General features: G+C 62.9%; 231 protein-coding genes (1 of these 231 cut by a window edge). 136 read left to right on the top strand and 95 right to left on the bottom strand.

All coding sequences use genetic code 11. From position 1 onward, the window contains the following. The 7 genes from B208_RS0119740 to hemG (B208_RS0119710) all read left to right on the top strand — a co-directional run. On the top strand, positions 1 to 232 hold the final stretch of the coding sequence (locus B208_RS0119740) for an ABC transporter permease (RefSeq protein ID WP_007980558.1). Its footprint begins 1004 nt before the window's first position; 232 of the gene's 1236 nt are visible here — the last part of the coding sequence; its start codon lies off the left edge, out of view; the stop codon is at positions 230 to 232. A 325-nt stretch (positions 233 to 557) separates the two neighbouring features. Continuing rightward, positions 558 to 698 (top strand): hypothetical protein, encoded by a 141-nt coding sequence (locus B208_RS24540; RefSeq protein ID WP_007980560.1) that lies wholly within the window; start codon positions 558 to 560, stop codon positions 696 to 698. A gap of 66 nt (positions 699 to 764) precedes the next feature. Then, positions 765 to 989 (top strand): hypothetical protein, encoded by a 225-nt coding sequence (locus tag B208_RS0119730; RefSeq protein WP_007980562.1) that lies wholly within the window; start codon positions 765 to 767, stop codon positions 987 to 989. A gap of 102 nt (positions 990 to 1091) precedes the next feature. Continuing rightward, positions 1092 to 1649 carry a DJ-1/PfpI family protein gene (locus B208_RS0119725; protein WP_007980565.1) on the top strand — a complete coding sequence of 186 codons (558 nt, stop codon included), beginning with the start codon at positions 1092 to 1094 and terminating at the stop codon, positions 1647 to 1649. 89 nt (positions 1650 to 1738) lie between these two features. Next, positions 1739 to 3070 (top strand): tryptophanase, encoded by a 1332-nt coding sequence (locus B208_RS0119720; RefSeq protein WP_007980566.1) that lies wholly within the window; start codon positions 1739 to 1741, stop codon positions 3068 to 3070. Positions 3071 to 3241: 171 nt separating this feature from the next. Continuing rightward, complete coding sequence (locus tag B208_RS0119715; protein ID WP_007980568.1) at positions 3242 to 4618, top strand: sulfatase-like hydrolase/transferase; 1377 nt, start codon at positions 3242 to 3244, stop codon at positions 4616 to 4618. A 137-nt stretch (positions 4619 to 4755) separates the two neighbouring features. Continuing rightward, complete coding sequence (gene hemG / locus B208_RS0119710) at positions 4756 to 5295, top strand: menaquinone-dependent protoporphyrinogen IX dehydrogenase (RefSeq protein ID WP_007980570.1); 540 nt, start codon at positions 4756 to 4758, stop codon at positions 5293 to 5295. A 24-nt stretch (positions 5296 to 5319) separates the two neighbouring features. On the opposite strand, the gene B208_RS0119705 is transcribed toward hemG (B208_RS0119710), so the two are convergent. After that, positions 5320 to 5715, bottom strand: coding sequence for a DUF302 domain-containing protein (locus B208_RS0119705; protein WP_007980573.1), 396 nt, complete (start codon positions 5713 to 5715; stop codon positions 5320 to 5322). A gap of 166 nt (positions 5716 to 5881) precedes the next feature. Here B208_RS0119705 and B208_RS0119700 point away from each other — a divergent pair, with 166 nt between their 5' ends. From B208_RS0119700 to B208_RS0119690, 3 genes are all read left to right on the top strand, one after another. Further along, positions 5882 to 6064 (top strand): hypothetical protein, encoded by a 183-nt coding sequence (locus tag B208_RS0119700; protein ID WP_007980575.1) that lies wholly within the window; start codon positions 5882 to 5884, stop codon positions 6062 to 6064. 102 nt (positions 6065 to 6166) lie between these two features. Continuing rightward, positions 6167 to 7273, top strand: coding sequence for an MBL fold metallo-hydrolase (locus B208_RS0119695; RefSeq protein ID WP_007980576.1), 1107 nt, complete (start codon positions 6167 to 6169; stop codon positions 7271 to 7273). Positions 7274 to 7292: 19 nt separating this feature from the next. Then, positions 7293 to 8561, top strand: a complete 1269-nt coding sequence (locus tag B208_RS0119690; RefSeq protein ID WP_007980577.1) for an MFS transporter — start codon at positions 7293 to 7295, stop codon at positions 8559 to 8561. A 55-nt stretch (positions 8562 to 8616) separates the two neighbouring features. Here the strand turns inward: B208_RS0119690 and B208_RS0119685 are convergent, their stop codons facing one another. The 6 genes from B208_RS0119685 to B208_RS0119660 all read right to left on the bottom strand — a co-directional run bounded on the left by B208_RS0119685 (position 8617) and on the right by B208_RS0119660 (position 15942). Then, complete coding sequence (locus tag B208_RS0119685) at positions 8617 to 9855, bottom strand: permease (protein WP_007980578.1); 1239 nt, start codon at positions 9853 to 9855, stop codon at positions 8617 to 8619. A 249-nt stretch (positions 9856 to 10104) separates the two neighbouring features. Further along, a complete protein-coding gene (locus tag B208_RS0119680; RefSeq protein WP_007980579.1) occupies positions 10105 to 10284 on the bottom strand; it encodes a hypothetical protein in 180 nt (59 codons plus the stop codon). Between the two features lie 186 nt (positions 10285 to 10470). After that, positions 10471 to 11730, bottom strand: a complete 1260-nt coding sequence (locus B208_RS0119675; RefSeq protein WP_007980580.1) for an ABC transporter substrate-binding protein — start codon at positions 11728 to 11730, stop codon at positions 10471 to 10473. Positions 11731 to 11732: 2 nt separating this feature from the next. Further along, positions 11733 to 12935 (bottom strand): ABC transporter substrate-binding protein, encoded by a 1203-nt coding sequence (locus B208_RS0119670; RefSeq protein WP_007980582.1) that lies wholly within the window; start codon positions 12933 to 12935, stop codon positions 11733 to 11735. 68 nt (positions 12936 to 13003) lie between these two features. Continuing rightward, complete coding sequence (locus tag B208_RS0119665; protein WP_007980584.1) at positions 13004 to 14023, bottom strand: HEAT repeat domain-containing protein; 1020 nt, start codon at positions 14021 to 14023, stop codon at positions 13004 to 13006. Positions 14024 to 14094: 71 nt separating this feature from the next. Then, a complete protein-coding gene (locus tag B208_RS0119660) occupies positions 14095 to 15942 on the bottom strand; it encodes a cation:proton antiporter domain-containing protein (RefSeq protein ID WP_007980585.1) in 1848 nt (615 codons plus the stop codon). Positions 15943 to 16222: 280 nt separating this feature from the next. On the opposite strand from B208_RS0119660, the gene B208_RS0119655 reads away from it, so the two are divergent. The 4 genes from B208_RS0119655 (at position 16223) to B208_RS0119640 (ending at position 20971) form a co-directional block, all read left to right on the top strand. Beyond that, on the top strand, positions 16223 to 16879 hold the full coding sequence (locus B208_RS0119655; RefSeq protein ID WP_007980587.1) for a helix-turn-helix domain-containing protein: 657 nt from the start codon (positions 16223 to 16225) through the stop codon (positions 16877 to 16879). Between the two features lie 165 nt (positions 16880 to 17044). Then, positions 17045 to 17938, top strand: a complete 894-nt coding sequence (locus tag B208_RS0119650; protein WP_026177968.1) for an alpha/beta fold hydrolase — start codon at positions 17045 to 17047, stop codon at positions 17936 to 17938. A 202-nt stretch (positions 17939 to 18140) separates the two neighbouring features. Next, positions 18141 to 19928: a S9 family peptidase gene (locus tag B208_RS0119645; RefSeq protein ID WP_007980591.1), complete on the top strand. Its 1788-nt coding sequence runs from the start codon at positions 18141 to 18143 to the stop codon at positions 19926 to 19928. A gap of 305 nt (positions 19929 to 20233) precedes the next feature. Beyond that, positions 20234 to 20971 (top strand): CPBP family intramembrane glutamic endopeptidase, encoded by a 738-nt coding sequence (locus tag B208_RS0119640; RefSeq protein WP_007980592.1) that lies wholly within the window; start codon positions 20234 to 20236, stop codon positions 20969 to 20971. Positions 20972 to 20975: 4 nt separating this feature from the next. On the opposite strand, the gene B208_RS0119635 is transcribed toward B208_RS0119640, so the two are convergent. Further along, positions 20976 to 21257 carry a hypothetical protein gene (locus B208_RS0119635; RefSeq protein WP_007980594.1) on the bottom strand — a complete coding sequence of 94 codons (282 nt, stop codon included), beginning with the start codon at positions 21255 to 21257 and terminating at the stop codon, positions 20976 to 20978. 30 nt (positions 21258 to 21287) lie between these two features. On the opposite strand from B208_RS0119635, the gene B208_RS0119630 reads away from it, so the two are divergent. Then, on the top strand, positions 21288 to 21566 hold the full coding sequence (locus tag B208_RS0119630) for a hypothetical protein (RefSeq protein ID WP_007980596.1): 279 nt from the start codon (positions 21288 to 21290) through the stop codon (positions 21564 to 21566). A gap of 4 nt (positions 21567 to 21570) precedes the next feature. Here B208_RS0119630 and B208_RS0119625 read toward each other — a convergent pair whose 3' ends face one another. Then, entirely contained in the window at positions 21571 to 22242 is a 672-nt protein-coding gene (locus B208_RS0119625; protein WP_007980598.1) for a DUF7504 family protein, read from the bottom strand. Between the two features lie 88 nt (positions 22243 to 22330). Continuing rightward, positions 22331 to 23626: an AI-2E family transporter gene (locus B208_RS0119620; protein WP_007980600.1), complete on the bottom strand. Its 1296-nt coding sequence runs from the start codon at positions 23624 to 23626 to the stop codon at positions 22331 to 22333. A 111-nt stretch (positions 23627 to 23737) separates the two neighbouring features. Between B208_RS0119620 and B208_RS0119615 the strand changes: the two genes are divergently transcribed. Then, positions 23738 to 24352, top strand: a complete 615-nt coding sequence (locus B208_RS0119615; RefSeq protein ID WP_007980601.1) for a universal stress protein — start codon at positions 23738 to 23740, stop codon at positions 24350 to 24352. A gap of 10 nt (positions 24353 to 24362) precedes the next feature. Here B208_RS0119615 and B208_RS0119610 read toward each other — a convergent pair whose 3' ends face one another. Next, complete coding sequence (locus tag B208_RS0119610) at positions 24363 to 25193, bottom strand: NAD+ synthase (RefSeq protein ID WP_026177966.1); 831 nt, start codon at positions 25191 to 25193, stop codon at positions 24363 to 24365. A gap of 542 nt (positions 25194 to 25735) precedes the next feature. On the opposite strand from B208_RS0119610, the gene B208_RS0119605 reads away from it, so the two are divergent. The 3 genes from B208_RS0119605 (at position 25736) to B208_RS0119595 (ending at position 28725) form a co-directional block, all read left to right on the top strand. After that, a complete protein-coding gene (locus B208_RS0119605; RefSeq protein WP_007980603.1) occupies positions 25736 to 27106 on the top strand; it encodes an ammonium transporter in 1371 nt (456 codons plus the stop codon). Beyond that, positions 27103 to 27459, top strand: a complete 357-nt coding sequence (locus B208_RS23100) for a P-II family nitrogen regulator (protein ID WP_007980604.1) — start codon at positions 27103 to 27105, stop codon at positions 27457 to 27459. Before B208_RS0119605 ends, B208_RS23100 begins: the two co-directional genes overlap by 4 nt. Before the next feature lie 153 nt (positions 27460 to 27612). Then, complete coding sequence (locus tag B208_RS0119595) at positions 27613 to 28725, top strand: M24 family metallopeptidase (protein ID WP_026177965.1); 1113 nt, start codon at positions 27613 to 27615, stop codon at positions 28723 to 28725. Between the two features lie 24 nt (positions 28726 to 28749). Here the strand turns inward: B208_RS0119595 and B208_RS0119590 are convergent, their stop codons facing one another. The 4 genes from B208_RS0119590 to B208_RS0119575 all read right to left on the bottom strand — a co-directional run bounded on the left by B208_RS0119590 (position 28750) and on the right by B208_RS0119575 (position 31961). Continuing rightward, on the bottom strand, positions 28750 to 29109 hold the full coding sequence (locus B208_RS0119590) for a hypothetical protein (RefSeq protein WP_007980606.1): 360 nt from the start codon (positions 29107 to 29109) through the stop codon (positions 28750 to 28752). A gap of 130 nt (positions 29110 to 29239) precedes the next feature. Further along, entirely contained in the window at positions 29240 to 30079 is an 840-nt protein-coding gene (locus tag B208_RS0119585) for an ABC transporter ATP-binding protein (RefSeq protein WP_007980607.1), read from the bottom strand. After that, the gene (locus B208_RS0119580) at positions 30076 to 30864 is read right to left on the bottom strand and encodes an NAD(P)/FAD-dependent oxidoreductase (protein WP_007980608.1); all 789 of its coding nucleotides are present in this window, start codon (positions 30862 to 30864) and stop codon (positions 30076 to 30078) included. The genes B208_RS0119585 and B208_RS0119580 overlap by 4 nt, the downstream gene beginning before the upstream one ends. Continuing rightward, the gene (locus tag B208_RS0119575; RefSeq protein ID WP_007980609.1) at positions 30864 to 31961 is read right to left on the bottom strand and encodes a FecCD family ABC transporter permease; all 1098 of its coding nucleotides are present in this window, start codon (positions 31959 to 31961) and stop codon (positions 30864 to 30866) included. The genes B208_RS0119580 and B208_RS0119575 overlap by 1 nt, the downstream gene beginning before the upstream one ends. A gap of 531 nt (positions 31962 to 32492) precedes the next feature. Here B208_RS0119575 and B208_RS0119565 point away from each other — a divergent pair. Beyond that, a complete protein-coding gene (locus B208_RS0119565; protein ID WP_007980618.1) occupies positions 32493 to 33638 on the top strand; it encodes a hypothetical protein in 1146 nt (381 codons plus the stop codon). Here B208_RS0119565 and B208_RS0119560 read toward each other — a convergent pair. Both B208_RS0119560 and B208_RS0119555 read right to left on the bottom strand, forming a co-directional pair. Then, on the bottom strand, positions 33604 to 34884 hold the full coding sequence (locus B208_RS0119560; RefSeq protein ID WP_007980620.1) for a TIGR00341 family protein: 1281 nt from the start codon (positions 34882 to 34884) through the stop codon (positions 33604 to 33606). The genes B208_RS0119565 and B208_RS0119560 overlap by 35 nt on opposite strands. A 52-nt stretch (positions 34885 to 34936) precedes the next feature. Further along, positions 34937 to 37711, bottom strand: a complete 2775-nt coding sequence (locus B208_RS0119555) for a PAS domain S-box protein (RefSeq protein WP_007980621.1) — start codon at positions 37709 to 37711, stop codon at positions 34937 to 34939. A gap of 81 nt (positions 37712 to 37792) precedes the next feature. On the opposite strand from B208_RS0119555, the gene B208_RS0119550 reads away from it, so the two are divergent. Then, positions 37793 to 39520 (top strand): MutS-related protein, encoded by a 1728-nt coding sequence (locus B208_RS0119550; protein ID WP_007980623.1) that lies wholly within the window; start codon positions 37793 to 37795, stop codon positions 39518 to 39520. Positions 39521 to 39628: 108 nt separating this feature from the next. On the opposite strand, the gene B208_RS0119545 is transcribed toward B208_RS0119550, so the two are convergent. Further along, positions 39629 to 40042 carry an SHOCT domain-containing protein gene (locus B208_RS0119545; protein ID WP_007980625.1) on the bottom strand — a complete coding sequence of 138 codons (414 nt, stop codon included), beginning with the start codon at positions 40040 to 40042 and terminating at the stop codon, positions 39629 to 39631. Positions 40043 to 40147: 105 nt separating this feature from the next. On the opposite strand from B208_RS0119545, the gene B208_RS0119540 reads away from it, so the two are divergent. The 11 genes from B208_RS0119540 (at position 40148) to B208_RS0119490 (ending at position 50472) form a co-directional block, all read left to right on the top strand. After that, complete coding sequence (locus B208_RS0119540) at positions 40148 to 41038, top strand: winged helix-turn-helix domain-containing protein (protein ID WP_007980627.1); 891 nt, start codon at positions 40148 to 40150, stop codon at positions 41036 to 41038. A gap of 110 nt (positions 41039 to 41148) precedes the next feature. Further along, positions 41149 to 42000, top strand: a complete 852-nt coding sequence (locus tag B208_RS0119535; protein WP_007980629.1) for a DUF5694 domain-containing protein — start codon at positions 41149 to 41151, stop codon at positions 41998 to 42000. 52 nt (positions 42001 to 42052) lie between these two features. Continuing rightward, positions 42053 to 43084, top strand: coding sequence for a lamin tail domain-containing protein (locus B208_RS0119530; protein WP_007980630.1), 1032 nt, complete (start codon positions 42053 to 42055; stop codon positions 43082 to 43084). Positions 43085 to 43270: 186 nt separating this feature from the next. Further along, complete coding sequence (locus B208_RS0119525) at positions 43271 to 44080, top strand: spondin domain-containing protein (protein ID WP_007980632.1); 810 nt, start codon at positions 43271 to 43273, stop codon at positions 44078 to 44080. 132 nt (positions 44081 to 44212) lie between these two features. Then, on the top strand, positions 44213 to 45187 hold the full coding sequence (locus B208_RS0119520; RefSeq protein ID WP_007980634.1) for an aldo/keto reductase: 975 nt from the start codon (positions 44213 to 44215) through the stop codon (positions 45185 to 45187). 121 nt (positions 45188 to 45308) lie between these two features. Next, positions 45309 to 46847, top strand: coding sequence for a glycerol kinase GlpK (gene glpK / locus B208_RS0119515; RefSeq protein WP_018129077.1), 1539 nt, complete (start codon positions 45309 to 45311; stop codon positions 46845 to 46847). 1 nt (position 46848) lies between these two features. Further along, positions 46849 to 47856 (top strand): MIP/aquaporin family protein, encoded by a 1008-nt coding sequence (locus B208_RS0119510; protein ID WP_007980638.1) that lies wholly within the window; start codon positions 46849 to 46851, stop codon positions 47854 to 47856. A 9-nt stretch (positions 47857 to 47865) separates the two neighbouring features. After that, positions 47866 to 48105 carry a hypothetical protein gene (locus B208_RS0119505; RefSeq protein ID WP_007980639.1) on the top strand — a complete coding sequence of 80 codons (240 nt, stop codon included), beginning with the start codon at positions 47866 to 47868 and terminating at the stop codon, positions 48103 to 48105. Positions 48106 to 48169: 64 nt separating this feature from the next. After that, positions 48170 to 48439 (top strand): HPr family phosphocarrier protein, encoded by a 270-nt coding sequence (locus tag B208_RS0119500; RefSeq protein WP_007980641.1) that lies wholly within the window; start codon positions 48170 to 48172, stop codon positions 48437 to 48439. Beyond that, entirely contained in the window at positions 48436 to 50139 is a 1704-nt protein-coding gene (ptsP, locus tag B208_RS0119495) for a phosphoenolpyruvate--protein phosphotransferase (RefSeq protein ID WP_007980642.1), read from the top strand. The genes B208_RS0119500 and ptsP overlap by 4 nt, the downstream gene beginning before the upstream one ends. Before the next feature lie 84 nt (positions 50140 to 50223). After that, positions 50224 to 50472: a hypothetical protein gene (locus B208_RS0119490; RefSeq protein ID WP_232423882.1), complete on the top strand. Its 249-nt coding sequence runs from the start codon at positions 50224 to 50226 to the stop codon at positions 50470 to 50472. A 38-nt stretch (positions 50473 to 50510) separates the two neighbouring features. Here the strand turns inward: B208_RS0119490 and dhaM are convergent, their stop codons facing one another. The 3 genes from dhaM to dhaK form a co-directional block, all read right to left on the bottom strand. Beyond that, positions 50511 to 50891 carry a dihydroxyacetone kinase phosphoryl donor subunit DhaM gene (dhaM, locus tag B208_RS0119485; RefSeq protein WP_007980644.1) on the bottom strand — a complete coding sequence of 127 codons (381 nt, stop codon included), beginning with the start codon at positions 50889 to 50891 and terminating at the stop codon, positions 50511 to 50513. Further along, positions 50892 to 51623, bottom strand: coding sequence for a dihydroxyacetone kinase subunit DhaL (gene dhaL / locus B208_RS0119480; protein ID WP_026177963.1), 732 nt, complete (start codon positions 51621 to 51623; stop codon positions 50892 to 50894). Positions 51624 to 51719: 96 nt separating this feature from the next. Further along, a complete protein-coding gene (gene dhaK, locus B208_RS0119475; RefSeq protein ID WP_007980646.1) occupies positions 51720 to 52721 on the bottom strand; it encodes a dihydroxyacetone kinase subunit DhaK in 1002 nt (333 codons plus the stop codon). Positions 52722 to 52897: 176 nt separating this feature from the next. On the opposite strand from dhaK, the gene B208_RS0119470 reads away from it, so the two are divergent. Both B208_RS0119470 and B208_RS0119465 read left to right on the top strand, forming a co-directional pair. Continuing rightward, a complete protein-coding gene (locus tag B208_RS0119470) occupies positions 52898 to 54478 on the top strand; it encodes a protein kinase domain-containing protein (RefSeq protein ID WP_007980647.1) in 1581 nt (526 codons plus the stop codon). A 30-nt stretch (positions 54479 to 54508) separates the two neighbouring features. After that, positions 54509 to 55246, top strand: coding sequence for a hypothetical protein (locus B208_RS0119465; RefSeq protein ID WP_007980648.1), 738 nt, complete (start codon positions 54509 to 54511; stop codon positions 55244 to 55246). A 9-nt stretch (positions 55247 to 55255) separates the two neighbouring features. Here the strand turns inward: B208_RS0119465 and B208_RS0119460 are convergent, their stop codons facing one another. Beyond that, positions 55256 to 56104: an aldo/keto reductase gene (locus tag B208_RS0119460; RefSeq protein WP_007980649.1), complete on the bottom strand. Its 849-nt coding sequence runs from the start codon at positions 56102 to 56104 to the stop codon at positions 55256 to 55258. 149 nt (positions 56105 to 56253) lie between these two features. Between B208_RS0119460 and B208_RS0119455 the strand changes: the two genes are divergently transcribed. Further along, a complete protein-coding gene (locus B208_RS0119455) occupies positions 56254 to 56730 on the top strand; it encodes a DUF6789 family protein (protein ID WP_007980650.1) in 477 nt (158 codons plus the stop codon). 18 nt (positions 56731 to 56748) lie between these two features. Here the strand turns inward: B208_RS0119455 and B208_RS0119450 are convergent, their stop codons facing one another. Together B208_RS0119450 and B208_RS0119445 are read right to left on the bottom strand one after the other, a co-directional pair. After that, positions 56749 to 58488, bottom strand: coding sequence for a cbb3-type cytochrome c oxidase subunit I (locus B208_RS0119450; protein WP_007980652.1), 1740 nt, complete (start codon positions 58486 to 58488; stop codon positions 56749 to 56751). 136 nt (positions 58489 to 58624) lie between these two features. After that, a complete protein-coding gene (locus B208_RS0119445) occupies positions 58625 to 59026 on the bottom strand; it encodes a universal stress protein (protein ID WP_018129076.1) in 402 nt (133 codons plus the stop codon). A gap of 159 nt (positions 59027 to 59185) precedes the next feature. Between B208_RS0119445 and B208_RS0119440 the strand changes: the two genes are divergently transcribed. The 6 genes from B208_RS0119440 (at position 59186) to B208_RS24535 (ending at position 65356) form a co-directional block, all read left to right on the top strand. Further along, positions 59186 to 59950 carry an SIR2 family NAD-dependent protein deacylase gene (locus B208_RS0119440; protein WP_007980656.1) on the top strand — a complete coding sequence of 255 codons (765 nt, stop codon included), beginning with the start codon at positions 59186 to 59188 and terminating at the stop codon, positions 59948 to 59950. Between the two features lie 137 nt (positions 59951 to 60087). Continuing rightward, entirely contained in the window at positions 60088 to 60615 is a 528-nt protein-coding gene (locus B208_RS0119435) for a DUF6789 family protein (protein WP_232423881.1), read from the top strand. A 183-nt stretch (positions 60616 to 60798) separates the two neighbouring features. Next, positions 60799 to 62664 carry a bacterio-opsin activator domain-containing protein gene (locus tag B208_RS0119430; protein ID WP_007980661.1) on the top strand — a complete coding sequence of 622 codons (1866 nt, stop codon included), beginning with the start codon at positions 60799 to 60801 and terminating at the stop codon, positions 62662 to 62664. 105 nt (positions 62665 to 62769) lie between these two features. Beyond that, positions 62770 to 64560, top strand: a complete 1791-nt coding sequence (locus B208_RS0119425; protein ID WP_007980662.1) for an asparagine synthase-related protein — start codon at positions 62770 to 62772, stop codon at positions 64558 to 64560. A 468-nt stretch (positions 64561 to 65028) separates the two neighbouring features. Next, positions 65029 to 65154, top strand: coding sequence for a hypothetical protein (locus B208_RS24975; RefSeq protein ID WP_007980665.1), 126 nt, complete (start codon positions 65029 to 65031; stop codon positions 65152 to 65154). A 40-nt stretch (positions 65155 to 65194) separates the two neighbouring features. After that, entirely contained in the window at positions 65195 to 65356 is a 162-nt protein-coding gene (locus B208_RS24535; RefSeq protein WP_007980666.1) for a hypothetical protein, read from the top strand. Here B208_RS24535 and B208_RS0119410 read toward each other — a convergent pair. Beyond that, entirely contained in the window at positions 65353 to 67176 is a 1824-nt protein-coding gene (locus B208_RS0119410; RefSeq protein WP_007980668.1) for a helicase HerA domain-containing protein, read from the bottom strand. The two genes, B208_RS24535 and B208_RS0119410, sit on opposite strands and share 4 nt — an antisense overlap. A 441-nt stretch (positions 67177 to 67617) precedes the next feature. Between B208_RS0119410 and B208_RS0119400 the strand changes: the two genes are divergently transcribed. After that, complete coding sequence (locus B208_RS0119400; RefSeq protein ID WP_007980670.1) at positions 67618 to 68631, top strand: NAD(P)/FAD-dependent oxidoreductase; 1014 nt, start codon at positions 67618 to 67620, stop codon at positions 68629 to 68631. A gap of 5 nt (positions 68632 to 68636) precedes the next feature. Here the strand turns inward: B208_RS0119400 and B208_RS0119395 are convergent, their stop codons facing one another. Then, complete coding sequence (locus B208_RS0119395; RefSeq protein ID WP_007980672.1) at positions 68637 to 69416, bottom strand: helix-turn-helix transcriptional regulator; 780 nt, start codon at positions 69414 to 69416, stop codon at positions 68637 to 68639. Positions 69417 to 69546: 130 nt separating this feature from the next. Between B208_RS0119395 and B208_RS0119390 the strand changes: the two genes are divergently transcribed. From B208_RS0119390 to B208_RS23985, 4 genes are all read left to right on the top strand, one after another. Beyond that, on the top strand, positions 69547 to 69957 hold the full coding sequence (locus B208_RS0119390; protein ID WP_007980674.1) for a DUF4870 domain-containing protein: 411 nt from the start codon (positions 69547 to 69549) through the stop codon (positions 69955 to 69957). Between the two features lies 1 nt (position 69958). Further along, positions 69959 to 70612 carry a hypothetical protein gene (locus B208_RS0119385; RefSeq protein WP_007980676.1) on the top strand — a complete coding sequence of 218 codons (654 nt, stop codon included), beginning with the start codon at positions 69959 to 69961 and terminating at the stop codon, positions 70610 to 70612. A 116-nt stretch (positions 70613 to 70728) separates the two neighbouring features. Continuing rightward, a complete protein-coding gene (locus B208_RS0119380) occupies positions 70729 to 71469 on the top strand; it encodes a winged helix-turn-helix transcriptional regulator (RefSeq protein ID WP_232423880.1) in 741 nt (246 codons plus the stop codon). Between the two features lie 381 nt (positions 71470 to 71850). Continuing rightward, positions 71851 to 71994 carry an FmdB family zinc ribbon protein gene (locus B208_RS23985; RefSeq protein ID WP_154652464.1) on the top strand — a complete coding sequence of 48 codons (144 nt, stop codon included), beginning with the start codon at positions 71851 to 71853 and terminating at the stop codon, positions 71992 to 71994. Here the strand turns inward: B208_RS23985 and B208_RS0119375 are convergent. Both B208_RS0119375 and B208_RS0119370 read right to left on the bottom strand, forming a co-directional pair. Next, complete coding sequence (locus B208_RS0119375; protein WP_007980680.1) at positions 71964 to 72338, bottom strand: DUF192 domain-containing protein; 375 nt, start codon at positions 72336 to 72338, stop codon at positions 71964 to 71966. The genes B208_RS23985 and B208_RS0119375 overlap by 31 nt on opposite strands. 19 nt (positions 72339 to 72357) lie before the next feature. Then, positions 72358 to 72576, bottom strand: coding sequence for a hypothetical protein (locus B208_RS0119370; protein ID WP_007980682.1), 219 nt, complete (start codon positions 72574 to 72576; stop codon positions 72358 to 72360). A 345-nt stretch (positions 72577 to 72921) separates the two neighbouring features. Here B208_RS0119370 and B208_RS0119365 point away from each other — a divergent pair, with 345 nt between their 5' ends. From B208_RS0119365 to B208_RS0119345, 4 genes are all read left to right on the top strand, one after another. Beyond that, on the top strand, positions 72922 to 73302 hold the full coding sequence (locus B208_RS0119365; protein WP_007980684.1) for a HalOD1 output domain-containing protein: 381 nt from the start codon (positions 72922 to 72924) through the stop codon (positions 73300 to 73302). Between the two features lie 174 nt (positions 73303 to 73476). Further along, positions 73477 to 74574, top strand: a complete 1098-nt coding sequence (locus B208_RS0119355; protein WP_007980685.1) for a tyrosine-type recombinase/integrase — start codon at positions 73477 to 73479, stop codon at positions 74572 to 74574. Positions 74575 to 74668: 94 nt separating this feature from the next. Further along, positions 74669 to 75934, top strand: a complete 1266-nt coding sequence (locus B208_RS0119350; RefSeq protein WP_007980687.1) for a DUF7405 family protein — start codon at positions 74669 to 74671, stop codon at positions 75932 to 75934. 86 nt (positions 75935 to 76020) lie between these two features. After that, on the top strand, positions 76021 to 77076 hold the full coding sequence (locus tag B208_RS0119345; protein WP_007980689.1) for a DUF7350 domain-containing protein: 1056 nt from the start codon (positions 76021 to 76023) through the stop codon (positions 77074 to 77076). Here B208_RS0119345 and B208_RS0119340 read toward each other — a convergent pair. The 3 genes from B208_RS0119340 to B208_RS0119330 form a co-directional block, all read right to left on the bottom strand. Further along, positions 77073 to 78095 carry a hypothetical protein gene (locus tag B208_RS0119340; RefSeq protein WP_232423879.1) on the bottom strand — a complete coding sequence of 341 codons (1023 nt, stop codon included), beginning with the start codon at positions 78093 to 78095 and terminating at the stop codon, positions 77073 to 77075. The two genes, B208_RS0119345 and B208_RS0119340, sit on opposite strands and share 4 nt — an antisense overlap. A gap of 413 nt (positions 78096 to 78508) precedes the next feature. After that, complete coding sequence (locus B208_RS0119335; protein WP_007980693.1) at positions 78509 to 79495, bottom strand: transcription initiation factor IIB; 987 nt, start codon at positions 79493 to 79495, stop codon at positions 78509 to 78511. Positions 79496 to 79803: 308 nt separating this feature from the next. Next, entirely contained in the window at positions 79804 to 80427 is a 624-nt protein-coding gene (locus B208_RS0119330; protein ID WP_007980694.1) for a phosphoribosyltransferase, read from the bottom strand. A 162-nt stretch (positions 80428 to 80589) separates the two neighbouring features. On the opposite strand from B208_RS0119330, the gene B208_RS0119325 reads away from it, so the two are divergent. The 4 genes from B208_RS0119325 to B208_RS0119310 all read left to right on the top strand — a co-directional run bounded on the left by B208_RS0119325 (position 80590) and on the right by B208_RS0119310 (position 86683). Further along, positions 80590 to 83154, top strand: a complete 2565-nt coding sequence (locus B208_RS0119325) for a PAS domain S-box protein (RefSeq protein ID WP_232423878.1) — start codon at positions 80590 to 80592, stop codon at positions 83152 to 83154. A gap of 194 nt (positions 83155 to 83348) precedes the next feature. After that, positions 83349 to 84749 (top strand): outer membrane protein assembly factor BamB family protein, encoded by a 1401-nt coding sequence (locus B208_RS0119320; RefSeq protein ID WP_007980698.1) that lies wholly within the window; start codon positions 83349 to 83351, stop codon positions 84747 to 84749. 68 nt (positions 84750 to 84817) lie between these two features. Then, positions 84818 to 85582 (top strand): class I SAM-dependent methyltransferase, encoded by a 765-nt coding sequence (locus B208_RS0119315; RefSeq protein WP_007980701.1) that lies wholly within the window; start codon positions 84818 to 84820, stop codon positions 85580 to 85582. Between the two features lie 126 nt (positions 85583 to 85708). Then, positions 85709 to 86683 (top strand): WD40/YVTN/BNR-like repeat-containing protein, encoded by a 975-nt coding sequence (locus tag B208_RS0119310; protein ID WP_007980703.1) that lies wholly within the window; start codon positions 85709 to 85711, stop codon positions 86681 to 86683. A 49-nt stretch (positions 86684 to 86732) separates the two neighbouring features. On the opposite strand, the gene B208_RS24530 is transcribed toward B208_RS0119310, so the two are convergent. From B208_RS24530 to B208_RS0119285, 5 genes are all read right to left on the bottom strand, one after another. After that, entirely contained in the window at positions 86733 to 86894 is a 162-nt protein-coding gene (locus B208_RS24530; RefSeq protein WP_007980704.1) for a hypothetical protein, read from the bottom strand. Between the two features lie 54 nt (positions 86895 to 86948). Continuing rightward, positions 86949 to 88607, bottom strand: a complete 1659-nt coding sequence (locus B208_RS0119300; protein ID WP_007980705.1) for an NADH-quinone oxidoreductase subunit D — start codon at positions 88605 to 88607, stop codon at positions 86949 to 86951. Beyond that, entirely contained in the window at positions 88604 to 89266 is a 663-nt protein-coding gene (locus B208_RS0119295) for an NADH-quinone oxidoreductase subunit B (protein WP_007980706.1), read from the bottom strand. Before B208_RS0119295 ends, B208_RS0119300 begins: the two co-directional genes overlap by 4 nt. Before the next feature lie 178 nt (positions 89267 to 89444). After that, complete coding sequence (locus B208_RS0119290) at positions 89445 to 90029, bottom strand: DsrE/DsrF/DrsH-like family protein (RefSeq protein WP_007980707.1); 585 nt, start codon at positions 90027 to 90029, stop codon at positions 89445 to 89447. Positions 90030 to 90031: 2 nt separating this feature from the next. Further along, entirely contained in the window at positions 90032 to 90289 is a 258-nt protein-coding gene (locus tag B208_RS0119285; RefSeq protein ID WP_007980708.1) for a sulfurtransferase TusA family protein, read from the bottom strand. 216 nt (positions 90290 to 90505) lie between these two features. Here B208_RS0119285 and B208_RS0119280 point away from each other — a divergent pair, with 216 nt between their 5' ends. The 8 genes from B208_RS0119280 to B208_RS0119245 all read left to right on the top strand — a co-directional run bounded on the left by B208_RS0119280 (position 90506) and on the right by B208_RS0119245 (position 96149). Further along, the gene (locus tag B208_RS0119280) at positions 90506 to 91693 is read left to right on the top strand and encodes an MBL fold metallo-hydrolase (protein ID WP_007980709.1); all 1188 of its coding nucleotides are present in this window, start codon (positions 90506 to 90508) and stop codon (positions 91691 to 91693) included. A gap of 18 nt (positions 91694 to 91711) precedes the next feature. Beyond that, positions 91712 to 92203: a YeeE/YedE family protein gene (locus tag B208_RS0119275; protein ID WP_026177962.1), complete on the top strand. Its 492-nt coding sequence runs from the start codon at positions 91712 to 91714 to the stop codon at positions 92201 to 92203. Then, complete coding sequence (locus B208_RS0119270; protein WP_007980711.1) at positions 92200 to 92670, top strand: DUF6691 family protein; 471 nt, start codon at positions 92200 to 92202, stop codon at positions 92668 to 92670. The genes B208_RS0119275 and B208_RS0119270 overlap by 4 nt, the downstream gene beginning before the upstream one ends. 337 nt (positions 92671 to 93007) lie before the next feature. Beyond that, positions 93008 to 93157 carry a DUF7512 family protein gene (locus tag B208_RS24525; RefSeq protein ID WP_007980712.1) on the top strand — a complete coding sequence of 50 codons (150 nt, stop codon included), beginning with the start codon at positions 93008 to 93010 and terminating at the stop codon, positions 93155 to 93157. Further along, complete coding sequence (locus tag B208_RS0119260; RefSeq protein ID WP_007980713.1) at positions 93154 to 94152, top strand: sulfite exporter TauE/SafE family protein; 999 nt, start codon at positions 93154 to 93156, stop codon at positions 94150 to 94152. The genes B208_RS24525 and B208_RS0119260 overlap by 4 nt, the downstream gene beginning before the upstream one ends. 396 nt (positions 94153 to 94548) lie before the next feature. After that, a complete protein-coding gene (locus B208_RS24520) occupies positions 94549 to 94698 on the top strand; it encodes a DUF7512 family protein (protein WP_007980714.1) in 150 nt (49 codons plus the stop codon). 2 nt (positions 94699 to 94700) lie between these two features. Continuing rightward, complete coding sequence (locus B208_RS0119250) at positions 94701 to 95672, top strand: sulfite exporter TauE/SafE family protein (protein ID WP_007980715.1); 972 nt, start codon at positions 94701 to 94703, stop codon at positions 95670 to 95672. A gap of 78 nt (positions 95673 to 95750) precedes the next feature. Beyond that, on the top strand, positions 95751 to 96149 hold the full coding sequence (locus B208_RS0119245; protein WP_007980716.1) for a helix-turn-helix domain-containing protein: 399 nt from the start codon (positions 95751 to 95753) through the stop codon (positions 96147 to 96149). A 49-nt stretch (positions 96150 to 96198) separates the two neighbouring features. On the opposite strand, the gene B208_RS0119240 is transcribed toward B208_RS0119245, so the two are convergent. Then, entirely contained in the window at positions 96199 to 96843 is a 645-nt protein-coding gene (locus B208_RS0119240; protein ID WP_007980718.1) for a hypothetical protein, read from the bottom strand. Positions 96844 to 96915: 72 nt separating this feature from the next. Here B208_RS0119240 and B208_RS0119235 point away from each other — a divergent pair, with 72 nt between their 5' ends. Both B208_RS0119235 and B208_RS0119230 read left to right on the top strand, forming a co-directional pair. Then, positions 96916 to 97353, top strand: a complete 438-nt coding sequence (locus B208_RS0119235; RefSeq protein WP_007980720.1) for a CopD family protein — start codon at positions 96916 to 96918, stop codon at positions 97351 to 97353. Then, positions 97353 to 98645, top strand: a complete 1293-nt coding sequence (locus tag B208_RS0119230) for a tetracycline resistance MFS efflux pump (RefSeq protein ID WP_007980722.1) — start codon at positions 97353 to 97355, stop codon at positions 98643 to 98645. Before B208_RS0119235 ends, B208_RS0119230 begins: the two co-directional genes overlap by 1 nt. Positions 98646 to 98801: 156 nt before the next feature. Here the strand turns inward: B208_RS0119230 and B208_RS0119225 are convergent, their stop codons facing one another. The 3 genes from B208_RS0119225 to B208_RS0119215 form a co-directional block, all read right to left on the bottom strand. Beyond that, positions 98802 to 99596, bottom strand: coding sequence for an SDR family oxidoreductase (locus tag B208_RS0119225; protein ID WP_007980723.1), 795 nt, complete (start codon positions 99594 to 99596; stop codon positions 98802 to 98804). 133 nt (positions 99597 to 99729) lie between these two features. Beyond that, positions 99730 to 100692: a cytochrome d ubiquinol oxidase subunit II gene (cydB, locus tag B208_RS0119220; protein WP_007980724.1), complete on the bottom strand. Its 963-nt coding sequence runs from the start codon at positions 100690 to 100692 to the stop codon at positions 99730 to 99732. Further along, positions 100685 to 102079, bottom strand: a complete 1395-nt coding sequence (locus tag B208_RS0119215) for a cytochrome ubiquinol oxidase subunit I (protein ID WP_026177960.1) — start codon at positions 102077 to 102079, stop codon at positions 100685 to 100687. The genes cydB and B208_RS0119215 overlap by 8 nt, the downstream gene beginning before the upstream one ends. 156 nt (positions 102080 to 102235) lie before the next feature. Between B208_RS0119215 and B208_RS0119210 the strand changes: the two genes are divergently transcribed. From B208_RS0119210 to B208_RS0119195, 4 genes are all read left to right on the top strand, one after another. Then, a complete protein-coding gene (locus B208_RS0119210) occupies positions 102236 to 102667 on the top strand; it encodes a universal stress protein (RefSeq protein WP_007980730.1) in 432 nt (143 codons plus the stop codon). A 162-nt stretch (positions 102668 to 102829) separates the two neighbouring features. Then, on the top strand, positions 102830 to 104092 hold the full coding sequence (locus B208_RS0119205; protein ID WP_007980731.1) for an ABC transporter permease: 1263 nt from the start codon (positions 102830 to 102832) through the stop codon (positions 104090 to 104092). A gap of 288 nt (positions 104093 to 104380) precedes the next feature. After that, a complete protein-coding gene (locus B208_RS0119200; protein ID WP_007980732.1) occupies positions 104381 to 106006 on the top strand; it encodes an ArnT family glycosyltransferase in 1626 nt (541 codons plus the stop codon). A gap of 114 nt (positions 106007 to 106120) precedes the next feature. After that, complete coding sequence (locus B208_RS0119195; protein ID WP_007980733.1) at positions 106121 to 107140, top strand: Gfo/Idh/MocA family protein; 1020 nt, start codon at positions 106121 to 106123, stop codon at positions 107138 to 107140. Between the two features lie 58 nt (positions 107141 to 107198). On the opposite strand, the gene B208_RS0119190 is transcribed toward B208_RS0119195, so the two are convergent. Then, on the bottom strand, positions 107199 to 107705 hold the full coding sequence (locus B208_RS0119190) for a DUF3592 domain-containing protein (protein WP_232423877.1): 507 nt from the start codon (positions 107703 to 107705) through the stop codon (positions 107199 to 107201). Positions 107706 to 107810: 105 nt separating this feature from the next. On the opposite strand from B208_RS0119190, the gene B208_RS0119185 reads away from it, so the two are divergent. After that, on the top strand, positions 107811 to 109037 hold the full coding sequence (locus tag B208_RS0119185; RefSeq protein ID WP_018129069.1) for an MFS transporter: 1227 nt from the start codon (positions 107811 to 107813) through the stop codon (positions 109035 to 109037). A gap of 70 nt (positions 109038 to 109107) precedes the next feature. Here the strand turns inward: B208_RS0119185 and B208_RS0119180 are convergent, their stop codons facing one another. From B208_RS0119180 to B208_RS0119170, 3 genes are all read right to left on the bottom strand, one after another. Continuing rightward, positions 109108 to 109323: a DUF6684 family protein gene (locus B208_RS0119180; protein ID WP_007977263.1), complete on the bottom strand. Its 216-nt coding sequence runs from the start codon at positions 109321 to 109323 to the stop codon at positions 109108 to 109110. Then, entirely contained in the window at positions 109323 to 111101 is a 1779-nt protein-coding gene (gene ctaD / locus B208_RS0119175; protein WP_073096689.1) for a cytochrome c oxidase subunit I, read from the bottom strand. Before ctaD ends, B208_RS0119180 begins: the two co-directional genes overlap by 1 nt. A gap of 187 nt (positions 111102 to 111288) precedes the next feature. Continuing rightward, on the bottom strand, positions 111289 to 112179 hold the full coding sequence (locus B208_RS0119170; RefSeq protein ID WP_026177959.1) for a succinate dehydrogenase/fumarate reductase iron-sulfur subunit: 891 nt from the start codon (positions 112177 to 112179) through the stop codon (positions 111289 to 111291). A gap of 163 nt (positions 112180 to 112342) precedes the next feature. Between B208_RS0119170 and B208_RS0119165 the strand changes: the two genes are divergently transcribed. From B208_RS0119165 to B208_RS0119155, 3 genes are all read left to right on the top strand, one after another. Further along, positions 112343 to 112903, top strand: a complete 561-nt coding sequence (locus B208_RS0119165) for a twin-arginine translocation signal domain-containing protein (protein ID WP_007977260.1) — start codon at positions 112343 to 112345, stop codon at positions 112901 to 112903. 42 nt (positions 112904 to 112945) lie between these two features. Beyond that, on the top strand, positions 112946 to 114523 hold the full coding sequence (locus tag B208_RS0119160; RefSeq protein WP_007977259.1) for an acetolactate synthase large subunit: 1578 nt from the start codon (positions 112946 to 112948) through the stop codon (positions 114521 to 114523). An 80-nt stretch (positions 114524 to 114603) separates the two neighbouring features. Continuing rightward, on the top strand, positions 114604 to 115545 hold the full coding sequence (locus tag B208_RS0119155) for a phosphorylase family protein (protein WP_007977258.1): 942 nt from the start codon (positions 114604 to 114606) through the stop codon (positions 115543 to 115545). A 1-nt stretch (position 115546) separates the two neighbouring features. Here B208_RS0119155 and B208_RS0119150 read toward each other — a convergent pair whose 3' ends face one another. Then, complete coding sequence (locus tag B208_RS0119150) at positions 115547 to 116365, bottom strand: aldo/keto reductase (protein WP_007977257.1); 819 nt, start codon at positions 116363 to 116365, stop codon at positions 115547 to 115549. A 79-nt stretch (positions 116366 to 116444) separates the two neighbouring features. Beyond that, on the bottom strand, positions 116445 to 117269 hold the full coding sequence (locus B208_RS0119145; protein WP_007977256.1) for a phosphosulfolactate synthase: 825 nt from the start codon (positions 117267 to 117269) through the stop codon (positions 116445 to 116447). A 164-nt stretch (positions 117270 to 117433) separates the two neighbouring features. Between B208_RS0119145 and B208_RS0119140 the strand changes: the two genes are divergently transcribed. Further along, positions 117434 to 117871: a hypothetical protein gene (locus tag B208_RS0119140; protein WP_007977255.1), complete on the top strand. Its 438-nt coding sequence runs from the start codon at positions 117434 to 117436 to the stop codon at positions 117869 to 117871. Between the two features lie 59 nt (positions 117872 to 117930). Beyond that, on the top strand, positions 117931 to 118119 hold the full coding sequence (locus B208_RS0119135; RefSeq protein WP_007977254.1) for a hypothetical protein: 189 nt from the start codon (positions 117931 to 117933) through the stop codon (positions 118117 to 118119). 49 nt (positions 118120 to 118168) lie between these two features. Here B208_RS0119135 and B208_RS0119130 read toward each other — a convergent pair whose 3' ends face one another. The 3 genes from B208_RS0119130 to B208_RS0119115 form a co-directional block, all read right to left on the bottom strand. Further along, positions 118169 to 118501 carry a hypothetical protein gene (locus B208_RS0119130; protein WP_007977251.1) on the bottom strand — a complete coding sequence of 111 codons (333 nt, stop codon included), beginning with the start codon at positions 118499 to 118501 and terminating at the stop codon, positions 118169 to 118171. Between the two features lie 154 nt (positions 118502 to 118655). Beyond that, a complete protein-coding gene (locus B208_RS0119125; RefSeq protein WP_232423876.1) occupies positions 118656 to 118955 on the bottom strand; it encodes a hypothetical protein in 300 nt (99 codons plus the stop codon). Between the two features lie 369 nt (positions 118956 to 119324). Further along, positions 119325 to 120671, bottom strand: coding sequence for an MmgE/PrpD family protein (locus B208_RS0119115; RefSeq protein WP_007977245.1), 1347 nt, complete (start codon positions 120669 to 120671; stop codon positions 119325 to 119327). Between the two features lie 116 nt (positions 120672 to 120787). Between B208_RS0119115 and B208_RS0119110 the strand changes: the two genes are divergently transcribed. After that, positions 120788 to 121246, top strand: coding sequence for a cupin domain-containing protein (locus B208_RS0119110; protein ID WP_026177957.1), 459 nt, complete (start codon positions 120788 to 120790; stop codon positions 121244 to 121246). Between the two features lie 2 nt (positions 121247 to 121248). Here B208_RS0119110 and B208_RS0119105 read toward each other — a convergent pair whose 3' ends face one another. Then, positions 121249 to 121641, bottom strand: a complete 393-nt coding sequence (locus B208_RS0119105) for a MaoC/PaaZ C-terminal domain-containing protein (RefSeq protein ID WP_007977241.1) — start codon at positions 121639 to 121641, stop codon at positions 121249 to 121251. An 87-nt stretch (positions 121642 to 121728) separates the two neighbouring features. Between B208_RS0119105 and B208_RS0119100 the strand changes: the two genes are divergently transcribed. The 4 genes from B208_RS0119100 (at position 121729) to B208_RS0119085 (ending at position 125664) form a co-directional block, all read left to right on the top strand. Beyond that, positions 121729 to 122532, top strand: a complete 804-nt coding sequence (locus B208_RS0119100) for an alpha/beta fold hydrolase (RefSeq protein WP_007977239.1) — start codon at positions 121729 to 121731, stop codon at positions 122530 to 122532. Further along, entirely contained in the window at positions 122525 to 124225 is a 1701-nt protein-coding gene (locus B208_RS0119095; protein WP_007977237.1) for an AMP-binding protein, read from the top strand. Before B208_RS0119100 ends, B208_RS0119095 begins: the two co-directional genes overlap by 8 nt. A gap of 417 nt (positions 124226 to 124642) precedes the next feature. After that, positions 124643 to 124846: a hypothetical protein gene (locus B208_RS0119090; protein WP_018129064.1), complete on the top strand. Its 204-nt coding sequence runs from the start codon at positions 124643 to 124645 to the stop codon at positions 124844 to 124846. Between the two features lie 116 nt (positions 124847 to 124962). Beyond that, positions 124963 to 125664 carry a helix-turn-helix domain-containing protein gene (locus B208_RS0119085; RefSeq protein ID WP_007977233.1) on the top strand — a complete coding sequence of 234 codons (702 nt, stop codon included), beginning with the start codon at positions 124963 to 124965 and terminating at the stop codon, positions 125662 to 125664. Between the two features lie 3 nt (positions 125665 to 125667). Here B208_RS0119085 and B208_RS24515 read toward each other — a convergent pair whose 3' ends face one another. Further along, on the bottom strand, positions 125668 to 125829 hold the full coding sequence (locus tag B208_RS24515) for an alpha/beta hydrolase family protein (protein WP_171970535.1): 162 nt from the start codon (positions 125827 to 125829) through the stop codon (positions 125668 to 125670). 8 nt (positions 125830 to 125837) lie between these two features. Next, positions 125838 to 126695 carry an SDR family oxidoreductase gene (locus B208_RS0119075; protein ID WP_007977229.1) on the bottom strand — a complete coding sequence of 286 codons (858 nt, stop codon included), beginning with the start codon at positions 126693 to 126695 and terminating at the stop codon, positions 125838 to 125840. A gap of 122 nt (positions 126696 to 126817) precedes the next feature. Here B208_RS0119075 and B208_RS0119070 point away from each other — a divergent pair, with 122 nt between their 5' ends. From B208_RS0119070 to B208_RS0119045, 6 genes are all read left to right on the top strand, one after another. Continuing rightward, positions 126818 to 128233 carry an ABC transporter substrate-binding protein gene (locus B208_RS0119070; protein WP_026177955.1) on the top strand — a complete coding sequence of 472 codons (1416 nt, stop codon included), beginning with the start codon at positions 126818 to 126820 and terminating at the stop codon, positions 128231 to 128233. Position 128234: 1 nt separating this feature from the next. Next, the gene (locus tag B208_RS0119065; protein ID WP_007977225.1) at positions 128235 to 129002 is read left to right on the top strand and encodes an ABC transporter ATP-binding protein; all 768 of its coding nucleotides are present in this window, start codon (positions 128235 to 128237) and stop codon (positions 129000 to 129002) included. Further along, complete coding sequence (locus B208_RS0119060) at positions 128999 to 129697, top strand: ABC transporter ATP-binding protein (protein ID WP_007977224.1); 699 nt, start codon at positions 128999 to 129001, stop codon at positions 129695 to 129697. The genes B208_RS0119065 and B208_RS0119060 overlap by 4 nt, the downstream gene beginning before the upstream one ends. Further along, entirely contained in the window at positions 129694 to 130707 is a 1014-nt protein-coding gene (locus tag B208_RS0119055; protein ID WP_018129063.1) for a branched-chain amino acid ABC transporter permease, read from the top strand. Before B208_RS0119060 ends, B208_RS0119055 begins: the two co-directional genes overlap by 4 nt. Before the next feature lie 124 nt (positions 130708 to 130831). Next, a complete protein-coding gene (locus tag B208_RS0119050; protein WP_026177954.1) occupies positions 130832 to 131986 on the top strand; it encodes a branched-chain amino acid ABC transporter permease in 1155 nt (384 codons plus the stop codon). Then, complete coding sequence (locus B208_RS0119045; RefSeq protein WP_007977218.1) at positions 131986 to 132990, top strand: 3-oxoacyl-ACP synthase; 1005 nt, start codon at positions 131986 to 131988, stop codon at positions 132988 to 132990. The genes B208_RS0119050 and B208_RS0119045 overlap by 1 nt, the downstream gene beginning before the upstream one ends. 13 nt (positions 132991 to 133003) lie before the next feature. Here the strand turns inward: B208_RS0119045 and B208_RS0119040 are convergent, their stop codons facing one another. Further along, positions 133004 to 133162 (bottom strand): hypothetical protein, encoded by a 159-nt coding sequence (locus B208_RS0119040; protein WP_232423875.1) that lies wholly within the window; start codon positions 133160 to 133162, stop codon positions 133004 to 133006. Positions 133163 to 133260: 98 nt separating this feature from the next. Between B208_RS0119040 and B208_RS0119035 the strand changes: the two genes are divergently transcribed. Both B208_RS0119035 and B208_RS0119030 read left to right on the top strand, forming a co-directional pair. After that, complete coding sequence (locus B208_RS0119035; RefSeq protein WP_007977215.1) at positions 133261 to 134115, top strand: hypothetical protein; 855 nt, start codon at positions 133261 to 133263, stop codon at positions 134113 to 134115. 463 nt (positions 134116 to 134578) lie between these two features. Further along, positions 134579 to 136117, top strand: a complete 1539-nt coding sequence (locus tag B208_RS0119030; RefSeq protein WP_007977213.1) for a stage II sporulation protein M — start codon at positions 134579 to 134581, stop codon at positions 136115 to 136117. A gap of 9 nt (positions 136118 to 136126) precedes the next feature. Here B208_RS0119030 and B208_RS0119025 read toward each other — a convergent pair whose 3' ends face one another. Then, positions 136127 to 137809, bottom strand: a complete 1683-nt coding sequence (locus B208_RS0119025) for a potassium channel family protein (RefSeq protein ID WP_007977212.1) — start codon at positions 137807 to 137809, stop codon at positions 136127 to 136129. Between the two features lie 140 nt (positions 137810 to 137949). Between B208_RS0119025 and B208_RS0119020 the strand changes: the two genes are divergently transcribed. From B208_RS0119020 to B208_RS0119010, 3 genes are all read left to right on the top strand, one after another. Then, a complete protein-coding gene (locus B208_RS0119020; protein WP_007977209.1) occupies positions 137950 to 138735 on the top strand; it encodes an HAD-IIA family hydrolase in 786 nt (261 codons plus the stop codon). A 9-nt stretch (positions 138736 to 138744) separates the two neighbouring features. Further along, positions 138745 to 140307: a DASH family cryptochrome gene (locus B208_RS0119015; protein WP_007977207.1), complete on the top strand. Its 1563-nt coding sequence runs from the start codon at positions 138745 to 138747 to the stop codon at positions 140305 to 140307. A gap of 122 nt (positions 140308 to 140429) precedes the next feature. Continuing rightward, positions 140430 to 141470: a hypothetical protein gene (locus B208_RS0119010; protein ID WP_007977205.1), complete on the top strand. Its 1041-nt coding sequence runs from the start codon at positions 140430 to 140432 to the stop codon at positions 141468 to 141470. Between the two features lie 86 nt (positions 141471 to 141556). On the opposite strand, the gene B208_RS0119005 is transcribed toward B208_RS0119010, so the two are convergent. After that, entirely contained in the window at positions 141557 to 143776 is a 2220-nt protein-coding gene (locus B208_RS0119005) for a PAS domain S-box protein (protein ID WP_232423874.1), read from the bottom strand. A 168-nt stretch (positions 143777 to 143944) separates the two neighbouring features. On the opposite strand from B208_RS0119005, the gene B208_RS0119000 reads away from it, so the two are divergent. Then, complete coding sequence (locus B208_RS0119000) at positions 143945 to 144919, top strand: aldo/keto reductase (RefSeq protein ID WP_007977201.1); 975 nt, start codon at positions 143945 to 143947, stop codon at positions 144917 to 144919. Between the two features lie 145 nt (positions 144920 to 145064). After that, positions 145065 to 145796: a DUF4396 domain-containing protein gene (locus tag B208_RS0118995; protein WP_007977199.1), complete on the top strand. Its 732-nt coding sequence runs from the start codon at positions 145065 to 145067 to the stop codon at positions 145794 to 145796. Between the two features lie 6 nt (positions 145797 to 145802). Here the strand turns inward: B208_RS0118995 and B208_RS0118990 are convergent, their stop codons facing one another. Beyond that, positions 145803 to 146156, bottom strand: a complete 354-nt coding sequence (locus B208_RS0118990; RefSeq protein WP_007977197.1) for an SHOCT domain-containing protein — start codon at positions 146154 to 146156, stop codon at positions 145803 to 145805. Positions 146157 to 146240: 84 nt separating this feature from the next. On the opposite strand from B208_RS0118990, the gene B208_RS0118985 reads away from it, so the two are divergent. Further along, positions 146241 to 146924, top strand: a complete 684-nt coding sequence (locus B208_RS0118985; protein WP_007977195.1) for a haloacid dehalogenase type II — start codon at positions 146241 to 146243, stop codon at positions 146922 to 146924. A 452-nt stretch (positions 146925 to 147376) separates the two neighbouring features. Here the strand turns inward: B208_RS0118985 and B208_RS0118980 are convergent, their stop codons facing one another. Further along, on the bottom strand, positions 147377 to 148057 hold the full coding sequence (locus B208_RS0118980; RefSeq protein ID WP_018129062.1) for an MBL fold metallo-hydrolase: 681 nt from the start codon (positions 148055 to 148057) through the stop codon (positions 147377 to 147379). 107 nt (positions 148058 to 148164) lie between these two features. Here B208_RS0118980 and B208_RS0118975 point away from each other — a divergent pair, with 107 nt between their 5' ends. Further along, positions 148165 to 148611 carry a hypothetical protein gene (locus B208_RS0118975; RefSeq protein WP_007977192.1) on the top strand — a complete coding sequence of 149 codons (447 nt, stop codon included), beginning with the start codon at positions 148165 to 148167 and terminating at the stop codon, positions 148609 to 148611. 22 nt (positions 148612 to 148633) lie between these two features. On the opposite strand, the gene B208_RS0118970 is transcribed toward B208_RS0118975, so the two are convergent. Further along, positions 148634 to 149131, bottom strand: a complete 498-nt coding sequence (locus B208_RS0118970) for a hypothetical protein (protein ID WP_007977190.1) — start codon at positions 149129 to 149131, stop codon at positions 148634 to 148636. 97 nt (positions 149132 to 149228) lie between these two features. On the opposite strand from B208_RS0118970, the gene B208_RS0118965 reads away from it, so the two are divergent. Further along, on the top strand, positions 149229 to 149960 hold the full coding sequence (locus B208_RS0118965; RefSeq protein WP_026177951.1) for a sporulation protein: 732 nt from the start codon (positions 149229 to 149231) through the stop codon (positions 149958 to 149960). 66 nt (positions 149961 to 150026) lie between these two features. After that, entirely contained in the window at positions 150027 to 150374 is a 348-nt protein-coding gene (locus tag B208_RS0118960; protein ID WP_007977188.1) for a thioredoxin family protein, read from the top strand. A 33-nt stretch (positions 150375 to 150407) separates the two neighbouring features. Here the strand turns inward: B208_RS0118960 and B208_RS0118955 are convergent, their stop codons facing one another. Then, the gene (locus tag B208_RS0118955) at positions 150408 to 150974 is read right to left on the bottom strand and encodes a hypothetical protein (RefSeq protein WP_232423873.1); all 567 of its coding nucleotides are present in this window, start codon (positions 150972 to 150974) and stop codon (positions 150408 to 150410) included. Between the two features lie 268 nt (positions 150975 to 151242). Here B208_RS0118955 and B208_RS0118950 point away from each other — a divergent pair, with 268 nt between their 5' ends. Continuing rightward, complete coding sequence (locus B208_RS0118950) at positions 151243 to 151488, top strand: Sec-independent protein translocase subunit TatA/TatB (protein WP_007977186.1); 246 nt, start codon at positions 151243 to 151245, stop codon at positions 151486 to 151488. 209 nt (positions 151489 to 151697) lie between these two features. After that, entirely contained in the window at positions 151698 to 152087 is a 390-nt protein-coding gene (locus tag B208_RS0118945; RefSeq protein WP_007977185.1) for a hypothetical protein, read from the top strand. A gap of 1 nt (position 152088) precedes the next feature. Here B208_RS0118945 and ggt read toward each other — a convergent pair whose 3' ends face one another. After that, positions 152089 to 153759 carry a gamma-glutamyltransferase gene (gene ggt, locus B208_RS0118940; protein WP_007977184.1) on the bottom strand — a complete coding sequence of 557 codons (1671 nt, stop codon included), beginning with the start codon at positions 153757 to 153759 and terminating at the stop codon, positions 152089 to 152091. Between the two features lie 87 nt (positions 153760 to 153846). On the opposite strand from ggt, the gene B208_RS0118935 reads away from it, so the two are divergent. Further along, entirely contained in the window at positions 153847 to 154515 is a 669-nt protein-coding gene (locus tag B208_RS0118935) for a DUF1028 domain-containing protein (RefSeq protein ID WP_007977183.1), read from the top strand. Positions 154516 to 154616: 101 nt separating this feature from the next. Next, the gene (locus B208_RS0118930; RefSeq protein ID WP_007977182.1) at positions 154617 to 154856 is read left to right on the top strand and encodes a DUF7129 domain-containing putative zinc-binding protein; all 240 of its coding nucleotides are present in this window, start codon (positions 154617 to 154619) and stop codon (positions 154854 to 154856) included. A gap of 39 nt (positions 154857 to 154895) precedes the next feature. On the opposite strand, the gene B208_RS0118925 is transcribed toward B208_RS0118930, so the two are convergent. Then, on the bottom strand, positions 154896 to 155789 hold the full coding sequence (locus B208_RS0118925; RefSeq protein WP_007977181.1) for a DUF7351 domain-containing protein: 894 nt from the start codon (positions 155787 to 155789) through the stop codon (positions 154896 to 154898). A 123-nt stretch (positions 155790 to 155912) separates the two neighbouring features. Between B208_RS0118925 and B208_RS0118920 the strand changes: the two genes are divergently transcribed. Continuing rightward, complete coding sequence (locus B208_RS0118920; protein ID WP_007977180.1) at positions 155913 to 156317, top strand: DUF5788 family protein; 405 nt, start codon at positions 155913 to 155915, stop codon at positions 156315 to 156317. Positions 156318 to 156447: 130 nt separating this feature from the next. On the opposite strand, the gene B208_RS0118915 is transcribed toward B208_RS0118920, so the two are convergent. The 5 genes from B208_RS0118915 to B208_RS0118895 are packed head-to-tail and all read right to left on the bottom strand — an operon-like array spanning position 156448 to position 162465. Continuing rightward, positions 156448 to 157764 (bottom strand): ABC transporter ATP-binding protein, encoded by a 1317-nt coding sequence (locus B208_RS0118915; protein ID WP_007977179.1) that lies wholly within the window; start codon positions 157762 to 157764, stop codon positions 156448 to 156450. Further along, on the bottom strand, positions 157761 to 158813 hold the full coding sequence (locus tag B208_RS0118910) for an ABC transporter ATP-binding protein (RefSeq protein WP_007977178.1): 1053 nt from the start codon (positions 158811 to 158813) through the stop codon (positions 157761 to 157763). Before B208_RS0118910 ends, B208_RS0118915 begins: the two co-directional genes overlap by 4 nt. Next, positions 158810 to 159826: an ABC transporter permease gene (locus B208_RS0118905; RefSeq protein ID WP_007977177.1), complete on the bottom strand. Its 1017-nt coding sequence runs from the start codon at positions 159824 to 159826 to the stop codon at positions 158810 to 158812. The genes B208_RS0118910 and B208_RS0118905 overlap by 4 nt, the downstream gene beginning before the upstream one ends. Continuing rightward, complete coding sequence (locus tag B208_RS0118900) at positions 159823 to 160776, bottom strand: ABC transporter permease (protein ID WP_007977176.1); 954 nt, start codon at positions 160774 to 160776, stop codon at positions 159823 to 159825. Before B208_RS0118900 ends, B208_RS0118905 begins: the two co-directional genes overlap by 4 nt. Continuing rightward, complete coding sequence (locus B208_RS0118895) at positions 160777 to 162465, bottom strand: ABC transporter substrate-binding protein (RefSeq protein WP_007977175.1); 1689 nt, start codon at positions 162463 to 162465, stop codon at positions 160777 to 160779. Positions 162466 to 162628: 163 nt separating this feature from the next. Between B208_RS0118895 and B208_RS0118890 the strand changes: the two genes are divergently transcribed. Next, on the top strand, positions 162629 to 163324 hold the full coding sequence (locus B208_RS0118890) for a helix-turn-helix domain-containing protein (protein WP_007977174.1): 696 nt from the start codon (positions 162629 to 162631) through the stop codon (positions 163322 to 163324). Here the strand turns inward: B208_RS0118890 and B208_RS0118885 are convergent. Next, positions 163310 to 164572 (bottom strand): MFS transporter, encoded by a 1263-nt coding sequence (locus tag B208_RS0118885; protein ID WP_007977173.1) that lies wholly within the window; start codon positions 164570 to 164572, stop codon positions 163310 to 163312. The two genes, B208_RS0118890 and B208_RS0118885, sit on opposite strands and share 15 nt — an antisense overlap. A 117-nt stretch (positions 164573 to 164689) precedes the next feature. On the opposite strand from B208_RS0118885, the gene B208_RS0118880 reads away from it, so the two are divergent. Then, the gene (locus B208_RS0118880) at positions 164690 to 166411 is read left to right on the top strand and encodes a thiamine pyrophosphate-binding protein (protein ID WP_007977171.1); all 1722 of its coding nucleotides are present in this window, start codon (positions 164690 to 164692) and stop codon (positions 166409 to 166411) included. A 2-nt stretch (positions 166412 to 166413) separates the two neighbouring features. Here B208_RS0118880 and B208_RS0118875 read toward each other — a convergent pair whose 3' ends face one another. Both B208_RS0118875 and B208_RS0118870 read right to left on the bottom strand, forming a co-directional pair. Continuing rightward, positions 166414 to 166635, bottom strand: coding sequence for a hypothetical protein (locus B208_RS0118875; RefSeq protein ID WP_007977169.1), 222 nt, complete (start codon positions 166633 to 166635; stop codon positions 166414 to 166416). 69 nt (positions 166636 to 166704) lie between these two features. Next, positions 166705 to 167223, bottom strand: coding sequence for a hypothetical protein (locus B208_RS0118870; protein ID WP_198292382.1), 519 nt, complete (start codon positions 167221 to 167223; stop codon positions 166705 to 166707). A gap of 152 nt (positions 167224 to 167375) precedes the next feature. Here B208_RS0118870 and B208_RS0118865 point away from each other — a divergent pair, with 152 nt between their 5' ends. Beyond that, entirely contained in the window at positions 167376 to 168341 is a 966-nt protein-coding gene (locus tag B208_RS0118865) for an NAD-dependent epimerase/dehydratase family protein (protein ID WP_007977165.1), read from the top strand. Positions 168342 to 168396: 55 nt separating this feature from the next. Next, the gene (locus B208_RS0118860; protein WP_007977163.1) at positions 168397 to 169089 is read left to right on the top strand and encodes a YqjF family protein; all 693 of its coding nucleotides are present in this window, start codon (positions 168397 to 168399) and stop codon (positions 169087 to 169089) included. Between the two features lie 19 nt (positions 169090 to 169108). Here the strand turns inward: B208_RS0118860 and B208_RS0118855 are convergent, their stop codons facing one another. Together B208_RS0118855 and B208_RS0118850 are read right to left on the bottom strand one after the other, a co-directional pair. After that, positions 169109 to 169708, bottom strand: coding sequence for an HD domain-containing protein (locus tag B208_RS0118855; RefSeq protein ID WP_007977160.1), 600 nt, complete (start codon positions 169706 to 169708; stop codon positions 169109 to 169111). Positions 169709 to 169873: 165 nt separating this feature from the next. Continuing rightward, positions 169874 to 171388: an aldehyde dehydrogenase family protein gene (locus B208_RS0118850; RefSeq protein WP_007977157.1), complete on the bottom strand. Its 1515-nt coding sequence runs from the start codon at positions 171386 to 171388 to the stop codon at positions 169874 to 169876. 374 nt (positions 171389 to 171762) lie between these two features. On the opposite strand from B208_RS0118850, the gene B208_RS0118845 reads away from it, so the two are divergent. Further along, positions 171763 to 172707 (top strand): DMT family transporter, encoded by a 945-nt coding sequence (locus B208_RS0118845; protein ID WP_007977156.1) that lies wholly within the window; start codon positions 171763 to 171765, stop codon positions 172705 to 172707. Positions 172708 to 172807: 100 nt separating this feature from the next. Here the strand turns inward: B208_RS0118845 and B208_RS0118840 are convergent, their stop codons facing one another. Both B208_RS0118840 and B208_RS0118835 read right to left on the bottom strand, forming a co-directional pair. Then, positions 172808 to 173422 (bottom strand): hypothetical protein, encoded by a 615-nt coding sequence (locus B208_RS0118840; RefSeq protein ID WP_007977155.1) that lies wholly within the window; start codon positions 173420 to 173422, stop codon positions 172808 to 172810. 229 nt (positions 173423 to 173651) lie between these two features. Beyond that, the gene (locus B208_RS0118835) at positions 173652 to 174926 is read right to left on the bottom strand and encodes a M24 family metallopeptidase (protein WP_007977154.1); all 1275 of its coding nucleotides are present in this window, start codon (positions 174924 to 174926) and stop codon (positions 173652 to 173654) included. Positions 174927 to 175025: 99 nt separating this feature from the next. Between B208_RS0118835 and B208_RS0118830 the strand changes: the two genes are divergently transcribed. Then, the gene (locus B208_RS0118830; RefSeq protein ID WP_007977153.1) at positions 175026 to 175508 is read left to right on the top strand and encodes a VOC family protein; all 483 of its coding nucleotides are present in this window, start codon (positions 175026 to 175028) and stop codon (positions 175506 to 175508) included. 19 nt (positions 175509 to 175527) lie between these two features. On the opposite strand, the gene B208_RS0118825 is transcribed toward B208_RS0118830, so the two are convergent. The 4 genes from B208_RS0118825 to B208_RS0118810 are packed head-to-tail and all read right to left on the bottom strand — an operon-like array spanning position 175528 to position 180218. Continuing rightward, a complete protein-coding gene (locus B208_RS0118825; protein ID WP_007977152.1) occupies positions 175528 to 176241 on the bottom strand; it encodes an ABC transporter ATP-binding protein in 714 nt (237 codons plus the stop codon). Further along, on the bottom strand, positions 176241 to 176993 hold the full coding sequence (locus tag B208_RS0118820) for an ABC transporter ATP-binding protein (protein WP_018129061.1): 753 nt from the start codon (positions 176991 to 176993) through the stop codon (positions 176241 to 176243). Before B208_RS0118820 ends, B208_RS0118825 begins: the two co-directional genes overlap by 1 nt. Then, complete coding sequence (locus tag B208_RS0118815; RefSeq protein WP_007977148.1) at positions 176993 to 178966, bottom strand: ABC transporter permease; 1974 nt, start codon at positions 178964 to 178966, stop codon at positions 176993 to 176995. Before B208_RS0118815 ends, B208_RS0118820 begins: the two co-directional genes overlap by 1 nt. A 1-nt stretch (position 178967) precedes the next feature. Beyond that, positions 178968 to 180218: an ABC transporter substrate-binding protein gene (locus B208_RS0118810; RefSeq protein ID WP_007977145.1), complete on the bottom strand. Its 1251-nt coding sequence runs from the start codon at positions 180216 to 180218 to the stop codon at positions 178968 to 178970. Positions 180219 to 180518: 300 nt separating this feature from the next. On the opposite strand from B208_RS0118810, the gene B208_RS0118805 reads away from it, so the two are divergent. From B208_RS0118805 to B208_RS0118795, 3 genes are all read left to right on the top strand, one after another. Next, the gene (locus tag B208_RS0118805; protein ID WP_007977142.1) at positions 180519 to 181241 is read left to right on the top strand and encodes an EthD domain-containing protein; all 723 of its coding nucleotides are present in this window, start codon (positions 180519 to 180521) and stop codon (positions 181239 to 181241) included. Positions 181242 to 181334: 93 nt separating this feature from the next. Then, complete coding sequence (locus tag B208_RS0118800) at positions 181335 to 181859, top strand: DUF192 domain-containing protein (protein ID WP_007977139.1); 525 nt, start codon at positions 181335 to 181337, stop codon at positions 181857 to 181859. A gap of 79 nt (positions 181860 to 181938) precedes the next feature. Beyond that, on the top strand, positions 181939 to 182424 hold the full coding sequence (locus B208_RS0118795) for a GNAT family N-acetyltransferase (RefSeq protein ID WP_026177949.1): 486 nt from the start codon (positions 181939 to 181941) through the stop codon (positions 182422 to 182424). Between the two features lie 97 nt (positions 182425 to 182521). Here B208_RS0118795 and B208_RS0118790 read toward each other — a convergent pair whose 3' ends face one another. The 3 genes from B208_RS0118790 to B208_RS0118780 form a co-directional block, all read right to left on the bottom strand. Then, the gene (locus B208_RS0118790) at positions 182522 to 182890 is read right to left on the bottom strand and encodes a hypothetical protein (protein ID WP_007977135.1); all 369 of its coding nucleotides are present in this window, start codon (positions 182888 to 182890) and stop codon (positions 182522 to 182524) included. Between the two features lie 58 nt (positions 182891 to 182948). After that, positions 182949 to 183758 carry an alpha/beta fold hydrolase gene (locus B208_RS0118785; RefSeq protein ID WP_007977133.1) on the bottom strand — a complete coding sequence of 270 codons (810 nt, stop codon included), beginning with the start codon at positions 183756 to 183758 and terminating at the stop codon, positions 182949 to 182951. A gap of 104 nt (positions 183759 to 183862) precedes the next feature. Continuing rightward, positions 183863 to 184429, bottom strand: a complete 567-nt coding sequence (locus tag B208_RS0118780; protein ID WP_007977132.1) for a HalX domain-containing protein — start codon at positions 184427 to 184429, stop codon at positions 183863 to 183865. Positions 184430 to 184627: 198 nt separating this feature from the next. Here B208_RS0118780 and B208_RS25060 point away from each other — a divergent pair, with 198 nt between their 5' ends. The 3 genes from B208_RS25060 to B208_RS0118765 all read left to right on the top strand — a co-directional run bounded on the left by B208_RS25060 (position 184628) and on the right by B208_RS0118765 (position 185994). Further along, positions 184628 to 184921: a hypothetical protein gene (locus B208_RS25060; RefSeq protein ID WP_007977130.1), complete on the top strand. Its 294-nt coding sequence runs from the start codon at positions 184628 to 184630 to the stop codon at positions 184919 to 184921. Between the two features lie 116 nt (positions 184922 to 185037). Next, positions 185038 to 185328, top strand: coding sequence for a hypothetical protein (locus tag B208_RS24510; protein ID WP_198292381.1), 291 nt, complete (start codon positions 185038 to 185040; stop codon positions 185326 to 185328). 123 nt (positions 185329 to 185451) lie between these two features. Further along, positions 185452 to 185994, top strand: a complete 543-nt coding sequence (locus tag B208_RS0118765) for a SprT-like domain-containing protein (protein WP_007977126.1) — start codon at positions 185452 to 185454, stop codon at positions 185992 to 185994. A 22-nt stretch (positions 185995 to 186016) separates the two neighbouring features. On the opposite strand, the gene B208_RS0118760 is transcribed toward B208_RS0118765, so the two are convergent. Then, complete coding sequence (locus tag B208_RS0118760) at positions 186017 to 186379, bottom strand: DUF7344 domain-containing protein (RefSeq protein ID WP_007977123.1); 363 nt, start codon at positions 186377 to 186379, stop codon at positions 186017 to 186019. A 64-nt stretch (positions 186380 to 186443) separates the two neighbouring features. Further along, positions 186444 to 186890, bottom strand: coding sequence for a universal stress protein (locus B208_RS0118755; RefSeq protein ID WP_007977122.1), 447 nt, complete (start codon positions 186888 to 186890; stop codon positions 186444 to 186446). Between the two features lie 154 nt (positions 186891 to 187044). On the opposite strand from B208_RS0118755, the gene B208_RS0118750 reads away from it, so the two are divergent. The 3 genes from B208_RS0118750 (at position 187045) to hemG (B208_RS0118740) (ending at position 189849) form a co-directional block, all read left to right on the top strand. Next, on the top strand, positions 187045 to 187356 hold the full coding sequence (locus B208_RS0118750; RefSeq protein ID WP_007977121.1) for a winged helix-turn-helix transcriptional regulator: 312 nt from the start codon (positions 187045 to 187047) through the stop codon (positions 187354 to 187356). Positions 187357 to 187513: 157 nt separating this feature from the next. Next, on the top strand, positions 187514 to 188563 hold the full coding sequence (gene hemH, locus B208_RS0118745; protein WP_007977120.1) for a ferrochelatase: 1050 nt from the start codon (positions 187514 to 187516) through the stop codon (positions 188561 to 188563). Next, positions 188560 to 189849 carry a protoporphyrinogen oxidase gene (gene hemG / locus B208_RS0118740; RefSeq protein WP_007977119.1) on the top strand — a complete coding sequence of 430 codons (1290 nt, stop codon included), beginning with the start codon at positions 188560 to 188562 and terminating at the stop codon, positions 189847 to 189849. The genes hemH and hemG (B208_RS0118740) overlap by 4 nt, the downstream gene beginning before the upstream one ends. 28 nt (positions 189850 to 189877) lie before the next feature. On the opposite strand, the gene B208_RS0118735 is transcribed toward hemG (B208_RS0118740), so the two are convergent. The 3 genes from B208_RS0118735 to B208_RS0118725 form a co-directional block, all read right to left on the bottom strand. Then, entirely contained in the window at positions 189878 to 190699 is an 822-nt protein-coding gene (locus B208_RS0118735) for an ABC transporter permease subunit (RefSeq protein ID WP_007977118.1), read from the bottom strand. A gap of 35 nt (positions 190700 to 190734) precedes the next feature. Next, positions 190735 to 191739: a uroporphyrinogen decarboxylase gene (gene hemE, locus B208_RS0118730; protein ID WP_007977117.1), complete on the bottom strand. Its 1005-nt coding sequence runs from the start codon at positions 191737 to 191739 to the stop codon at positions 190735 to 190737. Between the two features lie 75 nt (positions 191740 to 191814). After that, positions 191815 to 192012 carry a heavy-metal-associated domain-containing protein gene (locus tag B208_RS0118725; protein WP_007977116.1) on the bottom strand — a complete coding sequence of 66 codons (198 nt, stop codon included), beginning with the start codon at positions 192010 to 192012 and terminating at the stop codon, positions 191815 to 191817. A 275-nt stretch (positions 192013 to 192287) separates the two neighbouring features. On the opposite strand from B208_RS0118725, the gene B208_RS0118720 reads away from it, so the two are divergent. Next, the gene (locus tag B208_RS0118720; protein WP_007977115.1) at positions 192288 to 192884 is read left to right on the top strand and encodes an AsnC family transcriptional regulator; all 597 of its coding nucleotides are present in this window, start codon (positions 192288 to 192290) and stop codon (positions 192882 to 192884) included. Between the two features lie 63 nt (positions 192885 to 192947). After that, positions 192948 to 193115, top strand: coding sequence for a Rieske (2Fe-2S) protein (locus tag B208_RS0118715; protein WP_007977114.1), 168 nt, complete (start codon positions 192948 to 192950; stop codon positions 193113 to 193115). Between the two features lie 197 nt (positions 193116 to 193312). On the opposite strand, the gene B208_RS0118710 is transcribed toward B208_RS0118715, so the two are convergent. Continuing rightward, complete coding sequence (locus tag B208_RS0118710) at positions 193313 to 195139, bottom strand: DUF4365 domain-containing protein (RefSeq protein WP_073096686.1); 1827 nt, start codon at positions 195137 to 195139, stop codon at positions 193313 to 193315. 265 nt (positions 195140 to 195404) lie between these two features. Continuing rightward, positions 195405 to 196388: a hypothetical protein gene (locus B208_RS23980; RefSeq protein WP_139025485.1), complete on the bottom strand. Its 984-nt coding sequence runs from the start codon at positions 196386 to 196388 to the stop codon at positions 195405 to 195407. Between the two features lie 186 nt (positions 196389 to 196574). Here B208_RS23980 and B208_RS0118705 point away from each other — a divergent pair, with 186 nt between their 5' ends. From B208_RS0118705 to B208_RS0118690, 4 genes are all read left to right on the top strand, one after another. Further along, positions 196575 to 198344, top strand: coding sequence for a Rieske (2Fe-2S) protein (locus B208_RS0118705; protein WP_026177948.1), 1770 nt, complete (start codon positions 196575 to 196577; stop codon positions 198342 to 198344). A gap of 248 nt (positions 198345 to 198592) precedes the next feature. Beyond that, a complete protein-coding gene (gene nrdR, locus B208_RS0118700) occupies positions 198593 to 199090 on the top strand; it encodes a transcriptional regulator NrdR (RefSeq protein WP_007977107.1) in 498 nt (165 codons plus the stop codon). Further along, positions 199087 to 201534: a ribonucleoside-diphosphate reductase subunit alpha gene (locus tag B208_RS0118695; RefSeq protein ID WP_007977105.1), complete on the top strand. Its 2448-nt coding sequence runs from the start codon at positions 199087 to 199089 to the stop codon at positions 201532 to 201534. Before nrdR ends, B208_RS0118695 begins: the two co-directional genes overlap by 4 nt. 36 nt (positions 201535 to 201570) lie before the next feature. After that, positions 201571 to 202563 carry a ribonucleotide-diphosphate reductase subunit beta gene (locus B208_RS0118690; protein ID WP_007977102.1) on the top strand — a complete coding sequence of 331 codons (993 nt, stop codon included), beginning with the start codon at positions 201571 to 201573 and terminating at the stop codon, positions 202561 to 202563. A 9-nt stretch (positions 202564 to 202572) separates the two neighbouring features. Here B208_RS0118690 and B208_RS0118685 read toward each other — a convergent pair whose 3' ends face one another. Further along, on the bottom strand, positions 202573 to 203049 hold the full coding sequence (locus B208_RS0118685; protein ID WP_007977100.1) for an acyl-CoA thioesterase: 477 nt from the start codon (positions 203047 to 203049) through the stop codon (positions 202573 to 202575). 132 nt (positions 203050 to 203181) lie between these two features. Here B208_RS0118685 and B208_RS0118680 point away from each other — a divergent pair, with 132 nt between their 5' ends. The 8 genes from B208_RS0118680 (at position 203182) to B208_RS0118645 (ending at position 213082) form a co-directional block, all read left to right on the top strand. Beyond that, on the top strand, positions 203182 to 203574 hold the full coding sequence (locus B208_RS0118680; protein WP_232423870.1) for an SPW repeat domain-containing protein: 393 nt from the start codon (positions 203182 to 203184) through the stop codon (positions 203572 to 203574). Between the two features lie 263 nt (positions 203575 to 203837). Beyond that, the gene (locus B208_RS0118675; protein WP_007977096.1) at positions 203838 to 206453 is read left to right on the top strand and encodes a heavy metal translocating P-type ATPase; all 2616 of its coding nucleotides are present in this window, start codon (positions 203838 to 203840) and stop codon (positions 206451 to 206453) included. A gap of 120 nt (positions 206454 to 206573) precedes the next feature. Then, entirely contained in the window at positions 206574 to 206945 is a 372-nt protein-coding gene (locus B208_RS0118670) for an ArsR/SmtB family transcription factor (RefSeq protein ID WP_007977094.1), read from the top strand. Continuing rightward, positions 206942 to 207214 (top strand): DUF7521 family protein, encoded by a 273-nt coding sequence (locus B208_RS0118665; protein ID WP_007977093.1) that lies wholly within the window; start codon positions 206942 to 206944, stop codon positions 207212 to 207214. The genes B208_RS0118670 and B208_RS0118665 overlap by 4 nt, the downstream gene beginning before the upstream one ends. Before the next feature lie 49 nt (positions 207215 to 207263). Then, positions 207264 to 209693 carry an Eco57I restriction-modification methylase domain-containing protein gene (locus B208_RS0118660; protein ID WP_139025484.1) on the top strand — a complete coding sequence of 810 codons (2430 nt, stop codon included), beginning with the start codon at positions 207264 to 207266 and terminating at the stop codon, positions 209691 to 209693. 115 nt (positions 209694 to 209808) lie between these two features. Next, positions 209809 to 209949 carry a hypothetical protein gene (locus tag B208_RS24505; RefSeq protein ID WP_018129057.1) on the top strand — a complete coding sequence of 47 codons (141 nt, stop codon included), beginning with the start codon at positions 209809 to 209811 and terminating at the stop codon, positions 209947 to 209949. Next, positions 209946 to 210821, top strand: coding sequence for a cation diffusion facilitator family transporter (locus B208_RS23090; RefSeq protein WP_018129056.1), 876 nt, complete (start codon positions 209946 to 209948; stop codon positions 210819 to 210821). Before B208_RS24505 ends, B208_RS23090 begins: the two co-directional genes overlap by 4 nt. 428 nt (positions 210822 to 211249) lie before the next feature. Further along, a complete protein-coding gene (locus B208_RS0118645) occupies positions 211250 to 213082 on the top strand; it encodes an SLC13 family permease (protein ID WP_007977084.1) in 1833 nt (610 codons plus the stop codon). A 55-nt stretch (positions 213083 to 213137) separates the two neighbouring features. Here the strand turns inward: B208_RS0118645 and B208_RS0118640 are convergent, their stop codons facing one another. Next, positions 213138 to 213581, bottom strand: a complete 444-nt coding sequence (locus B208_RS0118640; RefSeq protein ID WP_007977082.1) for a hypothetical protein — start codon at positions 213579 to 213581, stop codon at positions 213138 to 213140. Between the two features lie 87 nt (positions 213582 to 213668). Further along, positions 213669 to 213866, bottom strand: coding sequence for a hypothetical protein (locus B208_RS23085; RefSeq protein ID WP_018129055.1), 198 nt, complete (start codon positions 213864 to 213866; stop codon positions 213669 to 213671). A gap of 164 nt (positions 213867 to 214030) precedes the next feature. Here B208_RS23085 and B208_RS0118630 point away from each other — a divergent pair, with 164 nt between their 5' ends. Beyond that, complete coding sequence (locus tag B208_RS0118630; RefSeq protein WP_026177947.1) at positions 214031 to 214306, top strand: transcriptional regulator; 276 nt, start codon at positions 214031 to 214033, stop codon at positions 214304 to 214306. A 43-nt stretch (positions 214307 to 214349) separates the two neighbouring features. Here the strand turns inward: B208_RS0118630 and B208_RS0118625 are convergent, their stop codons facing one another. After that, complete coding sequence (locus B208_RS0118625; protein WP_007977077.1) at positions 214350 to 214592, bottom strand: hypothetical protein; 243 nt, start codon at positions 214590 to 214592, stop codon at positions 214350 to 214352. 49 nt (positions 214593 to 214641) lie between these two features. Further along, positions 214642 to 215709, bottom strand: coding sequence for a zinc-dependent alcohol dehydrogenase family protein (locus tag B208_RS0118620; protein WP_018129054.1), 1068 nt, complete (start codon positions 215707 to 215709; stop codon positions 214642 to 214644). Between the two features lie 102 nt (positions 215710 to 215811). Between B208_RS0118620 and B208_RS0118615 the strand changes: the two genes are divergently transcribed. The 3 genes from B208_RS0118615 (at position 215812) to B208_RS0118605 (ending at position 219598) form a co-directional block, all read left to right on the top strand. Then, positions 215812 to 216909, top strand: coding sequence for a YihY/virulence factor BrkB family protein (locus B208_RS0118615; RefSeq protein ID WP_139025483.1), 1098 nt, complete (start codon positions 215812 to 215814; stop codon positions 216907 to 216909). Between the two features lie 62 nt (positions 216910 to 216971). Further along, positions 216972 to 218237 carry a translation elongation factor EF-1 subunit alpha gene (tuf, locus tag B208_RS0118610; RefSeq protein ID WP_007977074.1) on the top strand — a complete coding sequence of 422 codons (1266 nt, stop codon included), beginning with the start codon at positions 216972 to 216974 and terminating at the stop codon, positions 218235 to 218237. A 716-nt stretch (positions 218238 to 218953) separates the two neighbouring features. After that, positions 218954 to 219598, top strand: a complete 645-nt coding sequence (locus B208_RS0118605; RefSeq protein WP_049805666.1) for a uracil-DNA glycosylase family protein — start codon at positions 218954 to 218956, stop codon at positions 219596 to 219598. Here B208_RS0118605 and B208_RS0118600 read toward each other — a convergent pair. From B208_RS0118600 to B208_RS0118590, 3 genes are all read right to left on the bottom strand, one after another. Beyond that, the gene (locus B208_RS0118600; RefSeq protein ID WP_007982122.1) at positions 219564 to 219752 is read right to left on the bottom strand and encodes a hypothetical protein; all 189 of its coding nucleotides are present in this window, start codon (positions 219750 to 219752) and stop codon (positions 219564 to 219566) included. The genes B208_RS0118605 and B208_RS0118600 overlap by 35 nt on opposite strands. A 77-nt stretch (positions 219753 to 219829) precedes the next feature. Next, a complete protein-coding gene (locus tag B208_RS0118595) occupies positions 219830 to 220018 on the bottom strand; it encodes a DUF7576 family protein (protein ID WP_007982120.1) in 189 nt (62 codons plus the stop codon). 37 nt (positions 220019 to 220055) lie between these two features. Next, positions 220056 to 220427: a hypothetical protein gene (locus B208_RS0118590; protein WP_007982118.1), complete on the bottom strand. Its 372-nt coding sequence runs from the start codon at positions 220425 to 220427 to the stop codon at positions 220056 to 220058. Between the two features lie 300 nt (positions 220428 to 220727). Between B208_RS0118590 and B208_RS0118585 the strand changes: the two genes are divergently transcribed. Then, positions 220728 to 221327, top strand: coding sequence for a DUF7344 domain-containing protein (locus tag B208_RS0118585; RefSeq protein ID WP_007982116.1), 600 nt, complete (start codon positions 220728 to 220730; stop codon positions 221325 to 221327). Positions 221328 to 221422: 95 nt separating this feature from the next. After that, a complete protein-coding gene (locus tag B208_RS0118580) occupies positions 221423 to 222415 on the top strand; it encodes an MBL fold metallo-hydrolase (RefSeq protein ID WP_018129052.1) in 993 nt (330 codons plus the stop codon). Positions 222416 to 222529 lie beyond the last annotated feature (114 nt).

Below are 222529 nucleotides of genomic sequence, written 5' to 3'. Positions count from 1 at the left end.
GTTTTTGATGCAGGCGGTCCTGCTCGGCGTCATCGGGTCCGTCTTCGGTGTCGTGCTCGGTGCCCTCGGCGGATACGCCGCCACCCAGTACGTCGGGCTTCCGCTCGTCTTCGCGTACGAGGTGGTCCCCGTCGCCATCGGCGTCGGCCTCCTCGTCGGCGTGGTGACGGGTCTCTACCCGGCGTGGAACGCGGCGCGGGTGGACCCCATCGACGCGCTTCGTTACGAGTGAATTCCGAACGCGTACGGGTAACCGCCGCCGGAAACGTGGAAATGTTCCCGTAGTACGTCCCCGTCAGTTCCGACACGACGCTTCGGTTCCGAATCTCGTCATCCGTTCGTCGGCGTCCGAGCACCATTCTCACGACGGAGATGCTTCTACCGAAAATTTTCGCGATGAAGACTCGCGGGGACGCCCCCCGCGAGGTGACCTCATCAAAACCCATTCGTATTTACGGTGACGACGTATGAAAACCTTCCGCCGTAATCATCATCGATGATTAAAAACCGATGGGGATTAAGTAGCCGCGGTGATCTTCGATAAATGAGGTCACTCGATGACCTCATCAAAACCCAACGACGACAAAGACGGCCGAAGGCGACGACTCGAACTGGTTGATTTGGTCACCCAAATCATCTGGCGCGTCGTGAAAATAATCACGGCGTTGGCCGTTGCGCTTCGGGCGCTCGGGCACTAAGCCCACACCTACCCATTTGTTTGGGTTCGTCAGTTGGGACCTCCGGTCAGTCGACCGGTTTCCACCATGACGAACGATACAGACTCTCCTCGGGACTTCCGCGACTCGCTCGAACAGAACCACGAGTGTTTGCTCGTTCTCGGTGTCGTTCTCACGCTCGTCATCAAACCGCGTCTCGAAGGGCGACCCGAGACGCTGGTGACGATTCTGGCTCTGCTATCCCTCGTTGCGGGTGCGGTTGGTGCCGCCGTGGGTCTTCCTCGCCTACTCGACCGATTCGAGACGTACTGAACGGAAACGACTGTTCAACTCACACCGTCCGTCTTTCGTCCGGGCTATTCTCTGATTTTCAGGACGCACAAAGACGATATTCCTCCTTACCCATCTTCCTCCATGCACATCGCGTTCGTCGCGTACGACGGCATGACCGCACTGGACTTCGTTGGCGTCTACGACCCGCTCACCCGACTCGATACGATGGGATTTCGCGACGTGTCGTGGGACGTCTGTGCTCGAACGGAGCGCGTGACCGCGAACGCGGGCCTCGAAATCGTTCCCGACGTGGTGGACGAACCCCTCGCTGGCTACGATATGCTGGTCGTTCCCGGCGGATTCGTCGCCCGCGAGTTGGCCGAGGACGACGCGTTCGTCTCGTGGCTCTCCACCGCGGATTCCGAACTGGTCGTATCGGTCTGCACCGGGTCGCTGTTGCTCGGGGCGGCGGGGTTCCTCTCGGGAAAGCGCGCGACGACGCACCCCGACGCCTACGACCTGCTCGGGGTGTATTGTGATACCGTCGTCGAGGAGCGGGTCGTCCGAGACGGCGATGTCGTGACGGCGGGTGGAGTCACGTCGGGCATCGACCTCGGGTTAGAATTGGTCGAAGAGCTGACTGATTCGGGGACTCGGGAAACCATCGAGACACAGATGGACTACCCGTACGGACGATGAGCAAATTCGGTCGCTGACCCCCGGAAACGCTCGTTTTCCACCGATGCTTTCACAGCAGGGTTAAGTTCTCGACCGTCCCCATTCTGACTATGCGAGCCTACCGGGCCAAAGTCGTCGAACCGATTCACCTCCCCGACCGCGACGAGCGCGAAGCCAACATCGAAGAAGCCGGTTACAACGTCTTCAATCTCGACTCCGAGGACGTGTTCATAGACCTGCTGACCGACAGTGGGACGGGCACGATGAGTGACGAACAGTGGGCCGCGATGATGCGCGGCGACGAAGCCTACGCGGGCAGTGACAGTTTCAAACGTCTGCAGGAGAGCGTCGCCGACGTGATGGGCTTCGAGAACATCGTTCCCGCCCATCAGGGCCGGGGTGCGGAGAACGTCCTCTACGGCGTCCTCGTCTCCGAGGGCGACTACGTTCCGAACAACACCCACTTCGACACGACGCGGGCACACGTCGTCAACAACGGCGGGCAACCCGTCGATTGCCCCGTCGACGTCGCGCCGGACGACCCGTTCCAGGGCAACCTCGACCCCGAGAAAGTCCGCGAACTGGCGGACGAGGTTGGTGCCGAGAACATCCCCGCGCTCGTCGTCACCATCACGAACAACTCGATGGCGGGCCAACCCGTGAGCGTTCAGAACCTCCGCGACGCGCGCGAGGTGGCCGACGAAATCGACGCCACGTTCGTCATCGACGCCTGCCGATTCGCCGAGAACGCCTACTTCGTACAACAGCGCGAGGCGGAGTTCGAAGGGTCGAGCGTCGCCGCCATCGCCCGCGAGGAACTCTCCTACGCCGACGCCATCGTCATGAGCGGGAAGAAGGACGCGCTCTCCAACATCGGCGGCTTCGTCGGCGTGCGCGACGACGAACTGTTCGAACACGCCAAACAGCGTGGTATCCTCTACGAGGGCTTTTCGACCTACGGCGGCCTCTCCGGCCGCGACTTGGAGGCCATGGCGGTCGGCCTCCGCGAGGCGGTCACGCAACCCTACATCGAATCCCGCGTCGAACAGGTTGCGGAACTGGGCGACCTCCTCCTCGACGCCGACGTCCCGATTTACGCGCCGACCGGCGGCCACGCGGTGTACGTGAAGGCCGAGGAGTTCCTGCCGAACATCCCCCGCGAGCAATTCCCGGGCCAAGTGCTGGTCGGCGAACTCTACCGCGAGGGCGGCGTCCGCGCCGTCGAACTCGGCGAGTTCGCGTTCCCCGGCGAGGACCGCCCGCAACTCGTTCGGCTCTGTCTGCCCCGCCGCACGTACTTCCGCGAGCATCTGGAGCACATCGCGGAAACCTTCGAGAAGGTCGGTGAACGCCGCGACGAACTGTCCGGCCTCGAAATCGTCTGGGAACCGCCGATGGAGGAGCTTCGCCACTTCAGCGCAAAACTCGAACCCGTCGAGTAGCGGCGAGACGACGCTTTTTGCCGCTTTCGAACCTTTCGACCGTTCGTCGTGTCAACGAAACAGCTATCGAGAACTATTGAGTGCTATATGCCCCTCCGGGCTACGCTCTAGCAAGGTATTTTAGCTCCGTGGCGAACTCTCAACTAGCGAACCAGCAACCCCCTCGACAGAATGAGCACGAACGACACACCGATAACGGTCCTGTTCACCGTCGATTCGCTCCGAGCGGACGCACTGCCCGACGACGGCACGATTGCCGACCTCGCAACGCACGGAACGTCCTTCGAGAACGCCTTCGCGCACGGCAACTGGACGCCGTTTTCCTTCCCGTCGATTCTCGGCGGGGGACACGTCTTCACTGACTCGCGGGACATCGGTCTGCCAGACCGTCCGACGCTCGCCGAAACGCTCCGCGACGCCGGAATCACCACGGCGGGATTCAACGGCGCGAACGGATTCTTGACCCACCACTGGGGGTACGACCGCGGATTCGAGACATTCGAGACGTTCACGTCGAGCACGAACGACGCGTTCTACAGCAAGTATCTCACCGCCCATCCGACCGTCCAAGCGTGGCTACAGGTCGCGGCGTCGCCGTTCCGTCGTCTCCTCGGCCGCGACGGCGGCGCGCGGAACGTCTCCCGAATGAAGGACGTGGAGGAACACGCCATCGACTTCATCGAGCGGGCGGAGCCACCCTTCTTCCTGTGGGTGCACTACATGGACGTTCACACGCCCTACGTCCCCGCGCCCAAGTTCGTCCGCGACGAGACGGGTGCCAACGTCGGGACGCTGAAGATGCTCAGGGCGCACGCCCAGGCGGGTCTCGGCAAGGAAGTCGGGAGCGACACGCTCGACAACCTTCGGTCGCTCTACCGCGCCGCGATTCGGCAGGTGGACGAGAGCGTCGGCCGCGTCATCTCCGCGCTGTCCGAGAAGGGATTCCGGGACGACGCCTGTCTCCTCTTCGCGGGCGACCACGGCGAGGAGTTCATGGAACACGGTCACCTCGCGCATTACCCGAAACTCTACGAGGAGTTAACGCACGTTCCACTCGTCGTCTCGCATCCCGACGGGGACGCGGAAACCGTCGAACGGGCCGTCGGCCTCGACGCGATACCGCCGACCGTTTGCGACGCGATGGGCGTCGAACACGAGTTCGACGGTGAGAGCCTGCTCGACGGGACTCCCGACCCGTCGCCCGTCACGTCCGTCGCGGTGCGCGGGCCGAGCGTCACCTACCAACCGATTCCGCGCCGATTGGACGACGGGGAACTCCTCGTCAGCGCCAGAACGCGCGAGTGGTCGTACATCTATCACACCGAATCGGAAGCGCGTGAACTGTACGACCGAACCGCCGACCCGGCGGAAACCGAAAATCTGCTGGACGGCGCTGACGACGACATCGACGTTCCTGATTACCTTCACGAAGCAGTGGAGAAGCGAATCGACGCGATGGCGTCCTCGGGCGTCGAACCCAACGAAAACGAGGGTGAAGCGCCGCCGTCCGCCGTCACGGACCGGCTGAAAGCGCTGGGCTATCAATAACCACTTTCGGCTTCCTCGGATACTGACCGCCTCGGAATACCATTTTAGGCGATGCCGTCGAACGTCCGTTCGGGGTATCTGACAGTGCAATTCATTTCGAGTGACGGGCGTCCGTATTCGAACGGGGACGGAAACTGATGGCGCGGGTACTCGTGCTCTACGGTTCGACCGAGGGGCAGGCCGCGACGGTGGCCGAACGGGTCGCCGAGGTGCTCGAAACGTCTGGCCACGACCCGGCCGTCGTCCACATCAGACATCGACCGGAATCGTTCGACTTGATGGACTACGACGCCGTCGTCGTCGGCGCGTCGGTACACATGGGTAAACACCAGAAGTACGTGACGAGGTACGTCAAAAAACACGCCGACGAATTGAATCGGCTCCCGTCGGCCTTCTTCTCTGTGAGCCTCGCCGCCGCCGAGGGGTCCGAGGAGGGGTGGGAGCATGCCCGCGAGTACGTTGCCGAGTTCCTCTCCGAAACCGGGTGGAACCCGGACGAGACGGCCGTCGTCCCCGGCGCGCTCAAATACAGCCAGTACGGGACGCTCAAGCGGTTCGTGATGAAACAGATAGCAAAGCGGATGGGCGGCGATACGGACACCGCTCACGATTACGAATACACCGACTGGAACGAAGTCGAGGGGTTCACGGCCGACTTCGCCGGGTCGCTGGAGTGAGTTACTTCGCGGAGTGGGAGCGAGTTACTCTTCGCCGAGCGATTCCAACACTCGGTCGAAGCGCGCTTGCACCTCGTCCGCGATGTCGTCCATCTCGGCGTTATCCACGACCGAGAGCATCGCCTCGGGGTCCACCATGCTGACGACGACGCCCTCGTCGGTTTCGTAGACGGCGACGTTGCAGGGGAGCAGGACGCCGAGGTCCTCCTCCGCGTCGAGTCCCTGCTTTGCGAGCGGCGGGTTACAGGCCCCGAGAATCCGGTAGTTCGGGTAGTCCTCGATGTCGAGTTTTTTGGCGAACGCGTCGCTCACGTCGATGTCGGAGAGGACGCCGAATCCTTCGTCGCCGAGCGCCTCGGTCGTTCGCTCTACGACCGCATCGAACTCGCCCTCCACGTGCCGTTTGTCGTAGTAGGTCATCGGCCGACGGTTCGCCGCGAAGGATGTTAATGGTTGAGGTTTCGGCCAGTCTGTATTGTGGCTGGCAAACAATACAAGTGCCTACGGCACCTACCTACTGGTACGACTGTCATCGCCGAAGTACCGCGACGCGATTCGGCGGTGTCCGTCGAGCGGTGTTCGAACCATGACCGACCGAACGACGCCTGAACGCACGATGACCGAACGGGACGATTCCGCCGAGGCGTGCGACGTGGACGACGGGCCGAGCTGTCGCACCTCCCCGGTCGAGGAGTACGTCTGGCTCGTGAAACGGGTCGGACGAAAGATTCGGGACGTGGTTGGGTCCGCGTCCCGAGCGGACGACTGAGCCGACGGACACGGAACGGCTGATTTTTGGACCGTCATACGCTACGGGCAACGGAATCGGGAATCCACAGGTTTATCACGACTCTCTTTCATAGTATTGTGTATGTCGAGCAATACAGACATCAGCCCGACGGAAGTAGCCGCGCGGTTGCGGGACGGTGATGAAGACCTCTACGTCCTCGACGTTCGCAACGAGGACGAGTACGAGGAGTGGAACATCGACGGAAGCCACAACGTTCCCGTTTACGACCAGCTGTCCGGCGGCAACACCCTCGGACTCGAACATTCGCTCGACGACGTTCCGGAGGACGCCGAAGTCGCCACCGTCTGCGTGGCTGGCGTCGTCTCCCAGCGGGCCGCACAGGTGCTTCGCAACAACGGCTACGACGCGAAGTCGATGCGAGGCGGCATGCGCGGCTGGGCGATGGTGTATCAGGCCTACGACGTTCCGGACGTCGATGGCGTCACGCAAATCGTCCGACCCGGAACAGGCTGTCTCTCCTACGTCGTCCAGGACGGGGACGAGGCGCTCGTCGTCGACCCCGGTCAGCACATCCAAGTGTACCAGAATCTCGCCGAATCGCGCGACCTCGAAATCGTCGCCGTCGCCGACACGCACGCCCACGCGGACCACATCAGCGGCGGCCGCGACCTCGCGGCCGCGGAGGACGTTCCGTACTACCTCCACGAGAAGGACGCCCGCGAACTCGACCGCTACACCGCCGTCGAGGACGGCGACGAAATCGCCGTCGGGGAGCGCGACGTGGACGTGTTGTTCACGCCGGGTCACACCCGCGGTAGCATCTCCTTCCGCGTCGGCGACGCCGCCCTGACCGGCGACACGCTGTTCGTTCGAAGCGTCGGCCGACCGGACCTCGAAGGCGGCAGCGACGTCGCCCGCGAGGGCGCGACGCTCCTGTTCGACAGTTTGGACCGTCTCGCCGACCTTCCCGACGGGACGGTCGCCCTCCCCGGTCACTTCAGTGACGAGGAGATGCGCCCGCTCGCCGCGACCATCGGCGAACTCGAAGCGAACAATGGTCTCTTCGGCGTGGACACGAAGTCCGAGTTCGTGGACACCATCCTCGAAGACCTCCCCGACACGCCCGCGAACTACAACCGTATCAAGCGCGTGAACACGGGCAAGGAACAGGCCACCGCGGAAGCCGAGACGCTCGAACTCGGCCCCAACAACTGCGCATCGAACTGAACACCACACCCCACTCACGATGAGCCACGTTCAAGGCATTCGACGAAACTGGCAGCAGTTCGCGCTCCAACTGTTCGTCGTCTTCGCCGTCGGTCTCACCATCGGCTCCGAACGAACCGTCGTACCAGTCCTCGGCCGCGACGTGCTCGGCGTCGAGTCCATCCTCGTCATCGGGTCGTTCGTCGTCAGCTTCGGCGTCGTCAAGGCGCTGTTGAACCTCTACGGCGGGAAGTGGGCCGAGGAGTTCGGTCGGCGGCGCGTGCTCATCGTCGGCTGGCTGGTCGCGCTGCCGATTCCGTTCGTCCTCATCTACGCGCCGAACTGGTGGTGGATTACCGGCGCGAACGTGCTCCTCGGCGTGAACCAAGGGCTCGCCTGGAGCATGAGCGTCAACGCGAAGATCGACCTCGCCGGGAGCGACGCCCGCGGCCTCGCCGTCGGCCTCGACGAGGCGTTCGGGTACGGCGGCGTCGCGGTCGGGTCGTGGGTGACCGGCGTCATCGCCGCCCAGTACGGGCTTCGCCCCGAACCGTTCTACGTCCTGCTCGGCGTCGTCGTTCTCGCCACGCTCGTCTCCCTGTTCTTCGTCGAGGAGACGCTTCCGTACGCGCAGACGGAGGCGAACGGGAAGGACGACGAGGAGTTGTCCTTTTCGGAAGTCGTCAAGCGGGCGACCTACGGCGACCGGACGCTGTTCGCGGCGGCACAGGCGGGGCACGTGGAGAAGTTCGTGGACGTGCTCGTCTGGATAGCGTTCCCCCTCTATCTGAGCAAGTCCGGACTGTCCGTCTCCCAAATCGGCCTCGTCGTCGGCGTCTACGGCGGCGTCTGGGGCGTCCTGCAACTCGGAACCGGCCGTCTCGCGGACGAAATCGGCCGCCGACCGCCGGTCATCGCGGGCATGTTCGTCGCCGGTCTGGGGGTGCTGGCGACCGTCCTCGTCTCCGGGTTCTCGGCGTGGCTCGTTACGGCGGCCGTGACGGGGCTCGGTATGGCGCTGTTGTACCCGAACCTCATCACCGTCGTCGGGGACGCGGCCCACCCCTCGTGGCGGGCGACCGGACTCGGCGTGTATCGGATGTGGCGCGACGCCGGATACGCGGTCGGCGCGGTCGTCGTCGGTCTGCTCGCCGACGTCGCTACCATCGAAGCCGCGTTCTACGCGACAGCGGGTGTGATGGTCGCGTCGGGCGTCGTCGTTCTCACGATGATGCGGGAAACGCACCCGACGCTGGGCGAGTACGACCACCCGAACGCCGCCGAGCGGAATTCGGTTTCGGAGGACTGAACGCCCCCATCGGAGGACCGAACGCCTCCAAATCGAACGAAAACGGAAGTCGAAATCAGTCGGCGTGCGCGGCCGCTCCCTCTTCCTGTTCACCGCTCGATTCGAAGTAGGTCACGTACACCTGCGCGAGGAAGACGACGGTGAATATCACGTCGAGCACCGTCGTGTAGGTGTGCGGGACCGACCCCCCCGTCGCGTTGTGCTTCGGAATCAGTCCCCCCGCGAGCCACGCGTAGTGGGTGACGATACCGGCGAACGTCGCCACGCCGAAGATGGAGACGAACAGCACCGCCGCCAACCGCTTGCCGTAGTATTTCCGGTACATGTCCACGATGTGCGGGACGATGAGGTCGGCGTAGATGAACGACATGACGCCCCCGAACGGGATGCCCGCGTTCCACAGCACGAGCGCGAAGGGAACGTTCGCCACTGAGCAGACGAAGGTGATGACGCCGACCATCACGCCGATGGCCGCCCCGAGGACGACCCACGCGACGGTTCCCTCCGGGGCCAGCGTGAACAGTTGCGCCCACCACGACCGCGGGACGAAGGCGGCCAACAGCGAGGCCACGATGAACCCGACGATGAGGTCGTCCCACAGCATCTCCCACTCGCCGATGGCGTTGCGGAAGGCGTTTTTCCACCCGGACACGGTGAGGAGCTTGTCCTTCCACGTCGCGTCCTCCCGTTGATTGACGAACGTCTCCTTGCAGGACTGTGAGCAGAAGTATTCCGTTCCTCCATCCGTTTCGACGCTGAGCGTGTCGTCGTCGTTCGGGTCCACTTCCATGCCGCACACCGGGTCGCGGACGGTGCCGCTCTCCTCGTCGCCCGACCGAACGTGGTCGCGGGCGGCCTCGAACCACGAGTCCGGAACGACGTACTTCGTGATGGCCGCGAGCACCAGAATCATCAGGATTCCGCCGAAGACGTCTGCGGCGACGAACTGCCACCCCAGCAGAATCCACATCACGAGGCCGATTTCGATGACGAGGTTCGTGCTGGCGAACTGGAACCCGGCGAAGGAGGCTTCGGGCGATGCCCCCTTCTTGAACAGCGATTTCGTGGTCGCCACGGCCCCGAACGAGCAACTGGACGAGAGGAACCCGAAGAAACTCCCGATGCCGATCTCTCGTAGTCCGCGACCGCCGAGCAGGTTCGTCATCCGCTCTTCGCTCACGAACGCCTGTACCGCCCCCGAAATCGTGAACCCGAGGACCAGCGCCCACCACGTCTTCCACGTCATTTCGCCGAAAAACGTGGCCGCGTCGGTCAGACTCCCTACGATGTTCATATCCGCTAGTACGGTTGCGAGCTTTTCTACGGTTGCGGCTAATAGCGCAAATCCACGCGCGTCCGGCGCGAATTCACGGATTCCGCGATTCAGCGCCAGAGACATCGAATTCTGCGGGGTTGCTCACCATTCGAATCCCATTTCGATTACTCAGGGACGGTAATAGCCTTATCTTCCGAAACCCTCCCACTGATGAACCAAAATATCTGAGCACACGCCACGAGACTACCTCGGGATATTACCCGTGTGCTACTGGCGGATCTCCGCGCTCGTGTCCGCCATCAACCACTGGGCGTCCGCGTCGTCGGGGTTTCGAATCTCGACCCATCCGTTGTCACAGAACAGCATTTCGTACTCCGAATCTGACGGCGTGTCCGCCTCCGATGGCGTGTTCGCTTCCGACGACAGCTCTTCGTCTTCGGCCGCCATTTCAGATACCTCCACGGACCGCGTGTCGGTCGAACTGGACGTCGCTTGGCCGGACGGAATCGTGAACTCGAACCATGGGTTTCCTCGACTCGTTAGGCGACCGTTTCTCACTTTGTTATGCGGCGCGAACCCCGTGATAAAGGGTGCCTACCGCCGAGAAGGGTGTGGTTTCCGTCCTCCGATTCGTCAGTCGTTCCCGGCGACGATGTTCGCCACGCGGGTTCTGTCGAACAGCCGTTCGTCCTCCGGAATCTCGGGGTAGGGACTGCCATCGGTGTACTCCGGCCACTCGCCGAACTGCTCGGGATACAGCTGTTTCGCGGTCATCTCCAGCTGAAACAGGTTCATTATCGGTCCTTGAACCGGGTTTCCGGACGGGTACACGGCGTCGTTTGCCACGGCGGTCAGCTTGTTTCCGACGGGGTGGTCCGCGATCGTCTCGCTGATTTGCGCGACGTCGTAGTACGAGGCGACGCCGAACTTGTGGAGGATGACGTCGGGATCGACTTTCAGCATCGTCTCGTAGTCGTACGTCGTCTGATACGTCACGTCGCCCTCGGCGAACGCGTCGGTCGCCCCGAGCGGTCGAACGTGGGCGTTGGCGAATCCCTCCGTGTTTATCTTCGAGGGGTAGAACGTCCCCTGCATGAAGATGACCGACGCGACGGTCGGTCGCTCGTCCTCCGGCGGGAGGTTCGACCGGATGCGTCCGAGGAGGTCGTCGTGCACCGACGCGAGCGCCTCGTATCGTTCCTGCTCCCGGAACACTTTGGCGACCTTCTCCGCGATTTCCCAGAGCGTGTAGTACTCGTAGCTGTCCCGGTACGGTTTCGGCGGTTGGCTGTGCTGACGGCTGTACGTGTTACCGAACCACGGGGCGACCGTGCCGCCGATTTCGTCGATGTCGGATTTCGACCAGCCGTCGAACGACAGCACGAGCGCGGGGTCGACCATGTGGAGGTCGGAATCCAACTCGTAGAACAGTTCCTTGTCGATGTTCACGCCGCCGGAACCGGTGTTGAGTTGGGTCAGACCCTCCCGGTCGAACGAAACGCCGTCCAGTCGTTCGTAGTACGCGTCCAGCGTGTTACCGCCCGCTTCCGAGTCGAATCCCAGCGAGTTCACCGCGTCGCCGTGTCCGTAGGCGACCGCCATGTCGGCGTACAGCAGGCTGTACACCATCACGTCCGTCGGGACGCTATCGAATTCGACGGTTCCCATCGGCGACATCGTGACCGAGTACGGCCCGGAATCCTCTCCGCCCGATTCGGTCGCCGTCGAGTCCGAGGACGTCGCTTCGGCGTCCGTGTTCGCCGGGGTTTCCTCGCCGCCCGATTCCGAATCGCTCGTACACCCGGCCAGCAGGCCGCCGCCGACCACCGCGCCGCCGTATTTGAGGTACGTTCTTCGTGTCGGTGCCGTTCGGTTCGTGCGTTCGTTCGTCATATTCAGAACTCTCCTTTGACGATGTTTGCGACTCGCTCGCGGTCGAACAGTTCGTCGTCACCCGTTACCTCGCCGAACGTGTCGGGATACAGCTGTTTGGCCGCGCGCTCGGTCAAAAAGAGGTTGTGAATCGGTCCCTGATAGAGGTAGCCGCCGCGGTAGACGCGCCCGTTTTTCACGGCGGTCAGCTTGCTGGCGACGGGGTGACCGCGCATGAATTCGAGCACGGTGTTCCGGAATTCGGTCGCGGACTGGCGCTCGTGTGCGCGAAGCAGTATCACGTCGGGGTCGATTTCGAGCATCGTCTCGTAGTCGATTCGCCCGCGGTCGGTGGTGCTGATGCCGTCGATGCCGCTGCTCGCCAGCGCGTCGCTGACGCCGAGGTCGCGCCACTGCTTCTTGCTGGTTCCCTTGTCGTTGAGCCGATACGGCGAGAACTTCACCGGCTCGTTGCTCCCCTCGTACACGAGCAAGACGTTCGGGCGCTCGTCGGCGGGTGGGAGCTTGGTCTGGATTTTTGCGACGAACTCGTCGTGCAGTTCTTTGAACGCCTCGTATCGTTCTCGCTCTCGGAAGAGTTCCGCTATCTTTTCGAACGCCTCGTAGAGCGTGTAGTATCGGTAGTCGTGCCACTCGTCCTCGCGGCGGAATATCAGGTTCCCCACGAACGGGCCGACGTTCGACGTGATTTCCTCGACGTCCTTCTCGCTCCAGTCGAACCAGTTGACGAGCATCTGGGGGTCCATGACGTGCACGTCGTTGTCGAGTTCGTAGAACAGCTCTTTTCCCATCCCCGCCTTGCCGATATCGTTGTTTTCGAGCTTCGTTCGGTCCACGCTCACCCCGGGCAACTCGTCGTAGAACTCCGTGTAGTAGCGGTCCGCGCCGCCGATTCCCGTCATCCCATCGGCTTTGCCGAGCGCGACGCCCATGTCGGCGTAGCCGCCGCCGTACGCGACCCACCGGCCGGGAACGGATTCGAACGCGACGCTTCCGGTCGGTGCCATCGTGACCGAATAGGAGTCGTCCTCGGCGTTCGTGGTCCCATCGGACGAACTCGTCGTGTCCGTCGTTGTCGTCGATGTCGTTTTCGATTCCGAATCTCCGGCACATCCGGCGAGCAGGCTTCCGCCGAGTATCGCGCCGCCGTACTTAACGTAGTCCCGCCGTGTTCGTCCCGAGTCTGTCGTACATTCTTTCGACATGTGTTTTAGGCTCGCCTAAACTTATAAAACGTTTTCGAATTTTTAGGTCTGCCTAATTCATGCCGTATTTAATACGGCGACCCGCAACGCGGACACATCGGCGGTCCGACGTCAGGAAGCGAATGCCCGCAACTCGGGCACACGCCGGTCCCGTCCTCGGCCGTTATCTCCTCGACGGCCTCGTCCGTCGTCGCACGGAGTCCGGCGAGCGTTCCTTCTCCGCCGTCGTCCCCCGATTCCTGATCGCCCTCGTCGATTGCGTCGAGCGCGAACCGCGCCCTGTCGCGGACGAACGACGATTCGTCCTCGCGCCTCTCACAGAGCCGCTCCATCGCTTCCGGGGGCACCGAATCATCCCCATCGACGCGGCCGAGGAGACCGACGGCCTCGGCCGCCCGTCCCCGAACGTGGTGGTTTTCGTCGTCCAACCGCGCCGCGAGCGCGTCGGCCTCCGCTCCGAGCGCCGCCGGTGACACGCACCCGACGGCAGCGAGCGCCGTACAGAGATAGTAGCGGACGAGTTCGTCCCCGTCGTCGAGATGCTCAGCGAGGTTCGATACGCGGTGGTCGAGGCGGTCCGGGTCGCCCAGCGCGATGTCGCCCAGCGCTTTCGCCAACTTCTCTTTCACCTCCGGTTCGTCGAACGACAGTCCGATCTGTAACTCCGCGACGACTTCCGGCGACGCGACCGCATCCGGGTGGTCGAGAGCGACGTTCCCCAGCGCCTCGGCCGCCCGAGCGCGAACGAAGTAGAACTCGTCTTCGTCCGCGAGGCGGTCGGTCAGAATGGGGAGGACCGGGACCACGGCGTCGGGGTCGCGTTCGGCGACGGCGACGAACAGTTTCGCCGTCGTCAATCGAATCGAGCGCTCTCCGTCGGTCACAAACGGCGACAGGGCCGGAAGCAGCGGTCCCACGACTCCCGACGTCTCCGATTCGACGCGCCGAAGAACGTCGAGGGCGGCTTTGCGCTCCTCAGTCGGTGCCGTTTCGAACCGCTCCAGACACGCGATAGCGCCGTCGTGTTCCCTCGAATCGAGCAGTTCGGCGAGTCGCTCGACGGAAGGTCGGTGAGATGACTCGTCCATCGTTCGTTGCCGTGGACGTCTCGCGGCGACACCAAAAACACGTGGTACGGTGAACCGACGCGCGAAACCGGTTATTCCAACATCGCCACGCTCCGTTCGACCGCCTCCCGATTCCCGATGAGCGTCACTAAATCCCCCTCTTGGACGACGACGTTCGGATTCGGAACGATAAACTCGCCGTCCCGTCGGACGAGCGCGATGACGGCATCGTCCCGCAGTTCGATGTCCTGTACCTGCTGTCCGGTGGCCGACTTCGATTCGACCACCACCTCGGCGATGTCGTTCTCGTCGCCGACCCCGGTGAGCCAGTCGTAGAAGTTCGGCCGGAGTATCAGGCCGTCCATCATGTCCACGGTCGCCGTCACCGGCGTCACCGGTTGCACGCCGAGGTCCGAGAACGCGTCCGCGTTTTCGGGTTTGTTCACCTGCGCGATGAGCCGCTGGATTCCGAATGTCGTCCGCGCCGTCTGGCAGGCGAGGATGTTCTGGTCGTCGTCGCTCGTCGCCGCGACGACCATCTTCGCGCGCTCCGTGCCCGCTTCTTCGAGCACGGCGGCGTTCGTCCCGTTGCCGGGAACGACGGAGTAGCCCGCCGCTCGTAATTCGGTGACGGTCGCGTCGTCGCGTTCGACGATGATGGGATTTTCGCCGCGCTCTTCGAGCCTGTCGGCCAGCAGCCGTCCGGTTCGACTGCCGCCGATAATGAGTACGGTCATGGGTATGATGTCGAGTGCTTTGGCCGCCAGCGGCGCGCCGCCCGCCTCCACGACGGCGGTTACGAGGATGACGAGGAAGACGACGTGGACGACGCTCGTCGCGTTCGGAACTCCCGCGTTCGCCAGTTGGAGGGAAAACAGCGTCGCCGTGGAGGCGGGGATGATACCGCGCGGACCGACGGCGGCGACGAACAGCCGTTCGTTTCGCGTGAACTGCGTGTCCGTCGTCGAGATGAGGACCGAAAGCGGGCGAACGACGAGCATCGTCAGGACGACGATGGCGAGGCCGCCCGTTCCGAGCGTCAGGAGGTGGTCCAATTCCAACAGCGAGGCGAGGATGATGTACACCACGCTCAACACTATCGACGTGATGTCGCCGCTGAACCCCGCGATTTCCTCGTCGTAGGGGATGTCCACGCTTCCCAGAATGAGTCCCGCGACGGCCACCGTCACGACTCCCGCCTCGTCGACGAAGGCGTCCGCGATGGCGAACGAAATCAGCGCCGTGCCGATGACCGTGATGCGCGAATCCTGTGGTGACTGGCTCAAGTACCGGAGCACGTAAGCCGCCACCAGCGCCGTCACGATGCCGATGAGGACGCCGGTTCCGATTCTCGCTACGAAGACGAGGACGACATCCAGTCCGACGCGTCCCTTGACCGGGTCGGGGTCGATGTCCAGCACCGCGACGCTGAAGATGACCGCCCCCAGCACGGAGGCGGTGACGTCGTTGACGACGCCCTCGGTCTCCAAGAGCGTCCGTACGCCCTCACGAACCTCTATCTGGTCAAGTACCGGCGTGATGACCGTCGGCCCGGTCGCCACGAGCAGCGCCGAGATGAGAAACGAGAGGTTCCAATCGAGGGACAGAAAGACGTGAATCAGTCCGCCGAGGGCGAAGAACGTCAGCCCCGCTCCGACCGTCACGAGTCGAAGCGTCGATTTCGGCGTCTCGCGTATATCCGACGCACCCAGTGTAAAGGCTCCCTCGAAGATGATGATGGCGACCGCCAGCGAGACGAGGGCCGAAAGCGAGTCGTCGAACAGTTGCGGGTCGACGAGGCCGACGCCCTCCGGACCGAACAGTATGCCGAAGCCCAGCAGGAACACCACGTTCGGAATCCCGTACCTGTCGGCGAGAAGTTTCGACACGGCTCCGAGCGCGATTATCGACGCCGACACGAGCAGGAGGTTCGAGGACATTGGTCGAAGTTCAGCCGGTTCGACGGCGGAGTCGAACCGCGGCTACTCGCGTCATGTGAACGTCATGTATCACGATAGTTCTTGCTCCGACGCGCACTCGGTCACGATTTCGGACGGTGATTTCGGTGCGTACCATACTTCTATCGCTCGAATTATCGAAAACTATGTTCCTCCGATCGATACTGAGGGTCTTCAAAATCGGGATACGTGCGGACGGGATGGTCGGTTCGAGATGTCGTTCATCCTCTATTTTTTACGGTAACGCACTCCACGTCAGTGTATGCGATACCTCACGGTTCTTATCGAACCGGATGGTGGCGGTGCCTTCCATCCACTCGGCGCTCAGCTGACGAATGAGCCGTCTATCGAGCGGCGGGCCATCCATCGCGTCGAGCTTCTCTCTGACGATACCGTACTGTTATTTGCCGAGGCGAGCGGCAATCAGGACCGCTATGAGCAAATAATGGAGAGCTCGCCTCACGTTATCGATTTCCTCGTGTCCGGGGATGACCGTTGGATGGCCGTCAGTCAATTCGAGCCGACGGAACGGATTCGCCGGTCGCTGGAACTCCAACGAGAATCACAGTTGGTAATCGAGACGCCGATTCACTTCACTTCCGACGGGTCGCTCGAGGTGACGTGCTTAGGGACCGACGAGACGTTTGCAACGTTGTTCGAAGACGCTGACGAGGGTGCGTCCATTGCGCTCGAAATTCTCGAGATGGGGGAGTACGACCCCGACGAATCATCGTTCAGCAGGCTGTTCACGGCTCGGCAAGAGGAAGTGCTGGAGGCGGCAGTCGAGTTAGGATATTACAGCGTCCCTCGCCAAGCGACGCTCGAGGAAGTTGCCGCAGTCGTCGGCATCGCTCCTCCGACGGTGAGCGAGCACCTTCGAAAAGTCGAAGAACGCGTGTTTAACGAAATCGTTCGCTGATGTTGCTACTCGACGGGATTCGGGTCGAACTGTCGGTTTAAAAATACCCCTACGACTGCGGCAGTAGCGATATCCAGTTACGTCGTTTGTTTTCACTCACTCGATTTGACGTTCCATGTACGCGTCACGAATGCTGAATCCGGTTGAACTTCCGAGCCAATACCGATGACAGACGCAAAACCACACCCGACCACTGATGCATCGCTACTCGATGATGACCGTGTTGAATCCGACTATCGAACCGTCAATGGCGTCCGATTACACGTCGTGACCGCGGGCGACCCTGACGCTCCGCTGGTCGTCTTACTGCACGGCCATCCCGACTTCTGGTACGGCTGGCGCGACCAAATCATTCCACTCGTCGAGACCGGCTTCCGTGTGGTCGTCCCGGACCAGCGGGGCTGCAATCTGAGCGACGCTCCCGACGGAATCGATGCCTATCGGCAATCGGAACTGTCCGCCGACGTATGCGAATTGATTCACAGCGAGGGCCGAGAATCGGCCCACGTAGTCGGGCACGACTTCGGCGGGTTCGTCGCCTGGAACGTCGCACTCCGTGAGCCGTCCATCGTCGACCATCTCGGAATCTTCAACGTCCCACATCCAACGGTGTATCGAACCGTCTTACGTTCTAGCCCCCAACAGATAGTCCGAAGCTGGTACGTGTGGTTCTATCAGGTACCGACGCTCCCCGAGTGGCTGTTGAGTCGGAACGATATGGACAATATGGTCGATTCTCTCGAGATAACCTCTAATCCCGGAACGTTCGACGAGGAAACCATCGACCGCTACCGGGCGGCCTGGCGGCACACCGGCGTCGGTCCGCGGGTGAACTGGTATCGCGGGTTCCGCCGTTCGGAACGCCCGCCACGCGACATCGTTACCCAGCCGACGCTGATTTGTTGGGGGGAGGACGACATCGCACTCCTCCCCTCGATGGCCGAACAGAGCGCCGACTACTGCGAAAACGGTCGGCTACGGATGTTCCCGGACACGTCACATTGGGTCCATCACGAACGCGAAGAAGTGACTGAAGCGCTGCTCCGTCACCTCTCGTAAACGACACACCGAGTCGTCGCATTCTCGAACAACGGACCTCGAACGGGCGACGTTCCGGGTCGGCTTCGTGGCGGGTGCCGACCGTGGCGTCGTCCTCGACACCCGTTTGAAACGGAACTGATACACCGACGCCGGAGGAAAGAACCGGCTACGAAGGCCCCCGAGCCGAATTCTTTTGCCACCCCCGCGCACAGACTGGGGTATGTCGGATGCTCGCTATCCACTCACGCGCTATCTCGGTATCGATTCGGCCGGGTCGCCGACGATGACCATCGACGGGTCGCTCGTCTTCCTCGCCGATACGACGGGGACGCCGCAGGTCTGGTCGCTCGACGAACCGGGGGCGTTCCCGTCCCGCCTGACCGCTCACGACGAACGGGTGTCGTTCGTTTCGGCGTCGCCGACCCGTTCGGAAGTCGTCTTCGGCATGGACACGGGAAGCGACGAACACGACCAACTGTACCGCTACGACCTCGACAGCGGGACGGAGACGGCGCTGACAGCGACCCCCGAGGCCATCCACCTGTGGGGTGCGTGGAGTCCCGACGGCGACCGAATCGCCTTCACCGCGAACCGCCGCGAAGGATCGACGTTCGACGTGTACGTGCAGGGGAGGGACGACGCCGAGGCGACGCTCGTCCACGAAGGGCCAGGCGGTTTCCTGAGCGTCGAAGCGTGGGGCGAACCGGGTATCGTCTGCTCGAAAGCCAACGCCAGTTTCGACCAGAACCTGTTCCTGCTCGACCCCGAGTCGGGCGACTATCGGAAACTCACCGACGACACCGATGCTCGGTATCACGACGTGACGTTCGGTCCCGACGACGACCTCTACTGCGTGACGAACCACGGCGCGGACACCGCGTACGTCGCCCGTCTCGACCTCGATGACGGCGCGCCGACGGTCGTCGAGGAGGCCGGGGACTGGAACGTCTCCCACCTCTTGCTTCACGGCGGAACGGGCCGGGTGGTGTGGGTGCGAAACGTCGACGGCTACTCCGAGGTTCACGCCGGACGACTCACGGCCGGGGACGACATCGAACCCCTTTCGACGCCCGATCTCCCCGATGGCGTCGTCTTCGCCGCGGGGTTCGGTCCCGACGGCGACTGTGCCATCTCGATGAGTCGGAGCGACGACCCGAAGAACGTCTTCGTCCTCAACCCGGACACCGGGAGCGCCGAGCGATGGACGAACTTCGGCACGCTCGGTATCCCCCGCGAGACGTTCCTCGACCCCGAAATCGTGCGGTACGAATCGTTCGACGGGCGGGAAATCCCGGCGTACTGGACGCTTCCGCCGAACGCGGAACCGGGCGAAACCCCCGTCATCGTGGACATCCACGGCGGGCCGGAACACCAGCGTCAGCCGTGGTTCTACCCGACGAAACAGTATTTCCTCCAACATGGATACGCCGTTCTCGAACCCAACGTTCGCGGCTCGTCGGGCTACGGTACGGCGTACACGCATCTGGACGACACGGACAAGCGAATGGATTCGGTCGCGGACATCGAGGCGGCGGTCGGATGGCTCCACGAACGGGACGCAGTGGACGCCGACCGAATCGTTGCCTACGGGCGCTCCTACGGCGGTTTCATGGTCCTTGCGGCCATCACGGAGTATCCCGACCTGTGGGCGGCCGCCGTGGATTTCGTCGGCATCGCCGACTTCGAGACGTTCCTCGAAAACACGGGCGAGTGGCGGCGGAGTCACCGCGAGCAGGAGTACGGGTCGCTCGAAAACCGCGACCTGCTTCGGAGCATCAGTCCGATTCACGAGGCGGAGCGAATCTCCTGCCCGCTGTTCATCCAACACGGCGCGAACGACCCGCGCGTCCCGGTCGGCGAAGCGAAGCAGATAGCCGAGAGAGTCCGCGAGCGCGGCGTCCCCGTCGAAACCTGCATCTTCGAGGACGAGGGCCATCACACCACGTCGCGCGAGAACCTCATCGATGAGTTCGAGCGTATCGCCGCCTTCCTCGACGAACACGTGTAGGACGCTCGTCGCCGTGAATCGCCCGAGTAGGCGGTGCCTACCGAGTACAATCGCTCCCATCGACGAAAATACAGGATCCGATTCGCTTCAACCACCGTTCGCCCTCGTTTCTTTTTCGACCACCGGAATTCGTTTTTCGCTCGTCGGTCGAACACGCCGCCGTCGTGCCTTTCTTGCCACGTCGAACGAGACAGAATGTCTACACAATAGTCAGTACCCCTCGCGTCGAACCCCGATGCGGAGTGGATTGGGGTGGGACATATCAGTACGACAGTGACTGTCGCGTATCTTCGAGAGGTAAACGAATGACGGCGTTGTGGAACGAGCGGTCCCGTGCGGTGTTCGTCGCCGCCGGGTTGGGGTTCGGCGGGTACGCCTTCGCGGTTGTCGTGGTGCTCTTCACGGCGCTCGTGCTTTCGGTCGGCGGAATCAACCTCCTCTCCCGTCCGACCCTGTTGGTCGCCGTTTCGATAGTGATGGGTCAAGGCGTCTCCTTCGGCCTGTTCGCGCTGGCGTACCTCCGCTACACCGGACGCGGCCGTTCGTACGTCGGGGTTCGCTTCCCGACGCTTTCGGACCTCGGGTGGACCGTCGGCGGGTTCGTCGTCTTCTACGGCGGTCTCATCGTCGTGTCGCTCGTGCTCACGACGTTCGGGATACAGTCGGCGCAAAACGAACTCGCCAGCATCGGCGAGCAGGACCCGCGGGTGTTTCTCCTGTTGATTCCGCTCTCGTTCCTGCTCATCGGTCCGGGCGAGGAACTGCTGTATCGCGGCGTCGTGCAGGAACGACTCCGCGAATCGTTCGGGCGCTGGCCCGCCATCGCGTTGGCGAGCCTCATCTTCGCGTTCGTCCACTTCTTCTCGCTCCAGGGGGCGGGGAAAATCGTCTACCTCGCCATCCTGTTCGTCCTTTCGCCCGTCCTCGGGGCGGCTTACGAGTACACCGGCAACCTCGTTGTCTCGGCGCTAATTCACGGCGCGTTCAACGCGCTCCAGTTCGCGCTGGCGTACCTGATGGTGACGGGGCAGTTGCCGTCGTAAGTCGTTACTCCTGTCCTTGCCAGCGAACGATGAGGTACTCGGTGTAGCCGCCGTACGCGATTTCGAGCGACCCGATCCACCAGTTCCACCGCTCGGGAAGCGACATATCGTCCGGCGCGTCGTCCAAGTGGCCGACGATGGCCCCCGCGGTGAGGTCCATCCCCGAGTGCTTTCGGTACCGCCCGGAATCTGATAGGTCCCGGGCTTCCCGAACGACGACTCTCCGCGCACCCTCGGGTGCGTCGAACCGTTCGCGCAATCGTCGGTCGAGTTCGGTCGGGTTCATTTTAATAGCGCCCTCCGCGTTTTTCCACCCATGCCGACAGTCTTCGCGGTGGACGAATACGAAGCACAGGAGTACGACGCGGTGCTCGTCCAAGAGAACGCAGTCGTCTGTCTTAACGCTGACCCGGGACTCGTCCGCGTCATCCCCTTCCAGAAGGTGAACCACGTCGATGCCGACCCCGAGTTGCACCTCTCCAGTTCCGAAGTTCCGGACTCGTTCTTCGGCGGCGCGGAGTACGCGTTCGTGGACGTATCGAAGTTCGACCGAATCGAGCGCCATCTGGAGGATATCGAGAGAGAGCAGTACTGACCGGTTACAGTTTTGTCCATCTCGTATCGGTGTTGCCCATCGGCAAGTGCCAGCGCTGTTCTGCGACCAACGGGTCGCGCCGCCGGAGTTCGATCCGCGCGTCGAACAGCGGCGACAACCGGGCGACCTCGCGCGAGTCGTCCGGGACGGGGAGATGGACGTGTCCGATACCCTTGACGCCGCGGATGAGCGCCATCACCGTGCGGAGAAATCGCGTCACTGCGGCGCGGTCGTTCGTTTCGAGCAGTCGTTCCAGCGAATCGATGCTGACCCGGAGTTCGGCGGGCGAAAGCCCCGACGCGCTGTGGTCGAAATGGCCGACCGCTCGAAGGAGTTCCGCGCGGATGTATTCGAGTTCGGTTCGGTCCTCGTCACGTTCGGCCGAGGCGTCCGTCCCGACGTCGGTCGGGGTGATGACGCGGACGTTGGGGTCCTCTCGTTTCACCCCCGGCGGGAGTCCGTCGTTGATGTCGCCGGTCGTCGTCCGGGTCGCAACGAGGACGTGTTTCCGGTCGCAACACGGGTCGCCCGAAAGCCGACGTATCGCCTGTAGCGTGACGCTCCGCGCCACCGCACCGGTTATCAGCAGGACACAGCCCTGCTGTTTCAGTTCCCGCAACGTGGCCCCGAAATCGCGTTTCCCATCGTCCCGGTATTGGTTCCGCACGAATGACATTCTTCGCTGACCGTTCATACTTCGTGACTATAACACTTGTTGTTTATATTTTATTTTTGTTAGTATAGTGTCGATGAATCCTTCCAGTTCACGTCGGGGACGTATCGTTTCCATCGTCGTGGCGACTTTCACTTTCGTCCGCGCCTTCTTCGACCGTTTCCGGTTCCGGTTTCGCGTCCGTTTCGTCCGGCGTCTCCGTCGTCGGTTCCGTCCCGTCCTCCGCCGGTTCGCTTGTCACCCTTTCGTCCGTCTCTTGCGTCGAGTCCTCGCTTCCCGTCGCGCTCGTCACTTCTCTCGCCTGTATCGGGTTCCCCTGCATCAGGTCGGGGAGGACGACGCGGTTGAACTGGACGAGTAGCACGAGCAACAGCGGCCCGAGAAAGAGTCCGTACCATCCGAACAGGAGGGGGCCGAAGATGTACGCGAACAGCATCAGCCCGACGTGCAGTTCGCGTCCCGTGATGTACGGGCGGATGATGACCTCGGCCACGAGGTCGATGACGACGACGAACAGCGCGACGAACGCCACGGGAAACCAGAGGGTCCGCGGCCCGATGTCGAACGATCGAACGACGAGGTACGCCGCGATGGGAACGTAGACCAGTTTCGTCCCGACGACGGGAACGAGGCTGGCGACGCCGGTCAACAACCCCAGCAGGGTCGGCAGCGGGATCGAAAGCCCGGACGGCGCGAAGACGTTGGCGAGGTTGTACACCACCGCGGCGGCGAGTCCGACGACGAATGCGTTGAGGATGTTGCCGAAATACACCGTCTGCAGGCTCCGGTCAACCGCCTCGACGTAGGTGTACGCCGTGCTCCGTTCGCCGCCGATATCGCTGACGAACCAGCGAACCAGTTTGTCGTCGTCCCGAAGCAGGTAGAAGGCGAACGCGAGCGCGACGAACAACTGCAGAAGTCCGGTCCCGAACGCCGCCACCACGTTCGCGACGGTTGTGAGCAGTTCCGGACCGCCGAAGCGCATGAACTCCCCCTGACTCTGTTGGGCCAGTTCGAGGATTCGTTGCGGATGGACCGTCAGCGACGACAGGTCGAAATACGGCCGGAGTACGCCTTCGTACCCCTGTAACGACTCACCGGCGATTTCGGCGACCTCGACCGCGCTCACGGCGACCGCGTATGAGACGAGGAGCACGACGGGGAGCGCGACCGTCACCAGCGCCGCGGCCGCCGTCAGCCCCGGATGGCCGAGTCGGTGCTCCAAGCGGTCGTATATCGGCCGCGTCGCGTAGTACATGAACAGGCCGAGCACGAACGTCCCTTCGAACGAGTAGAATACGAACAGGACGACGACGCCGAGAACGAGGCCGACCACCCACCACGCGAGGCGCGACCGCCCTTGCAGTAGCGTTAGATTTTCATCCATCGTATCGTTGGGTCCCCACCCATTACCGTCCGTACGCGGGCCGACGCTATATCGGTCGGGGTCCCCGAAAGACCACCCCGACTTTTATCCGGGCAGGTTGTACTGCCACCGATGTACGAACGGATTCTGGTTCCGGTCGACGGGGGAAGCGAATCGCGGGAGGCGGTGAGCCACGCGCTCGACATCGCCGACAAATACGACGCGACGATGTACGTCCTTCACGTCGTCAGCGAACAGTTGGTCGGCGACGCGGAGGAACTCGAAGCGGCGGGCGAGCAGGTCACCGACGAAATCGTCGAGCGGGCGACCGAACACGGCGTCGATGTCGTCGCCGACGTCACCGACGGTCGTCCGTCCGACCGCATTCTCGGCTACGCCGACGAACGGAACGTCGACCTCACCGTGATGGGGACGCACGGTCGAACCGGCGTCGGAAGGGTGCTTCTCGGGAGCGTCGCCGAGCGCGTCGCTCGCCACTCGGACGTTCCCGTCCTGCTGGTTCGGTCCGCCGGTGTGCGAACGGTCGAGTCCGCCGAGCAGGCGACCGCCGTCGCTGGCGACGCCCTCGCGGTCGAGGGGTACGACGACGTGTCCGTCACGGAGCAACCCTACCGGGCGGCCAACACCTGGATAGTTCGGGCGTCGGCGGATGGTGAGACGTTCAACGTCCACGTGGACCCGGTGACGGGCGAGACGAGCGTGGCGCGGATCCGTCAACGGGACTGAGCCGTCTCTTTCACTCAGTTCGTTCCCGTCCGGGCGTCGCCGGGTGCCGCCGTTTGTGGTGGGTTTCGACGTGGCCGTTGACGATTTCCCAGACCGTTTCTATCGGGATGTCGAGTTCCTCGGCGACCGTCTCGGCGCGATACCGGCGGTCCACCACGTAGTGTAGTACCGCGTCGATGCGGTCGTAGGACGCACCGAGTTCGTCCTCGTCGGTCTGCTCGGCCCACAGCCCCGCAGTCGAGGGTTTTTCGACGATACGGCAGGGAAGCCCGACGTGACGTGCGAGCGCCCGAACCTCCGTCTTGTAGAGGTTCGCCAGCGGTAGCAAGTCACAGCCGCCGTCGCCGTGTTTCGTGAAGTAGCCGAGCAGTCGCTCCGACCGGTTGCCGGTTCCGAGGACGAGTTTGGACCGCGTGTTCGCCGCGTAGTAGAGACAGGTCATGCGCAGTCGCGCGGTGGCGTTGCCGAGCGCGCGAATCCGCTCGTCGCGGTCCTCGTCGCCGACGAGGAGGTCCTCGAAACAGCGAACGAGCGGTTGGAGGTGGATTTCCCGGTAGTCGATGCCGAGCGCCTCGGCCACGGTCAGCGCGTCGTGACTCCCCGCCTCGGCGGTCAGGTTGCAGGGAAGCAACAGCCCGAACACGCGGTCGGGTCCGAGCGCGTCCACCGCGAGGGACGCCGCTAGCGTGGAATCGACGCCGCCGCTCATCCCGACGACGACGCCGTTCGCGTCCGACCGCTCGACGTACTCCTCGATGAACAGGGTGAGTTGCCGGTACGTCGCCGCCACGTTCTCCTCGTCGGTCAGCAGTTCGGTCGGTGGGAGGGTCGATGTCGTCACGTTTTCACCTCGTGGCGGCACGGACACCCCCACGTCCGTCCACGCCGAACCGATACGATAGAGGAATATTGGTTTTCAGGGCAGATTTTGGAAACGTTTGTGGTCGTATTCACGGCTAATCGAAACATTGTGGCACTATAAAACGCTTCTCGTGTGCAAATTCATACTTTTCAGATTGTGTTTTAGGTGTTTAATGACGGCCCCATCCACGACTCTGAATCACTGTGCACGTCGAGGCGCACTCTCTCAAATAATGACAAAATTATTATATTTTGGTTTATTGACGAACGTCCGGTTATTCACTTTTCAAACACCCACTTCTGGACGCTTTATGACCTTATACAGAATATATATGATTGTAAACTGACCGCACGTCAACAACCATCGATATAATCGGACATTCGTAAACGCTTAGGTTTATATTCTTTTGAATCACGATTCTATATCGTGACTTGGATTACAAATGCGGTGGAAATGGGTGAAAAGGTAAACAATTCGGTTGTGTTGGTCCGTTCGGGACTGACCGAGGAGCGTGGTCGCTGATGGTCGATTTGAACGCCATCGCGTCGGGCGTCAACAGCGTGTGGGTGCTCACCGTCTCGTTCCTCATCTTCTTCATGCAACCGGGTTTCGCCATGCTGGAGGCCGGACAGGTTCGTGCGAAAAACGTCGCCAACGTGCTGATGAAGAACATGATGGACTGGTGTCTCGGCGTCCTCATCTACTTCCTCGTCGGCTCCGGAATCGCATTCATCGCCGGTGGACTCACCTCGTCCGGGGGCTTCTCGTTGGCGTCGGCGTTCGCCTACGTCAACAATCCCGACGATTGGGTCAACTGGTTGTTCGGTGCCGTCTTCGCCATGACCGCCGCCACCATCGTCAGCGGCGCGGTCGCGGAACGGCTGAAGTTCAAGGCGTACCTGTTCTACTCCATCGCGCTGACGGCGGTCATCTACCCCGTCGTTCAGGGCTTCGCGTGGGGCGGCGGCCTGCTCTCCGCGGGCGGCTACCTCGGGCAGGCGGTCGGCTCCGCCTTCGGCGTCGCGGGTGGCGTCGGGTACATGGACTTCGCGGGCGCGACCGTGGTTCACATGCTCGGCGGCATCGCCGGACTCGTGGGCGCGTACATGGTCGGCCCCCGTCGCGGTCGCTTCGACAAGGACGGCAACAGCGTACCGATTCCGGGCCACTCGCTCACGCTCGTGATGCTCGGCACGTTCATCCTCGCCTTCGGCTGGTACGGCTTCAACGTCGGGACGCAGGCGAGTGTTCTCTCCGTAGAGAACGGTGCCTTCCAGTTCGCGGGTGCCACGCTCGGCCGCGTCGCGCTCAACACCACCCTCGGAATGGGTGCGGGCGCGGTCGCCGCCGCGCTGACGACGACGTACCTCGAAGGCAAGCCCGACCCGCTGTTCACGGCCAACGGCTTGCTCGCTGGCCTCGTCGCCGTTACCGGCGCGGTTCCGCACGTCACGTGGTTCGGCGGCATCGCGCTCGGCCTCATCGCGGGCGTGCAGGTCCCGCTCGTCTACCGCTGGGTCGTCGATACGCTCAAAGTCGATGACGTGTGCGGCGTCTTCTGTGTCCACGGGAGCGCGGGTGCCATCGGGACGTGGCTCATTCCCGTCTTCGCCGTCTCGGGCTTCTCGCTCGCCCAGTTCACCATGCAGACCCTCGGTATCGCGGTCATCACCGTCTGGACGCTGGTCACGACCTACCTCATCTTCAAGCTCGCCGACGTGACCGTCGGCCTGCGCGTCGACGAGAAGGAAGAACACACCGGACTCGACAGCTCCGAACACGGCATCGTCGCCTACCCCGAATTCGTCGAATCGTTCGACGAAACCGGCGGCGGTTCCCCGACTGGGACCGCGGACGGCCCCGCACTGGCGGACGGAGGTGAGAACAAATGAGCGCCGACTCCGGAATCGAGATGGTCGTGGCCATCATTCGCCCCGCTCGACTGGAGAACGTCAAGCGAGCGCTGGTCGAAGCCGGTGCGCCGAGTCTGACCGTCACGAACGTCTCTGGGCGGGGTAGCCAACCCGCGACGAAGAGCCAATGGCGCGGCGAGGAGTACGTCGTGGACCTCCACCAGAAGGTCAAAATCGAGTGCGTCGTCGCCGACACCCCCGCCGAGGACGTCGTGGAAGCCATCCGCGAGGCCGCCTGTACCGGCGAACCCGGCGACGGGAAGATATTCGTTCTCCCCGTCAGCGACGCCTGTCAGGTCCGAACCGGGAAACGCGGCCCGGACGCGGTGTAGCCCGACCTTCGTTCCGAGGAACTGTTTTTCGACCGTGCAACCGTGCCCGCTCTCCGCCGTTCGTCGTCCGTCTCGTTTTTCGGTCCGTCGTCCGACACCGACGAGGTTGCCGAGGGGGTGAACTTTTACCCCGTCTGCTCCGTCTGTCCAACCATGTCGAACGCTTTCGCGGAACGAACTCGCCGGAGTCAACAGCGATTGGAGACGGCCGATGCGGACGCACTCGTCCTCTTTCCCAGCACGAACCTGTTCTACGTCTCCGGGTTCGATGAACACCCCGCCGAACGACACCTCTTCCTGTTCGTCCCGAAGGACGGCGACCCCGCCTTCGTCGTCCCCGATATGTACGGCGAGCAGATAGCCGAGGAGTCGTGGGTCTCCGACGTGCGGACGTGGAGCGACGGCGACGACCCGCTCTCCCTCGTGAAAGACGTCGCCGACGACTTCGACCTCCACGGCGGCCGTATCCTCGTGGACGACACGATGTGGGCGCTGTTCACCCAGGACCTCCGCCGCGCGCTCCCCGACGCGACCTTCGGACTGGCGAGCGAGGTGCTCGAACCGCTCCGCATGCGCAAGGACGACGCCGAAATCGAGGCGCTGCGGACGGCTGGCGCGGTCGCGGACCGCGCCAGTGTCGAAATCCGGGAACTCGGCGAGGACGCCGTCGGCATGACCGAAACCGAACTCGCGGCCGAAATCGAGTCTAGACTCGCCGACGCGGGCGGCGACGACCCCGCCTTCGGCACCATCGTCGGGTCCGGCCCGAACGGTGCGAAACCCCACCACGGTCACGGCGACCGGAAAATAGAGTACGGCGACCCCGTGGTCCTCGACTTCGGCGCGTTCGTCGGCGGCTACCCCGGCGACCAGACCCGAACCGTCGTGTTCGCCGGTGACCCGCCGGAGGAGTACGAACGGGTTCATCGGGCCGTCCTCGAAGCAGAACAGGCGGGCGTCGAAGCCGCGAAGCCAGGCGTCACCGCCGAGTCGGTGGACCGCGCGGCCCGCGAGGTCATCGAGTCTTACGGCTACGGCGAGGAGTTCATCCACCGGACGGGCCACGGCGTCGGCTTGGACGTCCACGAAGGGCCGTACATCGTCGAGGGCAACGAGTTGGAACTCGAACCCGGCATGGTGTTCAGCGTCGAACCCGGAATCTACCACCCCGGCGAGTTCGGCGTCCGAATCGAGGATTTGGTCGTCGTCACGGAGGACGGTTGTGAGCGCCTGAACGACTCGCCGCGGACGTGGCAGGCGCTCTGAGGAATCGAGTTTCGCCGCGGTTGTTCACTCGTTTTCGCGGTAGTGCTTTGCGTACATCATGGCGAACACTCCGAAGAGCAGAATGAGGTTCGCCACCGTCCCGGTGAACTCGTCCATCGGAACGAGTTGGTACAGCGCGCGACTGATACCGCCGAGCACGAGTAGGAACCCGGCGACGACCGATAGAGTACTGTCTGCTCCGTGGAAGTACAGTTCCCAAACGCCTTTAAGAACGAACAAGGTTGGGAATGCCCACCAGACTACGGACCCGAACGGTGGATAGAACATCATCGCTGAGACGAGGATGGCGATTCCGACGATAAGTATCGCTAACCGGCCGAGAGGATGGTCGGCGAGTCGGTCCGCATACTTCACCGTGTTCATAATTTCTCACCGTCCTGTTATCTATCGTTACGTTTCCCCAGTTAAAAATGTATGTCCGCTAATCGGTCGCCGGACGCGGACTTGACTCGGCCGCCTCTCGGCTTCTTCCTCGAACGCACCCGCGCCGCGCTCAGAGCGGTTGCTGTGGGTTCACTATCGGCCCGTCGGGGCCGAGTCCGACCGTCGCCTCGACGCCGAACACGTCGGCGAGGAGTTCTTCAGTGACGACTTCGTCCGGCGGTCCCCAGTCGTACGGTTCGCCGTCCCGTAGCGCGACGAGGTTGTCGGCGTAGCGCGCGGCTTGCGAGATGTCGTGGAGGACGATGCCGATGGTCAAATCCTCGTCGCGGGCGAGGGTTTGGACGACTTCGAGGACGCGCAACTGGTGGCGCAAATCGAGATACGTCGTCGGTTCGTCGAGCAGGAGGACGTCGGTTTCCTGTGCCAGCACCATGGCGATCCACGCCAACTGTCGTTGTCCACCACTGAGGCTGTTCATCGCCTCGTCCCGGAGGTGGGTGACCCCGGCGCGTTCGAGGGCTGTTTCGACCGCTTCGTGGTCTTTCATCGTCTTCGACTCGAAGAACCCCCGGTGCGGATAGCGTCCGTGGTACGCGAGTTCCTCGACGGTCAACCCGCTGGGGGCTTCGTTCTGCTGTGAGAGGAGACCGAGTTTCCGCGCCAACGCCTTCGTTCCCAACGACTGGATGTCCTCGCCGTCGAGTTGGACCGCGCCGCTCTCGGGTTCGAGTTCCCGCGAGAGCGCCTTGAGCAGCGTGCTCTTCCCGCTCCCGTTCGGTCCGACGAGCGCGGTAATTTCGCCCTCCGGGAGGACGATGGAGTCACACTCGACGATGATTCCCGAGTTCGGGTAGCCGATTTCGAGTTCCTCGCCGAACAGCTCGCTGGCTTCGGGGTTCGGTTCGTCGTTCGCTTTTTCTTTCATTCCAGCGTCCGTTTGCTCGTTCATCGTGATTTTTCCTCCAGCAGGTGCGTTCGAAGCAGTTCGCGGCCCCGCTCGGCGCGCGCCGCCCGCTCCTCTTCGTCCAGTTCGAGCGACCGGTACTCCCGCTTGAGCCGCTCTTTCAGGTCGGCCAACTCCGCGTCGGTCGCGTCCTCGGGTGCGCTCTCCGCCACGAGCGAGTCCATGCTCTCTTCCCACTTCGGGCCGCTGTAGCGGCCGGGTTGGACCGTCCAGTCGTAGTAGTGGTCCGCGATTCCATCCCACAGTTCCTCGTCCTCGCGGCGAACGTCGCGGATGAGTGACAGCGCGGTTCGCGCCCCGTCGCCCGCGTTGACGATGGCTTGATGTTCCGACTCGTCACCCAGACAGCCAGTCATGTACAGCCCTTCGACCGGCGTTCGTCCGTCCCGGTCCACGTCGGTCAGTTCGTCCTCGAAGTCGGACAGATAGTTGTCGTCGTACAGCGAGGCGGCGATAACCCGGGTCGCTTCCACCGGTTCCTCCTCGCCTTGCGCGTCGATTCGGAACCCGTCGTCGGTTCGCTCGACGTCGAGGACCATCGAGTCGCGCACCGTGCACCCCTCCAACGTCGCCTGCTCGCGGCCCAGTTCGAGGAAGGTGTCGGGAGAAATTCCGCCGGGGAAGCCGAGGAAATTCTCCAGATGCACGCACTGACGAATCGCCGAGACGCCGCCGTCGAGGACGACCGTATCGAGACCGTACCGGGCGACGAACACGGCCGCCGAGAGGCCGGACGCGCCGCCGCCGACGATGGCTACGTCCCGCGGCATCAGAGTTCACCCACCTTATGGCGCTTCCGCATGAGATAGAGGAAGTACGGCCCGCCGAGCAGTCCGGTGACGATTCCGACCGGTACCTGTATCGGGTTGAGCGCGAGTCGGGCGCCCACGTCCGCGACGACGACCAGCGCCGGTCCGGCGAACAGGCTCCCGACGATGAGCTTTCGATAGTCGCTCCCGACGACGTTCCGGACGACGTGCGGGACGATGAGGCCGACGAAGCCGACGATTCCGGCGACGGAAATCGCGGCGCTGGCGGCGAGAATCGCCAGCGTCGAGAGCGCGAACCGGACGCGTTCGACGGACATCCCCAGCGAGCGGGCGGTTCGTTCGCCGAGCAGGAGGACGTTCAGTTGGCGGGAGGCCAGCAGCGAAAGGGGAAGTATCACCAGCGTCGGAACGAGGATGATTCGAACCTGCTCCCACCCGGTGCCGGTGAGCGACCCCGTGGTCCACGAGAGGGCCGTCTGCACCACGCCGATGTCCTGCGCGAAGAAGAAGAGGCCGCGCTGGAGCGAGGAGCAGATGGTGCCGACGATGACCCCGGCGAGAACGAGGCGGACGGGACTCGTCCCGCCCTTCCACGCGATGGCGTAGACGACGATGAACGCCGCGATACCGCCGAGAGCGGCGAAGACGGGAAGGAAGACCGACAGGCCGCTGAAGACGACGAGGGTGAGGAGCACCGCCAATCCGGCCCCGTGGCTGACGCCGAGGATGTAGGGACTCGCCAGTTCGTTGCGCGTGACGGCCTGAAATATCGCGCCCGAGACGGCGAGGTTCGCGCCGACGAAGATGCCGACGAACACGCGCGGCAGGCGGAGGCTCCAGATGACCGTCGTGGTGTTGTCGAGCGTCACGTTCTTCGGTATCTCGGAGCCGAGCAGAAGGGCCCCGAGCACGTCCGGGTTCGTGATGACCTTCGGGTCGAATACGGCGTTCCACGCCTGCGTGAGCGTCGTCGAGTACGCTCCGAAGCTGACCTGCACGAGCGCCGAAATCACGACGACAGTGATACAAGCGAGGACGAGCGCCGCCAGCGACCCGTCGAACCGCTCTTCAACCGTCGTTTCACTGTTCTCCATCATCCGTGTCCCCTCGTTCTCGATTTTCCATTGATGTCACTGTCCGGCGAGCGTTACCGGGTTCGCCGTCTCCGTTCTATTTTTAGGTTAACCTAAAACAAGATAAGGACTTTGATTCTCGACACGGTTGCCGAGTCGTGGTGATATGGGACGACGCGGGCAGTTGATGCCTACCGTCCCCGCGTCGCACTGACTTCCTACTTCGTCGGGCGGTTCGTGTTCCGGTTCACGTTTCGGTTCGTATCTCGTCCATCTATCGGTCGGGTCCGCGCTTCGAACCCGCCGCTTCGAGCCGCGGGAGCGGCGGCGAACCCGACGGAAATTCGCGTATCCGACCGGGTATCGTCTCGGTTCGCTCGCTCCCGCGCCATTCTTTAGGCTAACCTAAACATACGTAAACCTTCCCCTTTTTCGGCCTACCTAAAACACCGTCGGTCGCCCCCCGATAAATTTTCGATCCGAGCGCGGAACCTGACGGTTCAGTTTCAAGTACGGGCCTGGCGTACTCCGATTCGAGAATGGGGAAACGATACGATGGGGGAACAAGACGACATCGGACAGCGACCAGCACTGCGTTCTCTGTCCGGCAGACGACTCGGAACGGTGGGGAGACGGCGGTTCATCACGACGCTCGCGGGTGCCGGATTGGGTTCGATGGCCGCCCTGCTCACGCCGGACGACGTTCGCGCGGCCGGACGGGACGAAGTACCGCTCGTGTACGGCCACGGCCGCGATTTCGAACCGCTCACGACGACGGTTCCGGCGGACTGGTTCGCCGACCTCCGCGCCGCGTTCGACGCACACGACCGCCTTGACCTGCTATCTCGGTCCGGCGTCGTCGGTAGCGCCGTCGTCCCCGGGGAGTTCGGCGGCCGAAACGCCGCCCTCGCGGTGGACGTGACCGACGACGAAGCGACCGGTTCCGTGCCCGAGCGCGTCGGCGACGTCGCCGTCGAAGTGAACCGCGTCGAATCGACCGCGAACGAACAGCGCATCGAATCCGGCGACGCATCGTTCGACGGCAACCACATTCCGGGGAGCGTCGAATGCGGAAGCAAGGATGCGGCCGCGACGCTCTCCCCGGCGATGTACGACGGCGAGACGCCGTTTTTCACCACGTCGAATCACCTCTACGGCGACGACGGCGAGCAGCATCGCGGCGAACCGTTCTACGTCAAGCGCCGCAACGGCTGGCGAAAAGTCGGCGAGGTGCGACGTGGTTACGCGTTGGACGATTTCGTCCGCATCGACCCCGTGAACGGTGCGGTTCCGGCGAGCGCCATCGACGGCAGTTCGCCGTCCGTCGTCATGGGACAGTTCACGCGCGCCGGCCTCGCGCGGGTCAAAGCACACGGGTCGAAACTGAAAAAGAGAGCAGTCGTCTCGGGCTTCACGTCCGGCGCGATTCAGTCCATCGACGGAATGACTTGCGCGTACGGCACCGTCTGCAAACGCGGCCAACTGAAATGGGGGTCCCAATCCTCGTTCACCGACGGCGATAGCGGGAGCGTCAGTTACCATCCCGACCTCGAACGCCCGGAAGACGGCCTCCTCGTCGCCGGGATGAACAACGCCCGCACGTGGTGGCCCGGCGAAGATTACATCTGGGGGACCGCCGCCTACCGACTCACGGCCAACCACGGGTTCACGTTCTCGCCGCCGACCGCTGGCGCTCCGTGAACTCCAGTTCGACGACGGTCCGGCCGCCGAGTTCGTCGGAAATCCGCGCCGCAATTTCCTTCGCCAATCCGGGATACCGTTTTCCGGACGGGCGTGTCACGAGCACCGTCACGTGCTGTCTGTCGTCCACGAGTCCCATATCGTCGAACTCGACGTTCACCTTCACGAGGTCCAGCGATTTGTACTGCTCTCCCTCCAAGAGCTTCTGTACCTCCCTGTTCGCCGTGTTCTCGGTGTGGACCTGCTGGGCCATCAGCGCCCCCGCCCCGGCGAACGAGACGAGCAGGACGACGACCGCGACGACCGTCGGTGCGGCTTTCCGAAGGGTCGTCCCGTCTTTCGGTCGATAGCCGAGTCCCCAGAGAACGCCGCTTCCGGCGGCGTTGATGGAGACGACGTTCACCACGAGCAGGACGAACGCGCCGAACGCGAGCACCGGCGGTCCCCACGCCAAGCCGACGCCGACCGCGGCGGCCGCGGGGATGAGCGCCGCCGCGATCATGACGCCGACGAGCGACACCGGCAGGGCGGTTGCGAGTCCCAACGCCCCCGCCGCACCGGCACAGAGGCCGACCGCGAGCGAGAGAAACCCGGGTGAAGTGCGTTGACTTATCTGGTTCACCGTCGCCACGTTGAGCGCGGGCGGAATGAACTGGGCCGATTTGAGCGCCCAGCCGAAAATCGTCGCGCTGACGACGGCGACCGCGAGTCCGAGCACTTGCGACCACAACCCGTCGCGTATCATGTCGCGGTCGTTCAACACGAGTCCGACGCTCGTCGTCATCGCCGACCCCACTTGCGGGGCGATGACCATCGACCCCACGACGAGTGCGGGCGAATCGAGCAACAACCCGGCGGTTGCGACGATAGCGGACAGCACGGTCATGGCGTAGTACGTCACCGGACTCGGGTTCATCCCGAGCGCCTTCGTCCGGATTTCCTCCGTGGCGATGCTGTCGTCCTCGTCGCCTCCCTTGACGAACCTATCTTCCAACTCCGCGATGTTCGGCGTCCGGGCCGTCTCCAGACTCCCGACGACGGTGTAGCCGTCCTCGTCCAACCCCGCGTCTCGAAGGGCCGTGAGAACGGCGTCCACTGCTTGCGTCGGAACCGGAAACTGAACGACCGCCGCCTCGTTCCCGTCGCTGTCCTCACGGGTGAGCACGTAATCGATGTGCTCGTCGTCGAGCACGGCAAGAACCTCGCTCCGGCAGTCGTCCGGAACGAGCACCTGAATGAGACGCATGCCCGGACCAACCGACCAGGGGATGAAAACCCCACCGGCCGAAGCGGGTCGCTCACTGGTCGAAAAAGGTCTTCAGCAGTTTCGCCTGTGCGTGTCGGAGGTGCTGGTGGAACGTCGGTGCCGACACGTCGAGCAACTCGGCGACCTCCTCGCCCGTGCTGTCCCGCGGCCACTCGAAGAACCCGGCGAGATAGGCGGTTTCCAGCGCCGTCCGCTGCCGGTCGGTCAGCGACTCCGAGAGCTGCATGCGGAACTCCGTCGCCGTCTTCTCGGGTTTCTCCCGTTCGCGTTGGGCGACGACGCGAGCGCCCGGCGCGATGTTCTTCACCGCCTCGACCACCCCTCTGACGCTCGCGTCCATCGGGAGTTCGACCGTTCCACGGGTGCGGTTTTCGTCGGCTTCGACGTATCCGACCGCCGCCCCCCGGTCAACGAGCGCCTTGACGAACGACGGTCCCTCGTAGGTCACCTCGAAGACGCACTCGTCGTTGCGTTCGCGGATGAGTCGCGTGTTCGATATCCCTTCCGCTTGCGCGGTTCGTTCGAGGACGGCGCCCGACGACACGCCGGACGCGGTGATGAAACAGTGAATCTCTCCCGTCGGTGCCATCGTCGTCCCCAAGAGCGTGAACGTACAGTCGAGCTCCTGTGGAACGCGGATGAAGTAATGCTCGGCGCTCTCTATCTCCATCTCCACTTCGACCACGCAGTCGGACACCAGCGCCTTCCTGCTCTCTATGGCGGCAATCGCCATCCCCATCGTTTCCCCGAGTTCGACGAGCACTTCCCGCTCCCGGTCGTCGAACGCCCTACTCCTGTCCGCGTGAACCGTGAGAACTCCGTAACAGGTTTCGTCGTATCGAATCGGAATGGCGGCCATCGACTGTGTGTTCCCGACGGGCGATTCGTCCTGCCACGATTCGAACGCCGGGTCGGTCATCACGTCCTCGACAACCTCCGCTTGCCCCGATGTCTGCGCTTTTGCGACCGGACATTCTTGTCTGTCATCCGATGGTTCGAGCGATTCTAGATACGCGGCGTTGCCCGCGTTCGCTACCGCACGGATGGCTTCGACGCTCACCTCGCACTCGCCGACCCACGCGAATTCGTATAGCCCCGCCGACGCCAACCGATTTACGACCGTCTCCTCTATCTCCTCCCGGCTCGTCGCTTGCACCAACGCGCGGTCCACGTCACGGATGACCTCGTTGATTCGGTTCAGTTCCACCAGCTCGGCGCGTTGCGCCGAGAGCGTCTCCTCGCGCTCCGCCCGGTCGAGCGCCGACCGGACGTTCGTCGCCAATATCTCCGCGAAATCCCGGACGTACTCGTCCAACTTCGCCATCGAACGCGACCCCAGCAGGAAGACGCCGTGCTCGGCCAAGGGTATCACCATCTCCTGTTCGCCCGTCAACTCCCGGCCGTCCGCTCCGTACACCTCTGTTCTGTCCTCGAATACTGCAACTTCACCCGACTCGAACGCTCTCCACGCGGGTCCGTTCCCGTCCTCGGAGCGCGGAATCTCGTCCGGTATCTCCTCGGTCGCCTCCGTCACGGCGACCGGCCGGAGGACGTCCCGCTCGTCGTTCACGAGATAGATTCCCGACAGCGACAGTCCCAACTCTTCTCCCGCGGCTTCGACCGCTATTTCACAGATATCGGTCTTCGTCTCGGCCGTCATGAGTTCCCGCGTCGCCGACCGCAAGGATTCGAGCGTCCGCTCGCGCGCCTTCCGTTCCGAAACGTCCTTGAAGATGCCGTGGATGACTTCCCGGCCACCGAGTTGGGTGCGATTCGCGCTGATTTCGACGGGAATTTGCTCGCCGTCCGAACGAACGACCGAGAGGTGCTCCGAGCTTCTGGATATCCCTCCCCCGTTCGCGTGCTTGTCGAAGATTTTCCGATACCGTTCGTGGTGCTCCGTGGGGTGTACCTCCCACTGATACATCCCGCAAATCTCGTTTCGAGGTCGGTCGAGGAGCTCCTCCGCCGCCGCGTTCGCGTCCACGATTTCCCCCGTTTCGGTGTCGGCGACGAGGATGGCTTCCGGACTCGCGGCGACCAGCTTTCGATAGCGTTCGCGCGACGCTTCCAGTTCCGTCTCCACCGTCCGCCGCTCCGAAATGTCGCGGATGGTTCCGGTTATCAACTCGTCACCGTTGCAGGCTTCACTCCGAAACGACAGCGTTACCGGAATCTCGTGGCCGTCTCGGTGCCGCGCTATCGTCTCCACGGACTCCCAATCGAGTCGTCGTTCACCCGTTTCCACGTACCGCTGCAGCGATTCCTCGTGCACCGGCGCCAGTCGGTCCGGGATGACCCGCGTCAACGACGTTCCGATCATTTCGTCCGGGTCGTAGCCGAGCACCCGCTCGAATCCCTCGTTGACGTAGCGAATTTCGCCCGATTCGTCTATCGTCACGACGGCATCCGCGAGTCCTTCGAGAACCGCCTCCGCCCGTGATAGCATCCGTTCGTTCCGATAGCATGTGACGGCACGTTCTATCTTCTGTGAGAGGATGGTCCGACTGTCGGGACCAACACAGTCGGTCACATCCATCGAAAACGCTGCTTCGACCGTCCGTTCGTCGTCGGTCACGATGAAAAACGGAAGGCTCGCGTCGCGTTCGCGTACCGCCGCCAGCACGGCGAGCGCGTCGCATTCGGGTGGTCCGTGTTCACAGACGATGCAGTCCGCCGTTTCGAGCCGGGCGAGCGCATCTTCGGCACTCGTCCTCTCCTCTGCAATCCCCTGGCGCTCACCGTTGCCATCGACGCCAATGTGGAGGATCTGTGGCGTCTCCGGATATCCTTCATGGAGGGGCATGATAACATAAAGTCACCGCGGCCTTCTCTATGTTTCGGTGGAACGCGAACGATTAATAGCCGTCCGTGTCAGCCGACAGGTATGAGGCTGGAGGATTACTGGGGCGTCGGGCCGAAGACGAGCGAACTACTCGAAGCCGAACTGGGAGTCGAACGTGCGATTCGGGCCATCGAATCGAGCGACGTTCGCGCGCTGACGAACGCGGGGCTGTCCCGCGGCCGAGCGACGCGAATCCTTCGACAGGCCAACGGCGGCGACGGGATGGCCGTGCTCGCCACCCGCGACGCCCGCTCGGTGTACAAATCCCTGCTCGATATCGCGAGCGACTACGCCGTCACGCCCGACGCTGGCGACCGAATTCGAGTGCTGACTCCGGTTCGCTCCCGCGAGGAGGCGACCGACCGGCTCGACTCGGTCATGGCCGCCGTCGAATCGTGGGACGCACTGGATGAGGACACGCGCGAGACCGTTCTCGACGCCTTCGACGCGTACGACGGCAGCGAACGAACCGCGGTCGAGACCGCCATTTCCCTCCAACGAACCGGCGTGACCGACGGCGCGTTCGCCACAGTCGCCGACATCGACGCCGACGACCTCGCCGTCGCGGTCGGCGCGCTCGGGAAACTCGACGACGGCTCGGTTGCCGAGGGAGCGGACGAGGAACTCGACCGACTTCGGTCGGCGTTGCGCGCGGCCGAACGCCTCGAAAGCGGTGCGCTGGACGTGATCGAATCCGTCCAGTCCGGCGACGTACGGACGCCCGACGAGTTCCGCGAGAGCTACGTCGAGTACGTCGCCCGCGAAACGGACATCGAACCGCAGCGAATCCGCGACGCGACGGTCGGCGAGGCCACCGACGCGACGGATTTCGTCGGCGGGTCGCTCCGCGAACTCGTCGCGGAGACCGAGAGCGCTGCCGAGGAACGCGAAGCGAGAGTGGTCGAAGACCTCGAAACCGACATCGAAACCGCCCGCGACGCCATCGACGCCGCCGTCTCCGCCGTGAGCGACCTCGCGGTTTCGCTGTCGCTCGCCCGATTTGCCGACGCGTTCGACCTCACGCGTCCCGAGTTCGTCGATTCCGGCTTCGCGGTCGACGACGCGCGAAACCTCTTTCTCGCCACCGGGAACGGAGATGTCCAACCCATCACCTACGGCATCGGTGACCATCGAATCGCGGGACCGCCGAAAGGCGACCGGGTGACGGTGCTGACCGGCGCGAACAGCGGGGGGAAGACGACCCTGCTCGAAACCCTGTGTCAGGTCGGCCTGCTAGCACAGATGGGACTCCCCGTTCCCGCTTCGCGCGCGCAGGTGTCGATTTCGGACGCCATCGTCTTTCACCGCCGCCACGCGAGTTTCAACGCTGGCGTGCTCGAATCCACGCTCCGGAGCATCGTTCCGCCGCTCACGAACGACGGACGCACCCTCATGCTGGTGGACGAGTTCGAGGCCATCACGGAACCCGGAAGCGCGGCGAATCTCCTCCACGGGTTGGTGAGTCTGACCGTCGATAGGGGCGCGCTCGGCGTCTTCGTCACCCACCTCGCGGACGACCTGAACCCGCTCCCCGGACAGGCGCGCAAGGACGGTATCTTCGCCGAAGGGCTGAACGACGAGTTGGACCTGCTCGTCGATTATCAGCCGCGGTTCCAGACGGTCGGCAAGTCCACGCCGGAGTTCATCGTCTCGCGTCTCATCGCCTCCTCGGACGACCGGGCGGAACGCGCCGGGTACGACGTTCTGGGGCGCGCCGTCGGCGAGGCGCTGATTCAGGAGACGCTGGATTCGTGGGCGGACGCGGAGTAACTCACCCCTTCGGTCGTTCGATCGATACCTCCATGCGGACGTTTGGTCCCGGTTTCGCGTATAAACCTTCGCACGTCGAAAATCGTGAGCGTCCCGCTCGTTTCGCGTTCAGTTCCGCTCCAGGTTCCGTTCGCCCCGTCCGAGACGGTCCTCCACGTCCTCGACCGTCTCGTTTTCCACGAGTCGTTCCAGTTTTCGCTCGAACTGCTCGTCCGTGAGTTCGCCGCGCGCGTACCTGTCTTTCAGCGTTTCGAGAGCGTCGCGGTTGTTCTCTCCCGCGCCGTGGCGTTCCGTCGGTTCGGCCTTCGTCTCCCGACCGTCCTCCCACGATTCTTCTTCCTCTTCCTCCTCGTCGCCGAACAGCATCTCGACGATGGGAATGACGACGACGTAGCCGACCAACATCGCCGGAAGCCACCAACTCTGGTCGGTGAAGAGGGCGAGGAGCCAGAACCCCGTGACGAGAATCGACGTAATTTCCGTCGCGTTCTCGCGGAAACGCTCGCTCGGAGTGTCGCTCATATCGGTTCGTATCGTCGCCGGAACATAAAACGTCCTTTGTGTTCGTTCGAGTACCTTTTCGGCGAGACCACACGACCTTTGTTCCCGTTCTCACAACGATGGTGCATGGAACGTGACGACGACCCAACCGTTACGCGACTCACTCCCGACGAGGCATTTGGGCTGCTCGGCGACGAGACCCGGTTCGCAATCCTGCGGGCGTTGAACGGGGCCGACGAGTCGTTGTCCTTCTCCGAACTTCGAACCCGCGTCGGTGCGGACGACCCCGGCGGGTTCAACTACCACCTCGGGAAGCTCACGGGACAGTTCGTGCGGAAGACCGAGGCGGGCTACGACGTCTCACCGCCGGGGGAACGGGTCGTCGGGGCCATCCTCTCCGGCGGGTACACCGCGGAATTCAGCGCCGATTCCGTTCCGGTCGATGGGAACTGCCTCCACTGCGGGGGTCGATTGGAAGCGATCTTCCGGGACCACGGAATCACCATCGACTGCTCGGACTGTGAGTGGATGTTCACTAACCCCGAAATTCCCGCGGGACTCATGGACGGAATGGACGCGGCGGCGGCACCGAACGTCGTCGCTCGGTGGCTCCGAACCGTGGACGAGGCCGCCGAAGTCGGTATGTGTACGAACTGCCACGGGCGGCTGGATTCGACGCTGTATCTCTCCGACGACGATGACGCTCCCGATTGGCTCGAAGGCAGCGGATTGGTCGGAATGGAGTTCTGCGAATGCACTCGCTGCGGTCACGTGTACAACAGGTCGGTTCAGTTGGCCGTTCTCTCGCACCCGCTGGTCGCCGCGTTCCACTACGAACACGGCATCGACCTCCGCGAAACGCCGAGGTGGGAGCTTCCGTGGTTGGAGGCGGACAACGCGACCGTCGAGTCCACCGACCCGCTTCGTATCGCGGTTCCCATGACCCTCGACGGGGAAACGCGTACGTTCGTTTTCGACCGAGGGTTGGACGTCGTGGACCGATACGACGCGGAATAAACGACAACACAGGAAATGACAATCCGGGAGTAGAACCGCGCTTCTGTAATCTCGTGCACAGAAATCTCATTCTACGAACATTTATTCCCGGCGCATCGGTCGTTCCGTCCATGGCGAACACGAACGAGAAACGAATCCCGAAGGGATGGCCGGAACCGACGCCCGAACAAGTGCAGGTGATGGTGCTCGGCACCTATCACATGGATAACCCCGGACTGGACGAGGTGAACGTCGATGCCGACGACGTGCTTGCCGACCGCCGACAAGCCGAGTTGCGCGACTTGGTGACTCGAGTTTCGGAGTGGGAACCGGACGCGGTTGCCGTCGAGCGCCCCTACGACCGAAACGAGTCGATAAACGACCGCTATCGGGAGTATCGGTCGGGCGACCGCACCTACGACCGTGAAGAGACGTTTCCCGCGTCCCACTCGGAACGGAACGAACTGACGACCGAATGTCGGAGCGAAATCGTCCAGGTCGGCTTCCGACTCGCCGACCACCTCGACCACGACGGGGTCGCCGCGATAGACGAATATCCCGACGAACCCGATTCCGACCCGTTCGAAGACCGCGACATCGATTCGGGTCGGAAGACGGAAATAGAACTGCCCGAGCGCGACGCGGTACAGCGTGAGAGCGACGACCGACTTTCCTCCTCGACGATTCCCGAGTACCTCGACTGGATCAACCGGAAGGAGGAACGCCGGTTTAACCACGACTCCATGTTCGATGCGGGAATTCGTGCGGCGGACGGACCGTTCGGGAGTCCGGTCGCGCTCGCCTACTGGTACGAGCGGAACATTCGCATGGTTCACCACCTTTGGCGGGCGATGGATTCCGAAGACGACAGAATCCTGTTGCTCGTCGGGGCTGGCCACGTTCGCGTTCTCCGCCACCTCCTCACCGAAGCGCCGATGTTCTGCCCGGTCAGCCCGCTCCCGTATCTGCCCGCCAGCGGCTGACGTCGCGTCGAAGTCGCCTAGCTTTAACCCCTACAAACGTCTCGGTTGTGGCGTGTCTTTCAGGGTTCCCTCCCGGTCGGTTTCCGTCGCCATCCTCCTCGTCGTCGTGACGAGCGCGCTGGTCGCCGGGTGCACGTCGGTACAAGAGACTACGACGCCGCAGTCGGTCGAACCGACCTCGAATACGGGGTCCCGGAGCCAGACCAGCCAGTGGACGGTCACCATCACCCGCATCGTGGACGGCGACACCGTGGAGTTCCGCTACGCGAACGGAACGACGGATACGGGGCGACTCCTCGGCGTCGATACGCCCGAGGTGCACACCGAGAACGACCCGTCGGAGTTCGAAGGGGTACCGGACGACGCGAGCGGAGAGCGCTGTCTCCGCGACTGGGGGCACAAGGCGAGCGAGTTCGCCAGAGCGGAACTCGTGGACGAACGAGTGACCATCACGCTGGACGCGAACGAGGGACCGCGGGGGTACTACGGTCGATTGCTGATTTACATCCGCGAGTCGGACGGGACGCGGTTTAATTACCAACTGGTCAAACAGGGCTACGCGCGGGTGTACGACAGCGAGTTCACCAAGCGCGACCGGTTTTACGCCGCCGAGGCGAACGCACAGCAGCACGACGTCGGTCTCTGGGAGTGCACGAACGGAGGGAGGAGTGCGGACGGGAAAGGGAACACGGACGGAACGGTGACGACGGACGAATCGACGACCCGAGTGGCGACCGACGGCGGCACGAGCGGCCTTTCCGTCGCTCGAATCCACGCGGACGCGGACGGAAACGACCACGAGAACCTGAACGACGAGTACGTCGTCCTGAAGAACGCGGCCGACGAAACGCTCGACCTCTCCGGGTGGACGGTTTCGGACGACGGCGGGCACACGTACCGCGTGCCGTCGGGCGTGACGCTCGCAGGCGGGGAGACGCTCACGCTCTACACGGGGAGCGGGTCGGACTCGGCGTCGGAACTCCACTGGAACGCCGACGCCGCGGTCTGGAACAACGGCGGGGATACGGTCGTCGTGCGGGACGCGACCGGAACGGTCGTCCTCCGACGGAAGTACGAGGGCTGAATCGGGTCGTTGTTCCCCGACACGGGCGGAGTAACAACGATTATCGCCGTCCCGTTCCGCCCCGCGTTTCGATAATACGTCCTTGTGCGTCGTAGCGATACGACCTTGTGCGTCGTAGCGAGGAATTATCGGCGTGAAGGATGCTCCGGGCTTATTTCGTCTCCCGTGCTTCTCAATGGGGAGTCCATGACACGACCATTCGAACGCCACGGTTCACGGTCGGCGGGACGCGAACACCGCCGACGGTACACACGCCGCGACCTGCTCCGAACGACCGCGCTCGGCGGAACCGCCGCTCTCTCCGGGTTCGCGGGAATCGGCGTGGCGAGCGCGCAAGACGGTGGAAATGGGGAGACGGAGTTCACGGTGGAAATCCGCAACGTCTCCAGCAACGACACGCTCCAACCGCCCGACGGGGAACGTCAACCGGTCCCGCTCTCACCCGGCGTCTACGCCGTCTACCGCGGTGGCGACCCCATCTTCACCGCCGGGAAGCAGGGCGGCGCACGGGGACTCGAACAGCTCGCCGAGGACGGCGACCCGACCCGACTGGAGCGGTCCCTCGACGACCAACAGGGGGTCCAAAGCGACGTTTTCGACCGACCGGAGGGGAGTGACCAACCGGGGCCGCTCGAACCGGGGCAGACGTATCGGTTCGACTTCGACGCCCAACCGGGCGAGCGCCTGTCGTTCGCCACGATGTTCGTCCCGTCGAACGACCTCTTTTTCGCGCCGGGCGGCATCGGCATCCCGCTCTTCCGGAGCGGCAACCCCATCAGCGGCAACGTGACGTCGCAGGTGCTCCTCTGGGACGCGGGCACCGAACGGAACGAACAGCCCGGAACCGGGCCGAACCAAGCCCCGCGACAGTCCGCGCCGAACACGGGACCCGACGAGAACGCACCGGTACAGCCGATATCGAGGGTCGACGACGGATTTCGGTATCCGGCGGTCGCCGACGTGATTCGGGTCACGGTCGCATCGAGGAACGCGTGACGGCGTGGGGGCCGCGTGACGACACGCGTTCTTTGCGACGTCGTGCGGGTGACGTGAGCGGTCGGCCCGAAGGCCGACCGACGAACTTCCTCTTTCCGGAGCTTTACTTGTACGGGAACGGTGCGTTCGAACATGGAGTACAGAACTCTCGGCTCCACCGGCACGAAAGTTTCAGAACTGTGTTTCGGAACGTGGCGATTCGCCATGGAGTCGGACGGGACGGTCGAAACGGACCGCGAGACGGCCCACGACCTGCTCGATACGGCGTGGGAGAACGGCATCAACTTCATCGACACGGCGAACGTCTACGGAAGCCCGAACGGCACCAGCGAGGAGTGGATCGGCGACTGGCTCGCGGACCACGACCGCGAGGATTTCGTCATCGCCTCGAAGGTGTACTTCCCGTTCGACGGGTGGGGCGAACCCGGCCCGAACGACTCCGGTCTCTCGCGCAAGCACATCCGAGCGCAAATCGAGGGCACGCTCGACCGCCTCGGGACGGACTACCTCGACGTCTACTACATCCACCGCTGGGACGAGGAGACGCCCATCGAGGAGACGCTCTCCACGTTGACCGAACTCGTCGAGGAGGGGAAGGTGAACTACCTCGGCGCGAGTTCGATGGCCGCGTGGCAGTTGACCAAGGCGCTCTGGCAGAGCGACGTGAACGGCCTCGAACGCTTCGACGTGACACAGCCGATGTACCACGCGGCGGCGGGCGACGAAGTGCAGGACTACCTCGACGTCTGCGCGGACCAGGACCTCGCGGTCTGCCCGTACTCGCCGCTCGCTGGCGGGTTCCTGACCGGCAAGTACGAACGCGACGGCGACACGCCGGTCGGGTCGCGCGCGGACCTCGTGGACTACTTCGAGGACTACTACATGTCCGAGGAGGGCTGGGAGGTACTGGACGAGATTCGGGCCATCGCGGACGAACTCGACGCGACCCCGGCACAGGTCGCGCTCCGCTGGCTCATCCAACAGCGCGACTTCTCGTGTACGCCCATCGTCGGCGCGCGAACGGTCGAGCAACTGGAGGAGAACGTCGGCGCGGCCGACATCGAACTCTCGGCGGGACAGTACGACCGCATCGCCGACGCGAGCTAAGGGTATCTTCCCGGCCGGTCGTCAGTGACAGCGTGGGAAAACATCATTATTCTTCGTCCCGTCTCTTTCCCGAGGTGTGTCCGAGTGGGGGAACGGACCGGCACACCGAATGGGGGATCCAATGTCAGATACGTATGTCGGCGCTATCGACCAAGGGACGACCGGAACGCGGTTCATGCTGTTCGACCACGACGGTCGCGTCGTCGAAAGCGCCTACGAGAAGCACGAACAGAAATACCCGGAACCGGGATGGGTCGAACACGACCCGCTCGAAATCTGGGAGAACACGCAACACGTCGTCACGACCGCACTGGACGAGGCCGACGTCGCTGCCGACCAGTTGGAGGCCATCGGCATCACGAACCAGCGCGAGACGACCCTGCTGTGGGACGCCGATAGCGGCAGTCCGATACACGACGCCATCGTGTGGCAGGACCGCCGCACGACCGACCGGGTTGAGCAGTTGGAGTCGGAGGGCAAGGTCGAGGATATCCGGGCGAAGACGGGGTTGGAACCGGACGCGTACTTCTCGGCGACGAAAGCCGAATGGCTGCTCGACAACACCGACCCGATAAAACTCCAACGCGCCCGCCCGGCGGACATCCGGGAGCGCGCCGAGGAGGGCGAAATCCTGTTCGGAACCATCGACTCGTGGTTGATATACAACCTGACGGGCGAACACATCACGGACGTGACGAACGCGTCCCGAACGATGCTGTTCGACATCCACGAGATGGATTGGGACGACGAACTCTGTGAGGAGTTCGGCGTCCCGCGCGAGATGTTGCCCGAAGTCCGCCCGTCGAGCGACGACGAGACCTACGGCTCGACAGACCCCGACGGGTTCCTCGGCGCGGAAATCCCGGTCGCGGGCGCGTTCGGCGACCAGCAGGCGGCGCTGTTCGGCCAGACCTGTTTCGACGCCGGAGATGCGAAGAACACCTACGGAACGGGCAGTTTCTTCCTGCTCAACACCGGCGACGAGGCCGTCGAGAGCGAACACGGCCTCCTCACGACGGTCGGGTTCCAGCGCTCGGGCGAACCGGTGCAGTACGCGCTCGAAGGCTCCATCTTCGTCACCGGCGCGGCCATCGAGTGGCTCCCGGACGTCGGCTTCATCGACGACGCGGCGGCCACAGAGTCGATGGCTCGAAGCGTCGATTCGACGGACGGCGTGTACATGGTTCCGGCGTTCACGGGCCTCGGTGCGCCCCACTGGAACCAGCGCGCCCGCGGCACCCTCGTCGGGATGACCCGCGGAACGCGAAAGGAACACGTCGTTCGGGCGACGCTCGAAGCCATCGCCTACCAGACCCGCGACGTGGCCGAGGCGATGGAGGCCGACAGCGGCATCGACATCGAGTCGTTGAAAGTCGACGGCGGCGCGGTGAAGAACAACTTCCTCTGTCAGTTGCAGGCCGATATTCTAGGGGCGGACATCGTTCGCCCCGTGGTGGACGAGACGACGGCGCTCGGGTCTGCCTACGCCGCCGGACTCGCCGTCGGCTACTGGGACTCGACGGACGATCTCCGAACGAACTGGCAGGTGGACCGCGAGTTCGAGCCGAAGATGTCGGAAGCCGAGGCCGACGAGATGTACGACCGCTGGGAGGATGCCGTCGAGCGCTCCCTCGGTTGGGCGCGCGAGGGGGGTGCCTGAGATGACGAGCGACGCGGAAACCGAGGACGTCGAGGCCGTTTCCGGCGATAGTGAAATCCCCACCGACGGCGGAGAAGTCGCCACCGACGGCGGAGAGATGGAGGAATATTGGGGTGCGAAGTACGTCAACGAACTCGTCGGCACGTTCATCCTCATCCTCCTCGGCGACGGTGCGGTCGTCGTCTCGGTGTTGACGGGCGGATTCGACCTGTTCGGCGTGGCCGTCCTGTGGGGATTCGCCGTGATGTTCGCCGTCTACTGGGTCGGCGGCGTCTCGGAGGGTCACATCAACCCCGCGGTGACGATTGCGAACGCCGTTTGGCGCGACTTCCCGTGGAAGCACGTTCCGGGCTACATCGTCTCCCAAATCGTGGGGGCGTTTCTGGCGGCCGGAACCCTGCTCGTCACGTGGTCGGGCTACTACCAGCAGTTCAGTCAGGCGAACAACGTCGTCCGCGGCCAGCCCGGCAGTTCGATAACGGGGATGACCCTCTGGACGTTCTTCCCGAATCCGGCGTTCGCGGGCGTGAAGGTTGGCGACTTCAACACGCTGAAGGAAGCCGCCTTCCTCGTCTCGTTCCCGCAAGCGTTCTTCAGCGAGGTGGTCATCACGGCCATCCTCGTCGGCGTCATCTTCGCGCTGGTGGACGACGACAATCCGATGGGAACGCGGGCGTCGCCCGGCATCGCGGCGTTCCTCATCGGGCTGACCGTCGCAGCGCTCGTCCAGTACGAAGCGCCCATCAGCATGGCGGCGTTGAACCCCGCCCGCGACCTCGGTCCGCGGATTCTGGGCTATCTCGCCGGGTGGGGGAGCGTCGCCTTCCCCGGACCGCGCGGCGGCTGGTGGCTCCCGTCCGTCTCGACCATCGTCGGCGGCATCATCGGCGGCGGCCTCTACGACTTCCTGACGCGTCGGTACGTCATCAGGCTGGAAGCCGAGGATATAGAACCGGAGGAACCGGCGGTCCACGACGAGGAACAGGAACGCCCGGCGGGAGGGAGCTAGACGGCCGCCGTGACGACTTCGGACGACCCGGAGCGTTCGACGGGTGCCTACCTCAGACTGGTGTTCCTTGACCCGGTGAGTCTCGTGGGACTGGCGGTCCTCGCGTCCGGGCTGGCGCTCGTCGCCATCTCCGCGCCCGGAACGTCGGTTCACGAACCGCTGCTCGGCGGGTCGCTGATGCTGGTCGGCACCGTGTTGTTCGCGCTCGGCTACACCCGTGCACAGTGGGGGTTGCGGAAATGGCGTTGATGACAGAAATGACGGCGGCGATAGCATGAAGCGGGTTCCGCTCCAATTGTCGGCAATGAGCCGGATGGAACGTACCGTCACCATCGTCCCGGAGGCCGGACTGCACGCCCGACCAGCCGCGCGGTTCGTCACGACCGCGAACGAGTTCGACGCCGACTGTACCGTCTCTCTCGTGGACGGCGACCCGGTGGATGCCCGAAGCATGTTGTCGGTTACGACGCTCAACGCGCGGAAGGACGACGACGTTCACCTCGTCGCGGAGGGCGACGACGCCGAGGAGGCCCTCGACGCGCTGGCGGACGTTCTCACGACCCCGGAGGACGAAGAATCGTGACGACCGAACTTTCGGGAACAGGGGTGACGCCGCGCGCCGGCGTCGGCCGGGTCGTCTGGTATCGCGGGACGACCGACTTGGGCGACCCGCCCGACCCGACGACCGTCGACCCCGAGGAGGAACTCGCGGTGTTCGAATCGGCCCAGGAAGCCGCCCACGAGGAACTCGAACGGGAGCGGGAACGAACGCGCGACCGCCTCGGCGAGGACGAGGCCGAAATCTTCGACGCACACCGGGCGTTTCTGGACGACCCGGAGATAACCGGCGGCATCGAGGCCGCCATCGAGAACGGCCTCCCCGCGCCGCACGCGATTCGACGGGCGTTCGAGGACCCCATCGCCCGCTTCGAGAACTTGGAGGGGTCGATGGCGGAGCGGGCGGACGACCTCCGCGACGTGCGCGACCGACTGCTTCGACTCGTGACGGACGGCGACCGTACCGACCTCGGCGACCTTCCCAACGGCTCGATTCTCGTCGCCGAACGACTCACGCCGAGCGACACGGCACAGCTCGACCCCGACGTACTCGCCGGATTCGCAACCATCTTCGGCGGTCGAACGTCGCACGCCGCGATTTTCGCCCGGTCGCTCGGCATTCCCGCCGTGGTCGGCGTCGGCGATGAACTCGCCCAAGTCGGCGACGGGCGGGAACTGCTGGTTGACGGCGAGGACGGAACGGTCGTCATCGACCCCGACGACGACGCCCGGAGTCGGATTTCGGACGCGGAGGCGTCCGTCGTCGCAGAGCACGTCTCGACGGCGGACGGACGCGAAATCGAAGTCGCGGCGAACGTCGGGACGCTCGCGGAACTCGACGCGGCCGCGGAGCAGGGAGCCGACGGCATCGGTCTCTTTCGAACCGAGTTCCTGTTCCTCGACCGCGACGCTCCCCCGGACGAGCAAGAGCAGTACGAAGCCTACACCGCGGCGCTGACCGCGTTTCCCGGCGAGCGGGTCGTCGTCCGAACGCTCGACGTCGGCGGCGACAAACCCATCCCGTACCTCGACGCGCACGCCGAGGAGAACCCCTTCCTCGGCGTGCGCGGGATTCGACGCTCGCTCGCTTCCGATTCGAACCTGTTCGACACCCAGTTGCGCGCCCTGCTCCGGGCCGCCGGTGACGACGAGGACGCGGACGGCTCCCTCGCCGTGATGTTCCCCCTCGTCGCCACCGTCGAGGAACTGGACGCCGCGCTTTCCCGCGTCGAATCCGTCGCCGAGGAACTGGCCGCCGAGGGCATCGACTACGCGATTCCCGAACTCGGCGTGATGATAGAGACGCCGGGGTCCGTGTTCGCGGCCGAAGCCCTCGCAAAACGGGTGTCGTTCCTCAGCATCGGCACGAACGACCTCACGCAGTACGTGATGGCCGCATCGCGTGAGAACGACCGGACCGCGGATCTCCACGACCCGCTGTACCCCGCCGTCCTCCGCGCTATTCGCCGGACGGTGACGGCGGGCCACGACGGAGACGCGTGGGTCGGCATGTGCGGCGAGATGGCCGGCGACCCCGACCTGACGGAACTGCTCGTCGGCTTGGGACTGGACGAGTTGAGCATGAGCGCCATCACGGTTCCCGACGTGAAGGCGAACGTCCGCGAGGTCGATGCCGACGACGCGCGCGAGCACGCCGAACGAATCCTCGACGCCGAAACGCGGGCGGAAGTCCGTCGGCTGCTCTCGGCTGAGAGTTCGGCGTAAATAGATGCGTATCGCCTGACTGCGCCGCTCTCGAAACTGGTCGATTTCTCAACCTTTATTGTTCGTCCCGAATCACGAAGGCGTATGCAGCCCCGCAAACATCGACGGAGGGTTCGGCAGTTGCTCACCCTCATCGTCGTCCTCCTCGCGCTCTCCACGCTGACCGTTCGGACGTACGTCTCCCTCGAATACGGCTGGGACTCCGGACTCGCCTTCGACCTTATCGGCTACCTCGGCTGGGCGGCCGTCGGGGTCGGACTGCTCTCGGTCGTCACGAGTTTCGGCCGGGACGCCATCGAACGGGTGCAGGCCCGGTACGCCGCCGAGCCGTAATCGACCGAAACACGGTCGAGGGCGTCCCCGTCGGCGACTTACAGCTTCGAAATCTCCGCCGCTTCTTCCGCCGCTTCGAGTACGGATTCGACGGTCGCCTTCGGACTCGTGGCCGCGACCGCCGCGTTGACCGCGCCTTCGAGAATCGGTGCGTCGGCGATTTCGGCCTCCACGTCGGCCATCTCGATGGCGAGTTCCGTGTTCATCACCGCGCTTCCCAAATCGACGAGGACGACGACGCCCTTCTCGTCGGCGAGCGCGTCCAACGCCTCCTGAATCACCGGCGTGCTCGTTCCGAGGCCGCCGTCCGGGTCGCCCCCGACCGCCTCGATGGATACGTCGCCCGCCATCTCGGCCGCGACCTCTCGAATTCCTTCCGCGGCGCGTTCGCTGTGGGAGACGACGACGAGGCCGACCATTCAGACCCCCTCCGGTCCGCCGTCGCCGGGCGTCGGTTCCTCGTCCGGCACCGTCGGCGACGTCGCATCCGCTTCGAGACTCCCGTCGCCGAGGTACTCGACCGCCGTCTCCTGCAGTTCCTCGACGATGCACAGGGTGCTCGTCGCGCCGGGGTCCTGATGGCCGACCGACCGCCACCCCAAGTACGACGCTCGGCCCTTCTTCGCCCGGATGGGCGTCGTGAAGTTCACGCCGCGTTGGCACGCATCGACGGCCTTCGTCAGCGCCTCGACGGGTTCGAGGTCGTCTTCCTCGATGGACTTCTTGTAGGTGTGGACGGCGGGCGTCAGCGCGTCAACCATCGTCTTCGCGCCGACCGGCGCGTCGCCCCTGTCCTGCACTTTATCCAGGAACGCCTCGGCGAAGGCCACCGTCGATTCGGCCGTGATGCCGTCTCCTAACTCCGCGCTGGCGCTCATGAACGACCCGCCGTATAGCGGTCCGGCGGCCCCGCCGACCTCCGAGATGAGCGTCACGCCGACCGTTTTCACGAGTTCGGCGGCGTCGGCGTCGTCCATCCCGTCCGTCTTTTCGAGGACGGCCTGAAACCCGCGGTCCATGTTCGCGCCGTGGTCGGCGTCACCGATGGCCGAGTCGAGGTCGGTCAAGTACTCCTTTTCTTCTTCCATCCGCGCCGCGACGCGCTCGATTGCGGAACGCACCGCCTCCCGCTCCGTTGCTGTGTCAGCCATTGCTTGCTGGTAGCACGCGGCGAGATGGGGTAAAGCTTCGCTCGGGGACGGATGAGTGAGGGCGGTTTGCGACCCTCCCGACGAAAACGACCCGTTCTACGTCACCGTCAGCGCGGGCGTCTCCACCGGATGCGCCAGCAACTCCTTCAACTCGTCGTCCAGCACCAGCACCGTCACGGAACAGCCCTGCATGTCGAGCGAGGTCATGTAGTCGCCGACCCACGCGTCCCACGTCTCCAGTCCCCGGTCGTCCAACATCGACTGGAGCTTTCGGTTCACGATGTACAGTTCCGACAGCGGCGTCCCGCCCATCCCGTTGACGATGGTAGCGACTTCGGCACCCTCGTCGGGGTCGAGGTCGTCGAGGACGTTTTCGGTCAGTCGCTCCGTTATCTCGTCCGCGGACATCATCTCGACGCGTTCGACGCCCGGTTCGCCGTGAATCCCGATGCCGAGTTCGATTTCGTCCTCGCCGAGGTCGAACGTCGGTTCGCCCTTTTCCGGCGTGATACAGGAGGTCAGCGCGGTGCCCATCGTCGCCACGTTGTCGATGACCTTCTGGGCGACGCGTTGTACGTCGTCCAAATCGCCGCCCTCGTCGGCCATCGCGCCCGCGACCTTGTGGACGAAAATGGTACCACAGACGCCGCGCCGTCCGGAGGTGTACAGCGAATCCTCGACCGCCACGTCGTCGTTGACGACGACTTTGGCGACGTCAACGTCGGATTCCATCTCGGCTAGCTCCCCCGCCGTCTCGAAGTTCATCACGTCGCCCTCGTAGTTCTTGATGACCATGAGGACGCCCTCGCCGCCGTCACAGGCCTGTACCATCTCGCTCACCTCGTCGGCGGTCGGCGAGGTGAACACCTCGCCCGCCGCCGCGCCGTCCAACATCCCCGGCCCGAGATACCCCGCGTGCGTCGGTTCGTGGCCGCTCCCGCCGCCGCTCACGACCGCGACTTTCCCCTCGACCGGCGCGTCGCGTCGAACGAGCACGTTCGAGTCCTCGAGCCGCCGCACTTCGTCGGGATGTGCCGCGACCATCCCGTCCAGCATCTCGTCCACGACCGCCGACGGTTCGTTGATGAGTTTCTTCATGTGTCGTGTTACCATCTACTCCAGGGCGCATAAGGATTCCCTCGAATCGCGCGGCACGCGCGCCGGAACGGGTCTTGGTTCCAACTTCCGTCCCCACTACTCCTTCCGATAGAATCCGAGGCGCACCCAACGCTTATACTATGTTTGAACTTCGATAGGTAAACTAGAGGACACTCATGGCACGGTTCGACTCCGACGAGCGCGAAGTGCGGGTACGGCAGGAGCGTGAGCGTGCGCCCGTGCATTCGGCACGGGACGTTTCCGACCTCATCGTTTCGCTCGGTGCCGACGATGCGAAACGACGCGCGAGCGCCGCGTGGACCCTCGCGGAGGTCGCGGCCAACGACCCCGAACGCGTTCCCGTTCCCGACCTCACGCAGGCCATCACCGACGACGACCAGTGGGTACGACGCGGTGCGACGTGGGCGCTCGCGGAGGTCGCACAAGCGGACCCGAGAAGCGTCAAACCGACCATGGAGCACGTCTCCGATTTGGTCGAAGACGGTGACCCGCTGGTGCGCGAAAACGCCGTCGTCGCCGTTGCGGGCGTCGTCGAGGAGTATCCGCGGACCGCGGAACCGGTGTTCGATTCCCTGCTCGAACTCCGGGACGAGGGGAACGGGACTATCCGTCGGTACGCGACCGAGGCGCTACAGCACATCTCCAACGCGCTCTCGGGGGCGACGTTGGACGGCGACCCGGTCGTCATCAGCGTGGCCGACCCGGACGTGGCGGCGCTGTTCCCGCCCGGTGCCAACGTCGTCCAGTTCGGGACGGCCGACACGGAATCCGGGAAACTCCGCATCGACCCCGCCTCGGCGATCGACGAGGACCCGACGCCTCATCAGACGTCCCAGCGAACCGTCGGTTCCGGGTCCGGGCCGCCGTCCCCCGACGACATCGAATCGCCGCGTTCGCTCCCTGTCGAGTACGAGGACTTCGAGAAACTGCGGTCGGTCGGTCGCTCCCCGCTCGTCACCGCGCATCACGCGCGCGCCGCGACCCCCCGCGAGCAACACGCCATGACGACCCTGTTCACGCTGCGCTCGGACCGCAGGGAGGAACCGCTGGTCGAGTCGTTCTTCGACGCGATAGACCGCTGGGAGGCCATCGACGACCACGACCACGTGCTGACGGTCCGGGCACTCGGCGACGAACCGCCGTGGGTCGCGACGGAGTTCACGGGCGGCGGCACGCTCGCCGACCACTTCGACGCCGGACTGGACGCCTCGCTTTGGTTCGCTCACAGCATCGTCAGGACGGTTTCACACGCTCACGCGGTCGGCGTCGTTCACGGCGGCCTCTGTCCACCTTCGATTCGGTTCACGAGGACGTTCGGTTCGACGTGGCCCGTCCCGAAAGTCGGGGACTGGGGACTCGCCGACGTGATGACCGAGTTCGACCTGTCGCCCGTCCCGCCGACCTACGCGACACCGGAGCACCTCGACCCCGAGTCGTTCGGCGGTATCGACCACTCGACCGACGTGTACGGTCTCGGGGCGGTTTTGTACGCCCTTTTCACCGGCGATGCGCCCGTCGCGGGCGACCCCCATCTCGTCGTGAAACGGGTCACCGCGGACGACCCGCCGACGCCGACCGACGTGAATCCCGACCTTCCGACGGAACTGGACGGTCTCCTCGAACGCGCGCTGGCGAAACGGAAACCGAACCGCTACGAGACGGTCGACGACGTTCGAGTCGCGCTCGAACACGTCATCGACGCTACTTCTCCAGAACTGATGGGTCGAATATATTAAATAATCGCGCGCTCATATCGAGGCACGCAGATGGTCATCTCACTCGCCCAGGTCGGCGCTGACGCCAGCGGGAGCGTCGTGCGGTTCATCGGTTCGGGGCTTCTTTCCGTCTCGGCCGCTATCTTCGGTTTCTACGCGTTCCGAAATCTCCGGTTGAACCGCTTGGAATCTCAGCGACCGTTCTGGCGGTATCTGGTCTCCATCGGCGTCGCCGGGGTACTGTACGGCGCGCTCGGGATGGTCGGGGTGCTCTCTCCCGGTCGATGGCTCCTCGCGCTCGGTCACGCGGCGTTACTGTTCTGCACCGTCTTTCTCGCGTTTGCGATGCGCGAACTGTACTACAACAGCACGTTGGCCCCGCCGTCGGACGAACGACGGATTCCGCTCTCGCAACTGCGCCGAATCGAGGTCGGTTTCGTCGGTATCATCCTTCTCGAACTCGTCGTCGTCCTGCTCCTCGGTCACGGTTCGGTCGTCTCTCTCGTCAAAGGTCTCGGAAGCCTCTCGTTTGCGGTCTACGGCCTCGTCTTCGCCGAGCGGTTGGAGTCGCTCGCACGCGGAACGTCCATCGACACGCTCCGTCGTCACCTGCTTCCGGTTCTCGTCTGCTCCGGCCTGCTCGGACTCGCCGACCTCGGCGTCGTCGTGGGCGTCGAATCGCTGCTCGTCAGTAGCGTCGAGAGCGTCTTCGTCGTGATGATCGGCGCGTTCCTGCTCACCGCGACGATTCGGCTCCAACAAAACGTTCGGGGTCTTTCGACGCGGTAGTCCCCGTTTTCAATCGAGGTGCGCCATCTCGTCGTCCGTGAGGTCGATGTGCGACGCCGCGACGTTCTCGTGGAGGTGGTCCACGCTCGACGTGCCCGGAATCGGCAGCGTGACCGGCGAGTGATGGAGGAGCCACGCAAGCGCTATCTGTCGGTCCGAGGCGCCGTGGTCCGCCGCGATATCGTCGAGCACGTCGGCTTTGTCGCCGAGGTCGCCCGCCCCGAGCGGGAACCACGGGATGAAGCCGATGTCGTACTCCTCACAGGCTTCGAGCACGTCCTCGTGTTCGCGGTTGCCGACGTTGTACCGGTTCTGCACCGTGGCGATATCCACGATGTCGCGCGCTTCCTCCAACTGCTCGACGGAGACGTTGCTCAGGCCGACGTGTCGGACCTTCCCCTCGTCTTTCAGTTCCGCGAACGTGTTCACGGCGTCTTCGAAGGGGACGTCGGGGTCGGGTCGGTGGTACTGATAGAGGTCGATAGTGTCTACCTTGAGCCGGTCGAGGCTGCCGAGAATGGCGTTTCTGATGTATCCCGGTTCGCCGCACTTCGGCCACGAACCGTCGCGGTCGTCGCGCCAGAGGCCGCCCTTCGTTGCGACCACGAGGTCGGACGGGTAGGGGTGGAGCGCCTCTCCGATGAGCCGCTCGCTCACGGCCGGGCCGTAGGAGTCCGCGGTGTCGATGAAATTGGTCCCGGTCGAGACGACCTCGTGCAGGACGCGGCGCGCTTCCTCCTCGTCGTCGGGACGTCCGATGATGTCCTCGCCGGTGAGACGCATCGCGCCGTAGCCGAGTCGGTTGACCGTCAGTTCGCCGCCGATGTCGAACGTGTCGCTTTCGTTTTCGAGTGTCACGTCGCTAGCTGTGGATTCGAAGGAGGTAACGTCTTTTGGCGAACGATGCGGGGCCGTTGTTTCAGGGACGTGGCCCGTCCGCGAAAACGGTTCCATTCAGCGGCCGATGAGGGAATACCTATAAACCGCTTCCGCTCATGCCTGCTAGTATGTCACAGGAAGTCGCCGGATTCGACGACGATTCCGGTCTGCCGCCCGCCGTCGTAGAGGGGATTCAGACGTTCAAGGCGGGAGTCGTGAGTACCGCTGTCATGCTGTTCATCTTTCTCGTTTCGGAGGCGGAAACCGACTTCAATCTGGGCGTTCCGGCCGCGATAGCGAAGTTCGTCGGAATGGACGGCGAACCCTACCTCGGGTTCGCCGTCTTCGTCGTCGCCGGTGTCGTCGTTTGGCCCCTGCTGTTCGCGGCGATAGAGGACCGATTCAAAGCGATTCCGGGCGGCGACGACATCGGCGTTCGCGGCATCTTGTTCGCGCTCCTGCTGTGGGTGGCGTTCCTCGGCCTGGGGTCGGCGGGACTCCAACTGGAGGGCGCGTTTTTCTTCCTCTACATCGTCTTCAGCCTGCTCGCACACCTCGCCTACGGCTACTCGTTGGGGGTCTTCTACGGCAGATTCACGCGATAAGCAAAAGTCGTGATTTGACTACTCCAACCGTTCCTCGAACCACTGCCACTCGCGGGAGAAGAAGCCGTACTCCTTCAGGTTCCACACGTCCGCGTCGGTGACGATGGGTCCGTTCCGGTAGGACTGGAGCATGTTCCACACCCAGACCAGCGTGCCGAGCGCGATGATGAACGCGCCGACGGTGGCGACTTGCTGGAGGAACGCGAACTGCGGCGGGTAACTCGCGTAACGACGCGGTAGCCCCATCATGCCGAGGACGATGATGGTGTTGAACGTCAGCATGACGCCGACGAACGTGATCCAGAAATGGACCTTTGCGAGGAACTGATTGTACATTCGACCGGTGAAGATGGGGAACCAGTAGTAGACCGCCGCGAACATGGCGAACGGAATCAGCCCCATGATGATGAGATGGAAGTGGCCGACGACGTAGTAGGTGTCGTGGAGCATGAGGTCGATGGGAATCGAGGCGAGGAAGACGCCCGTCACGCCCCCGATGATGAACGTCGCTATTGACCCGATGCAGAACAGCATCGGTGCCGTCAGGCGGATGTTCCCATTCCACATCGTGGAAATCCAGTTGAAGACCTTGACGGCGCTGGGCACCGCGATGGCCAGCGACACCGCCATAAAGCTCGCCCTGAGGCGCGGGTCCATCCCGGTCGTGAACATGTGATGCGCCCAAACGCCGAACGAGAGAACGCCGATAGCGAGCGTCGAGTAGACGACGAACTTGAACCCGAACAGCTTCCGGCCCGCGAAGCGCGGCAGGATGAGGCTTATCAACCCCATCGGCGGGAGGACGAGGATGTACACCTCCGGGTGCCCGAAGAACCAGAAGAGGTTCTGCCAGAGGAGCGGCCCGCCACCGCTCAACGCGAAGAACGTCGTGCTGAACACGCGGTCGAACAGCAGCATGATGATGGCGCTGCCGAGCAGCGGGAACGCGAACAGGATGAGGCCGCTCATCGTGAGGAGCGTCCACGAGAAGATGTCGAGTTCGGCCCACTCCACCTCCTTCTGCGTGAACGTCGTCGCGATGATGTTGATGGCTCCCATCGTGGTGCTGAGGCCGGAGAGGTGGAGACCGAGGAGCATCACGTTGATCATCGGATTCGTCTGTTGGCTCGAAAGCGGCGTGTACATCGTCCACCCCGTCGTCGGCGGTTCGAGCCTGAAGAACGGCTCTGCGGCCGCGTTTCCGAGTACGGGTTGAATGACGTTCCCGAAGATGTCGGAGATGAGGCCGAATCGGACCAGCAGGAACGCCGCCGGGAGGAGCCAGAAGGCGATGGCGTTGATGCGCGGGAACGCCATGTCGTCCGCGCCGATGAGGAGGGGAAGGAAGTAGTTCGCAAATCCGAATAGGATGGGCGTGGCGAAGAAAAACAGCATCGTCAGGCCGTGCATGGTGAACAGGCCGTTGTAGGTCGTGGCGTTCCACACGTCCACTTCCGGCGTGAACAGCTCCGTCCGAATCATCATCGCGTCCATGCCACCCCAGAAGAACGCGACGCTTCCGAACAGCAGATAGAGCAGGCCGATATCCTTGTGGTCGACGGTCGTCAGCCACCGGACGAGACCGGTCGGTTTTCCGTACCCGGCCGGAAATCCGCTGACGTAGCCGCCGTCGGTCTTCGGCGTCTGCTTGGGTTTGATTGCTTCTTTGATGTTTATCGAACGAGCGAGCAAGAGCGCGGCGGCGACCAGTGTGAGTCCGAGTCCGACACCGGCCGCGGCTTCTCCGAGGAGATTCATTGTGGTCGTGTCTCTACCAAATATCGGTAACTGTCGGTCGTGATTTTACGGTGCAATGCGGCTCGTAATCCCACTTGGGACGGACGTGTCTTAACCGACTGGGCCGTTCCCAGTCGATGAAAACGGTCGTCGATATTTATCTGGACTTTCGAAGCGGGACGCCGACGACCGGATGCCGGGTCTGCATGAGAACGGATTGGGTGTTGCTACCGAACAACACCTTCTGAGCGGGGCTCCGTTTCTGGGTCAGGCCGAGCGCGATTTCGTCGGCGTCGGTCTCGTCTGCGGCGGTGAGCAGGTCGTGGGCGGGGTCGCTCGCGTTCGTGTTCTGCTCCGTCTCGACGTCGAACGTCTCGCCGAGGCGGTCCTCGAATACCGAGAGCGCCTCCCGTCCCTGTTCGACCATCTCCTCGTCGTTTCCGCCGTGGAGGGAGTTCAGGACGTGAACCTCGTCGGCTTCGGTAAGCCGGGATTCGAGGTAGTCACAGAGCTTCTCGCTCGTCTCGGCGCTGTCGGTTCCAGCGACGATTCGGGTCATACGTGCACAGATACGCGGGGGAACCATAAACCGGTTGGCAGGCGAAATGACGTGATTCGGTCGGTACACGATTCTTTCACCATCGTTTTGGAACTATCGCGGTTGGCTCACCCGCGGATTTCCACAACTATACAATCCCGCCGCCACTGACACAGTGACATGAACGACATCGCTCGGCTCGCGGACCGCATCCGCGACGCCGAAACCGTCGTCGCGTTCACGGGTGCGGGGATGAGTACCGCGTCGGGAATCCCCGACTTCCGAAGCGATTCGGGTCTTTGGAATCGGTTCGACCCGGAAGATTTCTACTACCAACGGTTTCGCGCCGACCCCGCTGCGTTCTGGTCCGACCGCCTCGCGCTCCACGAGACGATGTTCGGCGACGACATCGAACCCAACGAGGCCCACGACGCGCTCGCCGAACTCGCCGACGATGGGCAGCTAGATGCCATCATCACGCAAAACACGGACGGCCTCCACGCGTGCGGCGGCCGCGGCGATTCGATAGCCGCGGAACTGCTCGAACTACACGGCAACGCCCACCGCGTCGTCTGTGAAGAGTGCGGGCGGCGAACGGACGCCGCCCCGGTTCGTCGTCGCATCGAATCCGGCGAACTGCCACCTCGATGTGGCGACTGTGGCGGTCTCTTCAAACCGGACGTGGTGTTGTTCGGTGAGCGGTTGGACGAGGACACGCTCTATCGCGCTCGCCGCTACGCACAACGGGCGGACGTGTTCCTCGCCATCGGGTCGTCGCTCACGGTCGAACCGGCGGCGTCGCTCCCGCGAACCGCCGACCGCGGCGGAGCGACGACGGCCGTCATCAACTTCGACGAAACCCCGTTCAGTCCCACCGCCGCGTTCGACGTTCGCGGGGACGTGACCGACGTTCTCCCCGACCTCAGGGCGAGCGTCGTGGAGTGACGGATACGCCTCGCATCACCGGCATCGCTCCGTATCACCGGCATCGCTCCGCACCGTTCGAACGCGTCTCCCCGCCCCGACCTCTCGGATTCGTGACGGAAGAACGGTTTTTGATGGTGCGGGTCGTACGCCCTATCATGGTTGATAATGACACACAAGCAACCGTGGAGGTCGAGGTCGGCGAGGACGTCGCGGAACCCGATTTCGACAGTCTCTCCGGCATCGTCACGGACGGGTTCATCGGTGCCATCGGCGGCCTCGTCGGCACCGCCGTCATGACGGCCGTGTTGCTGGTCGGGACGACCCTCGGCGCGTTCGACCTCAACTCGTTTTCCGTGCTGGCGCGGCTCACGGGTGCCGACGTGATCCTTCCCTCGAATCCAGCGGCCGTCGGGTACGTCATCTTCCTCGGCGGCGGGATGATCACGTGGCCGCTCCTGTTCGTCTCCATCGGGTCCTACCTGCCGGGCGAGACGTACGCGGCGAGGGGGATTCCTTACGGGTTCGTCCTCTGGACGGGGTTCGTCCTCGCGTTCTACGACGGCTACACCGGGGTTCTGCTCGCGTTGTACCTGCTGTTGACCCTGCTCGCGCACTTCGCGTACGGCTTCGCCCTCGGCTCCGTGTTCGATTATCTCTCCAAGCGCCCGACGACGCTCGTCTGATTTTTGCGAACGACTCGTCGGGAGAACCCATCGACGTCGAGTACTCGTGTTCGGGTCGCCGTTCGTGTTTTTGAAAAAACGTCGTGGCGAACGGGACGAAATATCCACGACTGCGAACGGGTCGGGTCGGAGACGTGTCGCCGATAACTGAACTACTATTTCCCGTCGGCCCCTAGATGTCGTATGGACATCCCTGACGAGAGTCACACGGGGGCGAGTCAAGCGCTCTCTCGACTCTCCACCCCCCTGCTCGCCCTCGATTCCGACTGGCGGGTCACGTATCTCAACGACCCGGCGCGCGAACTGCTCGGCGTCGGAATCGACGAGCGCCTCCCGTCGGCGCTGCCGACCGCGGTCGGGGAGACGATTCTCGACCACGCCGAGACGGCGATTCGCAACGACCGAACCGAATCGTTTTCCGTCGCCACGGACCCCCGATACGAGGCGACCGCCCATCCCGACGCGGACGGCGTAACCGTACTGTTCCGTGAGCCGACCCCGGCCGCGACCGAGGACGTCATCGCGGAACTCGACCTGAAGGAGCGAGCCATCAACGAGGCACCGGTCGGCATCACCATCGCGGACGCGGAATCGGGAGACCAGCCGCTGTTGTACGTCAACGAAGCGTTCGAGGAACTGACCGGGTACGACTTCGACGAAGTGCAGGGACACAACTGCCGGTTCCTCCAAGGGGAACATTCGGATGCGGATGCCGTCGCCGCGATGCGCGACGCCATCGACGCCGAGGAACCCGTTTCGGTCGAACTGCTGAACTACCGCAAGGACGGCACCGAGTTCTGGAACCGGGTGGACATCGCGCCGATTCGTGACGAGACGGGGACCGTCACCCACTTCGTGGGCTTCCAGACGGACATCTCGGAGCGAAAGCGCGCCGAGGAGGCCGCCCACCACCGCGCCACCGAACTCGAACACCTGCTCGAACGAATCGAGGGACTGCTCGGGGACGTCACCAGCGAGGTCGTGGAAGCGCCGACCCGCGAAGCCATCGAGACGGCCGTCTGTACGCAAGTCACGCAGGTCGAACCATACAACTTCGCGTGGATCGGCGAGCGCGACGTTCGAACCGACGCCGTGGAGGTGCGGACCGTCGCCGGGGAGTGTGACCCCGACCCCGACCACCCCATCGTCACCGAGGCGCTGGAGACCGGCGAGCTACAGGTCGATACCCTCGGAATCGAGGGCTGTGCCGCTGTCGCCGCCCTTCCGATTTCCTATCACGACACCGAATACGGCGTTCTGGCAGTGTGTGCGACGAAAGCCGACGCGTTCGACGAACGCGAGCAGGTCGTGCTTCGCTCGCTCGCTCGCGCCATCGGCAGCGCCATTAACGCCCGCGAAACGCGCCGCATCCTCATCGCCGACAGCGTGGTCGAAGCCGAGTTCTCGTTCCGCGGTTCCGACCTCTTTTTCGTCGATATCGCGGACCGCGCCGAAGCCGACATCAGCTACCTCCAATCGACCAATCGGGAGGACGGGTCGGTCGTCTCGTTCTTCTCGGTCCGCGGGGCCGGCCCGGACGACGTGCTCGATATCGTGGACGACCGGGACGACGTGCTCGACGCGCGACCGGTCGCTGAACAGGACGACGAAACCGTGTTCGAGTTCGTCCTTCCTTCGGGGACGCTCGTCTCCACGATGTCGGATTACGGCGGTAAGACGCAGACCATCACGGCGACGCCAGACGAGTCCCGCGTCCTCGCGGAGTTTCCACAGGATGCCGACGTTCGCGGACTCATTGAGCGACTGAAGGAGTCGTATTCCGGCACGGAACTGCTCGCCTATCGACACCACGAACGCCCGGCGAAGACCAAACAGGACTTCATCGAGAGCCTGACCGACACCCTCACCGAGCGGCAGTTGACGTCGCTTCAGAAGGCCTACGTCAGCGGCTTTTTCGACTGGCCTCGACCGGTGACGGGCGAGGAACTCGCCGAGTCGATGAACATCTCCCGCTCGACGTTCCACGAGCATCTCCGGGCCGCCGAGCGGAAACTGTGCGCCGAGTTCTTCGGCGACGGCTCGCAGTAGGGGGTGGCCGATTCCATTTTTCTCACCCTACGAACTGGCGTATGCACCGCTTACTTCCGCGGCAGGCGTCTCATAACAATATAGGCTGTCGTGAACATCTCTGCTATGCCCGGCGTAATCGGTGGTACCGTCAGCAGTCGAGCACTCGGTGAGATGTTCGATGCAATGGACGACGAGGAGTGGTACGAGACCGCGGAACGCTCCGTCGGTGACTGTCGAATCGGACTCGTTCATCACGGCGACCGCGACCCGAACGGATGGACGACGTGGCAGGACGGCGCGCGCGTCGGCATGCTCCACGGTGTGGTATCGAACCGCGCCGAACTGGGCTGTTCGACCGCCGACATCTTCGAACGGGTGCTCGCGGACCCCGACCGAACGCTTCCGAAACTCAGCGGTCCGTTTCTGCTCGTCGCCGCCGACCGCACGACTACCATCGTCGCGAGCGATAAACTCGGGACGCGGCCGTGTTACTACTCGTCCGTCGATGGGTTCCTGTTCGGCAGTCAACTCTCCTCGCTCGTCACACGGCTCCACGACCCGCGGGTCGACGAGCGGGCGGTGAGCGACATGCTGTTCATGGGCTACGTATTCGGCCGCAAGACGCTCGTGAGCGACGTTCGGTCGCTCCGCCCCGCGTCGTACCTCCGGTACGAGGACGGTAACGTCGAATCGCATCGATACTGGGAACCGGACTTCGGCATCGCTCCACAGGAGGGGTACGTGGACGAGGCCGTCCGGCGCTACCGCCGAGTGGTCGGCAACGTCGCCGATACTATCGACGGGCGAACGGGGGTGTGGCTCTCCGGCGGACTCGACAGCAGGACGCTCGCCGCCGCCTTGAAACGAGAAATCGGTTCCGTCCGAACGTTCACCTACGACAACTCCGCGACGCAGGAGGACCGCACGGGTGCCGAGCGCGTCGCAGAGTCGCTTTCCCTTCCCAACAAGTTCTGTGAGTACTCCGCCGGGGAGTTCGTCGATACCATCGAACGCGGTGTCGACATCATGGACGGGATGTTGCAGTGGTCGTTCTTCGTCAACCTTCCGCCCGTCTTAAACGACGTGTCGGGACAGGTGGACGTGCTGTTCGAAGGAAGCAGCCAAGGCGAATTCTTCGGCGACGTGCTCTATCGGTCGTATCTGACCGGCAAGTCGTCGGTCGATGCGCTGGTCGCCCAGAAAGGACAACTCCCCCCCGCTGACGTTCGAACCCTCCTCTCGTCGGACATCTCCCCCACGCAATCGCTCGGTCGCGTGGTCGAGGAGAGCACACAACCTCGGCGAGAACATCGCACGCTCGACGCGCTCTGGGAACTGTTCGCCGATTCCCACTTCCGGTCGAATCGACTCTACCGCAGTCAGGCCGGAACCCGCGTCCCCTTCGCCGACGGCGAGTTCATGAATCACGTCGCCCGGATGCCCTATCAGCGATACCGAATCGGCTCGATTCCCGGCACGCGCGGCCGAATTCCGTCGGCCGTCGCGCCCCTCAAACTCGAAGTGGCGCGGCGAGTCGGTGGACCGTCCGCCACGGTTCCGTACAACCGGACGAACCGACCGCCGACGTCGCCGTTGGCGCTCCACGCCGCCTGTTTCGTCGCCGATAACGTCAAGAAACGGCTTACCGGGCCGGACACCTGTTTGATGGGTCGGTGGTACCGGACCAATGCGACGATGCGGTCGTTCGTCGATGGCCTGTTGGACGACGCCTGTAGCCGCGAGGTCTTCGATTCGAACGCGATTCGGAATCTCCAACACGAACACCTCGACGGGCACACGGACCATTTGAAGCCGATTTCGGCGATCACGACGCTCGAACTCTGGCTCCAAAAGCACCTCGACGCCGCCCGTCCCAGTGCGGGTCAGCGCGTTCAGGTGCGCGAAGCGAAATAGTATATAAACTATTTTGTATACATTGAATCTGAATAGCAACGTTCAATAGTCGCCGATTGAACGATTCGAACGCATGGTACGCGATGAGACGGTACGTGGCGTCCGGTCGCGGAACAGTCTTCGTGCACCCTTCGCCCCGTCTCTCGTCAGGTCGTCTCGATGCTGTCTCTCGTTTGGCTCGTCTCGCGGATTTCGATGGAGACGCGACGACCGCCGTTTTCTGAATATAATTATCGGAACCATTACACCACACTATTTTTGATAATTTTGAAAAAACGGGCTTATATTCGGGTAATCTAATAAATACTGGCCGTTCTAACAGTAACGTATAAGCATTCAGGCTGTGATGCCGACACAGGTTGGTCACGAGTGGCTCAACAAACGGACGACAAATCGACAACCGAAACTCCAAAATCCAAACTTGCAGCTCTGCTCCTCCCCGTTCTGGGTGTCTGCTGGGTGGTGTTTATGGCGTTCCCCGGATTTCTCGGTGAGGAGACGACCATCGATTACGCCGCGATGGCGCTCGGTGCCGGATTGATGGTCGCCGGTGTGTTCCGATTCCTCTACTCTCCCTCGGAGACGGACGAATAGCGCCGAAAGAGGGAGGACGCTGTGGCGCGTATTGGCGGCGATGACGCTCGGCGTATTCCTGCTCGTCGAACTGGGTATCGCCATCGTGTTCCTCTCGGTCGGCATCGCTCTCATCTCCCGCTGCCGGGCGGACGACGAGTGGCAACCCCGCGGCCTCGTGGACATGGAACGCGACGCCGGAATCGACGAAGAGTGGCGCTAATCTCGCCACTGCGAGTGAAGCTCGCTGTGATGTGCCCGCTCGTCGGGGTCGGTGATGATGGAAATCATCTCCCTCCTGTCGAGGCCGTACTGACGGTCGTCGTTGCGCGTGACGAGTGACCGATTTCGCAGCTCCGTCAGAAGGCTTTGAATCTGTTCGACGGACGCCGTTACCGCGGCCGCGATTTCGTGGACGGTCATCGGTCCGTCCGTTGCGAGCGTCTCGACGATATCCCACGTGTGGTCCTCGTTGCACAACGATTCACGTCGTGCAGCGTCGATTCGTACCGCAACGGGGTCCGCGTTCGCTAACTCCACGAGCGAGGCGGTTTCGGAAACCGAATCGTTCGAGACGGCGCCCCCGAGTCGCCGCCCGCGCTCCCGAAGCGCCCGTTGGTAGGCCTCTATCGAGCCTTTGTCGTCCGGGCTTTTCCGTCCCTCCGAATCGTTCGCTCCCCACGTCTTCCCCGCCGTCGCGGTTCCGTCGGTGGTTTCGAGACGTTCGTCGGTGGGTTCGGAGGATTCGGCGGATTCGACGGTAGACTCGTCGGATTCGGCGGTGTCCGTTCCGTCGGCGTCGGTCGGCGCATCCGATTCGACCGATTCGAAGTCATCGTAATCGTCGTGGTCGTCTCGGCTCTCCGGTTCCCCGATGTCCTCGATATCGCGGTTCCACTCGCCGAACGAGCGGAGTTCCGTCTGCTCGTTCTCCAGTTCCTCGACGCGCTCTCTGAGCTCCCGGATTCGCTCGTTTTTCTCCCGGAGTCGTTCCTCGAACTCCTCGGGGCCGCCGAGGTCGCCGTGGGCGAGAGCGTTCGCCATCTTTCGCGCCGCGTTTGACACGTCTCGCGCCGTCTGCAGCTCGTTTTCCAACTCGGCGATTCGTTCCTGCTTGCGCTCCAGTCGGCTTTCGAGTTCGGCAACGCGGTCGTGTTCTTGTTCCTGTAGTTCCGTGATTCCCTCCAAATCCTCCATCAGCGCGTCGCTGACGGATTTGAGCTCCGGTCGCTCGAAGTCGTCCAATCCCGGCGTCGCGCCCGCGTCGAACGTCCGTTTGCGGTTGAACTGCACGCGTCGAATTCCGCTGTCGGTCCAGTCCGTCTGCACGAAGGCCTCCCCGGCGTTCAGGTTTGGAACCTCCTCGCCGTACTCGCTGCCGACGATTCGGCTGACGACTTTCGTGTCGTTTTCCCACGTCAGGCGGTGCCAGACCAGCCAGTTCGCCTGCGTGATGAAGTCCTTTTTCACGTCGGCCGGGCGCTGGCTGATGCCCATGATTCCGAGTCCGTGTTTCCGCCCGCGCTTGCCGACCTTGATGAGCATCTTGCCCGTCTCGCCCATCCCGCCGCCCTCCGGGATGTACTCGTGGCACTCCTCGACCACCAGCAGGAACGGCTTTTTCAGCTTCTTCTCCTTGGCGAACAAGTGGCGCGCCGTCTCGCGGATGAGCGCGTCGGCCTCGTCCTCGTCCAGATATCCCGACACGTCGATGATGATGGGGACGTTCTGTTCGAGCGCCAGCGACGCGACCTTCTCGGCGTGTTCCGCGCCGACTTGGATGTCACACTCCTCGTCAGCGCCGACGTGGAGGAGTTCGTACTCCTCTTTCAGGCCGTAGTACTCGCCGTCCGCGTCGATGATGGCCACCGGATAGCCGGCGTCCAGCAGTTGCTCGACGACGACGGACGCCGTGTTCGACTTCCCGCTTCCCGACTTTCCGGTGACGAATCCCCGTCCTGTCAGGATTTCGACGACCGGAATCGCCACTTCGGTGTCGTCGGCGACGAGATGACCGACCGGCAGTTGTTGTTCGTTGTCCATTCTCTTACATCCCGATTCGACAGAGATTCCTTCAATTTTTGCATCAGGGGTATTTTGCGTCGATGCGGGTCGAAACACCGACGGATGGTCGTGTCTGGTCGCGGCTTCCGGTATAAACGTTCGGACGATTCGAGTTTCGAGTACCGACGGCTCGATTGTACCGTCTCTCACTCGTGTACTATCGTAAACTGTGAAATACTGAATCGTATCTGATTTTACTGAACGACTGTTCTCAATACTGAATTTTCTCGTATGACACTAAAATATACTAGAAAACACTGATTCTTACTGAAATATACTATCCGTCGAACTGGAAAGCGAATAGACGAGCGAGGCGGAGTAGCCTGCACGCCGCGCCGTAATCGCTTTCCCGCGTGCGGTCGAACGGTCGGCTAGCATGGCGATTCTGGGCAACGCGACGTTCATCGAGGGGTCCCTGACGTGAAACGCATCGCCGTCGTCGGCGGCGGTGTCGCCGGGTTCGGCGTCGCGCTCGTCGCCGGTGACGACGCGGACGTGACGGTTTTCGAGCGCAACGAGCGCGTCGGTGGCCGCGCCGCGACGCACGAGCGGGCGGGCTGCGTCTACGACGTCGGCGCGAACTACGTCAAAAGCGACGACGAGCGCGTCTCCCGGGTCGTTCGGGAACTCGGGGACGGCTTGGTCGAAACCGACGGTCCCGTCTGGACGTTCGACGCTGACGGCGAGATTTCCGAAGGGCGCGACGAGGAGACGCCGAAGTGGACGTATCGGAACGGCCTCGGGACGCTCGGGAAGCGGTTGTGCGAGGCCAGCGGCGCGACGGTCAGGACCGACACCCGTATCGCCGGTCTTCGCCGTGACGACGCGTGGTACGTCGAGGACGACGACGGCGACGAGTACGGGCCGTGGGACGCGCTCGTGCTCACCCCGCCAGCGCCGATAACGGCGTCCCTCCTCGACCTCGCGGCGTGGGACGACGAGGCGCGTCGGGAACTCCGCGAGCACGTGGGTCACGTGCCCTACCGTCCGATACTCTCCGTCGCGCTGCACTACTCGTTCGACATCGAGCGACCGTACTACGCGCTGGTGAACGCGGACAAAGAACACGAAGTCGGATGGGTGGCGCGCGAATCCTGCAAGCCGGGTCACGTCCCGGACGGCGAGAGTCTGCTCGTCGTGCAGATGGCCCCCGACTGGTCGGCGACCCACTACGATGACGACGATTTCGAGGTCGCCACCGCGGTCGCGGACCGGGCGGCCGACCTCCTCTCCGAACACTCGCTCGCGGCACCGGACTGGTACGACGTGATTCGCTGGCGGGATGCGCTCCCGGACGACGGGGCCGACAGGAACGTGCTTCGACAGGGAGCCGCGGCGGACCTCTTTTTCGCCGGCGATTGGGTGGCTGGAGAGGGTCGAGTCCACCGCGCGCTGGCGAGCGGACTCGAAACGGGCGACGAGATTTCGGACTGACGGCGTTACCCCGCCCAGTTGTCGTGCTCCCGAATCGACGTTGCTTTGTCGTGGTACTCCTCGTAGAGCGATTCCGCCCACGACCGGACTTGGGGGGAGTCGGTGTCGGCGAAGACCCGGAGGACGCCGGTTTCGTCGTAGCCACCGACGCCCACGCGGTCGTCGAAGATGGCCAGTCCGAATGGCAACTCGTCGTGGATGTACAGGTCGAGTTGTCCGCTCTCGATGGCCGCCTCGGTCGCATCGTGGTGGTCGTCGAGGATTTGGTCGATAACCGGGGGGAGATAGATGATCTCGGTTCGCATGCCGTCGAGGATGCTGTCGCGGATCTCGTCCACGTACATCGGCGCGATGGTGGTCGTATCGAACCCGCGGAGCGTCCCGGAGTCGCGTAACAGAGAGACGAAACGGCGGACCGGCCGGTACGGGTCGCCCGACTCCTGGACCGTGATGGTCGCGTCGGCGAGCAGTTCGACGTCGATGTCGGTTCGGTCGAGGGACGGCAACAGCGCCCCTAACTTCTCCGCGGCGGTAACTGTGTCCTGCAAGTGTTCGACTTCCCGAGCCACGATTCGACCCAAGGGGGTGAGTTCGTACGTGCCACCGACGCGACGGATGAGCGTTTTATCTGCCAGCTCCCGGACGATTCGATGTGTCGTAGTCCGTGACACGTCGATTTCGTCCTGTAGCTCCGCACGCGTCAGCGACCGCCCCGCCAACGCGTGCAACGTATCCGCCCGCTTGACAGCGGTGACGACGATTTCCGAGTTCCCACTGTCACTCATCGACTGTCACATGGTCCTTCTCCGGTATAGTGTTTCACTCTGCGAACCGCGTTTCGCGTTCCGGGACGGTTCCGTAATGCGGCAGTATTCCGCTCAGTAATTATATCATTCCTGGATTCCATTTTCGTTCATGGCTGTCGAACCAAAAACGACGACCGACGTTACCGAATCGGCCAGTTCGAGTTCCGGAACGGGACTCGACGAAAACATCGCCGGAGCGCTGGCGTATCTGTTTAGTCCCCTGACGGGTATCCTGTTTTTCCTCCTCGAAGGGGAAAACGAGTTCGTCAGGTTCCACGCGGCACAGAGCATCGTCTTCGGCGTCGGCCTGTTCGCGGTGTACGTCGGGATGACTGTCTTCCAGATGATGTTGCTCCTCGTTCCCCGTCTCGGCGGGTTGCTCTCCCTGTTGTTCTCGCTGGCGTATTTCGTCGTCGGCTTCGCCGCCTTCCTGACGTGGCTCTTCCTGCTGTACAAGGCGTACTCGAACGAGCGCTTTGCCCTCCCCGTGTTCGGCAAACTTGCGACCCGACTCGCGTAACATGCGACGGATAGCACTTCTCATCGTCGTCGCGGTCGTCGTCTCCGCCGGATGTTCCGGCGTTACGAACCAACTCGACGACTCCGCCCCGGACGGGTCGTCGGGTGGCGACGGCGCGGCGGGAACGACCGTGGACGACGCGTTCCTCCCGTTCGCGTTCGAGCGCCCCGGAACATACACCTACGAAACCTACGAGAAGGACGCCGGGACCGGGACGATAGTCTGGGACGTCCAGTCGGTCGATGGCGAAAACATCACCATGCGCGGTTCGTTCACGCACGACGGGAAGACCGAAGAGCGGACCGCCACGTTCACGCGGGAGGAGGCGCTGGTGCAGGTCGCGTTCCTGCCGGGCGGTGAATACGCCAGCATGACCATGTTCTCGCCGTCGATGAACGGCGTGTACGGCAACGACTTCCGCGTCGGCAACACGTGGACGGTCCCGTCCTCGAAAGGGACGATGACGTACGAGATAACGGGGACGAAGACGTTCGCCGGTATCGAGTGCTACAACTCGGAGATCAGGGTCAACGGCTCGGTTTTCACCGATGCCTGCTACTCGCCCGACCACGGCACCGCGATGTACGGCGTCATCTACGACGAGGACGGGACGAAAGTCCGAGAGATGAAACTGGTGGACTACGAGCGAAACTAACCCTTCTTCACGGCCTCTCCACCTTCGGTTCACGTTCGTATCGCTGAACGCCACCAGAAGAGCGATAATCCCCCGGTGCACACACCGCTTCTCGAAGAACTCGAAGAAGGTAAACCATGAATTCCTCCCGTCATCGAACAGTCGTGGTGTTGACTGCCTTGCTTCTCGTCGCGACCGTCCCCCTCGGGTTCGTCGTCTCAGCGAGTGCGGGCGAGCCGATGCACCACGCGACACCAGCACAGCCGGAGTCGAACGCGCCGACGCTCGATTCGCCGGTTCCCGTCGGTCCCTACGGCCGACCCACGTCGCAAAGCGTCTTCGCGGCGGCGGAGTACGCCGACATCGACGAGGCACCCGGTTCGACCACCGTTCGGAGCTACAGCCGATACGACGGGTCGAATCCCCTCGAAAACTCGACCCGGGCGAAGATATACGACGCTATCGCAGATGAACCCGGACTCTCCCTCTCGGCGTTGAGCGAGCGGACCGAAATCCCCCGCTCGACGGTTCGATACCACGTTCGAATCCTCCAAGAGGAGGGGTTGGTCGAGACGACCACGGTCCGCGGGAAACGTCGCGTGCATCCGGCCGGGGACGAGAACCCCGAGCTAGCCGCCTCGCTCTCGGATGATTCGACGGCGACCCTGCTCGAAACGGTGGCCCGCGACGGTCCCGCGAGCGTCTCCGACCTCGCGGACGCGCTCGACCGAACGCCGGGAACCGTCTCGTATCACTTGGAGCGCCTCGCCGACGACGGACTCGTCGAGCGGGAACGTGCTGGGAACGCGGTCGTCACGACGCTCGCCGACGACGTTGCGGCCGCCATGGATACCGGGAACGCCATCGACGCCGACTGAATCGGTTTTGAAGGACTGGTCAAAACCTCCTTTTAACTGCCGTGACTGGTCGTAGGTGCGGACGGATGCGGGGCACCCGAGAAACGAGACAACCTGACACGCGGACCGTGCCGTCTCCGAGTGACGTGCGTCACTCCCAACCCAGAGACGTTCCCTGCACCGCACCGCGACAGCAGTACCCTGACAACCGACTGTCATTCCCGTGGTAAACGACGGGTGTGCGGGCGACGCGCCCGACACTCGTCTTCGTGCTTCGGCCTTCCCAACCCCTACCCAGACTGCCGTCTCCGCTTTCACGCACCGAGCGCGGCGTTTCCCACGGTATTTCACTTTCACTCTACTCCGGTGAGCTTTTTGTCTCTCACGTTCGAAACGCGATGCATGAGGCTGATGCGACGGTTCGGCGTGGCCGAAAAGTCGGACCGTCCGTACGAGTGCAAGCGGTGTGAAACGGCGTTCTCGGTACAGTATCAAGTGTGTCCCGAGTGCGGCAGTTACTCCGTCGAGCGAGACGAGTGGGACTGACGAACGAACAGCTCGTCGCCCGCTTCCACGTCGTCGGCCACGCCCCTCGAAAACTCGAACACGGCATCCCCCGTTCCGCGGGCCGTCCCCGTCCATTTGGGCAGCCGGGCGACGCGCGTCACCCGTCCGCCCGTCGTCCAGACCACATCGAGCGCGAGCGGTGTCAGTACCGTCGACGCCCGATGGTCGCCGACCGAATCGAACTCGAACACCAGCGCGTGGTCGCCGGACGCGGCGAGTCGGACCAGTCCGCCGACCCGCGAACCGAGGTCGGTGACGTATTCGCCCCGTGAAACGAGTCGCCGCTCCGCCCCGTCCCGTCGATGAACGACGTGCACGGTCATCGTTCTCGCCGAGTCGTTGTCACGTTTTCTGTCCTCGATAGCCGTGACCGAGAAGCAGCGTACAGACGTGCAAGGCGAGCAACCCGACGAATATCGGGAGGATGTTTCCACGTACCCCGTTGAGAAGGAGGGGGAGGTAGACCAGCGGAAGCGATACCGATAACCAGAAGCTGACGAGTTGAACGGGTGGGGTGACGAACTGATGACTGACCGTGGAGAGTATTTCGACCAACGACATGATAGATTCCACACCCCTCAGTATGAATACTATTGGCCGGATAATCGCGTCTAACCGGTGGTTAAGTCGCTCGGTGGGTGCGGGCGCGAACCCATTTTTCCCGACGTAACCGAACCCCACGTGCCCCGTTTCGACTCGATTCCGTCTGACTCCGCCATCATTCGATTCGCTCCGAGAGCGGTGGCTGTGGACCGTAAGACAGCCGATTTCTGCGAACCGTGCTCACGTCTTGCCTTTCTTCCGCTGAGGCGTATGACTGATGTTCATGATTGTCTGACGATGATTTATGATTTCGCGGGGTGTATGTGAGACACAGAGTCCCGTGCCCCACGGGAGGATGTTCCAATGTCCAACTCAGGTAAGCACACGTACCCCGCGGAAACGGCCCCCGAAACGTATCACACGTGCCACGACTGGACCGACTCGAAACAGCTCAGTACGACCGTCATGACGGCCATCGCCGAGGCGATGGACGCCGACCCGACCGAAATCGGTCCGCTGTACGACCGATTCGACCCCGACGCGCTGGACGGGTTGTTCTCCCCGCGCAGCGACGGGGCTCCGCGAACCGGCGGTCGCGTCGGATTCACCTTCGAGGGGTATCACGTTTTCATCAGGAGCGACGGACACATCTCGGTCCGTCCGTTGCCCGACGTCGGCGACGTCATCGACGCCCCCGATGTCATCGACGCCTCCGACGCCCCTGACGCCAGCGAAGGGACGTAGATTTTTGTCGCTCCCGCTCCCACGGGACGGTAATGCGATGATTCAGCTACCGATACGGCGGTGTCCGTCCTGTGGATATCTCGGCCCGGTCGGACGCTTCGTCGACGACGAATCGAACGTGACGTGTCCCCGATGCGGCAACGAACTCGGGGGGATCTACGACCCTCGACTGGCATGAGCGACAAGAAACTCGGCGACGCGATAGCGGAATATCTCACCAGCATCGAGGCGGGCAACTACCGCGCCAACGCCGGGTCCGCACTGAAGGGATGGGAGCACTGGCTGGCCCGCGAGCGCGACGTCACCCACCTCGATTCCGTTGACGTCATCGACTGCCGCCGCTACGCGCGACATCTCAAGCGACAGGTGCGCGACGGCGAGGTAAAATCGTCCACGGCACACACCTACTACGCCTACGTCCGGGCGTTTCTCGGCTTCTGTGAGGCGGACGAACTCATCTCCCGAAACCCGGCCGCAGTCTCGCGGGCGACGGCCGAACTGCCGGAGGACACCGCCGACGCCGACCGCCAGTTCTGGTCGGCCCGCGACCGCAACGCGATACTCTCGTTCATGGACCGCCGCGTCGAGGAGGCGCTGGACGGCGAGGCCGACGTCTCGCGCGAACGCGCCTACCGCGACCGCGCGCTCGTCCGACTGCTCGCGCTGACCGGCGTCCGCGGCGCGGAGGTGTTCCGCGACCCGGCGGACGACAAGCGGAGCGGCATCGCGTGGGACGACGTGGACATCGAGGGCGGTTCGGTTCGCGTCTTCGGCAAATCGCGCGAGTACGAGTACGCCCAACTGCCGCGGAAGGCGGCGGACGCGCTGGAGCGCTATCATCGGGTGTACGACCCGCCGACACCACGGTTTCCGGTGTTTCCAACCGACCACGCACCCTCGAAGTACCGAGTCGCGCGGGAGGCGTTAGGCGAGGAGTTTTCGGAATCGCGCGTCGAGAAATTACTCGACGAAAACGACATCGACGACGTGATACGCGACCACGAAATCGTCCTCCCCGCGATATCCACCCGCGGCGCGCGCAACCTGATGAAACGCCTCTGCGAGTCGGCCGGACTCGACATCGACGGCGAGTACCTGAAACCGCACGGCGCGCGGCGCGGACTGGGCCACCAGTTGTACAGCGAAGGACACGCCGAACTGGCCCAGTCGGCGCTCCGTCACGCCTCTATCACGACGACCCACGAGAGTTACTCGAACATCCGCGCCAGCGAGACCGCGGAGCGCGTGGACGACGTACTGGACGAGGGCTGACTCGCGCCGACGTCTGCCCGGTATCGCGTTTTCTCGACCCTTTTCGACGGGTGTACCAGAACCCCTTTTCTCGCCGACTCGCTAGTGTCGAACGATGAGCGAATCGACGCGAGGAATCCCCCGGCGCGAGTTCATGAAAGCGGCCGTCGCCATCGGCGGGTCGGCGGCGCTGTCGGCCTGTCTCGACCGGGGCGGAATGCCGGACGTACCGAAGGGACCGTCCGACCTCTCGACGCTCCCGGAGCGACAGCACGCGTGGAATCGGTTTCTCGCCACGGACGACCACGGCAACAACGTGGCCGCCCGTCACAAAATCCTGCTCTTCCTGAACTACCGTGGCGACGGCACGCCGACCGACGCCGAGCGTGAGACGGTCGAACGGTCGCTTCGGAGCCTCGAACGCGCCTACAAGCGCGGCCACGACGGGTTGTTGTTCTCCATCGGCTACTCGCCGTCGTACTTCGAACGGTTCGGCGCGACGGACGTGCTCCCGAAACCCAAGGCGCTCGCGTCGTTCGAGGACCCGAAACTGGACGAACAGGACGCCGTGGTGCAACTCGAAAGCGACCATCCACAGCTCGTCCTCGCGGCCGAGGAGGCGCTCCTCGGAAACCGCGACGAACTGAACGGCGTGGACGTGAGCGGCGTCACGGACGTGTTCGAGAAGGCGGACCGACGGACGGGATTCGTCGGGGACGGCCTGCCCGCTGACCATCAGGACGTGAACGGGATTCCCGACTCGAACCCCGTCCCGGAAGACGCGCCGCTCTACATGGGGTTCAAGTCCGGCTTCAAGAAGAATCAGGCGAGCGAGGACCGAATCACGATTCAGGACGGACCGTTCGCGGGCGGGACCACCCAACACATCTCCAACATCGAACTGCACCTCGACCAGTGGTACGAACAGGACAGCCGCGACCAGCGCGTCGGCAAGATGTTCTGTCCGGTGCACGCCGAGGAGGGGAAAGTCGAAGGCGTCGGGAACAATCTCGGCGATTCGAGCGAGATGACGGACGAGTGTATCGACCACGTGGAGGACCACGCCCGAGAGCGCGGCATGGTCGGCCACTCCCAGAAGGCCGCCGGAGCTCGAAAGGACGACTCACCGGTCATCCTCCGACGGGACTTCGACTCGACGGACGGCGGCAAGGCGGGTCTCCACTTCGTCGCCTTCCAGCGCACCATCGAGGACTTCGAATCGACGCGCACCGCCATGAACGGCGACGACCTCGCCGGAAACTCCTCCGTGGGTCAACGGCTGAACAACGGCATCCTCCAGTACATGACCGTGACTCGACGCGGAAACTTCCTCGTCCCGCCGCGCTCGCTTCGCTCGCTTCCGACGCCGAACCCGACATAACCGCATCGGGCGACTCGGGTGGCGTTCTCCCCTTTTCGACGGGTGTACCAGAATCCCTTTTCGCGGGGAGTGGTAATTCCGAACCAATGAATCGCCGTAGCGTTTTGCGGACCGCCGGCGTCCTCGGCGTCTCCTCGCTGGCAGGCTGTTCTGGGCTGTTCGAGACACGGACGATGGCACGAGCGCCACCGCTCGTCAAAAATCGGCCGGACGCGGTGTACATCCCGACGCACAAGGAGGGCATGGAGATGGCGGGGATGGCGAAACAGGGTCGATACCGCCTCGCGCTGTTTTACTCCTACCCGCACCGCTTCTGGTTGATGGGCGGCGGGACGGCGAAACAGGAGAAGAAGGTTACCATCAAGGACGCAGACGACCTGCACCTGATGGCGTCCGTCTGGGATTCGAAGACGAAGACGGTGCTCCCAACCGGAAACGTCCAGGCCGAACTGTCGAACGGCGACTGGAGCGACAGGAGATCGCTATGGCCCATGCTCTCACAGAACATGGGTTTTCACTTCGGGGACAATATCGGGCTGAACGGAGAGGGGAAATACACCGCAAAGATACGCGTTTCCGGGTTGGACGTCCGCCGGACGGGTGCGCTCGCGGGTCAGTTCGGCGACGGCGCGACGCTCACCACGGAGTTCGAGTTCGATACGGACACGGTGGAGCAAATCTCGTACGAAAAGCTCGACGGCAGGAAGGGCCAGAAAGACGCGATTCAGCCGATGGAGATGAACATGCCGATGAGCCACGTTCCTCAAAAATCGGACCTTCCGGGCCGACTCGTCGGCGAAGAATCGAGCGGCGACGCGAAGTTCCCGGTTACGGCGGTCGAAAACTCCGACTTCGCCGAGGACACGTATCTGCTCGTCTCGCCGCGAACGCCGTATCGCCGCTATCCGATTCCGAACATGTCCCTGTCGGCGACGCTGAAGCGGGACGGAGAGGCGGTGTTCGACGACGCGCTGAACGCCACCCTCGACCCGGACGTCGGACTGCACTACGGGGCGAACGTCCCGAGCGTTCGGACGGGAGACGAACTCACGGTTCGGGTGGACTCGCCGCCCATCGTTTCACGTCACGAAGGGTACGAAACCGCGTTCCTGAAGATGCCGAAAATGCAGTTCTCGGTTTAGAAGGCGTCGAATAGCGGCCAGACGAGGACGGCGATCCACATGACGATACCGGCCTGTACCAACGTGTTCCAGCGTCCGTCCGTCTCCTGATACGAACCGCCGACCGCGAGCACGCCGACGACGCCCAGAACGGCGAGTCGGTGTAACACGACCGCGATGGGAAGCACGTTGACGCCGATGCTCCGATAGTCGAAGAGGAACCCGAGACCGAGGGCGAGGATGGCGACGGCGAACCAGTCCGTCGATTGTCGTCCGTTCGGAAGGGAAACCGCCGCCAGCGGAAGTCCGAGACCGAGAACGAGGTAGCCCACACCGGCGATTGCCTTTATCGGGACGGACGGGACGGTCGTCTCCACGGCGATGCTCGCGCTGCGCACGAACAGCGGCAGTCCGAAGAGAGAGACGCTGAAGGCGATGCCGCGTTGCACCGTCTCCCTCGTCAGCCGCGAAGCGAGGTCCCGAATCGTATCTTCCATGGAGTCCCTCAGGTTAATCGAGCCGAGGAGTAAGACCGCTATCAACGCCCCTGGAACCGGTCCCATCTCCGCCTTCGGTCGCAGGTCAACGACGGAGACCCACCCGTTGGAGTCGATGATGCCGCCGTTCGCGTACCGTTGGCGGGAGACGCCGTCGACGTACCACTTCCCGTAGTACTGTCCGTCGAGGTGGTACTGTGCTTTTTCGAGCGATCCGACCGTGTGCCGGAGTCGAAACCAGTCGAAGTATTCGTGGTGGGCCTGGATGGCGGTCCACGTTCCGTTCCCCTTCCCGCCTTCGTACAGTCGAAGGTGATAGCGCGAGCCGAAGTACGCGCCGTCGTGGAGTTGGGCCGTCTCCGTCATCCATCCGCCGCGCGGACCCGGCGCTTGGACGTACGTGTACCGAACCGCTCCCGTCGTGTTGTGCCACTCGACAGCGCCTTTGCCGACGCCAGCCGTCTCCTCGTCGCTGGCGACGCCCTGCCACTCGTTCGAGTCGTTGTTCCACTGTGCGCCCCGTCGATGTCTGAGTTCGCTCACCACACGCGACGCGGGTCCCTCGACGACGACGTTGATAGGAAGAGTCAACGAGTCGTATTGTTTGTGGCGGCTCGTGAACGGCCACAGTTTCGCCGAACTGTTCGGATTCGGCGAAACGAGTCGAACGTCCCTGGTACGCTTCGGGTGCGGTTCGTCTCTCGGATTCGGGCTGAGGAATCCGGGCTGAACGACGAGGAGACTGAACAGTATGAGAAATATAAGACTGGTAGCAACTCGCCTGTTCAACCCGATGCGAGAGCCGGGCATGGTTGCCCGGAAATTAAAAACCGTGTAAAATTAGTGTATCGGCCATTTCGTCACACAAAAACCCTGAATGGTTCAAAAATCGTTCATACTGCGAATGTGAGTCGAGTTCAGGACGGTCGCCGGAAACGAAAGGGAGTCCGGTTCGCTTAGGCGGTGACGCCGCCGTCTTGGCTCGCTTCGAGCAGTTCCTGATACCGGTTGCGGATGGTGACTTCGCTCACGTTGGCGACGTCGCTGACCTCGCTCTGTGTCACCTTCTCGTTGCTGAGCAGGGATCCGGCGTAAACGGCGGCGGCCGCGAGACCGACCGGCGATTTGCCGCTGTGGACGCCCTGTTCCTTCGCGGTCTTGAGCAGGTCCTTCGCCCGGCGCTCGGATTCGTCGCTGATGTCGAGGTCCGAGGCGAACCGCGAGACGTAGCTCAGGGGGTCGGCGGGTTGGATTTCGAGGCCGAGTTCGCGGACGATGTAGCGGTAGGTGCGCTTGAACTCCATCTCGTCGATTCGGCTGACGGCGGCCACTTCGTCCAGACTGCGCGGCACGCCGGTCTGACGCGCGGCGGCGTACACCGCCGAGGTTGCGACGCCCTCGATGGACCGTCCCGGAAGGAGGTCGTCGTCGAGCGCGCGGCGGTAGATGACGCTCGCGGTTTCCCGGACGTTCTTCGGGAGGCCGAGCGCGCTGGCCATGCGGTCGATTTCGCCGAGCGCCTGTTTGAGGTTGCGCTCCTTGCTGTCGCGGGTGCGGAAGCGCTCGTTCCACGTTCGGAGGCGCTGCATCTTCTCGCGCTGGCGGGAGCCGAGGGTGTTGCCGTAGGCGTCCTTGTCCTGCCAGCCGATGTTGGTCGACAGCCCCTTGTCGTGCATCATCTTCGTCGTCGGTGCCCCGACGCGGCTCTTCTGGTCTTTCTCCTTCGAGTCGAACGCGCGCCATTCGGGACCGCGGTCGACGGAATCTTCTTCGACGACGAGACCGCACTCGGCGCAGACGGTTTCGCCGCGACCTTCGTCGCTGATGACGTTGCCGCCACATTCGGGGCAGACGCCCTCTTCTCGCTCGTCCTCGCTCTCGTGTTCCCGTTCGTGGGCCGATACGCCGGACTCGCTATAGCGTTGTATCTTGGTTGTAGTCATGGGTATGCGTTGGCGGAGGCTCCCAGTAGGGAAAACCCGAAGAATCCCGGAAGCTTAGTTCCTAACTCCTGGTTAGGGCGAAAGTTACTTAAATGTTTCGCAATCTGGTGCGATTTTCACCGGACCATATTCGCCGTTAATGACGCCGCTACCGCGCGTTAATCGCTGTTTGAGATTCAGATAATCTCCGTGTTGTGAATCGAAACCAACAAAATACTGTCGGTTTATAATATGAGAAACACTTCCACAGCATTTCGGTCCCGTCGTCTGGCTCATTTCGTCTTCGAACGATGCTCCTGTTCCCTATCCTAGTCCTCTAGATACGTTCTCGCCACCTCGTCGGGTACCTGCTCGAACACTCGATAGAACTGCCCGACCGCTCCGAACTGGAACGGCGCTTCGATGCAGAGCACCTCGTCCGCCTCGCCGCGCAACTCCTCGATGGAACTCGGCGACCCGACCGGAACGGCCAGCGTAACGCGGTTCGCACCCTCGCTCTTCACCTGTCTCAAACAGGCGATGGTCGTCGCGCCGGTCGCCACGCCGTCGTCCACGATGAGCACCCGTTTCCCCTCGATATCGGGTACCCGGTCGCCGCCGCGGTACGTCTCCGCCTTCTCGCGGGCCGCTTCGGTCTTGCGCTCTTTCTCCCCTTGGAGGTACGCATCGCCGACGCCGAGTCGGTCGATGAGGTCGTCGTTCAGCCAGACGCTTCCGTCCGCGCCGACGGCCCCGATTGCGAGTTCCGGGTTCCCGGGTGCACCCAGTTTCTTTGCGACAATCACGTCGAGCGGGACGTCGAGTGCGTCCGCGACCGGTCGTCCAATCGGTAGCCCGCCGCGCGGAATCGCGAGTACGATGTCCGCGTCTATCCCCTCCCGTGTGACGAGCGACGCGAGTTGTTGCCCCGCGTCAGTTCTGTCGTCGAACATGACTGTCCCCGCTCGGACAGAGGCGACTCCCGCGGATAAAGGTGTGCGCCGCTGAAAAACGCCGAACAATTCGTTTTCCGGACATAACAATTATGACAGCATGCGCCAGTTATAGAACGAACTTGAGAGATGGGTGAGACGCCTCCTATCGTCGTTCTGTACGTGAACGACGACACAGAGATGCTCGACCGTGCGGCGACGTTCCTCGAACGGGAGTCGAAGCAGCTACGACTCCGAACCGCAACCTCCGGCGAGGAGGCGCTTTGCACCCTTCGTGCGGACGATATCCATTGTCTCGTTTCGGAGTACGTTTTGCCCGGAATGGACGGGGTGTCCCTCCTCGAATCGGTTCGGGAGGGGTTTCCGACCCTCCCGTTTATCCTTTTTACCGATGCGGGGAGCGAAACCGTCGCCGGTCGCGCCATTTCGGCTGGCGTCACCGACTACCTCCAAAAGGAAGCATCGACCGAACAGTACGCGGTGTTGGCGGAGCGAATCGAAACCGCCGTCGATTCGACCGATACCGAAGACGCGCTCCAAGAGAGCGAGGAGCGCTATCGAACGGTCGTCGAGGGAGGTCACGACGCGGTGTACATCTATCAGGACGACCACTTCACGTTCGTCAACGAGCGTGCCTGTGAGATGACCGGCTACGGCGCGGACGAACTACGGGGTCTCAACGTCTGGTCGCTCGTCCACTCGGACGACCACGAGCGCGTGCGGACCATCGCCGAAAATCGACTGCGCGGGACGCACGACGTTTCGACCTACGACGCCCGATTCACGACGAAAGACGGGGAGACGCGATACGGGAACTTCTCCGTCCGCGAAACCACCTACGAGGGGCGTACGGCGACCATCGGGTCTGTCCGTGACGTGACCGACCGCAAACGGACAGAGGCGCGACTGAAGGCGCTCATCGAGCACTCTCACGACCTCGTGACGCTCGTCGACGACCGGGGGATAATCCGGTACGAAAGTCCCTCCGTCGAGCGTCTCGGTTACGACCCCGACGAACTCGTCGGCGAACCGGCCCTCGAATACATTCATCCGGCCGACCGCTCGCACGTCGCCGATACGTTCTCCCGAACGCTCGAAAACCCGGAGGTTTCGCCGACCATCACCTATCGCTTTCGGCACGCGGACGGGTCGTGGCGCTATCTCGAAACGGCGGGGGAAAACCACATCGCGACCGTCGATGTGGAGGGAGTGGTGTTGAACTCGCGGGACGTGACCGAACACGTCCGCATGAAGGAAGCGCACGAGGACATCCTCGCGCGCATGACCGACGCGTTCCTCGCGCTCGACGACGACTGGCGGTTCACGTTCGTCAACGAGCGGGCGGAAGAGTTGCTCAACCGAACCGCGCCGGAGATCATCGGCGACGTCATCTGGGACGAGTTCCCCGAGGCGGTCGACTCCGCGTTTTACCACGGCTACCGCGATGCCATGCGAACGCAGGAACCGACGACGTTTGAAGCGTACTTCCCGCCGTACGACAGGTGGTACGAAGCGAACGCGTACCCGTCCGCCGACGGCCTGTCGGTGTATCTACGCGACGTAACCGAACGAAAGAACAGGGAGACGACGCTCGAAGAACTCCACAACGCAACCCGGACCCTCATGCAGGCGGAATCCATCGCCGCCGTGAGCGACATCGCGGTCCGCGTGGCCCGCGACGTACTCGGCCTCCCGGTAACCGCCATCTGGCAGTGCGAGGACGCCACGCCCCGACTCATCGCTCGGACGGCGGAACATCGGACGGCGTACGGCGAGTCGGTCTCGGCTTCCGACCGACGGGCGACGGTGGAAACCTACGAGACCGGTGAGACGGTCACCAGGGAGACTCGTATCGAGGGCGTCGAATCGGAAGCGTTCGTTCCGCTCGGCGCGCGCGGCGTCATCACCTTCGGCGCGGAACGACTGGACGAGTTCGACATCTACTACGCGCAGTTGCTCGCCGCGAACACCGCCGCCGCCCTCGACCGTGCGGAGCGCGAGGACGAGCGGCGGGCGCATCAATGGGAGTTGGAACGGCAGAACGAGCGGTTGGAGGAGTTCGCAAGCGTCGTCTCGCACGACCTTCGAAACCCGCTGAACGTCGCACAAGGCTATCTCGACATGTATCGTGCGACCGCGGACGAAGACCACCTCTCCCGAATTGAGCGCGCCCACGACCGGATGGTCAACATCGTCGACGACGTGTTGACCCTCGCACGGCAGGGGCGGACGGTGAGCGAGACGAGAGCGGTCTCGGGATTGGCCGTCACCACGAACGCTTGGGGGTCCGTTGAAACCGGCACCGCCACCCTGGACGCGTCGTGGACGGCGACCATCAGCGCCGACGGGAGTCGGCTCCAGCAGTTGCTCGAAAACCTGTTCCGAAACGCGGTCGAACACGGCCAATCTGACGTGACCGTTCGCGTCGGTACGCTCGACAGTATCGCCGGGGATGGAGGGATGCAACGCGACCGACCGACTAGTACCACGAACGAAGCGGCGACCGACCGCGGGTTTTTCGTCGAAGACGACGGGCCGGGAATTCCCGAATCGTCGCGTGAGGCTGTGTTCGAGTCTGGCTACTCCACCGGGGAGCAGGGCACCGGACTCGGTTTACCCATCGTTAGACAGATCGCCGAAGCCCACGGTTGGCGGGTTTCGCTCGGCGAGGCGGAAAGCGGCGGCGCACGATTCGAGTTCACGGGCATCGAACTGGCGGACGAATGATGCGCCGTCTGTCGGTTGAGTCGGACGCCCGCACCGACATTACTCACCAGTTCGACGTGTTGGGTCGTCGGGAATGACTACTTCATCGAACGGCAGACGGCCCGTATTCGGGTTTTATCCGACGAAAAATCAGGACCACGACAATGGTCGACGAAACACAAAATACTCAAACAGTTCGTGGACATGACTACGTTATGGACTGGACGGACCGACTCCCGCCACGGGATTGGCTCACGCGCGGGGTCGTCTTATTGCTGGTCGTCGCCCTGTTGACCCCCTCCGTGGTCTCCGCGATAACGTACGACCGAGAAGCATCGAATCTCAAACCCGGAACCATCGAACAGCCCGCCAACGGGACGACGATTATCAGCGTTCAAGGCTACCACTTCCAAGGGCAAGGAAACAAGAAAAAGCCCGCGCGCCTCGTCGCCGTCGGCCCGAAAGGCGGCGTGAAATGGGTGTACAACGGCTCGAAGGAGGGCGCGACGTGGTTCTACGACGTCGACCCGCTTCCGAACGGCAACCTGCTCGTCGTCTCGACGCAGCGCGGCGGCACCCTCGTCTACGAGATGAATCCGAAGACGAAGGAGAAGGTCTGGAAGAAGTTCCTCCCGATTCACGACACCCACGACATCGACCTCATCAACAACGGGACGCAGTTGCTCGTCGGCAACATGCGTAACTACAACGAGACGACCGGGAAGAACGACGACCGGGTGTACGTCTACGACCTCGAAACGGACGAAATCGTCTGGCAGTGGCACCTGCGTAACTACTACGACAAGGGTGCTGGCGGCGATTACACGAACGACTGGACGCACCTGAACAACGTCCAGAAAATCGCCGACGGGAAGTACGCGCTCGACCCGCGGAACATGGACGAGGTGATAATCGTCGACCGGAACACGGGCGAGGTCACGACGAAACTCGGCGAGGACGACAACCACGACATCCTCAACGAACAGCACAACCCCGACTACCTCGAAAGCGAATCGGGCAAGCCGACTTTCCTCGTCGCCGACTCCGAGAACAACCGTATCGTGGAGTACGAGAAGAACGGCAACGATTGGAACCGGACGTGGGAACTCGGGTCGTCGGGCACCCTGACGTGGCCCCGTGACGCGGACCGCCTGCCGAACGGCAACACGCTCGTCGTGGACTCCTCGGACCACCGCGTCATCGAAGTGACCCCCGAGGGAGAAATCGTCTGGGAGTTCTACTCGCCGTGGCTGCCGTACGACGCCGAACGCATCGGCACCGGCGACGAATCTAACGGTCCGACCATCGCCGACCAGAACGCCCAAGGGCAGTACGCCATCACCGGTAGCGCGAACCTCGACCCCGGAACGGGCAAGAGCCTCAGGATGTCCGTGTTCCTCTCGAACGCCTTCGCGGGCACGTCGATGCAGGACACCATGCGCCACTACGGCGCGCGCTGGGACCAAGTGACGCCGTTCATCCGCCCCGTCTGGATGAGCGAGTACGCCTTCATCGCCGCCATCTTCGCCATCCTCCTCCTCATCTTCTGGCTCATCGGCGAACTGGTGTACCAACGAAAGCGGATCTACGACGGCGTGAAATACCGGTTGGGCTAAACCTCGCCCATCGACTCCTCGTCCGATTTACTAGATTTATTCGTTTCCGACCCGTCGGTATTTACACAATGAGCGACCCCCAAGACGGGACCGAGCGGACTGCGAGGGAGTGGTGGAACAGTTGGGCGAACCATTTTCAATCGGAGTACGGCGACGGCGAGATACCCGTCGGAATCGCGTTCGGACCGGGTGCGGAACAGGGCGACGACCTCGGTCTCCTCGGCGAACTGGACGGAGTGAAAGCCATCGAACTCGGATGCGGCGGCGCGCAGTTCGGAATTGGGGTATCGAAACGCGGTGCGGATGTGACAGGTGTCGATATCTCGGAAGAGCAGTTGGCGTTCGCGCGAAGCCTCGCGGACGAACACGACCAAGACATCGAGTTCGTCGAAAGCAGCGTGACGGAGATGCCGACGGTCGCCTCCGAGACGTACGACATCGCCTTTTCGGCCTTCGCGTTCCAGTGGGTCCGCGACCTCGAAGCCTGCTTTGCCGAGGCGTATCGCGTCCTGAAAGAGGACGGGAAACTCGTCTTCAGCGTGGACCATCCGTACTACAAGACCCTCGACGCCGAAACCGGGGAGTTCGAGCGGAGCTACTTCTCCGACGAACCGAGGCGGGTCTACAGCGAGGAGTTCGACGCGGAGATGGTAATTTACAGCCGAGGGGTCGGGGAGACCGTTTCGCTCCTGACGGACGTCGGGTTCACAGTCGAAGCGATACGGGAACCCGGATACGAGGACCCCGATTGCTACGAGTCCGAGTACGGGAGTTTCGCCCCGGAGCTCATGGCGACGGTTCCGCCGACCATCGTCTACTCGGCGCGGAAGTGAGAAGTCCCGTTTCACTCCGTGGTTCGGTACATCGGCGCTCGCTCGGATGAACCGCGAACGTGAAATATGTTCTACAAAAATGCAGTGCAGATAGCACTTAAGCCGCCCCCAATAGATTTCGTTCACATGCTCATCGCTGGAAGCGACGACGGCGTGTATCGAATTTCGGGCCTCCGCGAATCAGGGGGAACGACGGCCGAAAAGCTACTCGACGCCGAGAAAGTGTTTCGAGTCGAGCAGTTCGATGGACCGGACGGGCTGTTCGTGGCCGCGAAGTCGGGGGTATACTATTCTCCCGACGGAGACGAGTGGACGACCCTCTCCGTCCCGGACGAGGAGGTGTACAGCGTCACCGTCGCCCCGTCGGGCGAGCGACTGTACGCCGGTACGCGGCCCGCCCGCCTGTTCGTCGCCGACTTCGGCTCGGGCGTTCCGTCCGACGGGGAGGCGTGGGCGGAAGTCGTCGGCTTTCGGGAGTTACGTGACCGAATCGACTGGGGGTTGGACCGCCACGACGGTCTCGCGCAGATTCGAAGCCTCCGTACGCACCCTGACGCGCCGGAACGACTCGTCGCGGGCGTCGAAGTCGGCGGCGTTCACGTGAGCGACGACGGCGGGGAGAACTGGCGGTCGCGGTGCATCGACTGCGACGCGCCGCACACGGACGACATCCACCACCTCGTCCTCGAAGACGAGGGAACCATCGTCGCCTCGACCGGAAGCGGCCTGTACCGTTCGACCGACGTCGGCAGGACGTGGACGCGATTGGACGGCGACCACGACCAGCGGTATTTCCGCGGCGCGTTCGTCCACGACGGCACGGTCTACGCCGGTGGCGCACCCGCGTCCTCCTCGTCGTGGGAAGAGGGGAACCACGCGCTGTTCGCGTCTCACGACGGGAAATCGCTCGAACGGATTTCCTTTCCGACGTCCGACGAGGTGGCAATCGGATGGTGTGCGGTCGATGGCGACGTTCTGACAGCGACCCACCGCGGGACGCTGTTCCGGCATCGCTCCGGAGACTGGGAGACGGTCGGGTCGGTTCCGACCCCCGGACGTGTGCGGGGACGGTACATGCCGCTGACGTGGTACGAGCCCTGACGATTGCGATAAAAGAGGCGGTTGTCCGTGGTTCGGTCTCCGAACGCGGTTATTCGGTGGCCGTTTCGAAGTCGAGTTCGGCCTCTTCCACGTCGTCGTCGAGCATCTGCGGTTTGCCGAGCGGGAGCGAACCGAAGAGGGCGTAGTGGACGGCGAAGGCGACGCCGACGAGCGCGACGAGCAGGGTCAGGGTACGTTTGACACTTGCCATATTCGAGACGATGGGCGCGAAAAGAAAGAGTGCTTCGGTGTGCCTTCGGGTGGCCTACCGGTCCACCTCTCCCAACACGATATCGAGACTCCCGAGTGACGCGATCAGGTCCGGCACCAACTCTCCTTCCGACATCTCCGGCAGGGCCGAGAGGTTGTGGAAACACGGGCTTCGGATCTTGAACCGCGCGGGGCTGTCGGTGTTGTCCGAGCGGATGTAGACGCCGAGTTCGCCCTTCGCGCCCTCCACCGCGCGGTACGTCTCCGCGTCCATCGGCGGTTTGAGCGTCCGGGGGACGTTCGACTGCAGGGTGCGCTCCTCCTCGGGCCAGTCCTCCAGCAGTTCGACGCACTGCTCGACGATTCTGGCCGACTGCTCGACCTCCCGGAGTCGGACGAGGACGCGGGCGTAGTTGTCACAGCCATCCTCGGTTACGACGTCCCAGTCGAGTTGGTCGTAGTAGCCGTAGGGGTCGTCGCGGCGCAGGTCGTAGTCGATGCCCGACCCGCGGGCGACCGGTCCGGTGACGCCGTACTGTTTCGCCACGTCGGGTTCGAGGATGCCGGTATCGACGCAGCGGAGTTGGAATATCTCGTTGCTCGTGAGGAGGTCGTGATACTCCTCCATCGTCGCCGGGAGACCGTCGATGAAGTCCAGCGTCTTGTCGAAGAACTCCCGACGCGGCTCCGGAACGTCCCAGATGACCCCGCCGAGGCGGAAGTAGTTGTACATCATGCGCTGGCCGGTCAGGTCCTCCAGGATGTTCTGGACGATTTCGCGATCCCGGAACGCGTACTGGAAGATGGCGGTGAAGTCGCCGTACACGTCGAGTGCGAAGGTCCCGAGCGCGAGGAAGTGGCCGGTCATGCGCGAGAGTTCGACGCCGAGCGTCCGGAGGATTTGGGCGTACTCCGGCACGTCGATGTCCGCGAGGTCCTCGGCCGCCCGCGCGTACGCCCACTCGTTGGTCATGTTCGCGGTGTAATCCCAGCGGTCGGGGTACGGCATGATTTCGTGCCGGTATTTTCCCGATTGCGCCATCTGCTCCTCGCAGCGGTGGAGGTAGCCGATGTCGGGGCGAACGTCCAGCACCTGCTCGCCGTCGAGGACGGTTTCGATGTGGAGGACGCCGTGGGTCGCCGGGTGGTGCGGCCCGATGTTGAGAAACATCGTGTCGGCGTTGTCCGCGTACTCGTCGTGTTTTATCGGGTTCCTGTGGGCCTCCAGCGTGACGATTTGCGGACGGTTCTGGTCGTAGTCGTTGGAAAGCGGGTGGCCCTTCCACGCCTGCGGAAGGAGAATCCGACGCAAGTCGGGGTGTCCTTCGTACTCGATACCCACGAGGTCGTAGGCCTCACGCTCGTGCCACTCCGCGGTTCTGTAGACGGGTTCCGCGGTCTGGCTCACGGGCGCGTCGGTCGGCGTGGGGACGACGATACTCACCTCTTGGGTGGGGTCGGCGTACTTTTTCAAGTGATAGATGCTCTCGTAGCGGTCCTCGTACTGCTGGGCCGACAGACACGAGAGGTGGTCGAATCCGGCCTCGTCCCGGAGCGTCGTCAAGGCGGTCTGCACTTCGTCGGGCCGAACGACGAATCCCGGCGCGTTCAAGTGGTCGTCGCGGCCGATGGCGAGGTCGCCGAGGAGTTCGGCCAGTTCGTCCGCCTCCAATTCCTGCACCGCCGGAAGGCGTTCTCCTCGTTGCGAACTCATGGCGAATCCACCCAGTTGTAGCGCATGACGAGCGTGTCCTCGTCGATTTCATCCGTGAGCGACTGCACCAACTCGTCGCGTTCCAAGTCGCCGAACCGCTCCAGTTCGTACGGTTTGACGACGACCGGACTCGCCTCGCCGTGGGCGATTCGCTCCTGCAGTTTGGCGATACCGTAGATGAGCGCTTCGGGTCGCGGCGGACACCCCGGAACGTGGATGTCTACCGGGATGACCTCCTCGGCACCTTTGATGACGTTATAGCCCTGCTGGAACGGCCCGCCGGAACAGGTACACGACCCCATGCTGACGACGAACTTGGGTTCGGGCATCTGGTCGTAGACGCGCTTCATCCGCGGCGCGAACTTCGAGACGATGGTCCCCGGCACGATGATGACGTCGGCCTGTCGCGGCGACGCGCGGGGCACCCCCGCCCCGAAGCGGTCCAAGTCGTGTTTCACCGCGTAGGTGTGCATCATCTCGATGCTACAGCAGGCGATGCCGAACTGCAACATAAACATTGACGACCCTCGCACCCAGTTCATGAACGCGTCGAACTTCGTGAGAATGAACGGCGAGGTGCCGAGCGCCTCTCGGAGTTTCGAATCGAACCGCCCCGGCAGTTCCTCCTTTCCCTGTTCACGACTGGTCGGTTCGACCATCTCCCGCTCCGTCGCCCCCTGTCTCCGTCGAGGTGGATGTGTATCACTACTCATTGTCCCCTCCCCATGTGCCCGCTGCGGGCGCTGACTAGCGTTCGGGAGCGAGGCGTATGAGTATTCGGTCGTTACCGAACCCGTGTTCTGAAAATCGGCGTGTCCGGGGGAAAATTACTGCCGCTCAGACCAACAGTTGCACGTCGGACTCGGCCATGTGTTCGAGGGCGGTTGCGGCCCCGACGCCGGTGACGACGCCGTCGTAGAAGTCGTTCTCGTCGTAGTCCATCAGGTCGATGGTCATCTGGCAGGCCTGCAGCTCGACGCCGGTATCTATCGAGACGTCGATGAGTTCCTCGATGGTGGCCGTCCCGTTCTCCTCGATTTTGCGCTCCATCATCTTCGTCGCCATGGAGTCCATGCCGGGGAGTGCGGCCATCGCGTTCGGCATCGGCATGCTCGGGTTGCCGACCGCGCTGAGTTTGAGGTTCTTCGACTTCTTCTCGTGCAGGATGTCGAGTCCCCAGAACGTGTGGAAGACCACGACGTCCCATCCGAAGGCGGCCGCGGTGCTGGCGAGGATGAGCGGCGGGTACGCCATGTCCAACGTGCCTTTCGTGGCGATGATGGTCATCTTCTTCTGTCCGTCGTCGTCGTCCGCTTTCAGGTCGGCCAACTCCGCCTCCAACTCCTCGATACGGGCGGCCAGGTCGGCGTCGGAGTTCGCCGCGTCCGCGGCGTCACCGGAGTTAGTCGTGTCTGTACTCATGATTATTCCGTCTTCCGAACGAAGTGCCGGTAGACCGCTTCGCCGCCCTCCTCGTCTTCCTCTTGGTCGAGCATTTCGACGCCGTCGGTCGTGTCGGCCCATCCCTTGAGGTCGCTCATGCTTCCCGGGTCGGTTGCGACGACTTCGAGCACCTCGCCCTCGGCGAGCGAGTCCGTGGCCTGTTTCGTCTTCACGACCGGCATCGGGCAGTTCAATCCTTGTACATCTAGGGTCTCAGTGATATCGAATTCCGTACTCATCGTGTGAATCTCCTATATTGGACGTATCGAACAATATCGGATACACCATTAAAAGTGTGTTGGTTATTGTGGATAGCATCCACGAGCGAATTAATTATAGTGTCTATCGTGCGCTCGTGTGGGGTTTTTCCGATTCGAATCCAACACTGTATTGTATGATTTGTGGAATACTATACGAACGCTTTTGTAGCTGTAGCCGATACCAGTTGATACAGCATGAGCGACGCAGCGTTTCCATCGCCGGACGCCGAAGTGGAATCGGTGACCCCCGACGAGCTATACGAGAAAATCGACGCGGGGGAGTCGGTTACCATTCTCGACGTCCGAGCGACGGGCGAGTACGAGAAGTGGCATATCGACGGGGAGAACGTCGAGACCATCAACGTTCCCTACTTCGAATACCTGGACGACCCGGACGACGAACTGTTCGAACCGGTCCCCGAGGACGAGGACGTGACCGTCCTCTGTGCGAAGGGCGGGTCGAGCGAGTACATCGCCGGAATGTTCGCCGAGCGGGACTACGAAGTGAACCACCTCGAAGACGGGATGAAGGGATGGGCACGCGTCCTCGAACGAAAAGAGATCGAAGGCGCTGATGAGGACACCGCGGTTATCCAGTATCAGCGGCCGTCGAGTGGTTGTCTCTCTTATCTCGTCGTTTCGGGCGACGAAGCGGCGGTCATCGACCCCCTCCGAGCGTTCGACGAGGAGTACGTCGCGGACGCGAACGAATACGGTGCCGACCTCCGCTACGCCATCGACACGCACGTCCACGCGGACCACGTGAGCGGCGTCCGAACCGTCGCGGACGACGACATCGAAGCCGTCGTCCCCGCATCCGCGGAGGCGCGCGGCATCGACTTCGACGAGTCCTATCGAGCGGTCGAGGACGGCGAAACCCTCCCGCTGGGCGAGACGGAAATCGAAGTCATCCACACGCCCGGTCACACGACGGGAATGACCTCGTACCGCGTGGGCGGCGTCCTGTTCACGGGAGACGGCCTGTTCACCGAGAGCGTGGCCCGCCCCGACCTCGAAGAAGGTGACGACGGCGCACCCGACGCCGCCGCGATGCTTTACGAGACGCTGCAGGAACGGGTGTTGTCGCTCCCGGACGACACAGTGGTCGCACCCGCACACTTCAGCGACGCGGCGACGACCGCCGATGACGGCACGTACACCGCAACCGTCGGCGACCTGCACGAGTCGATGGACGTGCTCTCGATGGAGAAAGACGAGTTCGTCGAGTTCATCCTCTCGGACATGCCGCCACGCCCGGCGAACTACGAGGACATCATCGCAACGAACTTGGGGCAACGACACGCAGACGACGAAGAAGCGTTCGAGCTCGAACTCGGGCCGAACAACTGTGCCGCGAGTCAGGATTCACTCACGAGCGACTGACGTGGCAGGAGGAAAACAATGGATTTAGTGCCAGCATTTGCATTTACGAACCTGTTCCCGAACGGAATCGGACGGTACGCCATCGGTGGAATGTTCATCGGGCTCGGCGTCGCCGTCATCTACCTCGGAACCGGAATCATCGCCGGGGCGAGCACGTTCTTGGAGTCTACACTGTCCTACGTCTCCGACGTGCCCCGGTTTCAGAAACCGAAATACGTCGCGTCCCGTGACTGGCGTGTGTTGTTCACGTTGGGTATCGTCGGCGGAGCGGCCATCTACCAACTCGCGTTCAACGGCCAGTTCTGGACGACGGACGTCCAGTGGTGGCGGCTCCTCGGCGGCGGTTTCCTCGTCGGCGTCGGCACCCGTATCGGAAAGGGATGTACGTCCGGCCACGGGGTCTGTGGCGTCGGCTCCGCGTCGTTCACGTCCATCAGCAACGTCGTGACGTTCATGGCGGTCGCCATCGGCGTCGCACAACTAGTGCAGGCCTTGGGGGTGTCGCCATGAGCGGAGAATCGAAGAGCCGAGGACCCCTCTTCAACGTCCTCATCGTCGTCGGCGGGTTGATATTCGGTTTCGGGCTGGGCTTCAGTCACATGGCCCGACCCGAGGTCGTGCTCAACTTCCTGCAGTTCGAGGATTTCGGCCTCCTGTTCGTCATGGGCGGCGCGGCGGTTGTCACCGGGGTGACCTTCGCGGTTGCAAGCCGCTCGTCCGGTCGCGCACCCTTGACCGGAAAGGCGTACACCCGAAGGCTGAAATCGTTCGACCGGAACGTCCTCATCGGCGGCGGTATCTTCGGCGTCGGTTGGGGCCTCTCCGGAATCTGTCCCGGTGCGGCATACGCGAGCCTCGGAATCGGTAACTACCCCATCCTGTTCGCTATCGGCGGCATGTTCGCCGGTGCGTACGCGCAGGGGCTCTGGCGGAAACACAGCGTGAGCGACCGACCCGTGTCGTCGGAAGCGGACTGATTTCACGTTCGGCTGCGGTACTCGTTTCGTGACGGAGCGCGGTCGTGTTTTTGATGTGAAAAACCATCGTCGAAGCTTTCCCGGCAGCGTCGGCAGCGTCGAGTAACGCGTTCGACAGCGAAGAGTCGCTGAATCAATTCTCCGAAGGTGTGATCCGAGTTCGAGGGCGAAATCTGCCGTAGGGGACGATGTGACGGATTAGCGCCGGATAACATATGGGAATAGTATTGCCCGCTAGACCCAAAACTATTAAAAGCAATTGTGGCTAATCCACGGCCAAGCGACATAGTATGAAACGTACACAACCACCCAGTCGATGCACGACAGATGGATATCCATGTTCGGAATAGAATCGCTCAGCGGGAACCTCCATGCGGCGGCTATCGTCGGACTCGTGTTCAGCGAGGCGTTGGTGCTGTACGCCGGGTACGGCGTCGCCACCGGTGCCCTCGCCTCGGTCGTCGTGAACGCCATCCGAGGTGAATGACGATGGAGGTTCTCGGTATGAGCCTCCTCCTCGTTCTCCTCTTCGTCGGCTTCGGTCTCATCATCGGAATTCTGTTCGGATTCTTCGGGATGGGCGGGTCATTCCTCGTCACGCCCGCGTTGCTGGTGTTGGGATATCCGGCAAAGGTCGCGGTCGGAAGCGGATTAGCGTTCGTCTTCGGCACCGCCGTCATCGGTGCGCTTCGGCACCGTGACCTCGGACAGGTCGATTACAAACTCGCGGCGCTGATAATCACCGGGATGACGGTCGGTATCGAGATCGGCAAACGGGCGGTTCTCCTGTTGGAACGAGCGGGCTTGTCCGATATCGTCATCAGCGTCGCGTACGTCGGCCTCCTCGTCGTCGTCGGCCTGCAGACGCTCCGTGACTCGATGCAGAGCGAGTCGGACGAGGGCGACACGTTGGACCTCTCGAACGCTCTCGAACGGGTCCGCATCCCGCCGATGCTGACGTTCACGGGCGGAACGACCGTCTCGCTCTGGGTGACGCTCGGCATCGGACTCGGCATCGGTATCCTCTCGGGCTTCCTCGGCGTCGGCGGCGGATTCCTCCTCATGCCGACGATGCTCTACGGCTTCGGCGTTCCGGCCGAGGTCGCCATCGGAACTAGCGTGCTCCAGATAACGATTCCCGGCAGTTTCGGCGCGTTCGTCTACGCGCAGGAAGGAGCGGTCAACGTCCCCGTCGTCGCGTCGTTGCTCCTCGGGAGCGCGCTCGGGGCGCGCATCGGCGCGGCCGCGACCGAACTGATAGACGGGGACGACATCAAGGGCTATTTCGCCGCGATGCTCCTCGCGGGCAGCGTCGCCGTCGCGAGCAAGAAACTGAGCGCCATGACCGGCATCGCCGCGCTCAAAACGGTGAGCATGGTCCTCATTTTCGGAGCGGCGATCCTCGTCAGCGGGGCCATCATCTACAGCTCCGTGCGGGTACTCAGGGGACAGTCGGTTTCCGGTCGCCCGTCGACGAACTGACCCGACCTCGGCACACCGTGGAATTTTTGGCCGGGTAACGAACCGATGTCGGCGACTGCACCGCAGTCGTCGGTTCGACTACGCCGCCGTGGAACCGCGGACACGGTACTGAGCCATCCAACAATATTGTATTTCTATTGCAAATCAATAGGGATGGTTACGTCGATATTTTCGATCCGGGGATATGCTTTCTGGGAAAGTGGGGTGGAAAAAATACCGGTCAAAAACGACCCGTTACCGCAATAGAGGCCGACTCCCCACCGATATCCGGTTTCGACCGTAGCAGATTGTATTGCACAATATTCACAAAACTATTAAGACCTGTGAGCGGATAGGCTGTAGTGAGTAGAAAAGTATGATTCGCACAAAACCGCGGTCAGTACGAAAGCGAGGTCGATGAGCATGTTCGGAATCGAATTGAGTGGACTCGGAGCAGCCACGACGGTCGGTGCCGTTCTCGGGGAGGCAGTCGTCCTCTATGCCGGATACGGTGTCGTCGTACAGATGGTGAGTTCGAACGTTATCGACGCGCTTACGGGTGAGTAATCGTGGAGCCACTCCTCATTGCCCTGTTCATCGGGTTCGGACTGGTCATCGGAATCCTGTTCGGATTCTTCGGGATGGGCGGGTCGTTCCTCGTCACGCCAGCGTTGCTGGTGTTCGGATACCCGGCGAAGGTCGCGGTCGGAAGCGGACTGGCGTTCGTGTTCGGCACATCGGTCATCGCCGCGCTCCGACACCGTAACCTCGGACAGGTCGATTACAAGCTCGCGCTGATGTTCATCGTCGGCATGACGAGCGGTATCAAGGTCGGGGAATACGTCGTGTTGTGGCTCGAAGCGACCGGCATGGCCGACATCGTGGTGGGGACCGCCTACGTCCTCCTGTTGGCCACGGTCGGCCTCTTCACGTTCCGCGACTCGCGTGGCAGTGACGACGACGGCGCGTCGTCGCTCCCGGAGCGCTTCGAGGTGCTCCAGATTCCTCCGATGGTTTCCATCAGCGGTGGCGTGGAGATTTCGGTCTGGCTCACGCTGGGCATCGCGCTGTTCGTCGGCATCCTATCCGGCTTCCTCGGCGTCGGTGGCGGCTTCCTCCTGATGCCCGCGATGGTGTACGTCCTCGGCGTCCCCACCGTTGTGGCGGTCGGAACTGACGTGCTCCAGATCACCGTCTCCGGTGGTTTCGGCGCGTTCTCCTACGCCCAGAACGGGGCCGTCGAACTCGCCGTCGTCGCTCCGCTCTTGGCGGGAAGCGCGCTCGGAGCACGCATCGGTGCAGCGGCGACGAACCTGACCGACGAGGACGACATCAAGGGCTACTTCGCCGCGATGCTCCTCGCGGGCAGCGTCGCCGTCGCAAGCAACCGAGTCGGAGACGCGCTGGGCATCCACATCCTCGACCAGATCAGTCTGGTGCTCATCTTCGGCTCCGCGGTGGTCGTCGCCGCGGCGGTCGTCTACAGCGCACTCGTCAACCTTCGGGAGCGCGAGTCGCCGAGCGTGTCGACCTCCGACTGACCTTCGGGGCGAACAAGTAGTTTTGTACAAACCATGCAAAATCCTTATACGTGCCAAATTCTTACTCACGACTTGAAAATGGCGAACTCGATGGCCGAGTACCTTCAGCAAGACATGGAGTGTGAAGGATTGCTGGAGTGTCTTCACGGACTGAAAGAGCTCGATAAGCAGTGTTATCGAGTCGTGATCGAGAGCGAGAACCCACTAACCATCGACGACATCGCGGAGCGGATCGACCGCGAACGGTCGACGGCGTACCGCTCTATCCAGCGACTGCTCCAATCTGGGTTCATCCAGAAAGAACAGGTCAACTACGACCAAGGTGGCTACTACCACGTCTACAAGCCGACCGACCCCGGCGAAGTGTCCCACGACATGCAGCGCATGTTGAACGAGTGGTACGCCAAGATGGGCCAGTTGATTCAGGAGTTCGAGGACAAGTACGACCCGATGGAACAGCCCGAACAACCGGTCTAACCGACCGGCTTACGGGAACCCATCGCCGCTCTCGACATCACGAAGACGGTTACGTCTCGACGAGAACTTTTACTCGGTTGTACGGAAGCCAGCGTAGCTCGGCGTCCAGATAGTCGGCGACGTGCGCGACGAACTCGTCTTCCTTCAGGAGGCCGTCCTCGTCTGCCTCGTCGCTCAACTGGAGCGTTACCTCGTCGACGTCCTCCAAGACGTCGCTGCCGACCATGACGGAGAACAACTCGGCGGGCGTCACGGGTTTTCCGGCGTCGATGGCGACCGCAACGTCGTCCACGGCGGTCTCGACCTCCGTTTCGACGTCGAACTGCACGTCCACCGACACCGCTTGGCCGAGCATGTCGGCCGCGTGAACCTCTTCCGCCTTCCGAACCGCGGGTTCGAGGGCGTGTCCGAACTCGCCTCCGCTCTCGCGCATGCCAATGTAAGCGAACGAGAGCATGGCGGTCAGTCCGTCCATGAACCGCTCGTCGTCGGTGTCGAACACCTGCCGTCGGTCTTTCTTTTTCAGGTGGTGGACGAGAATCCCGAAATCCAGTATCGCGTCCGTGATTCGACCGCGGATTCGCGCCTCCGCGTTGCGCTTCGACTGTTCGTGTTCCATGTCGGCCTCGCCGAGGAGGTAGGCTCGGTCGGCGGGCGAGAGGATGCCGCGTCCCCTGTCGGTATCTGGGGTCATAATCGGAATAGGATTATACAGCATCCGATTCTATCCGAAGCTATTTGAAGGGTGTGAAACAACCACCGACAAATGACGCTTATCGACGTGACGATGCGAATCGTACACACGCTTTTCGCGGGCGTGTGGGCAGGGTGGACGGTGTTCATGGCGGCGCTCGTGGTCCCGGCGGCACGGGACGGGAAACTCGGCGCGGACGGAATCCGGTGGATGACCCAGCAGTTCACGCGCTTTTCGTCGCTCTCGTCCGTCGTGTTGTTGCTCACGGGGGGATTCATGGCCGGAGACCTCTACAGCACGGAAACCCTCACAGGTAGCTCGAGCGGCCATCTGGTCCTCACAATGGTCGTCCTTTGGCTCGCGCTCTCCGGGCTGAGCCACATGGCGGGTAGTCGGTTGAAGAAGAACCTCGACGCCGGTGCGAAGCAAGCCGCGGCGGGAGCCACGACGCTGTTTTACGTCGCCGGCGTCGTGGCGCTCGGCCTGCTCGTCGTCGCCGGGTGGCTCTGATGGCCAAGGACGGGTCCAAGCGGGCGCTGGCGACGGTGTTCGCCATCGTCTTCGTCGACCTCCTCGGCTTCGGGATTCTGATTCCCATCATCCCGCTGTACGCCGAGCACTTCGGCGCGAACGAGTTCGTCGTCGGACTCCTGCTCGCCTCCTACTCGGTCATGCAGTTCCTCTTCGCACCCGTCCTCGGCCGCCTCTCGGACGAGCGCGGCCGCCGACCCATCCTCCTCCTCTCGCTGTTCGGGAGCGTCGTCGCGTGGACGCTGTTCGGCCTCGCGGAAAGCCTCCTCGTGCTCTTCGTCGCTCGCATCCTCGCGGGCGCGATGGGCGGCAACATCGCCACCGCACAGGCGTACATCGCCGACATCACGCCGCCGGAGGACCGTGCGAAGGGGTTGGGCCTCATCGGCGCGGCGTTCGGACTCGGCTTCGTGTTCGGTCCGGCGCTCGGCGGCATCTTCTCCAGCGACGCCGCGCTCTCGCTCGCGCGGAACGTCCTCCCCGCGGTGGTACCCGTGAACCAGTTCTCCCTGCCGAGTTTCGCCGCCGCGGCCATCTGCGGCCTCAATCTCGTCGTCGCCGCGCTCGTCCTCCCGGAGACGCGCACCAAGCGGGACAGCGACGAGGAGACGACGGACGAGCGTCAGTCGCGTCTCGCCCGCCTCGCGGACGCGTTCGCCGACCCGGCGCTCGCCGGACTCGTCGCCTCCTTCTTCCTCCTTTCGCTCGCGTTCTCCTCGATGGAGAGCATGTTCGTGCTGTTCACCGAACAGCAGTACGGCTTCGGGCCGGAGATGAACGGCTACGTCCTCGCCTACGTCGGCGTCGTCATCGCCGTCGTTCAGGGCGGCCTCGTGGGAAAACTCACGGACCGCTACGGCGAGCGGACGCTCGCGCTCGTCGGCGTCGTGCTCGAACTCGTGACGCTCGCCGCCCTCCCGTTCTCGCCGATGCTCGGCGACCACCTCCCCGCCATCGGACCGCTTTCCGGTGGCCTGTTCGTCCTGCTGGTCATCCTCACGCCCCTCGCGGCGGGTAACGGGTTTGCGAACGTCTCGCTCACGACGCTCGTCTCGAAGAGCGCGACGGAGGACACCCAAGGCGGCGCGTTCGGTCTGACCCAAAGCGCCGGAAGCATCGCCAGAGCGGTCGGTCCCATCGCGGCGGGAGCGCTGTACGCGGCGGTCGCCTACTGGCTCCCGTTCGTCCTCGGCGGCCTGCTCATGCTCCCCATCGGCTACGTCCTGCTGACGACGTTCCAAGGAAACGGCACCCCGACGCCGGTCAACTGAGCGAGTAGGACCCGCCGTCACGATTGCGCAATCGACCCGGGAGATTATATACGAGAACGGGACCACTCGGCCCCGATGAACCGAATCTTCGCGTGGCTTTCCGTCGTTCTGTTGCAGGCGATTCGCCCGCTCACCCCGCCCGAACCGTCCAGCGACTCAGAAGGCGTGTCTGTGCCACCCGCCGTCGACCGGGAGGGACGCCCCGGTGATGTACGCCGCGGCGGGCGAGGAGATGTAGGCGACGGCGCGGGCGAACGACTCCGGAGTGCCGAGGTCGGAAAGCGGCAGTTCGTCCGTCCGCCGCTCTTTCGCCGCCGTTTCGCTGGTTCCCTCGCGCTCGGCGAGCTCCGAGAGTTTGTACCGGATGCGGTCGGACATGACGCCGCGCGGGGAGACGCAATTGACGCGCACGTCGTCGGCACCGAACTCCTCGGCGAGCACCTTCGAGAGGCCGTAGATTCCGGGTCGGAAGACGTTCCCGAGCGCGCCGCTCGCGGACGGTTCGAGCGCGGACGCCGCGACGAGGTTGGTAATCGCGCCGCCGCCATCCCTGAGCGCGGGAAGTGCGATTTCGCAAGTCAGAATGGTGCTCCGGAGGATTCCGCGGTACGCTTCGTCGAAGGCTGACAGCGACGTCTCCGAGAACGGGTCTGTGGAAGGACCGCCGTGATTCGTCACCAAAACGTCCAGACCGCCGAGGCGGTCGATGGCGGTTTCGGTCGCGGTTCGAACGGACTCCTCGTCGGTCAAGTCGCAAACGACCCATTCGATGGCATCGTCGCACTCCACCTCCTCTCGAATCGACTCGGCCGCCGTCCGGAGTCGCGTTTCGTCCCGCGAGGAGATGACGACGGTCGCGCCCTCTCGGACGAGTTCCGTCGCTACCGCTCGGCCCAATCCGCTGCTCGCCGCCATCACGTACGCCCGCTTTCCGTCGAGTCCGAGGTCCATACTCCTACGGCCCGCCTCGGTCGGAAATACGTTCCCCTGAATGACTCTCCATCCATACCTGTTTTTCGTGTGTGATTATAGCGCACAGAACGGGAATGGGGCGTCGTCCGCGACGTGCCCATCGACGCGCGCCTCAGTAGGTTTCCGAGGGGTCGGCGGGACCGCTGAAGACGGAGTACACTACGCCGAAGTACACCACGACTATCGGCAGGATGAACGCCGCGGCGACGGTCAGCATGGTGAGCGGCAGATCCGAGACGACCCCCTCCTGCACCGTCAGTCCGACCGCGGGGTCGATGGCGGGGTACAGGAGGTTTCCGACAAACGCGACCAGCGCGTACGGGAGGAACGCGGCCGCCGCGAACGCCGCGCGGTGGCGGTCCGCCCTGCTGGCGAGGACGACGCCCGCGACCAGCGCGACGGAGACGACGACGGCCGCCAGCGAGAGCGGCGACAGCAGCGCCCCGTGAAGGTCCGAGCGGGTCGCCGCGAGGTAGCCGATGACGACGACGACCAGCACGAGGTACGCGAGCGCGGCGCGAGCGCTGTAGTCCGACATCTCGTCGCGGAGCGTTCCGCGCGTCTTCAGGCCGAGGAACGCCGCTCCTTCAACGAGCGTGAGCGCGACGACCGTCAACCCGAACGCGAGGGAGGGAACCGACACGATGGTCGATGCGCCGAGCACCCAGTTGGCGGCGAACATGCCGAGCAGGAACGGTGACAACGCGCTGCCGACGATGAACGACCGACCCCACCAACGCTTCCAGCGGTCGTCCGACCGCTGTTCGTACAGTTCGGGCGCGATACCGCGGAGGATGAGCGCCCCGAGGATGGCGAACATCAGGAGGTAGTGGCGGCTGAACAGTCCGGCGTACGCCGCCGGGAAGACGGCGAACAGCGCCCCGCCGAACACGACGAGCCACACTTCGTTACCGTCCCATATCGGCCCGATAGCGGCCAGCAGCGTCTCGCGCTCCTCCTCGTCGTCGCGGGTGGCGAACAACAACCCGACGCCGAAGTCGAACCCGTCCAGGAAGAGGAACGTCCCGAGCAGGACGAACACGAGCGCGAACCAGAGCACCGCGAGATCAATCATCCGCGGCCACCTCGCTTCCGGGAGCCTCCCGCTGCGCGCGTTCGATTTTGGGCGCGCCGCCGCGGATTATCCGACGGATGACGTACACGTACACGACCAGCAGAGCGGTGTACACCGCGACGAATCCGAGCAGCGTCAGGGTCGCTTCGGTGCTCGAAAGCCCCGGTGAAACGCCCGCGCTCGTCTTCATCACGCCCTGTACGACCCACGGTTGGCGACCGACCTCGGTGACGACCCAGCCGGTTTCGACGGCGAAGAACCCGAGCAGCGACGTCCAGACGAACGCCCTGTGGAGGAGTCCGTCCTCGAACAGTTCGCCCGTCCGCCAGCGGTAGCCGCCCCAGAACGCGAGGAGCATGAACCAGAAGCCCATGGCGACCATCAACCGGAACGACCAGAAGACGATTGCCACCGGGGGCGACCCTTCGAACTCGTTCAGGCCGACGATTTCGGCCTGCGCGTCGCCGCCGCTGGCGAGCCACGACGCTCCGCCCGGAATCCCGATGCCGAAGATGTCCTTCGCGCGGGGATTGAGGATGTCGTTCAACGACGTCGGGAAGGCGACGATGTACTCGGGGACGTAGGTTGCGGTGTCCCAAACCGCCTCCATCGCGGCGAACTTCTGGGGTTGCGTCACCGAGATGTGGCGGGCGTACGCGTCGCCGTGAAGCACCTGCAGCGGGGCGGTGATGATGAGCGCGACGAGCGCGATTTTGAGCGTCGCGCGCCAAAAGCGGTCGTCGTCGGTTCGCGCGCTTCGAATGTGATAGGCCGCGATTCCCGCCATGAGCAGCGCGACGGAGAGCACGGCCGCGTTTTGCATGTGCACGAACATCCACGGGAACCGCGGGTTGGCGTAGGCGGCGATGGGGTCCACGAGGGTGACGATGGGATTGCCGTTCCTCATGACGACCTCGAACCCGCGCGGCGTCTGCATCCACGAGTTCGCCACCAGAATCCATACCGCGGAAAGCCACGTTCCCAATCCGACCAAAATAGACGAGAGGAGATACAACCTGTCAGAAACCCGCTCGCGGCCGAAGACGAAGATTCCGAGGAACGTCGCTTCGAGGAAGAACGCCATCATCCCCTCGACGGCCAGCGGTCCCCCGAACAGTTCCCCCGTCGTCGCCGCGAACGCCGCGAAGTTCGTCCCGAACTCGAACTCCAACACCAGTCCGGTGACGGTGCCGACGACGAAGCTGACCGCGAATATCCGAACCCAGAACCGCCGTAGCTGCTCGTAAATGGCCTCACCCGTCCGTACCTCCTTCCACGTGAAATAGACGAGGAACGGCGCGAGACCCATACTCACCACTGGAAACACGATATGTACGATAGTCGTCAGTGCGAACTGGAGACGGCTTGCGGTTGTTGGGTCGAGCATACTCACTCCTAATCCGAGCTAAGTGTGACATCCGCATTAGAACGCGGATGATTCCCACCCCACGATAATCAGATGCCGAGAATTAGAACTGTTACGGCCGACGAACTGTTCGGACCAGTATGATTTTGAGCGTCGATAGCGTCCATTCTAGGGTAAATGTACGAGCGAATCCTGCTCCCAACGGACGGGAGCGTGTCCACGGACAAGGCGGTCGAACAGGCGCTCAACCTCGCGGACGCCTACGGCGCGAGCCTACACGTCCTATCGGTCGTCGACCGAACCATCGTCCCGCCGGACGTTCGGTCCGACATCCTCTACGACGAACTCGAAGACGAGTGCGCCGACGCGGTTTCGGACGTCGAAGCCGCGGCGAACGAGGCGGGTGTGGACGTGGAAACGACGGTACTCCGCGGGACGCCACACCGCGTGATTCTGGACTACGCCGACAAGAACGACATCGACTGCATCGTGATGGGAACGCACGGCCGCCGCGGTCTCGACCGGTACCTCCTCGGCAGCGTCACCGAAAAGGTCGTCCGCCTGTCGGAGGTCCCCGTCCTGACGGTTCGGATGAACGAGGAGGAGTGAAACGAGGGGTCGAAGCCGAACGGTGAAAATCCCCGGATACGGTATAATTTGGCGTTTCAGGCAGTTAAGACCGGATTTCCCGTCATAGACTTTTGTCGGATGACGCCGTAGACGTGTGCGGGTAGATGAGAAAATGATTGACACGCTAACAGACACGGGCGGATGAACGTTCTCGAAAGCGTTCGAATCAGTTGGCGAAACATCCGCGAACACAAACTGCGCTCGACGCTGACGACGCTCGGCGTCATCATCGGCGTGGCGGCGGTCATCACCTTCGTCACGCTCGGCGCGAGTTTGCAGGCGGATATCGTCAACACGGTCGCCGGCGGCAACGCGGCGACCATGTACGTCTCGGCGGAGTCGCCGAGTCAGAGCGGGATTCCGAACTTCGGGAGTAGCGGCGGACAAACGATTTTCACCGAGCACGACCTCGGCGGGATTCGGTCGCTCGAAGGCGTCGAAGCGGCCGTTCCGGAGAGCGGTATCGCCGCCTCCACGGTGGCGTTCAACAACTCGACGGTCGGTCGGCAGTGGGTCGTCGTCACGTCTCCGCCCTACTTCGACGTGAAAAACCAGCAATTCGTCTCGGGCGGGTCGTTCCGGAGCGGGAAACGCGAAGTGGTCCTGAACCGCCCCGCCGCGCGGATGTTCAGCGGCGGAAACGTCTCCGTCGGGGACAACATCACCGTCACGCGCGCCGTCAACGGGGAAGAGATCAACGCGACGGTGACGGGCATCGTCGAACCGTCCGACGAGACCACGCTTGGCATCAGCAGCGGCCCGACCCCGCGAATCTTCGCACCGACGGACCCCTTCTACCAGCGGACGGTGTACAGTCCGTCGGCGGACCGCAACCAGCGCGTGTACGGGCGGATACTCGTCCTCGCGGGCAATCCCGGCCAAGTGGACGCGGTGCAGGGGCGCGTCTACACGTACCTGGGCGAGGGCTCTGACGCGAGCGAACTGAAATCGGAGAACTACAAGTTCAAGGTGACGACGCAGGAGGAACTGGTCAGCCAGGTCAAACGGGTCAGCGACACGTTCACGGCGTACATCTCCGGCATCGCCCTCATCTCGCTCATCGTCGGAGCAATCGGCATCGCCAACATCATGCTGGTGAGCGTGACCGAACGGACCCGCGAAATCGGCATCATGAAAGCCGTCGGCGCGCAGAACACCGATGTCCTCCAGTTGTTCCTGTTCGAGGCGGTGTTGCTCGGCCTGTTCGGGTCGGCGCTGGGCGCGCTCGTCGGCTTCGGCGGCGGCTACGTCGCGGCCCAGCTCATCGGACTCCCCCTCGCGTTCAGGGCGGAGTGGTTCGGTATCGCCGTCGTGGTCGGCGTCATCGTCGGGGTGCTCGCGGGACTCTATCCGGCGTGGGACGCGTCCCACACGAACCCCATCGACGCGCTCCGCTACGAGTGACGGTCGCGGAACCTCTCGGACGAGAGAACGGTTCCGTGAACTGTTTCGACCGTTTCAAATCGGGGACGACGGAGCGAACTCGTTTGGACCGTCCGTCCCGAAATCGACGCACTCACAACCTCGTGTTACTGTCGGTGGAATTCGCACCTACCCTCACTCCGCGGTCAGTATTCGTTGCTATCCCGCCGATAGCCACTGGATAACAAAGAGTGAATCCTGCGATAGTTCCGTCCGAACGAGACCAGTGCCGCTGCCAGCCTCGGAGCGGCCGCTTCCCCCAACACAACCATGGCTAGTCATCAGACGGATTCGAAAACGGCGCAGGAATCGAGAGGACTGAGTTACGAACTGCCATGGCTCGTCCCCGCGCTCATCGCCGGAGTGTGCGTCCTCTATCTCTACGTCGGAAGTCATCCCTATCCGTCCTTCGGCGCGGGGCTGTACCTCCACATCGCCGAGGAGATACAGAAAAACGGCTACGTCCTTCCGAAGACGATTCCGGGCTACACGCCCGACGGCGTGCCTTTCGCGTATCCGCCGTTCATGTTCTACATCCTGGCCGTCATCCTCGACGTGACGCGAGTCGGCGCGTTCACCATCGCCAGATACCTTCCCGGCCTCGTCTCGGTCGCATACCTCGTCCCGCTGTACTTCCTCGCGCGGGACCTGTTCGGGTCGCGGCCACAAGCCTCGCTCGCCACGCTCATCGTCGCCGTCAGCCCGCCGGTGCTCCAGTGGCACATCTCGGCCGGGGGCATCGTCCGCGCTCCCGCGATGTTGTTCTCGCTGACCGGAATCTACGCCGGGTTGCACCTCTTTCGGAACCACGACCGCCGGTGGCTCGTCCCCGCGCTCGTCACCTTCGCGCTGACGGTGCTGACGCATCCGATGTACACCATCTTCTTCGTCATCAGCTTTCTCGTGCTCTACGTCCGGTTCGACCGGTCCGTACGCGGGCTCGCCTACGGGTTGGTCGTCGGTCTCGGCGGGATAGTGCTCACAGCCCCGTGGTGGCTGTCGATCGTCTCAATGCACGGAACCGCCGTGTTCAGCGGGGCCGCGGGTACCCACGGCGGGCTCGGCGGTGCCATTCCGGCGCTACGGGGATTACTACGCCAGCAGCTCAACGAACCGCCGTTCCTGTCGGCGTGGCACCTGCTTCCGGCAATCGGATGTCTCTGGCTCGTTCGACGACGCGAGTACTTCCTCCCCGCGTGGTTAGTCGTCATCACGGCGGCGATGGACGAGGCGCGTTTCGTGTTCCTCATCGGCGCGCTCATCACCGCGCGATTCGTCTTCGACGGCATCTTCCGGTGGGTCAAGGAAACCTCTTCGTCCGCCGAACGGAACGAAATCGTCACGTTTTCCGTGGTGTTGCTGGCGACCATCGGCCTCAGCGGCGGGATGTTGTACGCGATGGGCGGGATGAACGCCCACGCCGGGAGTCCGTCCCTCCCGCAGTTCGTCAACGACAACGACGTCGAGGCGATGACGTGGGCGGGCGAGCACACCGACCCGTCCGCACAGTTTCTGGTGCTCGGCGACGCCGCGGAGTGGTTCCCACAGCAGACGGACAGGACCATCGCCATCGGGCCGTGGGGCGTCGAGTGGAAGGGTCACGAGCAGTACCAGTATCAACTCCATCAGTTCCGCGAGCTATCTCGGTGTCACAGTGCCAACTGTCTGACGACGGAACTGATGCGGATGCAGGTACACCCGCAGTACATCTACGTCCCGAAGGAAACCTACACGATTCGCGGGATGCGCCACTACCAACCGCCGGAGATGATGTCGACGATGCTCTCGTCGCCGCAGTATCACCTCGCGTTCGAGAACGACGAGGTGGCGATATTCGCGATGTCCGAGGGGTGGTATCCGTCGGGACCGGAGACGAGCGGACCGATGCCCGTCTGAGGGTGAGTGAGTCCGAACGCGACCCCCGAATTCGGCCCGAAAACAGCCGTGAGAGATAAGTCACGGCCGCGTGTATCGTCCATTCGGACGAATTTATTCACGAGAGAGTTACTTATGTCAGGACAATCACCACCGGAAAAACTTCGCGTCGGCGTCATCGGCGGCGGATTCATCGGAACGACCGTCGGACGCGCCTTCGAGGAGGACCCCCGCTCGACGGTCGTCGCCCTCGCCGACGTGAGCGAGGTGGCACGAGCGGAGGCCGGAAACGCGCTCTACGTCGGACAGGGGTCCCAGTACGAGCGGTACGAGGCGATGCTGGACGCCGAGGAGTTGGACGCGGTGCTCATCGGGACGCCGCACGCCTTCCACTACGAGCAGGTAACGGCCGCGCTCGACCGCGGGTTGCACGTGCTCTGTGACAAGCCGCTCACGACCGACCGCGAGAAAGCGCGCGAACTCGCGGAGCGAGCGGAGACGAGCGACCAGGTGCTGATGGTCGGCTATCAACGCCACTTGAACGAGGCGTTCGTCGAGGCGCGCGAGCGGTGGGCCGACTCGGAACTGACGCCGCGGTTTATCAGCGCCGAAATCACGCAGGACTGGATTTCCCGGTTCGAGGACACGTGGCGGACCGACCCCGACCTCTCGGGCGGCGGCAACCTCTACGACACCGGAAGCCACCTCGTGGACGCCGTTCTCTGGACGACGGGGCTGACGCCGACGTCGGTGCAGGCGGAGATGAAGTTCGCCGACGAGGACGACCGCGTGGACGAGCGCGCACAGCTCACGGTCGCGTTCGAGAACGGTGCCTCGGCCAGCATCTCGGTGTTCAGCGACGCGCCGTGCGTCCGCGAACACATCCACGTCTGGGACGACGAAGGGGCCGTGTACCTCGAAGGACGACAGTGGGAACCGCGGCAGCTGACCGAGATTCGGGAGGACAGCACGACGGTCTCGCCCTACATCGACCAGCAACGGGGCGAGGACAAGGCGGCCGTGTTCATCGACTGCATCGAGAGCGGGAAGACGCCGCCCGCGACGGCCCGCGACGCGTTCGCCGTGACCGCGCTCACCGAAGCGGCCTACGAGTCCGCGCGAAACGGCGAGCGCGTGACGGTTTCGCTCGACTGATCGTCGAAGCGGTTACCGGAAGAAGCGTTCGTAGCCACTCTCGGTGGTCCCGTCCGGGTCAGGTCCACCCGAGGCCGTCCACGACGTGCTTGCCGCCGATGAGGATGAGCGCGCCGCCGGCGAGGAGCACGAATTTCAGCGGTTCGTTCGTCGTTTCGGCTTCGAGAAATCCATCGCTCGGGGACCCCGGGGATACGTATGCCGTCACCGAGTCGCCCGTCTCGTACCCATCGATGATAGACCGAGCCTTCGATTTCGTATCGTAGCTCGGCGTGATAGTGGCGGGGTAGATGTTGTGTGCCGTGTAGGACTCGCCGCGGTAGCGATAGTCGAACGCGACCGTCGGCTTGTAGTCCGGGGAACTACGACGCCTGGAGATGCGTTCGACGCCCGTATCGGTGATGGTGGCGTTCACCGTCACTGCATCGGCCACGGCGTCGGATTGTTGCGTGTAGTCGTAGACGCCGTAGCCCGCGACGGCGATGCCGACGACCAGCAGTAACGCCCCGAGATGGGTACGGTCGAACGTGTTCAACGCGTTGGAGAGTTTCGAATCTGGGGACACGACGGGACGTGACAACCAAAAGATGATAGTTTTTACGCACGAGCCGTTGGCGCACATCGCCGCTTCCGTCCGCTTTTTGACGGTTCGCTACCGACCAACGAGCGAATGGGAACCCGAGTGTTCGGTCGGTTTTCGCGCGTCGCCGACTACGACACGCTCCTGTTGACGGCCGGACTCTGGTTTCTCGCCAAGTTCCTGCGGTACGCACTTCCGGCGCTGTTTCCCACCTTTCGAACCCAGTTCGGCGTCTCGAACGCGTTTCTCGGAACGGTGTTCACGGCCACGATGCTCGGCTACTCGCTCATGCAGTTTCCCAGCGGCGTCCTCGCCGACCGGTTCGGCGCGGTGCGGGTCATCGCGGCGGGTGCCGCGGTCGCCGCCGGAGGGGCGCTGGTGCTCGGGGTCGCCGCGCCGCTCGCGGTGCTCGTCGGCGGTATGCTCCTCGTCGGGGTGGGGACGGGCATCCACAAGACGGTCTCGATTCGGTTGCTCTCGCGGGAGTACCCGACGAGAACCGGCCGGGCGCTCGGCCTGTTCGACACGCTCGGAGCGTTCGGCGGCGTGGCCGCACCCGCGGCCGTCGTCCTCGTGACCGACGCCGGAAACTGGCACGCGCTCTTTCTCGCGGGTGCCGTGGAGGGGTTCGCGCTCGGCGGCGGCGTCCTCGCGTACGTCCCACGGCGGTCATCGGACGCCGAGGACGATGGTGAGAATGGTGACTCCGCCGGTGGAGACGATTCCGCGAACCCGCTCGCGTTCCGGCGGTATCTCGACCTCTTTCGAAGCCGTCGGTTCACGGTATTCGTCGGCGTGACCGTCTGTTTCAGCTTCGCGTACAACGGCGTCGTCGCGTTCCTCCCGCTCTATCTCACCGACCACGGGTTGTCCGAGTCGGCGGCGTCGCTCGTCTACAGCGCCCTGTTCGCCGTGAGTCTGGTGCAGGTCGTCACCGGCGACCTCTCGGACAGAATCGGGCGGCTTCCGCTCGCCGTCGCCGTCCTCGCCGTCGCGGCGGGCGCGCTCGGGGCGCTTTCCCTCGCGGGGACGGCGAGCGCCGTCGTCTTCGGCGGTATCGTCGTCGCGCTCGGCATCGGCAGTCACGGATTCCGTCCGATTCGCGGCGCGTACCTCGCGGCGACGATTCCCGACGACGTTGCCGGAGGTGGCCTCGGGTTGGTCCGTACCCTGCTGATGGGCGTCGGCGCGCTCGCGCCCGCCGTCGTCGGCGTCGTCTCCGACACGACCGGGTTCGCGGCCGCGTTCGGCCTGCTCGCGGTCGTGATGTCGTGTGCGGCGCTCTTGGCAGTTCTCACCGCACTTATCGGGACGTGAAACCCTTATCGGGAAGTGAAACCGACGAGCGGGGCGGGCGGTCGCGGTCATCCGCGGACCGCTCGACCGATCAGCCGACGTAGTGGGCGGCGACCCACGTCAGCAGCCCGAGCAGGACGAACGGAACGACGAGCAACAGCAGACCGAGGACGCGGTAGAGTTCGTTCGGCGGATACGGCGACGTTACGAAGAAGAGGACGAAGAAGAACCCGAGGATGATGAGGGGAACGATGTTCACCACGATGTCGAGCAGCGTCTCGCGGTCGAAGACGGAGTAGGTGGCCATCAGTCGTCACCTCCCGTGGCCTCGTCCGAACCGCCGTCCGTCAGTCCGTCGCCATCGCCGTCGCCACCGTCGGCGAGCGCGGTTTCGCGTCGGTTCTCGAACCACACCCACTCGGGCGAAAGCATGCCTTCCTCCTCCAGCGCCCACGGGTCGCCGCTTTCGACCGCCGGGCCTTCGAGCCACGACTGGACGATGTTCCAGACGAAGATGAACTGGCCGATACCGAGGATGAACGCACCGAGCGTGGCGACCTGGTGCCACGTCGTGAACTGCGGGAGATAGGTCGCGTACCGGCGGGGCATGCCGCCGTAGCCGAGGAACAGCATGGCGAAGAACGTCACGTTCGTTCCGATCATCGTCAGCCAGAAGTGCCAGTGGGCGAGCGACTTCTGGTACATCTTGCCGCTGTAAATCGGGAACCAGTAGTAGAACGCCGCGAACAGGGCGACCCCGATGGCACCCATCACGATGAAGTGGAAGTGGCCGACGACGTAGTAGGTGTCGTGGAGCACGAGGTCGACCGGAATCGCCGCGAGGAAGATGCCCGTCACGCCCCCGATGATGAAGTTCTGGATGAACCCGATGGAGAACAGCATCGGTGCCGTCAGGCGGATGTTCCCGTTCCACATCGTCGTAATCCAGTTGAAGACCTTGACGGCGCTGGGCACCGCGATGGCCAGCGACACCGCCATGAAACTGAGACGGATACGTGGGTCGATACCCGTTGCGAACATGTGGTGGGCCCAAACGCCGAACGAGAGGACGCCGATGGCCAACGTCGAGTAGACGACGAACTTGAATCCGAACAGCTTCCGGCCCGCGAAGCGCGGTAGAATGAGACTGACCAACCCCATCGGCGGGAGGACGAGGATGTACACCTCCGGGTGCCCGAAGAACCAGAAGAGGTGTTGCCACAGAATCGGACCGCCGCCGCCTTGTGGGGAGAAGAACGTGGTCCCGAAGTTGCGGTCGAGCAGGAGCATGATGATGGCGCTGCCGAGCAGCGGGAACGCGAACAGGATGAGCCCCGACTGCGTGACCATCGTCCACGAGAACAAATCGAGGTTCTCCCACCCGATGTTCGAACCGCGTTCGGTGAAGATGGTGGCGATGAAATTTATCGCCCCCATCGTGGTGCTGATGCCCGAGAGGTGCAGACCGAGAAGCATCAGATCCGTCGCCGGACTCGGTTGCTGAACGGAAAGCGGCGTGTACATCGTCCAACTCGTCTGTGCCGGTTGGATGCCCGACCCGATTGCCCCGAGTGGGAAGCCGATCCAGATGAGTATCGCCGCGGGCGGTAGCAACCAGAAGGCGATGGCGTTGATGCGCGGGAACGCCATGTCGTCCGCCCCGATGAGGAGCGGGATGAAGTAGTTCGCAAACGCCGCAATCATCGGCGTCCCGAACAGGAGCAACATCGTGAGGCCATGGGTCGTCATCAGCGCGTTGTACGACTGCGCCTGGAGGAACATCGTGTCAGGCGAGAGTAGTTCGGTTCGCATCAGCAGGGCGCCGATTCCGCCCCAAGCGAACGTTATCAACCCGTAGACGCCGTACAGGATGCCGATATCCTTGTGGTCGACAGTCGTCAGCCAACGGAGTATCCCCGAGGGCTTTTGCGCGTAGCCGACCCCCTGCTCTTCGCCGCGACCGAACCCCCCACCGGTGGGTGTGTACGACCGCCAGTCCTCGACTTGGAGGATGAAGTAGAGGACGACGAGAAGGAACCCACCCATCAGGATGGAGAGCGCCAATGATGTGGTAAGCGCTGCCATCACACAATGGTCGGGAGGCAAGGAGTAATTCGTTTCGGTCGTTTGTCATTTATTGCGTGGACACACGGGTCCCATCTATGACCTGAATTGTATTCGATGTGAAGCGTTCCGCGAGAAGGGACGTAGCACGACAACTCAAGTGGCGGACGGCAACGCGGAACGCACGGACGACGCGCCGAACCGGGCGTTACCAGAACGTGAGGTTTTTCTTCACCGCTTCCCGCTTCAGTTCCTGAATGTGCTGTGTCAGCGGGATGTCCTTCGGGCAGACGTTGGTACAGGAGAACTGCGTCTGACAGCGCCAGACGCCGTGTTCTTGGTCCATCAGGTTCAGTCGATGTTCCGTCACGGACTCGCCCTCGCGTTCGTCCATGGCGAACCGGTACGCCGCGTTGATGGCCGCCGGGCCGAGGTACCGGTTGTCGCCCGCCGCGATGTTACACGAGGACATGCACGCACCGCACCAGATACACCGGGTTGCCGTCTTTATCTCCTCGCGGTTCTCGCGGGACTGGCGCTGTTCTTCGAGGTCGTCGTCCGGCTTCTCGTCCGTCTGGAAGTAGGGTTCGACCGCGTGCATCTGGTCGTAGAAGTGCTCCATCTCCACCACGAGGTCTTTGATGACCTCCTGATGCGGCAACGGTTCGACCTGCACCGGGCTGTCGAGGTCGGACACCTGCGTCTGGCAGGCCAGCCGTTGTGACCCGTTGATGAACACGGCGTCGCTCCCGCAGATGGCTTGCCGACACGAGTGGCGCACCGTCAGCGTGGAATCGAAGTGGTCGCGGGCGTAGATGAGCGCGTCGAGGACCGTCAGCCCCCGTTTGTCCGGGACGTAGAAGTGGTCGAACCGCGGCTTTTGCTTCTCGGGCACGTCGGGGTCGTACCGGAACACCTTGAGGTGAACCGACTCGTCCCGCGATTCGGCGGCCCGTTCCGCCTCGGCTTCGCGCTCCCGTCGCCGCCGCGCCTTGCGCTCCAGTCGGCGCTGTTGTGGCGACGATTCGGTCGCTCTTCCAGCCTGTTCCACTTCCTCTTCGGACTCCTGTCGCTCCATTTCCCCTTCCTGTTGGCTCATCGAAACCCCCTCGCACGGGTATCACGGGCCGAACGAGGATAAACCCCGTCGTCGATATGCCATTTCGGTCGGATGGCGAGCGACGGAACGACGGTTCGACGAACACCTCTCTGAAACGGACAAAAACGGTAACATGTTGGGCGACCATGCAGGAACGATTCGCATGGAATCCAAACGACACGCACAGAGCAGACGACGCGTCCTCAAACGGGGTGCCCTCGCCACCGCCGGGGTGGCTTTCGGCGTCCCCTCGCTCGTCGGGCAGGCGAGTGCGCAAGACGAGACGGAGGACTGCTGTAAGACCTGTTGGATGGACGTGAAACCCGGCTGTTGTCCGAACACGGTGAACGCGCGGGCGGACGAACCCGTCACGGTCTACATCGGCTGGCCGAACGTGAAACCCGAGAGCGTTCGTCTGGTTCCGTCGTCGGACCGGGCACCGTTCGAATCGCGGCGCTGTCAGAAGTACCGAAATCCGAAGTGGCGAGACATCTCCTGTGCGGACATCGACGGTCTGCTCTCGGAGACCGACGGGCGGTCCGCACCGGCGTGTCGCGTGAAAAACGAGAACGTGGACGGCGACGCCGACGGCGACACAGTACTGACCTTCTGTAGCTGTGACCTCGAACTGTGTTCGAGCGACCGGAGCCTGCTCCTCGAAGCCGAGACGGGAAGCGGCTGTCGCCTGCTCGCCGTCGATAGCGTGAAGCCGGTCAACTGCTGACCCGCCACCAAGCACTAATCCTTCTTCCTCGTATTTCGGGCGATGAAAGCATCCGACTTGCTGGTGGACTGTCTGGAGCAGGAGGGCGTCGAGTACGTGTTCGGGTTGCCGGGCGAGGAACTCGGCGACGTCCTCTTCTCGCTCCGCGACTCCGACATCGAGTTCATCCCCGTTCGACACGAACAGGGTGCGGCGTTCATGGCCGACGTGCACGGGCGGGTGACCGGACGTGCTGGCGTCTGCCTCTCGACGCTCGGGCCGGGCGCGACGAACCTCCTGACGGGGGTCGCGGACGCACATCTGGACAAGAGTCCCGTCGTCGCCATCACCGGACAGGCCGGACTCGAGCGCCAGCACAAGGAGAGCCATCAACTGCTCGACGTGCTCCACACCTACCGGTCGGTGACGAAGTGGAACACGCAGATGACCGACCCGGAAACCATCAACGAGTCGGTTCGCAAGGCGTTCAAACTCGCCGAATACGAGAAACCCGGCGCGACGCACCTCGAATTCCCGGAGGACGTCGCGGCCGAGGAAACGAGCGCGGAACCGCTCGAATTCACCCGTCGGGTGCGGCGACCCGACCCGGACGAGCGGTCCGTCGAGCACGCCGCCGAACTGCTCCAACGGGCCGATAGACCGCTCGTCATCGCCGGCAACGGTGCGGTGCGGGAGCGGGCGGCAGAGAGCCTCCGCGAGTTCGTCTCCGAAACCGACGTTCCCGTCGTCGGAACCTACATGGGTAAGGGGGCGCTCTCGGACGCCGACGAGCACTCCCTGTTCACGCTCGACTCGGGCGAAAACGGCGAGGCCGCGGACGCCATCGCGCGGGCCGACTGCGTGCTCACGCTCGGCTACGACATCGCCGAACACGACCCCGAAAGTTGGAATCCCGACCGCGACAAGGACATCGTTCACCTCGACTCCGAACCCGCCGAGGTGTACGAACACTACAACCCGAACGTTGAACTCGTCTGTGACATCTCCGCCGGACTCGACGCGCTCCGGGAGCGACTCGACGTGGCCTGCCCCGCCGAATGGTACCGCGACAAGCGCGAGGCCATCGCCGAGCAGACGACCCGGCACCCCGAGTCCGACGACCCGGTGACGGTGAAGAACGTCCTCCCATTCCTCCGGGAGGCGATGGCCGACGAGGACGTGCTCGTCTCCGACGTGGGCAGCCACAAGATGGCCATCGCGCAGAACTTCCCGACCTACGAACCGAACACGGTCATCGTCTCGAACGGGCTCGCCAGCATGGGAATCGGCGTTCCGGGCGGTCTGGCGGCCGACCTCGCGTCCGATTCGAACGTCGTCGTCGCCACGGGGGACGGCGGGTTCATGATGAACGCGGCGGAGATAGAGACGGCGACCAGACTCGGCTGTGCGTACACCATCATCGTCTTCAACGACTCCGAGTACGGACTCATCACCGAGGAACAGGAGGAGGAGTTCGGCGAACACTTCGGGACCGGCCTGACGAATCCCGACTTCGTGAAATTCGCCGAAAGCTTCGGCATCGACGCCACGCGGGCCGAGACGTGGGACGAAATCGACGCGGCGCTGACCGAAGCGGTCGAGAGCGAGGACATGACGTTGGTCGAGATACCGGTGCGGTAAGCACGAACCCGCGCCGGAATCGAGTCGGCGGGTACCCCGACCGAAATCACCTATACGAACGCCGACGAACGAGTTCTCGAATGACTGGTACGACGGAACCGATCGCCCTCGACGTGCTCCTGCTTCCAGCCTTCGCGGCGGACGACTTCGACGTGGAGAAAGACCTCCCCGACGAGTTCGAACGCTGGCGCGAGAGCTACGAGTTCGAGAATTCGGTGTCGGTATCGGGCGCGAACATGCCCGTCTACTACACGGACGACGGCATCGGAATCACCTCGACGGGGATGGGAAAAGCGGATGCGGCGGCGACCGTGACCGCCATCCTCGCCGGAGAGCGGTTCGACTGCTCGGAGACGTACTTTCTAACGGTCGGCATCGCCGGAGCGCCGCCGACGGTCGGAACGCTCGGGTCCGTGTTCGTCGCGGACAGCATCGTCGATTGGGACCGGAAACATCGCTGGGCGGCGCGCGACGGCGAGACAACGGACGAGCGGGAGCGGCCGCTCGAACTCCTCTCCTATCGGCCGCACGATTACGTCTACCACCTGAACGACGACCTCGTGACCGAAGCCGTCCGGGTCGCAAAGTCGGTCGAACTCCTCGATTCGTCGGGTACGGAAGCGTACCGAAACCGCTACGAACAGCAAGCTGCGCGGTCGAAGCCCGGCGTCGATGTCGGAACGACGCTCTGTGGCGACGAGTTCTGGCACGGAGCGACGATTTCCGAGCACGCCCAGTGGCTCACGGAGCAGTACGGTGCCGGAACCTACGCGACGACCGAGATGGAAGAGATGGGAACGGCGACCGCCCTCGACCGGTTCGGACTGCTGGACCGGTATCTGAGCGTGCGCGGGGTCGCCAACTTCGACAGACCCCACGACGGACAGTCGATTCGGGAGAGCCTGCACGACGGCGTGCAGGCGGAAACCTTCGACGTCACGCTTGAGAACGTTCGCCGCGTCGGGTCGGCCATCGTGGAGGAACTCCGCGACGGTGGAGATGTGAACGGGGAAACAGGCTGAGTTACCGTCCCAACCGGCCGCGAAGCATCGACATTCCCGTGCGAAGGCGCGAGGGGCGCGCTACGAGCGCCATCTCCGTCTCGGTCAGTTCGAAGTCGAAGATTTCGAGGTTCTGTTTCAGGTGCGCCTCGCTCGTCGATTTCGGAATCGTCACCACGCCGTCCTGCTGTGTCACCCACCGGAGTGCGACCTGTGCCGGGGACTTGTCGTACTTCGTCCCGAGTTCCGTGAGAACGTGGTCGTGCATGGCGCCGCCGTGGGCCAGCGGACTGTAGGCCGTCAGCAGCACGTCGTTTCGCTGGCAGTAGTCGAGCAACTCCGCCTGCGGGTTGAACGGGTGAAACTGCACCTGGTCGGTGAACACGTCCACCGTCGCCTCCTCCCGCGCCGTCTCCAACTGCCCCGTGTCGAAGTTGCTCACGCCGATGTGGCGGGCCACCCCGTCGCTCTGTAGGTCCGAGAGCGTCCGCATCACCTCGCCCGTCGAGGCGAGCGGGTTCGGCCAGTGGATGAGGAGCAAGTCCACGTACTCGGTCCCCAACTGCGCCAAACTCTCGTGGACGGAGTTGACGATGTCGGGACGTTTGCGGTGCATCGGCCACACCTTCGTCGTCAGAAAGATGTCGTCGCGGTCGACGTCGGAGTGCTCGATGGCTTGCCCGACCTGCCGCTCGTTGCCGTAGGCTTGCGCGGTGTCGATGTGTCGATAGCCGAGGTCGAGCGCGGTTCCGACCGCATCGCGGCACGTCGCGCCCTCCATCCGCCACGTTCCGAGGCCGACCTTCGGAATCTCCTCCCCGTGAATCGTCTCGTACTCCATATCGTTCGTATGCGTGCGGGACGGTAAATATCGACTGGCGGACTGGTGAGGGTCGAGCGGCGTTCCCGATACGCCGCCGCTATTCCTCGTCGTACGACACCACGCGTCCCCACGAACTCTTCTTCCCCCACAGTCCCGAACGCATACACTCCAACTCGACGATTTGGGAGTTGTCCACGAACAGGTTCACCTCCGGCCCGAAGTTCTTGATGTACCACTCGAAGACTTGCGGGTCGGCGGCCTCGAACACGCAGTTCTCGATGCCGACCTCGTTCGCTATCTCGAAGGCCACGTCGGTCCGCCAGTCGCGGACGCGCTCGGTGATTCCTTCGGATTCGACCATGATTTTGTACGCGCCTGCTTCGAGATGGCGGTGAGCCTCCTCGATGGCGCTCGCGGGGTCGATGGCCGCCTCGCTCTCCAGTTCCTCGACCGAAGAGGCCCCGCCAGCGCCGAATTGGACGTTGATTTCGGGCTTGGCCTTCAGGCCGTGGTCCTGAACGAGTCGGGTCAGTTCCACGAGGTCGTCGGTGTCGATGGCGATGAATCCCGAGGAGATTTCCACGATGTCGAAACCGAGGTTTCCGGCCTCCTCGATGTACCGTTCTACCTTGTCGTTGTCGCGGACGAGGACGTTCTCGATGAATCCCCCGGTCGAAACCTGAACGTCGTACTCGTGGCAGACGGTGATGAGTTCCTCCACCACGTCCTCGGGCATCAGTGCGAACGACCCGCCCGAGAACTTGTAGATGTCCACGTACTCGCCCATCGTGTCGAGGATGTCCTGCAGTTCGCGCGGCCCCATCGGGTCGTAGTACGGCCCGCGCATCTCGGTGATTCCCTTCTCCCGCGGTTTCGATTCGCGCTCGTTGACGTGCAGAAAGTCGAATGCTCTGTCGGTCATGAAACCCCCGGACGGGGTACGACGAACAGATACTAAAGGCGTTGGGCGTCGCAGTAAATGACAATAACTCAATAGAATATTCGTTCGCCAAACGCTGAAGGAACGCGGTTCGAAATTTTACAGGTATGGGCTCTCCACCATCACTCGCGTCGGAGATTCGGTCGATGAGCTTCGACGATATTTTTTTGCTCACCACGATGGCGGTGTTCGCCGTCTCGTTCATCGGCCCGGACTCGTACTTCGGAATCGACGACGGGACGCTCGCGTGGGGATTGACCCTGTTGGGGATGACGTGGGCGTTCTCCCGAGGACGTGTGGCATACTCGCCGACGAGCTTCGGGGTGAAACACCGCACCGACATCCGACCCATCGAAACCGACGGACGGGTCCGCTGTGACTGCTGTGGAGGTCGAACCGAGGACGGCGAGCGGCGGCGGTACGCCAAACAGCAGGTCGCCTTCGGCATCCCGCTCAGAACGCTCGACTGGGGCGAAAACGTCTACTGTCGGGACTGTCCGTCGCCTGAATCCGACGCCGAACCCGGAACGGAACCGATAGCGGACAAAAAGCGTTCACTGAGACTCGAACACGGATATCGATAGGCGGGTCGTTCGACGCCGAGACGTGCGGAAACCCGGCATTTCTCGCCGGTAGCGAGCGTTTGAAGCGCGACAGAGACGGCCTGTTTCGACTGAAGGGAAGCGAACGACGAACGACGAGGTATCAGGTCGGCTTCCGCGCGTCGGTGGCCGAGGACGGAACGATCACGGGGTCTCCGGGAATCGACGTCGAACGGGACGACGCCGACGGCGAGGACAGACTGGACGACATTCGACTGCTCTTTGGCTAGCTGGGAGTGCAGTCTCGGAATCGCGCTCGGTAGTCGGCGCGACGACCCGCTACAGCGGCACCCACGGCGGTTCGCCGATGCGGTCTATCTGCTCACCCGCCGGAAAGCGAACGAAGTCGTTCCGCTCACAGCCAGCGCCGTAGCGCTGGAGGTGCCACAGGACGCCGTTGTCGGACGGTGCCGAACAGGAGTCCGCCACCGTCTCGGTCGGGGGTGACGGCGACGACGGTGCTCCCGAGAGGACGCCGGGTACGATTCCGAACGACAGGACGACGAGCAGGACGATGCCGCGCGTCGTCGCGTCGGTCGGTCGTAAACGCTGGTCGTCGGTGTCAGAACCGGAATCGACCGGAGTTCTGGACGGACGGTCTGCGTCGGTCATATCGAAACGGAGAACGGCGCTCTCGTGCTTTGTTATTGGGAACCCATCCGTCGCGCAATCTCGATTACCGGTCGTCGTCGCGCCGACGGGCCGAAAAATAGTCGTGCTGTAAAGCGTTTGGAACTCGATTCGCCGAGTTCAGTAATCCGCTGGTTTAGTCGTCCTGGTTCTGCCAGTTGTAGTTTTCTGCGCTGGACCAGGCACCCTGCGCGTTCTCGTTCTCCTGCTCGCTGTACTGGACCGCGTACGCGTTGCCGGAATCACTGTCCCAGCCGACCGCAGCCGAGACCGCGTAGTTGTCCTCTTGGTGGTTGGCGTTGCCCTGTGCGACGTACTGGTCCTGGCTCACACCGGACCACGCGTGCTGTTCACTGTACTGTGCCTGATTGTCGTCCGCGAATGCGGCCGCGTTTCCGACGAAGCCAACCGCGAAGAGGCTGGCAACGACGGTCATAGCGAGGAGCATTCTAGTTCCTTTTTTCATTGTATTCACCTTGGACGACACCGACACGTCGTCGTGTGTTCATCGTCCACTTTCTCGTGTCGTCGCAACTGTATTTCAATGGAGAGGACCGTTTTTTCGACGCGGCGGGTCGGTACCTGATGGCTACCTTCATCGAGGTGAGGTAAGCAGGATAAGCCGGACGATACAGCCGAATTCAGGTCTTTCGGTCCAACACAGTTCGGCTAACTTATCCGATAAAGCGCAGCCGACCGGACGATAAATATCATAAAACATATAATATGTTCGAGCTTCCAGTCAAGTTATATGCTATCCATTGTCAGCATATCCGGGAGTTAACCGAGGGCTGACGCGCCGCCGTTAGTCGAGTAACCGCACGATGTCGTCGGCATCCCGGTCTTCGAGTCCGCGTACCGTCTCGATGATGTCCCCCCGGTGCGCTTCGTCGTATCGGGATTCGGTCATCCGCTCGAACTTCGATTCAACCTGTTCCCACGACATCGAGTTGTTCGGATGGCCCGCGAAGTCGTCCTTCTCGACGTGGTACGTCGTGCCGTCGTCCATCACCACGTCGATGTTCGCGGGCATCTCGCCCGCCTCGAAGCGGTCCGTGAGGTCCCCGTCCTCCTCCACTTCGACGGTTCGAAGGAGTTCCTGTACGTCGTCCCGTCGGATTCGGTCCGGGTCGTACTGCGCGTTCGTCATCTCGCGGTCGATGAGCGACACGGCGAGCATGTATGGCAGGGAGTGGTCGGCTTGCGCCTTCGTCTCCACCTCGTAGCGCGACCCCTCGCCGCCGCCGATGATGAGTTTCGCACCCGCGAACGTATCGAGGTGAATCGATTCCACGTCGTCGGGGTCGATGTCCTCGCGCTTCGCCAACTCGATGATTCCCTCGACGGCCGACTGGGCGTACGTCTCGGCGACGTACCGCTTCGTCATCACGTCGTGGACGCGCTCGCCCGGCGACAGGTCGACGTCGAACTCGCCGGAGACGATATGCTTCCATCCCTTTTGCCCCTCGAAGAGGTTCGTCGGCCCCTCGACGCCGTTTTTCGCCAGCATCGCCGAGTAGACGGCGTTTCGCGCGGCGTTCGCTGAGGCGAGACCCTTCCACTCCGAAATGCCCTCGGTCCGCGTCACCCGGAGGGCGTTGTGCGCGGTTCCGGCGATGCCGATGGCGGACCGGGTTTCCTCGCGGTCCAACCCGAGCAGTTTCGACGCGCCCGCCGTCGCCGAGATGACGGTGTGGGTAACGTGGTCCCATCCTCTGTCCCGAACTGGCGCGTTCCACGCCAGTTCGGCCTGCACCTCGTACGCGACGGCGATGGCGGTGATGAGGTCTTCCCCCGTACACCCCTCGTACTCCCCGCACACGATTGCGGCGGCGATGTTGTCGCTCGGATGCGGCGTCTCGCCGGGTGCGAGAAACGAGTCCATGTAGTCGAGATACCGGACGTACGCCGTGTTCAGCATGGTCGCGTCCGGCGGGGACGCGCTTCCGCCACCCCAGAGCGTACAGTCCCCGCCGTCACCCATCTCCTCGACGGTCGCGCGAACCGCCTCGACGGGTTTTTCGCCCATCGCTCCCACGGCGATTCCCACCGAGTCGAGCACCCGCTTTTTGAGTTCGTCCACCGTGTCCTCCGAAAGATCATCGTAGGTCGTTTCCGCGACGAAATCCGCGAGTTCTGCTGTCGTCGTCATGGCTCATGTGAGCAACGGGCACAGGTAAAAGTACAGCGGGCGATACGAGTCGGTAGTTCGGCGGCACTTTCGGGGTGTGGAAAACCATTATCGACATCCACGTGAATCCACACGAGATGAAGAAAGTCGCAATAGAGGATACGAACGGCCACGCGTCCCGCGCATTCCAACCGCTCACCGAAGCGCTCGGGGCTACCGGCCTCGCACTCAACTACTACGAACGCGCTTCCGGCGAACACATCGGCGATTGCTATCACCGCCATCACAAGCAGGAGGAAGTGTTCTACGTCCTCTCGGGCACGGCGACGTTCGAAACCGAGGACGGAGATGTCGAAGTAGACGCCGGGGAACTGATACGGTTCGCACCGGGCGAGTGGCAACAGGGGAGGAACGACGGGGGCGACCGACTCGTCGTCCTCGCACTCGGTGCGCCGCGTAGCGACGAACCGATGGACCTCCGCCGAACGTGCCCGTCGTGTGAGGAGCGAACGCCAGCAGTCCCCGAAGAGTCGGACGGCGAAGTCGTGTTCTACTGCGAAGTTTGTGGCGCAGAAACAGGGCGATACGGTTGGTGACCCTATTCGTGCGGAAGCGACATGACTGTCGCCTCGCCGGAGAGGACTTCCCGGTCGGTTTCCGCGCTGATTTCCACCGCGAGGCGGTCCGTGCCCAAATCCTCGGTCACGGTCGCCGTCGCGCTGACGGTTTCCCCCGGCCGGACGGGATTCTCGAAGTCGATGTTCTGGGAGAGATACACGATGTCGCCGGGGAGCGCCGCGAGCGCGGCGCTGACGACGCTGGCCGTGAGCGCACCGTGGGCGACGCGACCCCCGAACAGTCCGTCCTCGGCGTAGTCGGCGTCCACGTGGAGCGGGTTCTCGTCGCCGGTGAGCGCCGCGAACCGGTCGATTCGTTCCTGCGTCAGTTCCAACGTTGCCGTTTCGGAGTCCCCGACGGATGCGACTGGCATACCCGAACTCGGTCCCCGGCCGGAATGAATCTCCGGGTTAACATGTAAAACAGGGGGTTGATTACACGCTCATACGTCGCAATACGCATGCCATTTACCGACAACGACGGCGTTTCGCTCTACTACGAGGAGCACGGACCGACGGACGCCGACCCCATCGTTTTCGTGGAAGGACTCGGCTACGGGCGGTGGATGTGGCGCTGGCAACGCGAGGCGTTCGCGGACGACTATCGCGTCATCGTGTGGGACAACCGCGGGACGGGGGATTCCGACGCGCCGGACGGTCCCTACAGCATCGAGGAGATGGCGGGCGACCTCGAAGCGGTACTCGCGGCCGTCGGCGTCGAATCGGTACACGTCGTCGGTGCGAGCATGGGCGGGATGATAGCCCAGCAGTACGCGCTCGACTACAACCGGGCGCAGACGCTTTCTCTCCTCTGCACCACGCCGGGCGGCGACGAGGGGGTGCCGACGCCGCCGGAGACGCAGGAACGGATGTTCGACGTGCCCGAGGGGTGCGACGAACGCGAGGCGATTCGCTACAAGATGGCCCCCGCGATGACCGAGGAGTTCGCCGCGGAGCACGACGACCTCCTCTCGGACATCGTGGACTGGCGACTGGCGGGTGACGCGTCCGACGAAGCGAGGGGAGCACAGGCGATGGGCGTCACGAACTTCGACGCCAGCGACCGTCTCGGTGAACTCTCGCTCCCGACCCTCATCGCGCACGGAACCGCGGACAGCGTACTACCTTTCGAGAACGCCGAACTGCTCGCCGACCGCATCCCGCACGCGGAACTCGAACCCTTCGAGGGCGGACCACATCTCTTCTTCATCGAGCAGTCCGGGGCGGTAAACGAACGACTCCGAACCTTCCTCGACGATGCCTGAGCACTCGACGCGGCCGTACGAATGGGTCGGCGCGTGGAGCGAAAAGCGGGCGCAACTCTCTCCCGACGCGGTGGGGCTGGTAGACGCCACCACGGGCGAGCGCTACACCTACCGCGAACTCGACCGACGGGCGAACCGCACCGCCCGACTGCTCCGCGAACACGGGGTTGCCGACGGCGAGCGCGTCGCCGTCCTCTCGCGCAACCGTCCGGAACTCATCGACTGCTTTTTCGCCACCGGGAAGACCGGCGGCGTGCTCGCACCGCTCTCACACCGCCTCGCACCGCGCGAACTGGTGCAGATGCTGAACGACGTCGAACCGGAACTGCTCGTCGTGGAAGCGCCCTTCGCCGAGCTCGCCGCCGACGTGCTGTCCCACGACGCCCGCGAGTTCGAAACGACGGTCGTCACGCTCCCGGCGGACGAGGATTCGTCGGAAAGCGATTCGGACCCGTCGGACGGGTCCGCATCGCACGCGGCCGAATCACGAGAGGGCGAATGGCGGGGGGACGAATGGAGAGAGGACGAATGGCGGTCGTGGAATTCGGTCCGTCCGGTGGACGGTTCGCCGGTCGAAACCGCCGACGTGTCGATGGACGACCCGCACCTCTTCCTGCACACGGGCGGTTCCACGGGCGTCCCGAAGGAGACGGTCATCACCCACGGCTCCGTCCTCTGGAACTCCTTCAACACCATCACTGCGTGGGGGTTGCGCCCGGAGGACGTGACGCCGATGGTGTTCCCGCTGTTCCACACCGGCGGGTGGAACGTCCTCACGGTCCCCCTCTTCCACCTCGGCGCGCGGGTGGTCATCGCCCGCGAGTTCGACCCCGAGTCCGTGCTCCGACTGGTGGAGTCGGAAGGGGCGACCGTCCTCGTCGCGGTCCCCGCCGTCCTGCGGATGATGTGTCACCACGACGAGTGGGACGACACCGACCTCTCGACGCTCCGCTTCGCCAAGAGCGGCGGCGGCCCGTGCCGCAACTCGGTGATGGAGGCGTGGTGGGACCGCGGCATCGAACTCTCGCAGGGCTACGGGCTCACCGAGTGCGGACCGAACAACTTCACCCTGCCGGACGGCTGGTCCCACGAGAAATCCGACAGCGTGGGCGTTCCCGCAATGCACGTCGATGCCCGCGTCGTGGACGACGACGGCGAACCGCTCCCGTCAGGGACCATCGGCGAACTCGAACTCGCCTCGCCCCACGCCGCCGACCGCTACTGGAAGAATCCGGAGGAGAGCGCGGAGACGTTCGGGATACCCGTGAGCGAGGCGAATGGAAGCCCGGAAGACGAGGGGCGCGAATCTACCGGCGAGTGGGTGTCCACGGGCGACCTCGCGCGCGTGGACGAGGACGGCTACGTCTACATCGAGGGCCGAAAGAAGAACATGTACGTCAGCGGCGGCGAGAACGTCTACCCCGCCGAAGTCGAGGACGTCATCGCCGACCACCCGAAGGTCGAGGAAGTCGTCGTAGTCGGCGTCCCCCACGAGAAGTGGGGACAGGTCGGAAAAGCGGTCGTCGAGGGTGACGAGTCGCTCACGCTATCCGATTTGGAGGCGTTTCTCGACGGCAAACTCGCGCGGTTCAAGCGCCCGCGCCACCTCGCGTTCGTGGACGGGATGCCGATGTCCGGGCCGTCGAAGATAGATAGGGAAGCGGTGAAGTCGGAGTTCGGGGAGGCGAAATAGCCGTCGAATCCGATTCGTCGGGCTAGAAAAGGAGTTTGGATTTAGGGAGCTAATTCTGATCTGATGTCCGGAACAATGGTGTCGTAATGAAGAAAATGCGCCCGGAAAAACCGTCGGTCTTCGTACCCGGAATGATCATCCTCAGTGCAGTGGCGTGGGTGACTATAGGAGTTCTCTTCTTCGGTGAACGTCCGGTTAACCAAGCGGTGTCCGGTGCGAGGTGCGGATTCTTTCTGTCCCTCATCTACGTCTTCGACCGATGGCGGAAACGGCGGGGGGGGGGCGACGCGTGATTCGAGTCAGTTTCCGTCGAGCGTCGTCGTACCCTTTCGAACGGACGGTTCGATAGCTACGAGAGAGATACTGAACGGCATATATTTCCAACACAGATATGGTAGTGTAAAACCAATTTCAGCTATGGATGTCTTCAGCCTCGAAAATCCATGGGTCTACTCGACCATCATAGTCGTGCTGTGGGCGGGGATATGGGGTGTGCTCAGTGTGTTCGTCTTCGACGGGGCACTGGTTGCCCCCGTGATTACGGGTGCCGCCGGTGGGCTGGCGTTCGCACTCGTCTTTCAGTATCTGCGACGCAACGAGGAGAATGCAACCGGTCCGTGAATATCGACGTCACCGCCTTTTTTCACTATCGACAGGAGAAATCAGCCAGCAACGAGCGATAAGGAAACTATTTTAACTCGTCTTACGTATGTTCCGCGGTAACAGAGCGAACGATAATGATAGACCTCACGATGGACATGGAGCAGTACGACTGCCCGTTCATCGACTCCTCCGACGATTACGGCGTGGCGTACTCGGCCGTTCACTGGGATTTCGATCGAGCGCGGGAGGAGTTGGAGACGCGGTTGGTGGTCGAGGGTGACGACCGAACCGAACTCGAACACGGTCTACGGGCGCTCCGCGAACACGACAACATGCACGACTGTTCCCTGCTGTCGAAGCGGGAGAACGTCGCGCACATCCGAACCACCATCGGGCAGACGGAGGCGATGGAGTCCATCCGCAACCACGACGGCTACATCACCGGCCCGTTCTACATCGAGGACGGCCACGAACTGTGGCACGTCGGCTTCGATCACGAGGACGTCGCGGAGGGCGCGCTCTCGGAACTCGAATGGAACAACGAGTTCGAGGTCGTATCGCGCGAAACGCCCGACCTGCCGGACCTACAGAACCTCGTGCAGAACGCGGGGGCCGCGATGACGCTCATCGACGGCTGTCGGGACCTCTCGGACGTGGAGCGCGAGACGCTCGAACACGCCGTCAGGGACGGCTACTTCCAGAGTCCGCGGTCGGCCACCCTCGGCACGCTGGCCGACGAGTTCGGCGTCTCGAAACCCGCCGTCTCGAAGAACCTCCGCCGCGGACAGCGAAAGATGATACAGCGCGTCGTGGACGCGCTAGAACTGCTCGACTGAACGTTATTCTCCCTCGAACGTACTCCGTAGTCGCTCGCCAGCGTAGGCGAAAAACTCGTCCGTCGTGTCCACGACGCCGAGCATGTTGGCAAAGCCGTGTACCATCGCCTCGTAGTCCCGGTGTTCGACGGACACGCCGTCCTCCGCGAGTCGGTCGGACGTCACGACGGTTCTCACTCGTAGGTCAACGTCATGCCACCGTCGAACAGCAGGTCGCCGCCGTTCAGGTGGTCCGCGTGTTTGGAGAAGCCGAAGACGAACAGGTTCGCCACGTCCTGCGGCGTCATCATGTCCTTCGTCCGCGCTTGGCCCAGCATCACGTCCTCGACCACCTCGTCCACGCTGATACCGCGCTGTTCGGCGGTGTCCGGTATCTGGTCCGTCACGAGCGGCGTCTTCACGTAGCCCGTGCTGACCGAGAAGGCGCGAACGTCGCCGTCGCCCTCGGCGGCGAGGGACTGCGTGAGGCCGCGGAGGCCGAACTTCGAGACGTTGTAGGCCACCTTATCGGAGGTGGTGTAGTGGCCGTGAACCGACGCCATGTTGCCGATACAGCCCGTTCCATCGCCGCTCTCGCGCATGTGGGGCAGGCAGGCCTTCGCCAGCAGGAACGGCGCGCGGACCATCACGTCGTGGAGCAGGTCGAACCGCTCGGCCGGGAACTCGTCGATGGGGTCGATGTGCTGGAGTCCGGCGACGTTGACCAGATATTTCACCGCGCCCGCGTCCGCCGCGTGGGAGACGATGCGGTCTATCTCGTCCTCGTCGGTGAGGTCGGCAACTACCGTTTCGACGTTTCGTCCGAGTTCCAACTCCTCGGCGCGGTCGGTCGTCTCGGCCAGGCCGTCCTCGTCCACGTCCGTCCCGACCACCGTGAGGTCGTTCGCGGCGAGCGCGAGCGTCGTCGCACGACCGATTCCGGAGGCCGCGCCCGTCACGATAGCCACGTTCTCGGGCGTGAAGTGGTCGTCTTCGACGTGCAGTACCTCGTCGGGGTCGAACGTCGGCGGCGTTACCGCGTCGTCTGCCATATTTCAAACTCCGAGCGATAGCGAGGAAAAATCCACGGTTGATATGTGAACCGGCCCGATTCCGTTCTGTTCACATGTTAACCCTGCAGTATTTGCCGCTCGTAACTCCCGGTATAGGTGGTATGACAAGGCGGAGACTGACACGGCGCAACGTCCTCACGTCGGCGGGTGCGGTCGGGATTGCCGGATTGGCAGGGTGCACTGGAAACGATGACACAAACGATACGACGAACGACGACAAATCGGGGAACGACAATGGAACGGGTGGCATGACGACGACCAAGAACGTATCGGGGACGGTGAAAATCGGCGTTCTCCAACCGATTTCGGGGAGCCTCAAATACTACGGACAACAGAGCCTGTGGGGCTTCCTTTCGGGACTGGCCTACAAAGCCGACGCCGACCCGAAGACGGGCGTCAAGAGCGGGAAAACGGTCGTGTCGGTCGGCGACACCGATTTCGAACTGTACGTCCGCGACACCGGGTTCTCCCAGAGCAAGGCCAAGAAACTGGCGACGAACCTCGTGACGGACCAGAAGGTCGATATGCTCTTCGGCTGTGCGTCGTCGTCCTCGGCGACGACGGTCATCAAGACGGTGGCCAAGGCGAGCGGCGTGCCGTACGTCGCCGGACCGGCCGCGTCTGCATCCATCACCTCGGACGGCGAGACGTGCAACAACCTCGTCTTCCGCGCGAGCGAGAACACCGCGATGGACGCCCGAAGCGGCGGGAAGTACGTCGCCAAGGAAACCGACGTGAAGAAGGTGTACCTGTTCGGGGCCGACTACAGTTTCGGCAAGGCCGTCGTGAACAACTACGAGCAGGTACTCGAGGACGAAGGCGTCGAAATCGTCGGCAAGAAGTTCGTCCCGCAGGAGCACTCGGAGTGGAAGGGCCTGCTCGACAAGGCACAGGATGCGGGCGCACAGGGAATCGTCGGCGGATTCACCGTCGCCACGCTCCCGAACCTGTTCACCGAATACCTCTCCGGAAGCTACGACTACCGCGTCTTCGGCGGCTTTGCGACCCAAATCACGAACAAGGTGGTCGGCCAGACGATGCAGAAAGTCATCGGCAAACCGCTGACGAAAGAGAAGATAGAGAAGACGAAACTCGGCCCGTTCACGACCCGCTATCACTGGAACCAGTACGACAACGATATCAACACCTCGTTCGTCGATTCGTACACCAAGGCCTACGGCGTCGTTCCGGACCTGTTCACTTCGGGCACCTTCACCGCCGCATCGGCCATCGTGCAGGGCGTCCACCAGAGCGGTTCCACCAAAGGGACCGACATCGCGGAGGCCATGCGCGGTATGACCGTGAAAGACACGCCGAAGGGAGAGGGCGGCTACGTCTTCCAGAAGTACAACAATCAGGCCCGCTCTTCGATGACCGTCGCCAACCCAGTCCCGACCACGGACGAGTGGGCAGACAACTGGGACGCCGCCGTCATGCCCGGCGAGCCGCTCGCCACCATCGAGGGAGAGGAGGCGACCATCCCGAAGGACGCGGCCGGAATGTCCTGCTCGCTCTAACATGCTCCGAACTACGGGGCTGACGAGACGGTTCGGCGGCTTGGTCGCCGTCGATGACGTGGATTTTACGCTCGAAGCGGACGAACTGTGTTCGCTCATCGGGCCGAACGGGGCGGGCAAGACGACGTTTTTCAACCTGTTGACCGGCGTGCTCGCGCCGAGCGAGGGCAGCATCGAATTCCGAACGAACGGGTCGTGGCGGGACATCACGGGGACGGAGCCCCACGAGACGGCGCGGTTAGGACTCCACCGGTCCTACCAGATAACGAACGTTTTCCCGACGAGTACCGTCCTCGAAAACGTCCGCGTCGCGGTGCAGGCACACGGGGACGGGTCGGCCAATCCGATTCGAAACGCGAGGGCGTTCCCGGAGCACACCGAAGAGGCCCACGCGATTCTGGAGCGCGTGGAACTCGACGACTTCGCCGAGACGACGGCGGGGAACCTGAGCCACGGCCAGACGCGCCAGTTGGAGGTCGCCATCGCGCTCGCGGGCGACCCGGACGTACTCCTGCTCGACGAACCGAACGCGGGCGTCTCTTCCGAGAGCGTGGGGACGATAATCGACCTCATCGAGGACGTGGCCGAGGACCACGCGGTGCTGCTGGTCGAACACAACATGGACATCGTGATGCGCGTCAGCGACCGCATCGTCGTGTTGAATCAGGGGTCTGTCATCGCCGACGACACGCCGGAGTCGGTGCGGGACGACCCGAACGTGCAAAAGGCGTACCTTGGCGGCTACGAGGTCGAGGAGGGTATCGCGTGAGCCTGCTGACCGTCGAGGACGCCCACACGTACTACGGCGAGAGTCACGTCTTGGAGGGCGTCTCGATGGAAGTCGAAGCGGGCGAAGTCGTCGCCCTCGTCGGCAGAAACGGCGTCGGGAAAACGACGACGCTCCGCACCATCCTCCAACTGACCCCGCCGCGGCGGGGGAGCGTCCGGTTCCGCGGCACGGAACTGATCGGCAAGAGCACCCACGAAGTCGCGGAGATGGGAATCGGATGGATTCCCGAGGAGCGGCGGGTGTTCACGCAACTTTCCGTCGAGGAGAACATCCGGGTGGCGGTGCCGAGCGGGGAGGACGTGCACGAGGCCCTCTCGCTCGCCTACGAGACGTTCCCCGACCTCGAAGAGCACCGCGACCGCGAGGCCGGAAATCTCAGCGGCGGTCAACAGCAGATGTTGGCCCTCGTCCGCGGTCTCGTCGGGGAGAACGAACTCCTGCTGGTGGACGAACCGAGCGAGGGACTGGCCCCGCTCATCGTCGAGGCCGTCGCCGAGGCGCTCGCAGAGGCGGCGACGGATACCACGCTGTTGCTGGTCGAGCAGAACCTCCCGCTGGCGCTCGACCTCGCTGATCGGTTCTACGTGCTCGACAACGGACGCGTCGTCGAACAGGGCGACGCGAACGAGGTGTCGATGGACGACGAGCGACTCCGGAGGTATCTCTCGGCATGATGGAACTCGTTCCGCTCGCGGGGGTCGGAAGCGCGCTGGGGGATTTCCTCCGGCCATCGACGCTCGCGTCGGTGTTCATTCAGGGGTTGGCGAAGGCCGCGCTGTACGTGATGATTGCGAGCGGCTTGACGCTCATCTTCGGCCTGATGGGTGTGTTGAATTTCGCCCACGGGTCGCTGACCATGTTGGGCGCGTACCTCGGCGGGTTGGTGATGGTCGCGTTCGTCGCCGCCGGAGGCAGTTCTATCACGCGGTTGGCCCTGTTTTTCGTGGCCGTCGTGGTCGTCTTCGCCCTGCTCGCCGGACTCGGAACCGCGGTCGAAGTCGGCCTCATCCGCAAACTGTACGACCGCCCGCCGGTGTACCAGATTCTGCTCACCTTCGGGCTGACGCTCGTGCTGAACGAACTGGTCCGAATCGCAGTGCTGTTCTACGGCATGCAACCCCAGACCGACTGGCAGGACGCCTTCGGGACGAAACCCGGCTTCCTGACGAACCAGATCGGACTCGGCTCCGTCTCGGTGAACGGCCTCGCGCTCTTCGAAATCGCGTTCGGCGTGCTCACCGTCGCGGGAATCTGGGCCTTCCTGACCCGGACCCGCTACGGACTCGTCATCCGCGCGGGAAGCGAGGACGCGGAGATGACCGAAGCGCTCGGCATCGACGTTCGCCGCGTGTTCACCGTCGTCTTTGCGCTCGGCACCGGATTGGCCGGAATCGCCGGGGTGTTGCTCATGTGGGACCCGAAGTGGGGTGCCAGCGTCCCGGTCGCCTCGGAAGCGCTCCTCCCGGCGTTCGTCGTCGTCATCGTCGGCGGCCTCGGGACGTTCCGAGGGACCGTCGTCGCGGCGCTCCTCGTCGGCATGGTGGACGCGGCGATGTCGTGGTGGTTCGTCAACGCCATCGACTTCGCGGGACTGCCCGAGATGACCATCTTCCTCATCCTCGTGGTCGTCCTCATCCTCCGGCCGCAGGGCCTGTTCGGCGTCGAGGAGGTGGGGGGCCATTAGCACCGAAACCGGAACGGACGCGGAGCGGTCGATTTCGGAGACGGACGCCTCGTGGGTCGAAGAGTACACCCGCGACCACATCGTCCACCTCGCGGTTATCACCTTCCTCGCGGCCTATCCCGGCCTGTATCACCTGCTGGTGAACTCGCCGTTCGGGACGGAGGCGGCGACGCTCCTCCCGCGCGTGGAGACGATGATACCCGTCCTCTACTTCGGCCTGTTCGCCATGTCGTTCGACTTCATCAGCGGCTACACGGGGTACCTCTCGTTCGGCCACGCCGCGTTCTACGGGACCGGCGCGTACTTCGTCATCCTCACGGCGAACGACAAGATTCCGCTCCTCCCGCCGGGAACGCCGTTCATGGTGTCGCTCGTCGTCGCGGGACTGGTCGCCGTCGCGCTCGCGCTGGCGATTGGAGCCGTATCGTTCCGCCTGACGGGGGTCTACTTCGCCATGATAACCCTCGGCTTCGCGCAGGTGTTGTACGTCTTCGTCCGCGGCTGGGATTACGTCGGGTCGAACCCGCGCGACGGCATCTTCCTGAACGGGGCCAACGGCCTCAATATCGGCGTCCCCGGCGTCGATGCGCTGAACCTCTCCATCGGGGCGCTGACCGGTGACGAGGTATCGCTCGGATTCGTCCACCTCGGTCAGACGGAGGTGTCCTACTACATGATCGGTCTCGTGGTGCTCGTCTGCTACTTCGCCATGCAGCGAATCATCCACTCGCCGTTCGGCAAAGTGATGGTCGCCATCCGCGAAAACGAGGAACGCGCCATCGCGGTGGGGTACGACACCTTCCGCTACAAACTCGGCGCGTTCGCCATCAGCGCCTTCTTCGCCGCCGTGGCGGGGGGCCTGCTGGCGGGCTACGAACGAACCGTCTCCCCGGACGAGTCGTTCAACTTCCTCGTCGCGGGTGACGCACTGTTGGCCTCCATCATCGGCGGGTTCGGCACCCTCGCCGGACCGCTGTACGGCCAACTGTTCAACGAGACGTTCCGCGAGTTCCTGTCGAAGGCGGGCGAGGGCGGCGGACTCCTGCCGTACCTCAGAACACACCTCGGGTCGGGCGTCATGGGAACGACGATTTACAACGGCCTGACGGTACAGGGAGCCATCGAGACGTTCCTGAACGGCCACGCGAGCCTCTACGTCGGCACGCTGTTCGTGCTGTTCGTGTTGTTCGTCCCGAACGGGTTGCTCGGCACGCTCCGCGACCGCCTCGGCGGTCCCGTCTCAAAAGAGATTCCCGCACGGCTCCGGAGGTTCAGATAATGGTCGGACTCACGGGCTACGGACTGTACGTTCCCGAAGCGACGGTAACGGGCGAAGAAATCGCTCGCCGGAGCGCGATTCCCGAGGAAGTCGTCGTCGAGAAGATGGGCATCCGCGAAAAGCACGTTTGCCCGCCGGACGGCGACCACGCGGCGGACATGTGCGTGAAAGCCGCAGAGCGGGCGCTTTCCCACGCCGGAATCGAAGCCACTGACCTCGACGCGGTGCTGTATCACGGCAGCGAGTTCAAGGATTTCGTCGTCTGGAGCGCCGCGGCGAACGTCGCCGAGCGCATCGGCGCGGAAAACGCGTTCGCCAGCGAGAGTTACGCGCTCTGTGCCGGTGCGCCCATCGCGCTCCGGCAAGCGAAAGCCACCCTCGTCGCGGACGCCCCGGAGCGAATCCTGCTCGTCTCGGCGAGTCGGGAGGAGGACCTCGTGAACTACGAGAACGAGGACTCTTCGTTCATGTTCAACTTCGGCAGCGGGGCGTGCGCGATGGTGCTCGAAGAAGCGCCGGACGACCCCGTCGCCACGGTCCGGGAGAGCGCCGCGATAACGGACGGCCGCTTCTCGGAGGACGTGGTGATGCCCGCTGGCGGGTCGCGCAACCCGCCCAGCGAGGCGACCGTGGCGGCGGACCTCCACACCTTGGACGTGCCCGACCCGGACGGCATGAAGGAACGATTGGGCGAGGTCAGCCTCGATAACTTCCTCGACGTGGCCGACACCGCGCTCTCGCGGTCGGACTACGACCGGGACGACCTCGGATTCGTCGCGCTGACGCACATGAAACGGTCGTTCCACGACTACCTCTGTTCGACGCTCGACACGGCGAACTACTATCTGGACGAGTTCGGGCACGTCCAGAGCGTGGACCAGATACTCGCGCTGGACGCGGGACTCGAGAACGGACTGGTCGAATCGGGCGACGTCGTTTGCTTCCTCGCCGCCGGGACGGGCTACACGTGGGCGGCGACCGTGTTAGACTGGCACGGCGAGTAGCGGGACCGACTCGTCACTCCTTTGGGTAGCGAACGTACGGTCCGGGAAGGAGGGCGCGAATCGAGTACGACCGACGAGCCGCGTTCTCGTCGTCCGACTGTCCGGTCTCCGCGTCCGGTCGGTCCGTTTCACGGTCGGACGTTTTCCGCCAGTTGATTCCGAAGGTGCTCACACCACCGAGAAAACACTTCACGCGTCTTTATTATACGCCCGATAACCGCGTGACAGGGCGGGAATGAATTGAAATACGGAGATGACTAATCGTATAGCATGACCGTGTGGCCCGCCCATCCGCGCCGACGCGCCGTCGGATTCTTTCTCGCACTTCTCGTCTCCGTCGTCGCGGTCGGTCGCCGCGCTCGTTCGGCATTCCGCCAAACACGGGACGTTCCGTTGAGTCCGCTCGTCGCCAGCACCCGGGTAGGTTCGGACTATCTTCAACGGAACGACGTTACGACCAGCGTGCAACTGTCGGGCGAGATGGACGACATGGCGGCGTTCGCCCGTCCCGACTTCGACCCCGACGAGGTGCACCCGGAGGTCAGACGGTTCTACGAGCGCACCGCGGACTACGACATGGCGTATCGGGTGCACTGGCACCGCGGCTTCCGGGTCGGCGCGGCGCTCGCCGCCCGACTCACGAGCCGCATCGAACAGCTCAACCTCCCCGGCCCGTGGCAGTCGTCCGGCGGCCCCCTCACCAGCGAACTCGTCGCCATCGACCCGGACGAGGACCACCGAGACGGGGCGCGAGCGTGGATTCGAACGGACGGGACGGGAACCGCCGTCTTCGTCGCCATCTACGCCAGCCACGTTCGGGACGGAATCCGCTACGTCAACATCGCCGTCCCGCTCCCGTGGTCGAACCTGAGCACCGTCCTGCACGTGCGAACGCTCGACGGGTCGGTCGGTGACGAAGACGGCGAGGGGACCGGCATCGAACTGACGACCCGAAGCGAGACGGGCGACGAGGGGTTGTATCTCCGCACGCCGCTCGGTCCGGTCGCGCTCCCGATGGAACAGCGGTTCCGCGTGGCTCCGAAGGGTGACGGCATCCACGCCGAACACGCGATGTGGGTGTTCGGTCGACGGTTCCTCACCATCGAATACGACGCGGACCGGTAACCGACGTACACTCAGTTACTATTCGTACTATCGCTACCATCGAAACCATCACGGTAGTCAGCACTCACGGTACGATTCGTTCCAACGGTACGTTCGGTACCCTCGAAAGAATCCCGACGCTCGCAACCATCGCGATACTTCCCACCCTCAGGACTACCGCGACGGTGCCACTGTTACTACCGTTCTCACTCTCACGACTACCGCGACAATACCACCATCTCTACAATCTCAACCATCACAACTGCCGCGACAGCATCACTATTACTACCAACATCACCATCACTACAAGCCCCACTATCAGAACTACCACGACGGAATCACCATTTCCACCGTCCCCACCGTCACCACTACCGCAACAAAACCACTATCACCACCATCCCAACCATCACAACTACCAACCAGACATCACCGCACAACCTTCTTCACCATCACACATATCTAATTCGAGTGAGAGGTTTCCCGTATGAAGTTCAGCGACGCGAGCGCGTCGGTTCGAACGGTCCTCCTTAGCCGCCCGGCCTCGGTCCTCCCGCTGTTCCTCGCGGGGGCGAGCATCAACCTCATGGCACAGACGTTCCCGATAGTGGGACTCGTGCTGGCCTTTTTGCTCCTCGCGGGAACCGGGCGACTCGACGCCGTATTCGCCGCGTTTCGACGGAGCGATTTGAACGGAATCGAAACGAATCCCGCCGCCGTGGAGCGACTGCGGGACGCGATTATGGGCGCGTTTACGCCCGAGGTCATCGTCATCCTCGTCGCGTCCGTTCTGTGCAGTCTCGTCGTCGTGTTCGTCGCCCGCGCGCTCGTCGGGGCGGGACAAGTACACGCCGTGATGAGGACCCTGCGGAACGAGCGCGCGAGTGCGACCGACGGCGACGTGGCCACCGTTCCCCTCCCGACGCCGCTTCGAACCGAACGAGCGATTGGGGCCGGCGTCGCCGGTGCGAGCAGGGACGGAACGAGGTTCATCCTGCTGTCGCTCGCCCGTCTGTTCACGTACTTCCTCGTCTTCGTCGCGTTCGGCGTCGCGGAGGTCGCGGTGACGAGTGGGGGTACCGTCACGGCGGTCCTCGGGTCGCTCGTGCTGGCTCTCGTGCTCTTCGTCGTCCTCCTCGCGGTTTACCTGCTCTTCCTGTTCGTCCCGCAGGCCATCGTCATCGACGACGTTGGCGTTCGCGGTGGACTGCGACGGAGCGGGAGTTTCGTCCGTCACCACAAGGCCCGCGTCGCGGGCTACATCGTCGTCGTTGTCGCGTCGTTCGGCGTGTTCGGCGTCGTGACGGCCGGATTGAGTTTCCTCGGCGTCAGTCGAGTCGCCGCACTCCTCCTCTTCTTCGGGGTGCTTCCGGCGCTCGGCGTGCTGAAGACGGCGCTGTATATCGATTCTGAATCCGCGGTGTCCAACGGTCGGGGGTCGGTCCGCGGCGCATTCGGTCGTGGGATTCACGAACTGCGGACGTTCCTCGTCCGGAGACCGCTTCTCGTTCTCGGCGCGCTCTCGCTCTTCGCGGTCGGCGGCGTCGGCGGCTGGCTCGCGGTCCAACCGTTCACGCTCGAAAGCGTTCGCCCGGACGTGACGAGCAACGTCTTCGGGTCGTTCCCGATAGACGTGTTCGTCAAGCTGGCCGCGAACAACTGGTTCGTCTCCATCGCGGCGGCGTTCGCAGGGCTCGGGTTCGGCGTCCCGACGCTCGTCGCGCTGCTGTTCAACGGTGCGGTGGTCGGTGCCGTCATCGGCCTCCTTCCCGACCCCACGTTCGCCCTCGCGCTCATCCTCCCGCACGGAATCATCGAAATCCCCGGCCTGTCCGTCGCGGGTGCGCTCGGCTTACATCTCGGCGGGGTCGCGTGGTCCTACGTTCGCGGTCGGTCGTCGGCCGACGCCGTTGCGAGCGAACTCGTCCGCGCCTACTACGTCCTGCTCGGCTTGCTCCCGGTCTTCGTCGTCGCGGCGTTCATCGAGGCGTTCGTGACGTGGTGGGTCGCCTCGGCGGTCGTGTGAGCGGAAGACTCACTGCGCGATTTCGGCGAACTCGTTCGTGTCCTCGTCCGTTCCGGCGATGATGAGTTGGTCGCCGCCGCGAACCACGAAATCCGGCCCGAGGTCGGTGATGACCTCGCCGTTTCGCTCGACGGCGATGACGGTACAGCCCGTCCGGGTTCTGACCGCCGCATCCCGCAACGTCTGGCCGGTGAGTCGCGGCGCGGTCGTCCTGAGGATTTCTATCTGCTTGTCGGGCGAGATTATCTCCTCACCTTCGAGGATGGTCGAGGCGAGCATCCGACCGCTCACGGTTTCGAGGGCGAGGACGTAATCCGCGCCCGCGCTGTACAGCTTTCCGATGTTGTCCGTCTCGTTCGCCCGGGCGACGATTTCGACGCCCGGCGCGAGTTCGCGCGCGATGAGCGTGGCGAAAATCGTCGTCGTGTCGTCCGCGAGCGCGAGGATGAGCGCGTTGGCGTACTCGATGCCCGCCTCCCGCAACACGTCCTCGTCGGTCACGTCGCCGAGCACGTCCACGCCGGGTTTCTCCTCCCTGTCCACGACCGTGGTTCGCACCGATTTCGACTGCATCGTCTCTTCCACCGTCGAACCGACTTCCCCGTATCCGGCGACGAGTATCGAACTCCGAACGGGTCCGCGACCGTCCGAGATGGTCATCTCCTTCAGCCGTTCGAGCTGCGTCTCCCGTCCGGCCGCGAGCAAAATCGTGTCGCCGTCCAACTCGGTCGTCGGGGAGGGCGAACTCTGGAACTCCCCGCGCCGCCACAGGCCGATGATGTTCGCGCCGGTGCGCTCCCGAACGCCGCTCTCGTCGAGCCTCGTCCCGTCGATATCCGACCCGGCTTGAATCGACAGTTCCAGGATTTCGAAATCTTCGCCGATGGTGACGGTCTCGCCGAGGTCGGTCGTCACGGACGCCGTGACCTTCTCCGCCAGACTGTGACCGAGCAGGTGGCGCGGCGAGAACACTTGGTCCGCACCGGCGTACTGGAGGTAGTTCGTCAGGTCGGGATTCTCCACGAGACTGATGACGCGAACCGTCTCGGACACCTCGCGGACGGCAAGCGCGATGCTCGCGTTCTGCTCGTCGGTCGCGTCGGCGATGACGGCGTCCGCGTCCTCGACGTGGACGTTTCGGAGCGCGTCGGCCGACTCGGGGTCGCCGTGGACGACGGTGATGTCCTGTTCGTACAAATCGAGCGCGGCGTCCCGGTCCCTGACGACGACGACGTACTCGTGGTCCCACGAGTGAAACTCGTCGATGAGCGTCTCGGCGCGCGGCGAGTAGCCACAGATGACGACGTGGTTTTCCACGTCGTCGTCGATGGTCGTCGGGGGACTCACGCGAAGTGCCTCCTGTACCCACGGCGCGACGAACACCGGGAGGGCCATGAAGATGAGTATCACCCCGGACATCTGCATCAACACCATCAGCAGGCGCATCTGCGGCGTCGTCCACTGGCCCGCATCCACCCCGTATCCGGTCGTCGTGAACGTCTCGACGACGATGGAAAACGCCTGCAGGACGGTCCGGGTTTCGCCTTGGAACGTCGCCATCCCCCACATGTACGCGACGGTGTACAGGACGATGACGCCGACGAACGACGCGATATAGAGAAACACCCGGCGTCGCTGCCGCGTGACTGACGAGAAGACGGTAAACGGAACGCGCCGGGGTCGGTCGGCCATTATCGTATGACTGTAAGCCGGAGGACTTCATTCTGCCGTCCGACGGAGAGGTTCTGTGTGAATCGCTGTCGAGGCGGAGGGTAGCGGAACGCCGCCGGTCACCGGACGACTCAACATCCCGTGGTTCGTCTACCACGCCAATGGCGACCTATCGCGGCGCGATAGTGGACGTGGATGGAACGCTCGTTCGCGGCGACAACGGCCTGTCCGGTGCGGCCGACGCCGTGAGGACGTTGCGAGAGACGGGAATCACACCGCTCTTTTTCTCGAACAATCCGACGCAGCCGCCCGAACACTACGTCGAGCGACTCGCGGCGCACGACATCGACATCGACGCTGCGGAAGTGCTCACCTCGGCGCTCGTCACCGCGGAATTCCTCGAAGACGAGCACGCCGGACGCAACGTGTTCGTCGTCGGGGAGACGTATCTCCGCGAGTTGCTCGAACGGCGCGGGTTCGCGGTTCGGGACGACCCCGACGCCGCCGACGTCCTCGTCGCGTCCATCGACCGCGAGTTCGATTACGAGACGCTCACCGAGGCGTTCTGGGCGCTCGAAAGTGGCGCGTCCTTCGTCGGTACCGACCCGGACGTGACGATTCCGGTCCACGAGCGACTGGTGCCGGGGTCGGGAGCCATCATCAACGCCATCGCCGGCGTGGCGGGACGGGACCCGAACCACGTCCTCGGAAAGCCCTCCGCGGACGCGGGACGGGCCGCCTTGTCGCACCTCGACGTGTCGCCCGAAGAGTGTCTCGTCGTCGGCGACCGACTCGATACGGACGTCGCCCTCGGCGAGCGGATCGGTGCGACGACGGTGTTGGTTCGCTCCGGGGTGACGACGCGGGGTGAACTCGCCGAATCCGACGTGACGCCGGACTACGTACTCGACTCAGTTAGGGAGATAGGGGAAGTGCTCGCGGACTGAACGGTCGGTATGAAAACCGCGCTCGTCTGGTTTCGAACCGACCTCCGCGTTCGGGATAACCGCGCCCTCGCCGTCGCGAGCGAGGCCGAGCGACTCCGCTGTGTGTACTGCTTCGACCCGCGGGAGTTCGGGTCGCGGGAGTACGGCGGAAAAGATTCGTTCCGATACGAGAAGACGGGAAGCCACCGGACGCGATTCCTCCGGGAGAGCGTCGAAGCCCTCAGAATCTCGCTCCGAGAGAGGGGAAACGAACTGGTCGTTCGACACGGACGCCCTGAGGAAGTCGTCCCGTCGCTCGCCGCCGACATCGACGCCGACCTCGTATGCTTTCACGCCCTCCCCACCCCGGAGGAGCGCGCCGTCGAACGGGCGGTCACCGAGCGACTCGCCGACCCGGAAACGGATGTCGATGCCGACGTCGAGTCGATTTGGGGGCACACGCTCTATCATCCCGACGACGTGCCCGTCCCGGTCGCCGAAATCGACGATACGTTCACGACGTTTCGACAGACGGTCGAGCGTTCGGACGCGGACGTCCGTCCCACCGTCGATACGCCGACGACGCTTCCGCCGGTGCCGGAGGAGGTGACGGAGGCGGGAAAACGAGAGGGGGAAGGAGAGGACGGCGACGAAATCGACCCCGGAACGATTCCGTCGTTCGCCGATTTAGGGGTCGAACCGCCGACCCGAGACGAGCGACGCGTCCTCGATTTCGAGGGCGGCGAACCCGCCGGACTGGAGCGGTTGGAGCGCTACGTCTGGACGCGCGACCGTCTCCGCGAGTACAAGGAGACGCGAAACGGGCTGTTGGGGTCGGATTACTCCTCGAAACTCTCGCCGTGGCTCAACGCGGGGTGCCTCTCCCCTCGAACGGTGTTCGAAACCGTCCAGCGGTACGAGCGCGAGCGGGTCGAAAACGAATCGACCTACTGGCTCGTGTTCGAACTGTTGTGGCGGGATTTCTTCCAGTTCCAATTCGCAAAGCACGGGAGTCAACCGTTCAAACGGCGGGGAATCCGTCGGCGAACCATCGACTGGCGGAACGGAGAGGGTGATGGAGATAGCGGACACGACGGAGGAGACGAAGGTAGCGGAGACGACGGCGACGGAGAATGCGAGTTCGAACGGTGGAAGCGCGGGGAGACCGGCATCCCGTTCGTAGACGCCAACATGCGGGAGTTGAACGAGACGGGGTACATGTCGAATCGCGGGCGGCAGAACGTCGCCAGCGTGCTGGCGAACGACCTCCGCATCGACTGGCGGAAGGGTGCGGCGTACTTCGAAACCAAACTCGTCGATTACGACCCGGCGAGCAACTACGGCAACTGGGCGTACGTCGCGGGCGTCGGCAACGATTCCCGAAACCGCTCGTTCGACGTGCTGTGGCAGGCCGAGCACTACGACCCGGACGCGGCGTACGTCAAGTACTGGCTCCCCGAACTCCGCGACGTGCCCGACGAGAAAGCGCACGAACCGTGGCGGCTCACCGCCGAGGAACGGGACCGATACGGCGTTACGCTCGGCGAGGAGTATCCCGAACCGCTGGCTCGATGGCTGGCGTCGAACGATTAGCGGTCGCCGTTTTCGGCCGCGCTTTTGACCGTCTCTCGTCTTCGCCGACCAAGGAAATGAGTATTGGGAATCGACGGAATCCGACCCGACAGTTTTCACTCTCCCTGCTGTTTCATCATTCGATGACACTCTACGAGTCAGTCGCGGACCTGCCGCTCGAAATCGAGTCCTGTTCGTTCGAGCCGCACGAACGCGAGACGTCGAGCGATTTCACGCGCGTCACGACCGAAATATCGCTTCGCGGCGGTGGCGAGGTCGGCAAGGGCGAGGACGTGACCTACGACGCGGAGGACCAGCACGGGTTGGCGGAGTTGGAGTTCGGCCTGACCGGAACCTACACCCTCGATTCGTTCTCGGAAGCGCTCTCGGACCTCGACCTGTTCCCGGTCGGACCGTCGCGCGAGGATTTCCGGCACTACCGACAGTGGGCGTTCGAGAGCGCTGCGCTCGACCTCGCCCTTCGGCAGGCGGGGACGGACCTCGCGGCCGTCCTGGACCGCACGCCGGAACCGGTGCGATTCGTCGTGAGCACGCGGCTGGGTGACCCGCCGAGCGCCGACCGGGTGCGTGAGTGGCTCGACATCAACCCCGAGTTGGGGTTCAAACTCGACGCCACGCCGGAGTGGGACGACGAACTCGTCTCGGAACTGGCCGAGACGGAACGGGTTCGAATCGTGGACATGAAAGCGGAGTACGGCGAGGCGGAGGTGGGCCAGTCTCCGAATCCCGAGCTGTACCGGCGCGTGGCGGACGCGATGCCCGAAGTCGTCATCGAGGACCCGGCGTACACCGACGAGACGGCGACCGTGCTCGATTCGGTGCGCGAGCGGGTATCGTGGGACGCGCCGATTACGGGCGTCGAGAGCGTCGAATCGCGCCCGTTCGAACCCGAGTGGTTGAACATCAAGCCCTCGCGCTTCGGAACCGTCGAGTCGCTGTTCGACGCGCTGGAATACTGTGCCGAGCACGGGATTCGGCTGTACGGCGGCGGGCAGTTCGAACTCGGCGTCGGCCGCGGACAGATTCAACTGCTGGCGTCGCTGTTCTACCCGGACGGACCGAACGACGTGGCTCCGCGGTCGTACAACGACCCCGAACCGACCGCCGGGTTACAGTCGAGTCCGCTGCCAGCGCTGACCGTCGAAGGGTTTCGGTGGGAGTAGCTCGATAAGTAGCGGAGGAAGAACCGTTTCGCGTCGATGTCGAGCGAGCGGAGAACGAAACGTGCGGCGGCGAGGGCGGGGGGCACCTAGCTCCGTCGAATCCGAAAGCGTGCGCCGCCGTCCGATCCGTCGGACACGGAGATGGACCAGCCGTGTGCGTTTGCGATGCCCTTCACGATGGACAGTCCGAGTCCGGACCCGCTCTTTGCGGTCGTGTGGCCGTGTTCGAACACGGCGTCGCGTTCCTCGGGGGGGATTCCGGGACCGTCGTCCTCGACGTAGAAGCCGTCCGCGAGTTCCCCGACGCGAACGGTCGTCTCGTCACCGGCGTGTTCGACCGCGTTTCGAAACAGGTTCTCGAACAGTTCCTGCAGTCGTCCGGGGTCGGCATCGACGGTTCCGAGGGTATCCACGATGAGCGTTCGGTCCCCCGTCTCGACGTTCGACCACGCCTGTCGAACGATGGTCGGAAGTTCGACCGGTTCCGTTTCGCTGACGACCTGCCCCTGTCGCGCTAGCGTTAGGAGGTCGGCGATGAGGCTCTCCATTCGGTCGAGGGCGCTCTCCGACTTCTCGAAGTGGCGGTCCTCTCCGCGTTCTTTAGCGAGTTCGAGATGGCCCTGTGCGACGTTCAAGGGATTGCGAAGGTCGTGGGAGATGACGCTGGCGAACTCCTCCAAGCGCTCGTTCTGTCGCTTGAGCTCCTGCTTTCGCTTCTTTCGGCCGGTCACGTCACGGGCGGAGCCGAGGTGCGCGTGTTTGCCCTCGTACGTGATGATGCGCACGCTGAATTCGATATGCCTGATGTCGCCGTGTTTCGTCTCGACGCGGGCCTCGTAGTGCGGCGAGTGCTCGCCGCGGCTTCGACCGCTTGCGATGTGCTTTACCTCCTCGCGGTCGTCGGGATGTATCAGGTCCCAGATTTCCATCTCCATGAGTTCGTCTCGCGTGTACCCGGTCAAGTCACACACGCGCTGGTTGATGAACTCGAACGAGTCGTTTCGGTAGATATAGATCGCGTCATGGCTCTGTTCGACCAGCGTTCGGTACTTCTCCTCGCTCTCCCGAAGGGCCGTTTGCGAGCTGATTCGCCGAAGCGCCTCGGCGGTGTGTGAAACCAGCAGTTCGGCCAGTTCGGCGTCGTCGTGGTCGAAGGACGCGACGTCGCGCGACCCCGCCTGAAAGATGCCCTCGTCACCGACGGGAACGCTGAGGAGCGACCGGTATTCGGCCTGTGCCGGGACCGCATCCGATTCCTCGCGCACGTCGTCGATGACGTACGTCTCGTTGTTTTGATGCGTCTTCCCGGCGATACCCTCGTTGGTCCGGAGTTTGGAGTACCCGTCGTTCGTCATACCGGTGGAAATCGCCGTCGGAACGAAGTGGTCGTCCTCGATGAGGTCGACGCCGCAGATGTCGAACTGGAGGATACTTTCCGCCGCATCGACGGTCAGGTCACAGATTTCGTCCGCCGTTTGGCACGACTCCATCTCCGATGCCACTTCGTGGAGTTCCTCGATTCGTCGTTTTTCGTCACGAAGCTCCTTCTTGACGTGTTCGTGCTCCTCGATACTTCGGAACACTCCCACGGTTCCGCGAAACACGTCGTTGTGCGTGAGCAACCCGATGCGGGCCTCGCACGGGACGGTCCTCCCATCCACCGTATGAAGCGTCGCCTGTAACTGACCGACGGCGTCGTTATCACGGATGAGGCCTCTGATGAGTTCGTCCCCGCGCTCGACGTCCTCGTCGTCCAACAGCATCGAGATGTGCTCGCCGACGAGTTCGTCACGTTCGTAGCCCGAGATATCGACGAGGGTATCGTTGACGGCGGTCATACGGCCGTTCGTGTCCAGCGTGTACACACCGTCGCCCATCGCCTGCACGATGGAACGGTAGTGATTAAATCGCCGGTCGGTGCCGCTCGTTTCGGATGGAGAGACGATTCGTTCGACGCGCTTCGCCAGCGTTTCCGGGTCGGTGTCCCCGGCCCGGAGGTACTCGGTCACACCGGCGGAGATGGCTCTGCTTGCGATTTTTTCGCTCCCGGATTCGGTACAGAGGATGTACGGAAGGTTCAATCTCGTTTGCCTGACCGCGTGCAACAACTCGATACCGTCGGAATCGGGAAGCGCGTAGGCGCTGATAACGCAGTCGATACGACGCTCCGACAGGACATCGAGTGCTTCGTCCGTGGTCCGCGCCTCCACGACGGAGAGATAGTCGATGGCATCGGCGAGACGGTCCGGAAAAACACCCGCGTCAGAGAGGGGGTCAACGAATAGCACACGGATGTCGTCCATCATCGTTTCAACTTCTCTATCAACTATCGTATTCGTTGCCTAATAATTAGTAGTATCGAAATCCGTGGGGTTCTCCTCCCGATACCGTACTTCGCGGGAGAGGCCGTTCGTTCGACCGAGGGAATCTCCGTTGCCCGTACCTTTTTCCTCGCGGGCGACGAGCGAACGCGCATGGAGTATACGACGCTCGGGGACACCGGAATGGAAGTCAGTCGAATCTGTCTCGGCTGTATGAGCTTCGGGTCGAGCGACTGGCGCGAATGGGTGTTGGACGAGGACGAGAGCATGCCCATCATCGAGCGGGCCATCGACCTCGGTATCAACTTCTTCGACACGGCGAACATGTACTCGAAGGGCGAAAGCGAGCGAATCCTCGGGAAGGCGCTGGAGGGCCGACGCGACGAGATGGTCGTCGCCACGAAGGGCTACTTCCAGATGGACGAAAACGACCCCAACTCCGGGGGCCTGTCGCGGAAGGCCATCGAGCAGGAACTCGACAACTCCCGCGAGCGATTGGGCATGGACACCATCGACCTCTACCAGATTCACCGCTGGGACCCCGACACGCCCATCGAAACCACCATGCGGGCGCTGGACGACGCGGTTCGACGCGAGAAGGTCCGCTATCTCGGCGCCAGTTCGATGTGGGCACACCAACTCGCCGAGGCGCTCTACACCAGCGAGCGAATCGGACTGGACCGGTTCGTCACGATGCAGAACCACTACAACCTCGCGTACCGGGAGGAAGAGCGTGAGATGCTCCCCCTCTGTGAAAAGGAGGGCATGGGTGTCATCCCGTGGAGTCCGCTGGCCCGCGGCTTCCTCACCCGTCCCTACGAGGCGTTCGAGGACACTACTCGCGGCAAGACGGACGACTACGCTCACGAGCACCCCTACGCCGAGGGTGGCGGCGAGGAAATCAACGAACGAGTGCAGGAGTTGGCCGCCGAGAAGGGCGTTACGATGGCGCAAATCGCGCTGTCGTGGCTCTTCCACAAGGACGCCGTGGACGCCCCCATCGTCGGAACGACCAGCATCGAACACCTGGAGGAGGCCGTCGAGGCGCTCGACATCGACCTCTCCTCGGGCGACATGGCGTATCTCGAAGAACCGTACGAACCAGTTCGCGTGTCCGGCCACCAGTGAATTGAAATAGAGCACACGAAAGCGCCTCTGATTTTTGTCTTCCGTGCATTTCCGACGGTGATTTTTCGTCGTCATTAGCCAGAACGGTATAAAAGCGCGGTCACATACATCCGGGTCCGAACGCGGACTCCGAGGTGACCATCGCATGCAACTCACACACGTCGTCACGCAGGTCGAACACGCGTTCGAGCCAGCGCGGGAACTACTGAAGCCGATACTGTCGAATCCGACGTTACTCGGTGCGTGGGCGCTTCTCGTCCTCGTTTGTGTCGGCGTCCTGTGGTGGGACATCCGGGAGCGAAACGGGGCGCTCCCCTCGCTGATGAAGTTCGTCTGGACGCTCGTCGCGCTGTACTCCGGACCGTTCGGACTGGCCATCTACTGGTACTCCGGACGAACCCAGATTTCCCACGATTCGCTGTGGCGTCGCGGCTTTCGCTCGACCGCACACTGTTACTCCGGCTGCGGTGCCGGGGAAGTGGTCGGCTTGGTCGCCATCGCGGGCATGCTCGCAATCGGGAGCACGCTCGTCCAGGCCGCGGGGACGTTCTCACTCGCGTACGTCTTCGGCTACGCGCTGACGGTCGGGCCGCTGATGCAGGAGGGAGAAGGCTTCCGGACGGCGTTCGCCGACGCCTTCTACAGCGAAACGCCGTCGATAACCATCATGGAAATCACGGCCATCGGCACGGACCTCCTGCTCGCCGGGGGCGCGAAGTTCGGGAGTCCCCTGTTCTGGGGGTCGCTCGCCTTCTCGCTCTCGGTGGGGTTCCTGTTCGCCTACCCGGTGAACGCCGCGCTCGTCCGCTTCGGCGTCAAGGAGGGGATGATGAACCCGAAAAAGATGGGCGAGGGAAGCGCGCACTCCGCCGACTGAACGCGGTCAGCGCTCGCCGCGGAGTCGCTCGCGTCGATTTTCGAACTCCTCCTCCGAGATGTCGCCGCGGGCGTACGCCATCCGCAGTTCGGCGAGCGCCGGGTCGGTCCCGTGCTCGCCGGAGCGGAGAACTCGGTAAGCGAGATAGCCCAGCGCGACGAGGAGACCGAGCGGGACGAGCATGACGAGCCAGCCCCACACGGGCATCGCCCCGTATCCCGGGCCGTATTGACCGCCCATCATCCACCCGCCCATCATGGGGAACGCGAACAGCATCATCGCCATCGGGAACACCAGGAGGGCGATAACGATGACGACGAGCAGTCGGAGGAACGAGTTACCGTCGTTTGCCGTGGTCATATTCGGATATAGGACGGGGAGGGAAATAGTCGTGGTGCCGCCGCGCCCCAGGGATTAACCTGCCCCGCTCCGTCGGTTCGACGCATGGCCTTCGATTCCGACCGCGTTTCGACGGTGACGTTCGACTCGTACAGCACGCTGGTGGACGTGGACGCCGCCGAGAAGGCGCTCGCGGAGCGCGTCGCCGACCCGGAACCCGTCTCGAAACTCTGGCGCGCTCGGTCGCTCGAATACACCTTCGTGGCCAATCACATCGACGCGTATCAAACGTTCTACGAGATGAACCGCGACGCGCTCGAATACGCCCTGTCGGTCCACGACGCGGACGTGTCCGCGGACGAGCGCGACGAAATCCTCGCGGTCTACCACGAACTCGACGTGTTCGACGACGTTCGGAGCGGCATCGAGCGGTTGCGGGACGGCGGCTACGACTGTTACGTCGTCTCGAACGGCAACCCCGAAATGCTCGATTCGATGGTCGAACACGCCGACATCGGCGACCTGCTTTCGGACACCATCAGCGCCGACGAGGTGAGGACGTTCAAACCCGACGCGGAACTGTACCGCCACGCCGCCGACCGAATCGACGTGCCGGTCGAGGAACTCGCCCACGTTACGGCCGGGTGGTTCGACGTGATGGGTGCGAGACACGCCGGACTGCAGGGCGTGTGGCTGAATCGAAAGGATATGCCGTGGGAACCGTTCGACGGCGACCCCGACCTGACCGTCGAGTCGCTGTCCGAGTTCGCCGACGAACTCGGCGTATGAAATCGAACGGAACGGCGTGATTGGAGAACCGCGTGACTGGGGAACGTGTGGAGAAATGCGTGAAGAAGGAATGAGGCCGGGAAACACGTGAATTCGATAGCCTCGACGGCGACATCGGTGAGGAGAACGACGATGGGGAGAACAGCGATGGTGATTGCAGTCGCTAGGGACTACCCACTCCACCGCACCCAACCCCACCGCCCGCTCCCCGAGCGAACGCAAAGCGTCCGCTCGGTCCGCTCACTTGGCCACCCCACGCCGTCGAACGGTCGGCTTCCGATTTCCAGCGGCCGCTCGTCCGGTCGATTCGGGTGGAAAAAGAGGCGAAGCCGAAATCGGGGTGGATGAACCTTAGCGGTTGAAATCACGGCTGAAAGGACCGAGGAGTTTCGAACGGGAGAACGAACGCTAGAGGCGGGGAGAGGTGCAACAACAGGAATCACCGAAACGCGTCACAGTTGTCGAGCCAGCGACGCGAGCGCGTCGGACCCGCCGCGGAGAATCGGCGTGCCGTGACCCATACAGAGGAGGTCGAGCGGCGGGATGGACCCGGCGAACGCCCGGATGCTCCGTCGGATTTCGCCGGTGTCGTAGGAGTCCCACCACTCGGGCGGCGTCAGCGTCCCGTCGCGCTCCCACACGAGGTCGCCGAGGAAGCCGACGCCGAGTCCGTCGTGAACGTAGGCCGTGTGCCCCGGATTGTGGCCGGGCGTGTGGTAGGCCGTGAATTCGCCGATTCGCGCGCCGTGGCCGACGGGGCGGACGTCGAACCGGGAGGGAATCGAAACGAGTCGGCGCGCGAATCGGTGAAACGCTCCCTTGTGGTGGAAAAGCGGCGGGTCGTACCGCCCGGCGAGCAGGTCGGCGTCGCGTTCGCCGACGAACACCGGCGCGTCGAGGGAGGGGAGGTCGCGGAGGCCGCCAACGTGGTCGATGTCGTAGTGCGTGAGCAGCACGCGGTCGATATCGGCGGCGTCGTAACCCGCTTCGTGGAGTTCGCGGCGCAACCCGAATCGCGGCAAGCCCGCGTCCACGAGCGTCACCTCGCCGTCGTCCACGAGGAAGGCGTTCGCGCCAACGACGGGAACCGCGAGTTCGAGCATCCACACGCCGGGAGCGAGTTGCCGGGCCATATCGGGGCGACGGGTCGCGGACACTTAATATTCGAACCCCATCGAGCGTTCGAATCGGGGCAGGGGAGGCCGAAACGCCTTCCCGCACGAAGCGCCCAGTGTGGGGCATGCGATTCGAAGCGGTCGGTGCGGGCGCGCTGGTCGAATTGCTCGCGGTCGCCGTCGGCGCGACGATTCCGCTCCCCCGAAGCGTCCGCGTCTCGGCGGCGCTGGCCCTCCTCGCCGTCGGCCTCGCGGGCGGGTACGTCGCCGGATGGTTCGCGGGCGGCAACTGGCGCGACGGATTCCGGCACGGCCTGCTGGCGGGCGCGATAGGCGGCATCGCCCTCGCCGCCGTCCTCGGCTACACCATGGCGACGCCCGGAAGCGAGGTGGGCGCGCTCTGGGGCATGAACTACCTGATAGCGACGGGCGGCATCCCGCTTTGGCTGGCCGCGTACGACGCGCAACTCGGCATCGCCCTGCCGCTCCTCGCGGGGATAATCGTCGCGCTGGAGGGCGCAATCGCGGGCGGCGCGGCGGGAACCGTGAGCGTCGAACCGCCAGCGACCTGACGCCGCTCGACGGCGGGAGGAGTCACCGCAATTCGACCGAGACGACCTTCTCGGGGTCGCGCGCGCCGAGAACGTACCGAACCCGAATCCCGTCCTCTCGGGTGGCATTCTCGTCTCGAACCACGTCGAACAGGCGAAACGAAACGACGAGGCGACCCGCCGGGAGGGTGGCGCGAAGGACCGGCCCGCGACTGGTCACGGCCACGTACGGCGGCGCGGGAACCGGTCGCGCCTGAAGCGAGAATCCGGCGGCGGTTACCGTCTCCGAGAGGAGGTCGGGGAGTCGCTCCAACAACCCCGTCTTCCGAAGCTCGCGCGAGAGCGGTCGGACGACGGAATCTCGGTCGGTCGTCGAGTTCCGGCCGCCAGTTGGATCGGGGGCGTCCGTTGAATCGGGGCCGTCCGTCGAACCGTCGTCCCACCCCTCGGCGACTCGCTTCGCACACTGCAGAAGGGTGCGGACGGTTTCTCGGCGGTCGGCGAGGAGAAATTCACGGGCGGCGCGTTCCGGCTCGGTCATCGCTCGAAGGGGCGATGGCGGGACACAAAGCCGTGTCGAACGCTACCGACCTGCACCAACAAAGCTTATATCGGAAATGGAGCAAGTGACCGGTGGAATGAAACAAATCCTTTCCCGCGTTGGTATTGGTTCCGCTCGCGTCGATACCGTCCTCCCGAAAACCACGCTCTCGGCCGGAGAGTCGGTCGATGTCGAAGTCCGCGTCGAAGGCGGCTCTTCCGAACAGGAAATTGACGCCATCTACTTCGCGCTGTTGACCCGATACAAAACCGACGACAGCGTTCGAACCGGCGTCATCGACAAGTTTCAGGTCGCCGACCCGTTCACCATCGGCCCGGACGAGGAGCGGACGTTCCCCGTCACCATCGACGTCCCACTCGATGCGCCCATCACGGCCGGGCGGACGAACGTGTGGCTCGAAACCGGCCTCGATATCGACTGGTCGATGGACCCCGAGGACGAGGACCCGGTGCAGGTCGAACCCGGCCCGCGGCTCGGTGCGTTCATGGACGCGCTCGACTCGCTCGGATTCAGGCTCAGGTCGGCCGAGTGCGAGCAGGCACCGGGGTCCATCTTCCCCGGACGGTTCGTACAGGAGTTGGAGTTCGTCCCGCACGCTGGTCCGTTCGCCGGTGCGCTCGACGAACTCGAAGTCGTCCCCACGGAGACCGGAACGGGACTCGACGTGAAGCTCGAAATCGACCGCCGCGGCGGTCTGCTCTCGGAGATGGCCGACATCGACGAGCGGTGGTCGAAACTGTCGTTCACGAACGAGGATGCACGGGAGATGGAATCGGCACTCCGCTCGGAAATCGAACGGCACGCGTAAGCGACCCGTCGAAACGAAGAGTTCCGAAAACGAGTTTCCCAAGTACGCTGCGCACGTACTCCGCTCGTGAACGACGTGAGCGAGGATGATACGAAGCCGCTACGGGTCGAAGACGCCGACGAACTCGACCGCTGTATCGAGAAACACGACCGACTGCTGGTCGATTGCTACACGAACGGCTGTGCCCTCTGTCAGGCCATCGAACCCGTCGTCGGGAACGTCGCCCGCGCGACGGACGTCGCGGTTGCGATGGTCAACCTCGGAGAGGACCTCTCGCTGGTCGAGCGATACGACATCCGGAGCGTGCCGACCCTCCTGCTGTTCGAGGATGGCGAACTCGTCGACCGAATGGCCGACGGCTTTCGGGGAACGGAGGCGGTCGTCGAATTCGTCGAAACATCGAGCGGTGCGTAATCGAAGCGATCGATACCGCGAAGCTGTTATCTGTTATCGCCGGAGGAAAACGACCGCGAAGGTGGTCACGGTCGCCAGCACGATGGGATACGCGGCACCGATGGCGGCCGCCTTTTGAAGGTCCGGTTGCGCCGTCATCCCGAGGATAGGGAGCGTGAAGGTGAACGCGCCGACGATTGCCATCGCCGCGTATCCGACGGTGATGCTCGCGCCGGAGTAGACGACGGTTTCGACCGTCTCACCCAGACGGTTGCGTGCGGAGAACACGGCGCTCGTCGCGAGGAGCGAGACGACCGGAATCGCGTAGTACACGATGGGCGGAACCGCCGGGTCGGACGCCTGACTGATGTAGTTGTACGATTGGCTCCCGATGGCGATGGGAATGAAGTGGGCGTTGTAGAACGCGAATCCGAACCACTTGAGTTTGACATCGAGGGGCCCCTCGACGTTCGCGGGACCGACGACGAACAGTGCCGCGACGAGGAGATAGCCGACGAGATACGAGAGAAGACCGAACGTGAACCCGCGAGTGCAGAACGACGCGAGTCGTTTCGACCGCATCGACTGCGGTTCGGCATCCGACGTTGCTGTTGACTCCATATCCAGTTTCGCCCGGGAGCAATTATATAAATGTTTTTATTTGTCTGTATTCGTACCTGATTCTAGTAGACAGCATGCGCAACCGATTCAAGCGACATACCGTCTCTTGCGGCCGACAAATAGCAATATCAGTAAGGTGCTGAAAAACGGAGGGGAGAAAACGACAATTAGCACACGATAAAGAAGGAGGAGAGACGAGCAGAGTTGTGGTAACAGTTACCACGAGGCAAAAAGCCTATAAATAACCGAACGGTATCGTTTTACACAGATGGTAGTCGAAATGATTCCGCTGTTCGGGCCGGTTCCCGGTGGGATGGAACTCGCGGTGATTCTGCTCATCGCGGTCCTCCTGTTCGGTGCAAACAAGATTCCGAAACTCGCCCGTTCGACCGGTGAGGCGATGGGAGAGTTCAAGAAAGGCCGCGAGGAAGTCGAGACGGAGCTCCGCGAGATGCGCGACTCCGGCAGCGACACCGAGCAGAACCCGACGGTCGAAACCGAAGCGGACGCGTAACCGCGGATTTTGGGGGTCTGGGGGAACACCCGGCCCGAACCGGATTTTTCTGACGTCACCGACGAGAGACAGCATCGTCCGTCGGCGTGCCGAACTCGTTCGACCCGTTAGGCCACGGTGACGCCGTAAACTGTCCACTCCGACGGCGACAACCGCCGTGTCAGTCCCCGACCACAACGGAAAAGTCACTCACCCGCAAAGCGAACGGTATGTCCGAGAACGCGACAGACGAGGAATCGGAAACCGAACCCGAGAGCGCGGAGCGGTCCGGTTCGGGACTCAAAACGCTGGTCCTCCTCGGGATTTCCTTTATCGCTGGCTATCTCGTCGGAAAGAGCCGAAACGAATCGAGCCTCGACGAGGAGTTGGGTGAGTTCAGCGGGTCCGAAAGCGGCCCGATGGAAATCGAGATTCACGATACCGACGTGGGTGCCACGGCGGAATCGGACGACGAAGAAGAGGAAGCGGAGGAATCCGCGGAAAGCGAAGAAGCGGACGGAGAGAACGAAGACGAAGAAGCGGACGACGAGACGGAATCGGACCACGAAGAAGAGGAAGAGGAAGAGGAAGAGGAAGAGGAAGAGGAAGAGGAAGAGTAGTTCAGTACCCGGAGGCGTTGCCGTCCTTTCGCGGTTCGGTCGCACCGGAGAGGACGCCGTTGTCGTTTCTCACTATCTGTGCGCCGCCGAAGAGCACCGGCGCGAGGACGCGCACGTCGTGGCCCTTCCGCGTGAGTTTCGTGGCGAGGTTGCCGTCCATTCTCCCCTCGATGGCGAGGGTGCCGTCCTCCCGATAGCGCCAGCGCGGTAGGTCGAGCGCGGCCTGTAATGGCAGGTCGTAGTCCACGATATTGGAAACGACTTGGACGTGGCCTTGCGGTTGCATGTAGCCGCCCATCACGCCGAAGGCGGCCCAGTCGTCGTCGTCGAACTTGGCGAGCGCGGGAATCAGGGTGTGGAACGGGCGCTTTCCGGGTTCGAGGTGGTTCGGGTGGTCGGGGTCCAGCGAGAAGGACGCGCCGCGGTTCTGGAGCGCGATGCCGGTATCCCCGGCGACCAGCCCGGAGCCGAACCCGGCGAATCGGGAGTTGATGAACGAGACGACGTTGCCCTCGTCGTCGGCGACACAGAGGAGGACGGTATCCGCGTCCTCCGCGTTCGCGTCGGGCACGCCGAACGAAACGTCGTGGTTCGCGCTCTCGCCGACGTGTTCTGCTCGTTTCTTCGCCCACGAGTCGGACGCCAGCGGTGGAACCTCCTCGTACTCGGGGTCCGTGATGTAGCGGTGGCCGTCGTGGAACGCGAGTTTCATCGCCTCTGCGAAGTAGTGAACCCGTTCGGGCGAGTCGATGGGGTGGTCGCTCGCGCCGAGTTCGTCGGCGATGTTGAGCGCCTCCAGCGCTATGAGGCCCTGATTGTTCGGCGGCAGTTCGTAAATTTCAGCGCCGTTGTACGTCGTCGAAACCGGGTCGGGAAACTCGGGTTCGAACGCCGCGAGGTCCTCCACGGTGAGGAAGCCGCCCTGCGATTGTACTTCCTCGGCGATTTTCTCGGCGATGTCCCCCTCGTACAGCACGTCCGCGCCCTCCTCCGCGATTCGACGGAGGCTCTCGCCGAGGCGGGGAAGCGTCATCGTCTCGCCCGCTTCCGGTGCCTTTCCGTCCTTCAGGTACGCCTCGCGGGCGTGGTCCGTTTTGAAGAGAGTCTCCGCGCCGACCCAGTGGGAGGCGATGACTTCCGAGACGGGATAGCCGCCGATGGCGTAGTCGATGGCGGGTTGGAGCGCGTCTTCGAGCGATAGCTTCCCGAAGCGCTCCACCGTCGCTTCCCACCCGCGGGCGGTTCCGGGGACGGTGACGGCGTGCGGGCCGAGGAACGGCATGCCGAGGTCGTCCGTGTCCTCGGTGCCGTCCACGGCGTACCCACGGTTCTCGGGGTACCACTCCGACGGGTCATCCTGCGCTTTTAACGAGGCGCGGACGTTTTCGATGGTCGCCTCGGCGGGCGCTCCGCCACAGCTTCGCATCGCGCCGACGTCGCCGTCCGCGGTGCGATACAGCGCGAACACGTCGCCGCCGAGTCCGGTACTCGTCGGTTCGACGACGTTGAGCGCCGCGGCAGTGGCGACGGCGGCGTCGAACGCGTTCCCCCCCTGCTGCAGAATCGAGACACCCGCTTGCGAAGCGAGCGGTTGACTGGTAGCGACGACACCGTTCGGCGCGTAAACGGTCGAACGCCGCGAAGTAAACCTATCCAAATCGGGTTGCGTCATACCATGACATACTCGGATGCAACCCTAAAGTACCCCCCAAATAGGTCCGGGGTGGCCCTTATCGGAGTGTGAGATAACCACACGCATATGACTTTCTCGATCTGCGTCCGGGAGGAAACCGACGAAGGGACCAGTTTCGGCGTCGCCGTCGCCACCGACGCGCCCGCGGTCGGCGCGCTCGCACCGTACGTCACCCACGACGGCGTTATCAGCACGCAGAGTTTCGTCAACGTCCGCCTCGGCAGGCGGGGCGTCGCGCTCCTGCCGGACCTCGGCGTGGACGACGCGCTGGCCGGACTGCTCGAACAGGACGACCACAGCCACCTCCGACAGGTGCACGGACTCGACGCGCGGGGAAACGCCTTCGCGCACTCCGGCGACGGCTGTGACGGCTGGTTCGGGCATCGGGTTCACGATGAGAAAGACCTCACGGTCGCCGGAAACATGCTCGTCGGCGAGGAGACGCTGGACGCGCTGGCCGAAACGTTCGCCGCGGGCAACGAGGAGGAGAACGAGGAAGAGGGCCTCGTTTCCCGACTCATCGACGCCCTCGCCGCGGGGAAGGAGGCAGGGGGCGACAAGCGCGGCCACACCTCGGCGGCGGTGATGGTCAAAGCGCCGCGAACGACGGCCTATCACGACTTGCGAGTCGATGCACACAAGGAGCCGATAGCGGAACTCCGGCGCGTCTACGAGACGACGAAAGCGGCGAGCGACGGCTTCAGCGAGTCCTCGAAGGAACGGATTTTCGACTGAATCGGGCGGAAAGCGGGTCGATTCGGGTCGCCGTTCGCACGGTATCGGAGTTCTCAGCTCACCAAGACTTATCCTTCCCATCCCCCTCTGTGCCGATAACGATGGGACTGTTCAAGAACATCGGCCGGAAAGTCGAGGAGTTCAAACAAACCTCCGAGGCGGTCGCGGCCGAAGAGGCGAGTTACGAGTGTACGGACTGCGGAAAGCGCCTCTACACGAGCCACGACGGCTGCCCGGAGTGCGGCGGAACCGTGGTTCCGGTGGCAGAGGAATCAGAAACGACAGACGAGAGCGAATCGAAACCGACCGACGAGAGCGAATCGAAACCGACCGACGAGTAGGGACGGTCAGCAGTCGGTCCGGAAGGACCGGACGCGGCGTCAGCCGTTGTACGGTTCTTCAGCGGACGCCCCTGCTATCGCAGTCGAGACGACGGTTCCGTCCCGGTCCAGCGTGAGGGAGAGGGTTTCACCGTCCAGATTCGCGCCCACACCCAGTCGGAGCGGGTCCGTGGACAGCACCGTCTCGCGGCCGGGCGCGCAAAACTCCAGCGTCCAGAACGGAGTGGTCAGGACATCGACGCCGCGCTCGTAGTAGAAACTCGTCACGGCGGGATGGCTGGCGAGGAACATCCCGACCGGAATCCCGTGGTGGAACCCGCACCGACGACAGCGGCCGTGGTAATGGTAGTGTTCGGGTTCTTCGGGAACGGTCTCGATTCTCCCCTCGACGTACCCCTGACACTCCGAACAGATTCCGCGACGGGTGAGCGACCCCCACTGGTTTTCGAGAAATGCGATTCGTTCGACGATTTCCGTCTCGCTTCCCTCCGGATGCGATTCGAGAAGACTCGGCGGTATCGAAAGCGGAACGGAATGCTCGTCGATTCCACACGAGAGCCACAGGATGCCGCCCTCGTAGCGGAGTTGCAGTGGGTCGTCACAGCGACGACAGTGGCCGGGTGCGTCTATCGGTCCCCACGCCCACTCGGTGTCGAAGACGCCGGAAGAGATGGCCGAGACGACCGACATCCCGATACGCGAGAGTCTGTACCCCGGCGAACCCTTCACGACGAGGCCCCCGAGTTGGTCGAGGTGGTAGTTGAAGTTTCCGTTGTCACGGATTCCGACGACCTCCCGAAGTTCGCTGTACGCGAGCCACGGGTCGGTCGGCGAATCGCCGTGTGCGTCCGCCAGCGCTCGCAGGATTTCGACCCGAGTCGAGTTGCTCACCGAGTCGAAGACCCCGGTCGTGTTCGGTTCGCCGTCGGTCATCGTTCGCAGCTTCGTCCCTCGAAAGGAAAACGTTAGTGTCAGTTCTGTCGGAGGAATTCGTTGCTCCGAACGAATATTTCGTCGTCAGTCGAACTGACAGATGAAGTCGAACCACCACAACCCATGAACGAACGACAACGACAGCGGCTCCTCGACCGGATTCAGCGTCCATCGGCGACCGTCGGAAAGCAGATGGTCGACGAACTCACGATACAGGGAACGACGATAGACGTCCAAGAGTTCGTCTTCGAGTGCAAGCGCCTCGAAGCGATTCCCGAGAGCGAACGCGATGCCATCGAGGAGATGAAGACGAAACTCAAACGCGAGCGTCTCGCCCGAAAACAGCGAATCGACCGTGGAGAGATAGCGGTCGAGGAGGGAGAGCGACTCGTTCGGAGCATCCACGGCATCGACCGCGCCCTGACCGCACTGGAGGGGTTGGACTCCCCGAACATCGAGGAGGAGGTGCGACTGAAGAAACTCAAGGATGCGAGGGAACTCATCTCCCTCATCAGACAGCGGCCATGAGGAATCGCCACGAAGCGCTTCAGCACCGAGTTTTCGTCGTCCCCGGTCCGGCGTGATGACCGGACGCCGGACGGTGGATGACAGATACGTCCGGCCGAGGGACGAACGACGAAGAGAATCCGCGATTTCGTCAGGAACCCTGCGAAGTAACGCGGTGGCACGCCGCGGCGTGTCCGTCTCCCGCGTCGGTCGGCTGTGGCGTCTCGCGTTCGCACGGCGACGGAAACGCGTTTTCGACGATTTCGTTCGCGCGTTCGTGGTCGGCGGCGGCCAACGCGTCCGCCGCCGAGCGAACGGCCTCGCCCGCGTCCGACGGCAAGGCCTCCGGGTCGCCCGGAAGCAGTTGCGCCACGAGGTACGACGCCACGCTCGAATCGTCCGTCTCGCGCCCCTCGGCTTCGAGACGGGTCCGCGCGGCGTCCGGGTCGAGTTCGCCCGACAGCACGTGGTTCCTGAACGCGAAGGCCGCGCGGAACGCCTCGTCGGTGCCCGCCCAGTCCTCGGGCGGAATCACCATCGGACAGCGCGTGTGGAACCGACAGCCGGACGGCGGGTCCAACGGCGACGGAACCGACCCTTCGAGGATGATTCGCTCGTCGCGGTCCGCCGGGTCGATGCGGGGCACCGCCGACAGCAGCGATTTCGTGTACGGATGCTGTGGATTCTCGTAGAGTTCCGCGACGGGTGCGGTCTCCACGATTCGACCGAGGTACATCACGGCCACCCGGTCGGCGACGTGGCGCACGACCGAGAGGTTGTGCGCGATGAACACGAGCGACAGGCCGAGGTCGTCCTGAAGTTCGTCCAGGAGGTTGAGAATCTGGGCCTGCACGGACACGTCCAGCGCCGAAACGGGTTCGTCCGCGATTATCAGTTCGGGCTCGAGTGCGAGCGCGCGGGCGATACCGACGCGCTGCTGTTGTCCCCCCGAGAACTGGTTCGGGTAGCGTTCGATGTGTCCGGCCTTCAATCCGACGCGCCGGAGGAGGTCTTTCGTCCGCTCCAGTCGGCCCTCGTCGCTGTCGCCGATGCCGTGGACCTCCATCGGCGCGGTGATGATTTCGCCGACTGTCTGGCGCGGATTCAGCGACGCCAGGGGGTCCTGGAATATCATCTGCAGGTCGCGCCGGTACGGTCGCATCTCCTGCTGTGAGAGCTCGGAGAGGTTCGTCCCGCGATATTCGACCGACCCGTCGGTCGCGTCGTGCAGGTTGAGAATCGTCCGACCGAGCGTCGATTTGCCACAGCCGGACTCTCCCACGATGGCGAGCGTCTCGCCCTCGGTGACCGTCAGATCGACGCCATCGACGGCGCGGACGCTCGCCGTGTCGCCGACCAGTCTGTCGAGGACGCCCCCCGACTGGTCGAAGTGCTTTTTCAGGCCGCGAACGGCGAGCAACGGTTCGGTGTCGGACGTCTCGTCGGCGCTCGTTAGCTGCATGCTCATAGTCGTTCCTCCGTGGGTCCGCGGCGCAGACACGCCGCAACGTGGTCGTTCGATTCGCCGTCCGTGTCAGCATCGACCGGTCGGAAGTTCGGGTCGATTTCGTAACACTCCCGCGTGGCTTCGGGACAGCGCGGCGCGAAGTGGCACGCGAAGGGGATGTCGATGAGGTCGGGAACGTTCCCGTCTATCGGTTCGAGGCTGTCCATCGGCGCGTCGAGACGCGGCGTACTGGCGATGAGACCCTGCGTGTAGGGGTGTTGCGGGTCGCTGAACAGCTCGGTCGCGTCGGCGCGTTCGACGATTTCCCCGGCGTACATCACGTTCACCCGGTCGCACACCTCGGACACGACCGCGAGGTCGTGCGTGATGAGCAGAATTGACGTGTCGAAGGCGTCCTTCAACTCCCTGAGTTCGTCGAGGATTTGGGCCTGAATCGTCACGTCGAGCGCCGTCGTCGGCTCGTCTGCGATGAGCAGGTCCGGTTCGGCCGCCAGCGCCATGGCTATCATCGCCCGCTGGCGCATGCCGCCGGAGAACTCGTGGGGGTAGTCGCTCGCCCGCGTCTCCGGCTCGGGAATCTCGACGCTTTCGAGCATCTCGATGGCCCGCCGCCACGCCTGACCGTTCTTCGAGGACCCGACGAGCTTTCGCTTGAGTTCCGCCGGAAGGCTCACCGACTCGCCGACGGGTTGGTGGAGTCGGACCATCTCGGCGATCTGCTCGCCGACGGTCAGCGTCGGGTTGAGGCTGTTCATCGGGTCTTGGAACACCATCGAAATCGTCCCGCCGCGGATTTCACGGCGCTTCGATTCGGGCAGGTCGAGCAGCGACTCCCCGTGGAGTCGAATGTCGCCCGACGCGATTTCGCCCGGTTCCTCGACGATGCCCATGATGCTCTCCGCGAGGACGCTCTTTCCCGACCCGCTTTCCCCGACGAGACCGACGATTTCGCCGGGTTCGATGCGCAAGTCCACCTCGTTCACCGCGTCCACCGTCCCTCTGGGGGTCGGGAATCGGGTGTGAAGCCCGTCGACTTCGAGGACGGTCATCGGCTCTCGACCTCCCCGTCGCTCACGTCGAAGATGTCGCGGAGACCGTCGCCGAGCATGTTGAACGCGAGGACTACCAGCATGATGGCGAGGCCGGGCATGACGCTTATCCACCACGCCTCGCCGATGAACTGCCGCCCGTCCGAGAGCAACAGCCCCCACGTGGGCGTCGTCGGTTTGACGCCCAGACCGAGGAACGAGAGGCCCGCCTCGGCGAGGATGGCGAGCGGAATCATGAGCGTCGCCTGCACGATGAGCGGCGCGACCGCGTTCGGCAGGATTTCCCGCGTCATGATCCGCTTGTCGGTCATGCCGATGGCGCGGGCCGCCATGACGTACTCCTCCTCGCGGAGCGACAGCACCTCGCCCCGAACGAGGCGGGCGAAGTCGTCGATATACGCGATACCGATGGCGATGACGACGTTCGTGATGCCCAACCCGCCGGAGATGGCGATGATACCGACCCCGAGGATGAGTTCGGGGAACGCCCACTGAAAGTCGACGTAGCGCATCAGCACGCTATCGACCCAGCCGCCGTAGAATCCGGCGAGGAGGCCGATGGACGTGCCGAGCGTGAACGCCACGGCGACCGTCGAGAGGGCCACGAGCAGCGAAACCCGCGCACCGTAGATCATGCGCGAGAGGATGTCGTGCCCGAACGAGTCCGTCCCGAGCGGATGCCACACGGATTCGGTTCCGGGCGCGCCGTCGTAGTTGCCCACGGAGTGGGAGTTCGGCGCTTTCATGAAGCCGAACGTGGCCTCGGGGTCGTGGGGTGCGACGACCGGCGCGAAGATTGCGACGAAGACGAACAACAAGACGACCACGGCACCGAACAACGCCATCTTGTCGGCCAGTAGCCCCTCGACGAGGCGTTGGCGCGTCGATTTGTGTTCCTCGTAGTGTTCTTCCTCCCGATATTCTGGCGGGACGTCGATGGGTCCCGATTCAACAGGAGCGCCGGACTCGGTGGTCGCATTGTGGCCGACGTTCGAATCGGTGTGTTCCGTCATTGGTTCCCTCCGTAGCCGATGCGCGGGTCGATGACGGTGTACACGAGGTCCACCGCGAGGTTCGTGAACACCATCACCGCGGCGACGATGAGGATGACCGCTTGCGTCACCGGGTAGTTACGGTCGAGCATCGAATCCACGAGCAGTCTGCCGAGTCCCTGAATCCCGAAGACGAGTTCGACCGTGACGCTGCCGACTAACACCAGCGCGAGTTGAATCCCGGCGACGGTGATGACGGGGATGAGCGCGTTCTGGAGCGCGTGTTTGAACAGCATCACGCGACCGTTGACGCCCTTCGCTCGGGCGGTTCGCATGTACGGTTCGTTCAGCACTTCCAGTAACGACGAGCGCATCATCCGCATGACGACGGCGGCGTACGGCAGGCCGACCGCGATGCCGGGGAGTAGGACGCTCTCCAGCCACGGGACGAGTCCCTCGCTCGGCGGCGTGTAGCCGAAGACGGGAAGCAGGTTCAGCCAGACGCCGAACACCAGCGCGAGCAGGATGCCGACGAAGAACGCGGGCATGGAAACGCCGAGGAACGCCGTCACCGTCGCCGCGTAATCGACCGGTTCGCCCTTGCGCGTGGCGCTGATGATTCCGGTCGGGATGGCGACACCGAGGCCGATGATGATGGCGAGAATCGCGATGGAGAGGGTCTTCGGTGCGGCCTGCGAGACCAGCGTCGAAACCGGCTGGCCGGTGCTCAGGCTCTGGCCGAAGTGCAGCGTGAGCATCTCCTTCAGCCAGTCGAAATACTGGACGTACAGCGGCTGGTTCAGGCCGAGTTTCGCCCGCAGCGCCGCAACCGCTTTCGGTGTCGCTTCCTGCCCGAGCATGGTCCGAACCGGACCGCCCGGAATCAGGCGCAGGCCGAAGAAGACCGTGGTCGCCACCAACCACATGATAAAGATGGCGTGTGCGACCCGCTTTGCGACGTACTGGCGCATCTATTCCTCGACCCACGTCGTGTGGAAGTTACGCATGAACGGGATGTGGGTGAATCCCTTCATGTTCGAGCGTTTCGCCGCGATGTCGTTCTGGTGCATCAGGTAGGCGTGCGGGACCTGCTTGATGAGGTGGTCTTCGAGTTCCTGCAGGAGCTTCTTGCGCTCGTCCCGGTCGAGCGCTTTCCGCTGTTCTGCGAGCAGGTTGTGTGCCTTGTCGTCCTCGAAGTTCACCCAGTTCCACGCGCCCCCGTCGTCGGGCTTACGGTAGAAGTTCCAAAGCGACTGCTCCGGGTCGGGGTCGCCGACGCTGCCGCTGATGGTCGTGTCGTAGTTACCCTTCTCGTAGCGTTCCCAGTAGGACGAACTCGTCACCTGTTCGATGCTCACGTCGAACCCGGCCTTGTTCAGCTGTTGGCGCATTGCCTTCGCACCGCGGAGACTGCTTTCGGTCGTCAGGATGGAGAAGGACGCCCCTTCGGCACCCGCCTCCTTGATGAGCTGTTTGCCCGCTTCGGGGTCGTACTGCTGGTCGGTCGGCTTGTCGTCGCGCCAGACCCAGTTCGTCGCCTTGTTGATCGGACCCGTGTCGGGGAGCGCGTTGCCGAAGTAGGCCGCGTCCACGTACGCCTGATTGTCGATGGATTTCGCGATACCCATGCGGGCCTTCTTCGAGTCGAACGGCTTCCGACGCTCGTTCATGGCAAATCCATACCAGTTGATTCCCGGCGCTTCCAGTTTCGTCACGCCGCTCGCCGACTCGACCTTCTTCACGTTCTGGAGGGGCACGAGGTTGGCGAAGTCGATGTCGCCGCTCCGAAGCGCGTTCACGAGCGTCGCGGGTTCGGGAATCGGCTTGATGTCGATGCCGTCCAAGTACGGGAGCGCGTTTCCGTCGCTGTCGGTTTCGAAGTAGTCCTCGAACGCGTCGAGGGTGATACCGGAGCCGATTTCGTGTTTCGAGACCTCGAACGGACCGGTCCCGACCGGCGTCACCTTGTACTGGTCCGCGCCCATCTTTTCGATAGCCTCCTTGTTGACGATGGTCGCGGCGCGGCCCGGTCCGCGCGTGAGGTAGACGAGGGCGGGTGCCATCGGTTCCTCGAAGTTGAGTTCGACCGTGTGGTCGTCCTTGACCACGACGCCGCCGTCGTCCACCGGCTTGAGCGACCCGAGTTTCGAGGCGGCGGGAGCTTCCTCCGAAATCGTCCGATTGATGGTGTATTTCACGTCCTCGGCGGTGAAGTCGGTGCCGTTGTGGAACTTCACGCCCGTACGCAGGTCGAAGGTGATCTTCTTCCCGCCGTTGCTGACCTCCCAGTCCTTGGCGAGGTCGCCCCGAATGGTCAGATCCTTTTTGAGCGTGACGAGGCCGTTGAACACGTTGGCGGCCACCTGGAAGTACTGGCCGACGCTGATGTACGGCGGGTCGAGCACGTCGATGCTGCCGGTGAACCACCCGGCCGTCAACCGTCCACCGCGCTGGTCGTCCGAGGGAACGTCGGTCGTGCCGTTGCCACCGTCGTCAGTTCCACCATCGCCACCGCTGCCACCGTCGCCGTTGTCGTCACCGCCGCTCGTACAACCGGCCAGGCTAGTGATACCTGCCGCACCGAGCAGTTTGACGGTCGTCCGACGGTCGATAACCGGGCCACTGAGGGCTCCGTCCGAAATTTTGCCACTGTTTCCCATGGTAGTATGGTACAGATGAACAGCCCCCTTCGTTGGATACCCGTATAGATTCGGTTGTCAAAGAATCGAATATGAAAATGATAGAAACATACAATATACGATGCAGAAGGATAACTAGAGTGGATACAAAGGTTCAACACATTCGGTTTCCTCGATTGTAGTTATGCGAGAAGTGACGCTTCGGATACGTCACCACGGCGAGCCGGAGAGCGACATCAGCGCCGATTACCCGGCCATCACGATTCGCTCCGTCTCGTCGATGACGGGAAGCGCCGCGGAGCGAAAACGCATCATCGAAATAACCGGCCCGGAAACGTCGATTGCGGGCTTCCTCGACGAGTTCGAGGCCGCGGAACCCGTACTGGACGTGGACGCGTTGACGCCGCTCGACGTGCCGCGAGTCCTCGTCGCCGTCACCATCGACAGCTACCAGTGGGACAGCATCTCACAGCGGTTGACCGACTTGGGCGTCCACTACCGAACCGGAGCGACGATAGCCGCCGGGTGGGAACGCTGGACGTTGTATCTGGACGACGCGGACGACCTAAACGAAATCGTCGAGTCGCTCGAACGCGCCGGGAACGAGACCGACCTCGTTCGAAACGTCGAACTCGGGACCGTCGCAGAACAGGAGCAGTTGGAGTTCTCGCGCGTCGTCCACGAACTCACGGGACGACAGCGAGAGGTGCTCGGTACGGCCATCGACCTCGGCTACTACCGACCGAAGAAGGAGACCAGCATCGAGGACATCGCCGATACCGTCGGCATCGCATCCACGACGGCGTGGGAACACCTCGCCCGTGCGGAGCGGAAGGTGATGGAGGAGGTCGGCAAGCACGTCAACTCAAACCAACTCTGACCCCGCTCGAAGCGAGAGCAAGACGCCGAGTAGGGACGCGACCGTCGCGAATCCCGCGAGGACGAGGAACAGGACCGTCGGCGAATAGTACTGGAGCACGTAGCCAGCGACGGCCGCACCGAGCGCGCCGATTCCAAACACGCCGAGATAGGTGTAGCCGTATGAAAGACCGCGGGCGTCGGGCGGCGTGAACTCGGCGACGGTCGCCTGATACAGCGGTTGCACCGCGAACAGCCAGAATCCGAGCGCGAAACTGACGACGAGCAGGGGGACGAGCCCGGCGTCCGCGGCGGGGACGAACACGAGCGCGATGAGCGCCAACGTGCCGAAGGCGACCGCGATGGCGGCGGTGTTTTCCACGCGGTCGGTGAGTTTGCCGCCCGCGAACTGTCCGACCATCCCGACGGTGAGGAGTCCGGCGTAGAGGTAGCGCGCCGGTTCGAGCGATTTTCCGGCAACGTCGATGGGCGCGAAGAGCGAGAGGCCCGAGAGGAGGTCCGGGAGGAAGGTCAATACGCCGCGGTAGTACAGTCCGGAGAGCATGACGACGCCGAAGACGGCGACGAACCAGCCCGAAAAGAGCGACCGAGAGGCGGAAAGGAGGTCCGAAATCGAGGTGAGGCCGCCGTCGGTACGGGTGGTTCGCTCCGCGCTCGAATCCCGCGCACGCGTTTCCGTCTCGACCGCCGCCGTCTCGTCGATGGACGTTCGAAACGCGACCACGGCGGCGACGAGGGCGGGAACCGCGAGGACGGCGACGACGGTCCGCCAGCCGAACGCGAGCAGGAGGAGCGTCGTCGCCAACGGGCCGAAGGCGATACCGACGTTTCCGGCGATGCCGTGGTACGCGAAGGCGCTCCCCTGGTCGTCGGGTTCGATGCCGGTGCTCAGCAACGAGAGGCCGGACGGGTGATAGACGCTCGCCGCCGTCCCCCACAACAGGAGCGCAAGCGCGATGACGGGGAGCGTCGGGGCGAACGAGAGGAGGAGAAACGACCCACCCATGCCGAGCAGACAGACGACGATGAGTCGGCGGGAGCCGTAGCTATCGGAGAGGACGCCGCCGGGCAGCGCACCGATGCCGAACAGCGCGTAGCCGAGCGAGAGGACGACCCCGAGCGTGGCCTTCGACGCGCCGAACTCGACGAGCCAGACCGGGATGAGGATGGGAAGGGAGAGTTCGTAGGTGTGAACCATCGCGTGGGCCAGCATGGTCAGGCCGAGGATGGTTCGGTCGTTTCGCTTCACTGGAGACACCCTAGCCGGTCCCGACTATAAACGGTCGCCCGAATCGAGCCGGATTTTACAGAAACGACCGTGATAATCGACAGAACAAAGAGACGAGAGCGGGTGGATTCGAGTAGCATGACAGGCCTCGACGACGGTGCGGGAGAGACGACGAGCGAAGCGCTGGTTTCCGTCCTCGAATCGCTGGGCGTGGAGTACGTGTTCGGCTATCCGGGCGGGCGCGTCATCGAGTTGCTCGACGACCTCCCCGAGTCGAGCGTGGACGTGGTTCGCCCGCGCGACGAACGCGAGGGAAGCGTGATGGCCGAGATGTACGGCCGCCTCCACGGCAAGCCCGCCGTGCTGGCCGGACAGGGACCGTGGATAGGGAGCCTCGGCGTCATCGGACAGATGGAGGCCCGGCTCGCCTCCTCACCGATGGTGGTCTTGACCGAAGCGAGCGAGCGCGGCGACTACTCGACGCTCGCGCCCTATCAGCAGTCACGCGGCGACTACGGCGGGCTCTCGCTCCCGAAGATTCTGGACGGCGTGACCAAAGAACACTGGTTCCCGCGCACGCCGACCGAGACCATACGAAGCGTCCAACTCGCGTTCAAACACTCGACGGCGGGCCGGTCGGGACCGACGGCCGTCATCCTCGACGGCAACGCCATTACGGATGACGTCCCCGAAAACCCGATACCGCCTGTCTGGGACAGCGAGGAGCAGGTTCGAAACTGGGAGTCCAAGCCGACCGACCGCGACGTGAGCGCGGCGGTCGAGGCACTCGAATCCGCGGAGCGTCCCGTTATCATCGCCGGGAACGGCGTCCACTCGGCGGGAGCCTACGACGAACTCCGGGACGTCGCGGATGCGTACGATGCAATCGTTACGACCTCCTATCTCGGCAAATCGACGATTCCCGAGACGCACGACCTCGCGGCGGGCGTCATCGGGTCGTTCGGCCACGAAGGCGCGAATCGGGTCGTCAGCGAGGCCGACACCCTGCTCGTCGTCGGCTGCCGGATGAACCCGATGGACACCAACTGGCAGGCACCCTCGTTCATCCGCCCGGACGAACAGACCATCATCCACGCCGACATCGACACGCGAAACGCGGGGTGGGTGTACCCCGCCGACGTGGGACTCATCGGCGACGCGAAGGAGAGCCTTCGGGCGCTATCGGACGCCGGGAGCGCCGACAACGACTGGGCGCGCGACCGGGCGGAAACCGCGCGGGAGTCGTTTTTCACCGAGAAATGCGAGAGCGACGCCTCGCCCATCAAACCGCAGCGCGCGGTGAAGGAAATCGAGGCGATGGTGGACGAGGACACCATCGTCACGGCCGACTCGGGCAACAACCGATTCTGGCTATTGAACTACCTCCAGACGCCCGCCGTTCGGACCTACTTCGGGTCGGGAGGCGTCGGCGGGATGGGGTGGTCCGCCCCGGCCGCGGTCAGCGCCGCCATCACCACCGACAAGGACGTCATCGGCGTCGCGGGCGACGGCGGCTTCACCATGACCATGACCAGCGTCGAAATCGCCGTCGAGAACGGCGTCGCGCCGACGTTCGTCGTGCTGAACGACACCAGTCTCGGCATGGTGCGCCAGATGCAGGAGGAAGACGGCGACATCGCGGGCGTCGAATTCCACGATACGGATTTCGTCACGGTCGCCGAGGGCTTCGGCGCGGACGGGACGCGGGCGGTGACCCCCGAAGAACTCGCCGACGCGCTTCGAACGGGGAAAGAAAGCGACGTTCCGTTCGTCATCGACGCGCGAATCGACCGCGAGGAGGACATGGCCGAACAGCTGGAATCCTCGTTCTACGCCGAAACGGGCGGATTACACGAGTAAAATCAGTCGGCGTTTTTCCGCGCGATTTCGTCCCGCTTTCGGACGAACTCGGCGGGGTCGGTTTCACCCTTCGCGGCGAGTTCCCTCGCGGACTGGAGTTGCGAATCGACGACCGTCTTCTGCTGGCGCGACCACTCCTCGTCGTCGTGGGTGCGAACGTACTCGGCCCACTGCTTGATGAACGCTCGTCGATCTTCGGCGTCACGCGCTTTGGAGTTCGTCATAGTATCGTTTCACTCCGAGTTCGTTGACGTGACGTTCGAGTTCGTCCGTATTAAGTTGCTCCCTGAATGTCAGGAAGAGGTGTAAGGCGTCCTCGAAGTCCTTACCAGTGACGCTGTCAGCACCCTGTGCGAGTTGTAATTTGTACGCGATTTGCAACTCGATTGGGCTGACATTGAGGGTGTTCTGACCGAAGTCGGCGACAAGCGGGGTTCGGAGGCGGTTCGTTCGAGAGAAGAGCCTGCAAACCACACTTCGAAGTTGGGAATCATCGTTTCCTCCTCGGCGACGCGAATTCGGTCGCCGTCGCTCAGCATCTCGTACATACTATCGAGCGGCATCGCCATTCCCCAGTAGCCACGGTCTTTCAATGTCGACACCAGAGTTTCAGTCTTCGACTCGGAAAGGGGTTCGAGGATGATGTCTATGTCCTCGGTTGAACGGGAGCGTCCGGTGAGGATGGCGAGGTAGCCACTGACGATAACGTATGATATGCCTACGTCTTCGAGGACACCGGTGAATTCAATCACCTCCTCGTCGAGTTCAGTGAGTTGCTTCGAGATAACGAGCCGGTCCTCGCGTAGGTTCATCACGCAGAAATTCCGCGTCATCACGTAAGAATGTACGCCAGTTCGAATCGCGGTCAGAGACGAACGCAAGGAGACACGAGTACCCCGGTTCGCACCCCGTCACGAAAAAACAGGAAGGAAACCTTTTCTTGCCAGCCGGAGAGTAAAAAACCATGGCGCAAAGCGAGACGGTGCTCGTCACTGGCGGGACAGGCTTCATCGGGTCGTACACGGCGAAGGAACTGCTCGACCACGGCCACGACGTGGTTGCCTACGACCTTTCGACGGACACGCGCATCTTGGAGAAACTCGGCATCGCGGACGACGTGGAGATTCGCCGCGGCGACATCACCGACTCGACGGACGTGTTCCGCGTGGTGCGCGAGACCGATGCGACGCGAATCGTTCACCTCGCGGCGCTGCTCACGACGACGGCGCGCGAGAACCCTCGCCTCGCCATCGACGTGAACGTTCGCGGCACGAACACCATCTTCGAGGCGGCGCGCACGTTCTCCGACCAAGTGGAGCGCGTGGCGTGGGCGTCCAGCGCCGCCGTGTTCGCACCGCCCGCGAACTACGACGACGACTGGGTGACCGAGGACGACCTCGTGTACCCCGATACGCTCTACGGTGCGAGCAAGGAGTTCAACGAACATCAAGCGAGGGTGTACTTCGAGGACCACGACCTCTCGCACGTCGCGCTCCGACCGACCGTCGCCTACGGTCCGTACCGCGAAACGGGTGGCTCTGCGTTCCTCGCAAATATCATCGAAAAGCCCGCGCTCGGCGAACCGTTCAGCGTCAAGTACGGTGATCAAGTCATCGACTGGCAGCACGTCGAAGACATCGCACAGGCGTTCCGCCGCGCGGCGTTCACGCCGGACGAGGACCTGAACCAGCGCGTCTACAACGTTCGCGGCACCGTGGCGACGATTCGTGAGGCCGCCGAGACGGTCGAGAAAATCGTGCCCGACGCCGACTTGGAGGTGTCCGACGAGGGCAAACTCCCGTGGACCCAGAAGCTCGACATGACCGCGATTCAAGAGGATTTGGGTTACGAACCGCGCTACGACCTGGAGAGCGGGTTCCGGTCGTACATCAACGTGCTCCGCGAGGAGAACGGACTGGAGACGGTCTGAGGGGACGAATCGAACGACGGAACTGCTTTTTGCGACCGTTTCCAAGTACGTCCCAATGCTCGGCATCGAGATGGGATGGCGACGACTGCTGTTCGCCAACTGGCCGGTCGAACCGGAAATCGTGGAGCGAGGACTTCCGGAAGGGTTGGAGGTGGACACGTACGATGGGAAAGCGTGGCTCAGCGTCGTTCCCTTCACGAACGTCGCGGTTCGTCCGCGGGGGCTTCCCGCCGCCGTCGGCGTGTCCTTGCCCGAACTCAACCTCCGAACCTACGTCACCGTTCCGGGGGAGGACCGACCCGCCGTCTTCTTCTATAGCCTCGACGCGGACGGTCTGCTGTCCGTGCTCGGTGCCCGTCTCGCCTTCGGACTGCCGTACTACAACGCGACCATCGAGATGGCGGAACGGGACGGTGCAGTTCGCTTCCGGAGTCGTCGCACCCATCCCGGCGACCAACCGCTGCGGTTCGACGCGCGCTACGAACCGACCGGCGGGCGACTCGACGCCGACCCCGACTCGCTGGCCGCGTTCCTCACCGAGCGCTACCGGTTCTACGTCGGCGGCCGGGGTGGAAAAATCGGCTACGCGAACGTGGACCACGACGTGTGGTCGCTGTACCCGGCGACGGTCGAGTTCGGCGTGAACGAGAGTTTCCGGGCGAACAACTTCGCCCACCCGGACGGGGACCCGATTTGCTACTACAGCCCCGGTGTTGACATCGTATCGTCCCGTCGGAAGTGGCTCTGAGTCCGAGTGCCGTCGGACTTCACTGCGTTTGGCTGTACTTCTCGACCCACTCCTGGAGCGTGATGCCCATCGCGGACTGAGTGATGGCGTTCGAACTCGCAGAGTTCGCGCTCTTGACCAACTCGGCTTCCAGCGTGCGCGTCGGAATCTCGCCGAGGAAGTGCGGAATCGCGCGCTGGACCGAAATCGGACAGCCGACCTCGTGGGCCAGCGCGTACCCCGACAGGGAGTGAGGAATCTCCTCCGTGGCGTAGGTCGGGTCGGGGTCGAGCAGTTGGTCCTCGTCCGCGAAATCCACGTACTCGTAGCACTTGCCGACGTCGTGGAGCAGACACGCCGCGATGATGGTATCCTCGTCCGGGTCGGCCCCGTGGAACTCGCGCTGTTCCTCCGCAGAGCGCATGGCGATGCGCGTCACGCCGCGGACGTGTTCCACGTTCGTCTTCTCGTGGATGTTCCACGCGTAGGGAATGTCCTCGATGTCCTTCCAGCCGCCGCGTTCGAGGCCGAGCACCCACGCCTCGATGACCTTCTCGCGCAATTCGTCGTCCTCGATGGACTGGAGTTCCGGATAGGCGCTTTCCACTTGTGTCCGGTAGTCGGGAGTGTCGTCGCTCATGAAGAATCGGTTTGATTCGTGAGAACGTAATGGTTCGTGAATGAGAGTCGGACCGCGAGCGGGTGAGTCACTCAACTGCGATTTCGGTTGTGACGGGGGGTACTTCGAAGCCCGGAATCGCTCAAATCGCCACGAACCCGGCTCCGAAAAAGACGATTATCGCTGTCAGTTCAGCGAGAGGTTGATGGTCTTCGTCTGGGTGTAGTGTTCGACCGCTTCGAACGCCGTCTCGCGTCCGATTCCGGACTGTTTGTAGCCGCCGAACGGCTGTCCGGCGGGGAAGTCGTTGTACTGGTTGACCCAGATGTTGCCCGCCTCGATGTCCTTCGCGGTTTCGTAGGCCTTCGTTACGTCGTTCGTGATGACGCCCGCCGCGAGACCGTACTCCACGTCGTTCGCCCGCTCTATCATCTCGTCGTAGTCCGTCCACTCGAACACTTCCTGAACGGGACCGAAGATTTCCTCCTGCACTGCTTTATTGTCGTGGTCGATGTCGTCGATGAGCGTCGGGGCGACGAAACAACCGTTCTCCAACGCCTCGTCGTCCGGTGCCTCGCCGCCGGTAACGAACGTGGCACCGGAGTCGCGGGCGGTCTCGATGTACTCCATGGTTCGGTCCACCTGCTCCTGTGTCACCTTCGGACCGAGGTCGGTGCTGTCGAGGAGCGGGTCGCCGACCGTGAGGTCTTCCGCGGCCGCGGCCAACTTCTCCACGAACTGGTCTTTGATGTCGGTGTGGAGGAACAAACGCGACCCCGCACAGCAACACTCGCCCGTGTTGAAGAAGATGGAGATGATCGTGGTCTGAACCGCCCTGTCCAAATCGGCATCGGGGAAGACGACGAGCGGACTCTTACCGCCGAGTTCGAGCGTCAGGTCGGCGACGTTGTCCGCCGCGTTCTTCATCACGGATTTGCCGACTTCCGTCGAACCGGTGAACGCGAGTTTCCGCACGTCGGAGTGCTGGGTGAGCGGTTCACCGGCCTCCCGACCGTATCCGGTGACGACGTTGACGACGCCGTCCGGAAGCACGTCGTCTATCTCCTCCATCAGTTTGAGAACGGTCAACGGCGTCTCCTCTGCCGGTTTCAGGACGACGGCGTTTCCGGCGGAGAGGGCCGGACCCAGTTTCCACGCCGCCATCAGCAGCGGGAAGTTCCACGGGATAATCTGTCCGACGACGCCGTAGGGTTCGCGGATGGTCTGTACGTGTCGGCTGTCGTCCGTCGGAACGGTCGTCCCCTCGTTCGTCCGCGCCGCTCCGGCGAAGTACCGGAAGTGGTCGGCAACGAGTCCCATGTCGATTCGCGCCTCGGTAATCGGCTTGCCGTTGTCGAGCGATTCGAGCGTGGCGAACTCCTGTTTTTTCGCCTCCACTCTGTCGGCGATGGTTTCGAGGACTTCCTGTCGATCTGCGGTGGAGTAGTCCGACCACGTTTCGTCGTACGCCTCCCACGCGGCCTCGACTGCGCGGTCGATATCGTCCGCATTTCCGGCTTGTACGTCGGCCAGTACCTCGCCCGTCGTCGGGTCTCTCGTCTGAAACGTCTCGCCGGAGGCGCTTTCGACCCACTCCCCGCCGATGTACAGCTTCAGTTCGCTCGGGACGACTTCGGCGGCGGCGGTTTCGTGGCGTTGTTGAATCTCGGTTTTGCGTTCACTGGCTGATTTTGTCGACATCCCGCGTTAAGAACCGTTACGGTTCCCAATAAGTGTATGTATCTAATTCCGACATATGTAACCGAATATGGTTTCTTTTTCGGCTTATTTTGATGATTCGGGGCCTGTTTCAGTTACACCTCTCTCTCGTTTCGAGAGTGCTCGGATTTCCCTGTGACGCGCGCTGGGACGAGCGAGAGGGCACACTACCCGACGGCTTTCGAGGCCATCAGAGAGACGGAACGGACCTCGAAAGCAGATTCTATCCGTAACGAGCGTTGTTAGAATTTTCAAAGAGGTACCCATCGAGACTGGAACACTTACAAAAGAAATCCCCATTCACCTCATCGTTTCGTATCGAAACCCATCTAAGTACCAACGACCAGATGCCGATAATGGCTAGCCGTCGTGACATCGCTCTCTATCTCTCGCTCGCCGCCGTGTGGGGGACCGCGTTCCCCGCGACGAAGGCGGCGCTCGACGGGTTTCCGCCGGTCGCTCTCGCCGCCGTCCGCTTCAGTTTGGCCGCGTTCGTCCTCTTCGCCGTCGCCGCCGCGACCGGGCGCTCGCTCCGACCGCGTGGGCGGGGTGACTGGACGCCCGTCCTCGTCGGCGGCGTGTTCAACATCGGCCTGCATCACGCGCTCCTCTTCGCCGGGCAGGTGTACGTCACGAGCGCAGTCGCATCGACCCTCCTCGGCCTCGTCCCGGTTCTCACGCCCGTCGTCACCTCGGCGTTCCGCCCGGAGGAATCCATCTCCGCGCGGGGTGCCGTCGGCGTCCTCCTCGGATTCGTCGGCGTCGTCCTCATCGCAAACCCGAGCGCGGGGGGGTTCCTCAGCGACGTGGGCGTCTGGTTCGTCCTCGGGGCCGCCGTCGCGTGGGTCGTCGGGGCCGTGTTCACCGACGAGGACGACGCCGGACTCGCCGGGCTTTCCCTCCAAGCGTGGATGCTCGCGGTCGGCGCGCTCGCGCTCGACGCCGCGGCGTTCGTCGTTCCGGGGCAAGGGTTCGCCGCCGCCGCACCGACGACGAGTTCGTTCGTCTGGGTGCTCTACCTCGCCGTCGTTCCCGGCGCGCTGGGGTTCCTCGTCTACTTCCGTCTCCTCCACCGCCTCGGCCCGATAGAGATGGGACTCATCGAGTACGTCATCCCGCCCTTCGCCGCCGTCTTCGGCTGGGTCGTCTTGGGCGAGGGACTCACCCCGACGACGGGGGGCGGTTTCCTCGCCATCCTCTGTGGCTTCCTCCTCGTGAAGTGGCCGCGAGTCGTCGGCGGGATTCGGGGCTATATCGACGGACGCGCCGCTGGAAGTGCCGAATCTTCGAAGGCAGACTGAGCCGGTGGCTGGTGCGTGGAACGGTTCGAAAAAAGGAACGTTTCTGCAGACGGCACCGGGCCGATCGTTTCGTCAAAAGACGGAAATTATCCGCCCGAATCTAACACGACATGTAACAGGCCTTGAGGCCTTCGGAATATGGACAATCCTCACCCGACGAGTAACAGCGACACTTACCGTTTCGCTGATTGCAGGTTATGTAGGCACGTTTCGAGTAACATTCTCTCTGACTGCCCCCGATAACCTTGCAGATTTCTCCCGTACAGAATGAACTGTCCGAACAACTACTCGCCTGCACGTCCCCGTCGGTCGTCAGCGGGAATTTCGTCCTGTCGAGTGAGGGGTCGATGGCGAACTCCTCATCGGACGCTTTGGATTCGACCAGCGCGTACTCCTTCTCGGCCTGCGGTTGGATGTGAAGGGTGAGGTCGTACTCGTCGGTTGTCTTCGAAAACATGAGATGAGCCGTCCGAACGTCCTCCTGATTCGTGTACTCCGTGACGGTCCATCCGTCGGTGGCCCACGAGGCTTCAACTCGCGTGCTGTCGAGTTTCGTGTCCAAATCGAACACCTCGGGTGACGGTCGTGCGATAATGTCGTGTGCGGCCAGCTCAGCGAGCACGTCGTGTCCGCGGGAGGCGAGCGTACTCCGAAGTGCTCCCTCATTCAGATACTGCTTTTCGAGTTCCCGGTCGTGCTCCGGCTCCTCTGCCATGACGCCACTACTACTGAGGGCGACAGCGCCGATCGCCGACGCACCAGCTTTTTTGAGAATACTCCTCCGATTAATTTTTCTTTTTCTAGTCATACATATAGTTTTAATCACCATAGATATTTAAATCTTATTCTAAGATATATTATAGTAAAATAATTATAGATAGATGTTGCAGAGGAGCGAACACAAAACGAGGAAAACAAACAGCGTCGAACGCAGTTACTGTGACTCAATACTCTATCTGCGTGATTTCCTCGACGGGCCACTGGCTGAGAATCTCGACGCCGTTCTCGCGGACGACGACCATCTCCTCGACGCGGACACCCTGTCTGTCGGCGGGTTCCATCGTCTCGACGGCCATCGTCATGCCCTCCTCGATTTCGATGGGGTGGTCGGGCGAAATGCCGCGCCAGATGAGCGGCACTTCGTACAGTTGGAGACCGAGGCCGTGCGCCCAGTGGTTGGTCGTCATCTGCCAGTGGTCGGTGGCGTCGTACCAGTCGGCGTGTTCGCCCTCCATGTCCGGGAAGCCCTTGCAAATCTCGTCCGTGGTCGCGCCGGGTTTGATGCGTTCCAGCACGTCGTAGAGGTTGTCGCGGGCGGTTTCGTAGGCGTCCTGCTGGGCTTGCGTCGGCTCGCCCATGCTGAAGGTTCGGTAGTAACAGGACCGATAGCCCATGAAGCCGATGTTGTAGAAGTCGGCGTACACGATGTCGCCGGGACGGATGATGCGGTCCGTGGTGTTCGCCTGGTGTTTCGGCCACGTGTTCGGGCCGGAGGTGACGTAGCCGCCTTGGACCATCGCGCCGAGCCCCCACAGTTCGCGGGTGGCTTCGCCCCACACTTCCGACTCGCGGACGCCCGGCTTTGCGGTCTCCGTGATGCGCTGGAAGCCCGCTTCACAGAGCGCGGCGACCATCCGCAGACACTCGATTTCGTCGCGCGTCTTCACCTTGCGGGCGTCCTCCATTACCTTCGCGCACTCGTCGGTGCGGACGTCCACGCCGCGGTCCTCGAACTTCGAGATGAGGGGAGCGTTGCCGATGTCGATTCCCATCGGTTCCTTCGCCACGCCGTACTCCTCCATCGCCTCGTAGACGAGTCCGGCCATCTTGTCCTTCAACCAGTCGCGGGCGGAGTCGCGCCCGGACGCTCGCGGGACGTTCCCGAGGCCGGGGCAGGCGTAGCGGATGTCGGAAATCCACGGGCAGTTGAACTGTTGGTTGCTCGCGTGGTCCGCCGTGTCCCAGTGGACGATATCGCCGTCCTCGGTGAGCAGGGTGTAGTGGTCGGCCCCGGACCCGCCCGTCATGGCGAGCCCCGTCACGTAGCGGACGTTCGGGTCGTTGATGAGGAGCATGCTCCCCAGTCCCGCTTCGCGCATCCGAGTGAGAGCGCGCTCCTTGCGCTCCTCGCGCATCCGCTGCATGTCGATTCGTTCCTCCCAATCGACGCTCATCGTTCCGCGCGTCCCTTCCATGAAATCGCGTTGATAGAACCCCATGCGAAACCGTACACGGAGCGGCGTTATGTAATTTCCCGAATCGTCCGTGATAGATTGTCGCCTACACGTTCAAGATGGTCCGTTCCTTCGTCATGGGCAATGAACACACACGACACGCCGATTCGAGTGGACCACGTCGGCATCGCCGTCGAATCCATCGAGGACGCCGAACCGATTTTGCTCGCCCTCGGCTGCGAGCGACTTTCGGTCGAAACGGTCGAGGAGCGGTTTCGGTGGGCGTACTATCGGTTGGGCGACGCCTCCCGACTCGAACTCATCGAACCGATAGCCGACGACACCTTCCTCACGGACTTTCTCGACCGACACGGACCGGGGCTGCACCACGTCACGCTCGAAGTCGCCGACATCGCCGCCGTCGTCGAATCGCTCCGCGAACACGGGATTCGCGTCATCGACCGAGCCGAATTCGATACGTGGACGGAGGCGTTCGTCTCGCCGCGAAACCCGAGCGGCGCGCTCTTCCAGTTGATGGAGTACCACGACGATTACCACGAAAACCGGCGTCCGCCGCGGGAGTTGTTCGTCAACGGGAGTCGAGTCGGGGAAGGAGGTCGGGAATAGAATCGGACGAAAGATGCGCTTAGACGCTGATTCCGAGGTGTCTGTCCATCAGTTCCTCGTTCGCCTCCAACTCCTGCGGGGTCCCCTCGAAGACGATTCGCCCTTGGTCGAGGAGATACACCCTGTCGGCCAGCGAGAGCGCGACGGCGACGTTCTGCTCCACGAGGAAGACCGTAATTCCCTCCTCGTTCAGGTCGCGGATGAGCGCCTCCACGCGTTCGACGATGAGGGGGGCGAGGCCCTCGGTCGGTTCGTCCAGCATGAGCAAATCCGCGCCACAGACCAGCGCCCGGGCGATGGAGAGCATCTGCTGTTCGCCGCCGGAGAGGTCGGTGCCGCGGCTGTTTTTGCGTTCTTGTAGGTTTTCGAACGCGCTCGCGGAGAGGACCTCCTCGACGGATTTTCGCCGCGCGCTGTCGTTCCCGCCGAGCGCCCCGACGGAGAGATTTTCACGGACCGTGAGACCGGGAAACACCCGTCGCTCTTCGGGGACGAGCGCGATACCGTGCTTGACGGATTCGACGGGGGAACAGCCGGTGATGTCCTCGCCGTCGAACCGAATCGTGCCCGACCTCGGCGTCAGCGCGCCCGTAATCGAGCGAAGCGTGGTCGTCTTTCCGACGCCGTTTCGACCGATGAGGGCGACGACTTCGCCCTCCGGAACGTCGAGCGAGACGCCCGAGAGCACTTCCGTTTCGCCGTACCCCGCGCGCAGGTTGTCGATGGAGAGCATCAGGTCCGAACACCTCCGAGGTACGCGGCCTGCACCTCGTCGTTCGCCGCCACCTGCGCCGGCGTTCCGGTCGCGAGTTCGCGGCCGCGGTTGAGCACCGTGATTCGGTCGGAGACGTTCATCACGAGGTCGATGTCGTGTTCGATGAGCAACACCGTCCGGTCGGCGAGTACGTCGTCGATGAGTTCCATCGTCGCCAGCGTCTCCTCCACGCTCATCCCGGCGGTCGGTTCGTCCAGCAGGACGACCCGCGGGTCCGTGGCGAGCACCAGGCCGATTTCCAGTCGCCGTCGGTCGCCGTAGGCCAGCGCGGAGGCGCGTTCGTCCGCCCGTTCCGTCAGGCCGATTTGCGAGAGGACCTCCTCGACGCGCTTTTCGACAGCGGGAAAGTCGTCCGTCGGGTGGAACAGTCGTTGTCGCGGGGAGAACCGCTGGCCGGACTGTGCGGCCAGTCGGACGTTCTCACGAACGCTGAGACCGCTGAAAACCGTCGTTATCTGGAACGACCGCCCGATACCCTGACGAACCCGTTCGTGCGGCGGGAGTCGAGAGACGTCCTCGCCCGCGAACGTGATGGTCCCCGAGGTGGGAAAGAGTGCGCCGGAAATCAGGTTGAACAGCGTCGTCTTTCCCGCCCCGTTCGGGCCGATGACGCTCCGAAACTCGCCCGCTTCGACGGCGAGATTCACGTCGTCGGTGGCGACCAAGTTCCCGAACTGCCGCGTCAGGTCCGTGGTTTCGAGGAGCGCCATCAGTTGCTCACCTCCGAGTCGGGTTCCGCGACCGGTTCGGGACCGCCGCCGGTCTCGTCGTTGGTGTGCCGGGAAAGCATCGCCGGTACCGAGACAAGCCCCTCCGGGACGTAAATGACGAAGAGGACGAACACGACGCCGAGAATTCCCTGCCACTGTTCGGTGAACGACTGCAGGAGTTCCTGCAGGCCGAAGAATACGCCCGCACCTATCATCGGCCCGTATAGGGTACCCATCCCGCCGAGGATGGTCATCACGATGACCTCGCCGGAGTTTATCCACGCGAAGACTGACGGCGAGACGCCGCCGGTGTGAATCGCCGACAGACCGCCTGCAAGCCCCGCCAACCCGCCGCTGACGACGAACGCGCGACGCTTGTAGGCGGTCACGTCGTAGCCGATGAACGAGGCGCGCTCCTCGCTCTCGCGGATGCCCTGGAGCACGCTCCCGAACGGCGCGTTCATCATCCGTCTGGCGAGGAGGTACGACCCGACGACCGCGGCGAGGACGAAGTAGTAGTACAGTTCGATGTCGCCGAGGAGGGACACGTCACCGACCTCCGGCCCGCTCGTGAGTCCGTACACCGGGTCGAATCCGAACAGCCCTTCGCTGCCGCCCGTGAAGCCGACCTTCTGGACGAGTTGGAAGAACAGTTCCGCGAAGCCGAGAGTGATCATCGAGAAGTACACGCCGGAGACGCGAATCGAGAGGTGGCCGACGGCCCACGCGACGAGGGCCGCGACGACCATCCCGACGCCCAAGGCGACGAAGACGGACGGCATCCCGTGTTCGACCGTAAGGACGGTGCTGTACGCGCCCAATCCGAAGAAGAGGACGTGGCCCAGCGAGACGAGTCCGGCGTAGCCCATCACGAAGTCGAGGCTCAACGCGAACAGCGCCCAGACCAGCGTGGTCAGGAGCAGCGAGTTCACCTCGTAGGAGGTGTAGAGGACGCCGATTCCGAGCGGTGCGAGCGCGAGGAGGGCGACGACGAGCGCGCCGAGACGGAAGCGCGTTTGGCCGTCCAACACGCCGCCACCGCCGCCGGTCAGCAGTTCGCCGCCGCCGTCCGAGGACTCCCACTCGGGGTTGCCGAACAACCCTTGCGGGCGAACGAGTAAGACTCCGATCATCAGCAGGAAGATAACCAACCCTTCGAGGTTCGGCAGAAACGCGTCCAAGCCGAACGGCGGACTCCGGAGGAACGTCTCGATGAGACCGACGCCGAACCCGCCGACCACCGCACCGCGGAAACTTCCCAATCCGCCGAGAACGACGATGACGAAGGCAGGGATGATGACCGAGTTTCCCATCCCCGGGTTGACGCTCTGTTTCGCGCCGAGGACGATTCCGGCGAGCGCGGCGAGGAACGCCCCGAAAGCGAAGACCAACGTGTAGTAGCGGTCGATGTCGATGCCGAGGTGACGAACCATCTCGCGGTCCTGTGCACCAGCGCGAACGACGAGGCCGAACCGCGTGCGATTCAACAGGAGCCACGTTCCGACGGCCATCACGACGCCGATGGCGATGACGAAGAAGTTGTACTTCGAGTAGCTGAACCCGAGCAAATCGACGGGACCGCGGAGGAGCGGTGGCTGGGCGAACTGCTTGGCGTTGTCCCCCCAGACGAACGAGATGACGTCCTCGAAGATGAGGACCAACCCGAACGTGAGGAGGATGTGATACAGTGGGTTTCGCCCGTAGAGCGGGCGGATGGTGCCGCGCTCGATGACCGCCGCGATGAGGGCGACGACGAGCGGCGCGACGAGCAACGCGAGCCAGAACATGCCGCCGCCGGTGCCGACGGCGACGATGGCGACGGCGAGGTACGCGCCGAGCGCGAAGAACTCCCCGTGGGCGAAGTTGATGACGTCCATCACGCCGAAGATGATGGAGAGACCGGCCGCTAACAGGACGTACACCGCGCCGATGGTTAACCCATTCAGGAGTTGTTCGAAGAATACCCCCGCCATATCAGAGCTGGCAGCCGGTTTGGTCACACGGCGGTATCGCGTCGTCGCCGCTCACCTTCTCGATGAGTTTCACGTCGGCCATCGGACCGCTCTCGTAGACGTTCTGTCCGACCCAGACCGGGTTTTTCGCCTGATGGTCACAGCTCCGGAACTCGTTCTCCCCGAAGAGGGACTGCATCTTCAGTCCGCCGAGCGTGTCGGCAACGTCGTCGGGGTCGGTGCTTCCGGCCTCCTTGATTCCGTTTGCGACCATGCGGATGGAGTCGTACGCGACCCGCGCGAAGTTGCCGGGTTCGCTATCGTTGGCGCTCTTGTACGCTTCGACGAACTCCTGATTGTCGCCCGCGTCGATTTTGGGGACGTATCGCGTCCCGCTGTAAACTCCGTCGGCTTTCTCGCCGAGCGCCCCGCGAATTACTTGGAACGACCCCGTGGTCGTCATCACCTTCTTCTGGTCGGTGAGTCCCTGCGCGTTCGCCTGATTGAGGAACTCGATGAGGTCGCCGCCCGTCGAACCGACGACGACGACATCGGCGTCGGAGTTCTTGATCTGACTGATGAACGAATCGAAGTTCTTCGCGCCGAGTTTGGCCCGCGTGACGCCCGCTTCCGAGAAGTCGGCGCTCGACCCCTTCATCCGCGAGCGCCACTCGCTGAGGACGGATTTCCCGTACGCGTAATCCGCGATGTGGAACCAGACGTTGCTCCCGAGGTTGTTGAGCGTCCATTCGGAACACGCCTCGGCGATTTGGGCCGTGTTCGTCTCACAGCGGAACACGTACTTGTTACAGTTCGCACCCGTGATGGGGATGGCCGCCGCTCCGGGGGAGTAGACCACGCTCTCCTCCGTTGCGAACTCGTTCAAGCCCAACGCAACGGAACTGGAAATCGCCCCCATGACGAACGACGCGCCGTGCTGTTCGACCAATTTCCGCGCCTCTTGCTGCCCGGTTTCCGCGTCCGCCTGCGTGTCACCGTACTGCGCGTCGATGGTGAAATCGTACTCGTCGCTGTCGTTTATCGTCTTCACCGCGAGTTTCGCCCCCTTCCTCTGTTCCTTCGCAAGTCCCGCGTACGGTCCGGTCATCGGGTTGAGAACCCCGTACTTTACCGTATCGCTCCCGCCGCCTCCGCCGCCGATGTCGCTGAGACAGCCAGCAACCCCGGCGATACCTCCCGCCCCAACCGCACCCAGAACGGCGCGCCGAGTCGTCTTGAAACCGTTCGCCTGTCCCGTATTACTGTCAGCCATGGCAACAAGGAGCAAATGATGCATAATAAATGATTGTGTATTCGTAAGTGAATGTTTTTGATGCACCCAACAGCGGTGGAAGATTTATACGAAGGTGAGAAACACGCCGGAGGCGTCGAGTTTAGCGTTCACAGACGTCTCCGTTTCTACTCCTCGTCGTCAGTCGGGGTCGAAGGAGAGACCGACCGGAGAGAGGACGACAAACAGCGGAAACGATGGTGTTGAATTTCCGGGCGAAAGTCGCCTGAGCCGACATGCTTCGCGCCTTTTATCACAGCACGGACTGTGCCCTCGAACGAAATGTACAAGCACGTTGCCTTGTTGGTGCGCAAGGACGACATGAGCCACGAGGAGTTCGTGGAGTACTGGCAGAACAACCACACGGAGATCGCCCGTGACATCGAAGGCGTCGTCAAATACAGCACCGTCCTCCCGGTGACCCCCGACGCCGCGGAGTTCGACGGTCTCGCCGAACTGTATTTCGAGGATTTGGACGCGCTCCACGACGCCCTCGGCAGCGAGGGCAGTCGCGACTACGACCCCGACAAAGGCAAGGCCAAGGAAGCCCGCGAGGACGTGGACAACTTCCTCGCACTCGAAAAGCGACCGCGATTCATCGGCGAAGTCGTCACCCAGAAGGACGAGGTTGACGGCAAAACCGACGGCCTGTACAAACACTCCGCCTTCCTCGTTCGCAAGGACGGCATGAGCCACGAGGAGTTCGTGGACCACTGGCAGAACAACCACACGCCCATCGCCCGCGAAATCGAGGGCGTCGTCAAATACGACACCGTGCTCCCGACCGACCCCGAGAACGCCGAGTTCGACGGCATCGCCGAACTCTACTTCGAGGACCTCGATGCGCTCCACGACGCCCTCGGCAGCGAGGGCAGCCGCGACTACGACCCCGACAAAGGCAAGGCCAAGGAAGCCCGCGAGGACGTGAACAACTTCCTCGCGCTCGAAAAGCGACCGCGCTTCATCGGCGAGGAAACGGTACAGAAAGACGAGACGCGAGACTGAGCGCGGATTTCGGTCGGACGTGTTTGGAAGCCCCCAGCGGAGATGGTCCGACGACACCACGTATTTTTGTCAGTCGCGCGCGTTTCGAGAGCCATGCGCGTGAGTGCGGTCCTATCGGTCGTGTGCCTCGTCGTGCTCGCCGGATGCGTCGGAGGCGGGTTCGGAACCGACGACGGGAACCAATCGACCACCGGAACCACCAAGGTAGAGGAAACCGCCACCGCGGCGTTCGTCACGAACGGCGACCGAACGACGGTCGAACTCGAAGTCGCAAACTCCTACGACGAGCGCGAGCGCGGACTGATGTACCGGGAGTCGCTCCCGAAGAATCACGGGATGATATTCGTCTTCGAGAACCCATCGGTGCAGTCGTTCTGGATGAAAAATACCCTCATCCCGCTCGATATGATATTCGTCGCGCCAGATGGGACGGTCCTCAACGTCGCTCACGCGGACACGCAGCCGAACGCGAGCGACAGCGAACTACGAACCTATCGAAGCGACGGGGACGCGAAGTACGTCGTCGAGATGCGACAAGGGTTCGCGGAGCGAGTCGGCATCGAACCGGGAACGAAACTCGTGTTCGACGGGGAGCGGCCGACGACCGAGGAAAACTGACTTTTCGTTCTGCAACGACGGTTGTGATTCAGCATCGTTACCACAGAGCACGGTGAACGGACTGCCGGGGGAACTGCGAATGGAGATACGACCAGCGAACGGGGAGGATTTCGAATCGGTCCGGAACGTCGCACGGCGTGCGTGGAAGGAAGCATACGAGAATTTCGTCGATGACGAGTCCATCGACGGGACGGTATCGTCCTGGTACTCGGACGAGTCGCTCGCGGCGGCCGTCGAGAAACCCGGAACCGTGTTTCTCGTGGCAACGGGAGCGGACGGACTTCTCGGGTTCTGTCATGCGGTCTGTTACGAGGACGAAGGTGACTTGCTCCGACTGTACGTCGATCCGGACCATTGGGGGGATGGCATCGGAACCGCACTCTACGAGCGATTACGAGGCGATTTCCGGGACATCAACATGAAGCGAATCCGGGCGATGGTGCTCTCTCAAAACGATATGGGAATCGAGTTTTACCAGCGACTCGGATTCGAGAAAACGGACGAAGCGACCGTCGAAATCGGTCCCGGAGAGTACGACGAATCGGTGTACACGGTTGCGCTCTAACCGGAGTGAAGAACACAAAGCATTTATCGTATCCACGTCAATTTCAGCTTACCTCGGGTAGGGGTACACGAGGTTTTCTTTATCGCTACACCGACAGTTACTGCTCTCCCGACCAGTCGTCCTCGAACAACTGGTAAGCGCTGGCGAGGTTGAAGAGGAGTCGGCGCTCCGACGCCCCGGCGTCGAGCGCGCGTGCGGTGGCGTGAACCACTTGCGAGTACTGTATCGTCTCCTCGTCCACCGTCGAGTGGTCGTCGCCGAACTCGCCCCCTGAAAACGACGCTCGAACCGCCGCCCGCTGCTGTCGTTCGATGAGTTCGAACAACCGCCAGTAGTCCACACCGGCGCGCCGCGCGTCCACCATCGCCGCGACCACTCGGCGTTCGAACCGTCGTTCCGGCGATTCGGTCGCTTCCTCGTCCAATCCGAGCGCGGCCAGTATCTCGTCCGCCTCCTCGTCACCCATGTCCGAAGTCTGTGAACTCTAGCGCTTTACTATTACGGATAGGGAGGTCGAAAATCCGTCAGTAATCGGCGTCGAACGACAGCCGACGGAGAAACGTCCGCAGTTCCGCGTATGCGGCCTCGTACTCGTCACGGAGCACGCAGTGTCCGGCGTCGGGAACGTGAACCAGTCGTCCGTCCGTCAGTTCGTCGGCGAGGTCGAGGTCGGCCGCCCGCGTCGCCGGGTCGGCATCGGCTTTCAGGACGAGCGTCGGACACTCGATATCGGGGAACGCGTCCGCCAGCGGGGGATACCCCTCGCGGGTTATCTCCGCGATTTCCGGGCGACACTCGGCGTTCGCCACCGCGAGGCGTCGGGCCAGCGCCGGTTCTCGGTCGTCGTGGTCGGCCACGAGTGCTTCGAGCGACCGGTTCGACCACTCGCGGACGTTTTCGCGGACCATCCGCGCCCGCTCGTCGGGTCCGGTATCGGGAGGGCCGTGCACGCCAGCAGGGTCTTCGAGGACGACGGCACGCGGGAGGTCGGGATGGGTCGCGGCCGTCCACGCCGCCGTCGAACCGCCCATCGAGTGGCCCACCAGAATCGGGTCGTCGAGCGAGAGCGCCCCCACGAGTCCCACGAGGTCGGCGACTCGGTCCTCGATGCCGTACCCCGACTCCGGTGCGTCCGACCGCCCGTGCCCGCGGGCATCGTACATCACGAGTTCGTACTCGTCGGCGAGGTCCGCGGCCAACCGCTCCCAGCAGCGACCGTTGCTGTAAAAGCCGTGTGCCAGAACCAGCGTCGGCCCGTCGCCGGTGCGGTAGTACCGTAGCTCGACGCCGTTCACGCGGGCGGTGTTCGTCGTCCAGCCGTCGGGAAGGTTCATACTGAGACGGCCGTAGCGAGCGTAAAAAACACGTCGGAGGGGAGCGAGAGCGGGGTCGGCGGAATCGGGGGAAATCAAGCGAGGTAACGGTGGTCGAAATGGTGTCAGTCGAGGTCCTGAAACGCGCCGACGAAATCGTCGTGGTTCTGTAAGTTCTCGCGCGAGTCGTCGGCGACCTCGCGGAGGCGTTCGACGTCCCGCTTGAGTTCCTGATACCGCTCGTTGTCGCGCAGATTCGCTTCGTCCTTTTCGGTTTCGAGAACGGCGAGTTTGGAGGCGAGCGAGAAATATTCCTGCATCTGGGAGTCGTATTCGACCCGCGACAACATCCCGCTCACGGTCGTATAGAGGTCGTCTTTCGAAACCGGTTTGACGAGGTAGTCGTCGAATCCCATGTCGATGATGTCGAAGTCGGGCTTGACGGCTGTCACCATCACCACACGGGAGTGGAGGTCGCGACTTCGAAGTTCCGCGAGCACTTCGTCCCCGGAGAGGCCGGGCATCCGACGGTCGAGGAGAACGACATCGACCTCATCGTCGAGCATGTCCAGCGCTTCACGGCCCTCGTATGCGCGTCGGACGTCGTAGGAATCTTCTAACCACGTCGCATACAAGTCCGTAACGTCTGCCTCGTCATCGACGACGAGAATCGTTGGTTCGTCAACAGCCATAATTGGTTCCAGAGGTCCCGTTTATCCATCGACCGCGGTTTGTTACTGAACCATTCGCTAAAGCATCTTTATATCTTGTGGTTACGAAATCCGTGAATGGCGAAAGACAGGTCCACACTCGGTTCTTCTATCAGTTCGACAGTACCGAAATAAATAACACAGATGACATCCAATGAGAAACTGGTATGTCGAAAACCAGTGGTCGTTTTTGCCGGACACTCCGGCAGTAACACAACCCCCCAAGAACGATTCGAGCGACTTATCGAACTGCCACCCAGTGCAAAACTCGTCTACCGGGTTCTCACGGAGGATGCACCGATGACCCAGCAGCAGGTGCGCACCGACGCCCTGCTACCGGCCCGCACGACGCGAGACGCATTGATGAAACTGAAAGACGAAAATCTCGTCGAGGAACGACTCTATCTTCCCGACGCGCGAAAGCGGCTCTACGCGCCGCTCGAAGTCGAACGCCCGGACGACGAGACGGAGTAGCCGACTCCGCGTTTCATTCGACGGGTCGGTTTCTATCGCATGTGCGGTATATCGCAAGGAATCACGAGACCGCCGACCCATTCATACATGTCCGTCACGTTTCTTCGACGGAAGGTATGACGAGAGACAAGCACGGTCGGTGGCGTCCGCGGCGGCCACGAATCGACCCGGCGGACTCTCGACGAGGAATAACGGAGCGCGAGCTGTTCGATCAGCTACGCGCCGAAATAGAGTCGCTCCGTCGCCGCCTCGCGGAAGCCGAGGAGCGGGTCGAAGTCCTCGAAGCCGAGCGTAACCGACGGGAACGCGTCGTCAGGGCGTGTACCATGTGCGGCCGTGTCTGCACGCGTCCGGGACCCGGTGCTCACTGTCCGTACTGCAAGAACGGTCAGTTGGAGCGGATATGAGGGGACGGTAGAATCGGAGATGCGGCGAACGGAAGATAGTCGGGACAGGGGAACGGTCGGATCAGGGGGAGAGCCGCCGCGGAGACGGGAGTTCTATAGTTCGCCGATTCGAATCGCCCGTCGATGGAACCGGAGACCCGCGAGGAACTGCTTTCCGCGGCCGAACGCTACGCGGAGACGGTTCCGATAGCGGTTGACCTCGACGCCGTAGAGTGGGAGTGCTCGGACCGGGCGGTGCGCCGTGCGGGTGCCTGTCTGTACGACCGGCGGGCGGCACGGGTGACGATTCGCTTGACGTGGGACGCCTATCGCTCGTTCGGATGGGACGAGTTCACGGGAACGATTCGACACGAACTGGTTCACGCGTGGGAGTTTCAGCGGTTCGGCGAATCGGGTCACGGCCCGCGATTCGCCGAGAAAGCGAGGGAACTCGACGCGCCGCGCCACTGTCGGTCGTTCGCGGACGCGCGACTTCGACTCGTCTGTTCGTCCTGTGACTGGGACGCGCGTCGCTTCCGCGCGTCGAAGGCAGTTAAACGACCCGAGCGGCGGCGGTGTGGGAACTGCGGCGCGCGCTATCGAGTCGAGCACGTCGAAAGCGGACGGCGCTGGCGAACGCACGCCGGGTATCTGGTCGCGCGGAGAAAGTTGGGGAACGATTGGTGAAACGGGCGGTAAAGACGGTCGCTCAGTCGGAAATCGTCTCGATAAACGAGAGCAGTTCGGCGAGGGGTTCCGCGTTGGCTTCCGGATAGAGGGACCCGCTGGGGCCGTCAGGGGCGGAGAGAACGTCGGCGTCGTCCAGGATGGAGACGTGTTGCTGATAGAACGTCGTGTAGACGGTGGTCCGTTGGTTCGTGGTCCAGTCGGGACCGAACTCCCGGGACGTCACCTCGTCGACGAGCGTTCGCATCGGAATCACGTCCTCGACGTCTGCCATAATGGTAATCGCGTGACGGCGGCGCTCGACGCGACACAAGTTGAACAGTTCGTCTCGGGACAAGTGTATCGGCGAAGAGACGGGCTGACGGCCGAACAATCGTCCGAACATACGTACGACCGTCATCGAAGCATCAACTTACCAGTTGCGATTGTGAAGAAATGAAGACAGGTAACTATTCTGTTACGACAGTGACCGCGCCGTCGAAATCGAGGATGACCGACTGCGTTCGGTCGCCGAACAGGGCTTTCCCGGTGGGAGAGCGCTTTCGGCCCGCGAGGAACACGTGGTCGCAGTCGAGTTCGGTGGCGGCGTCGAGAATCTGGTCGCGCTCGTCGCCGATGCGCCCGATGGCCTCGTATTCGACGTCGATACCGTCGAGGACTTCGCGCCCGATGTCTTGGGCGAACTGTCGGGCACCTTCGAGCGCCTGCCCGGCGGTGTAGGACGTTTCGAGATTCGGAATACCTTCCAACGACGTGCGCGTCTCCTCGTACTCCTCGTTGGTCGTGACGTGGAGCAAGACGAGTTCCGCCCCGACGCCCGCTGCCAATTCGCCCGCTTCCCGAACTAATTCTTTTGCCGATTCAGATGCCTCGACGACCGCGAGTGCTCGTTTCACACCAGATATTGCCAGAGTCGAAGGATAAATAAATTAGCTTTCGTTCGCGCCGAGTTTCCCCGCTCGCGCGAGGGACAAGCGGTATCATTTCGTTACGTGGTTAGAATACGAACCGATTTATGCCTCCGCGGAGTTGGATGGAACGAGAACACGAATGTCCGAGTCCGTCGAGAAGAACGTCTGTCCAGTCGTCAAATCCATCGAGCAGATAGGGTCGCAGTGGCGGTTGGTCGTCCTCCACGATTTACACGATGGCGAGAAGCGATTCAACGAACTCAAGCGCTCCACGGGGGCGAGTTCGCGGACCCTCTCGCGCGTGCTGGACGACCTCGGTGAGATGGGATTCGTCAGTCGCCGTACCGAGGAGGACGCGCCGATAGCGACGTACTACAGCCTGAACGAGAAGGGTCGCTCGCTCTGTCCCATCTTCGAGGAACTCGAACTGTGGGCCGACGAGTGGCTCTGAGAACGTCTTCCCGCTGAAACGCGTCCTCGTATCGGCGGGAAAAAGCGCGCCCGCACTGTACGATTTCGAACGTCGAGACGCATCGGGGTTCATCGAACGCCTTCCGGTTCGTCCCGCAAACGACAACTATTCGGCGCGTCCGTCCCGACATTCGACTATGACGACTGGCGTCGTGGTACTCAACTTCGGAGAGCCGGACGAACCGACGCGAGAGAGCGTCCTCGATTATCTCGAGCGCATTTTCATGAATAACGCCGACCTCGAAGGTGACACCACCGAAGCGGAAGCGCGACAGCGCTCCCGGCAACTGGCCGAACGACGCGCGCCCGGTCTCATCGAAGAGTACGAGGAGATCGGCGGGTCGCCGCTCGACCCGCAAGCGAAAGCGCAAGCCGACGCGCTGGAAGCCGAACTCGACGCACGGGGGTTCGACGCGATGACCTACACGGGCTTCCAATTCACGGAACCATTCATCGCCGACGCCGTGGAAGAGGCCCACGAAGACGGCGTGGACGAACTCATCGGCCTACCCGTCTACCCGCTGTGCGGTGCCTCGACCACCGTCGCGTCCCTCGAAGAACTCACGGACGCGGTGGACGAACGCGACTGGGACGTCCCGGTCCACGAAATTACCGGCTGGCACAAACACCCGACGTACAACCGAATTCGCGCGGAGAACATCCGAGCGTTCGCCGACGAAGAGGGTCTCGGCCTGACCGACGACGACACCGAACTGCTCTTTTCGGCGCACGGGACGCCGAGCCACTATCTGGACGAAGGGAGTCGCTACGACGTCTACGTCGAGGAGTTCTGTGACGTGATGGCGAGCGAACTCGACGTCGAGTCGTACTCGCTCGGCTTCCAGAACCACGGCAATCGGAAGATACCGTGGACGGAACCGGAAGTCGAGGACGTCATCGCCGACATCGACGCCGAGCGCGTCGTCGTCGAACCAATCAGCTTCATGCACGAACAGAGCGAGACGCTCTCGGAGTTGGACGACGAACTCCGCGAGGAGACCGAGGAAGTCGGACTCGACTTCTACCGGGTTCCCGTCCCGCACGACGACGAGCGATTCGCGGGCGTCCTCGCCGACCTCGTGGAGCCGTTCGTCGCCGACTTCGACCCTTCCTACTACCAGTTCCGCCAGTGCCAGTGTAAGGACACGCCCGGCACGATGTGCCTCAACGCCCCGTTCAGCCGATGACGGTCGGAATCATCGGCGCGGGCATCACGGGGCTGGCGCTCGCCCACCACCTCGACGGGACGGAAACCGAGTACGTCGTCCTCGAAGCCGACGACCAACCCGGCGGCGTGATTCGGAGCGGGCGCGTCGATGGCTACCTGCTGGAGTGGGGCCCACAGCGACTCCGACGGACGGGACCGGTGGACGAACTCGTCACCGACCTCGGGCTGGACGGCGAGGTCATCGAAGCCGGGGACACGAAATTGTTCGTCTACGCGGACGGCGACCTCCGGCGCGCACCGTTCACCATCGAGGAGTTCGGCCACACCGACCTGCTCTCGTGGCGCGGCAAACTCGACGTGCTGAAAGAACCCCAGACCGCCCCCGCGGACCCCGAGGAGACCGCCGCGGAGATGTTCACCCGGAAGTTCGGCGAGGAGGCGTACGAGAATCTCATCGGCCCGCTGTTCGGCGGGACGTACGGCTCGCTTCCCGAGCGAATGCCGGTCAAACACTCGCTCTCCGGCGTGTTGCGGATGGAGGAGAAGTACGGCGACCTGCTGACCCCCGTCCTGAAACGCGCCATGGCGGGCGGCAGTTCGGCTCCCGCCATGTCCTTCGAGGAGGGCGTCCAACAGCTTCCGACGGCCCTGTACGAGGCCCACCGCGAGAACGTGCATCTGGAAACCCCTGTCACCGGAATTCGGGAGGACGGTGCGGGATACGTCCTCGAAACGGACGACGAATCGTTCGAGGTCGATGACGTGGTTGTCACGACGCCCGCCGAAGTGAGCGCCGACCTGCTGGCCCCGCTCACCGAGAGCGCGGACGCGCTCCGGCGGCTGAACTACAACCCGCTCGCGTTCGTCCACCTCCGCGCCGATTCCGACCGGGACGGCTTCGGCTATCAGGTCCGCCACGACGAGGACCTCGACACGCTCGGCGTCTCGTGGAACGCGAGCATGTTCGGCCGGACCGGACGGTCGGACGACGGCGCGGACGAGGCAGGAGGGGTCTACACCGTCTTCCTCGGCGGGATGAAAAAGCCCGAACTGCTCGAAGAAAGCGACGAAACGCTCGGCGACATCGGCGCGACGGAGTTCGCCGAGGTGATGGGAACCGGGGCCGAGGTGTTGAGCGTCAACAAACTCGACCGAGGATTCCCCGCCTACGACGCGTCGTGGGACGCGCTGGAGGAGTTCGAGACCCCGGACGGCATCCACCTCGCCACGAACTACACCGCGCGGATGGGCGTCCCGAGTCGAATTCGGGAGGCAAAAGCACTGGCGGAGCGATTCGCGGAGTAGTTCGCTGGTGGTGCGGTTCGCGGAGTAATTACTGGATTTCGGCGCTTTCGAACCGCCAGTAACCGACCGCGAGCGGGACGGTCCCCCAGAAGAGCAAGACGGCGAGGAACAGCCACGGGGAAAGATACGCCGGGGGTTGGCCGCCCGAGGCGATTCGAAGGGGCGGAAGCAAGGACAGATGAAGCAATCCCTCGTACGCGCCGGACGGACTCAGCCATTGCACGAGGTAGGTCCACGCCGGAATCGGGTAGGTCATCGTCGAAGAACCCGTTTTGAAGTACGCGACGATATTGACCAGCACACCCCAGAACAACTGGAAGAGGGCGAACGCGCCGACCGCGAGGATTCCGGCGCGGCGGTTCGATTTCGCCAGTCCCGACAGTCCGACGCCGATTGCAACGTACACGACACCGAGGAGGACCGTCGCAGCCGTGAACAGCGCGTACGGTCCGATCGAAAAGCGGTCGAACTGCGAGACGATGAAGACGATGGCGAGGAGGAAACTCGCCAACGATGGGACGAGAGCGACACCGCAGCGGGAGAGGAACTTACCGCCGAACACGTCCCGTCGAGAGTGTGGCAAGCCGAGCAGCAGTTTTAGCGACCCCGACTCGCGTTCACCGGCGACCGCGCTGTACCCGACGAACAGTCCGATGAGCGGAACGAGCACCTGTGCCGCGGAGTAGACGTATTCCACCACATCAACCGCACTGCCAGTGCTGTAGGAGTGGATCGTATAGAAATACGACCACAGGACAACGAGCAGGGAGAGGACGACCGAAACGGCCCAGAACGACTTCTTCCGAGCAAAATCGAAAAAATCCTTTCGGGCGACCAATCGGAGGGACATAAATCCGAACTGACGCTATTTTGCTATAAAGATGCCTATCGTTCGATTTCCTTCGCCGCGTCCACGAACGCCGTCGCGTTCTCGACGGGCGTCGTTCGGTCGATGCCGTGGCCGAGATTGAGGATGTGGCCGGAATCGCCCGCCTTCTCGATGACTTCGTGGGTCTTCTCCTTGACGAACTCGGGACTCCCGAGCAGGTAGGAGGGGTCGAGGTTGCCCTGCACCGGCGTGTCGCCCAACTGCTCGCGGGCGTCGGCCATGTCCACCGTCCAGTCGAGGCCGACGACATCCGCGCCCGATTCGGCGAGCAGGTCGAGTTTGCCGCCGGGGTGGCGCGCGAAGACGATGGAGGGGACGTCGATGGCGTCGAAGATGCGCTGGTGGAGCGGCAGGACGAACTCCCGGTAGTCGTCCGGCGTCAACACGCCCGCCCACGTGTCGAACACCTGCACCACGTCCGCGCCCTGCTCGACTTGATACCGAACGTACTCCTCCACCACGTCGGTGAACATCGAGAGGAGGTCGCGGAACGCCTCGGGATGATTGGTTCGGAACCGCCGAATCGGTTTTCTGGACGTGGGTTCGTCGCCGACGACGTACGAGGCGAGGGTGTACGGGCCGCCGGAGAAGCCGATGATGCTCGTCTCGTCGCCGATACTCGACTGCAATCGGGCCAATAGGTCGCCCACGTAGTCGATTTCCGTGGCGACGTCGGCGAACTCGGTGGGCACGTCGCCCGGGTCGGTGACGGGATTGGAGACGACGGGGCCGACGCCGCTCTCGATGCGGTAGTCGAAGCCGAGCGGTTCGAGGACGGTGAGGATGTCCGAGAACATGACGAGACCGTCCGGTTCGAACAGCTCCCACGGGAGCAGGGTTATCCGCTCGGCCACCTCGGGATTCTTGATGGCCTCCTTGAACGTGTACTGTTCTCGGATGTCGCGGTACTCAGGGATGTATCGTCCGGCCTGTCGCATCAACCAAACCGGTGGGCGTTCGGTCCGTTCGCCGCGTGCCGCCCGAACCAACAGGTCGCTCATGTGCCGAGATTGGCCGGATAGCGTCTAAGCGTTTCGACTCGTCCTATTTCGAGCGGCGGAAAAAGCGAGAGCGTTTCAGGCCGAGGCGTCGTACCCGGCGTCCTCGACGGCGGCGACGATATCGGCGTCGTTCGCGTCGCCTTCGACGGTCGCCGTTCCCGCCTCGTGGTCCGCGCTAGCGTCCGAGACGCCCGAAACGTCTTCGAGCGCTTCGACGACGTTCTGCTCACAGCCACCGCAACTCATTCCGTCCACATCGATGGTTCGAACCATACTCACGGTTACTCACCCGTTGCTTTTTGCGATTTCGGAAAAATATCCAAAGCCGTTCCGTCGAATCCGAACGGGGGAAAGGAGGCGTGAAAAGAGGACTCGTGAGGGTGACGTGGCGCGGAAGCGGAAGTCGTCGAAGGGAGAGAGGAGTTCGAGGATAATTCGTTTTTTAAACAAGCGGAATTTTGTATTTCACCGAATATACACAGGAAGTCAGCGGCAGAGAAGCGAGATAACGAAAACTGTTTTTATTCTATAACGCTAACTGAGCTGTAATGCGACAACTCGACGACACTGACCGGGAGATAATCCGGTTGCTTGTAGAGGACGCACGCCGCCCCTACAACGAAATCGCGGAAACGGTCGGCCTCTCGCCGCCGACGGTCTCCGACCGCGTGGAACGGTTACGAGAAATCGGTATCATCCGCCGGTTCACCGCGGATTTGGACCAAGGAATTCTCATCGACGGCCTCTCGTTGCTCGTCACGGTCAACGCCAAACCGGGACACGTGGACGCCATCAAGGGCTCGCTCGGTTCGTTCGACGGCGTGGAACACGTCTTCGTCACCGCCGACGCGCACATCGTCTGCAAGGCGAACTTACACGAACACGCGGTCGAGGCGCTGCTCTCCGACGCCATCGAGGAGGACGCCGTACGCGATTACGACGTCCAGTTGCTCGTTGACGAGGAGTGGAACCCGCAACCGGGAACCATCGAGTTCGCCCCGGATTGCGTCGAGTGTGGCAACACCGTCACGAACGAGGGGGAATCGACGCGCATCGACGGCGAATTGTACCACTTCTGTTGTTCGTCGTGCAAAGGGCAGTTCGCCGAGCGATACGAACGACTACAGGAAGGTGCCGCCGACTGACACGGGAGTTACATAAATCCGTTTCAGGGAAGGGTTTTGGTGCCATGTACCAAACGACGAGACATGGCAACCGAACAATCGTTCGTCCGGGTCGCCGACGCGGACGACCTCCGGGAAGATAACCCGCAAATCGTCCAGGCGGACGGCCACTCCATCGGACTCTTTTTCCACGAAGGAGAGGTTCACGCCGTCGATAACCGGTGCCCGCATATGGGTTCTAGGTATCCATGATATTATTCTCTGTAAAACAAATTGGTTAAAACCCATGGATGTACTCTATATAGCCTGAATCATTAAAATAGCCATTTAAGTCAAAATGTTGAGATATGAGATAATTCACTGCGTTTATCTGTGATACTAACCCCACAATTCACATCACCCATAAATTTGACATCATTGGAAAATGTCGGTTAAACAGCCAGAGATGATCACCTCATAGCTCCGGGAATAATGTTCGCCTCTCTTTCACGCAAATAAGCTTCAAGATCGCGGTCGAGTGCCTTATGGACATCCTCGAAAACAGGTTTATTATCTCGTGCTATCTCCATTAGTTTATGATCACCTGAAGATGATTGTGCAATTATTGGATAATCTTGTCCCCCATATTCAAGCATATCCATACGCATTTCAATCTCTTCTGGAATCTCTGGGTCGGTAGTTCGATGGAATTCCACTCTTAACTCATCCTCATTACTTTCGAGCCAAAATTGGTGTATACACCAACCACCACCCATGCCCGCTCGAATGTTTTCGATATCAATGATTACGAGGAGAAATTCAGTAGTGGGATACGAAAATTCTGATTCCAAAGAATCGAAATTTTGCCTCAGTAAATTTTGATATTCATATGGGTAGTTAGTATAATAACTTTTTGCGTTTTCAATGATCGCGTCATCCGAATATAAGTCCCAGATGGTGTCTACTGACCCAACCTCATCTCTTGCCCTATCTTTTTCCACATAGGGTTTTGTTAACGTGGTCATTGGACTTTCTACAAGTACATCAATCATCCTTTCTAGGATCTCTTGGTCAAAATCTGAGCCATGGATTCGATGTTTCGGGGGATCAGTGGAAGCTTCCTGCGTCTGTTTCTCTGCAGATTCGTGGATTGTTGCAAATCGGGGATCTTCTTTCCGATCTAAGTATCCTTCTAAATGAACACCTACTTCACCAATGCTGTGTTCGCGAAGAATATCGCTTATTTCCTCTGTAAGCCAAAATTGTAGGTGACGATAATATCCATCCCTAATATTATTCACTTGATATTCTGAACTTCGATTTAGTCCCAGTAATGGAGCATATTTGTGAGCAAACGGATAGACATATTCTTTTGCAAGAAACGTGCTGTTCGAGTAGCTGAGATTCCTATCCTTAATCTGCTTTTCTGCTTCTTTTCTTATAGCGTTGTAGGCAAACCGCTCTGGATCTCTTTCGATTGGATTACCGGCGACTCCACTCCGTCGTGAAGCACCCAACTTGCGGATTTCTTCCCAATCCGAGTCAAGATCTCGGATTTGTGCATCGTTTTCATTATTCTGAATCGGATACAGAGTATAGTGCAAGCTCTCCTCCCCATAGTCAATACTCCCGAAGCCAAATTTCCAAACACTGGGGTATTGCTTTTCTTTGATAACCTGGAAGTCTGTATTTAAAAGGTGATTGAATTTGTCTATGAATAAATGTATATTTCTAAACCTATCTTTCGTTTCTCCGATTGCTGGATTGGCTCTATCTTTTAGATCTTCGTATTCTTCGTAGTTTTCAATTCTCTTTTTTGTGTCCTCAATTATATTCATCCAGTCGATCTTATAATCACTCTCTTCTGCAATCAGGTTCTCCTCATCAAAACGGACTGTTTTGGATTTTTGTGAATCCAGATTTTTCTCCTTAAACCACTCTGGTGTTATGTGTTTCCAGTATCCTATATCGTTGTCAACATCAACGACGATTAGTACAAATGGATCAGAAACTGTACGACAGTAAGCAAGATGGTTTGTCTTTAGCTGTTTTCGTGGTGGGTCACGCTTCTCATCGGGTAATTTCTTAATTTGGACAATAATCCGGCCCACAGGGCTTCCATTCGAATCAACGATTTCAAGATGACCATCATGATTGGGAACTTTATCTCGTGAGTCGATATGCGATTTTATTTCATCTGGAAATAGCCGCTCTAAGATCTCTATCGTAGCTTGTTCATCCGTATCCGAATCCGGGTAGGGAGCAGGAGAGATTTCACCGTCGTCTTGATCGACCATTGATATTATTTGGATTGAAGCGGATGGTCATTAATCCTATGTATGGCTGATTCAAAGCCTTTACTCTAAACAACTGAATTGAGTCTGCTGAATACAGAGAGTGTTTTCAGCACCAATTCCTATTAGTTTCTTATTATTTCACCAATGCCGGATGAACTACTTGCTCTCTGATTCAACAACTAACGAGAGAGATACAGGCGATACGACCCAGTCTTTGTCGGTGGAAGTGTTCACTCACCTGACGATGTTTTCACCAATTTTATTGTTAACAATCCTGAAAATCAGAAACTTCGATGCAGGCATGGGTTGAGATGATATACAAAGGTAACAACGAAAGTGCAACTACTGCTGAAAGCGTCTCAACCACACATTCCTCAAACTCAGCAAAATTCATACTCCTTGTTTGTACTTTTCCGTTTTTCTTGAACCAAAATTGAATTTGATTCGTTATTGGATTTGGAGAATAGCCACCGTCAGGCCCACCGTGAGATAGTGAGTTTCTAAGGTCTATATCAAGTCGTTTTCCAAGTGGTTCAAGCGTTGGGAAGCTACGAACTTGATCAACAGAATCTCGAAACGACATATCCTTTGGCTTCTCGAAATCAACGACTTTGTTTTCAAGTAGACCGAGGACTACTGTTAGTGGGGCAATTGATGTTTCACAAAGTGAACCCCACGGGCGAAACACATCAACCAAATGATCAGGGTCAGATATACTTTCAGAATTACTAATAGCACGTAGCTCAGCTACTGCTCTTGGAATATCTTGATTAATCGCCCTTCCATATCTCAAAAGAAATTCTCTGTCGCTAGCAAGGTAGAACAGTATAATGGAACTTGCGTTACTTAGGAAATCTTGATTGTCCAATTTATCAATGAATTTAGAGGCAGGTTCGTAGTTGTCAAGTTGAGATAATTCATCAAGATCCTGCAGGGAGGTACAACAGGCGTGTAATAGAATAAGTCCCAAATGTGGATGTTGTTGGTTTACTTCGGCATTTTCTTTTAGCTCTTCATCAAACCCAAAGTCGCTCGCAAGGTCAATAAGAGAGGACATCAATTCAGGATAATCTTCCGCATTCATGGCCTCAGATTTCATTTTCCGCGCAAAATCAGACGTACCCTCTCTTACGGCATCCCGTTGTTCGACATCAATGAAGGTGGAGGAAAAACCGAGTTGACCGGCAATTTCTGGAGATGAAAGTACCTCTGGGACGATCTGGGAATCCTGCTCAATCCGGTCTGCCAACTCAACGAATTGCTCCCGAACTGCTTCAAAATTGATATTCTTATTGACGGTTAGTCACCTCTTGGTTCTATATTATGATAATTTATAAATATTTCGTCAATGCCATATCGAGGAACAACCATCAACCATCATACAATAACAATTTTCAGCGAGACTTTACTACGCTTCATGGTATAGTGTCTCACCATGAGTTCGGAAACAGATCATAACTTCCAAAAAGCGATAGATCTTGAAGAATTAAAAGAAGCAGGGAGAAAAGTTATTTCAATTGATGATAAATCACTATTATTTTTCTACCATGAATCAAAAATTAACTGTTGTGAACCGCGTTGCCCGCACATGGGGTTCCCGCTCACGAAGGGGTCGGTCGACGACGGCATCCTCACCTGTCACTGGCACCACGCGCGGTTCGAACTGTCCTGCGGGGACACGTTCGACCCGTTCGCCGACGACGTGCGGACCTATCCCGTCGAGGTCCGGGACGGGGACGTATACGTCCAACCGAATCCACCGCGGGACGAACCGCCCGAAGAACATTGGCGGAATCGACTCGAACACGGCCTTCGAGAGAACATCAGCCTCGTCGTCGCCAAATCGGTCATCGGGTTGGAGTCCGAGGAGGTTCCGTCCACCGTCCCGGTGGAACTCGGGACGGAGTTCGGAACGCACTACCGCCAAGCCGGGTGGGGTCGGGGACTGACGACGCTGGGCGTGATGACGAACCTCCTTCCCGCGCTCCGCCCGGAGGACCGCCGCCGGGCGCTCTACGTCGGATTGACGGAGGTGGCGGACAACTGTTCCGGCGAACCGCCGTTCTTCGTGCAGGAGGCGCTTTCGACGGACGACGTGTCGGCCGAACGGCTCACGGAGTGGTTCCGCGACAACATCGAAGTTCGGGACTCGGACGGCGCGGAGCGCGTCCTTCGAGCGGGAATCACGGCGGACCTCGACGAGTCCGACATCGCGGGGATGCTCGTCGCCGCCGCGACGGACCACTTGTACCTCGATACCGGCCACCGGTTGGACTTCATCAACAAGGCGTTCGAGACGCTCGACCACATCGGGTGGGAGCGCGCGGACGACGTGCTCCCCAGCCTCGTCCCCGGACTGACGTCGGCCAACCGCGCGGAGGAGAACTCCTCGTGGCGACAGCCCATCGACGTGGCGCAACTGTGTTTCGACGCCGCCGAGGAACTGCCGGACCTGCTCGAAGCGGGCGAGGGCAAGACGTGGGAGGAACCCGACGACTTCGTGGACGTGCTCCTCGGCGAGAACCCGCACGCCATCGTGGACGCGGTGACGGACGCCATCGAGAACGGCGCGACGGCGACCGAACTCACCCGCGTCGTGACGTTCGCCGCGGCGCGACGGGTCGCCCACTTCGGCACGTCGAACGAGTTCCGCGACTGGAACACGGTCCATCACACGTACACCTACGCGAACGCGGTGAACGGGCTCTCCCGGCGGACTGACGCACCGGAGGTGTACCGCGGCGTCTTCGATGCCGCGATGAACGTCTACCTCGACCGATTCCTCAACACGCCGCCGACGCCGATTCCAGACCCGGACGGGGACCGTGACCCCGACGCCGCGCTCGACGAGCTGATGGAGACCTTCGAGGTGGAAGCCGACGAAGAGGTGGACCTCGCCGGGGAATCGACCGCGGACTACCTCGCCGCCGGAGGCGACGCGGACCGACTGAAGCGAAAACTCGGGGAGGCGTTGGTGCGCGAGGACGTCGGCTTCCACACCCGACAGAACGTCGAAGTGGCCTTCGGGCAGTACGACGCGCTCGCGGCCGAAAGAACCGAAGAGAGCGAACGAAGGGCGCGGATTCACCTCATCGCCACCGCGCGCTACCTCTCGGCCCACACGCCGACGCGGCGAGCGGGCGAGCAGACGTTCCGAATCGCGGAACGGCTCAACCGCGGCGAGAACATCCACGAAATGGACTGAGCGCCGTCTCCCGTCGTCGGAATCGAGACGGTCCGATTTTCGAATAACTGGCTCCGACAGCGGCGTCCGCGGCCGTTTTCGTCGTTCGAGCCGGTGGTCTCTATCGCTCTAATACAAACAAATTTGTTTTACTGCAATTGAATTGGGCAAAGTTTATGGGTGCCCGTCGGGACACCACATATAGCGGTTGGAGCAGGGTACGCCCCACATGTGGGCTTACAAGACTGGAGGTACAAGGAGTGACAACTATGGACTGCCCGGACTGCGGGAACGAGCGGACGCGAGTCATCGACACTACGAGTGCCGACGGAACATCGGTACGGCGGCGGCGCGAGTGCCAACGCTGCTCGTTTCGGTTTACCACGTACGAGCGTCCGGAGTGGGACTCCCTCCAGGTGAAAAAGCGCGACGGGAACATCGAGTCGTTCAGCCGCGAGAAGCTCCGCGCGGGTATCGAACGAGCCGTGGAGAAGCGCCACGTGAGCGAGGCGGACGTGACGGCCTTGGTGGAAGCGGTCGAGTCCGAGTTGGGAAACCGAGAAACTCGAATCGTCTCGTCCAGCCTCGTCGGCGACCTCGTTTCCGAACGCCTCCGCGAACTCGACCAGGTCGCGTACATCCGGTTCGTTTCGGTGTACAAGGCCTTTTCCGAACCCGAGGAATTCCTCCGCGAACTCGACGCCGTTCTCGACGCGGAACTCGACGATGACCCGCCGCATCCAACCGATGATACCGATAATCCATGAGTCAACGAACACCGACGACGACCATCGACGTACGGTCCATCCTCGACCGAGCACGAACAGGCTACGAAACCGCATTCCCCGAGGACGAGTGTGAAACCCTCGCCAGCGAAATCGAACGCACCCTCTACGACGGCGCGTCCACAGACGAAGTGTATCAGGCCGTTACCCAAGCGTTTTCGGCGCGCGTCGAGCGCGAACCGGCGTTCAAACGAATCGCGGCCGCGGCCTTCCGACAGGGATACTACCACGAAGTCATCGGCGAGAACCTCCGGGGTTACGAACTGGACCGCGAGTACCGCGCGACCTTCATCGAGAACCTCGAACGCGCGGTCGAAATCGGACGCCTCGACGAGCGACTACCCGAGCGATTCGACCTCGACGACCTCGCGTCCTATCTCGAACCGGACCGCGACGAGCGCTTCGAATACATGGCGATGGAGACGCTGGCCCAGCGCTACTTCCTCAAAACCGAGGAGAACGGCGAGCGACTCGAACTCCCGCAAGCGTTCTGGATGCGGGTCGCCATGGGCCTCGCCGTCGAAGAGGACGACCCGCAACGCCGGGCCAAGGAGTTCTACGACGTCCTCTCGAAGCTGGAGTTCACCCCTTCGACGCCGACGCTGTTCCACAGCGGCTCGACCCATCCGCAGCTCTCCTCGTGCTATCTGACGACCGTCTCGGACGACCTCGAACACATCTTCGATTCGTACAACCACCACGCCCACCTCTCGAAGTGGAGCGGCGGCCTCGGCAACGACTGGACCAACCTCCGGGCGAGCGGCGCGCTCATCGAATCGACCGGCGTCGAATCGACCGGCGTCGTGCCGTTCCTCCGCATCAGCAACGACGTGACGGCGGCCATCAACCGCTCCGGGAAGCGACGCGGCGCGGCCTGTGCCTACCTCGCCTGCTGGCACCTCGACTTCCCGGCGTTCATCGACCTGAAGCGCAACACCGGCGACGAGCGGCGGCGCACGCCGGACATGAACACGGCCGCGTGGATTCCGGACCTGTTCATGAAGCGGGTCGAAGCGGGCGAGGAGTGGACGCTGTTCAGCCCCGACGAGGTGCCCGACCTCCACGACCTGTCCGGCGAGGCGTTCGCCGAGAAGTATCGGGAGTACGAGAAGCAGGCGGAGGCGGGCGAGTTCAGGCAGTACGAGCGCGTCGATGCCGAAGAACTGTGGCGAAAGACGCTCACGCGACTGTTCGAGACGGGCCACCCGTGGCTGACGTTCAAGGACCCGTGTAACGTCCGCTCGCCGCAGGACCACGCCGGGACGGTCCACTCCTCGAACCTCTGTACCGAAATCACGCTGAACACGAGCGAGGACGAACACGCCGTCTGCAACCTCGGCAGCGTGAACTTTGCGACGCACGTTTCGGGCGGCGAACTGAATCACGACCACCTCGCCGAGACCATCGAAACCGCGATGCGGATGCTGGACAACGTGGTTGACCTCTGCTTTTACCCGACGGACGAGGCCGAACACTCGAACATGCAGCATCGGCCGGTGGGGCTCGGCACGATGGGATTCCACGACGCGCTGATGGAACTGGGAATCCCCATGGACTCCGAGGACGCGATCGAGAAAGCGAACCGCTGGCAGGAGTTCGTCTCCTACCACGCCATTCACAACTCCTCGAAGCTCGCGGCGGAGCGCGGGACCTACCCGTCCTACGAGGGGTCGAAGTGGGACCGCGGGATGCTCCCGCAGGATACCGTAGATACGCTCGAAGCCGAACGGGGCCGCGAAATTCCGACCGAACGCGAGGAGACGCTCGACTGGTACGTCGTCCGCGAACACGTCGAGGAACACGGCATGCGGAACTCGAACACGATGGCCATCGCGCCGACGGCGACCGTCTCGACTATCAACGGAACCACGCCCTCCATCGAACCGATGTACTCGAACCTCTACGTGAAATCGAACATGTCCGGGGAGTTCACCGTCGTCAACGACCACCTCGTGGACGACTTGAAAGCCCTCGAACTGTGGGACGAGGAGATGGTGGACCGCATCAAGTACCACGACGGGACGATTCAGGAAATCGACGCCGTACCGGACGACCTGAAGGAACTGTACCGGGGTGCGTTCGAAATCGACCCGCGCCACCAACTCCGCCTGACCGCGCACCGACAGACGTGGATAGACCAGTCCGTCTCGCACAACGTCTTTTTCCCCTCGACCGACGGCACGCTGCTCGACGACGTGTACAAGACGGCGTGGCGGTTGGGACTGAAGACGACCTACTATCTCCGCACGCTCGGCGCGTCGGGAATCGAGAAATCGACGCTCGACATGGCCGAATACGGAAAGAGCCAGCACCGGGACGGATTCGGAACCGACCCCGACGACGACGGGAGCGGGGACGCCGACGACGGAGACGGCGAAACCGATCTCTGTACCGTCGAGGACCCCACCTGCGACGCCTGCCAGTGACACGACCGACGCGATAACGTACCTCACGAACGATACATGCCGATACTCGACACCGACAACGAACACGACCCGAACAAGATACTGCCGCTCGACTACGACTGGGCCCGCGACTACTACGAGGCGGGCGTCAACAACAACTGGGTTCCGGAGGAAATCCCGATGCAGGACGACATCTCCCAGTGGAACGGCGACGCCCTGTCCGACGCCGAGCGCCAACTCATCGAGTGGAACCTCGGGTTCTTCTCGACGGCGGAATCGCTCACCGCGAACAACATCGTCCTCGCGCTCTACGAGTACGTGACGGCTCCGGAGTGTCGCCAGTACCTCCTCCGACAGGCCTACGAGGAGGCGATTCACACGGACACGTTCATCTACTGCTGTGACTCGCTCGGCTTCGACCCCGACTACCTCTACGGGATGTACGACCGGGTTCCCTCCATCGCCGAGAAGGACGAGTTCGTCGTGGACCTGACCCGCGCCATCGACCGCCCCGATTTCACCATCGAAACCGACGCCGACGTCCGCGAGTTCCTCCGCGACCTCGTTGGCTTCTACGTCATCATGGAGGGCGTCTTCTTCTACGCAGGATTCGCCATGATGCTCGGCCTGAAGCGCCAGAACAAGATGGTCGGCATCGGCCAGCAGTTCGAGTACATCCTGCGCGACGAGTCGCTCCACGTCGGGTTCGGCGTGGACCTCATCAACGAAATCCGCGCGGAGAACCCGAACGCGTGGACGGACGCGTTCGGCGACGAGGTGACCGATCTCATCACGAACGCCGTCGAGTTGGAGAAAATTTACGCGTACGAGGCCTGCCCGGACGAAATCCTCGGCATGAGCGCGGCGCAGTTCGCCGAGTACGTCGAGCACATCGCCGACCGCAGACTGGCGCAACTCGACCTCGACGAACAGTACGGGACGGAGAATCCCTTCCCGTGGATGTCCGAGCAGGTGGACCTCAACAAGGAGAAGAACTTCTTCGAAACGCAAGTCACGGAGTATCAGAGCGGCGGGTCGCTCGACTGGTAGCGGCCGTTCTTATCGGGACGCACTGAGCGACGTGCGGCGCTTTTCGCGGCGGCGCAGGGCGTCGTCACGCAGGGTTTTCTGGTCGTCCGTCGGACAGTCGAGGGCGGGGACCGCCGTCGGAGTCTCGTCGTCGTCCAGCGCGACCATCGTGAAGAACGACGTCGCCGTCTCTCCCTTCTCGTCGTGACTGGGCCGCTCCGCCCGAACCGAGACCACGACCTCCATGCTCGTCTCGCCCGTCTCGAACACGTACCCCTCCACAGTCACGATGTCGCCGAGGTCGATGGGACCGAGGAAATCGACGTGATCCATGGACGCCGTGACGACCTGTCGGCGGGAGAACCGGCGCGAGGAGATGGCCGCGCAGATGTCCATCCAGTGTAGAATCGACCCACCGAGCGCCCGACCGAGGTTGTTGGCGTCGTTCGGCATCAGGATTTCGCTCATGACCGTCCGCGATTCGGCGAGTGTCGCAGTGTCGTGCATCGAGTGGCGCTACACGACGCTCACAGATAAAACATCTGTACTTGTATTTTTGAAAGTGAATTTGTTCTACGGCCGTCTCACTTATCCGCCGACGAATCGTGAACGTGAACGGATATGGGGGAATGGACGGATATGAGAGGAAAGGAACTCATCATCGGGGGAACGTCGCTCGGCGTCTGGCTGCTCGCCGCGCCGTTCGTCGTCTACGACGCGATGCTCGCACCGAACTTCTGGAACGATGTTCTCATGGGGGTCGTCGTGGCGGCGCTCGCGTTCTACGGCGTCGTCTGCACGTGGCGCGACCGACAGGTCGGCATCGCGGCGGGGGGACTGCTCGCCCTGCTCGGACTCTGGCAAGTGACGCGCCCGTTCGCCGTCGCTACCGCAGGACCGATTCCGAAGTGGGGCGACGCGGCCGTCGGCGTCCTGCTGGCGTTTCTCGGCGGGCGCGTGGTACGAGAAGCGCGGACGGCGGCGCTCGAACGACGCTCCCGAAGCGACGTGGGCGGAAGCGGACAGTCGTAGCCGCAACCGTGGCTCGAGGTGTTTTTCGCGGCCGCGAGGAGGGCACGACGCATTATTCTGAAATCGGCTCGACATGGCATAAAAAGGTACGCGATACGCGTGTCGAAAGCAGTAACAAAGGTGTTCACGCCCCATTCGGGTTCGACCGTATCGTCGTCTCGACCGGAGAAATTAGTATCTGAGGTCCATCCACAACCTGGCCGAATTTTCTAAAGGACAAGGTGAATGAACACGGATACCGTATTGAAACACAAGAACCTACTATGACGGAACGAACGCAACTCGAAATCCGTGGGATGAGTTGCGCGAATTGTTCGGGAACGGTCAGCGAGGCGTTGAACTCGCTCGACGGCGTACGGGAGGCGAACGTCAACTTCGCCACCGACGAGGGTACCGTCGAGTACGACCCGGAGGTCGTCTCGCTGTCCGAAATCTACGCGGCCATCGAGGACGCTGGATACGACCCGGTTCGCGCGACGACGACCATCGGAATCACGGGGATGTCCTGTGCGAACTGTGCGGACACGAATCGAACGGCGCTCGAATCTGTCCCGGGCGTGGTGGACGCCGAGGTCAATTACGCGACCGACGAGGCGAGCGTCGAGTACAACCCCGCCGGAGTGAACCGGTCGGCCCTCTACGACGCCGTGGAGGAGGCGGGCTACGAACCGGTCCGGGAGGACGGCACGGACGGGAAGGAAGCGGAGGCGGACGCCCGCCAAGCCGCGCGCGACGCCGAGATACGCAAGCAGTTCCGACTGACGCTGTTCGGCGCGGTGCTCGCGGCGCCGCTCGTCTTCTTCATGCTCGAACACCTGTTTTTCCCGGAGATGGTGAGCGAGACGGTGTTCGGCGTCGATGTGGCAGTAATACAGTTCCTTCTCGCCACGCCGGTTCAGATTTGGCTGGGTAAGGAGTTCTACGGGAACGCCTACAACGCGCTCGTGAAGAACCGGACGGCGAACATGGACGTGCTCATCGCGCTCGGTTCGACGACGGCGTACGTCTACAGCGTCGCCGTCATGCTGTCGCTCATCCCGGGCGGCACCTACTTCGACAGCGCGGTGCTCATCCTCGTGTTCATCACACTCGGCAACTGGCTCGAAGCCCGGTCGAAGGGGCAGGCCAGCGACGCGCTCCGCGAACTTCTCGAACTGGAAGCCGATACGGCGACCGTGATCGAGGACGACGGTGAACGAGAAATCCCGCTCGAAGACGTGGAGGAGGGCGACCTGCTTCGCGTCCGTCCCGGCGAGAAGATTCCGACGGACGGTATCGTCGTGGACGGAGAGAGTGCGACGGACGAATCGATGGTGACGGGCGAATCCGTCCCCGTCGAAAAGCGCGAGGGCGACGAGGTTATCGGCGCGACCATCAACGAGAACGGCGTGCTGACGGTTCGCGCGACGAAAGTCGGCGAGGAGACGGCGCTCCAGCAAATCGTCGGCATGGTGAAGGAGGCACAGGCCCGCCAACCCGAGATTCAGAACCTCGCCGACCGCATCAGCGCCTACTTCGTCCCGGCGGTCATCGCGAACGCGCTGCTGTGGGGAATCCTCTGGTATCTGTTCCCCGAAGCGCTCTCCGGGTTCGTGAACGGCCTGCCGTTGTGGGGACTAGTCGCCGGAGGTCCAAACGTGGCGGGCGGTGCGGTGGGTGCAGCGGGCGGCGTCACGGTGTTCGAGTTCGCCGTCGTCGTCTTCGCCAGCGCGGTACTCATCGCGTGTCCCTGCGCGCTCGGCCTCGCCACCCCGACGGCGACGATGGTCGGAACGGCCATCGGCGCGCGTACCGGCGTCCTGTTCAAGGGCGGCGACGTGCTGGAACGGGTGAAGGACGCGGAGACGGTCGTCTTCGACAAGACCGGGACGCTGACCGAGGGCGAGATGCAGTTGACGGACGTGGTGGCGATTGCCGACGAAACCGACCCCGCGATGGCGGACGGCGGGGCGGACGTACTCGGAGCGGCGGCGGACGCCGAGACGACGACGGAAGAACTCGTGCTCTCCGCCGCGGCCAGCGCGGAGCGGGGAAGCGAGCACCCGCTGGCGAAGGCCATCGTGGCGGGTGCGGACGAGCGCGGCGTCGAAATCGAGGACCCGAGTTCCTTCGAGAACGTGCCCGGCCACGGAATCCGGGCGGAGACGAGCCACGGCGAGGTGCTCGTCGGCAACCGGAAACTCCTTCGGGAGGCCGGAATCGACACCGACCCGGCGGAGAAGACGATGGAACGGCTCGAACGCGAGGGGAAGACGGCCATGCTCGTCGCGCTCGACGACCGCCTCCTCGGCGTCGTCGCCAACGCCGACGAGGTGAAGGCGAGCGCGAAGGAAGCCGTCTCGGACCTCCGAGAGCGGGGACTGACCGTGCTCATGCTCACGGGGGACAACGAGCGGACCGCCCGCGCCGTCGCGGAACGGGTCGGCATCGACCCCGAAAACGTCCGCGCAGAGGTGCTCCCCGACGAGAAGGCGGCCGTAGTCGAGGACGTGCAAGCGGGCGGCGAGAACGCGATGATGGTCGGCGACGGCGTGAACGACGCCCCGGCGCTCGCGGCGGCGTTCGTCGGCACCGCCATCGGCAGCGGCACCGACGTCGCCATCGAGGCCGCGGACGTGACGCTGATGCGCGACGACCCGCGCGACGTGGTGAAGGCGATTCGGATTTCGGCGGGAACGCTCTCGAAGATAAAGCAGAACCTCTTCTGGGCGCTCGGCTACAACACCGCCATGATTCCGTTGGCCTCGCTCGGACTGCTCCAACCCGCGCTCGCCGCGGGCGCGATGGCGTTCTCCAGCGTGAGCGTCCTGACGAACAGCTTAGCATTCCGACGGTACGTTCCCGACCACGAGTACCGCCTGCTCGGCTTCCTCCGCTGAACAGCGGAAGTCGTGGTGTGTGTCGCCGTACCGTCCTCCGCTTTTTCGATGGTTCTCAGCAGATGCGAACGATGGAGGTAGTCGAACCTATTATGTGCCGAGCAACGAAAGGTCGGGTGAATGGTGCGGGATTTGGCAGACGATACGCCCGAATTACAGGACGTCCTCGACGCCCTCGACGACCCCGCATGCCGACGAATAATCATGGAATTACGCGACCCGATGACAGCGCGGGAACTCGCCGACGCGACGGACATCCCGCTCTCGACGCTCTACCGAAAGCTCGACATGTTAAGCGAAGCCTCCCTCGTCGACGAACGAACCGAGATTCGGGAGGACGGTCATCACACCTCCCGCTACCGAATTACGGTGGAATCGGTAAACATCTCTCTGACGGACGAGCGGGAATTCGACGTGTCGATAGACCGTCCACCGGAGACCACCGACGAACGCCTCGAACGGCTCTGGACGGAGGTGCGAAAGGAAACATGAACGTCACCGTCATCGTCATCACGCTCAAGACGCTCACGCTCGTCCTCGGCGGCGTGATAACGTACTTCGCGTTCAAAGCGTACCGCCGAACCGGCTCACCGGCACTCAGGTCGCTCGCCATCGGGTTCGGCGTCGTCACCCTCGGCGCTCTGCTCGCCGGACTCGCCGACCAAGCGTTCAGCGTGAACCGGGATTTCGTCCTCGTCATCGAAAGCACGCTGACCGCGCTCGGCTTCGCCGCCATCGCCTACTCGCTCTACGCGGAGTAGCCGTTCGACGCGGAGTAAACTTATCCCGGTGGCGGGCGTTGTGAAACTAATGACCCGGCACCGTGGAGCGGCCGCGGGTGCTACGGAATCGGTGGACGAGACCGTCCGGCGCGCCCTCGAACTCGCCACGGACGAATTGCTCGTGACGCTCGAACCGACAGCGGCGGGACCGGAACTGGCGTTCGACGCCGCCCTCGTCGGTGTGTTCGACCGCCTCGTCACCGAATTCGCGGCGGCACGCGACCGCGACCGACCGCCGTTTGCGAAGGGGCCGGAACTCCGGGACGAGCGGGTGCGCTTCGACTCGCTGTCGGAGGACGCGAACGAACGATTGCACGCGCTGTTGGACTCGCTGGCGTACGATTCGCTGTCGTTTCGGCGACTCGGTGGTGCGTACGAGCGGTCGCTCGATTACGTACCCGAGATGGAAGACGGCGGGATTCGTCTCACGGGAGACGCGACGCGGCGGGTGTCCGCGGGAGCGTACTACACGCCGAACGAGGTGGTCGAATACGCGGTTTCGCGGGCGCTCCACGGACGGGAGGACGCCCGAGTCATCGACCCCGCGATGGGGAGCGGAAACTTTCTGACCTGCGCCATCGACCGGTTGGCCGAATCCCGCGACGAGCAGAGCGAGCGAGCCCGTCAGTTCGTCGCGGAGAACCGCATCTTCGGGGTGGACGTGGACCCGCTGGCCGTCGAACTCGCACGGTCGGCCGTGTGGTTCGAAACCGGCGTCTGGCCGGACGACACCCTCGTCGTCGGCGACGCGCTCGCGTCGAACCCGGAGTGGATGGACGTGGCGGGATTCGACGGGGACGGATTCGACGCCGTGGTCGGCAATCCACCCTACGTACGGAGCCGCCACCTCCCGGCGGAGCGAAAAGACGATCTTCGGGAGCGGTACGATACGGTGACCGGGTCGTTCGACCTCTACGTGCCGTTCGTCGAGCGCATGGCCGAACTCGGAGGGAGGGTGTCCTGTATCGTCCCGAACAAGTGGACGACGGCGCGATACGGGCGACCCCTCCGCAACCGACTGCTCGACGAGCACCGATTGGTGGAACTGCTCGACGTGTCGAACGGCACGGTGTTCCCCGACGCGAGCGTCTACCCGCTGGTTCTCACGTTCGACTCCGGCGGCGGCCCGACCGAGGAGATATCGATTCGGCGGGGGGAGTCGAGCGACGGGACGGAGGAAACAGCGGAAACGACGCTCTCCCGGTCGTTCGTGGACGCGCTCGGCGACCGGGTGATTCCGGTGGGTATCGACCCCTCGTTCGGGTCGCTGGCGGAACGACTCGTCCGGGAGTTCGACGAACTCGGAGCGCACGTCGATATGACGGAGGGTATCCACACCGGCAACGTGCGGGAAAAGCTCGTCGTGGACGAACCGGGGCCGGACTGTGAAAAAGTCGTGGGCGGGGGGGACGTATCGCGCTACCGATTGGAGTGGGACGGCGACTGGGTTCGGTTCGACCCGTCGCTCATCGGCGACGGCGAGTACGGTGCCCTACGCGACCGGACGGTCTTCGACGGCGAGAAACTGCTCCTCCGAGACATCAGCGACCGTCCCGTGGCGACGTACGACGACGCCGGAACGTACGCGCTGAACACCCTCTTCAGCGTCCGGTCCCGCCCTCGTTCCGACCTGCCGCTACGGTACCTCCTCGCGGTCATCAACGCCACGGTTTCGGCCTGCTGGTTTCAGCAGGTGTACGGCGGCACGCACGTCAGCGGCGGCTATCTCCGGTTCAAGCCGATGTTCGCAAATCGGCTGCCGATTCCCGACGGCGAGGGAGAGCGCGACGAACTGGTCGCGCTGACGGAACGGTTGGAACGGCTTCGAGAGGCGCGAGCGGACATCGAAATCCGCCTTCCCGGAGGGGATGGGGATGAGGATGAAGAGGATGGGAGTCCAGAAGGAGATGAGGGTCCAGAAGAGGATGAGGGTGAGGGGGATGACGGCCCGCGACTCGGTGACCTCGTTCGGCGGGTCGGCACCGACTCGCCGTTGGCCGAGACGACGACGACGCGGGACGGGCTTCGCGTCGGGAACGTCAGCGTCGAGAGAGGAGTGGACGAACTCGTGTTCTCGGCGACGGCCCGCTATCGTCCCGCGGAAGAGCGGGCCACCGATACGTGGGGGTTCGCGGAGACGGAACCGATTCGAGCGCTCGTGTTCGAGGCCGACGGGCGGGAGGAGTGGCGCGACGTGCTCCCGTGGTACGTCCCGCGCCACGTCGAAAGCGACGGGTTCACCGAGGAGGCGCGGAAAACCATCTCGCCGCTCGACCGACTCGAATCGATTCGGCTCCCGTCGCTCGAAACCGCGACGGCGTTCGCGGAGCGGTGTCGGTCCGCGGCACAGGTGGACGCGAAAATTGAGCGGACGGATGCGGAAATCGACCGACTCGTCTCCCGAGCCTACGGACTCTCGGCGGACGAAATCGAACTGGTCGAGCGACTCGTGAACTGACGTCCCGAGGACGACGGGTGTTATGAACACAGACCCGTTCAGTTGCTAGAGACTGCTATTCTACCCCGGAACGATGACAGGGGAATTAATACCCGAGAAGGGGTTTCGTTCCCACATGAGCGACCGCTCGAACGGTCACGGACACGACCATGACCACGATGGTCTCATGGCGGCCACGGTCACGGCGGTCACGGTCACGACCACGACGGCCACGGTCACGGCGGCCACGGGGGGTCGGGGAACCGGCGAGCGTTGAAAATCGCGCTCGTCATCAACACCGCGTTCTTCGTGGTGGAAATCGCCGGGGCGCTGTACGCCAACTCGCTCACGCTCCTCGCGGACGCCGGGCACATGCTCACGGACTCGGCGAGCATCGTCCTCGCGCTCTTCGCCGCGTGGATTGCCACGCTCGATGCGGACTCGAAGCGCACCTACGGCTATCAACGCGCCGAGATTCTCGCCGCGCTGGCGAACGGCGTCTTCCTCGTCATCATCGTCGTCTACGTCGCCTACGAGGCCGTCATGCGGTTCCAGAACCCGCAGGACGTGAAGGCGCTTCCCACAATCGTCATCGGTGTCGTGGGACTCGGCGCGAACCTCGCCGGGGCGTACGTCCTCCACGGCGGCCGGGACAGCCTCAACGTCGAGGGCGTCTACCTCCACCTGCTGACCGACGCCGCCGGAAGCCTCGCCGCCATCGCGCTGGGGGTCGGATTGTACGTCTCCGACCTCTACGTCCTCGACCCGATATTCAGCCTCGTCATCGCCGCGCTCGTCCTGTACTCCGCGAAGGACCTCCTCATCGAGAGCGTCAACATCCTCCTGCAGGGCACGCCGTCCAGCGTGGACGTGGACGACATCACCGGGACGCTCTCCGACCTCGACGGAGCAATCGACGTCCACGACGTGCACGTCTGGGCGCTCACCAACCGCAGTTTGGCCTGTAGCGCCCACGTCGTCGTCGCGGACGACGCGGACCGCGACGCGGTTCTCGACGCCGCCCGCCACGCCCTCAACGAACGCCACGACATCGGTCACGCGACCATCCAAGTCGAGTCCGAGAGCGGCGACTGCGAAACCGCCGACTTCGACTGCTATCCGGCGAACGGCGGCCACGTCGCCGATTGAATGGAAATGAGCGGCGAAGCGGAGAAAGCGGTTCGATGGAGAGGTGCGGTGCGGTTCGATAAGGACGTGTGCGGTGGACATAGAAACCGATTTTTGAACCGCTCGGACGAGAGTGGAGGAGGAGAATACAGTGTAGGATGGTAGATATAAGTATGAAATAGTAGGATATAGTATGAAATAGTATTCTCCGGTAGTATCCAGTAAAAAATAGAACGCTCCAGTAGTCACGAAGTCACGCCGGTAGGGTCGCGGTGGTGAAAACCACGAACGCGGCCAGGCCGACGGAGGCGGGGTGGCGAACACGAATATCGAAAGCAACGCCATAGATAATTCACACAGTTATGTTTTGAATCCATTTTGAATGATTTTTATTTCATCTCCATAAGTTATCACCAATCTTTTTGAGGCGAAAATCCGTACACGGGGATATGATGCAGACCGGGTTGGCGGCTGTGACGACGGACATGCTCGTGGTGTTCGCCATCGTCCTCATCGCGCTGGTGTTCTTTGCGACGGAGTTGCTTCCCGTGGACGTGACCGCGATTCTGATAATGGTCACGCTGATGGTGCTCGAACCGTGGACGGGAATCAGCACGACCGAGGGAATCGCCGGGTTCGCAAACGAGGCGACCATCACCGTGCTGGCGATGCTCATCCTCAGCGCCGGCGTCAGCCAAACGGGGGTCGTCCAGTTGCTCGGCAGTCGGCTAGCCGACTTCGCGGGAAGCGACCTCAGAAAACAGCTGTTCGCGACCATCGGCGTCGCCGGACCCGCGTCCGGGTTCGTGAACAACACGCCCGTCGTGGCGATTCTGGTGCCCGTCATCACCGACCTCGCGCACGAGGGGAAGACTTCGCCGTCGAAACTGCTCATCCCGCTCTCCTACGCCTCGATGCTCGGCGGGATGCTCACGCTCATCGGCACCTCGACCAACATCCTCGCCAGCAACGTGACGGGGCGACTCGCCGAGCGAACCGGAAACGCCCGCCTCCACGCCTTCTCGATGTTCGAGTTCACGGGACTCGGCGTCATCGTCCTCGTGGTCGGCGGACTCTACCTGTTGTTCGTCGGCCACCGACTCCTACCCGAACGCGTCCCGCCGGAGGAAGACTACATCGAGGAGTACGAGATGGAAAACTACCTCACGGAAGTCGAAGTGGCCGAGGGGTCGCCGTTCGTCGACCAAACGGTCGAAGACGCCATCGACGAGGCCGTCTTCGACGCCGAGATAATCCAGTTAGTTCGGGACGACGAGACGTTCATCGAACACATCGGTCAGCGGACGATACGCGCCGGTGACGTGCTCACGCTCCGAATCGACAAGCAGACGCTAAGTACGCTCACGACGCTCGAACATCTGACGCTCGCGGGGACGCCGACGGAGGCGGAAATCGACCCCGGCGAGGAACAGACGCTCGTCGAAGTCGTCATTCCCTCCGGGTCCTCGCTCGTCGGGGAGACGCTTTCGAGTTCGACGTTTCGGGAGCGCTTCGACGCCGCGGTCCTCGCCTTCCGGAGCCGCGGCGAGGTCATCCACGAGCGTCTCGACCGGGTGACGATTCGGGTCGGCGACACGCTCCTCGTGCAGGCGTCGGCGGACAGCATCGACCGGCTGGCGGCGAATCGGGATTTCATCGTGGCCCACCAAGTGAGCGACCCGGACTACCGAACCGAGAAGATTCCGGCGGCGCTCGCCATCATCGTCGGGGTCGTCTCGCTCGCCGCGCTCGGGGTCTTCCCGATTCTCGTCACGGCGCTCGGCGGCGTGGTGGCGATGGTCGCCACCGGCGTCCTGAAACCCGGCGAGTTGTACGAATCGGTCGAGTGGAACGTCATCTTCCTGCTGGCGGGCGTCATCCCGCTCGGCGTCGCCCTCGAAAACTCCGGCGGCGCGGAACTGCTCGGCGGCCTCGTCGCGGCCAGCGCGAACTACCTTCCGGTCGTGGCCGTCCTCTGGATATTCTACATCGCCACGGGCCTCATCACGGAGGTCATCAGCAACAACGCCAGCGTCGTCCTGATGATTCCCGTGGCCGTCGAGGCGGCGACCCGAATCGACGCCAACCCGTTCGCGTTCGTCCTCGCGGTGACGTTCGCCGCCTCGACGTCGTTCCTCGGTCCCGTCGGCTATCAGACCAACCTGTTCGTCTACGGGCCGGGCGGCTACAAGTTCACGGACTACTTCCGAATCGGGGCACCGCTCCAACTGCTCCTGTCCGCCGTGACGGTCGCCGGAATCGTGACGTTCTGGGGACTCTGAGGAAAGGACGTTCGACGAAGCGGTCGAATCGGGTGTGTGGTTCGTATCTCCCGTTTCAGTTCCGATTCGGCCGGAATCCCGAGAGCACGTCCAGCCACGAGACGAAGATGAACGCCCCGATGACCGCGGCCATCGTGCCGCCGAAGAGGGTCGCCATCCGCTCCGTGATGTGTTCTCGTTCCGAAATCGTGATGGCGTACACCCTATCGTTGTCGATGACGAACGAATAGTCCTCCAACGCGCCGGGCGGCTCGTCCGACAGCTGATACGACCCGTGGAGTTTCGCGCGACCGAAGGCGACCCGCGCCTCGCTCGATAAGCTTCCGTACTTCACCGACGACGAGCGCACGCCGGGTTCGTTCTTCTCCACCTGCTCCAGCGAGAGCGTGTAGGTCGTCGTGTTTTGCGGCGGCTGGAGGAGCGCGTAGCCGGTGAGGACGAGCCCGGCCAAGAGCATGAGCGTCGCGAGTGCCTGAATCAGAAAGCTGTCGAACCGCATTCGATGTTGGTTGTGGTGTAGCGGGAGAGGTAAAGGGTTTCCATCGAACGTGGGGAGAAAGAAAACGGGACGGTCGGTCGGAATCGGTTATCGACGGGACGGAAGGACGTCTCGAACCGGATACAGGTCTTCACGGATGCCCGCGCCGTCACAGTCGTCGTTCGGACACTGGTAGTGCCACCCGTCGTCCGTCGCGGCGTCGGCATCGAAACGCTCCCCACACACCTGGCAGAACAGTCGGTCGAGGTCCCCCGACCGCGTTCTGCTTGCAAGTTCAGGCTGCATACGCGTATATTCGCAGTCATCAATGAAAGAACCTACGTTTTTCCGGTGACATGTGTGAGACTCCCTATCGTTGGGAGAACTTCCCACCGTCGGGTGACATGCATGATACCGGGTTACCGTGCAGTTAGCGAGCGGTTTAGTGGCTGGCACCCATGGAACCGTGTATGGAGAAGCAGACCCTGACCTGCCTATGTGAGCTACCGCCGAGCGCGAAGCTCGTGTTCAAAGTGTTGGAGTACAGCGGCGCCCACACGCAGAAGGAAATCGTGAAGCGGTCACGACTTTCGGCGCGAACGGTCAGGAGCGCACTGGAGAACCTGACGGAAATCGGTGCCGTCACCGAGGAAGTGTACATCCCCGACGCCCGACAGCGGCTCTACCGACTGGACGATACGGGCGACTGGGAGCAAGTGAACTGCTTGAACGAAGTGCCGGTGTAGGACCGGAACGTAGCGGTACGGAACCGAACTGAGCGAATTCCTTCTACGCGGACGTATCGACACGCTTCGGCCAGCGCAGCGACCCGCCAGCCAACAGCCAGAGGCCGGTGCCGAGGAACGACAGCGGCGCGACGACCAACAGCAACCACCCGCCGAGACCGGCGTCCGCCGTCAGCGCTCCGGCGATGAGAACGAACACGACGAGCGGCGTCGCCAGCAGGAGGAGGGCGATGAGGAGGATGCGCCGAAGGGGAAGGCCCTCCGCGGATTCAGTTGTGGGAGACATACTGGTGATGTGTCGTCAAAATTTGTATTTATTCAGGAGGTTTTTCGAGCTACGATGACGCGGAGAACTCGACAACCTCGATGCCGGACGTTTCGAAGTCGTTCATGGCGGCGAGGCGGTCGGGAACCTCGGCCAGAGAAACGGTGTTCGTCACGAGTTTACCGGGCGAGAGCGTGTCCCGTTCCAGCATGCGAAGCAGTTCGTCGTAGCGGGACGGCGGCATCCCGCGCGACCCCAAAAACGTGATTTCGCGCATCGTCATCGCGTCCGTCGGGAGGGAGACCTCGCCGCGTTCCGCGTCCGTCGTCAACCCGAGTTGGACGTGTTGACCGCGCGGGCGGAGGCAGTCGATGGAATTCCGACACGTTTCGGCGATGCCGAGCGCGTCGATGGAGACGTCGGCCCCGCCGAGTCGCGCCTGAATCGTCGTCGGAACGTCGGTCTCGGCGTCGGCGAGCACCGTCTCGTCCGCGCCGAGGTCTCGCGCGCGGTCGAGTTTGTCGGCGTCCAAATCCACCGCGATGACGTTCGCGCCGAGCGCGTCGGCGACGTGAACCGCCGAGAGGCCGACGCCGCCACACCCGTGAACCGCGACCCAATCCCCCGGCGTTAGGTCGGCGCGGTGGGCGAGCGCGTGGTACGCCGTGACGAACCGACAGCCCAACCCGGCCATCTCGACCGGCGAGACGGATTCTGGGAGGTGCACCGCGTTGTAGTCGGCGGACGGGACGTCGACCCGGTCCGTGAACGCGCCGGGCGCGGCCTCCTCGAAGCCGAGGGCAATGCCGTTTTCACAGACGTTGCCGTGGCCGTTCTGGCAGTACCCGCAGTGGCCTCGGCCGAGATTGAACGGGACCGCGATTCGGTCCCCCTCGCCGATGTCCCGGACCTGCTCGCCGACCGCGACGACCCGTCCGGCGGGTTCGTGGCCGAGGATTTGCCCGATTGGAACTTGGTCGTCGGCCCACTCGCCGTGGCCCTGCCACGCGTGCCAGTCGCTTCGACAGATGCCACAGGCTTCGGTTTTGATGACGACGCCGAGCGGGTCGGGGGTCGGTTCCGGCACCTCCTCGATGGAAAGCGGTTCGCCGTACTCGCGCAACACAGCGGCTTTCATACCCGAGGGTCGGCCCTCGTCGGCTTAAAACGGCGGGAGGGGGCAAACGGGAGAACGTGAATCACGGTTGGAACTTTTAGGGGCGCTCACCGTATATCGGATATGAACCCTCGACTCCGGCGCGTCGTCTCTTTAGGGCGGGACATCGTGCGGGAAGTGCACGAGGAGAACATCAAATTCATGGCGGGGAGCATCGCCTACCACTCCTTCGTCTCCCTGCTTCCCGTGCTTCTGTTGTTGACGCTCATCGTCTCCGCGGTCGGGAGCGAAACCCTCGCGAGGCGGTTGATACAGGACATCGGGTCCTACCTCCCGGCGAGCGCCAACATCTTCCTGCAAAACGCGATTTCGGGAGCACCGTCGCCGGGCGACTCGCTCGTCGTCGTCCTGGTGCTCCTCTGGGGCACGTTTCGAATCTTTCGGGCGCTCGACGCGGCGTTCGCGGACATCTACGACGTGGAGCGAAAGACCTCGTTCAGGGACGAACTGGAGGACGGCGTGGTCGTCCTCGTGGCGCTCGTCCTCGTCGTCGTCACCATCGGCGTGACCAGCGCGACGATTTCGACGCCACAGCGGTTGCCGTTCGACGAGTATCTGGCCGAGGGGGTGTCGATACTCGTCCTCGGCATCGCGTTCCTCCCGATGTACTACGTGTTTCCGAACATCGACGTCGAAATCGGAGAAATCCTCCCCGGTGTCGCCATCGCGGCCGTGGGCTGGCAGGTCCTCCACTCGGTGTTTCACATGTACGCGCAAGTCTCGGCGTACAACACCAGCCTGTACGGAACCGTCGGAAAGATCCTCCTCGTCATCGTCTGGCTCTACGTCGGCAGCATCGTCATCCTGTTCGGCGCGGCGGTCAACGCGGTCCTCGCCGGACGGACGGGAGACGCCGCCAAAAGCGACCGCGAACGCGACTCGGCGGAAGTGAAACCGACCGAGAGGAAGGGTACGGTGGGGGACGAGACGGTGGAGAGCGGCGCGGGAGCGAACAAATCGGGAGTGAACGATACGAGGGCGAATGAAACAGTGGCGAACGGGGGAGAAGCAGTGGCGAGCGGAGGAATCGAGAGCGAGCAGGAGTTCCGGGAGGTGTTACACCGGCTTACCAGACAGGCGCGTGAGGACGGCCTTTCGACGAACGAGATTCAACGGGAGCTACGGCGGGAAATGACGAAGACGAGGCGCAGCGGGGAGTAGGGAACCGGCACAACTGTTTTGCTCATTCGTCACGATACGTACTCGATACGGGGGAAAGGGGTATGCCAGACAAACCACATCAGAACCTAGCGATCATCGGTCACGTCGACCACGGAAAATCCACCTTAGTCGGACGACTCCTCTTCGAGACGGGGAGCGTCCCGGAACACGTCATCGAACAGCACAAACAGGAAGCCGAAGAGAAGGGGAAGGGCGGCTTCGAGTTCGCCTACGTGATGGACAACCTCGCAGAGGAGCGCGAACGCGGCGTCACCATCGACATCGCCCACCAGGAGTTCGACACCGACGAGTACTATTTCACCATCGTCGATACGCCGGGCCACCGCGACTTCGTGAAGAACATGATTACGGGCGCGAGTCAGGCGGACAACGCCGTCCTCGTCGTCGCCGCGGACGACGGCGTTCAGCCACAGACGCAAGAACACGTCTTCCTCGCGCGCACCTTGGGCATCAACGAACTCATCGTCGCGGTAAACAAGATGGACGCTGCGAATTACAGCGAGGACCGCTACCGCGAGGTCGTAGACGAGGTAAAGGGGCTGTTGAATCAAGTCCGGTTCGACACCGAGGACGCTTCGTTCATCCCGATTTCGGCGCTCGCGGGGGACAACATCGTGGACCACAGCGACGAGATGCCGTGGTACGACGGGGAAACCGTCCTCGAAGCGCTCAACGACCTGCCGATGCCGGAGCCGCCGACCGACGCGCCGCTTCGGTTGCCGATTCAGGACGTGTACACGATTTCGGGCATCGGAACCGTCCCGGTCGGACGCGTCGAGACGGGCATGTTGAACATCGGCGACTCGGTGTCCTTCCAACCGAGCGACGTGACCGGCGAGGTCAAAACCATCGAGATGCACCACGAGGAGGTCCCGGAAGCGGGACCGGGGGATAACGTCGGGTTCAACGTCCGTGGAGTCGGCAAAAACGACATCCGGCGCGGGGACGTCGCGGGTCCGGCGGACGACCCGCCGAAGGTGGCGGACACCTTCACGGCCCAAATCGTCGTGATGCAACACCCGTCGGTCATCACCGCGGGCTACACGCCGGTGTTCCACGCGCACACCGCACAGGACGCCTGCACCATCGAATCCATCGACCAGAAGATAGACCCGGCCAGCGGCGAAGTCGTCGAGGAGAATCCCGACTACATCCAGAGCGGCGACGCCGCCGTCGTCACCGTCAGACCGCAGAAACCGCTGTCCATCGAACCGTCGTCGGAGATTCCCGAACTCGGCAGTTTCGCGGTGCGCGACATGGGCCAGACCATCGCGGCGGGGCGGGTGCTGGAAGTGAACGAGAAGTAGCGGGCGTCGGCCCGAATTGCTGTTTTTCGCGGGATGAAGTCGGTGAGTGTACGGAAGATGGTGAAACAGACCGGAGCGGCGCATCCGTGCCGCTCCGGGCCGCACAGTGTCGGGTAGAAAACGAAGAACGGGGAAAGAGAGCAGGGGAAGAAGGAGAGAGGTGAGAGCAGGGGAAGAAGGAGAGAGGTGAGAGCAGGGGAAGAAGGAGAGAGGTGAGAGCAGGGGAAGAAGGAGAGAGGTGAGAGCAGGGGAAGAAGGAGGGAAAACGGTGACGGTGAGAACGAGACCACATGAAACGAGATGTTTAAATTATTTCGGTTAGAAAATCCCATTTGCATTGTTTTTAGCAAATTGGGAAATCATTGGCAGAGCTTATCGCCCGATATCACCACAAGAACTAAATAGTAATCGCGCCGTTGTACTATGTGTTATGTCATACCAAACAGGAGGGAACGAATAGGATTCGGAGAACGACCCGCGAAAAATCACGGCTTTGCGCCTGTCAAAATCTACAGCTCTGTGTCTCTGGTTCGGTGCATCTCCCGATGCATCTTCCAATTCAGGTCTACCGGTTTTCGGAAATACGATTCCAGTCGAACGTCCGTTGAACCCGACAGCGGTGCGGTTCCGCGGACCGACGCGCTTTTTCATACGGGACTGCTACGGAGGGTGTGCAATGGCTTCACGAGGATGAACGGACGAGCAATCCGTTCGGAATGCAACCACCCTGCCAGTGTAACGTCACACACGACGGGGACTGTGCAGTGTTCGGCTACGGCGACGCGAACGCGGACTTCCACCTCATCGGCGACCATCCGGGAGCGCACGGCGGCATCGAGTCGAACGTGCCGTTTACCGGCGGCCCCGTCGGGGAGACGCTACAGCCGGTGTTGAACGAGGTCGGCCTCATCGGCGACGTGTACAGCGACCGGCCGACCATCGCGAACCTGTTCATGAGCTACCTCCACATGTGCAGGCTGCCCGACGGTCGGCAGCCCACGCCGCGAGAGTACGACGACATGGAGCGATTTTTCGACGCCGAACTCAGGGCTATCGCCGCACACGTCCTGCTTCCGGTCGGCCGAACAGCGACCGAACACGTCTTCTGGGAGTTCACGGCGCAAGCCGAAAAACACGGAATCGGCGACGGACGGGACGGCCCAGATATGGCGACGCTCCACGCCGAGGAGATCAAAGGACGGGGCTTCCTCGTCGTCCCGGTTCGTGACCCGCGCGAGTGGGGACCGAACGACGGCGACCGCCTTCGGGAGCGACTGAACGGAATCCTGTCCTCGGACTACCAGCAGACGGTCGATTTGGGGCGCTTCATGCCGGACGCCGATCCGTACGAGGTTCGGTGACGACGCGAACGAGTCCGACCACGATTCCCGCGACGAACTCGACCGCGAGCAGCGCGACGGGAAGCACGATGAACGAAGCGGCGAGAAAGCCGAGCGCGATGCCGCCGATGATGGCGGCGCGTTTCCAGCGCGATTCCGGGCGTTCGAACTCCATGCGGCGAGAACGTCGAGCGGGCGGGTAAAACGCGGTGAGCGTTCGGCCGGTAAGGGGAGATTACCGCGAAAATCGAGTCACGGGAACGGGCCGGTCCACTCGTCCAGACAGTCCTCGCTACAGAAGTGGAGGGTCACGTTCTCCGTTTGGTTGGCGGTGACGCTGTGTCGAACGACCACCGTCGGGTGATACTCCGAGAGGTTGACGAGTTTGCCGCAGTTGGCACAGGACGTGAATTCATCGTCCGAGTGGGTGGGACTGGGCATAGAGTCACCACGGCCCGAAGGCGCGTAAACGTATGGTCTAGCCGCCGAGTTCGCGTCCGTTCGCTCCGGGGTCCGTCTCCCGCTCGACGGAAACCGTGTTTTCGACCGCTTCGCGCACGTCCTGTTCGAGGACCGAGAACGCCATCGCGCGGACGAACACCTCGTAATCGGCGTGCGTCTCGGTCTCGTCCTCGGCGACGATTTCGGTCACCATCTCGATTTCGGGGTCCTGTTCGGAGAGTTCACAGACGCGAAGCGACACGTCACGATTCCAGAGGTTGCCGATACACTCGCCGACCGACCGGTACAGGGCAGAGCGCATACTCATCCCGGAACCGACCCGTTCCCGAACCTTACCCGCGAGTCGGTGCACGACCCGACGGTACTCCCGGCCGTCGAAGTTCTCCATCGTCGTGGAAAGCTTCCATTTCGAGATATTAAAACCCCGACCACGGCTTCGCCGACGAAACGGAACCATCGGGAATCGGAAACTACCAACGAGCGGCCAGAAGATAAATGTGACCTTTATCATCGTCGTAGACCCAATACCTTTTTAAAATCAACAAGAGATATTGAACTACATGGCACGCGAGCAACGAAACGACCGATTACCGAGACGACCGACAGTCTCGGACCGAAGTAACGACGAGAATCCACGACCGGGCACTCGAAATCGAGTGGAAAGCGACGCATACCAAGGGACGAAACGATGAGCGTCAGTTCCGACTCGACCGCGGGAGACGGGTTCGAACACGCCACGGAGGAGTCCGTCGAACCGCTCTCCCGCGACAAGATATTTCATATTCTCCAGACACAGCGACGTCGGGACGCGCTTCGGTTCCTGAAGGAGACCGGCGGCACGGTCGAGATGCGCGACCTCGCGGAGCAGGTCGCCGCGTGGGAAAACGACACTACTGTGCAGGCGCTCACCTCGGACGAACGCCAGCGCGTCTACATCGCGCTGTACCAATCTCACCTGCCGAAGCTCGAAAGCGAGGGAATCATCCGCTACAACAAGAGCCGCGGCATCGTCGAACGCGGACCGCTGGCCGACCAGTTCGACCCGTATCTCGACACGGCGGACGAATCCGACTACGAAGTCGAAATGGAAGACGGAGAGTCGAGCGACGACGAAACCCCGTGGTTGCGCTACTACCGAGTTGCCACCGCGGTCGGAATCGCCGTCGTAGCGGCGGCGTGGATCGGCGTCCCACCCGTTTCCTTCGTTCCGAATATCATTTGGGACGTCCTCATCGTCGCGTCGTTTACGGCGCTGTCACTCGCGCAACTCCTCACGGGCGACGAGTAACGAGTACCGCTCCGACGTTCGACACGACGACGGACGCCACTCGTTATCGAGAGAAATATAAAAAATATAATGAGTGGTGACGCTCGAAAACAGGTGTGAACCGAATTCGACTCGAAAACTCCGAGTTCGAGGGAGAAAACAGCGTTTACCTCCTCGGTACCGATACCGATGCTCCCACGACACTCATCGACACGAGCGTTCGAAAGCCCGAAACGCTCGATTCACTGGAGTCAGGATTGGCCGACTACGGCTGTTCGGTCGGCGACGTGGACCGCGTGCTCGTCACCCATTGGCACACCGACCACGCCGGACTCGCGGGAACCGTCCAAGCGCGAAGCGACGCCGCCGTCTTCGTCCACGAGGACGACGCGGCGCTCGTCGCCCAAGACGAGTCGGCGTGGGACGCCATCGGAACCCGCCAACAGCGCCTCCTCGACGAGTGGGGGCTCCCCGAGCACATCCAGGACCCGGTGTTCCAGCACGCGCGGAAAATCGGTCGTCTCGACGGTCCCGAACCGACCGTCGAGCCGTTTTCCGCGGGCTACCGCTTCGACCGCGGCGACGTCGAACGCGAAGCTGTCCACCTCCCCGGCCACACCGCCGGTCTCTCGGGGTTCGCCTTCGACGGCGACTCCGGCCGCGAACTCTTCTGCGGCGACGCCCTCCTCGGAAACTACACGCCCAACGTCGGCGGCGCGGACGTCCGCCTCGAAAATCCGCTTGCGGCGTACCTCGATACGCTGTCGCACGTCGTCGGGGAGTCCTACGAGCGCGCCTGGCCCGGCCACGGCGGCCCGCTCGACCCGACGGGGCGCGCCCGCGAGATTCGGGACCACCACCGCGACCGCGCCGGTGACGTCATCGACGTGCTGGAACGACACGGCCCGACCGACCCGTGGACCGTGGGTTCCCACCTGTTCGGCGACCTCGACGGCATCCACCTCCTCCACGGCCCCGGCGAATCCTACGCCCACCTCAGACATCTCGCGGAAGCGGGATACGTCGAACGCGTCGGCGACGAGTACGAACTGGTCGAGCCACCCGGTTTGGACGCGCTCTTCGAGGACCGGATGGCGACGAGTCCGTAATCACGAGTTCGCGTTTCGAGACCGGGAAACGGATGTTTGGTGCAGTTGGCAGCAGTTTTCGGATAGTTCGGTCACGGTCGCGACGAACAGCCAACGGTTTTCGCGTGATTGCAG

Origin of the sequence: Haladaptatus paucihalophilus DX253 (genome assembly GCF_000376445.1) — an archaeon.
Taxonomy (GTDB): domain Archaea; phylum Halobacteriota; class Halobacteria; order Halobacteriales; family Haladaptataceae; genus Haladaptatus; species Haladaptatus paucihalophilus.
Note: the sequence above shows the minus strand (reverse complement) of the source record. Positions and strands in the feature narration are given on the sequence as shown.

What these genes read in the sequence shown, in the direction of transcription:
- B208_RS0119690 (WP_007980577.1), top strand. Translation starts at nt 7,293, where the DNA reads ATGAGCCACGTTCAAGGCATTCGACGAAACTGGCAGCAGTTCGCGCTC.
- B208_RS0119025 (WP_007977212.1), bottom strand. Translation starts at nt 137,809, where the DNA reads ATGGCCGACCGACCCCGGCGCGTTCCGTTTACCGTCTTCTCGTCAGTC.
- B208_RS0118810 (WP_007977145.1), bottom strand. Translation starts at nt 180,218, where the DNA reads ATGGCTGACAGTAATACGGGACAGGCGAACGGTTTCAAGACGACTCGG.
- B208_RS0118765 (WP_007977126.1), top strand. Translation starts at nt 185,452, where the DNA reads ATGGAACCGGAGACCCGCGAGGAACTGCTTTCCGCGGCCGAACGCTAC.
- B208_RS0119295 (WP_007980706.1), bottom strand. Translation starts at nt 89,266, where the DNA reads ATGGTCGAACCGACCAGTCGTGAACAGGGAAAGGAGGAACTGCCGGGG.
- B208_RS0118845 (WP_007977156.1), top strand. Translation starts at nt 171,763, where the DNA reads ATGGCTAGCCGTCGTGACATCGCTCTCTATCTCTCGCTCGCCGCCGTG.
- B208_RS0118925 (WP_007977181.1), bottom strand. Translation starts at nt 155,789, where the DNA reads ATGACCGACGGCGAACCGAACACGACCGGGGTCTTCGACTCGGTGAGC.
- B208_RS0118990 (WP_007977197.1), bottom strand. Translation starts at nt 146,156, where the DNA reads ATGACCACGGCAAACGACGGTAACTCGTTCCTCCGACTGCTCGTCGTC.
- B208_RS0119110 (WP_026177957.1), top strand. Translation starts at nt 120,788, where the DNA reads ATGAAGAAAGTCGCAATAGAGGATACGAACGGCCACGCGTCCCGCGCA.
- B208_RS0119445 (WP_018129076.1), bottom strand. Translation starts at nt 59,026, where the DNA reads ATGACCCGAATCGTCGCTGGAACCGACAGCGCCGAGACGAGCGAGAAG.
- B208_RS0118615 (WP_139025483.1), top strand. Translation starts at nt 215,812, where the DNA reads ATGAACCCTCGACTCCGGCGCGTCGTCTCTTTAGGGCGGGACATCGTG.
- B208_RS0119350 (WP_007980687.1), top strand. Translation starts at nt 74,669, where the DNA reads ATGAGCGAATCGACGCGAGGAATCCCCCGGCGCGAGTTCATGAAAGCG.
- B208_RS0119635 (WP_007980594.1), bottom strand. Translation starts at nt 21,257, where the DNA reads ATGAACCCGACCGAACTCGACCGACGATTGCGCGAACGGTTCGACGCA.
- B208_RS0118995 (WP_007977199.1), top strand. Translation starts at nt 145,065, where the DNA reads ATGCAACTCACACACGTCGTCACGCAGGTCGAACACGCGTTCGAGCCA.
- B208_RS0119230 (WP_007980722.1), top strand. Translation starts at nt 97,353, where the DNA reads ATGGCCAAGGACGGGTCCAAGCGGGCGCTGGCGACGGTGTTCGCCATC.
- B208_RS0119055 (WP_018129063.1), top strand. Translation starts at nt 129,694, where the DNA reads ATGATGGAACTCGTTCCGCTCGCGGGGGTCGGAAGCGCGCTGGGGGAT.
- B208_RS0119030 (WP_007977213.1), top strand. Translation starts at nt 134,579, where the DNA reads ATGAAGTTCAGCGACGCGAGCGCGTCGGTTCGAACGGTCCTCCTTAGC.
- B208_RS0119275 (WP_026177962.1), top strand. Translation starts at nt 91,712, where the DNA reads ATGGATTTAGTGCCAGCATTTGCATTTACGAACCTGTTCCCGAACGGA.
- B208_RS0119720 (WP_007980566.1), top strand. Translation starts at nt 1,739, where the DNA reads ATGCGAGCCTACCGGGCCAAAGTCGTCGAACCGATTCACCTCCCCGAC.
- B208_RS0119395 (WP_007980672.1), bottom strand. Translation starts at nt 69,416, where the DNA reads ATGAGTGACAGTGGGAACTCGGAAATCGTCGTCACCGCTGTCAAGCGG.
- B208_RS0119065 (WP_007977225.1), top strand. Translation starts at nt 128,235, where the DNA reads ATGCTCCGAACTACGGGGCTGACGAGACGGTTCGGCGGCTTGGTCGCC.
- B208_RS0118825 (WP_007977152.1), bottom strand. Translation starts at nt 176,241, where the DNA reads ATGCTCTCCATCGACAACCTGCGCGCGGGGTACGGCGAAACGGAAGTG.
- B208_RS0119200 (WP_007980732.1), top strand. Translation starts at nt 104,381, where the DNA reads ATGGCTAGTCATCAGACGGATTCGAAAACGGCGCAGGAATCGAGAGGA.
- B208_RS0118605 (WP_049805666.1), top strand. Translation starts at nt 218,954, where the DNA reads ATGCAACCACCCTGCCAGTGTAACGTCACACACGACGGGGACTGTGCA.
- B208_RS0119000 (WP_007977201.1), top strand. Translation starts at nt 143,945, where the DNA reads ATGGAGTATACGACGCTCGGGGACACCGGAATGGAAGTCAGTCGAATC.
- B208_RS0119550 (WP_007980623.1), top strand. Translation starts at nt 37,793, where the DNA reads ATGAGGCTGGAGGATTACTGGGGCGTCGGGCCGAAGACGAGCGAACTA.
- B208_RS23100 (WP_007980604.1), top strand. Translation starts at nt 27,103, where the DNA reads ATGAGCGCCGACTCCGGAATCGAGATGGTCGTGGCCATCATTCGCCCC.
- B208_RS0118880 (WP_007977171.1), top strand. Translation starts at nt 164,690, where the DNA reads ATGACAGGCCTCGACGACGGTGCGGGAGAGACGACGAGCGAAGCGCTG.
- B208_RS0118985 (WP_007977195.1), top strand. Translation starts at nt 146,241, where the DNA reads ATGGCCTTCGATTCCGACCGCGTTTCGACGGTGACGTTCGACTCGTAC.
- B208_RS0119090 (WP_018129064.1), top strand. Translation starts at nt 124,643, where the DNA reads ATGGATGTCTTCAGCCTCGAAAATCCATGGGTCTACTCGACCATCATA.
- B208_RS0118750 (WP_007977121.1), top strand. Translation starts at nt 187,045, where the DNA reads ATGTCCGAGTCCGTCGAGAAGAACGTCTGTCCAGTCGTCAAATCCATC.
- B208_RS0118625 (WP_007977077.1), bottom strand. Translation starts at nt 214,592, where the DNA reads ATGTCTCCCACAACTGAATCCGCGGAGGGCCTTCCCCTTCGGCGCATC.
- B208_RS0118975 (WP_007977192.1), top strand. Translation starts at nt 148,165, where the DNA reads ATGCGATTCGAAGCGGTCGGTGCGGGCGCGCTGGTCGAATTGCTCGCG.
- B208_RS0118695 (WP_007977105.1), top strand. Translation starts at nt 199,087, where the DNA reads ATGAGTCAACGAACACCGACGACGACCATCGACGTACGGTCCATCCTC.
- B208_RS0119290 (WP_007980707.1), bottom strand. Translation starts at nt 90,029, where the DNA reads ATGAGTACAGACACGACTAACTCCGGTGACGCCGCGGACGCGGCGAAC.
- B208_RS0119170 (WP_026177959.1), bottom strand. Translation starts at nt 112,179, where the DNA reads ATGAGCCAACAGGAAGGGGAAATGGAGCGACAGGAGTCCGAAGAGGAA.
- B208_RS0118715 (WP_007977114.1), top strand. Translation starts at nt 192,948, where the DNA reads ATGGCAACCGAACAATCGTTCGTCCGGGTCGCCGACGCGGACGACCTC.
- B208_RS0119260 (WP_007980713.1), top strand. Translation starts at nt 93,154, where the DNA reads ATGACGATGGAGGTTCTCGGTATGAGCCTCCTCCTCGTTCTCCTCTTC.
- B208_RS0119590 (WP_007980606.1), bottom strand. Translation starts at nt 29,109, where the DNA reads ATGAACACGGTGAAGTATGCGGACCGACTCGCCGACCATCCTCTCGGC.
- B208_RS0118590 (WP_007982118.1), bottom strand. Translation starts at nt 220,427, where the DNA reads ATGGAGAACTTCGACGGCCGGGAGTACCGTCGGGTCGTGCACCGACTC.
- B208_RS0119680 (WP_007980579.1), bottom strand. Translation starts at nt 10,284, where the DNA reads ATGGCGGCCGAAGACGAAGAGCTGTCGTCGGAAGCGAACACGCCATCG.
- B208_RS0118760 (WP_007977123.1), bottom strand. Translation starts at nt 186,379, where the DNA reads ATGTTCGGACGATTGTTCGGCCGTCAGCCCGTCTCTTCGCCGATACAC.
- B208_RS0119625 (WP_007980598.1), bottom strand. Translation starts at nt 22,242, where the DNA reads ATGTCATTCGTGCGGAACCAATACCGGGACGATGGGAAACGCGATTTC.
- B208_RS0119660 (WP_007980585.1), bottom strand. Translation starts at nt 15,942, where the DNA reads ATGTCCTCGAACCTCCTGCTCGTGTCGGCGTCGATAATCGCGCTCGGA.
- B208_RS0118970 (WP_007977190.1), bottom strand. Translation starts at nt 149,131, where the DNA reads ATGACCGAGCCGGAACGCGCCGCCCGTGAATTTCTCCTCGCCGACCGC.
- B208_RS0119185 (WP_018129069.1), top strand. Translation starts at nt 107,811, where the DNA reads ATGGGAACCCGAGTGTTCGGTCGGTTTTCGCGCGTCGCCGACTACGAC.
- B208_RS0119335 (WP_007980693.1), bottom strand. Translation starts at nt 79,495, where the DNA reads ATGACTACAACCAAGATACAACGCTATAGCGAGTCCGGCGTATCGGCC.
- B208_RS0118660 (WP_139025484.1), top strand. Translation starts at nt 207,264, where the DNA reads ATGACCCGGCACCGTGGAGCGGCCGCGGGTGCTACGGAATCGGTGGAC.
- B208_RS24505 (WP_018129057.1), top strand. Translation starts at nt 209,809, where the DNA reads ATGAGCGACCGCTCGAACGGTCACGGACACGACCATGACCACGATGGT.
- B208_RS0119455 (WP_007980650.1), top strand. Translation starts at nt 56,254, where the DNA reads ATGTCACAGGAAGTCGCCGGATTCGACGACGATTCCGGTCTGCCGCCC.
- B208_RS0118675 (WP_007977096.1), top strand. Translation starts at nt 203,838, where the DNA reads ATGACGGAACGAACGCAACTCGAAATCCGTGGGATGAGTTGCGCGAAT.
- B208_RS0119310 (WP_007980703.1), top strand. Translation starts at nt 85,709, where the DNA reads ATGCTCATCGCTGGAAGCGACGACGGCGTGTATCGAATTTCGGGCCTC.
- B208_RS0118645 (WP_007977084.1), top strand. Translation starts at nt 211,250, where the DNA reads ATGATGCAGACCGGGTTGGCGGCTGTGACGACGGACATGCTCGTGGTG.
- B208_RS0119500 (WP_007980641.1), top strand. Translation starts at nt 48,170, where the DNA reads ATGGAACGTACCGTCACCATCGTCCCGGAGGCCGGACTGCACGCCCGA.
- B208_RS0118705 (WP_026177948.1), top strand. Translation starts at nt 196,575, where the DNA reads ATGAGTTCGGAAACAGATCATAACTTCCAAAAAGCGATAGATCTTGAA.
- B208_RS0119565 (WP_007980618.1), top strand. Translation starts at nt 32,493, where the DNA reads ATGGGGGAACAAGACGACATCGGACAGCGACCAGCACTGCGTTCTCTG.
- B208_RS0119125 (WP_232423876.1), bottom strand. Translation starts at nt 118,955, where the DNA reads ATGACCGTCGTTGCCAGCCTCTTCGCGGTTGGCTTCGTCGGAAACGCG.
- B208_RS24535 (WP_007980666.1), top strand. Translation starts at nt 65,195, where the DNA reads ATGACGCTCGGCGTATTCCTGCTCGTCGAACTGGGTATCGCCATCGTG.
- B208_RS0118805 (WP_007977142.1), top strand. Translation starts at nt 180,519, where the DNA reads ATGTACAAGCACGTTGCCTTGTTGGTGCGCAAGGACGACATGAGCCAC.
- B208_RS0118835 (WP_007977154.1), bottom strand. Translation starts at nt 174,926, where the DNA reads ATGGGGTTCTATCAACGCGATTTCATGGAAGGGACGCGCGGAACGATG.
- B208_RS0118875 (WP_007977169.1), bottom strand. Translation starts at nt 166,635, where the DNA reads ATGACGAACTCCAAAGCGCGTGACGCCGAAGATCGACGAGCGTTCATC.
- B208_RS0118890 (WP_007977174.1), top strand. Translation starts at nt 162,629, where the DNA reads ATGCGAGAAGTGACGCTTCGGATACGTCACCACGGCGAGCCGGAGAGC.
- B208_RS0118900 (WP_007977176.1), bottom strand. Translation starts at nt 160,776, where the DNA reads ATGCGCCAGTACGTCGCAAAGCGGGTCGCACACGCCATCTTTATCATG.
- B208_RS24525 (WP_007980712.1), top strand. Translation starts at nt 93,008, where the DNA reads ATGTTCGGAATAGAATCGCTCAGCGGGAACCTCCATGCGGCGGCTATC.
- B208_RS24520 (WP_007980714.1), top strand. Translation starts at nt 94,549, where the DNA reads ATGAGCATGTTCGGAATCGAATTGAGTGGACTCGGAGCAGCCACGACG.
- B208_RS0119510 (WP_007980638.1), top strand. Translation starts at nt 46,849, where the DNA reads ATGACGAGCGACGCGGAAACCGAGGACGTCGAGGCCGTTTCCGGCGAT.
- B208_RS0119180 (WP_007977263.1), bottom strand. Translation starts at nt 109,323, where the DNA reads ATGGCCACCTACTCCGTCTTCGACCGCGAGACGCTGCTCGACATCGTG.
- dhaL (WP_026177963.1), bottom strand. Translation starts at nt 51,623, where the DNA reads ATGGCTGACACAGCAACGGAGCGGGAGGCGGTGCGTTCCGCAATCGAG.
- B208_RS0119035 (WP_007977215.1), top strand. Translation starts at nt 133,261, where the DNA reads ATGACCGTGTGGCCCGCCCATCCGCGCCGACGCGCCGTCGGATTCTTT.
- B208_RS0119155 (WP_007977258.1), top strand. Translation starts at nt 114,604, where the DNA reads ATGACTGGTACGACGGAACCGATCGCCCTCGACGTGCTCCTGCTTCCA.
- B208_RS0119560 (WP_007980620.1), bottom strand. Translation starts at nt 34,884, where the DNA reads ATGCGTCTCATTCAGGTGCTCGTTCCGGACGACTGCCGGAGCGAGGTT.
- B208_RS0119195 (WP_007980733.1), top strand. Translation starts at nt 106,121, where the DNA reads ATGTCAGGACAATCACCACCGGAAAAACTTCGCGTCGGCGTCATCGGC.
- B208_RS0119355 (WP_007980685.1), top strand. Translation starts at nt 73,477, where the DNA reads ATGAGCGACAAGAAACTCGGCGACGCGATAGCGGAATATCTCACCAGC.
- B208_RS23085 (WP_018129055.1), bottom strand. Translation starts at nt 213,866, where the DNA reads ATGCAGCCTGAACTTGCAAGCAGAACGCGGTCGGGGGACCTCGACCGA.
- B208_RS0119385 (WP_007980676.1), top strand. Translation starts at nt 69,959, where the DNA reads ATGCGACGGATAGCACTTCTCATCGTCGTCGCGGTCGTCGTCTCCGCC.
- B208_RS0119045 (WP_007977218.1), top strand. Translation starts at nt 131,986, where the DNA reads ATGGTCGGACTCACGGGCTACGGACTGTACGTTCCCGAAGCGACGGTA.
- B208_RS0118725 (WP_007977116.1), bottom strand. Translation starts at nt 192,012, where the DNA reads ATGGTTCGAACCATCGATGTGGACGGAATGAGTTGCGGTGGCTGTGAG.
- B208_RS24540 (WP_007980560.1), top strand. Translation starts at nt 558, where the DNA reads ATGACCTCATCAAAACCCAACGACGACAAAGACGGCCGAAGGCGACGA.
- B208_RS0119235 (WP_007980720.1), top strand. Translation starts at nt 96,916, where the DNA reads ATGACGCTTATCGACGTGACGATGCGAATCGTACACACGCTTTTCGCG.
- B208_RS0118895 (WP_007977175.1), bottom strand. Translation starts at nt 162,465, where the DNA reads ATGGGAAACAGTGGCAAAATTTCGGACGGAGCCCTCAGTGGCCCGGTT.
- hemE (WP_007977117.1), bottom strand. Translation starts at nt 191,739, where the DNA reads ATGAGCGACCTGTTGGTTCGGGCGGCACGCGGCGAACGGACCGAACGC.
- B208_RS0119100 (WP_007977239.1), top strand. Translation starts at nt 121,729, where the DNA reads ATGCCATTTACCGACAACGACGGCGTTTCGCTCTACTACGAGGAGCAC.
- B208_RS0119375 (WP_007980680.1), bottom strand. Translation starts at nt 72,338, where the DNA reads ATGACCGTGCACGTCGTTCATCGACGGGACGGGGCGGAGCGGCGACTC.
- B208_RS0118680 (WP_232423870.1), top strand. Translation starts at nt 203,182, where the DNA reads ATGAGAGGAAAGGAACTCATCATCGGGGGAACGTCGCTCGGCGTCTGG.
- B208_RS0119410 (WP_007980668.1), bottom strand. Translation starts at nt 67,176, where the DNA reads ATGGACAACGAACAACAACTGCCGGTCGGTCATCTCGTCGCCGACGAC.
- B208_RS0119665 (WP_007980584.1), bottom strand. Translation starts at nt 14,023, where the DNA reads ATGGACGAGTCATCTCACCGACCTTCCGTCGAGCGACTCGCCGAACTG.
- B208_RS0118800 (WP_007977139.1), top strand. Translation starts at nt 181,335, where the DNA reads ATGCGCGTGAGTGCGGTCCTATCGGTCGTGTGCCTCGTCGTGCTCGCC.
- B208_RS0119105 (WP_007977241.1), bottom strand. Translation starts at nt 121,641, where the DNA reads ATGCCAGTCGCATCCGTCGGGGACTCCGAAACGGCAACGTTGGAACTG.
- hemG (WP_007977119.1), top strand. Translation starts at nt 188,560, where the DNA reads ATGACGGTCGGAATCATCGGCGCGGGCATCACGGGGCTGGCGCTCGCC.
- B208_RS0118865 (WP_007977165.1), top strand. Translation starts at nt 167,376, where the DNA reads ATGGCGCAAAGCGAGACGGTGCTCGTCACTGGCGGGACAGGCTTCATC.
- B208_RS0118950 (WP_007977186.1), top strand. Translation starts at nt 151,243, where the DNA reads ATGGTAGTCGAAATGATTCCGCTGTTCGGGCCGGTTCCCGGTGGGATG.
- B208_RS0119070 (WP_026177955.1), top strand. Translation starts at nt 126,818, where the DNA reads ATGACAAGGCGGAGACTGACACGGCGCAACGTCCTCACGTCGGCGGGT.
- B208_RS0119095 (WP_007977237.1), top strand. Translation starts at nt 122,525, where the DNA reads ATGCCTGAGCACTCGACGCGGCCGTACGAATGGGTCGGCGCGTGGAGC.
- B208_RS0118815 (WP_007977148.1), bottom strand. Translation starts at nt 178,966, where the DNA reads ATGGCGGGGGTATTCTTCGAACAACTCCTGAATGGGTTAACCATCGGC.
- B208_RS0119595 (WP_026177965.1), top strand. Translation starts at nt 27,613, where the DNA reads ATGTCGAACGCTTTCGCGGAACGAACTCGCCGGAGTCAACAGCGATTG.
- B208_RS0119695 (WP_007980576.1), top strand. Translation starts at nt 6,167, where the DNA reads ATGTCGAGCAATACAGACATCAGCCCGACGGAAGTAGCCGCGCGGTTG.
- B208_RS0118855 (WP_007977160.1), bottom strand. Translation starts at nt 169,708, where the DNA reads ATGAGCGACGACACTCCCGACTACCGGACACAAGTGGAAAGCGCCTAT.
- B208_RS0119700 (WP_007980575.1), top strand. Translation starts at nt 5,882, where the DNA reads ATGACCGACCGAACGACGCCTGAACGCACGATGACCGAACGGGACGAT.
- B208_RS0118955 (WP_232423873.1), bottom strand. Translation starts at nt 150,974, where the DNA reads ATGGAGTCAACAGCAACGTCGGATGCCGAACCGCAGTCGATGCGGTCG.
- B208_RS0119640 (WP_007980592.1), top strand. Translation starts at nt 20,234, where the DNA reads ATGACGGCGTTGTGGAACGAGCGGTCCCGTGCGGTGTTCGTCGCCGCC.
- B208_RS0118785 (WP_007977133.1), bottom strand. Translation starts at nt 183,758, where the DNA reads ATGAACCTTCCCGACGGCTGGACGACGAACACCGCCCGCGTGAACGGC.
- B208_RS0119380 (WP_232423880.1), top strand. Translation starts at nt 70,729, where the DNA reads ATGAATTCCTCCCGTCATCGAACAGTCGTGGTGTTGACTGCCTTGCTT.
- B208_RS0119010 (WP_007977205.1), top strand. Translation starts at nt 140,430, where the DNA reads ATGACACTCTACGAGTCAGTCGCGGACCTGCCGCTCGAAATCGAGTCC.
- B208_RS0119675 (WP_007980580.1), bottom strand. Translation starts at nt 11,730, where the DNA reads ATGACGAACGAACGCACGAACCGAACGGCACCGACACGAAGAACGTAC.
- B208_RS0118790 (WP_007977135.1), bottom strand. Translation starts at nt 182,890, where the DNA reads ATGGGTGACGAGGAGGCGGACGAGATACTGGCCGCGCTCGGATTGGAC.
- B208_RS0118710 (WP_073096686.1), bottom strand. Translation starts at nt 195,139, where the DNA reads ATGGTCGATCAAGACGACGGTGAAATCTCTCCTGCTCCCTACCCGGAT.
- B208_RS23985 (WP_154652464.1), top strand. Translation starts at nt 71,851, where the DNA reads ATGAGGCTGATGCGACGGTTCGGCGTGGCCGAAAAGTCGGACCGTCCG.
- B208_RS0118870 (WP_198292382.1), bottom strand. Translation starts at nt 167,223, where the DNA reads ATGAACCTACGCGAGGACCGGCTCGTTATCTCGAAGCAACTCACTGAA.
- ctaD (WP_073096689.1), bottom strand. Translation starts at nt 111,101, where the DNA reads ATGGCAGCGCTTACCACATCATTGGCGCTCTCCATCCTGATGGGTGGG.
- B208_RS0118585 (WP_007982116.1), top strand. Translation starts at nt 220,728, where the DNA reads ATGAGCGTCAGTTCCGACTCGACCGCGGGAGACGGGTTCGAACACGCC.
- B208_RS0118620 (WP_018129054.1), bottom strand. Translation starts at nt 215,709, where the DNA reads ATGAAAGCCGCTGTGTTGCGCGAGTACGGCGAACCGCTTTCCATCGAG.
- B208_RS0119315 (WP_007980701.1), top strand. Translation starts at nt 84,818, where the DNA reads ATGAGCGACCCCCAAGACGGGACCGAGCGGACTGCGAGGGAGTGGTGG.
- B208_RS0119655 (WP_007980587.1), top strand. Translation starts at nt 16,223, where the DNA reads ATGCGATACCTCACGGTTCTTATCGAACCGGATGGTGGCGGTGCCTTC.
- B208_RS0119280 (WP_007980709.1), top strand. Translation starts at nt 90,506, where the DNA reads ATGAGCGACGCAGCGTTTCCATCGCCGGACGCCGAAGTGGAATCGGTG.
- B208_RS0119630 (WP_007980596.1), top strand. Translation starts at nt 21,288, where the DNA reads ATGCCGACAGTCTTCGCGGTGGACGAATACGAAGCACAGGAGTACGAC.
- B208_RS0118860 (WP_007977163.1), top strand. Translation starts at nt 168,397, where the DNA reads ATGCTCGGCATCGAGATGGGATGGCGACGACTGCTGTTCGCCAACTGG.
- B208_RS0119115 (WP_007977245.1), bottom strand. Translation starts at nt 120,671, where the DNA reads ATGACGACGACAGCAGAACTCGCGGATTTCGTCGCGGAAACGACCTAC.
- B208_RS0118930 (WP_007977182.1), top strand. Translation starts at nt 154,617, where the DNA reads ATGGGACTGTTCAAGAACATCGGCCGGAAAGTCGAGGAGTTCAAACAA.
- tuf (WP_007977074.1), top strand. Translation starts at nt 216,972, where the DNA reads ATGCCAGACAAACCACATCAGAACCTAGCGATCATCGGTCACGTCGAC.
- B208_RS0119300 (WP_007980705.1), bottom strand. Translation starts at nt 88,607, where the DNA reads ATGAGTTCGCAACGAGGAGAACGCCTTCCGGCGGTGCAGGAATTGGAG.
- B208_RS0119210 (WP_007980730.1), top strand. Translation starts at nt 102,236, where the DNA reads ATGTACGAGCGAATCCTGCTCCCAACGGACGGGAGCGTGTCCACGGAC.
- glpK (WP_018129077.1), top strand. Translation starts at nt 45,309, where the DNA reads ATGTCAGATACGTATGTCGGCGCTATCGACCAAGGGACGACCGGAACG.
- B208_RS0119470 (WP_007980647.1), top strand. Translation starts at nt 52,898, where the DNA reads ATGGCACGGTTCGACTCCGACGAGCGCGAAGTGCGGGTACGGCAGGAG.
- B208_RS0119240 (WP_007980718.1), bottom strand. Translation starts at nt 96,843, where the DNA reads ATGACCCCAGATACCGACAGGGGACGCGGCATCCTCTCGCCCGCCGAC.
- B208_RS0119725 (WP_007980565.1), top strand. Translation starts at nt 1,092, where the DNA reads ATGCACATCGCGTTCGTCGCGTACGACGGCATGACCGCACTGGACTTC.
- B208_RS0119075 (WP_007977229.1), bottom strand. Translation starts at nt 126,695, where the DNA reads ATGGCAGACGACGCGGTAACGCCGCCGACGTTCGACCCCGACGAGGTA.
- B208_RS0118735 (WP_007977118.1), bottom strand. Translation starts at nt 190,699, where the DNA reads ATGTCCCTCCGATTGGTCGCCCGAAAGGATTTTTTCGATTTTGCTCGG.
- B208_RS0118840 (WP_007977155.1), bottom strand. Translation starts at nt 173,422, where the DNA reads ATGGCAGAGGAGCCGGAGCACGACCGGGAACTCGAAAAGCAGTATCTG.
- ggt (WP_007977184.1), bottom strand. Translation starts at nt 153,759, where the DNA reads ATGACGCAACCCGATTTGGATAGGTTTACTTCGCGGCGTTCGACCGTT.
- B208_RS0119425 (WP_007980662.1), top strand. Translation starts at nt 62,770, where the DNA reads ATGCCCGGCGTAATCGGTGGTACCGTCAGCAGTCGAGCACTCGGTGAG.
- dhaK (WP_007980646.1), bottom strand. Translation starts at nt 52,721, where the DNA reads ATGAAGAAACTCATCAACGAACCGTCGGCGGTCGTGGACGAGATGCTG.
- B208_RS0119165 (WP_007977260.1), top strand. Translation starts at nt 112,343, where the DNA reads ATGGAATCCAAACGACACGCACAGAGCAGACGACGCGTCCTCAAACGG.
- B208_RS0119650 (WP_026177968.1), top strand. Translation starts at nt 17,045, where the DNA reads ATGACAGACGCAAAACCACACCCGACCACTGATGCATCGCTACTCGAT.
- B208_RS0119160 (WP_007977259.1), top strand. Translation starts at nt 112,946, where the DNA reads ATGAAAGCATCCGACTTGCTGGTGGACTGTCTGGAGCAGGAGGGCGTC.
- B208_RS0119440 (WP_007980656.1), top strand. Translation starts at nt 59,186, where the DNA reads ATGAACGACATCGCTCGGCTCGCGGACCGCATCCGCGACGCCGAAACC.
- B208_RS0119450 (WP_007980652.1), bottom strand. Translation starts at nt 58,488, where the DNA reads ATGAATCTCCTCGGAGAAGCCGCGGCCGGTGTCGGACTCGGACTCACA.
- B208_RS0118795 (WP_026177949.1), top strand. Translation starts at nt 181,939, where the DNA reads ATGGAGATACGACCAGCGAACGGGGAGGATTTCGAATCGGTCCGGAAC.
- B208_RS0118910 (WP_007977178.1), bottom strand. Translation starts at nt 158,813, where the DNA reads ATGACCGTCCTCGAAGTCGACGGGCTTCACACCCGATTCCCGACCCCC.
- B208_RS0118820 (WP_018129061.1), bottom strand. Translation starts at nt 176,993, where the DNA reads ATGGCGCTCCTCGAAACCACGGACCTGACGCGGCAGTTCGGGAACTTG.
- B208_RS0118980 (WP_018129062.1), bottom strand. Translation starts at nt 148,057, where the DNA reads ATGGCCCGGCAACTCGCTCCCGGCGTGTGGATGCTCGAACTCGCGGTT.
- B208_RS0119245 (WP_007980716.1), top strand. Translation starts at nt 95,751, where the DNA reads ATGGCGAACTCGATGGCCGAGTACCTTCAGCAAGACATGGAGTGTGAA.
- B208_RS0118965 (WP_026177951.1), top strand. Translation starts at nt 149,229, where the DNA reads ATGAAACAAATCCTTTCCCGCGTTGGTATTGGTTCCGCTCGCGTCGAT.
- B208_RS0119605 (WP_007980603.1), top strand. Translation starts at nt 25,736, where the DNA reads ATGGTCGATTTGAACGCCATCGCGTCGGGCGTCAACAGCGTGTGGGTG.
- B208_RS0119645 (WP_007980591.1), top strand. Translation starts at nt 18,141, where the DNA reads ATGTCGGATGCTCGCTATCCACTCACGCGCTATCTCGGTATCGATTCG.
- B208_RS0119365 (WP_007980684.1), top strand. Translation starts at nt 72,922, where the DNA reads ATGTCCAACTCAGGTAAGCACACGTACCCCGCGGAAACGGCCCCCGAA.
- B208_RS0118720 (WP_007977115.1), top strand. Translation starts at nt 192,288, where the DNA reads ATGCGACAACTCGACGACACTGACCGGGAGATAATCCGGTTGCTTGTA.
- B208_RS0119585 (WP_007980607.1), bottom strand. Translation starts at nt 30,079, where the DNA reads ATGAACGAGCAAACGGACGCTGGAATGAAAGAAAAAGCGAACGACGAA.
- nrdR (WP_007977107.1), top strand. Translation starts at nt 198,593, where the DNA reads ATGGACTGCCCGGACTGCGGGAACGAGCGGACGCGAGTCATCGACACT.
- B208_RS24510 (WP_198292381.1), top strand. Translation starts at nt 185,038, where the DNA reads ATGACGAGAGACAAGCACGGTCGGTGGCGTCCGCGGCGGCCACGAATC.
- B208_RS0119085 (WP_007977233.1), top strand. Translation starts at nt 124,963, where the DNA reads ATGATAGACCTCACGATGGACATGGAGCAGTACGACTGCCCGTTCATC.
- B208_RS0119685 (WP_007980578.1), bottom strand. Translation starts at nt 9,855, where the DNA reads ATGAACATCGTAGGGAGTCTGACCGACGCGGCCACGTTTTTCGGCGAA.
- B208_RS0119730 (WP_007980562.1), top strand. Translation starts at nt 765, where the DNA reads ATGACGAACGATACAGACTCTCCTCGGGACTTCCGCGACTCGCTCGAA.
- B208_RS0118665 (WP_007977093.1), top strand. Translation starts at nt 206,942, where the DNA reads ATGAACGTCACCGTCATCGTCATCACGCTCAAGACGCTCACGCTCGTC.
- B208_RS0119330 (WP_007980694.1), bottom strand. Translation starts at nt 80,427, where the DNA reads ATGTTCGACGACAGAACTGACGCGGGGCAACAACTCGCGTCGCTCGTC.
- B208_RS0119370 (WP_007980682.1), bottom strand. Translation starts at nt 72,576, where the DNA reads ATGTCGTTGGTCGAAATACTCTCCACGGTCAGTCATCAGTTCGTCACC.
- B208_RS0118600 (WP_007982122.1), bottom strand. Translation starts at nt 219,752, where the DNA reads ATGGAGTTCGAACGCCCGGAATCGCGCTGGAAACGCGCCGCCATCATC.
- B208_RS0119205 (WP_007980731.1), top strand. Translation starts at nt 102,830, where the DNA reads ATGAACGTTCTCGAAAGCGTTCGAATCAGTTGGCGAAACATCCGCGAA.
- hemG (WP_007980570.1), top strand. Translation starts at nt 4,756, where the DNA reads ATGGCGCGGGTACTCGTGCTCTACGGTTCGACCGAGGGGCAGGCCGCG.
- B208_RS0119545 (WP_007980625.1), bottom strand. Translation starts at nt 40,042, where the DNA reads ATGAGCGACACTCCGAGCGAGCGTTTCCGCGAGAACGCGACGGAAATT.
- B208_RS0119005 (WP_232423874.1), bottom strand. Translation starts at nt 143,776, where the DNA reads ATGATGGACGACATCCGTGTGCTATTCGTTGACCCCCTCTCTGACGCG.
- B208_RS0119620 (WP_007980600.1), bottom strand. Translation starts at nt 23,626, where the DNA reads ATGGATGAAAATCTAACGCTACTGCAAGGGCGGTCGCGCCTCGCGTGG.
- B208_RS0119535 (WP_007980629.1), top strand. Translation starts at nt 41,149, where the DNA reads ATGGCGAACACGAACGAGAAACGAATCCCGAAGGGATGGCCGGAACCG.
- B208_RS24530 (WP_007980704.1), bottom strand. Translation starts at nt 86,894, where the DNA reads ATGGCAAGTGTCAAACGTACCCTGACCCTGCTCGTCGCGCTCGTCGGC.
- B208_RS0119715 (WP_007980568.1), top strand. Translation starts at nt 3,242, where the DNA reads ATGAGCACGAACGACACACCGATAACGGTCCTGTTCACCGTCGATTCG.
- B208_RS0119130 (WP_007977251.1), bottom strand. Translation starts at nt 118,501, where the DNA reads ATGACCGACGCAGACCGTCCGTCCAGAACTCCGGTCGATTCCGGTTCT.
- B208_RS0118595 (WP_007982120.1), bottom strand. Translation starts at nt 220,018, where the DNA reads ATGCCCAGTCCCACCCACTCGGACGATGAATTCACGTCCTGTGCCAAC.
- B208_RS0119705 (WP_007980573.1), bottom strand. Translation starts at nt 5,715, where the DNA reads ATGACCTACTACGACAAACGGCACGTGGAGGGCGAGTTCGATGCGGTC.
- B208_RS0119015 (WP_007977207.1), top strand. Translation starts at nt 138,745, where the DNA reads ATGAAAACCGCGCTCGTCTGGTTTCGAACCGACCTCCGCGTTCGGGAT.
- B208_RS0118690 (WP_007977102.1), top strand. Translation starts at nt 201,571, where the DNA reads ATGCCGATACTCGACACCGACAACGAACACGACCCGAACAAGATACTG.
- B208_RS0119540 (WP_007980627.1), top strand. Translation starts at nt 40,148, where the DNA reads ATGGAACGTGACGACGACCCAACCGTTACGCGACTCACTCCCGACGAG.
- B208_RS0119580 (WP_007980608.1), bottom strand. Translation starts at nt 30,864, where the DNA reads ATGCCGCGGGACGTAGCCATCGTCGGCGGCGGCGCGTCCGGCCTCTCG.
- dhaM (WP_007980644.1), bottom strand. Translation starts at nt 50,891, where the DNA reads ATGGTCGGCCTCGTCGTCGTCTCCCACAGCGAACGCGCCGCGGAAGGA.
- hemH (WP_007977120.1), top strand. Translation starts at nt 187,514, where the DNA reads ATGACGACTGGCGTCGTGGTACTCAACTTCGGAGAGCCGGACGAACCG.
- B208_RS0118905 (WP_007977177.1), bottom strand. Translation starts at nt 159,826, where the DNA reads ATGACGGAACACACCGATTCGAACGTCGGCCACAATGCGACCACCGAG.
- B208_RS0119215 (WP_026177960.1), bottom strand. Translation starts at nt 102,079, where the DNA reads ATGCTCGACCCAACAACCGCAAGCCGTCTCCAGTTCGCACTGACGACT.
- B208_RS0119390 (WP_007980674.1), top strand. Translation starts at nt 69,547, where the DNA reads ATGGCTGTCGAACCAAAAACGACGACCGACGTTACCGAATCGGCCAGT.
- B208_RS0118630 (WP_026177947.1), top strand. Translation starts at nt 214,031, where the DNA reads ATGGAGAAGCAGACCCTGACCTGCCTATGTGAGCTACCGCCGAGCGCG.
- B208_RS0119020 (WP_007977209.1), top strand. Translation starts at nt 137,950, where the DNA reads ATGGCGACCTATCGCGGCGCGATAGTGGACGTGGATGGAACGCTCGTT.
- B208_RS0119285 (WP_007980708.1), bottom strand. Translation starts at nt 90,289, where the DNA reads ATGAGTACGGAATTCGATATCACTGAGACCCTAGATGTACAAGGATTG.
- B208_RS0119525 (WP_007980632.1), top strand. Translation starts at nt 43,271, where the DNA reads ATGACACGACCATTCGAACGCCACGGTTCACGGTCGGCGGGACGCGAA.
- B208_RS0118850 (WP_007977157.1), bottom strand. Translation starts at nt 171,388, where the DNA reads ATGTCGACAAAATCAGCCAGTGAACGCAAAACCGAGATTCAACAACGC.
- B208_RS0118830 (WP_007977153.1), top strand. Translation starts at nt 175,026, where the DNA reads ATGAACACACACGACACGCCGATTCGAGTGGACCACGTCGGCATCGCC.
- B208_RS0119490 (WP_232423882.1), top strand. Translation starts at nt 50,224, where the DNA reads ATGCAGCCCCGCAAACATCGACGGAGGGTTCGGCAGTTGCTCACCCTC.
- B208_RS0119140 (WP_007977255.1), top strand. Translation starts at nt 117,434, where the DNA reads ATGAGCTTCGACGATATTTTTTTGCTCACCACGATGGCGGTGTTCGCC.
- B208_RS0119465 (WP_007980648.1), top strand. Translation starts at nt 54,509, where the DNA reads ATGGTCATCTCACTCGCCCAGGTCGGCGCTGACGCCAGCGGGAGCGTC.
- B208_RS0119320 (WP_007980698.1), top strand. Translation starts at nt 83,349, where the DNA reads ATGGACTGGACGGACCGACTCCCGCCACGGGATTGGCTCACGCGCGGG.
- B208_RS0118640 (WP_007977082.1), bottom strand. Translation starts at nt 213,581, where the DNA reads ATGCGGTTCGACAGCTTTCTGATTCAGGCACTCGCGACGCTCATGCTC.
- B208_RS0119670 (WP_007980582.1), bottom strand. Translation starts at nt 12,935, where the DNA reads ATGTCGAAAGAATGTACGACAGACTCGGGACGAACACGGCGGGACTAC.
- B208_RS0119555 (WP_007980621.1), bottom strand. Translation starts at nt 37,711, where the DNA reads ATGCCCCTCCATGAAGGATATCCGGAGACGCCACAGATCCTCCACATT.
- B208_RS0119520 (WP_007980634.1), top strand. Translation starts at nt 44,213, where the DNA reads ATGGAGTACAGAACTCTCGGCTCCACCGGCACGAAAGTTTCAGAACTG.
- B208_RS0119145 (WP_007977256.1), bottom strand. Translation starts at nt 117,269, where the DNA reads ATGACCGACAGAGCATTCGACTTTCTGCACGTCAACGAGCGCGAATCG.
- B208_RS0119345 (WP_007980689.1), top strand. Translation starts at nt 76,021, where the DNA reads ATGAATCGCCGTAGCGTTTTGCGGACCGCCGGCGTCCTCGGCGTCTCC.
- B208_RS0119615 (WP_007980601.1), top strand. Translation starts at nt 23,738, where the DNA reads ATGTACGAACGGATTCTGGTTCCGGTCGACGGGGGAAGCGAATCGCGG.
- cydB (WP_007980724.1), bottom strand. Translation starts at nt 100,692, where the DNA reads ATGATTGATCTCGCGGTGCTCTGGTTCGCGCTCGTGTTCGTCCTGCTC.
- B208_RS0119435 (WP_232423881.1), top strand. Translation starts at nt 60,088, where the DNA reads ATGGTTGATAATGACACACAAGCAACCGTGGAGGTCGAGGTCGGCGAG.
- B208_RS0118780 (WP_007977132.1), bottom strand. Translation starts at nt 184,429, where the DNA reads ATGGCTGTTGACGAACCAACGATTCTCGTCGTCGATGACGAGGCAGAC.
- B208_RS0118915 (WP_007977179.1), bottom strand. Translation starts at nt 157,764, where the DNA reads ATGAGCATGCAGCTAACGAGCGCCGACGAGACGTCCGACACCGAACCG.
- B208_RS0118935 (WP_007977183.1), top strand. Translation starts at nt 153,847, where the DNA reads ATGACTTTCTCGATCTGCGTCCGGGAGGAAACCGACGAAGGGACCAGT.
- B208_RS0119150 (WP_007977257.1), bottom strand. Translation starts at nt 116,365, where the DNA reads ATGGAGTACGAGACGATTCACGGGGAGGAGATTCCGAAGGTCGGCCTC.
- B208_RS24975 (WP_007980665.1), top strand. Translation starts at nt 65,029, where the DNA reads ATGGCGTTCCCCGGATTTCTCGGTGAGGAGACGACCATCGATTACGCC.
- B208_RS0118685 (WP_007977100.1), bottom strand. Translation starts at nt 203,049, where the DNA reads ATGCACGACACTGCGACACTCGCCGAATCGCGGACGGTCATGAGCGAA.
- B208_RS0119225 (WP_007980723.1), bottom strand. Translation starts at nt 99,596, where the DNA reads ATGGACCTCGGACTCGACGGAAAGCGGGCGTACGTGATGGCGGCGAGC.
- B208_RS0118920 (WP_007977180.1), top strand. Translation starts at nt 155,913, where the DNA reads ATGAACGAACGACAACGACAGCGGCTCCTCGACCGGATTCAGCGTCCA.
- B208_RS0118945 (WP_007977185.1), top strand. Translation starts at nt 151,698, where the DNA reads ATGTCCGAGAACGCGACAGACGAGGAATCGGAAACCGAACCCGAGAGC.
- B208_RS0119270 (WP_007980711.1), top strand. Translation starts at nt 92,200, where the DNA reads ATGAGCGGAGAATCGAAGAGCCGAGGACCCCTCTTCAACGTCCTCATC.
- B208_RS0119575 (WP_007980609.1), bottom strand. Translation starts at nt 31,961, where the DNA reads ATGATGGAGAACAGTGAAACGACGGTTGAAGAGCGGTTCGACGGGTCG.
- B208_RS0119430 (WP_007980661.1), top strand. Translation starts at nt 60,799, where the DNA reads ATGGACATCCCTGACGAGAGTCACACGGGGGCGAGTCAAGCGCTCTCT.
- B208_RS0118670 (WP_007977094.1), top strand. Translation starts at nt 206,574, where the DNA reads ATGGTGCGGGATTTGGCAGACGATACGCCCGAATTACAGGACGTCCTC.